This is a genomic window from Pseudomonas sp. AB39(2026) (assembly GCF_059831485.1).
Genome location: NZ_CP195212.1, coordinates 569,204 through 797,463 on the forward strand (window position 1 = coordinate 569,204; position 228,260 = coordinate 797,463).

Consider the following 228,260-nt stretch of genomic DNA (forward strand, 5'->3'; position numbering starts at 1 on the left):
GAAGATGCCGGTCGCCTGAGCCCGTTCTTTCTGGGGAAACCACTCGGAAACCGCCTTGAGGCTGGCAGGGAAACTACCGGATTCACCGAACCCCAAGGTAAACCGAGCCACTGCGAATTGAGTAACAGTACTGATAAGACCGTGGCCAATACTGGCCACTGTCCACACTGTAAAAGCCAGCGCATAACCTATGCGGACACCTACTTTATCGATTAAGCGGCCGAATGTTAGAAAACCGATGGCATACGCACATTGGAACCAGAAAACGATACTGGCGTAATCGGTCTCAGACCATTTAAGTTCAGCCGCCAAGGTGGGCTTTAAAATACCGATCATCTGTCGATCGATATAGTTGATGCCGATGGCTATAAACAGCAGTGCGCAAATAACCCAACGGTATTTGCTTACATACGATTGTTCTTGGACAAGCGGGCGTGCTGTCGCGTGAACATGAGGAGGGACCTGTGTTGTCATGTGTAGTGGCTTCCGTTGTTATTTTTATTGACCGTACTACCGGTTTACCTGCCGAAATGGCGCAGGTTGTATTTGTACGACATCCTATGAGATATCCTATGAGTAGGTGGCGAGGCTGTCAATGCGGTGAGTGGTGCAGCAAATGCGTGAATAGCGGCCAATAAAAAAGGCAGCCTGTCAAAGGCTGCCTTCAAGGTTACCGCAGGTGTGTCACGCCACAGCTGGGCGCCGTGCGTACCAACCGTAGGCCGCAATCACGGCATAGCACACAGCAGGTACTGCCAGGGACATACCCAAGGTGGTGACGTCCGCTGCATAGCCTGTCAGGGGCGGCACAATGGCCCCGCCCACAATGGCACAACAGATCAAGCCTGAGCCTTCAGCAGCGCGTTTGCCGAGGCCTTCGCACGCAAGGGCGAAAATAGTCGGGAACATCACCGAGTTGAACAGGCCAATGGCCAGGATCGACCAGCCCGCGAGGGCGCCATGGGTGGTCGCAGCGCTGGCAATCAACACCATCACCATCACGGCGGCACAAGCCAGTACTTTGCCGGGAGCGAAGGTGCGCAACAGCGCCGCACCGATAAACCGGCCTACCATCGCGCCGCCCCAGTAATAGGCCACATGCTTGCCGGCCAGTTCGGCATTGAAGCCAAAGGTAGAGTCCTGCATCAGGAAGTTGGTCAGCAGGCTACCGATGGCCACTTCTGCGCCTACATAGCAGAACAGGCAGGCGGCACCGAAGGCAAACCGGGGCTGCTTTAGCAGGCTCAGCGCCGAGAGGGGGTTGGCGCCTTCACTGGCGCCTGAGAAGGGAAGCTGCTTGCGCTGTTGCCATACCAGCAGGGCCACCAGCACCAATGCCAATGCAATGCCTGCGTAGGTATTGCTTATCACTTTGGCTTCTTCGGCTAGGTACGCCGCCAGTGCTGAACCTGACAAGGTAGCAGGGTCGACCTGGCTCAACGTTCCCAGGATCAACATAGCGCCTAGGTAAGGGGCCACGGTAGTACCCAAGGAGTTGAAGGCTTGGGCAAAGGTTACCCGGCTGTGAGCGGTTCCTTTGTCGCCCAGCAGCGAAATCAGGGGATTGGCCACGACCTGCACAATGGTTACGCCGATGGCCAATACGAACAGTGCGATCAGAAAGGCGCCAAACAGGCCAACCAGTGCGGCAGGGATGAACAATACACAACCGGCCGCCATGGTCACCAGGCCAATGGCTGCGGCCCGCATATAGCCGATGCGGGCAATCAGCAGGCCAGCGGGGATCGAGGCGATCACATAGGCCAGGAAGAACGACGATTGCACCAGCATGGCTTCAGCGTACGTGAGGCTGAACAGGCTTTTGAGCTTAGGGATCAGGATATCGTTGAGGCTGGTGATGCCACCAAAGATGAAAAACAAAGCAAAAACGAACAAGCTCAACCGCTGGACGTTGGCAATGCCTGGGGTGGTGTGTTCCGGAGTTACTGCAACGGTGTTATCCGTCATGGCCGCGGTCCTGTTTGTTATCGGGCAATGGGTCAGTTTTGTGATCCGATAGGGGCAAGCCAGGCGTCTGCAGGAGGCGACCCAGAAACCCGGATATCGTGACGATGAACTGAAACCAGCGAAGCGGGAAAGTTCAGGCTTCCCGGCACGGGACAGGCTTTGGAACGCGGGTTTTCGCTATTTGCGGACAGATGGTCAGGTGACCAGTGGCCAGAGCGGCGGACGCTGGCATTGGCCAGGACGAATCTGGGGCGGCGTTATAGCAGGGGGAAGGGCGAGGGTCAATCAAGCGAAGCGGCAGTGGAGGTGGTTTCGTAGGTGAAAGAAGGGCAGCTGGGCTGCCCTCTATGGAGCATCCTTCAGCCTCGGCGGCTATTGCTGCTTTGGCTGCCCTTGCGCTGACTGTCGGAGGATTTTCCTGTGGTGGAGGTGCTGCCGCTGGACGCCTGTCCGCCTTTTCTGCCGGCTTCGGCTGCTTTTTCCTTATCGTTCGCAAAGTTGCCTGGATTGCTATTTCCGGTCTTGGCCATGATGCACTCCTAGTATCAAGTTTGGATGCCCCTAAAGTGGGACATAATATAGGACATGCAGGGCGGCAGCGTTTGTTCCCCAAAGGCTTTTCTGGCCGATCAATGGTATTAAAGTTAAATTTATGAAACTACCGTTTCGTTATAAGTGACGGGGCATGCATTAAATACCATGGTATTAAAGGTATAGCAGCGAGTTATAAGCGTGAGGTGTGTTTGCGGCAGGTTTGGGGCAAACAAACCCTGGCAACGCCAGGGTTCAAGAGGGCATTCGGGGTTCACCCGTTAGCGCGATCGTCATAACCGCCTTGCTGCAAGTACTGCAGCTTGTGAAATTCGCCTTTGCTGTCCTGGTACACCATGGTCACCGGTACTACGCCGGACTTATTGCTCACGTCCGTCTTGGAAATGACCTTCTGGATGTCCATGTGCATCCCGTAGTGGTAGGCCTCTACGGGCAGTTTATCGATAACGCTGCGCTCCGCGCCATCCTGGGCATAGGCACCCGTGGTGAAGGCAATACTCAAGGCGGCAATGGCAAAGGCGGTTTTCATGGCTCGATTCCTCGTAGGCAATGGTTTTCGTTGAAGCCATTACACCGCCAAGCAGGCCGTTCGAGAAATCGAACACTGTGCTGAAAGGAATCACCTTTTTTGATAGTTGTATCAATGCGCTCTAAATGTGAAGCGCCTGCCCCAGTGCCCGCATAGCCGCCTCCTGTACCGCTTCACCTAACGTAGGATGAGCATGCACCGTTCCAGCGATGTCCTCCAGCCGTGCACCCAGCTCCAGGGATTGGCTGAACGCCGCTGCCAGCTCAGACACACCTGGGCCTACGGCTTGCCACCCGAGAATCAGGTGGTCGCTGCTTCGCGCTACCACCCTTACGAACCCCGCTGTGGCCCCCAGCGTCATGGCACGGCCATTGGCAGCGAAGGGGAACATAGCGACCAAAGCGCCGGTGCCGGCCTGCTCAGGTGTCTGCCCCGCTACCACAATCTCCGGGTCGGTGTAGCACACGGCGGCAATGGCGGCTGGGGTAAAGGCCCGGGTATGGCCTGCGATCACTTCGGCAACCATCTCACCCTGTGCCATGGCCCGGTGGGCGAGCAGCGGCTCGCCTGTCAGGTCGCCGATAGCCCATACGTTGGTCATGCTGGTGCGGCAGGTATCGTCGATGCGCACCGCTCGGCCGGCCATGGCCAGGTTCAGCCGTTCCAGCCCGTAGCCCGTGGTACGCGGTACCCGCCCTGCGGCTACTAACACCCGGTCGGTGTCCAATGTGTGGGTACCACCGGCAGGGTCACGCAGGGTAAGCCGCTGTGCAGCCGGGTCATAGCCTTCCACGGCATGGCCCGGCAACAGCGTGATACCCAGGTAACGCATCCGGTCGATCACAGGCTGTGTGAGCTCGCCGTCGTAGGCGGGAAGCAGGCGCGGCTGTGCTTCGATAACGGTCACGTTTACCCCGAGCTTGCGGTAGGCGATGCCCAGCTCCAACCCGATGTAGCCACCCCCCACAACGGCCAGGTGACGGGGCAGGGTAGTAGGAGACAGGGCGCCAGTCGAATCCACAATGGCCCCACCCATTGGAAGGCCGGGCAGTGCCACGCTGCACGAACCCGTGGCCAATACCAGGTGCTGGCAGTGGATACGTGTGTCGCCGACCTCCACGGTCTTGCCATCTACGATTTGCCCGTGGCCGTGAATAACCTTGACCTTGTGCTTTCTGAGCAGGCCTGCCACGCCTGTGGTCAAGCGGTCCACCACGGTGTTTTTCCAGTCAATGGCCTGGGTCAGGTCCAAGGTTGGCGCACCTGCGGTAACGCCGAAGGGGTTCGGGGCTTGCACCTGATGAAAATGCTCGGCCACATGGATCAGTGCCTTGGAGGGGATGCAGCCGACGTTAAGGCAGGTTCCTCCCAAGGTGTCAGCTTCCACCAGTACCGTGGGTAGGCCCAGCTGGCCCGCGCGGATAGCCGTGACATAGCCGCCAGGGCCGCCGCCTAGAACAAGCAGTGTGGTGTGCAACGTGTTCATGGGTGGCCCTTAATCGATAAAGAGGGTGGCAGGCTGTTCGAGCAGGTGTCGTACGGCCTGGATAAAGCGTGCCGCGTCCATGCCGTCGACGACCCGGTGATCGAAGGAACTGGACAGGTTCATCATCTTGCGCACCACCACTTGGCCCTCTACCACCACAGGCCGCTCCACCATGCGGTTGACGCCCACGATGGCCACCTCCGGCAGGTTGAGCACAGGGGTCGATGCAATACCGCCCAAGGCGCCCAGGCTGGTGAGGGTGATGGTGGAGCCGGACAGGATGTCCCGTTCGGCCTTGCCATGGCGTGCGGCCTCTGCGATACGGGTGATTTCCTGGGCATTGCCCCACAGGTCGCGCTGGTGGGCACTGCGCAATACAGGCACCAGCAAGCCATGGTCACTTTGGGTGGCGATGCCCACATGCACCGCGCTATGGCGTTCGATCACCTGTTCTTCATCGTTGTAACGTGCATTGAGCTGGGGAAAGTCTCGCAAGGCCACCACCAGCGCGCGCACCAGCAGCGGCAGCAGCGTCAGGCGCCCTCGCGTCTGGCCCCACCGGGTGTTGAGTTGCTGGCGCAGCTGTTCCAGGGCTGTGACGTCGATTTCCTCCACATAGCTGAAATGCGCCGCACGGCGGGTGGCCTCCTGCATGCGCTCGGCAATCTTGCGCCGCAGGCCGATCACCGGCACCCGCTGGACCTGTTCCACACTGGCAGGTGTTCGAACAGGTTGGCTGAGGGAGTCCAGGTCTGCATGGACGATACGGCCTGCCGGGCCGCTGCCAGCCACCTTGGACAAGTCGATGCCGCTGTCCCAGGCACGCTTGCGGACGGCGGGAGACGCCAAGGGGCGTTCCAGGGCTTCACGGGCCGGGGCCGTGGTTGCCACAGGTTCGGGTGCACTCACCACGGCTTTTTCAACAGGTGCAGCAACCGGAGCAGTCACAGGCGTCTGCACGGGTTCAGGGTGTGCGGCGTCCTTGACGTTACCGCTGCCTTCCACCTCCAGCCGAATCAGCTCGCTGCCCACGGCCATGGTCTGCCCAGGCGTAGCCCCCAGGGCGAGCACGCGGCCCCTGACCGGACTGGGTATTTCCACGGTGGCTTTGTCGGTCATGACGTCGGCCAGCACCTGGTCTTCGGTCACCGTATCGCCCACGTTTACGAACCACTCCACCAGTTCTACCTGGGCGATGCCTTCGCCAATGTCCGGCATCTTGATCACATGCTGGCCCATCAGCGCACCTCCATAACGCGTTTGAGGGCGGCGCCGACGCGGTCAGGCCCGGGGAAGTACGCCCATTCCTGGGCATGAGGGTAGGGCGTGTCCCACCCGGCGACTCGCTCGATAGGGGCTTCAAGCCAATAGAAGCAATGCTCCTGAACCAGCGCCAGCAACTCGGCGCCCAGGCCGCAGGTTTGGGTGGCTTCGTGCACGATCACGCAGCGGCGCGTTTTTTTCACCGAGGCCACAAGGGTGTCCAGGTCCAGCGGCCACAGGCTGCGCAGGTCGATAACCTCGGCATCGATGCCGGTCTCGTTGGCGGCGGCCACTGCCACGTGCACCGTGGTGCCGTAGGTGATCACGGTCACAGCAGTGCCCTCACGTACCACCGCGGCGCTGTCCAGTGGGACCCGGTAATACCCTTCAGGCACTGCGCTGGCAGCATGGGCAGACCACGCTGTCACCGGGCGATCGTGATGGCCGTCGAAAGGCCCGTTGTACAGCCGCTTGGGTTCCAGGAAAATCACCGGGTCGTCGCATTCGATCGCCGAGATCAGCAGCCCCTTGGCGTCGTAGGGGTTGGACGGCATGACCGTGCGCAGCCCGCATACTTGGGTAAAGATTGCTTCCGGGCTCTGGCTGTGGGTCTGGCCGCCGTAAATGCCGCCACCACAGGGCATGCGAACGGTGATGGGCGCAGTGAAGTCACCCGCAGAGCGGAAGCGCAGCCGCGCGGCCTCGGAGGTGAGCTGGTCATAGGCCGGATAGACATAGTCAGCGAACTGGATTTCGGCTACCGGTCGCAGCCCATAGGCGCCCATGCCCACGGCCACGCCCACAATGCCACTTTCGGAAATGGGCGTATCAAACACCCGGCTTTTGCCATACTTGGCCTGCAGGCCTTCGGTACAGCGGAACACGCCGCCGAAGTAGCCCACGTCTTCCCCGAACGTCACAACGGTGGGGTCCTGTTCCAGCATCACGTCCAGTGCGCTACGGATTGCCTGCACCATGGTCATGGGGCGAGTGTCCTGCGTCACGCGGGGGTGGTCGATCACTTGGGTACTGGTCATCGGGTCAAATCCCCATCTGCTGGCGCTGGCGCTGCAGGTGCGCAGGCATGTCGTGGTACACGTCTTCGAAAATGGTCGCTGCACTGGCATAGGCACTGCCGCCCAAGGTGCCATGGGCCTCGGCCTCACGGGTGGCGGTGATCACCTCCTGCTCCAGCTCGGCCACCAGCTCGGCATGGCGGGCGTCTGACCATTCGCCCAGCACGATCAGGTGCTGCTTGAGCCGTGCGATAGGGTCCCCCAGTGGGAAGTGCGCCCAGTCGTCCGCCGGGCGGTATTTGGACGGGTCATCGGAGGTGGAGTGGGGGCCTGCGCGGTAGGTCACCCACTCGATCAACGTAGGCCCCAGGTTGCAGCGGGCACGCTCGGCTGCCCAGCGGGAGGCGGCATGCACGGCCAGGAAGTCGTTGCCGTCCACCCGTAATGAGGCGATTCCGCTGCCCACCCCACGGCCGGCGAAGGTGGTGGCTTCACCGCCCGCGATGTGCTGAAAACTGGAGATGGCCCATTGGTTGTTGACCACGTTCAGAATGACCGGGGCCCGGTACACATGGGCGAAGGTGAGCGCGGTGTGGAAATCCGATTCGGCTGTGGAGCCGTCACCTATCCAAGCCGAAGCAATGCGTGTATCGCCCCGTATGGCCGACGCCATGGCCCAGCCGACCCCCTGCACGAACTGGGTGGCCAGGTTGCCGGAAATGCTGAAGAACCCAGCGGCCTTGTTGGAGTACATCACAGGCAGCTGGCGCCCTTTGAGCGGGTCGCACTCGTTTGAAAACAATTGGCAGATCATCTCGAACAACGGCACCCGGCGCGCCAGCAGAATGCTTTGCTGGCGGTACGTAGGGAAGCACATGTCATCGTCACGAAGGGCCATGGCGTGGGCCGTACCGATGGCTTCTTCGCCCAGGCTCTGCACATAGAAGGACATCTTTTTCTGCCGCTGGGCCGTGACCATGCGGCTATCGAACACGCGCGTCTTGACCATGGTGCGAAGGCCAGCGTGCAAGGTTTCCACCGCGATGGGCTCGGCCCAAGGCCCCACAGCCTGCCCAGACTCATCCAGCACTCGAATCAGGCCGACGGCGAGGTCGGCCGTGTCTCGGGCGTCGATGTCCGGGGGCGGCTTGCAGGCACTGCCCGCTGGCTGTAACTGCAGAAAACTGAAATCGGTCTGGCAGCCGGGCCGGCCCGACGGTTCGGGCACATGCAGGCGTAGCGGTTCACTGGCGTTCACGTCTCACAACCCTCGATCTTGTGTTTATTGGGGAGTTGCTGAAGCTGGCTGTAAATAATTCTAGGCGGCCCCGGCCGGAGAGTTATTCTCTTTTTGAAAAGCTGACGAGGCTGTCACAGGGCAAATTACCCTGACAACTTAGGCTAGGAAGGAACAGATGCCCTGCGGGCACCCTCCGCCGATCACTGGCCAGGTCGAACTTTTCAACCCTCATTGCTACTAAGCCACAGCTCATCACTGGTCTAGGTATGGAACGCTACGCGCCCCGGGAATGGCAGCCCCATGAGCGGCCCTCGATGCCCGGCTCACCTTCAACGCCGCTGCACCCTACGCCACGCCGCATCGCCTATGCGTTGGTGGGCCTGCTGGTGGGCATTACCGGCGGACTGGGCAATGCCTTGGTCACGGCCAACCTGGTGTACCTGCAAGGCGCCCTGGGCGTGACCAGTGCAGAAATCGCCTGGCTGCCAGCGGCCTATGTAATGACCAACGTCACCATGAACCTGCTGCTGGTCAAGTTCCGGCAGCAGTTCGGCCTTCGTGCCTTTACGGAAGTGTTCCTGGGGCTTTACGTGCTGGTGACCTTGGCCCACCTGTTCGTGAACGACCTGGGCTCGGCCATTGCCGTGCGCGCCGCCCATGGCATGGTGGGCGCCGCCCTGAGTTCTTTGGGCCTGTATTACATGATCCAGGCGTTGCCCGCGAAGTGGCGCCTCAAGGCGCTGGTGCTGGGCCTGGGCACCGCTCAGTTGGCATTACCCTTTGCCCGGCTGGTCTCCGAGGACCTGTTGCAGATCGCCGAATGGCGCGGCCTCTACCTGTTCGAGCTGGGCCTGGCGATCACGGCGCTGGCCGCTGTGTTCTGGCTCAAGCTACCCCCTGGGGACCGCTTCCGTACCTTTGAACCCCTAGACTTTCTCACCTTCGCACTGCTAGCCCCAGGTGTGGGCCTGCTGGTGGCCGTGTTGTCCCTGGGGCGTATCGACTGGTGGTTCGAGGCCCGCTGGATCGGGATCGCGCTGGCCTGTTCCATCGTGCTGATCCTGGCAGGGCTGTGCATCGAGCACAACCGCCGCAACCCGTTGCTGATGACAAGGTGGCTGGGCAGCGGGCCTATTCTGCGGTTAGGGTTGGCCGTGGTGCTTATACGCATGGTCAGCTCGGAACAGTCCACCGGCGCGGTGGGGTTCATGCAGTACCTGAACATGGGCAGCGAGCAACTGTTCAGCCTGTACGTGGTGATGTTGATCGGCAGCGTATCAGGGCTGTTGATCAGTGCCTTGATGATCAACCCAGACCACCTGTTTCGGCCGCTACTCTTCTCGGTAGGCCTGATGGCGGTCGGCGCGCTTATGGACAGTTTCTCCAATAACCTGACCCGGCCACCACAGTTGTACGTGAGCCAATTTCTGCTGGCCTTTGGTAATACCTATTTTCTAGGGCCGACCATGGTGATCGGTACCCGCAACGTGATTGCCAACCCACGCAACCTGGTCAGCTTTTCCGTGCTGTTCGGGATTGCCCAGAACCTGGGCGGGCTGCTGGGGTCAGCGCTGCTGGGTACCTGGCAGGTGATCCGCGAGAAATTCCACTCCAGCCTGATCGTGGAGCAGTTGCAAGCCACCGACCCCCGTGTGGCTGCAAGGGTCAGCAGCGGCGCGGCATCCTATGCCCAGGCCCTGGCGGACCCCAGCGCGCGCAATGCCCAAGGCCTGCGCGCCCTGGCCAATGCCGCTACACGAGAGGCGAACGTGATGGCCTACAACGACGTGTTCATGCTGATCGCCATCATCGCTATCCTTACGCTTATCTGGATGTCCGTTCGCGTGTTGTGGCTTGCCAGCAATGCCCGCGCCCAACAGGCGGCCGATGTTCAACCTGCCGGCAAACCCCAATGACTGACACGCCTCAAACCGCTACCACTACCGCCATCGCAGCCACCCCGGAAGGGCAGACCCCGCCCCCTGACCACGTCGCCGAGTCCCGGCCCCGGCGCACCCGTGTGCTGTCTGCACTGGCGTTCGGCACCCTGGCGCTGCTGGGTGTGCTGATCGTGCTCTATGCCTGGCAGTTGCCGCCCTTTGCCAGCGCGATCGAAAGCACGGAAAACGCACTGGTGCGTGGCCAGGTCACAGTGATCAGCCCCCAGCTCAGCGGCTATGTGTTTGAGGTGCCGGTACAGGACTTCCAGCAGGTCAAGGCTGGGGACCTGCTGGTACGCCTGGACGACCGCATCTATACCCAACGCTTGGCCCAGGCCGAAGCCAGCTTGGCCTCCCAACAAGCGGCCTTGGCCAACAACCGGCAGCAGACGCGCAGTGCACAGGCCACCATCGACCAGCGCAAGGCGGCCATTGGCAGCGCCAAGGCTCAGGCTGATAAGGCCGCAGCTGACCTCAAGCGCAGCCTGGCGCTAGTCACTGATGGCTCCATTTCTCGAAGCGAATTGGATGTCAGCCGCGCTGCGGCCGCACAGGCACAGGCCAGCCTGGCCCAGGCTAACGCCGCCGTGCGCATCGCCGAGGAAGACTTGCGTACCGTGGAAGTGAACAAGGATTCGCTGCAAGCTGCAGTGAGCAATGCGGTTGCTGCTGTGGCACTGGCCCGTATCGACCTGGCCAACACGCGAGTGATCGCCCCCCGAGATGGGCAGTTGGGGCAGGTCGGCGTGCGCTTGGGTGCCTGGGTCAATTCCGGTGCGCAACTGATGGCACTGGTGCCCGATACCGTATGGGTGATTGCCAACTTCAAGGAAACCCAGATGGCGCAGATGCGGGTAGGGCAGGCCGCGTCCTTCACCGTAGACGCCCTCAACCACGCCCGGCTTACGGGCCATGTGCAGGAGATTGCGCCTGCGACAGGGTCTGAGTTCAGCCTGCTCCAGGCCGACAATGCCACAGGCAACTTTGTCAAGATCGCCCAACGTATTCCCGTGCGCATCGTGGTTGACCCTGGCCAGCCTGACGCGCGCCGGATACGGCCGGGAATGTCGGTGGTGGTAAGCGTCGACACCGCGCCCTAAGCGGTTCGGCAACGAAACTTTCCAGGCGCGCAGGCTTTCATAGTGTTTAAGCGGTGCCCAACGGCAAACCGTCATGAAGCGGGCAACCGCCCGCCAGCGATGAGGTGAGAGATGCGCAATACACGATCTGCAGTAGCACTGGCGAGCCTGTTGTGCTTGGGCCCTTTGGCGGCACACGCCACTGACGAGAAGCCGGCTGATTGCAAGCCTGAAGCCGTATGGACCGACTTCCTGGGTCACGGTAAATGCTACATCGAGGGCGACAAAGCGCCAGACATGTATACCCGCGAAGAAACTGCCCTCAAGGACTGGAAAAGCAAGGGCCTGAGGGCACCAGAAGAAAACTCCCAGTGGGTCGATATCAAAGGCACCTATGTGATGGTCAACCGTGAGAACTCGGTAATCAAGGAAATCCACAAGAAGAAATAAGCGCATCATTGGCGCTGATGTTCACTATGCCTGCGTTGATTTTCCCTCGAAGGCGGTAGCTGGCTAAGGTAGTTCCCATACCCGTTACCTACCCCTTTGAAGGAGAAACACCATGAAACACGTACTTGCTGTGACCTTTGCACTTACCGCATTGACTGCCGGTAGTGCCTTTGCCCTGCCTAAGCCCTCCTCATTGCCTACCGTCATTCACAAAGCCGAAGTGCTGACAGCCGCCACGCGGGCAGCAAAGCCCAGCCCTGTCGACACCGTGCTGGTCGCTGACAACCGCAAGGAATTCGGTTCCCAATATCAGCGGTATTGATTGACCCTGCGTGATCCTTGCTGAGAGTTGCAAGCTTGGCGCCTACGATTCTCATACGCTGCGAGTGAGGGCGCACAACTTCAGGAAACTTAACCGCCACCTCCAGGCCCTAATCAGAAAGGGCGCAACACGGCGCCCGGTTTCATTGGGCTCAAGCCTGGAGGCAACGATGACAGACAAAACCTGCAACTGTTCTGGCTGTGATTGCGCCAACGAACATACCGAAGGCGTGGAAGTAAAAGGCCGCTGGTTCTGCTGCGTAGCCTGCTCGGTGGACCACCTGAACGGCGAGGCTTGCGCCATGCAAGGGTGTGGCTGCGGCAGCACAGGCGTGAAAACCCGTGACGCGGGCCAGGGCCATGACAAGGTCGACCATGCAGTAGACGAAACCTTTCCTGCCAGCGACCCTATTTCGCCGTGACCTGTAGATAATCCCTTGGCCCCGGTACACTGGGGCCTTTGCTTGTCGAGGATCAAGGGTGCCTCCACGCCATGGCTTTGTGCTAACTCGCCACTGGGCCGATACGCCCGAGGGCACAGAGGTCCATCTTTGGCTCGCCACGGACACCGGCCCTTTACGGTTGCGCCTGCCACTTCAACCTCACGTGGCCTTCCTTCCTGCTACCCAGCAGCCACTCGCCGAACGGCTGATAGACCAGGCGGCCGGCGTTGACTTCAAGCCACTCAAGCTTAAAGACTTTCGCAACCGCGCAGTGGTAGGCCTGTACTGCAAGCAATTCGCTCAACTGCAAGAGCTGGCCGTGCGCTTGCGCCGTGGCGGGGTGGACCTCTATGAGGCCGATATCCGCCCGCCCGAGCGCTATTTGATGGAGCGGTTTATCACTGCCCCGGTCGAATTTACCGCTCAAGGCTCGGCCGATCAGGGGTGGCGCGGGGACGTGAGGCCTATTCCAGTCTACCGGCCGTTGTTAAAACTAGCCTCCCTAGACATCGAAACCGACCGTCATGGCAATCTGTTCTGCATCGGCCTGGAAGGGTGTGGCCAACGTGTGGTCATGATGCTGGGGGCGACGCCGGCTACTGCACCGCAGGTGGACTTTCAGCTGGATTACTATTCAAGCGCAACCGAACTTCTGGAAGCCCTTAACCACTGGTTCGTGCAGCATGACCCGGACGTCATTATCGGCTGGAATGTTATCCAGTTCGACCTCCGGGTACTGCACCAGCACAGCCAGCGCTATGGCGTTCCGTTGCGCCTGGGGCGAGGCGGTGTTCCGATGGGCTGGCGCGAGCACACCGACCAGGGTCACTATTTTGCCTCTGCCGCAGGGCGCCTGATCATTGACGGGATTGAGGGATTACGGGCGGCCCAGTGGACATTTCCGTCCTTCAGCCTGGAGAACGTGGCGCAAGCCCTGTTGGGTGAGGGCAAGGCCATTGACAATGTGTACCAACGGCTGGAGAGCATCGAGCGTATGTTCGCCCAGGACAAGCCTGCCTTGGCACGGTACAACCTGCGCGACTGCGAACTGGTGACCCGGATCTTTGCCCAAACGCACTTGATGGACTTCCTGATAGAACGGGCGCGCGTGACCGGCCTGCCCGCTGACCGCATGGGGGGGTCCATTGCGGCCTTCGACCACCTGTACTTGCCCGCCATGCACCGGTTGGGCCGCGTGGCCCCCAACCGGGGCGAACGCCTGCCCGCTGCCAGCCCAGGTGGCTTTGTCATGGACTCCCAGCCGGGGCTGTACCACTCCGTGCTGGTACTGGATTACAAAAGCCTGTACCCCTCCATCATTCGCACGTTTCTCATCGACCCGGTGGGTCTGATAGAGGGCTTGGCTTCGCCAGAGCAGGCGGTGGAAGGTTACCGGGGCGCCGTGTTTTCCCGCACGGCCCATGCCCTGCCAGGCATTGTGGCGCAGGTGGCCGAAGGGCGTGAGCAGGCCAAACGGGAAGGCAACGCTCCGCTGGCACAGGCTTTGAAGATCATCATGAACGCGTTCTACGGCGTTCTGGGTGCGTCAGGCTGCCGCTTCTTCGACCCTCAGCTGACGTCCTCCATCACCCTGCGTGGCCATGAAATCATGCGCCAGACCCGAGCCCTGATCGAAGCACAGGGTTACACAGTGATCTACGGCGACACCGATTCGACCTTCGTATGGCTGGAGGGCGAGCATACCGAGGCCCAGGCGCAGGTCATCGGCAACGCTCTGGTACAGCAGGTCAACGCTTGGTGGGGCGAGCATCTGGCCTCAACCCTGGGGTTGAACAGTGCGCTGGAACTGCAGTTCGAAACACACTTCAAACGGTTCCTCATGCCTACTACACGGGGTACGGAAGAGGGCAGCAAGAAGCGTTATGCGGGCTTGGTTCAGGGCCCAGATGGGGCTGAACGCATGGTGTTTAAAGGTTTGGAAACCGTACGCACCGATTGGTCGCCACTGGCCAGGGAATTCCAGCAGGCGCTATACCGCCGGATCTTTACCGGCCAGCCTTGGAAGGGGTATGTGCAGGACTACGTGCGCCAGACCCGCGGCGGCCTGCACGACGACAAGCTGGTCTACCGCAAACGCTTGACCCGGCCTCTGGCCGACTATGTACGAAACGTGCCGCCCCATGTAAGGGCGGCGCGCCTGGCAGACGACTTCAACAAGGCTCAAGGGCGTACGCTGCAATACCAGCGCAAGGGCTGGATCAGCTATGTAATGACCCTCAACGGCCCGGAGCCTTTAGAGGTCCGGCACGCGCCGCTGGATTACGAGCATTACATCACTCGGCAACTGCAGCCGATTGCTGATGCCATTTTGCCGTTCGTAGAAGGGGACTTTGGCGAGTTGGTTGGCGAGCAGTTGGGGCTCTTCTAGGCTATAAGCTGCATAGCCGACAAGCCCCGCCGCTTAAGCCTTACTCGCCTGTCAGCGGTGTAGGCTGAATGATCTCGACCCAGTACTGGTCCGGGTCTTTGATAAAGGCAATGCTTTTCATGCGGCCATCTGCCAGGCGCTTCTGAAAATCAACACCCAGTTGCTCGAAGCGTTCGCAGGCGGCATGAATGTCTGGCACTGACACACAGATATGCCCAAAGCCACGTGGGTCAGTATTGCCATTGTGATAAACGACGCTGTCGTCTGTTTCGCTGCCGTGGTTGTGGGTTAGTTCAAGTACGCCCGGAATGGATTTCATCCAGCGGTTACGTTCAGCGTCATCGGCTGGGATGCTGTCGCGATCTACCAGCGCCAGGAAATACAGGCTGAACTGTGCATCCGGAAAATCTCTTTTTTCAACCAGGCTAAAACCCAATACGCGCGTATAGAAATCCAGCGACTGCGTAATGTTTTTTACACGAAGCATGGTGTGGTTGAACACGAAACCTGTTGTAGCGGTATCCCGCTGAGCGGTTACGCCCGCAACGGTGTCGAGGTCATTAAGGCTCATGGTGTTCTCCTGCGTGGGTAAGGCATGTAAAGCGAGGCATAGACGCAGGGCAGGGCCAACAGCGGGACGTTCCTGGCACGGTACCAGAAGCGTTGAAATAAGAAGCCCGCCGAAGCGGGCATATGGGGCGCTGTTCCTTCAGCGACCTTGATCCTGCGCGTATGCGTGTGAAAAAAGCGTGAAGCCCTGTACCGTTTAGCGGCGAACCCAACCTTCGACGGTTTCTGCGCCGTATTGGTCTTTCCAGGCGCGCAGGCCACGGTGATTGCCACCCTTGGTTTCGATCAGTTCGCCGGTTTCCGGGTTTTCGTACACCTTCACCACACGGGCGCGGCGGGTCTTGGGCGCTGGCGCAGCGGTAGCCGCACGGGGTGCGGAAGCGCCAGTAGGGTCCAGCAGGCTTTTGATATCGCGAAGGCTCTTGTCGTACTCCTTCATCAACCCTAACAGCTTTTGTTCGAATTCGATTTCACGCTTGAGCGAGGTATCGTTTTTCATTACTTCAAGCTGTGCGAGTTGTTCTTGCAGCGCTTTTTCGGCAGCGCGGAATTCGGCGAGTCTGGACATGGTAGGGCTCCGGCTAATGAACTCAGTAGCCGGAGAATAGAGGTTGGAATGAATTAAGTAAATATCCTGCGCCGGGATTTACTTGAACTGTAGCTGTAAACTTTTTACATTTCGGCGCGTCGTGGCAAGTCAGGCCCTGTTCGAGAACAAGTAATAGCGGCGGCCTTGCAGGCGAACCGAAGCAGGGTTTCAAGGTCTTCCGGGTTCAATGTGCGCAACTTCCCAGGCGCGACTGCATCGTGATCCGCCAGCCAGGCCAGTAGTGCAGCCTGGAAAGTATCACCGGCCCCCACAGTGTCGCGGACTTCTACCAGGGGCGCGGCCACGGACAACCGTCCATGTTCCAGGCTAAATACATCAGCGCCTTGGCCACCTCGTGTCACAAAGACCAACTCGCAGCCTTCTTTAAGCCACCCGCGGGCAATATCTTCCAAGGCCGCCTGCGGGTATAAGAGTTCAAGGTCCTCATCGCTGACTTTGATCACGTGGGCCAAGGCCGCCATCTCCGCAACCACGGCGCGCCACTGTGTGATATCCGGCGCAGGGTTGAGCCTCACGTTGGGGTCATAGCTGATCAGCCGTTGGCCGGCCTCTCGCCGCGCCAGAGCGCGCAAGGCAGTGCCTACCGGTTCCACCACCGCCGAGAACGACCCGAAGTGCAGGCCTTTGATAGCGCTGTCCAAGGCGGGCAGGCGGTCGACCTCAAGCGCACGGTCGGCGCACCCCAGGCCCCGAAACGCATAAGCAGGCACGCCGTCGCCCGACAAGCTCACCATGGCCAAGGTAGTGGGCGCATCGAAATGCTGAAGGTAGCGGCCGTCGACCCCTTCGCGGGCCAGCAGGTGCTTGAGGTTATTGCCCAGGGCGTCGGTAGACAGGCCGGCGAGCAAGGCCACCGAGGTGTTCAGGCGCGCCAGCCCGATGGCCACGTTATAGGGGGAGCCACCGGCCACGGCAGTGTAGTCCAGGTTTGCCTGGGGTTCGCCCAGGCGCGTGTTGCAGAAAAAATCGTACAGGGCTTCGCCGCAAACGAGAAACATGTAGGCCTCGGGTCAAAGAGAGAGAATATGGTGCCGGTACCGCTCATACACCGCCTGATACGCCTGAACGCGGTGAGGGTCGGGCTGGCAAAGGGTACCTGGATCGACCTGTACACAGCGCTCAGACAATGCCTGCAAATCGCCGTATTCGCCCACGCACCAGGCCGCCTGAAGCGCTGCCCCGAGGGCCGCGGCTTCCGGCTCTATGGTGCAGACCACAGGGGTAGCCATGATGTCGGCCACCAGTTGCCGCCACACCGGGCTTTTGGCGCCGCCCCCCACCAGGCGGATGGCCGTGCTGTGCATGCCTGCGCTGCGCAGCAGGTCCAGGCCGTAGCGCAAGCCAAAGGTCGTGCCTTCCACTGCCGCACGGCACAGGTTCGCCGCGCTCAGGTTGGTCGCTGTCAACCCCAGCACCGACCCCGTGGCTTGGGGCAAGGCAGGCACCCGCTCCCCGTTCAGGAAAGGCAGCATCATTACCCCGTCTGCCCCGATAGGCGAGGCTGCCACGGCCTGGTTGAAGCCCACCAGGTCCAGGCCAAAAAGGCCGCGGACGGCACTGGTCACATTGGTCAGGTTCATGGTGCAGATCAAAGGTAGCCAGCCACCGGAGGACGAGCAGAAAGTGGCCACGGCAGGCTCGTCACACACCACCGGTGTTTGCGTAAACCCGTACACGGTGCCACTGGAGCCCAGGCTCATGGTGAACAGGCCGGGCTCGATGTTCCCGGTGCCCAAGGCCCCCATCATGTTGTCGCCACCCCCGCTGGCCACCACCGCCGTGGGGCTGATCCCCAGCAGTGAGGCAACGTTGGGCAGCACCGTGCCAATGGCTTCGTTTGGCTGAACCAGCCTGGGCAAAGCCTGGCGCAATCGGCCGCTGGGGTCGATCTGGTCCAGCAGGGCGTAGTCCCACTGCCGCTGGCGCACATCGAAGTACCCTGTGCCGGACGCATCGCCGTATTCGGCGCAGCGCTGGCCGGTCAACCAGAAGTTTAGGTAGTCGTGGGGCAACAGGAGGCTATGAATCTGCTCGAATACCGCAGGGAACTGCTCCTTGGTCCACAACAGCTTGGACACCGTGTACCCCGGCGCGATGGCCAGCCCCAGCCGCTCCATGGAACCCTGTGTACCCCCCAGTGCCGCCAGCAGGCGGGCATTCTCCGGCGCGGTTTCAGTGTCGCACCATAGTTTGGCGGGGCGCAGTACCTGCCCCTCGGCGCCCAGCAGCACCAGGCTGTGCTGTTGGCCAGACACCCCGACGCCTTTGACTTGGCTGCCGGCAATACCGGCCTGGGCCAGCGCCGCGCGGCTGGCCGCGATCAGGGCGTCCACCCATTGTGCCGGGTCTTGCTCACGGCGCCCGTTGGCTTCGCTGGCCAACGTGTGCTCTGCCGACCCGCGCCCCAGCACTTGGCCTGTGGCCGCATCCAGGATCAGCGCTTTGGTGCCTTGTGTGCCGCAATCGATGCCTAGAAACATGAGTGTGCTCCCTACACCGTGACCAAGGCCCGCAAGGCACCTTCCACACCAAAGGTGCGCAGCTGCTGCAGTTGCCGTTCAAAGGCCTCAACGAAGGCAGGGGACGCCGGGACCTGGGTGCCGAAGATCTCCACCACGCCCAGCAGGCGCTGGGTGAGGCCCTCGTCTTCGGCGACCAGCCCCTGGCAGAACTCGGCGCGAGGGTCGGGGATACGGTAGGTGACCTTGTTTTCGTCAACGCCCCGCAGGTAGAGCGCCCAGGCGGCCACCACAAGCGCAGCCCTGTCCAGATCACCGCCCGTGCGAATCAGCTCATTAAGGGTAGGCACGGTAAACTTGGGAAACTTGGACGAGCCGTCCGAGCACACCCGTTCCAGCTGGTCGGCAATGGCCTGATTGGAAAAACGATCGATTAAGGTCTGCTTGTACTCAGTCAGGTCGATACCAGGCACCGGGGCCAGTTGGGGCGTAACGTCCAGGTTCATGTAGTCGCGAATGTACTGCACGAACAGAGGGTCGTTCATGGTTTCGTGCACATAACGGTAACCGCGCAGGAAGCCCAGGTACGTCAGGGCCAGGTGGCTGCCGTTGAGCAGTTTGATTTTCATCTCTTCATAGGGCGTTACGTCTTCGGTGAACTGTACGCCTACGTCTTCCCAGGCCGGGCGTCCGTCGCAGAAGTTGTCTTCCAACACCCATTGCACAAAGGGCTCGCACACCACCGGCCAGGCATCATCGATGCCGCGCTTGTCCAGCAGTTGCTGGCGATGGGCAGCACTGGTCATGGGGGTGATGCGGTCGACCATGGCATTGGGGAAGGCCACCTGGGCATCGATCCACTGGGCCAGGCCTTTACCATAGGCATCACCGGCCAGGGTGGCGAAGGCCATCAGGGCCTTGCGGGCCACCTGCCCATTGTGGGGCAGGTTATCGCAGCTCATCACAGTGAAGGGTCGAATGCCGGCCTCACGGCGCCGTTGCAGGGCGGCACACAGGAAGCCAAACACGGTTTTAGGGGCCGTGGGGTTGGCCAGGTCATGCTGCACCAAGGGCAGGTGGGCCATGAACTCACCGGTGCTGTCATCGATGCAGTAGCCGCCTTCGGTGATCGTCAGCGACACAATACGAATGTCAGGGCTGGACAGCTTTTCGAGTAGGGCCTCGGGGGACTCCTCGGCCAGCAGCATGTCCCGCAGCGAACCGATTACACGGGTTTCGGTATCGTCGGTGTCGCCCAGCTCGAACAAGGTGAAGAAATAGTCCTGGCTGGCCAGGTCGTCACGGGCCTTGCGGTCCTCGCTACGCAGGCCCGCACCACAGATGGCCCAGTCCAGCGCCTTGCCTTGGTTCATCAGGGCGTCGGTGTAATAGGCCTGGTGGGCGCGGTGAAAGCCGCCCACGCCCATGTGCACGATGCCTTGTACCAGCAATTCGGGTTGGTAGGAGGGGCGCTTGACGGTATCAGGCAGGTCGTCCAGAGCATCGAGACTTAACTTCAACGGGGTAGTGGTCATGTTGGCTCCGAACGTCAGGCGGCCGCGCGCATAGGGTTCGCCACGGCCAAGCCGTTGGCGTCGAATAGGTGGCAATACTGGGCATCCAGGTGCAAGGCCAGGCGCTGGCCGTACTGGCTGCTCATGTCGCCACGGATACGCAGGGTGAGGGCTTCCCCTGCATCAGTGCGCACGTGGCAATAGGTGTCGCTGCCCAGGCGCTCACTCACATCGGCGGTCACGTTCAGGGTGGTCTGGCCAGGCTGCGCCAGCTCCAGGTGCTCAGGCCGGATGCCCAGGGTCACCACACTGCCTTCGGCCAGGCCGGGGCCGGTGCGCGGTAAGGTGATGCGCGTGCCAGCGTCCAGCAATACTTCGCAGCCGTCCTGGAACACCTGGCTAACCTGGCCCTTGAGGAAGCCCATTTTCGGCGTGCCCAGAAAGCCTGCCACGAACAGGTTGGCAGGGTGATGGTACAGCTCCAGGGGTGACCCCACTTGTTCTACACGGCCCGCATTGAGCACCACCACCTTGTCGGCCAGGGTCATGGCCTCTACCTGGTCATGGGTGACGTAGATCATGGTGGCCTGCAATTCCTGGTGCAGGCGTGACAGTTCAAGGCGCATCTGCACACGCAGCGCGGCGTCCAGGTTGGACAGGGGCTCGTCGAACAGGAATATCTTGGGGTTGCGCACGATAGCACGGCCAATGGCCACACGCTGGCGCTGGCCACCGGACAGTTGCTTGGGCTTGCGTTCCAACAGCGGCTGCAACTCAAGAATACGGGCGGCTTCGCTGACCTTATGTTCAACCTCCTGTTTGTCGCGGCCTGCCAGGTCCAGGGCAAAAGACAGGTTTTTGCGCACGCTCATATGGGGGTACAGCGCGTAGGTCTGGAACACCATGGCCAGGTCACGCTTGGCCGGGGTCACTTCCGTGATGTCGCGGCCGTCCAGTTCGATCTGGCCACTGCTCACGTCTTCCAGGCCGGCGATCAAGCGCAGCAGGGTGGATTTGCCGCAGCCCGACGGCCCTACAAACACCACGAACTCCCGATCATGCACATCCAGGTCGATGCCTTTGATGATCTGCAGGTCTTCAAAGCCTTTTTTCAGGTTGCGCACTTTTAACGTCGCCATGAGGGGCTCCTTTTTATTATTTCACCGCGCCGAACGACAGGCCGCGCACAAGTTGTTTCTGGCTGATCCAGCCGAAGATCAGGATGGGGGCACATGCCAGGGTCGATACTGCCGACAGCTTGGCCCAGAACAGCCCTTCGGGGCTTGAATAGGAGGCGATCAAGGCCGTAAGCGGTGCCGCCTGGGAGCTGGTGAGGTTCAGGGACCAGAACGCCTCGTTCCAGCACAGAATCAAGGACAGCAACACCGTAGACGCCAGCCCGCCCTTGCTGATGGGCAGCAGCACACGGATCATTTCCTGCAACAGCGTTGCGCCGTCCAGGCGTGCTGCTTCCAGGATGTCCTTGGGAATGTCTTTGAAGTAGGTGTACACCATCCACACCACAATCGGCAGGTTCACCAAGGTGTAGATAATGATTAGCCCCAGCTGTGAGTCCAGCAGCCCGGCATTCTTGGCCAACAGGTAGATGGGCATCAGTACACCGACCGGTGGCAGCATCTTGGTGGAGAGCATCCATAGCAAGGTGCGGCGTGTGCGCTTGGTCTCGTAGAACGCCATGGAGTAGGCCGCCGGCACGGCGATCAGCATGCACAGCACCGTCGCGCTGAACGAAATGGCGATGGAGTTCCAGGCGAAGTGCAGGTAGTCGCTACGCTCCTGGATGTGCAGGTAGTTTTCCAGGGTGGGCGTGAAGAACAGTTGGGGCGGCGTAGCAAATGCATCGATCTCGGTCTTGAAACTGGTCAGCACCATCCAGAAGATCGGGAAGAAGATGATCAGCGCCACCAACCAGGACAGTGTACCCAGGGCTACGCTTTGCAGCTTTCTGCTTTGTTTGAGGGTCATCATGGTCGTGTCCTCAGCCCTTGTCCGTAAGGTTTTTGCCGATCATTCGTACCAGCACGATGGCTGCTACGTTGGCGATGAGCACGGCAATCAGGCCGCCCGCCGAGGCCATGCCTACGTCGAACTGCACCAGCGCCTGGTTGTAGATCAGGTACGCCAGGTTGGTGGACGCAAAACCAGGGCCGCCGTTGGTGGTGGTGAAAATCTCGGCAAACACCGATAGCAGGAAAATCGTCTCGATCATCACCACCACCGCCACCGGCCGGGCCAAGTGGGGCAGGGTCAGGTGCCAGAAGATCGCCAGGGGGCCGGCGCCATCCAGGCGGGCCGCTTCCTTCTGTTCCTGGTCCAGGGACTGCATGGCGGTCATCAGAATAAGAATGGCGAATGGCAGCCACTGCCAGGCCACGATGATGATGATCGACAGAAGAGGGTAGTTGGCCAGCCAGTCTATCGGCTCAGCGCCAAAGAACTTCCACAGGGCGGCGAGCACCCCCGAGACCGGGTGGAAGATCAGGTTCTTGAACACCAGCGCACCCACGGTGGGCATGATGAAGAACGGCGAGATCAGCAGCACCCTTACCACGCCACGGCCAAAGAACTCGCTGGCTTCCAGCAGGGCCGCGATCAATACACCGCCCACCACGCTGATCAGCAGCACACTGCCCACCAGCAGCACCGTGTTCCAGGCGCCTGGCAAAAAGCCCGTGTCGGTCAGGAAATAGGTAAAGTTTTCCAGGCCGACGAAGGCGTTCTCGCCTGGGTAGAGCAGGTTGTAGCGAATCAGGGAAAAGTACAGGGTCATGGCCAGGGGCACGATCATCCACAGCAACAGCAGGATGACCGAGGGGCTGACCAGGAACCAGCCGGGGTTGCGGAACAGCCGCCGGTTGGGCTGGCGAGCAGTCGCCGCCTCGGCGTTAAGCGTGGAAACAGTCATGGGTGATTACCTCGGTTGCCAACGAGGGCCAGGCCGGCCCTCGCATAAGGCGGTATTACCTGAAAGCGCTACCTACAGACCTTATGGGCAACGTTACTTGGGGTAGCCCGCACGTTTCATGTCGCGCTCGGTGCTCGACTGTGCCGCGGCCAGGGCCTGGTCCACGGTGGTCTGCCCGGTGAGGGCGCCGGAGAAGATCTTGCCCACCGCCGTGCCGGTGGCCTGGAACTCGGGAATGGTGACCAGCTGGATGCCCACATAAGGCTTGTCTGCCGAGGCAGCCGGGTCGGCCATCTTCAACGATTCCAAAGTGACCTTGGCAAAAGGCGCTGCCTTCATGTATGCATCGCTGTAAGTGGAAGCGCGAGTCCCTGGCGGTACGTTGGCGATGCCGTCTTTGTCCGCCACCAGCTTGGCGTAATCTTCGGACGTGGCCCACATGGCGAAGGTTTTGGCCGCTTCCTGCTTCTTGGAGCTGGCTGGAATGGCCAAGGCCCATGAGTAGAGCCAGGAGGTGCCTTTTTCGGTGCGCTGGTGCGGGGCAAAGGTGAAGCCCACGCTGTCGGTGACCTTGCTCTGGGCCTTGTCGGTCACGAAGGAGCCCGCCACGCTGGCGTCCACCCAGATGGCGCACTTGCCGCTGTTGAACAAGGCAAGGTTTTCATTGAAGCCGTTGCTGGACGCGCCAGGCGGGCCCGACTGCTTCATGTTGGTCACATAGAAGTTCAGCGCGTCCTTCCAGGCTGGCGTGTTGAACTGAGGTGCCCACTGGGTATTGAACCAAGTGCCGCCGTAGCCGTTGGCCAGGGTGGTGATCAGCGCGATGTTCTCGCCCCAGCCCGGCTTGCCCCGCAGGCACAGGCCGTACTGGTCCTTGCTCTTGTCCGTCAGCTTGCTGGCGAATTCGCTGATCTGGTCCCAGGTGGGCTTTTCCGGCATGGTCAGGCCAGCGGCCTTGAACAGGTCGGTGCGGTAGTAGGTAATGGAGCTTTCTGCGTAGAAGGGCAGTGCGTACAGCTGGCCGTTGACCGACAGGCCTTCACGTACGGAAGGGAACACGTCGTCGAGCTTGTAATCGGCGGGCAGGTCCTTCATTGGCGCCAGCCAATTCTTCGCACCCCACAGTGACGCTTCGTACATGCCAATGGTGAGCACGTCGAACTGGCCGCCCTGGGTGGCGATGTCGGTGGTGAGGCGCTGGCGCAGTACGTTTTCTTCCAACACCACCCAGTTCAGCTTGATCTCCGGGTGTTGTTCTTCAAACGTCTTGGACAGGCGCTGCATGCGAATCATGTCGCTGTTGTTGACCGTGGCAATGGTCAAGGTGTCTGCGGCCATGGCGGGCCCGACCAGGGCAAGGCAACAGGTGGCGATCAAGGCGTGTGCCGACGTGCGCATCGTGCTCTCCTCAAGGCCTGGGCAGTTGCCTGGGCCGGATATTGTTTTTTTTGTCCGCAAGGAAGCGGGGGCGTTTTGCCTGGGTCGATTACACCCCCAGGCGCCTGTTGTCACAACGCCGCGAGCACACCGGGACTGATACTTTTTTGCAGTAGCGCCCAGTGGCTTGAAGCGTTTCCTGCCTCACAGTAAAGACGGTTCTGCTGCACGTGGGGCCAGCACACGGCTTTTATTCGCGCCAGGGCTGGGTGGCCGCCTGCATCATCTGCGTGACCAATGCGCAAAAGCGTGTGCTAAGCAGGCTCTGGGGCCGGTCGGCTGGGAGTAGCAGGTAGGTTGTAAAACGGACCTGCGGTGTGAACGGGCGCGCTTGCAGGCCGATATGCCCGTATTCTCCCGCTACCAGCGGGCTGACGATGCTGACACCCAACCCCAGGCCGACCATCGAGCAGATGGTGGCCGCATAGGGGGTTTCCAGGTTTAGGCGGCGATAGCCTTTAGTGTCTGGGAAGGCTCGGTCTACCCGGCTGCGGGAGCCGTCATTGTGCAACAGTGAAATGAATTCCTCCCCTTTCAAGTCGGCCGGCGTCACCTGGTGCAGGGCTTGCAGGCGATGGCCTTCGGGAAAGATGCACACGCCTGGCACATCGCACAGCACCTGCGCCGTGACCCCAGGTGTCTGCTCGGCCACGTAGGACACCAGCGCTACGTCACAGAACTGCGAGGCCGTCCAGCGAGCGACAGCAGGTGAGTCATTGGTGTGCAAGGAAATCGCAACGCCGGGGTTGTCCTGGCGGAACCGCTGGATCACCCGCGGCAACAGGGTCAGCGTAAGGGACGGCACCGCACCGATGCGCAACTGCCCGGTGCCCTCGCGCCGGATGGTGTGGGCCGACTCCTCAATGCTATGCAACCCGACGAAGGACCTCTCCACGTCCTCGAACAGCGCCGCGCCCTCATGGGTGGGCAATAGCCGTACACCAGCCCGTTCAAACAGCTTGAACCCGCAGGCGCGCTCCAGCTGGTTGATCAGCCGGCTGATATTAGGCTGGGAGGTATGTAACGCGTGTGCGGCCGCGGTCATGGAGCCACTGAGCATGACCGCACGAAACGCCTCTATCTGCTTGAAGTTCATGGCAACCCATATCAAAAGCGTATGGGTTATCACTGTATTGGGATTTGTTGGCATGGGCCAGAGGCTTTATAAACGTGCTCAAGCAGGGCACGACAGAGGCCCGCGGTTTCACTGCCTGTCTGCCGCTATCCCGTGTTGCGCGGCCCCATCGTGGGGCGCACTGTCATTTGACCGGAGGCACCATGACGTTTTCCTGTAAAGCACGCGTTACCCGGCCTTTCCTGCTGCTCATGGCCCTCGGCGCCACTGTTCACACCCACGCCGCCGACCTGCCCACCGTGCCCGCAGCCATCACTGAAGCCGGGGTGATTCGCGCCGGCGTACGCTGCGATCAACCCCCTTATGGTTTCCAGGACAAGAACGGCGACTACGCGGGCGTGGAAGTAGAAATGGCCCGGCAGATCGCCCTCTGGTCCCTGGGTAGTAAAGACAAGGTGACCTTCACCTGCGTGACCGCTGAGAACCGGGTGCCGCAATTGATAGGCCGCAAGGTGGACCTGTTGATCGCTACCTTGGGCGTTACGCCAGAGCGGCAGCGGGTGATTGACTTCACCAAGGCGTATCGTTGGGGTGCCAGCGATGTGCTGGTGAAAAAAGACAGCGCCATCGCCTCCATTGCCGCCCTCAAAGGCAAAACCGTCGCCACCCTCAAAGGCTCGGTGCAAGCCAAGTGGTTCGAGGACCACATGCCGGAGGTGACTACCCTGCGCATGAACAGCGCTGCTGATGCGTTACAGGCGTTCCGCCAGGGCCGGGCCGACGCCTACACCCACGACGCGGCCACGCTGGTAGTCGCGGCGGGTAGTGATGACACGCTGCGGCTGATTGGCGAACCGTTCCAGGTGTCCGATGCGGCCATTGGTGTGCGCAAAAACGATGAAGCCTGGCGCGACTACCTCAGCGCCGCCATCGGCCGCATGCATGAGGAAAAACTGTTCCGCCCTTGGGTGCAGCAGTATGTGCCCGTGGCGATCCAGGGTTATTACCTGAGTGTGTTCGAGCAGGCCAAACCGGCCGAAGCCTTATAAGGCCCGCCCATGGACTTCGACCTTCATTACCTGCTGGCCCAGTGGCCAGCGCTGCTGGACGGCGTGCTGATGACGCTGCGTGTCTCGCTGCTGGGGATTGTGCTGTCACTGCTCATCGGCATTCTGGGTGGCGCGGTGCGGGTAGCGGCCATTCCTGTGCTGTCCCAGGTGGTCGCCCTGTACGTAGAGCTGATCCGCAACACGCCCATCCTGGTGCAGCTGTTTTTCATCTTCTATGGCTTGCCTGCCATTGGCCTGGAGCTGTCGTTGTTCTGGTCTGGAGTGCTATGCCTGTCTTTGTGGGCGGGGGCTTATCAGGTGGAGAACGTGCGAGGGGGGCTGGGCACAGTGAGCCATGGCATGCGCGAAGCGGCGGTGGCCCTCAGCTTGCGCCCTTTGCAGTATTACAGCCTGGTGGCGCTGCCCATTGCCTTTCGCACCAGCCTGCCAGCCATGCTCAACACGGCCATTTCACTGCTCAAGAACTCGTCCTACCTACAGGCCATTGGCCTCGCAGAACTGACCTTTGTGGCCGTGGACCGCATTGCCACAGATTTCCGGGCCATCGAGATGTTCAGTGCCATCTGTGTGCTCTACCTGGTGCTGGTCGCGCTGCTGTCGCTGGCCACTGGGCGCCTGAGTGCTCATTTGCAACGGCCGTTCAGGCAGTGAGGCGTGTATGGAATTCATGATCGACAATTGGGCCTTCGTTGCCAAAGGGCTCGGGATGACGGTGCGCCTGGCGCTGGTGATCCTGCTGTTCACCACCCTGGTATCGGCCGTGTTTGGGGTGCTGGCCACACTGCCCAGCCGGGGGCTGCGCCTGGTGATCCATGCCTATGTAGAGCTGTTCCGGTCCATTCCGCTGATCGTGAACGTGTTCTTCATCTTTTTCGGTGCGCCCATGCTGGGCATTGACCTTACACCGTTCGCGGCCGTGACCACCGGCCTGACGCTGTGGGGGAGCGCCAACGGTATTGAGATTGTGCGTGGCGGGCTGGAATCGGTCGCCCGGCATCAATGGGCAAGCGCCTGGGCCTTGGGGCTACGGCCCTGGCAGGTATACCTGCATGTGATCGGGCCGCAGTCGATGCGGGCCATTCTGCCGGCCTATACCGGGCTGCTCACCATGCTGGTGCAGGCTACCTCCCTAGGTGCGCTGGTGGGTGTGAGCGAGTTTCTCAAGGTGGGCCAGGTGATCATCGAGCGCTCAGCCGTGATGACGGGCGCCAGCCCGGCGTTTTCGGTCTACGGCACGGTGTTGCTGGTGTACTTCGTGTTGTGTTCATCGCTGAGCTGGCTCAGCCGTTATCTGGAACGTCGCCTGGGTCGTCCAGCGATGCGCGCTAAAGGGGTATGACCGTGCAGCAATCAAAAGTCAGTCGTCGCTTGAAAGAAACCACGGCCCCGGAGGTGAACGACTACATCTACCGGCCTCGCCTGGAAGGGTTCGCCACCGGGTTTGCGGCCTTGGGTGATGTGAACAAGGCCCACGTGGTGATGCTGAGCGAGCAGGGCCTGATTCGCCAGGAGCATGCCGCCGTGCTGGCCCGCGGGGTGTTGGCGATGGAGGCGGCCGGGGCGGACCAGGTCCCGCTGGACCCTTCACGCGAAGACGCCTATTTCAATTACGAAGCCCACTTGATCGAGCAGATCGGTGCGGATATCGGTGGGCGCCTGCACACCGGGCGCAGCCGCAATGACATTCTGGCCACCCTCGACCGCCTACGTTGCCGCGATACCCTCTTGGCCTTGATCGACGCACTGTGCGATGTGCGCCAGGCTGCGCTGGACAACGCCACTCGCTTTGCCCAAGTGGTGATGCCGGGTTACACCCACTTGCAACCGGCCCAGCCCGTTACCTATGGCTATTACCTGGCGGCGGTGGAGCAGGCGCTGGCACGGGACACCCAGCGGCTGGCGCATACACTGCAGGCTATGAACCATAGCCCCCTGGGCGCTGCGGCCTTCGCGGGCACACCCTTCGCCATTGACCGGGCACGCACGGCCGACCTGCTCGGCTTTGACGGGGTGGTGGACAATGCACTGGACGCCGTAGGCTCGCGGGACTTCATCCTCGAAAGCCTGTCTCACCTCAACCTGCTGGCCGTATTCTGGAGCCGGGTGGCCCAGGATTACTTTGTGTGGAGTACCCACGAATTCAGCCTGATCGACTTCCCCGACAGCATCGCCGCTACGTCCAGCATCATGCCCCAAAAGAAGAACCCCACGGTGCTGGAGTACCTCAAGGGCCGCAGCGGCCACATCATGGGGTTGCTGATGGGCGCCTGTGCCACCGTTAAAGGTACCAACTTCTCCCATACCGGGGACGCCAGCCGGGAAGGCACCCGGGGCTTCTGGGAAGCCGCTGAAGAAACCCTTCGCTGCTTGAAGCTCTTCGAGCTCATGCTGCGCACGGCCACACCCAACCAGGCCCTGGCCTTGCGCCGGGCAGGCGAGGACTTCTCCACGGCCACGGGCCTGGCGGACCTGATCGTACGCGAGGCCGACCTGTCCTTCCGCGAGGCCCACCATGTAGTGGGCGCAGCGGTGCGCCAGGCCATGGATGCCGGGCTGCCCGCCAGCCGTATCGACAGCGCCATGGTGGACGCCTGCGCCCAGGAACAGCTGGGGCATGCCCTAGGCCTGGACCCTGAGCAGGTACGCCAAAGCCTGGACCCTACCACCAACGTTCAGTCCAGGGCGTCCCAAGGTGGGCCGGCGCTATCGGCCTTAAGCACTTCATTAGCGGCGGCAACCACGCGCTTGAGCCAACAGCGGGCCGACGCCCAGGCTTGGCGAGAACGCCTGGCACGTGCCCGGCAGCACCTGCAAGCGGCCACTGAGCAGGTGGCCCAATGACGCCCATGCTGACCGTGCGCGGCTTGCGCAAGCACTTTGGCGGCCATGAGGTCGTCAAGGGTGTGGACTTGGCGGTGGAGGCGGGCGAAGTGGTGGTAATCATCGGCCCAAGCGGGTCGGGTAAATCCACCTTTATCCGGTGCCTGAACAGCCTGGAAGCCCCCTCGGCCGGGCACGTGCTGATCGCAGGCGGGGAGGTGGCCCAGGCCGGGGACCGCAAGGCGCTGGCCAAGCTCCGGGAGGAGGTGGGTATGGTGTTTCAGGACTACACCCTGTTCCCCCACATGACCGTGCTGGCCAACGTGATGCTGGCCCCGGTGAAGCTCAAGCGCATGGCCAAGGCACAGGCCCGGGAAACCGCCATGGCTTTGCTGGAGCGCGTAGGCCTGGCTCATAAGGCTGAGGACTACCCGGCACAACTGTCCGGTGGCCAGCAACAGCGGGTGGCCATTGTCCGGGCACTGGCCATGAAGCCCAAGCTGCTGCTGTTTGACGAACCCACGTCCGCCCTTGATCCGGAAACCGTCAACGAAGTGCTCGCTGTAATGAAGGGCCTGGCCCGTGAAGGCATGACCATGATCGTGGTCACCCATGAGATGGGGTTTGCGCGGGAGATGGCCGACCGCGTGCTGTTTTTCGATGAGGGCGTGATTGTCGAGCAAGGCCCGCCGGCACAGGTGTTCGGGCAGCCGAGCCACCCTCGAACACAGCGCTTTCTGGCCAATGTGTTGTAGCCGTACACGTGGGCAACACAGTCGGCTAGATGCAAGTTTTGCATCTTAGGTTATGCTTTAAATGAATTTCACACCACTCTCCAAGGTGCGTAGCTTATAAGCGAAGGGTCTCAGCACCCATGCGCTTATAACCTTCAACCTGGAGCCTACCGTGCGACTACTCGCCACCTGCGCCGCCGCGGCGCTTGCCGCATCGTTCAGCCTGTGTGCCTCGGCCCTCACCCTTACCGTAGGCGACCAGAGCTACAACACCCAGGCCGTGATGGACGCTGCCGGTGTACTGGAGGGCCTGCCTTACACCCTGGAATGGAAGCAATTCACGGCAGGGTCGCCGGTGGCCGAAGCGCTCAACGTGGGCAGCCTGGACCTTGGCCTGCTGGGTGACGCTCCAGCGTTGTTTCTCGGCGCGTTGGGTGCCCCTATCAAGGTGGTCGCGATCACCCGGCAGAACCTAGAGGGTGTGGCGATCCTGGCGGCCAAGGGCTCACCGATCAGAACCGTGAAGGACATCCAAGGCAAACGCGTGGCCATCTGGAAGGGTTCATGGAGCCAGCAGTTGCTGTTCACAGCGTTGGACCAAGCCGGAGTGCCCCGTGATGCCGTGGACATTCGTTACCTCAGCGCACTGGATGCCGCCCATGCCTTGGATGGGGGTTCAGTGGACGTGATCGCGACCTGGGAGCCTTATGTTACCCAGCAGGAGCGCCAAGGGGCCCAAGTGATTGCAACAGCCAATGGCGTGATCCCGGCCCAGAGCTATGTGGTCGCCAACAACCATTCCCTGGAGGAAAAGCACGCTGCTATTGCCGACTTTCTAGCGCGCTTGAAGAAAGCCCGGGCCTGGACCCTGGAGGCGCCCGCACATAATGAGGCGTATGCCGATGCCTGGGCCCAGCGCAGCCGGGCAGACCGGGAGATCGCTCGCGCCTGGTTCGCCCGTGCCAGGACCGACCTGGGGCCAGTGAGCGAGCAGAACATTGCCGCTGCCCAAAGCACCCTTGATTTCTTCGCGGGCCTTGGAGCGATCAAGGGCTACCCTGCCGCCCAGTTGTTCGATAACTCGTTCAACCCCGCGTTTGCCCCAAACCCCACTGCCCAGGCCGCACGTTGAAGGAGACCGGCACATGACCCAACGACAACTCAAGCTAGGTGCCCTCACCATGGGCGTGGGCGGCCCAGGCCGACATAACCTGTGGCTGGACCCGGACCTGCCGGCCGACGCCAGCGTCAACATCGACTGGTACATCGACATCGCGCGCCAGGCCGAAGCGGCGCTGTTCGACCTCATCTTCATCGTGGACAGCCAGTTCATCACGCCCGGCTCACCGCCTCACTACCTCAACCGCCTGGAACCGCTCACACTGTTGTCGGCGCTGGCCGTCACCACGCGCCATATCGGCCTGGTCGGCACCTTGACCACCTCGTACAACGAGCCCTTCAACGTGGCCCGCCGCCTGGCGTCCCTGGACCTGATCAGCAAGGGCAGGGCGGGGTGGAACGTGGTCACCAGCGGAGACGCTGGCACGGCCGGCAACTATGGCCGCGACGAGCATTACGACTATGACACCCGCTATGCCCGTGCCCAGGAACATGTGGGCGTGGTGCAAGGGTTGTGGCAGTCCTGGGAAGATGACGCCTTCGTACGGGACCGCAGCACTGGGCGTTATTTCGACCCGGCCAAACTGCACCCGCTGAACCACAAGGGGGAGCACTTTTCTGTCGTGGGCCCGCTGAACATTCAGCGCTCGCCCCAGGGGCAGCCCGTGATTTTCCAGGCCGGGGACTCAGAGCAGGGGCGTGCCTTGGGCGCCGCCATTGCGGACGTGGTGTTCACCCATGCCCCCAGCCTGGAGCAGGGGCAGGCGTTCTACCGAGAGATCAAAGACCGGGCACGGCGCCAAGGTCGAGACCCGGAGCAGGTACTGGTGATGCCCGGCGCAGAGGTGTTTGTGGGTGACACCGATGAACACGCCAGGGAAATCGAGCGCGCCTATCATCACGCCGATCACAGCTTTGAACAGGCGTTGCTGGAATTTGGCCGCTCGTTCGGCTGGCATGACTTCAGCCAGTACGACCTGGACGCACCCTTTCCAGCACAGGCACTTGAGTACGCCCGCAGCAGTTTCTTTACCGTGGCCAAACGCATCACCGACCGCGCCGCCAGCGAAGGCCTGAGCTTGCGTCAGGCGGTAGAGGCATCGAGGCAACTTCGGCCGGGGGCCTTCACCGGTACCGCCCAGACCATTGCAACGAAGATGGCCCTGTGGCTGGAAGAGCGGGCCGTGGACGGATTCAACATTTACATCGGCCATCCCGGCCAGTTCCGCCGGTTCACCGAAGAGGTGGTGCCACTGTTACAGGACAAGGGGGTCTACCGGCGTGGCTATCCTGGCACCACACTGCGTGAGACCCTGGGGTTGAACATCCCGCGCTGGGGTGTATAGGCTGCAGCTCCTTTGGCGTTCAGCCGTCCGCCTACTGTACCGAGACCTTTGTGAACCCCTTGCAACCCGTACGAAACCCCGCCCTGGGCATGTGGCTGATGGCAGCCGTCGCCTGGGTGTTCGCCAGTCATGACGTGCTGTCCAAAACACTGATCCTCGTGCTGCCCGTGATCTTCGTGGCCTGGGTGCGCTACCTCGTTCATACCGGGCTGGCCACCTTGGCTATCCTGCGCAACCCAGCACCTGGGCGGTTTCGTACGCAGCGCCCCTGGTTGCACCTGCTGCGCGCCGCCTGCCTGCTGGCGGACAGCCTGACGTTCCTGTTTGGCCTGACCCATGTACCCCTCGCGGAATCCACGGCGCTGGTGTTCCTGGCACCCGCGTTCGTGACCCTGCTCTCGCCCTTGCTGTTTGGGGTGCGTGCCAGCCGTTACCAATGGCTGTCGGTCGCCGTAGGCTTTATCGGCGTGCTGGTGATCATTAACCCGGCCAGTGACGCCTTCTCGCTCTGGATGCTGTTTCCGCTGGCCACCGCATTCTTTTTTGCGCTGTATCAGTTGCTGACCCAGTTGGCCGGGGACACGGACAGCCCACCGGTGTGCAGCTTCTATGTAGGCCTGTTCTGCACCCTGCTGCTGAGCCTGGTGGTGCCCTTTTACTGGGCCTGGCCAACCGTGATTGAGTGGGGCCTGTTGGTTGCCTTGGGCGGCATGGGCCTGTGTGCGCACTTTTTACTGGCCAAGTCCTATAGCCACGCCTCGTCCGTGGTGCTGGCGCCCCTGGGCTATCTTCAAATCGTGTTTGCAGCCCTGTATGGCGTGGTGCTGTTTGGGGACCGGCCAGGGTTATGGTCGTTGGCGGGAATGGCACTGGTGTGCGCCAGTGGGCTGGTGGTCTACGCCAAGCGTGCAGGCCCTGCCGTGGCGGCAGGGCCCGAAGCACAGGCCTAGCGGTCCGTGGCCCGCTCTGGCCCAACCCGGTTGATCACCACATAGTTGATCGCCGTCCAGAAATGGGAGCGTTCGGCATCGGTAAAGGCCGATTCGGCCGTTTCCAAGTCTGCCCAGTCACGGCTGGCCACGAAGTCCTCGGCGTCGTTGAGGTTGGCGAAGGAAAACACTGAGATTCCATCAATCTTCGAGCCTTCCGGGTCTTCCTGGGTGGAGCCGAAGGGGTGCAGCTGCACATAGCGTTTCACATAGGCCTGGGTGGCGGCCTTGCCCATGACCTCGTCTGCCAGCCCGTGCAACCAGGTGCCTTGGAACGCCTCCCGTGAAACCCCCGGCTTGCAGAAGTGCAACTTCACCAGGCTTACCGGCTCGCGGTGGGTGGCGCTGGGGATCAGGATGTACTCCCGGGCCAGTTCTCGGGTGACCATACGGAAGGCGGTCTGCTCATCGGCAATGATGCGCTCGGCGTACTGGGCCTGGCTCAGGGTTTTCTCGATGTCGGCCTGTTGACCATAGGCGATGTAGGCAAAGCCATCCCAGTCTGGGCGGTGGTAGGCGGGTACGTGGCGCGCCGGTTCAGGCTGGAGCCGCCCGTCTGCGACTGTTTGGGCGCGATAGGGCGGGCGGAACGCCGAGGAGGGGCCGGAGGCGATCCGGTGCACCTGGTCGTAACGCACCACCAGGTCGTTGGAGGTGCCGGGCTCTTCATAGGCGAACTTGGGGCCGTGCACCTTGCGCCAGTATTCGTCCCAGTGCTCGAAGGCCAGGTTAAGGTTCGGTTCCAACGCCAGACGTTGCGGGTGCTGGTCCGGGTTGCGCACTTCCTTGCCGTCTTTATCGACCCCCGACCCGGCGTCGTGGGCACGCTGATGCTCGGGCGTGGCATCCGTGCGGGACACAAAGGTGGGCGTCACAATCAGGGGCGCCGTGCTGGACGGGCGAAGTGCACCCAGGGGCGCGCGTTGCAGCATGTCGGAATCGCGCGGGTCGAGAAATTCGATGTCGGTGTGATCAGTCATGGATGCGCTCACAGAAAGGGCACCTGAGCAGCGTGCTACAGGTGCGAAGGGAAACAGGGCAGAACGTATTCGGCCAGTTCGTCGATAACGGCTTCGGCGGGGCGGCTCAGGGGCTTGAAATTCAAAGCTACGTGGGCAACGCCCTGGTCCTGCTGGCGCTGCCACAACTCGATCAGGGCCTTGCGGCCTGCCCGCAGTACACGACCGCGTTGCAAGGGAAGGTCCGGGTTCTTGTCCAGGTCGAAAAAGGTCCCGTAGCCAAAGGGGCGGTACGGCTCGCCTTCACCCAGCGCATGCCATTGGCTCACCAGGCGCGCCGTGTCAGCCGGCTCGGCCAAGTGGGAGATCACGGCGTCAGCCTGAGTGTGCAGCCATTCCAGGGACTGCCCGGCAAAACCAATCGCCAGCTGCGGGAGCCGCTGTGCAGCGGGCTTAGGCACCAGGTCGAGCTGCCCCGTCAGTTGCCCATAATAGGTGGTGGGCAGGGTAGGCCAGGCCGTGCCAAGGGTGTGCCGGATCACCTGGAAGGCTTCGCGGAAGCGCTCGGCCCGGTTGTGGAAATCAGCGCCGAAGGCCGGGTATTCGCCAGGCCGATCGCCGGACGCCAGGCCCAGCAGAAAACGCCCACCGAGCAACTGGTCCACGCTGGCGGCCTGTTTGGCAATGATCAGCGGGTCGCGTAGGGGCAGCACCAGGCCGGCGGTACCAATGGCGATGTGCTCGGTGGCGGCGGCCAGGAAACCTGCGTACACCATGGGGTCCAGCACTTGCCCTACATCGCCGAAGCTAGGGTCATAGAAAGGTACGTCGCGCAGCCAGAGGGCGGAGAAACCGGCCTGGTCCACGCGGCGGGCCAGGCGCTTATGGTCCCGCAGGGTAGGGCCGGGGGTATCCGGGTAGGCCTCCAGAGGCGCAATGAACCCGAAGGTCAGCTTGCCGGGCGCAAACACTCTGGCGAAGGCCCGATGGTTGAGCAGGTCCTGAGGCAGGGCGTGGTGGGGTGAATGGCTCATCGTATCTCCTTCAAGTCCGAGCGTACCGCTGCTGCGCCCGGCAAGGGCGCAGGGCGTGTTCAGCGAGCGGGTTCGGGTGCTGTGTCCTCAGCCTCTGCGTTACGCAAGGTGTTGCTGCGGTAGATCAGCGCCAAGGCCACCGCCAGCAGCACAAGGGCGGCCATCCGCTTGGGGCCCAGCGCGATCACGGTGTTGCCGAACCAACCGAAGTTGTCGATCAGCAGGCTCATCAGCAATTGCCCGCTGATGACCGAGACCGTGGCCGCCGCCGTACCGATACGTGGCATGGCAAACACGATCACCAGCATGTAGATCACGCCGAAGAACGCGCCTGCCACCTGCCAGCGCGGCACGGTGAACAGGTTGAAGGCATGGGGCGGCTCCAGGTAGAACGCCCACAGAAAGCTCACCATGGTGCCTAGCGTGAAGGTGAGCCAGGCGCTTTCCAGCACCCCCACCTCAGAGCCTAGCCGCCCATTGATCGCGGACTGGGCACACAGCACCGCCCCGCTGAACACAACCACTAACAGCATCAATACAACCATGAGGGTAATCCTTAATGAATGAGCCAGAGGGCGGCGAGGATGGCGACCAGCGCGCCGATGCGATAACGGTCTACCTGGCGCTTGGCGCTGCCCAGCAGGCCCCAGTGGTCAATGATCAGGCTGGCGCCCACTTGGCCGAACAGAATGCCCACCATGGTCAGGCCCACGCCGATGTGGGGGGTGGCGATGGTCAAGGCCGCCACGTACACCGGCCCCAGAATGCCGCCGGTTAACAGCCAGCGCGGCTTGGAGAACATCAGGCCCAGCCGAGGCCGGCCAAAGATCAGGCCGAAGGTCAGCAGCAGCGAGCCGATGGCAAAGATACCTAAGGTGGCCCAACCGTGACCGACCTCGGCGCCCAAGGGCCCCAGCAGCCCGGCTTCGACGGACAGGCCCATCCCCGCCAGCACCACTACAGGGATGATCCAAAGCTGTGTCATAAGGTAATCGCCTTCTATACAAGAGGGCGTCATGGTAGGTTCATGCTCTAAACGGAACAATCAATGCAAAAGGCAATTCATAGTTGCTGTTAAAGCAATGAACTATAGACTCTTCCTTTATTTGGAGCTTGCCATGCACCTTAAGGCGCACCGGTATTTCGCCATGGTGGCAGCCACGGGCAGTTTTGCCGCCACCGCCCGGCACTTTCAGGTGCCGGCTTCGTCGGTGTCGCGCTTCGTGGCTGCGCTGGAACAGGAAGTCGGCCAGCAGCTGTTCTACCGCAATACCCGGGCCGTACGCCTGACAGACGCCGGCGAGCGCTACCTGCGGCATATTCGTGAAGTGATTGACCTGCTGGATTCGGCCACCGAAGACGTGGCGGGCAAAGGTAATGACATTCGAGGCCTGGTGCGGATCAACGCCCCCGTGGCACTGGGGCGGCTGCATATTGCCCCGCTGGTAAAAGACCTGCACAGCCTGTACCCGGACCTTGTGGTGGAGCTCACGCTTACAGACCTTTTTATCGATCCGGTGCAGGAGGGCACCGACATCACCGTGCGGGTGGGCCACCTGGAAGACTCGAACCTTATAGGCCGCAAGCTCTGTGACCAGCGCTATGTGCTGTGCGCCAGCGCGGACTACCTGGCGCGCCGAGGTGTTCCGGCTACCCCAGACGCCCTCAGAACTCACAGTTGCCTAGCCTATAAGGGCGTGGGTGGCCCCCAGCGCTGGCACTTCCGCCAGCACCCGGATGCGCCCCTTCAGGTGATTGATGTGAACGGCCCTTTCCGAAGCAACAATGCCGAGGCATTGGTAGAGGCCGCCATGAGCGGCCTTGGCATCGTGTTCTTTCCCACCTGGCTGTTCAGCAAGGACAGCTTCCGTGCCGGCGCACTGGTGGAATTGCTGCCGGGCTGGACCGGCTCCATCGAAGCCAACCCTAGCCCGATCCACCTGCTGTCCCCGGAAAACCGCCTGAGGTCGCGCAAGGTGAGGGCGGTGACGGACTTTCTGATAAGGGCTATTGGTAGCCCGCCTTATTGGGACTGACGGTCAGTAGGCTGTCGCCTGCCCCGGCGCCGGCCTTAGCAATTGCATCTGCTGACGATAATCATCCGTTACCTGGCGCGCCTGGCTGGTGCTGGTGACCACGCGCGGCGTGATCAGCACGATCAGCTCGGTGCGGCCTTTGCTGCGGGTGGTGTTGCCGAATAGCCAACGCAGGCCAGGGATACGGCCCAAGTAGGGTACGGCGGATACCGAGTCCGTATTGTTCTGCTGGATCAGGCCGCCCAGCAGCACGGTTTGGCCGCTCTGCACGGCCACCTGGGTGGAAACGGACCGGGTAGAGATGCGCGGGTTGCCGTTGGTGTCTGTGGTCTGGCTGCTGTCGGCATCACTCACCTGCTGCTGGATGTCCATGTACACCAGCCCGCCCGGGTTGATGCGCGGCACTACGTCCAGGATCACACCGGTCTGTACGTATTCCACGCTGCTCAGGGTGGTATCGGACAGGCTGGTATTCACCGTGGTCTGGCTGATGGGGATGTTGTCACCCACTTGAATCTGCGCCGGCTGGTTGTTCATCACTACCAGGGACGGGGCCGAGAGCACTTGGGTGCGGCCGCTGGTTTCCAGGGCGTGCAGCGCAATTTGCAGGTTGTGGCCCACGAAGGAGTAGAAAAGGGCGTCGGTGGCACCCAACCCGGCACCGCCACCGCCCAGGGCGCCTTGGCTGCCGGGGGTATTGGCCACAGTGGTACTGCCGGAGTTGCCGGCCAGCTTGCCTAGGTACCATTGAACACCCAGGTCCAGCTCACCGGTGAGGCTCACTTCCAGGATGCGGGTTTCGATCTGCACCTGCAGCGGCGGGTTGTCCAGGCGCTTGATGGCCGATTCGATTTCTGCCCACTGGGCAGGGCGCGTGCGCACCAGCAACTGGTTGCTGCTCTTCTGTGCGGTGATGCGGGTACTGTCTTCCAGGCGGGCGGTGCCGGTGCCGCTGGTGGTCGCGCTGTCACTGTTGTCGGCGCTGTCAGCACTGCTATCAGTGTCGTCGGCCTGCTCGCTATCGGCGGAGGCGACGGCGCCTGTTTGCATTCCACCGAACCCTTGGCCAGTGCCACCCAGGCCGCCCATGCCGGTGCTGCTGGTTCCGCTGCCCATGCCCATGCCGGTCCCAGTGCCGCCGGTCACAGAGGCCAGGGTACGGGTACGCAGGCCAGGGGCGACCCGCGCTGCGCTATCCTCGGTGATTTTGCCGTTGCCGTAGATCTGCCGCAGGTACTTGGCCAGGTCCGTGGCCTTCATGTTGCGCACGTCGTACACGTACATTTGCGGCTCGTTGCCGCCGCCTTCATCGATGGTATGAATCCAGTCGCCTACCTCGTTGAGGTATTGCGGCTGCGCGGAGATTGCCACCACTGAGTTAGTGCGTTCGATGGGCAGGAACCGCACCATCCCGGCCAGGGGCATGCCGCTTTGTGGGCCGAACACCTTCTCCAGTTGCGGCATCAGCTCGCTCACGCTGGCCCGTTGCAACCCGTACACGCCGATGGACATGCCGCGTAGCCAGTCCACATCGAAGGTGTCGATGGTGTCCTGGTAGTTGGCCAGTTCCTCCGGTGTACCGGCCAGGCTCAGCACGTTGCGGGCCGGGTCTACCAGCAGGAAGGCGTTTTCCCGGGCGAACGGCTTGAGCAGCTTCTGCATTTCAGTGGCAGATATGTAATGCAGCGGGAACAGCCGGGCCGACAGGCCATCGGCGGGGCGCGCCACGGGCATCTGCGGTACCAGCTTGCCCGCCACGGCTTGGGCGGCAGGCAAGATCACGTAACGGTCGCCCTGGCGGATCAAGGCGTTGTCGGTCCAGGACAGCAGGGTTTCCAGAATGGACAAGGCCTGTGCCTGGGTCACCGGCTGGGACGTGGAAAAGCTCACGTTGCCTTTCACGCCCTGGGCGATGCTGTAGTTGGCTTTGAGCACTTCACCCATCACGGTGTTGATGACCGCTTCGATGGGCTGGTCGTTGAAGTTGAACATGATCGTGCCGGCGGGGTCGGCCGCCTGGGCGCGCACCGGCAGGGCCGCCGCCGATGGGTTCACGAACCGCTGGCTGCCGCGAATGATTTGCCGGCGGCCGCCTTGAGTGGCGGGCTCGGCCGTAGGGCCTGTGGCCGCAGCCGTTGCAGGGGCAGGGGCAGGCGGCTCCACCAGAGGCGGGCGTTGCGCACCTGTGCCGGCCAAGGCTTCACGCATCAGTTGCGGGTCGTTCTCGGACAGGGTTTGGTGAGTGCTGCAGCCTGCCAGCACCAGGGCTGCCGCCAGGGACAGCACCGGGGTGCGCAAACGGAAAAGCTCAGGTGAATCGTTCATGGTGTCGGTACATCTGGAAGAGTGAGGGCAGGTGTGGTTGAAGCCGGTGGAAGGTGCAGCACGGGCAGGCTCAATTGCTGGTCCTGGCCTTGGAAGGTGAAGCGTGCGCTGGTGGCGGTCACGCCCGCCAGCTGCCAGCCACTGGGCAGGGTTTTGCCCACGGCCAGGGTGGTGGTGTGGGCATTGGGGAGGCGCAGCAAGGCCCATTGGCCCCGCCCATCCATCACCACCCCGGTAAGGCTGATACCCGCCAGGGAGGACGAAGGCGCAGCCTGTGCCTGGCGGTCGGGTGCGCGCTGTGGGCTGAACAGCGGGTGGGTCCAGGTCAGGGCAAGGTCGGCCTGTGCCAAGGCGGGCACCTCCACGGCCTTATGCGCAGCAGGCGCCGCCGCGCCTGTTTGCGCGGGTAGCCAGGCAATGTCGGCAGTCGGTGTCAGGGCCAGGCTGGCCGCGCTACCGGCAAGGGCGATGGCCAGCAGCGTCAACAGCAGTAGGGTAGGCGAGCGTTTCATGGCGTGACCTCCACCGGGGCGGCTGGCTGCAGGTAACCCCGCAGCAGCAGGTGGGCTTGCAGGCGGCCCGCGCCACCTGTGGCAGGGGCCGACGTGGCCCGTTGGAGGCTGGCGCTGTCTACGAACACGTAAGGCTGGCCGAACTCCAGGTCATGGAGCACGTTGGCCAGGGGTTGTATCCCGCAATCCAGGGTCAGGCTCACCTTGACCACGCGGTAAGGCGCCTGTGGGTCTTGCTCGGGCACGATGGGCATGCGTTGGGACACTTCACAGCCTGGCCCTTCGTGCGCATGGGCCTGCACCTGGTCCACGCTGTGTTGCATCAGGTCCGCAGCCACCGCGCTGGGGTCGTCACCGGGCAGCAGGCTAAGCTGGCTGGCCGGGTCACGTTGCGCCGCTTGCAACTGCTCGCGCAGCGAGCTCCCGGCTTTAAGCAATGCCGCGTAGTGCTGTTGTTGTTCCAGCAGTGCCAGGCGCCGGGCGTTCAGTTCACTCAACGGGCCGAGGAACCAGCTTTGCACCAGCAACCACCAGGCCGCGCCTAGCACAAGGGCTAGCACCAGCAGGGCGGCTACACGGCGCTCGCGGGCATTAAGGGGCCGTAGCATCAGGCACCCCCTTGGTGAGCTGTGCACGCAGGGAGAACCGGTCTTTGCCGGTGTTTTCGTCGGGCTGGATGATGCCTTCGAAGTGGGGGTCAGCCAGGGTTTTGCAGCCTTTGGCTTGGCCGATCAGGGCACTGGCCTTGGCGCTCTGCCCACTGAGGGATACGGCGCCGTCTTCGTTCAGTTCCAATTGCTCGATCCAGGTGTCCTGCCCGAGGCAGGCGGTAAGGTCTACCAGCACGCTGGCCAAGGCCGGCCGTGCGGCTTTTTGCAGGGCCAGGTATTGGGCCGCGCCCTGTTGGGCCAGCAGGGCTCTACGCACGGTTTGTACCTGGGCCACCTGCTGGCGTTGCGCGTTCACCTGGGCCTGCATGTCCTCTACCAATGCCTGCCGGTTATGCAGCCACAGCCCCATGTTTGTCAGTACCAAGCCGGCGCATAGCACGGCCAGGTAACGGGAGGCTGTGCGTGCCCGGCTGGCCGGTGGGCGGTCCTGAAGGGGGAGCAGGTTGACGCCCAGCCGTTGGCCCTCAGGGCTCAGCCCGTCGATGCCCGCCAAGACCAGGCCGTGCTGGCGGCAAGTGTCGATGATGACTTGAAGGCGGTCCCGGCGTAGGGCTACCAGCCTCACCCCAGCCCATACCTTGCCCTTGTTAACCACCTGCGCCACATAGTGCAGGTCTGCGGCGGGGAAGGGCGTGAACTTGTCCAGTTCATAGCCCAGCACCTGGTGCAGCCGCCGGGTGGCCGCCGCCGGAAGTTGCAGCGAAGTGGTCAATAGGGTGTCCGGGGGCAGCACAAGCACCACGGCATGCCCTGGCGTTACCACCGGCTCAGCGGCCAGGGGCCAAGGCACCACCTGTTCACGGGCTGACGTCAGCCAGCGTGCTTGCCAGCGGGCCGGCAGCATGCCCTGCAACTCGGCCAGCCAGGCCTGCCACAGCCCATGGGCTTTGCTGGCATGCCACTGGTGGTGCAGGCGAGAGGACAACCCGGCCAGCGCCGGTCGATTCACTGTTTTCATAAGGCGTGCCAGCGCAGCACCCGGCAGGGGCGTGCAGCATTGTTGGAAGGGTCAAGCATCAGGGTGGCCTGTAGCGTTGCCGAATAGCCAGCTGGTGTGGTGGCCTTGCTGTAAACGGTGAGCACGGCACCGCCCTCAGTGGTGGCGACGCCCGTGGGTGGCAGGCTCAGCGCCTGTCGTAGCCAGGGCAGTGCCAGCCTGGGGTCCGGCGCGGCCATGCCGCTCCACACCGTCACATAGGGCAGGGCACAGGTGTATAGGGGCTGCGTCATACCGGGTAATTCGCGCAACTCTTCCAGCAAGCGCAATGGGGCTTGGCCGCCGCCACGTCGCGCCTCCAGGGCTGTACCCACCTGGTTGGCCTGGGCAGGGGGCGCCCCGCAGGCACGGGCCAGCTTGGCGAGTAACAGGGCGGGCACCGTATTGAGGTCCACCTTGCCCTGCTCGCTGACAACGCTCACCGCCAGGTTCACGTCTTCGAAATGCAACTCATGGGGCTGCCCGTCCAGGCGCCAGCGCCGGCTGACGTCAGGGTTCAATTGGGCTAACACGGCCAGGCCCACGCCTGCCTCGGCAGCCAGCAAGGCTTGGGTGTGCTGGTGCTGCCACAGGGCCTGGCGGTTCTGCAGGTGAACCCAGCCCATCAGCCCGGCCAGCAGCACACTGAGCAAGGCCAGTACCCATAGCACCAGCAGCAGGGCAATACCCCGCTGGCCGTTCATAGCAGGCCTGCCTGGCTAGACAAGTCCAGGTTCAGGCCTACGCTTTGGGTAGGCCATGGCACAGGGCCGGCTAACTCAATGGCTATGCGCACCTGGCGGGGCAGGCGGCTCGGCCAGGGCCACTGGTCCAGCCAGCCGGTGACCTGGCCGTCCGGTGCAAACCCGCGGTAGGTAAGGTTCAAGGCCTGCACCTGATGCAGCAGCACTTGCTCCTCACCAAAGGGCTGCAAGCCTGTGCCTTGAAGGTGGGCAAACCCCACCTGCAAACGGCCCTTGGCCAGGGTAACCTGATAACGGTAGAGCCCGCCCCCCAGGCGTGCAGACAGGGGCGCATAAAAGCGCAAGCTGTCGGAAGCACCCTCGAATACGGCATCCTGCTCGCCCTGAGCGTTTTTAGCGGACAGGGGCAGTGCCTGGCCCAGCGCGGTACGCAAAAAATTCTGTGTGGCGCGGACTTCGTCCAGCCGTGTGCTGTAGCGCTCTGCCTTGGCCATGGCACGGTTGGCGCCCACCAAGGCGCCTCCGGCCAGGGTCAGCAATACGGCAAGCAGGCTTAGCACCACCAGCATTTCAAGCAGGGTGAAGCCTTGGAGGCGGCGGGTCATGGCAGCGCCTCCGTGGGTCGGCGGCGCACTTGCAAGGTGCTGTAGCGCGCCTGACGTACGCCATCGCTCACGGTCAGCACCAGCCCATAACCGATGGCTGGCCCGGCAGCGTCTGGCAGTTGGGTAACGGTCAGGGTCCAGTCCACACCGCTCCAGCGGCCGGTGGTGCGGCCAGGGGCCAAGTGGCTGTTGCTGGCTTCGTCGAGCAGCGAGCGCGCCGTCAGGCTGAGCCGGTCGCTGCGCTGGGCCTGCTGCAGGGCACGTGCGCCTTGGCCAAACGCTGTCACCAACACGCTGGCGCACAATGCCAGCACGGCCAGGGCCGCGAGCATTTCCAACAGCGTAAACCCCCGCTGCGGCGTCAATTGAGCGCACGCAACCGAACGTTGCCGGTCAGCCAGTTGATGTCTATGCGCCAATGGCGACCGTTATCGGCCAGGGCCATGTAGCCGCCACTGGCGCCGCCGTCCGGGTAGAACTCGAAGGCCGCACCCAGGCCGTCAGCGGTCTTCAACTGCACCTGCATGCCCGGCGGCAGCGGCAGGCTGCGCTGGGGTGACACAAACTGGCGCGCCTCCAGGTCGAAGCGTGCCAGTGCTGGCTGGCCTGAGGTGATGGCCTGCACCCGCGCTGCACGCAAGGTCTGCACCAGTTGAGTGAGGGCATGGCGTTCGTTGGCGCTTTTCAGGCCCCGCCCCACGGCCACGCTTACGGCGCTCACACTGATGCCGATCAAAACGATGACCAGCAGCAGTTCGAGCAACGTGAAGCCGCGGTGGTGGGCAGGGGTGCGCATGTTATTCCCAGTTGCCCAGGTCGGCGTTGTAGCCGTCGCCGCCGGGTTGGCCGTCCTGCCCGTAGAAGATCAGGTCGAAACTGCCGTGCTCGCCAGGGTAGCGGTAGCCGAAGGCATGGCCGAACGGGTCCTTCAGGTCGCTGGGTTTGGCGTACGGGCCGGCCCAGCCCGGTGCATTGGCAGGCTTGGTAGCCAGTTGCTGCAGGTTAGCAGGCGGGGTGCCTACGTCCAGGCCGTAGCTTTCCACCTTCTGGGCCAGGCTGGCCAATTGGGCCTTGCCGGCGCCGTACTTGCCCTTGTCCACGTTGCCGCCCACCTGGCGCACCACAATGGTCGCCACGATGCCGAGCAGCACAATCACTGCCAACATTTCCAACAGGGTGAAGCCGCCCTGGCGCCGAGCGCCTGGCAGGGTACGTCGAGACATGAAAAACTCCTTAGATATTGCTGGTAAGACTCATGAGGGGAAGCATGATGGCCAGCATGATGATCGCCACCATCACCGCCATCACCACCGTGAGGGCAGGCACCAGGGCCGCCAGTACACGGTCGATGCCGCGCTTGGATTCAACGTCGAATACGTCGGCTACTTTGAGCAACAGGGCGTCGAGCTGACCCGCCTGCTCGCCCACTTCAATCATGTGCAGGGCCAGTTCCGGCAGCAGCGGCTGCTCACCGAAGGCCTGGCCCAGGCGGCTGCCGCTCTTCACGCGCTCGGTGGCCTCTTCAACCTGGGCCCGCAGCGCGCGGTTGGTGCATACCTGGCGCACGATCATCAAGCCTTGCAGCAGTGGCACCCCATTGCTCAACAAGGTGCCCAAAGTCCGGGCCAGGCGGGCGGCTTCCAGGCGTTGCAATAGCGGCCCCACCAGGCGCAGCCCCAGCACACGGCGGTCGTGACGCTCGCGCCGCGCCGGGTCCCGTAGCGCCACGGCCACGGCCCACACCAGGGCCACGAGCCCGGCCGCCAGCACCAGCCCCCAGGCGCTGAGGAACTCGCCCAGTGCCAGAATGGCTTGGGTGATCCAGGGGACAGGCACCCCCAGGTCACGAAAGATCGGTACGAACTGTGGCACCACATAGGCCAGCAGCAGCGCCAGCGACCCCAGCACACCCACCACCAAGAACGCGGGGTAGATCAACGCGTTGGTCACTTCGCCGCGCAGCTTGTGGGTGCGTTCCAGGTAATCGGCCAGTTGCAGCAAGGTCTGCTCCAGCGACCCGCCGGCTTCCCCGGCGCGCACCATGGCCACATACAAACCAGAAAACTGGCCGTGCTCGTCCTCCATGGCCTGGCTAAGCGGCTTGCCAGCCTTGACCTGGTCCCGCAGGCGCTCCAGCAGCGCCCGCTGAGGCGGGGCCTTGGCCTGGCGCAACAAAATGCCTAGGGAATACTCCAGTGGCTGGCCGGCGCCCAGCAGGGTAGCCAATTGCTGAGTGATGCTGACCAGGGCGGCCGGTTTGAGCGCCGAGCGAGTGCCTCGCAACCGCAGGCCAGCGCCGGTAGAGGCTTGCAGGCTGAGCACCAGCCAGCCACGCTTCTGCAGGGTAGCCACGGCGGTGTCGGCATCAGCTGCCTCCAGCACACCTTTCTGTTCCAGCCCGTCGCTGTCCAGCGCCTGAAAATGGAAGGTCGCCACGCTATTCGCCCTGGGCCACGCGTAGCACTTCCTCAAGGGACGTCACGCCGGCCACGGCCTGGCGAAGGCCGTCTTCATAGAGGGTTCTGAGGCCGCCACGGCGGGCAGCCTGCTCCAGCGTGGCCGCGTCGGCCTGTGCCATCAGCAGGGTGCGCAGTTCTTCATTCATTACGAGCAATTCGGTGATCGCGCTACGCCCGTGGTAACCGCCACCGGCCGCACTGGTGTCAGGGCGGTAGAGGTAGATGGGGCGTTGCTCAGTGAAGCGGTCCAGGCCGTGGGCTTCGATAAGCGCAGCCGGGGCCTCGAACGCGATACGGGTGGCCGGGTCCAGACGCCGCACCAGCCGCTGGGCCAGGATGCCTTTCACGGTGGAGGCGATCAGGTAGCTCTCCACGCCCATGTCCAGCAGGCGTGTGATACTGGCCGCCGCGCTGTTGGTGTGCAGGGTAGAGAGTACGAAATGGCCGGTCAATGAGGATTGGATGGCAATGCGACACGTTTCAAGGTCGCGCATTTCGCCCACCATGATCACGTCCGGGTCCTGGCGCACGATGGAGCGCAGGGCGCCAGCAAAATCCAGCCCGATGGACGGCTTGACCTGAATCTGGTTGATCCCTTCCAGTTGGTACTCCACCGGGTCTTCCACGGTGATGATCTTGCGTTCGGCGGTGTTAAGCCGGGACAGTGCCGTATAAAGGGTGGTGGTTTTGCCCGAGCCCGTAGGGCCCGTCACCAGCAGAATGCCGTGGGGCTGTTCCAGCACTTGGAGAAAAGCGTCCAAGCGCTCGCCATCCATGCCCAGGCTGGGGAAATCGAAACGCACGGTCTGGCGGTCCAGCAGGCGCATCACCACGGACTCGCCAAAGCTGGTGGGCACGGTGGACACGCGAAGGTCCAGCTCCTTGCCCTGGATGCGCAGCATGATGCGGCCGTCCTGGGGCAAGCGACGCTCGGCAATGTCCAGGCGCGCCATGATTTTCAAACGGGAAATGACTGCCGGCGACAGGCCAGCTGGCGGCGCCTCGGCCTCGTGCAGCATGCCGTCGATGCGGTAGCGCACCTTGAGCTGGCTTTCAAACGGCTCGATATGGATGTCGGAGGCCCGTTGCTCTACGGCGCGCTGGAGAATAAGGTTCACCAAACGGATAACCGGCGCTTCGGAGGCCAGGTCCTTCAGGTGCTCCACGTCATCCGGCGTCTCAGCAGTGTCGTCCAGGGTTTCAATCAGCGAGCCCATGGCCGAACGGCCCTGGCCGTAGTGGCGCTCGATCAGGCTGTCCACGTCAGAGGCCGTACCAATGGACAGGTACAACGGCACTTCGCAGGCATAGGCCACAGCCTGCAATGCATAGTGATTGCCAGGATTGGCCGCCATCACCTGCACGCCATCGGCAAAGGGCCCCAAGGGCACCAGGCGGTGATGACGCAAAAAGCGCTCGGTGAGCACCGGCAGGGCCTGCTCAGGTACAGGCACGGCGTCCGCGGCCAGCAACGGTGCTTGCAGTGTGGCCGACCAGGCACGGGCCAGGTCCTGTTCGGACACCAGCCCCAGGCGTGTGAGCCACTCCCCTAACGAAGTGCCCTCCGGACCGGCAGCCAGGCGGCTCGCTCGCTCCAGGTCGGCAGGCTTGAGGCCGGCGTGGCTTACCAGCCAGGCAGCCACGTCTTCGACCGCAGCGGGCGTTAGCTGGCGAATATCAAGGGGGGAGGTTAGCGTTTCACGCATAGGGATCAGCCAACTGACAAGGGCCTCCTAAGAGGCCCTTACCAGCAACATTAAAGTTGAAAGGTATTACTATTAGTTGGCAGGCGCAGCTTCTTTGCTCACTGGGCGGCCACGCTTGCTTTCATCGGCAGCGTTTTGCTTATGGGTTCTATGTTGTGCATCGGTATCTTTATTAGTTTGCGTCATCAGTGTCGAATCCTTGGCGCCAGAAGTAACTTCCGCACTTTCAGATTCTGCTGACATGGCGTTTCCTGCCAATAGCAAAGTCACTGCAGCAATGCCACAAGCAATAGGCAATTTCATTTCCGATGTCTCCAGAGGTAGGGCAAGGGTGCGACACCTGCGGGGGGTTTCTCTGCGCCAGAGCACAAGGCCAAGGCAGGTATGACCACCGCAAGCTCAAGCCACACAGGGGTTTGGGGTAATTTCGTAAACCTACAGACCGGTTGGTTTTAGCTGAGTTCCGTGGATCCATAAAGAAAATTTTTTTTCACCTCAGCGCTATCTTTCGTTTGACTTGAAGGTAGAACACTCGTCTTAATTTAAAAGAGCGAGTGTATCAATATCGATAAACTCGTGTTGCTACCTACTATATCTTGGGTTATAAAGCTCGGCGTTTTTTGCGCCGCATCTGAAGTTTTGGTCATGTCCCGGCTGCTTGTTCGAACAGCGCGGTATAGGTGTTGTTTGCCTGAATAAACAACCAAGCTAATTGGGTGCGGCAAATAAGCGCAGGGCGCCCTTTTCCGGAGAGCGTGACTTCATGGGTAAACGAACGTTATTGGTGGCCAACTCGGCATTGGCCGTGTTGAGCCTGGCAATCGGCCAGGCCTACGCCGCCGATGCTGCCAGCACAGATCAACTCGCCGCGCGGGAGCAGCGTGCGGACAAGGCAGCACAAGCTACCCTGGCGAAAATGACCCAGCAGGAAAAGCTGGACTACATTGGCGGCATTGGTGGCTGGGACGTGAAGCCTTTGGCCAAGTACGGCGTGCCACAAGTGTCCGGTACGGACGGCGGCATGGGCGTGCGTTACACCAACCGTGGCAATGACCAGGGCGTCGTGTACCCCTCCGGGCCCAACCTGGCCGCGACCTTCAACCCACGTCGCGCCATCGAGTTCGGCCGCACCCTGGGCTACGACACCGCCTCCAGTGGCTACCGCTTTGTCACCGGCCCAGGCATGAACCTGTACCGCATGCCGTGGAGTGGCCGTAACTTCGAGTACCTGTCCGGCGAAGACCCGTTCCTGGGCGCAAGCCTGGCCCCGGCCGTGATCAACGGCATCCAGCAGCGTAGGGTATGGGCTGAAGCCAAGCACTACGCGGCCAACGACCAGGAAAGCAACCGCTTCATCCTCAACCAGATCATGCCTGAGCGCGTGCTGCGGGAAATGTCGCTGCCCCCGTTCGAGTCCGCCACCAAGAACGGCGCGGTCGCCATGATGATGTGCTCGTTCCAGAAGGTGAACGGCGAATATGCGTGCGAAAACAAGCACCTGATCGCTGACATCCTGAAAAAGGAATGGGGCTTCAAGGGTATCGTTCAGTCTGACTACAACGCCATCGTCAATGGCCTGCCAGCGGCCCAGGCCGGTGCGGACCTGGATATGATGGGCGGCCAGATGAACAGCAAGGTGCTCACGCCTTACCTGGAAAACGGCCAGCTGGACATCGCGACTATCGATGACAAGGTACGCCGCCTGCTGCGCAACACCTACCTGTACCAGTTCGACACCATCGCGCCACTCAACACCCGCAACATGAACAGCGCCACCAGCAACAAGGCGGCGCTGAGCGTGGCACGCGAAGGCATCGTGCTGCTCAAAAACCAGGGTGATGTCCTGCCCCTGAACAAGAACAAGGTCAAGCGCATTGCCGTGGTCGGCAAGCTGGCCAAGTACGCGCCGCCTATGGGCTTCGGCAGTGCCTACTACGACCCCAAGTTCTACATCAGCGAGCTGAGCGGCCTGCAGCAGATCGCGCCGAATGCCAAGGTCGAGTTCCTCGACGGGCTGTCGCTGGACCCAGCCGCTTCCCCATGGACCGCGACCAACAGCAAAGGCGCCACGGTCAAGGGCTTGAAGGCTGACTTCTTCACCAACACCAACTTCTCGGGCACCCCAGTCGCTACCCGTATTGACGAGCACGTGGACATGGACTGGTCCACTGACCAGTTGCCCACCAATGGCGACGTCGCCAATACCTCCATCCGCTGGACCGGCAAGGTCACCCCGACCGTTGATGGCGAGCAGGTGTTCAAGGTGCGTGCTGACGGCGCTGTGCGCCTGTGGGTCAACGGCCAGAAAGTGATCGACAACGGCACCGGTGAAAACATCACCAACGGCAGCATTCCGCCAACGCTGCCCGTGTCTGGCAAGATCAGCCTGAAGGCTGGCCAGGCCTACGACGTGAAACTTGAGTACTCACGCCGCGACGGTTACATCTCCACCCTGGGCGGCCTGGTAGGCGTTCAAATGGCGTGGGCTTCCCTGGCCGCACCTAAGAACCTGGCCGACTACGACGCTGTCGTGGTAGCCGTAGGTAACAGCAACGAGTACGAGGGCGAAGGCTTTGACCATGGCTTCGACCTGCCGGAATACCAGAGCGACCTGATCCAGAACATCGTCAAGGCCAACCCGCATACCGTGGTAACCCTGCACGGTGGTACCGGCCTGAACATGAGCGACTGGGTCGACCAGGTGCCGGCTGTGCTGCATGCGTTCTACCCCGGCCAGAACGGTGGCCAGGCGCTGGCTGAGATCCTGTTCGGCAAGGTCAACCCGTCGGGCAAGCTGCCAATCAGTATCGAGCGGCACATTGAAGACAACCCGCTGTACGCGGACTTCCCCAACTACGACCACACCGGCACCCTCAAGAACATCAGCTACAAGCATGACCTGACCATGCTGGGCTACCGCGGCTATGACAAGCTGGGTACCAAGCCGCTGTTCGCCTTCGGCCATGGCTTGTCCTACACGCAGTTCACCTATAACAACATCTCGGTTACCCCGGGCACGGCTGTGGCCAACGCCCCGATCAAGGTGTCGTTCGACCTGACCAACAGCGGCAAGCGCGGTGGTTCGGAAGTGGCGGAGCTGTATGTAGGCCAGCAGCACCCGAAAGTCGAGCGTGCGGTCAAGGAGCTCAAAGGCTACAAGAAGGTGTACCTGGAGCCGGGCGAAACGCGCCGCGTCACCATCGAGCTGAACGACCGTTCCCTGGCGTACTATGACGACACCAGCAAGCAGTGGGTCGTGGATGCTGACACCTTTGACCTGAGCCTGGGCGCGGCGTCCGATGACATTCGCTTGAAGGCCAAGGTGGTTAACCCGTTCCGTCAGGAACTGTCCACCACCACCAGCAACCCGTTGCCACGCGCTGCGCTGAAATCGACTCAGGTGTCTGTACCGGGCATCAAAACCGGTGGCGTGTTTGACCAGAGCGAAAACGTGGATGCTGGCAAGGGTGATGGCGAGTACGGTGATACGCAGTACTGATCCACGCCTATAAAGCCTGGGTGGGGCGCAAGTCGCGCTCCACTTGGGCGATATAGCTGTCGAACCGTGCCACGAGGTCGACCTGTTCGGGAAACCGTAGCCATTGCAACTGCAAGCCATCCATCATGGCAAGCAGCTGATGGATCACGGCGTTCAGGTCGGCGTCGGGGCGCACTTGGCCGTTGGCCACCAACTGTTCAAGCCGGCCGCGCATGCGTTCATGGATCGTGCTGTAGCGGGTTTGAAACCATTCCCAGGCCGGGTGGCTGTCCACCAGGCTTTCGGCGTTTAGAATACTGAACGCGCGAATCACCCCGACCGTTTCTGCATTGGCCCTGTTGAGCTGCTGAAGAAAGCTCAGGAAGTTGCGAAGGGTAGGGGCCTCGATAAAGGGGTCTTCCAATAAGCGGTGCCTGCCGTCCCGATGGGTCAGCACCCCCATCAGCAAGGCGACCTTGCTGGGGAAATGATGTAGAAGCCCCGCCACGGAAATACCTGCCAACTCGGCAATGGTGGCAATGGAGGCGGAGCCGTACCCCTCTCGCGAAAACACTTCAAGAGCAATGGCCAGCAGCTGCTCCCGGCGCTTTTCGCCTTTGGGCGCATGGCGGGTGCGGGGCACAGGTGGGGTGGCGGGCTTGGCTGGCGGTGGGCTCATACGAGACCTCTCGGCGCGAGGGGGCTCTACCCTAGAGAAACTCGATCCGATAGACAACCCTTGAGGGCAGCTGGCCAGGTTCGCCCGCTACGCAGGCTCCCACAGGCGTTTGTGGGCACGCTGATTTCGTGTAGGACCGGTCGTAGCCGAAGGCGCAGGCCGGGAACCTGGGATTACGCGGTACAGCGGCCAGCCGATTTCGCCCGCTACGCAGGCTCCCACAGGCGTTTGTGGGCACGCTGATTTCGTGTAGGACCGGTCGTGGCCGAAGGCGCAGGCCGGGAACCTGGGATTACGCGGTACAGCGGCTAGCCGATTTCGCCCGCTACGCGGGCTCCCACAGGCGTTTGTGGGTAAGCTGATTTCGTGTAGGACCGGTCGTAGCCGAAGGCGGAGGCCGGGAACCTGAGCCTCCGCTGTGCGGCGGCCAGGCACCCGGAAGCTCAGTTAGCCTCAGGCCTGAACCTCCTCCGCCAGGCGCTTGAGCAGGGCCTGGGCTGTGGCCTCGGATGAGGCAGGGTTCTGCCCGGTGATGAGGTGGCCATCTTCCACCACATAGCTTGCCCAATCGTCGGCTTTGGAGTAGTCCCCACCGTTGGCCTTGAGCATGTCTTCCACCAGGAACGGCACCACCTCCGTGAGGCCTACGGCAGCTTCTTCGGAATTGGTAAAGCCGGTCACACGCTTGCCTTTGACCACAGGGTGACCATCGGGGGCTTTTACATGTTTGAGCACGCCAGGAGCATGACACACGGCAGCCACAGGCTTGTTGGCCGCATAGAATGCCTCAAGCAGGGTTTTGGAATCCTTGCTTTCAGCCAGGTCCCACAGCGGGCCATGGCCACCGGGGTAGAACACGGCATCGAAATCGTAAGGGTCAACCTCGCCCAGCGGGAAGGTATTGGCCAATGCATTTTGAGCATGTGTGTCGGAACGGAAGCGCTTGGTCGCCTCGGTCTGGGCGTCGGCTTCGTCGCTTTTAGGGTCCAGAGGCGGCTGGCCACCTTTGGGGGAGGCCAGCGTCACTTCAGCCTTGGCGTCTATGAACGTAAAGTAGGGCGCTGCAAACTCTTCCAGCCAGAAGCCCGTTTTTTTTCCGGTATCACCCAGTTGGTCATGGGACGTGAGCACCATCAGAATCTTCATGCATACCTCGCGTGTCAGGGTAATGAAGCAGCGCAAGCGCTGCGGCCGATGAAGGTCTGAGGGGCAAAGGCCGTTAGATGTTCAAAAAAGGCGGCCTTGTGCCCCTTTCGGCATCAAGCCTGAAGCGTAGCCATGTCGATCACGAAGCGATACTTCACATCACCGGCGATCATGCGGGTGTAGGCCTCGTTGATGTTGCGGATGTCCAGCATTTCGATGTCGCACGTGATGCCATGCTCGGCGCAGAAGTCCAGCACTTCCTGGGTTTCAGCGATACCACCGATCAGCGAGCCGGCCAGTACGCGGCGCTTCATCACCAGGTTGGCTGCGTGCAGGGCTGGGTCCACGGGTTCGATCAGGCCCACCAGAATGTGCACACCATCGAAGCGCAGGGTTTCCAGATAGGGGTTCAGGTCATGCTGTACAGGAATGGTGTCCAGCAGGAAGTCAAAACGCCCAGCCGCAGCGGCCATCTGCTCGGCGTCAGTGGACACCACCACATGGTCGGCACCCTGGCGGCGCGCTTCCTCGGCTTTGCTGGCAGAACGGGTGAACAGGGTCACTTCGGCACCCATAGCCTTGGCGAACTTGATGCCCATATGGCCCAGACCACCCATGCCGAGAATGCCCACTTTGTCGCCGGCTTTCACACCGTAATGCTTGAGGGGCGAGTAGGTGGTGATGCCTGCACACAGGATAGGCGCGGCGGCGGCCAGGTCCAGCTTCTCCGGAATGCGCACCACAAAGTGTTCGCTCACCACGATGCTGTTGGAGTAGCCACCCATGGTGTTGGTGCCGTCCACCCGGTCAGGGGTGGCGTACGTCATGGTCGGGCCTTCCAGGCAGTATTGCTCCAGGTCCTTCTTGCAGGCTTCACACTGGCGGCACGAGTCCACCATGCAGCCCACACCGACCAGGTCACCAGCCTTGTATTTGCTGACGTTGCTGCCCACGGCGGTTACCTTGCCTACGATCTCGTGGCCAGGCATCAACGGGTAGACAGCGATGCCCCATTCGTTCCGGGCCTGGTGGATGTCCGAGTGGCACACGCCGCAGTACAGGATGTCGATAGCGACGTCGTCGGGGCGCGGGCTGCGGCGTTCGAAGGTCATGGGGGCCAGGGGGGCAGTGGCAGACTGTGCGGCATAGCCAATAGCGGTATACATAGAGAAGCCCTCTGTGGTGGTAATGGAATGGAATGAAGAGCATTGTGCGGGCGGGGGCCGCAAAGGGCCATGGTCAATCCTCTGGCTGTGATGCCTATTTCTCCGAAACTCACTCCCACCTATCACGAAGCGCGCGTGGTCTGGCATGATGCGCATGTCTATTCCTCCTTTGCAGCTGCCATGCCCCTTACGTTTACACAGCCCACCGACCGCGACCTGGTGTCACTGATCAAACCCCTTGCATCCCGCCCAGGGTTCGTCAGCACGGGCCTGGAGGGCGTGCAGGTCATGAGCTGGGACCACTACGTGGCCAGCAGCCCTCAGATCTACGAACCCAGCTTGATCGTGCTGGCCCAAGGCAGCAAGCTGGCACGCCTGGGCACACGTACCCTGGAATACGGTGCCGGGCATTATCTGGTACAGGCGCTGTCAGTGCCGTTTCTGTGTGAAACCTTCGCGACCGTCGATGAACCCTTGTACGGTGTAGCGGTGGCCATTGACCGCACCTTGCTCGCCGACCTGGTCCAGGCCATGGGCCTGCCGCCGGACGCTTCCGTAAAGGCGCAGACGCCGGAGTCCATGAGCTCCGCAGTATTGGATGCACCCATGCGTGACGCGGTGTCGCGGCTGCTGCAGTGCCTGCATGACCCGCTGGACCGGCAAGTCATGGGCCGGGCAAGGATCAGCGATGTACTGTATGCCGCGCTCCGAGGCCCACAAGCTGGGGTACTGCGGGCACTGGTGGAGCAGCAAGGGCACTTCGCCCGTATCGGGGCGGCCTTGCACTACCTGCGTGAACATTACGCTCAGGCCCTCACCGTCGACCAGTTGGCAGAGTGCGCCAACATGAGCACCTCTACGTTTCACGAGCACTTCAAGCGCAGCACCCTGCTGTCGCCGGTTCAATACCTCAAGCGTGTGAGGCTGCTCAAGGCCCAGCAAGTGCTGGCAGGCGAGGGGATGAGCGTGGCACAGGCGGCACACCGGGTAGGGTATCAGAGCACGTCCCAATTCAGCCGTGAGTACAAGCGTTACTTTGACCGCAACCCCGGCGAAGAGCGCGGGGTGGTGCGTGGAGAACCAGCAGGGCTCTAGCGTGGCGCTATACGACGTTGCCCCATAGGCACCAAGGCCTATCAGCCCCATAGCAAATGCCAATCCCGTTCCGTTTGTCGATAGTCTGCAGCAGTGCTAACGTTTTTGTGAGGCGCCGCTAGACGGTGCCAGGATATAGAGCCGATAGCTGATAGAGGACGACACATGAACGCCGAGGCAGGAGAAAACGCTGGGGGCGGTTGCCCATTTGGGCACGGCAGCGCGCCACGCAAGCGTCCGGGTAACCGCGACTGGTGGCCCGAAGCCCTGAGCCTGAACACGCTCAACCAGCATTCACCGCGCTCCAACCCGCTGGGTGGAGACTTTGACTATGCCGCCGAATTCCTATCCCTGGACCTTGATGCTGTGATCAAGGACTTGCATGCCCTGATGACCGACTCCCAGGATTGGTGGCCGGCAGACTTTGGCCACTACGGTGGCCTGTTTATCCGCCTGGCGTGGCACAGCGCCGGTACCTACCGCACCACCGATGGCCGTGGCGGCGCAGGGGGCGGGCAGCAACGCTTCGCGCCCCTGAACAGCTGGCCAGACAACGCGTCCCTGGACAAGGCACGCCGGCTGCTGTGGCCGATCAAGCAGAAGTACGGCCGCAAGCTGTCCTGGGCCGACCTGTTCGTGCTGGTGGGTAACGTGGCCCTCGAATCCATGGGCCTGAAAACCTTTGGCTTTGCCGGTGGCCGTGCAGACACTTGGGAACCCGAAGAGCTGTACTGGGGCCCGGAAGGCACCTGGCTGGGCGACGAACGCTACAGCGGCGAACGTCAGCTACACCCTGGCCTTGGCGCCGTGCAGATGGGCCTGATCTATGTGAACCCGGAAGGCCCGAACAGCAAGCCAGACCCCAAAGCGTCTGCCATCGACATCCGCGAAACCTTCGCGCGTATGGCCATGAACGACTACGAAACCGTGGCCTTGATTGCCGGTGGGCACACCTTTGGTAAAACACACGGGGCTGGGGATCCGTCGCTGATGGGACCGGAGCCTGAGGGTGGCGTCATTGAAGACCAGGGCCTGGGCTGGCGCAGCAAATTCCAGAGCGGCCATGGCGCCGACGCTATCACCTCAGGCCTGGAAGTGATCTGGAGCCAGACGCCGACGCAATGGTCCAACTATTTCTTCGAGAACCTGTTCGGGTTCGAGTGGGAACTGACCAAGAGCCCGGCCGGTGCCTTGCAGTGGGAAGCCAAGGACGCGGGGGAGATCATTCCCGACCCGTTCGACCCTAACAAGAAGCGCAAGCCCACCATGCTCACGTCTGACCTGGCGCTGCGTTTCGACCCGATCTACGAGAAGATCTCCCGGCACTTCCTGGAACACCCGGACGAGTTCGCCGACGCCTTTGCCCGTGCCTGGTACAAGCTGACGCACCGCGACATGGGGCCGACCGCACGCTACCTTGGCCCCCTGGTGCCCAAGGAGACTTTGCTGTGGCAGGACCCTATTCCTGAGCGCGATCACCCTGTGATCGATGACGCGGACATTGCTGCACTCAAGCAGCAGATTCTGGCGGCTGGCTTCTCGGTGTCCGAACTGGTTTCAGTGGCCTGGGCCTCCGCGTCCACCTACCGAGGCTCCGACAAGCGCGGCGGTGCCAACGGTGCCCGTATTCGCTTCGCCCCCCAGAAGGATTGGGAGGTCAACAACCCGGCGGTTCTGGCCAAGGTGCTGCAAGCGTTGGAGCAGATTCAATCCGGTTTCAATGGCAGTGCCACGGGTGGCAAGAAGGTCTCTATGGCCGACCTGATCGTACTGGCAGGTTGTGCGGCTATCGAGAAAGCTGCCCAGGCCGGCGGGGTGACCGTCAAGGTGCCCTTCACGCCAGGGCGTATGGATGCCGCCGAGGAGTGGACCGACGTGCAGTCGTTCGAGGCACTTCGCCCAGTGGCGGATGGCTTCCGTAACTACTACTACGAGGCTCATTTCATGGCGCCGGAGGAGGCCTTGGTCGACAAGGCTCACCTGATGCGGTTGAGCGCACCGGAGATGACGGTGCTGGTAGGCGGGATGCGGGTATTGGGTACCAACGCCGATGGCGGGAAGGAGGGGGTGTTCACTCATCGCGTGGGTACACTGTCCAATGACTTCTTCGTAAACCTGTTGGGCATGGGCACCGAATGGAACCCCACAGACAACAAGAACCGCTTCCAAGGCAAGGACCGCAAGACCGGCCAGCCCACCTGGACAGCAACCCGCGTGGACCTGATCTTTGGGTCCCAGTCGGAATTGCGCGCACAGGCAGAGGTGTATGGTTCATCCGACGGCAATGAGAAGTTCATAAACGACTTCGTCAAAGCCTGGGACAAAGTGATGAATAACGACCGGATGGACATCGGCAAGCCTGCCGATCAGTTCAGTCAGAAGCTGTCTGCCTGACCCAGCGGCGCCCCTCGGGGCGCCGTTTTCTTTCCAGCGCTCGCCGTGCCTCGCGGCATCATGCTGCGGGGTGCTGCAGGGCCGTTTCGTTTAGCCAGGCCAGTGTATCGTCGAACCCCAACGGGCGGCTGAACAGGAAGCCTTGCACCAGTGTGCACCCTAGCTGGGTGAGGGCGGCCAACTCTTCTTCGGTTTCCACCCCTTCGATGACACACTCCAGGTTCATGTCCTGGGTAAGGGCGACCAAGGATTTGACGATCTTGTAGTGGGCGGGTTTGTGCTGGATATCGCTGACAAAGCTGCGATCGATTTTCAGCTTGGTCAGTGGCAGCGCGTGCAACTGGCCCAGGCTGGTGTATCCCGTACCGAAGTCATCCAGTGAAATGCCGCAACCCAAGGCCCGCAGGCGTGCGATGGCGCGCTTCATCTCGCCTACGTCTTGCACGATGGCGGTTTCAGTGATTTCCAGATCCAACCGCTCAGGGGCGAACCCGCTTTGGCTAATGACCTCCAGAATGCTGGTCACGTTGTCTTCACTGGCGCAGTCATGGGCGGACAGGTTAAATGCCAGACGGATGGGTGCAGGCCAGGTACTGGCCTGGTCAAGTGCCGTACGCAACAAGGCCAGGGTCAGGCGGTTGATCAGCCCACTGCGTTCAGCAATGGGAATAAAGCAGGCCGGTGAGACGCGCCCCAGTTCCGGGCTGGTCCACCGTGCCAGGGCTTCGAACGCCACTGTCACGCGCGTACGCGCATCAATGATGGGCTGAAATTGCACATAAAATTCGTTACCGAATTGGGAACGGCGCAGGGCCTGTTCAGTCATGGCGTCATGGCGCAACTGCGTGTGATGCGCGGCCGAAAACAAGCACAAGGCCCCTGGGTTATGTCGCTTCCCTTGGTACAGCGCATAGTCGGCGTATTCAAAGAGTTGAGTAGCGTCATGGGCTGTATGGGGGTACGTGGCCATGCCCAAGGTGGCGCCGACCTGGATGGACATACCCGCGATCACAAATTCTTCCTTCAGGCGGGTGCAGAGGTCAGCCCCCAGCGCAGTGAGCGCGGCATCGTCCCGGCCTCCGCCAACAATGAGCGCAAACTCATCCCCGCCCAAGCGGGCCACATGAACCGGCGTAATGGTGTCCGCGAATGCCTGCAACCGCTGGCCCACCGACATGAGCAACCGGTCTCCAATGCCGTGCCCATACAAGTCGTTCACGGACTTGAAACCATCCAGGTCAAGGATCCCCACGGCGAGTGTGCGATGGCGTTTGTGGGCATAGGCCAGGGCCTGGTCAAGCGCGGTGAAGAACTGGCGGCGATTGGGCAGCCCTGTGAGGCTGTCCAGGTTCGCCAACCGCAGGTTTTCATTGCTGAGCTGCTCGGTATGGGCCTGGGCGTTGATCAAACCTGTAAACGTGCGGTAGTTGTTCTGCAATACGGCCAGTAAAGCCACGGACACCAGCACGATATTGACGGCCGTGGCAATGAAAGTCGGGTTTCGGGTAGAGGAAAAAAACACTACGAACCCAATATTGACCACCATGGTCGTGATTAACGCGGCGGGCATCAGGTGCATCATGCAGAAAATGCACACGATCACCGTGATACTCATGAAAAAGGCCACATGGGCCTGGGCATAGGCATTGCCGTACGGGTACAAGGCCAGGGACCAGGCGGTAAAGCCTAGGGCAATAAAGATTGCCAACCGGTTGGTGCGCGCCAGCATGGTCCTGATCACTGGCACCGGTGGTGGGTTGCCTGACATCTGCCACCACATCACCGACCGGGCCCCGCACACCAAAGTGAGCAGCACCGGAATCCACAGGGCCAGCCATTGAGGGGCGCTGTCCCAATGAGTAAACGCCAGCGCCCAGGTATTGATCAGCAGGACCATGTACATCATGGGCAATTGCCGGGACAGCGCGCCGAATTGCGCTACGAGCAGGCGCGGGTTGTCGCCTGGCACTGAGATCAGCGCCAACAGCTTTCCCATCAAACGTTTGCTCATTCCTGTAAATCCCCGTTGCCTGCAGTGTTTGCCAGGGTAATGTTCGTGCACGGCCCAGCGTCGGGTTCGTGCCGTATTGCGCGTGTATCGGCCTGGAAGGCCTGTTTCTTTAGGCAAGCACCTGCCGGCAACTAAAGTAGGTAGGGGGGTTGCTGGCCATGCCGACGTAGCGCATAGCAGTCTTGTTCCTCTTTTTTTTAAAAACACGCTTCTTCGGCCTCAAGCAATCGCACAGGGCGACGATAACTAGGGCATAGGTTCTCCGGGCCATTTCCAAACAGCCAGGGCCGGAAGCCGTACTCCACAATCGACCCTGAGGTTTGCACCATGTCGTTGACCGTTAACACCAACATCGCTTCCTTGACCGTTCAGAACAACCTGAACAAGGCTTCGTCTGCCACTGCAACCTCGATGACTCGCCTGTCCTCGGGTCTGAAAATCAACAGCGCCAAAGACGACGCTGCTGGCCTGCAGATCGCTACCCGCCTGACCACCCAGATCAAAGGCCTGACCGTCGCCACCAAGAACGCCAACGACGCCACCTCGATCGCCCAGACCGCTGAAGGCGCGCTCCAGGAAACCACCAGCATTCTGCAGCGTATGCGTGAACTGGCTGTTCAGTCCCGCAACGACTCCAACAGCTCGGCTGACCGTACCGCCCTGCAGTCCGAATTCGGCCAGATGAGCGACGAACTGACCCGTATCTCCACCTCTACCACCTTCGGTACAGGCATGAAGCTGCTGGACGGTTCCGCTTCCGCCCTGCAGTTCCAGGTAGGCGCCATGACCGGTTCCGACCAGCACATCGACCTGGGCATCAGCCTGGACGCATCGGCCTCTGGCCTGGGTGTAGCCTCGGTTGCCATCACCGGTTCGGACGTCAGCGCTGCGCACACCGCCATCGACTCGGCCATCACCGCCATCGACGCCGCACTGAACTCTGTGAACAACACCCGTGCTGACCTGGGTGCCAAGCAGAACCGTCTGGAAAGCACCATCAGCAACATCAGCAACATCATCGAAAACGCCACGGCTTCGCGTTCCACCATCCAAGACGTGGACTTCGCCGCTGAAACCGCTGAGCTGACCAAGCAGCAAACCCTGCAACAGGCTTCCACCGCGATCCTGTCCCAGGCTAACCAGATCCCGTCGTCTGTACTGAAACTGCTTCAGTAAGACCGACTCGGCTGGAAACAAAAAGGGTACGCCACGGCGTACCCTTTTTGCGTTGCGGGCCATGCCCAGAATTGTTCGCTGTGGGACCGGGTGTAGCCGCAGGCGGAGACCGGGAACGGGCCGCCCCGGTATAGCGACTATACAGGTTCGTCCGCTTCGCGAACTCCCACAGGATTATCGGCGCCAGTCGTGGTTGCTGTGGGACCGGGTGCAGCCGAAGGCGGAGACCGGGAACAGGTCCCTGCGGTACAGCGGCTGGCCTGGTTCGTCCGCTACGCGAACTCCTACACGAGATCGGTGCCGGTCTTGGCTGCAGTGGGACCGGGTGCAGCCGAAGGCGGAGACCGGAACAGGTCACTGTGGTACAGCGGCTGGCCTGGTTCGTCCGCTACGCGAACTCCTACACGAGATCGGTACCGGTCTTGGTTGCTGTGGGACCGGGTGCAGCCGAAGGCGGAGACCGGGAACAGGTTCCTGCGGTACAGCGGCTGGCTTGGTTCGTCCGCTACGCGAACTCCTACACCAGATCGGTACCAGCCTCGGTTGCTGTGGGACCGGGTGCAGCCGAAGGCGGAGACCGGGAACAGGTCCCTGCGGTACAGCGGCTGGCCTGGTTCATCCGCTACGCGAACTCCTACACGAGATCGGTGCCGGTCTTGGCTGCAGTGGGACCGGGTGCAGCCGAAGGCGGAGACCGGAACAGGTCACTGCGGTACAGCGGCTGGCCTGGTTCGTCCGCTACACGAACTCCTACACCAGATCGGTACCGGTCTTGGCTGCAGTGGGACCGGGTGCAGCCGAAGGCGGAGACCGGGAACGGGTCCCTGCGGTACAGCGGCTGGCCTGGTTCGTCCGCTACGCGAACTCCTACACGAGATCGGTGCCAGCCTCGGTTGCTGTGGGACCGGTTGGAGCCGAAGGCGGAAGCCGGGAACTCGATGGGCAGATACCGAGAATGTCCCCAATATTCCACCCTTGAGCTAGTCAGCCATGACCACCCGATCCCGGCCTTCGCGCTTGCCCACGTACAGCGCACGGTCGGCTCGGTTAAACCCCTCGCTGAACGCTTCTCCCGGTTGAAGCTGGGCGATGCCTAGGGTCACTGTCACCCTATGGCGCACTGTGGTGTCCTGCAGCCGTTGTCGAATACGTTCAGCCACGTGCTGGGCGTCTGCAGCGGGGGTATCGAGCATCAGCAACAGGAATTCTTCACCACCCCAGCGCGCCGCCATGTCAGTGTCACGCACGCTATCAGTGATCACCTGTGCCACCCATTGCAATACCAGATCCCCTTCGTCGTGACCGTACTGGTCGTTGATCTGTTTGAAATGATCGATGTCCATCAAGACGAGAGATACCGGAACAGACGATGGCAACTGTCGCGCCTGCTGAAGAATGCGCCTTCGCGTATACAAGTTGGTCAGGCTGTCCCGGTTCGCGCTATGAAACTGCACCAGTTGCATGGACAGTGCGTACCCCACCAGCAAGGCCGTGGCCTGAAAGAGCAGGCAGATGGCTATAAAGGTATTGATGATACCGAACGCATTCAGCGCGCCTGGGCTGATACCGTAAGTACTGCCGATATGGTCACGAAGAGCGAAGCCCCCCACCGCGACGACTAGAATGCAGAAGCTCAGGAAAAGGCGCCTGATGGGCGCACCCTGAAAGCTGAAGGTGAGGAGCGGAACGATACAGAACAAGTAAAAATAGAAGTTGCTTTCCCACCCCAGCACCCAGGTAGCAAGTGCCGCATGGGCAATGATCTCCATGCTGATCAAAAAGCCTGCCATTTGAAAGCGCTTTTGCCCGATGCATTTCAGGGAGAGCACATAGGTCCCCAGGCTCAGGCCATTGCCTATGAATAGCGGTGTTATACCCAGCACTAAAAATAAGAAAAACAGCACCCCGTGAATGGCGAAAGCCATTCTTACGATCGGTACGATGTGCATCCAGAACTGCGCCGTAGCATGCTGCAGCACGTGGGCGCGGTCACTGGGTGATAGGGTGTCCATCCAAAGTTCTCGCTGAAAACATGCAAAGAGCTGCGTATGGTCTATCGGCAAGAAGGGAAGGAGCTTGACGGCCAACGGCCGGGCATTCGTCACCTTTGCGGTGTAAAACCTGGGGGGGAACGACAGGATAAAGACGATTGCGCACCGACTGTCGCCAGTGCGCAGCATAAGCAGGGCTAAAGTTCTCGCTTCATATGTTTTTCAATCTGCTCAAGGGACTTCCCTTTGGTCTCTGGAAGGCAGAAGAACACAAAAATCAGCGAGCCGATATTGATGGCCGCAAATACAAAGAATGTAGGGTTGCCCAGCGCTGAAATTGCCAGCGGGAACGTAAAGGCCACTGATGCGTTGAACAGCCATTGCAACGACACAGCCGTTCCGGTCAGCAGGCCTCGCACCTGTACGGGGAACAGCTCGGACATGAGCAGCCAGTACACGGGCGAAATGCACATTTGCATGAACAGCAGGAACACCAGAATACACGCCAGGGCGGTGTAGCTCTGGGTCAGGTTCTGAGGCATGAACTGGAGCACGCACCCCAGGGCTGCCTGCATCAGGATCACCACCACCAACCCGGTCATCAGCAAATGGCGACGGCCATAGCGTCCAATCGCCCAGATCCCGAGCAGCGTTGCAATCACAGACACCACACCGTTACCGATGGTGGCGGTCAGCGCAGCGTTGGTGCCCATACCGGTGTTCTTCAGAATGATGGGCGTGTAGTACATAAAGGCATTCACGCCCGTCAGCTGCGCGGTGAAGCCAAGGCCAATGCCGATAAACAACAGTTTGATCACCCAGCGCTGGCGCAACAGTTCGCGCGCCTTGGGGCGGTGACGGGCCTGCTCGTCCTGGGCCTTCATTTCGTCGATTTCACGCTGTGCTGCCTCGGGCGTGTCGCGCAATTGCTGCAAGACGTCCTTGGCTTCGTCAAAGCGGCCCTTGGACGCCAGCCAGCGCGGTGAGGCGGGTACGAAGAACGTACCAATCAACAGCAGCACGCCAGGCACCATGGCAATGGCCAGCATGTAACGCCAAATACCAGGGGTGTGCAGCACGGCCGCCATTACGGCGCTGAGCACGTACGCCAGCAACTGGCCGCTGACGATCATCAGCTCGTTACGGCTGACCAGCCGCGCTCGCCGAGAGGGCCCGGCGATTTCAGCAATGAATACCGGCACGGTGGCCGACCCGCCGCCGACGGCGACGCCCAGAACGAACCGCGCGGCAATCATGAGGTTGATGTCCGGGGCCAGGGCAGTGCCCAAGGCGCCTGCGATAAACAGCACAGACAGCAAGCGCAGGGTCAGCCGCCGACCGAAGCGGTCGGAACAATAACCACTGGCCAGCGAACCTACCGCTGCACCGATGATGAGGGCTGCCGTGACCAGGCCTTCGGTGACGGGGTTCAAACCCAGCCCGCCCTGGTCGATGGGCAGGGTCATGAAGGGCAACGCGCCTGCAATGATCCCTGTGTCGTACCCGAACGCAAGAGCGCCCATGGTGGCCACCAGCACTGAAATAAAGATCAACCTGCCTGCACTGGCACGTTGATCCGCGTGTTGCCCAGTAGCAGGCGTAAGGGTGTTTGAAACCATTGAAATGCACCATCCTCAAGCGTAGACCAGCGCTGTGCTGGCAGATCGTGGGGCATTAGGGTGGTGTCTACGGCGGTAGTTCCATGGGGTAGGCGGTGCAGGCAGGCAGGTGGCAACTGCGGGGGTGTCAGCGGTAAGCGGAAGGAGGCACCGGGTCGTATCGGGCCCACACGCGGCGCAGTTGCCTGGCCGAACCAAAACCCGCCTGCTGGGCAATGGTTTCCAACCCTTGTGAGGAATGGGTAATCAGCTGCTTGGCCAAGGCGACGCGTAGCCGATGCAAGTGGTCCAAGGCACTGGCGCCGGTGTAGGTTTGAAACAAGCGCGCAAGGTGACGGCTACTGGTACAAGCCAAGGTAGCCATACGCTCCAAGGACCAGTCATCGGCAGGGTGAGCTGCCAGTGCATCCTGGACACGGTGAAGGGCAGGGTGCAGGTGGTTGCGCCCGGAGAGCCAGGGCGACAGTTGCGGGTCTGCACCCGCACGCCGCAGGTACACCACCATGTTGCGGGCAACGGCGCAGGCCAGTTGCGGGCCGGCGTACGTGGTTAATACCTGCAGCATCAGGTCAATGCCGGCTGTGATGCCTGCGCTGGTGCTCACCGGCCCATCGATCACATACAACCTGTCCTCCAGCACCTTGGCGTTGGGCGCCAGCCCCTGCAAGGTGTCACACAGTGAATGATGCGTGGTGCAGTGGCGCCCATTGAGCAGCCCGGCGCGCGCCGCGTTCATGGCGCCCGCACAGATACAAGTCAGCCGTACCCCTGCAGGCGCTACGGTGCGCTGCAACCAAGCGATCACAGCCGCGTCAGCCTGTTCTGCTTCATGGCGCAGACCGCCGTCATACGGCGCGCTGGCGCCCAGCAACACCACCATGGTGTCCGGTGCCAGGGTTTCCGGCAGCGGACCAAGGTTACTCAAGGGTAGCCCGATCGACGTGCGCACCTCAGGCACAGGGCACACGTACTGCAAGTCGAACACCGGGCCGTCGGCTGCTTGGGAAGCCAGGCGCAATACTTCTGCCGGCCCGGCAAGGTCCAGCATCAGCACGTTAGGCAGCAGCACGAACAGCACAGGAATGCTCAAGGTGTCAGCCCTCCAGTGCCTGAGCCACGGTCGCGATGCGTGCGAACCGGCCCTCCAGCACTAACTCGGTACGTTCCTTTATTTGCGCAGGGGTGTAGGTGCGCCCACTGCGCGCGTGAGTCATGGGGAAGGTTAGGGTTGCTTCACTGACGTAGTCGACCTCAAACCCGCTGTCTGATCCGTGACGGGCGGTGGTCTCACAGCATTGCTCGGTACGAATTCCGCTGATCAGCAGGCGGCTGATGCCGTGTCGGGCAAGCCAGGCTCCCAGCCCCGTACCGGCCAAGGCGCTGTGGTAATGCTTGTGGAACGTAACCGCAGGGCTGATGTTCAGGGCTTCAAGCGCCCTTACATGGCCCGACTCTGGGGAAAAGGGCCCTTGGGCCGCGTTATGGAAAATCTGGATCACCGGTATGCCTTTCGCCACCGCACCATCGATCAGCGCCTGTTGGCGATCAAGGTAGTGGGGCAGGTCAGTTTCGGACCAGTACGTCGCATGACGAAAAGATTCCTGGGCATCGATAACAAGCAGGGCGCTGCGGGTCATGATAGTTCCTTAAAGGGGCTAGTGTCGGGGCCAAGCGCTGCCAGTGTAGGGACTGTGCCCACACGTCAGAGGCCCGGACCGGACCCAATGCGGACCGATTCGGACATCTTAAGCCCACAACGCCCGCTCAAGGGCACAAAGCACTCATAGCGGCGGACGCTCGCTGGGACAGCGCAGCGTGCTGCGACCTGATCGCCTCGCACACGGCCGCGTCCCTAAGCAAAGGCAGGTCCTCAGCCACGTTAAGCAACAAGGCTTGCACGCTGGCATGTAGCATCATGCCGCCTGCCCGTACATCACACTGCAGGCCTGCGGCCACATGGGGCAGGGCGGCCACCGCCAACTCCAGGGCCTGCTGGGCATCCTCCGCCGCCTGGCACGCGCCTTCGGTCATGCGGCGCACCGCCTGTTGGCGGTCCGGGTCCTGAGCGGACGTATGGGGCAATGCCTGGATAAAGCGACCAAACGCACGCATGTCCTGATCGGCATGAGCCGCTAGCTGAGGAAGCCTGCGCTGAGCATCGTCCAGCAAGGCGCGTGTTTGAGATGTGCCCTGGCGCTCGTGGCTTTTGCCCAAGGCCATGGCCACTAGTGCAAGGCCAAGATCACCGCACACCGCCGCAGTGGCACCACAGCTGGGCACGGGTTCAAGCCCCGCCAGCGCATCACGAAAGCGCGCCAGGGGCCAAGCCCATACGGTATCGCTACTCATAAAAAAGCTCCTTTATTGATACAGCCGGCTATTCACCAAAGTGGCCGAGGGCTATTATCGCCGCCGCTCAGCCTGAGGGGTATCGGGCGACGAATAAAGACAAGGGTTTGTACGAAAGGTCGGCGAGCGAAGGCCAGGCCGGGCCGCGCAGGCAAGGAAAAAGCCAGCGAGAAAGCGGACTGGGCCCGCACTCGGGTTTACTAGTTGTAAATGAGCATTCCGAGCTGGCTTTTGACACAGCATGGCCAAGCGCAGCCACCTTCCGTACAAAGCCTAGACCAGGGGTGAAGATAGATATGAAGCAATGGGTCACGGCCAGCGTCGGCCTCGGGTGTTCAGTGCTGGGGTGCCTGCCACTGGCGGCAGCGGAACTGGATGGCACCCAGTTTGGCCTGGAACTGAAGGCCACGGCGCAATCGGAGGGTGACCGTGACCTGGGTACGGCGGCCCACGGTGACATCAATGGCCTGGGCCTGGATGTACGCCCCTGGGCCTATGCCCAGCGCGGTGCCTGGAGCGCTTATGCCATGGGGCAAGCCGTTACGGCCACGGATATCGTGGAAACCGACACGCTTCAGCAGGACACCAGCGCCCAGGCCCAGGCCAGCAACAGCGACCGTGAGCCCAAGAAAAGCTACCTGGCGCTGCGGGAGTTCTGGGTGGGTTACCGAGGGCTTACCCCCTACCCAGGCGAACAGTTGAAGTTTGGCCGCCAGCGCTTGCGCAATGATGATGGTCAGTGGCGCGACACCAATATCGAGGCCCTGGCGTGGACCTTCGACACCACGCTACTGAAGGCCAACCTGGGGACCGCGCAACGCTTCAGCGATTACCGCACCGACCTGAACGCGCTGTCGCCCACCGACAAGGACCGCCTCCACCTGTTTGCCGATGCCTCGTGGCAGTGGAACCCCGGCCAATGGATAGGGGTGAGGGCGCACCATACCCGCGACAATGGCCGCTTGGACTACCCACAGGTGGGCCAGGCCCAGGATCCGCTGGACAAGACCGAAAATGGCGACCTTAGTTGGTTTGGCATCGAGGCCAGCAGCGGCGCCTACAACGCGCGCCGCAACACCAACACGTGGAATTACTGGGCCAGCCTGACAGGCTTGGAAGGTAACAGGGACAAGGCCAACCGCCTGGACAGAAACGGCAACCTGCCAGCTCAGGCCTCTACCCACGATGATGTAAACGGTTGGGCCACTGACCTGGGCCTGCGTTTGCGCCTGGACCCTAGCTGGCAAGTGGGCGGTGCCTACGCACGTGCCAGTGGCGACTACGAGCAGAATGGCCTGCAAAGCAACCGCTCCACCTTTACCGGTATCGACTCCCGGGTACATCGCTTCGGCGAGGCCTTCCGAGGCGATGCCACCAACCTTCAGGCCGCCACGCTGTTCGGCTCCCTGACCGTGCAGGAAGACTACGACGCCAGCCTGATCTACCACCGCTTCTGGCGGGTGGACGGGGACAAAGGGATCACCAGCCGCGGTGTGGCGGCCTATGACAACCAGTATGACGACGCAGGCGACCTGATATCGGCCAGCAGCCTGCCGTTACGTGATGGTGAAAAAGACTTGGGCCAGGAAGTGGACCTGGTGGTCACCCGCTATTTCAAGCAGGGGCTGCTGCCTGCCTCGTTGAGCCAGTCCATCGATGAGCCTTCAGCCTTGGTACGCCTGCGTGGCGGCGTATTCAAGCCGGGCGATGCCTATGGCAGCCAGGTGGACAGCTATATGCATCGGGCGTTTGTGGATGTGATCTGGCGGTATTGATTATTCATACCGCCTGCAGCACAGCCGAAGGTAACCTTAGGTCACCTCAGCGTCTAAAGCTCAGCTTTAGACGCAAGGCTTTATCGGCATGTGGAAGACAGCCCCTGTACCCCTCCATACAGCAGCGCTGTAGCCATGAGGGAAGCTGGGGCACTGGCCTGTAATACGACTAGTTGAAACTGCAATTTCCAGCCACCACCCAGCAGGGCGGCTGGATACGAGCATAGCCGACGTACTTCGCGCGTTCTTCTTCGCAGCGTGGAGAATGCACCCGAACAGCGGCTTAATGATTACCCAAATGAGCCATGTGCATTCGCTGCTGAGTAATGCCTAAGCAATTGAGCCATAGGTAGCTCACCCCGCTTCCAGAGCAACGGCAACACGCTGATCTTGCCTAAAAAGGTTCTCTCGTCTACGGGTTCAGGCCGGCTCGATAGTAAATGTACCTTCAGCCTTGTGTGGCTGCATCGCTACAGATCTATATACGCGATGTCGCGAATTCAAAGTCAAGGGAAGTGACAACGCTGATGGAACCTCATTTCGTTCCAGAGCCACCTACTCTGTAAATTTCTAATCAATGTCGGAATTTCTTTGATTAAGGAGAGCTACCATAAATATCAATCGACCTACCCATCATATGCCTATGTTGGCCCCTGAAAATATTGAGGCCGTCAAAGCGTACCATTCGCCTTCTGCCACGCCGCCTGATTCAGGGGATCTAGTCCATCCAGCCCCAGGAGATACGACGCCCGGCTCGAACAGGCTAACGCCCGCTGGGCGACAATTGGCAGGCTACCTGCGGGGGCGCGCTTCATTGAACAAGGCACTGCATGGCCTTGAATTGGATACTGTTAAGGCTGGTCAGTCTTCCCTCGCCATAACGAGGTCAAAGTTAAAGCCTGCGAATGCGCTCTCTGATGACGGTAATTTAAACGTAGTTGAGTATGCTGCTCATGAATCAGCGAAGGCCCTGGGTAAACAGCTGTTTGCTGCACTGGCAGAACCTGATCCTAGCAAAGGCGCGCGATTGAAAGCCTTGCTTCCCTTTGAAGAAATTCGAGATATCTCCAAAGGCAATAACGACCGCTATTTTACAATGGGTCGTAGCATTATCATGGCAGCCTGCGCCTATTACGCAAAGTCAGGCGTTTGCGATGACTTTACGCGGGCAGGTATGGAAGCTCATGGCCCACAGCTGAGGGATGGTCAAACGGTCGCGGTGATGGAGTCGGATCACCCATACCCGCACGCATGGATGCACGTGCACAATAGCGCCCCAGAACAGGAAGATGTCGTTTGGGATGGTTGGAACAAGGGGCCGGCAGTGCTGGCTGAGGACTCCGGCCGTTCGTCGGGGGAAATTATGCCTACGCCCGAAGGCACCGTGCTCGATCAATCGGACGCCGAAGTGATGGCCAGAGGTGTGGAGAAGTTACTGAATGCGTTACGCCAAGATACTCCTATCACTCAAATGTTCCAACAGATGCATGCTTTCAAGCTCGCCCAGCTCAAAGCATTCATCGGGCATCCGGAAGGGGGGATTGAGAAGCTGCTAGGCGTATCTCCACCCATGCAAACGACGAGCGAACAATTCGCCACTACCGTTCGCGAAAGCGACACGAGGCTAGGGGGTTTGAAGCAGGCTCAACTCATGAACGAGATCAGGTCGAGTGGGGTAGGCCGGGCAATAGGGCTGAACGTACGCTCAGCTACTCAAAAGGAAAATATCGCCGACATCGACACAGCGATGCATGACATGGTGAGCGCCAGCCTTTTGAAATGAACGGTATAGCAGACAGGTATGTAGCGGTACGCCTGGCCAGCCTTTTTTAACGCACCACCCGGCCAGGTTCTTAGAGATTGCACCTTGTCTTGTTAGTCAGACCCGGTAGCCAACAAGCGATGACCGCTTGGGCAAGTGGCAACTGGGCAAAGTCCCGGCGTGTTCACAAGCCGGGACTTTATTCCCGCTCAGGCGTATGGGCTGGCCGCCACAACCATCAGCCTGCAGCGCGGTCAGCCATAGGCGCTTCCTGAGGAGGCTGCATGCCCGCGGCACGCCAGCGCACGTCCGTTATGCCGAATTTCTCGGCCATAGGTTTGGACGTGCGTTTGATCTTGTCGTGACGGTGGCGTGGGATATGCCCCACGCCTGCATCACAACTTGCCCAATGCCAGGCTTCGGCGTTGTCCATGCGGTCGAGGCGGATTACAAAGTTTTTGGCTACACCGTGCAGGCAGTAGTCGATGACGAAAAGCGTAGGGCTAGGCATGTGCAATCGATCCCGTTAATCATTACCGACATAACGGAGCATTCAAAGGCGCGCAAAATTCCATCGGATTTACTAAACGGTGTTTGCCGCTCCGATATACGGCCTTATCAGCCCAGCACATGGCTGCGTACCAGCAGCGCAACCGCCGCTAACAGGCCCACTAGGGCAAAGGCCCGTTGCAGTACCACACCGCCCAGGTAGGGGGCGAGCAAGCGGCCTATCACCAGCCCTGTGGCAGCGCCTCCGGCGAAGGGTATCGCAACCTGCACATTAGCCAGCCCGGCAACAAGGTTTGCGCCACCTGTGACGAGCGCCACCAGGGCAATGACGGCCAGGGACGTGGCTACCAGGCTGTTCATCTGAAGGTCGGTGTAGCGCTTGAGGGCGGGGACGATAACAAAACCTCCGCCTACCCCTAACAAGCCGGACAGCAGCCCTGCCAGCGCACCCGTACTGGCCAGCGCCTTGGCGCAAGAGGGTGTCCAGTGCAGGCGACCGCTGCTGGCATCCAGCCGGCAAGGGCAGGGTGACTGGAACCTGGGGACGGTGCCCGCGCCGCGCCACAACCGGACACTCACCCAAGCCTGTACAGCAGCAAAGCACACCGCCAGAGGTACAGCCGGTAGCCTGTGGCTGAGCCATACACCCAAGGGCGCGGTCACGATGCCGCACGCGCCGATCAGCCCGGCGGCCCGGTAGCGCACGATACCTTGACGCAGCCCTAGAAGGGCACCGATGGCCGAGGACAAGCCGATGGCAAGCAAGGCAATGGGCGCGGCACTGGGAATACTCAGCCCCAGCCCTAGCACTAACAGGGGTAAGGCCAGTACGCCGCCCCCTGCGCCAGTCAACCCCAGCATCAGGCCCGCAGCAGCGCCCAACACCCCACTCAAAGGCGTTAGCAGATCCGGGTTCACTGCGGGCCCTTAAGTTGATTCAACGGGATACGCAGGTAGTGCACACCCTGGGCATCGGCGGGCGGCAGCTGGCCTGCGCGCAGGTTGACCTGCACCGCCGGCAGCATTAACGCCGGCATCGTCAATTGGCGATCGCGTGCCCGGCGCCGGCTCACGAACTGCGCCTCGGTCACGCCCGTATGCACCTGAACATTGTTGGCGCGCTGCTCCGCCACCGTGGTGTGCCATACCAGCTCACGACCGCCAGGCCGGTAGTCATGGCACAGCAGCAGGTGCGTCTTTTCGGGCAGGCACAGCAGGCGCTGGATGGACTGATAGAGGGCCTGGGCATCGCCGCCGGGAAAATCGCACCGGGCTGTGCCATGGTCCGGGCTGAACAGGGTGTCGCCTACAAATACTGCCGGGGCGTCCGGGGCCGCGACCAGGTAGCTCACACAGCCCGCGGTATGCCCTGGCGTGGCGATCACCTGCACCGGTATCGCCCCTACGGTGAAAGCTTCGCCGTCGGTGAACAGATGGTCGAAGGCCTCGCCGTTCGGCTCACCAAACCACGGGCTGAAGGTTGCCTGCATGGCTGTGATGGACGCACCGATGCCTATCTGCCCACCCACTGCCTGCTTGAGGTAGGTGGCCGCAGACAAATGGTCGGCGTGGACATGGGTTTCCAGTACCCATTCCACCCGCGCATTCAGTTCGTGCACACGGGCGATCATCTGGTCCGCGCTGTGGGTAGAGGTGGTGGCCGTAGGGGCATCGTAGTCAAGCACTGCATCTATTAGCGCACATGCTGAGGTGGTCGGATCGAATAACAGGTAACTCAAGGTTGAGGTAGCCGGGTCGAAGAAGGGTTCGACACGGTAGATAGCGGTGCTCAGGTTATTCATTACAACACTCCGGCGCTGCTGAAAGGCGTTAGCAGACGCCTGGGGCTGTCAAGATCCGTGCCAGGACATCACACGATGTTGAACCCTCGCAATCCCTCGCTTATCACCAAAACGTGCCCAGCGGCACTGCCATTGGGTGGCAGTCGGTGGCAGTGTTTGGCAGGCAGTGGCAGTATATCCGCTCACTTTGGTACACCCGGAGCCCCTGTTGGCCACTTTCGACCCCCTTGCCTTGGGCGCCTATCTTGAGCATGACTCGCAGCCTGCGATTGTGCTGGCCCCGGACTATCGTATTGTCGCCGCCAATAGCGCCTACCGCCGGCAATTCGGTGAGCGAGGCATGGCACCGCTCGGCCAAACTTGCCATCAGGTGTCCCATGGCTACAGCGTGCCCTGCGACCGCGCCGGTGAACACTGCCCCATGCGCAAGGCGCGGGACACTGGCCTGCCCGAGCGTGTCCTCCACGTTCACCATACCCCCCGCGGGCCAGAGCATGTGGACGTGGAGCTACGCCCTTTGCTAGGCCCGCAGGGCGAGGTACTGGGGTATGTAGAGCGCCTGCGCTCCTTGGCCGTAGCCTCCGCTCAACCCAGCGGCCAAGGGTTGGTGGGGCGGGCACCCAGCTTTCAGCAGGCACTGGCTGACCTTGAGCGGGCAGCCCCTTCGCAGATACCTGTATTGCTGCAAGGCGAATCAGGCACCGGCAAAGAGCTGTTTGCCCGCGCCCTGCATGCGGCCAGCCCCAGGGCCCACGGCCCGCTGGTGGTGGTCGACTGCACCGGTTTGAGCGAAACCTTGTTTGAAAGCGAGCTGTTTGGCCATGAAAAGGGCGCATTTACCGGCGCCAACCAGCGTAAGGCAGGGCTGGCGGAATCTGCCCATGGGGGCACGCTGTTCCTGGATGAAATTGCCGAGGTGCCTTTGGCTACCCAAGCCAAGCTGCTGCGGCTGATCGAATCAGGCAGTTTTCGGCCGGTAGGCGGCGTGCGCACCCTTCATTCGGACTTTCGCCTGGTAGCCGCCACCCACAGGCCGCTGGGCGAGATGGTCAATGCAGGCACCTTCAGGCAGGACCTCTATTATCGGATCAATGCCTTCACCTTACGGCTGCCAGCACTGCGAGAGCGGGTAGAAGACCTGCCGCTGCTGATTGAAAGCCTGTTGCGCCGCGGTGCCCACGCTGAGCATTGGCAGGTAGCGCCAGACGCCATGGCCTGGCTGTGCGCTTACCCCTACCCAGGCAATATCCGCGAACTGCGCAATGTACTAGAACGTGCGCAGTTGCTGGCCAGTGATGGGGTGATACGCCGACGTGACCTGCCCACCGACTCCACGGCGCTCCCGGCCCCGGCACAGCACAACGATCAAGAGGCGCTACGCCTGGCCTTGGCCAGCTTCAACGGCTCGCGCAAGGCACTGGCTGCTCATGTAGGGCTGAGTGAGCGAACCTTATACCGACGGTTGAAACACATGGGCCTGTAAAGGCCGGGTCAGAACTCCACCGGTGTGTTCAGCAGCAGCACGCCGTCCCGCGAGGTCACCAGCCCGCTGGCCACCAGCAGCGGCACCAAGCGCTCGTGCAGCCCAGGCTCAACAAATCCCTGAACCGCATTGACGTCCAGCTCACCGGTGGGGGGCAATTCGTTCTTGGTGTAGGACAGCCAGGCTTTCTTGAGTGCCAATAACACATCACTCGCGCTGGTTGACGCAAAGCGACGGTGTACTTGAACGCCCCCAAAAACGAACGTATGTGGCTGGGTATAGCCGGCATCGAAGCCGCCGCTGTCCTTGCAACGAATGCAAGTGCAAGCGCCTTCTCCAAAGGCATTGCGCAGGTACGCGTTGAAATCAGCCACGGGTTTGAGCGACAAGCGCTTGTCTACGTCAAACAGGTCGGCAGTAGGGGTTTCGAGCGCAGCCAAGGGGCCTCCGGAGGGTCGTGTTCAAAGGCTGCTATCTTAGCAGAATGCGGGGCTTGAAGGGTCGGCTTGGCGTACGAGAGGGGGGTACCTGTGCACTGTGGCGGCGCCCATTCATCTATGATGGCGCACAGCAAAGGAATTTGTGGAGCAGGCGAGGTTCAAACGTGCACTACAAAACGTCTTCGAGTTGCTCTATGACTGCCTTGCAAAACCTTGCCCGCTCGAGCGCCCAGCTTGTATCTGTCACCACACCGGCCCGGGACCTTTATCAGGCGCTGATGTACCGGCCCGGCGCGGACACCCTTGGCGCTGCCTGGGAGTACCTTCATGAGCGGCTGGAAGAAGCCGCTCAGGTACCCGGCGGGATGCCAGAGCAGGTAGACCAGCTGGAGCAGTGGGTGGCGCGGAACGCCGCTGAGGTGGCAGAGCAGTACGCAGCGTACCTACAGGGCCGCCACGAAGGCGCGCCTCGTCGGTTCTTCAGCAATCGGTCCCATGCATTGTTCTTTCTGCGCTCGGTGGCTCCCACCAAGCTGGTCGATGGTGCGTGGTTGTATGGCACGCTAGCGCACTGGGCAGACGGTCGTTACCACGGGTTGATCCGTACCTACCTGGAAGAACTGGGGGACGGTGAGCCGGCCCAGAACCACGTGGTGTTGTACCGCAAGCTGATCGCAGACCTTGAATGCGAGCCGCAGGGCGACCTGGAAGACAGCTATTACGTTCAGGGGGCCATCCAGCTGGCACTGGGTGCGTTGGGAAAGGACCTGCTTCCAGAAATCATCGGCTTCAATCTGGGCTATGAGCAACTGCCCCTGCACCTGCTGATCACCTCGTTCGAGCTTAATGAGCTGGGCATCGACCCTTACTACTTCACGCTTCATGTGACCATCGACAATGCCAGCACTGGCCATGCCCAGAAAGCCGCGCAAAGCGTATACGAGCTGTTGCCGGTCATGGACCGTGAACGCTTTATGCAAAGGGTACGGGCTGGCTACCAGCTTAATGAACTGGGTAGCGGCACGGCGTCTACCATTGCGGCGTTTGACCTTGAAGAAGAACTGGTGGCAATGCTTGAGCGCAAGCAAGCCTTCGCCCAGCACATGCACTCCGACTACTGCAAGATTGAAGGCCGTACTGTGAACCAGTGGCTGGCAGAGCCAGACGGTATTCGGGCCTTCCTAGGCGCGCTGGAGCGTAAAGGCTGGATCAAGCGTAAGGCAGACCCGGCCGAAAGCCGGTTCTGGCAGCTGATCGAAGGGCCAGGCGCTGCGATGTTTGGCGTATTCAGCGGCTATGAAAAGCAATTGATTGCAGACTGGATTGCCGATGGCTACACGCCTGAAACCGCGCAGCGGCGAGGTGCCGATAACCCCTTCCGGCTCAAGTTCCGGCAACACCCTTTGGCCACGTCACTGGCCCAGGCCGGCGGGCCAAGTGTAGAAGAACGGGCCGAGGTACAAGCTGCACTGGCACAGGCAGGCCCAACGCCGAGGCTCGAACGTTTGCTGCCGTTCCTTGCGCCGCAGCACCACGCCACGCCGGCAGGCCTTTATGCAACGCGACTGTTCGTGCGGGAAATGGCGGGTGAGTCGGGGATTACGCGATGACCGTGGCTGAAACTTTCCAGACGCTACCCGGAGCGCGCTTGGATTCGGCCTTGGCCGCGCTCGGCGCCCACCTGGCCAAGCACCGCTATCACTTCATTACGCCCACGCCGTTGACCCATCAGCGCAACCTTGACCGCCTGCCAGGTACTGCGCATGACTTGCGCGGTGCCTTTGGCTGGAACCGCCCTTTCAAGGCGGACCTGTTGCCGCCTGGATTGCTGAAAGCCTTGGTCGAAGAAGGCGCCCTTGTAGAGGATGCATCTAGCGTCTACCGCAGCCAATGGCGCTGCTCCAGCCTGGGGGGCAATCGGCTGTTCCACTCCGGCTATCCGACCGATGCCCCCGACGCCGTCTTCTTTGGCCCAGACACCTACCGGTTCGCCCGCGCCATTGAAGCACACCTTTCGAGCAGCACACAGAAGCCTCGCCGCGCGGTAGACATTGGTTGTGGTAGCGGTGCAGGGGCCTTAGTCATAGCCAAAGCCTGCCCCCAGGCCCAGGTGTGGGGCACGGACATCAACCCCAAAGCATTGCGGATTACCGCCCTTAATGCCGCCCTGGCCGGTGCAACCAACCTTCAGGCTGTCGAGAGCAACGTGCTGCGTGAAGTGGAGGGGATGTTTGACCTGATTACTGCCAACCCACCCTACATGCAGGACCCAAAAGGCCGTGCCTATCGGGACGGCGGAACCGGGCTGGGTAGCGCATTATCATTGAGGATACTGGCTGAAGCTGTTCCACGGCTGTCGGGCGGGGGCACGCTGCTGCTTTACACCGGCGTCGCTATCGTAGATGGCGAGGATCCTTTCCTGGCCGGGGCCCGTGAGGTGCTTCAGGGTTTCAACGGTAAATGGCAATACGAAGAACTAGACCCGGACGTGTTTGGCGAAGATTTGGAGCTGGAAGGCTACGCCACGGCTGAACGCATCGCGGTGGTCCTGCTCACCGTCAACGCCGCCTGAATGGCGAAGGAGGAGGGTTCACGGCACGCACACCGCGAAACGTCCGGCACACCCTCCGTCATACGCCTTACACTTACCGCCCTGCTCTTAATCGTACTGCCTCGCACATGCCTGTCCGTTCTTCCTTCTACCGTCGCATCATCGGCGCTGTAAGCGCTTTCTGGCCCTCCCGCCAACCCATTAGCCTGCGTGAAAAATGCCGAGCCAGCCTGGGCGCAACCTTGGGCACACTGGTGGTGGCGCTACTGGCGGCGGCCTGGGTTGAGGGCCTGCTGGCTCACCAGCACAGCCTATTATCCTTGGCGCTGGTGGCCCCGCTGGGTGCCAGCGCGGTGCTGGTGTTTGCCGTACCGTCCAGCCCTTTAGCACAACCTTGGTCAGTGGTGGGCGGCAATACCTTGTCGGCCCTAGTAGGCATCGCCTGTTTCAAGTGCATACCCGATGCCTCACTGGCCGCTGGGTTGGCGGTAGGGTTAGCCATGGGTGTGATGTTTGCCTTTCGCTGCTTGCATCCCCCCGGCGGTGCGTCAGCCCTGTTGATGGTATTGATGGGCTGCGACCGTTTTTCCTTTGCAATAAGCCCAGTGCTATTGGACTCCCTGCTGCTAATGGGCAGCGGGTTGCTCTACAACAACTTAATGGGGCGTTCATGGCCCCATGTGCCTCGCCCAGCTCCTATCAGCGAGGCCACACGCTTGCATCGTGCCGACCTGGATGCCGTGCTGGCTCGGCATAACGAGCTGCTGGATATCAGCACCGATGACCTGCAAACCTTGCTTGAGCAGGTCGAGTCCATGACCTACCAGCGTACCTTGGGCCATGTGCGGTGCGCCGATGTCATGACGGCTACGCCCTTGACCGCGCGGGTGGACATGACGTTGGCTGAGGCCTGGGCGGTAGTACGCAAGCATCGCATCAAGGCGCTTCCCGTGGTGGATAGCCGCCAGCACGTGCTTGGGATCGTGACCGTGGCTGATTTCATGCGCCAGATCGACCTGGAGGTGCATGAAGGCTTGGGCCAGCGCCTGCGTGCGCTGGTTCGTCCTCAGCCCGTGCAGGTCAGGCAGGTGGGCCAGATCATGACACGCACCGTACGGGTCGCCAGCTACGATCGCTTGCTGATCGACCTAGTACCTGTGTTCTCTGAGAACGGCCACCGGCACATTCCTATCATCGACGAATCGCAGCGCCTGGTTGGGATCATTACCCAATCCGACCTGGTGCGTGCGCTGTACACGGCGGTTCGCGCTTGAGCCAGTGCTGTCAGTGGCTGCATACAGGTGCCTAGAGCCGCAGGCTTTCCGGCCCTGTGACCAATGCCTGGATGCGGGTGCCGGTCGCTTGCTCCTCATTGCTGAAGCCGTCGTAGTTAGCCAGCGAGCCGAACCGCAGGCCGGTCAAAGTTTCCAGGCTGGCCACACTGCACCGGTACGTGCGCACGGGGCCGAATACCAGGTCCAGGTCCTCTAACTCACGGCGTTGGTCGATGAGGTAGGCACTGGCCGATGGCGTGCCGTCGTCGCCCAGGTACGCCACCACCTTCCAGAACGCCTGAGGGATTTTCACACCCCGGTACACCCGGTCGCTGTCCCTCAGCACGGGGCCCGAAAACACGGAGGCTCGCGCCTTCCAGCGCTGGGTGTTGTCCAGGATGTAGTCTTCCAGTTCAAGCCATGTTTTCTGATTGAACGCGCTCATTTGTGGCGAGCAATTGGTGAAGTGGAAGGTATCCCGGTTGGCGACCTGGGCGTCATCGCCCCAGTTTGGGTCCTGTCGGCGCACCAAGTGGCCGCGGTCCAGGCCATTGCCCGCGTACAGTTCATCACCGGCCTGGGCACTCACGGGCAAGCGGCCATCGTAGGCCCAGGTATCCTGCGTTCGCGGCACCTCCACATGAGCATTGCCATCGATGTTAACCCCCACGCACAACGCAATGCGGCGGGTGCTCATGGTGACCGAAAAATGCGTGTAGTCCAGGCGCGTTTCGCCGTTGTCTAGCCCATATACCGTGGTGGCCAGTGCCTCGCTGACCGTCGGCCAAGGCACTTGGAAGCCACCTAGAAATCCTTCGTTGTAGCCCGTTCGCCCCTGCAGGCCTGAGGCCGGTGTGATTACAGGTGTGGCACGGGCACCTGGCAACGTGGTGAGCGCGGCCTGACTGCGCAGCGGGCGAAGGTCAGCCAGGCGAGGGCGGTAATCGAGCAGGGTAGGCGGTGAGCGGTCGGCCACGAGCACGTTCCTTTTGAGCGGGGCGATGGACTACTCCAGCATAGGTGTATTACAGCCTGATGGCATCGTCTGGGAGGCGTGGCTGCAAGCAGGTAATATGGCCGCTTGACCATCGATACTAGGGTGCCCTTTGAACACCATTGCCTACATGACCGGCTGCCTGATGCTCACGGCGGCCGCCTTGGTTCAGGCCGACGACACCCTGCGGTGCAACAGCGCCCTGATTTCCGTGCATGACGGCATGGCTGAAGTACTGCGCAAATGCGGCGAGCCGGCAAGCCGTGCGGCGACTGGCGCCGTCCGTATCAAGGCAGGCTACGGCAGGTGGGTAGAGCTGCCCACCGAACTCTGGACCTATGGCCCCGACTCAGGGATGTACCATTACCTGAAATTCGAAGGCGATGAACTGGTGAGCATTACGGGCGACCGCGGTTGACCCGGCTGTCGCTACGCTGGGCGTTCCAACCGCTGGCAGCTACAGTGTAGCTAACCCCGCCTGCCGCCTGAGAACCTCTATGCGCCTGATCCCTTTGCTTGCACTGCTGGTTTCGACCGCCACCCTGGCCGATGCACCGCCAGGCATGACGGAGCGGGTACGCGGAACGCTAACGGCCTTCGATGCTCACCATGTGGAAATGACCACCACCACAGGCCAGCCTTTGAATATCGCGCTGACGCCAAAAACCGCATGGCGCAGCGTAGCCATTGCCTCACCCAAGGACATTGCCCCGGACAGCTACATAGGCACGGCGGCGGTGGTACAGCCGGACGGTACGCTCAAGGCATTGGAAGTCCATGTATTCGCCCCCGCCCTACGTGGGAGCGGGGCCGGCCATCGGCCTTGGGAGGGGGCAGATGGCAACAAGGCGACCATGACCAACGGCACGGTGGGCACGCTGAAAGCAGCCGATGGTCAGCGCCTGACGGTGAGCTACCCGGAAGGCGAGAAAACCGTGGTGGTGCCAGACGGGGTACCCATCGTCCGTATTGACCCTGCCGACGCCACAGCGCTGAAGGCAGGCGCTCATATTATCGTCACCGCTGCACCCGATGACCAAGGCAGTGCAGTGGCCCAATCGGTGATGGTGGGCAAGGATGGGCTGGTGCCGCCCATGTAGCACTGCGGGTAGTTCGAATACCTGGGCCCATTCTTTACTTGAACAACGACCCGCCATGCCCCTAAGGTCAAAGCCCTCCGTAGCCTCAAGTGACATGCACCTGATGATAGATTTTCATAACGTCACCGCCTACCAGCAGCAGACCCGAGTGCTGGAGGGCTTTTCCCTGCACATTGGCGCTGGGGAAAAGGTGGCCATTCTCGGCCCCAATGGCGCTGGCAAGAGCACTTTGCTCAAACTGATTACCCGCGAGCTGTATCCGCTGGACCGGGAAGGTAGCCACCTGAAACTGTTCGGCAAGCAGCACGTGAACCTCTGGGAGCACCGCAGCAAGCTGGGCTTCGTGTCCCAGGACCTGCAAGACGATTACACCCCGCAAACCCTTGCCCTGGACGTTGTCACGTCGGGTTTCTTTGGTGCCATCGGCGCCCACGGGCACTTGCAGCCCACTGAGGCGCAGCGTAGCGAAGCGCTGGCGCTGCTGGGCCAGGTGGAAATGACAGGGCATGAGCACACCATGTTCCAACGCTTGTCTACCGGCCAACGCCGTCGTTTGCTGCTGGCCCGAGCCCTGGTGCATCAGCCCAAGGCGCTGATTCTCGACGAGCCTGCCAATGGCCTGGACATGGGCGCTAGCCTGGCCATGCTCAACCTGCTGCGGCGGTTCTGCGGGCCGGAGCACGCCATGATTATCACCACCCACCACCTGGATGAAATCATTCCAGAGATCGAGCGGGTGGTGCTGCTGGATAAGGGGCGTATCGTGGCAGACGGCAACAAGGCGGAGGTGCTGACCAGCGAGCGGTTGTCTGACCTGTACCAGATCGAGCTACGGGTGAGCCAGCAGGACGGTTGGTATCGCTGCTGGCACGCCTGAAACCTGTGTTGGACCTGGCGAAGCCAGGGAACAAGCTGAAGCCTTACCTAACGACAGCTACCGATCCAGGTCAGTGGCCGTATGCCGTTCTGCTTGTTGCTCGCGCTCGTCACCCCACAGGCGGTTCACACGCCGCCCGCGCTTGACCGCCGGGCGTTCGGCGATCTCGTTGGCCCAACGCACCACATGGGTGTACTCGTGCACCGCAAGGAACTCAGCCGCCGAATACAGGTTGCCGCGCACCAGTTCGCCGTACCAGGGCCACACGGCAATGTCGGCAATGGTGTAGGTGTCACCGGCCAGGTAGGGCCGCTCAGCCAGGCAGCGGTTTAACACATCCAGCTGACGCTTGGCTTCCATGGTGAAACGGTCAATGGGGTATTGCAGTTTTTCTGGCGCGTAGGCGTAGAAGTGGCCAAACCCGCCGCCCAGGTAGGGCGCGGCGCCCATCTGCCAGAACAACCAGTTCAGCGTCTCGGCCCGGCTGGCGGTGTCCGTGGGCAAAAAGGCCCCGAATTTCTCTGCCAGGTGCAACAGGATGGAACCGGACTCGAACAGGCGAATGGGCGTGTCGCCGCTGTAGTCCATCAGAGCTGGAATCTTGGAGTTGGGGTTCACGTCCACAAAACCGCTGGAAAACTGATCACCCTCGGAAATGCGGATCGGCCAGGCGTCGTATTCCGCGCCGGTGTGGCCCGAAGCCAGCAATTCCTCAAACAGCACCGAGACCTTTACACCGTTGGGCGTGGCCAGGGAGTAGAGCTGAAACGGGTGCTGGCCTTTGGGCAAAACCTTGTCATGGGTAGGGCCGGCAACCGGGCGATTGATACTGGCAAAGTGGCCACCGGACGGGGCCTCAGGGGTCCAGACCTTGGGTGGGACGTAGGCGCTGTCGCTCATGCAATCATCTCCGGCAATAGGTGAACGGTGAGGGTTTAGGCCGCGCTACCGGCCCGTTCGTTCTACGCCCGTTGCGCCCAGGCGAGAATTTCACAAAAGGTACACCCTTGGGTAGCGGCCTGTGAGGCGCCGCCAGGTGTGAGGACTCACCGCCTGTACTGATGTTTTTTTTCCGCGTCGTTTCACCGCTTCGTATTGTGCCGCGCTACGCTACACCTCACACTCGGGTCTTCGCAAAGGAGCCAGCATGACTCTCGAACGTCGGCACAATGTCCTGGTGGAGGGCGAAGGGCCTGTAACCCTTGTTTTTTCCCATGGCTTTGGCTGCGACCAGAGCATGTGGCGCCAACTGGCCCCCTTATTTACGGGCCGCTGCCGCGTGGTCACCTACGACCTGATGGGGGCGGGTGGCTCAGACCTCTGCGCCTACGACCCGGCACGCTACAGCACCCTGGGCGGCTACGCCGCGGACCTTAACGCACTGATCGCCCAGTACGGGCGTGGCCCGGTCGTCACGGTAGGGCATTCGGTCAGCGCCATGATCGGTGTACTGGCAGACCGTGCAGCCCCTGGCCAGATTGCCGGGCATATCATGGTCGGTCCCTCACCCTGTTACCTCAATGAAGGCGACTATCAGGGGGGCTTCGACATGACTGACATTGAAGCGCTGTTCGAGACCCTTGACAGCAACTACCTGGGTTGGTCCCGCAGCATGGCGCCAGTGATCATGGGTGCACCCGGCCAACCGGCCCTGAGCGAAGAGCTGACCGATGCCTTTTGCCGCACCGACCCTGACATTGCCAAGCAGTTTGCCCGGGTGACGTTCCTGTCCGATAACCGCGCTGACGTGCAAGGGCTGGCAACACCTACGTTGATCCTGCAATCAGCCGAAGACATCATTGCCCCGCCGCCGGTGGGGGACTACCTCCACCGCGTAATGCCTAACAGTACGTTGTGCCTGATCGACAATGTGGGCCATTGCCCTCACCTGAGTGCTGCACCGGCCTGTGCACAGGCCATGGATACCTTCCTGCGCGCGAGGTCTTTCCTGTAAATGGCCGTGCTTGCTGAACACATCACCGAAGACGTGCTGTTCGAGTCAGCCGCGTGTGGGCTGATACTCACCCGTGACAACGGTGAAGTGGTACGTGCCAATGAGACCTTCTGCACCTGGCTGGGTTATGACGAACCGGCGCTGCTCGGCCGCCGCTTTCAAGACCTGCTGACGGTGGGTGGCAAAATGTTTCACCAGACCCACTGGCTACCCCTGATGCGCATGCAAGGCTCGGCCCGTGAGGTGAAGCTGGAAATGCTGACACGCCATGGAAGCCGAGTGGTGGTGCTGCTCAACGGTGTGCGCCGCGAGACCGAAGGTGAGTACTTCCACCACTTGGCCCTGTTCGAACTGGCTGACCGCGACCGGTACGAGCGTGAAATACTTCACGCCCGCAAACTGGCCGAAGACGCCTTACAGGCCAAAACGGCGGTGGAAGCGGCCCTGCGCGATGCACAAAGCGAGTTGCAGGCAGCCTATGAGCGGGCTCAGGACCGCGCCGAATTCGCCGAGCACATGGTCGCCATCGCCAGCCATGACCTGAAGACCCCGCTCAGCGCCATCCTTATGGCTGGCGACTTGCTGAGGCGTTCGCCGGGGCAGGCGCGGCGGCATGCGCTGGCACAGCTCATTACCCAAGCAGCGGGGCGAGCAGACCGGCTGATCCGGGATTTTCTAGACTTTACCCTCATCCGTGTAGGCAAAGGCATTCGCCTGACCGTTGAAAGCAACGACCTGCACCAGGTAGTGGCCGGTTCCCTGGACGAGCTGCGGGTGGCCTTCCCTGGCGCTCGGTTTGAACACGTTACCCACGGCACTGCTACCAGCCTGTTCGACAGTGACCGCATACGGCAACTGGTCGGTAACTTGGTGGCCAACAGCGTGGCCTACGGGATACCTGAAGGCCTTATTACAGTGCGTACGGCTGTTACAAACACTGACCTGCGCCTCTCGGTCCACAACTGGGGCGCCCCTATCCCCGAAGCCCTGCATGGGTCCCTGTTCGAGGCCATGTCCCGTGGCGTCAAAGGTGGCGATGCACGCAGCGTAGGGCTGGGCTTGTTCATCGTGCGCGAAATCGTCAGGGCTCACGAGGGCGACATCCAGATGGCGTCTACCCTTGACGCAGGCACAACGTTTCTGGCCCGCTGGCCAGCGAAGCGAGACGCTTAAGTCGGTGGCCCTGCCCCTGGCTATCGCTTGGTCCTTTTGCAAGGAATCCCTGCCATGAAATGTGTGATAGCCCCTGACGCCTTCAAAGACAGCCTGGGCGCCGCTGAGGTGGCGCAAGCCATTGCGGACGGCATACGGGATGTGTTTCCTGAGGCCCACTGTGTGCTGTGCCCCATGGCCGATGGCGGGGAGGGAACATTGTCGGCAGTGCTGGCAGCGGCAGGCGGCGAGCAACGGCAATGCCTGGTGACAGGCCCTCTGGGGCAACCCTTGACGGCCAGGTGGGGGTGGCTGGCGGCGACCCGTACCGCACTTATCGAGCTGGCCGAGGCCAGCGGCTTGCAGCAGGTGCCCCGGCAGCAGCGGGACGCCTGTGCCAGCACCACGCGCGGCACGGGCGAGCTCATCAAGCGGGCGCTGGACGACGGCGCTACCCACGTGGTGTTAACGGTGGGCGGCAGTGCAACCAATGATGGGGGCCGTGGCCTGCTGGAAGCCTTGGGCGCCCGGTTCCTGGATGCTCAGGGCAACCCTTTGCCACACGGGGGGCTGGCCTTACAGAATTTGGCACAGATTGACCTGAGCGGTTGGGACAAGCGCCTGGCAGGGGTAAGGTTCGAGGTCGCCGCAGATGTAGACAACCCCCTGTGCGGCCCCCACGGTGCCACCTATACCTTCGGCGCGCAAAAGGGGGCCAGCCCGGCTCAGCAAGCAGGCCTGGAACAGGCCCTGAGCCACTATGCCGACCTCACGGCGGCCACGCTTGGCTCAGAGCTGCGCCATACACCCGGTGCAGGCGCCGCCGGAGGCACTGGCTTCGCCGCCATGGCGTACTTGGGCGCAAGCATTCGGCCCGGTGTAGAGGTAGTGGCCGCGCTCACACGCCTGGCCGAGCACCTTCAGGGTGCTCACCTGGTGATCACGGGCGAAGGCTGCTTCGATGCGCAAACCCTCAGGGGCAAGACACCGCTTGGCGTGGCGCGGTTGGCCTCACAACACGGCATCCCGGTGCTGGTGCTGGCGGGTACCCTGGGCAGCGGGTATACCGACCTTTATGAACAGGGCATCACGGCGGCGTTTTCTTTGGTGTCCGGCCCGATGACCCTGGAAGACGCCTGCCGGGACACCGCCAGGCTGTTACGTGAGCGGGCTGGGGATATGGCCCGTATGCTGAGGCTTGGCACGGCAATGGCGTCGAACGGCGGTACAGGCAAGGCATAGGCCAATGATCGGGCTAGGGCGCTGCCGGTCTTGCGTAGCGGGTTCCCGGCCCTTACCCTAGCGCCCACTCGCCTGCGGTGCTAGCCGATAGCCACCACCTGGCCCGCAACCTGCCCACGAAGCCTAACCTGTGAACCCCGCCCGATGACGCCGCGTGCTCACTTTACCGAGGGGCCCATCCGTACCCATATGGTGCGTATGTGCACCACCACGGCCTTGAGCCTGCTGGCCCTGTTTGCCGTGGACATACTCACGCTCGCCTACGTGGCGCAGCTGCACGACCCTGTGGCACTGGCGGCAGTGGGCATCGGTAAAACCCTCATCTTTATCAACAGCAGCCTGGTCTCTGGCCTCGTGGTGGCCTGCGGTGCGCTCATGTCAGCTCGGGTTGGGCGTCATAGGGCCGCCAGCCACGCCAGGCTGGCTACCCATATGCTGATCATGACGGTGTCATTGTCGACCGGGGTAGCAGTGGTCGAACTGGCATTGGCTCGGCCCGCAGCGCTCTGGTTGGGTGCCGACCCGGCCGTGTTGCAGGCCGGGCGCCTGTTTGTCGGGCTGGCGGTGCCCGCCACGGTCTTCAATAGCGTGATGCAACTGTGTGCGCAGCTGTTACGGGCGCACGGCCATAGCCGCCTGGGCATGGGCGTGGTGCTGACGGGCGCCTTGGTCCTGGCCATTGCCGACCCTGTGTTGATCTTCGGGTTGGGCCTGGGGCTGGACGGCGCGGCCATGACCTACGCGCTGGCAGCCGTAGTAGCCTGCGGGGCAGGGGTGTACGGGGTGGCCACGCGTATCGGCCTGTCATTCAGCGTCCGGCCCAGGCTGTTGATGCTCCATACCCGCCGGGTAGTAGGCCTGGGGCTGCCTGCCATGCTGGGTAACCTGGCGACCCCACTGTCGATCACTTACTTGCTGATGACACTGGCTACCTTCGGTGCCCCGGCGCTAGCAGCCATGGCCGTGATCGATCGCTTGCTGCAGTTCAGCTACTGCTTGTATTTCGCACTACCCAATGCCCTGTCCCCGGTGCTAGCCCAAAACCTTGCGGCGCGCCGAGACGACAGGGCCGCAAGGGCCATCGCCTTTACACGCCGGCTGGTGATCCTCTATGGTTTGGCCGTCTGGGCGGGGCTGGCCGTGGCGGCCCCCTTGTTGAATCACCTATTCGAGCTGCCGCCGGACGCACAGCAACTGCTCAACGCCTTCTGCCGGGCGGGTGCGGGGTTATGGATTGGCGTTGGCCTGGATTTCATCGCGCTGTCCATGTTCCTCACCATGGGGCGACCGTGGTGGGTGGCGGCTTTTGCATGGCTCAGGAGCACCTTGGGAACGCTGCCCTCTGTGTACGTGGGCAGCCAGTACTACGGCAGCAAGGGCGCCTTGCTAGGGATGTGGGTGGGCAACGCACTGGTCGCTACCGTTGCCATTACCACAGCCCACTTTATGGCCAAGGCCTTTTTTGCGCGTCGCGCTTTATCCGCTTCAAGCCTCTGATGGAGTCATATGGCAACGAAGGACCTTAACAGCGCAACCGAGCCCACCGCGGCACCTAAGCGACGCCGAGCGCCCAAGGGAGAAATGCGCCGGGCTGCCTTGCTGGATGCCGCCACCCAGGTGTTTGCCCGGGACGGCTACCTGGCGGCGTCCATGCGGGATGTGGCCGAAATAGCCGGCATCACCACCGTGGGCCTGCTGCATCATTTTCCGAACAAGACCGCCCTGCTGCAGGCCTTTTTGGAGCGGCGGTCCAAGCGGGTGGTGGAGCGCCTGGCCGACATGGTCAACCAGCCAACGTTGGACGGTTATCTGCGTTTTCTACGCATGGCCATGGCCATGAGTGTCGAAGATGAGCAGGAATGTCGCGCCTCGGTCATGCTCAATACCGAAAGCCTGCCGCAGGGGCATCCCGCCTGGCAGTGGTACAGAGACAGTTTCAAGGCAACGCACCAGCATGCCCAGGCACACTTGGCGTCTTTGGTCGCGCAAGGGGAGATTCGCGAAGGCGTAGAGGTAAAAGCCCTGGTGCAGGAAATTTTTTCCGTAATGGACGGGTTACAGATCCAATGGCTCAAGGGTCCGAAAGAGGTAAAGGTAATGGCCGTGTTCGACCATTACCTTCAGCGGTTGGAGCGTGACCTGCGCCCTGTGAGCGGTTGAACAGCGCTGGCAGAGTCAGGCCAGTAGGCAACGCGCGCACCTGTGGGCGTTCGCGAAGCGGACGAACCGGACGGCCGCTACTCCGTGGCAACTTGTTCCCGGCCTCCGCCTTCGGCTACGACCGGTCCTACAGCAGGTAGCGCAGTGCACGCCCTTGTGCAGCACTATCAGTAGGTCTGTGAAGCACTCACCTGTACGGCCTTGCGCAGTGGCACCGGCAGGGGGTTACTGTCCCGCGTGGTCAACTGTTCGGGGTACAGGGTAACCAAGGTACGTACCAGCGCCAGGTTCTCGGAGTCCGTACCCACGCGGATCTTGAACTTGCCGGCGTCCACGTTCCAGCTGTCGGTGCTGTCCACGTAGTACGCCAGGGACCGCGAGTCCACCGGGATGCTGACCGTCTTGCTCTCACCAGGCTGCAGGTACACCTTGGTAAAGCCTTTCAACTCTTTCTCAGGGCGATCAACAGCAGGGGTCACCGGCTGCACATACAGCTGGGCCGTTTCAAAGCCAGCCTTGTCGCCGCTGTTAGTGATAGTGAACTTCACGTCGATGGTGGCGCCAGGCGTCAACACGTTGGTAGACAGCTTCAGGTCGCTGTAGTCGAACGTGGTGTACGACAAGCCATAGCCGAACGGGTACAGCGGCTTGGCGTGCTTCTTGTCGTAACCCCGGTAGCCCAGGTACAACCCTTCGCTGTAGGTCATCTCGGTTTGCGCGTTATCGCCACGGTACAGGGTGGGGGCCGAATAGGAGGCGTAGCTGGGGTTGTCCTCGATCTTCTTGTCGATGGTCATTGGCAGCTTGCCCGACGGGTTCACCTTGCCGAACAGAATTTCCGCCAAGGCCTGCCCACCTTGCTGGCCAGGGTACCAGGCGTGCAATGAAGCACCGACCTTGTTCGCCCACGGCTGCATGTTCAGCGTGCCGCCACTGTGCATCACAACCACCGTATTGGGGTTGGCCTTGGTGGCGTAGGTGATCAGGTCCGACTGATACTCGGGCAGGTCAAAACCGTGGTCGATGGACTCACCTTCGTATTCGGCCGTGTTACCGACCGCGATCACCACAGCGTCATAGCTGGCCAGGTCCGCCGGCGGGCGCAGCGACGCCCAGCTCATCTGCACGCCGGTCAGGCCACCGAGCACGGGCATGTAGTCGCCACGGGTGCGACGGTATTCCAGCTTGACCGTGTACTCCTTGCCTGCAGTGAGCTTCGAGGTCTTGCCGGAGTGGGCTACGGTGTCCAGCAGGTCCCACGACAGCGGCACACCATCGCTTTCCGATACCAGCTCATCGTTCACCCACAACTTGTATGGGCCGTCTGCGCGCACCTTGAAGACCTGCTCGCCACTGACGGTGGGTTTGATCTTGGAGGTGAAACGGGCGGAGAACGCCCCCGCAGTGGGGCTGAAGCCGGACACGGCGGTGGTGCCTGCGTTGGTCACGTTCGTGCTAGTCGCCCAGTCTAGGTTGATGCCCGGCTCTACGCGGGTCAGCACGGGGTCACCGGCCAGCTCGGTATTGCCGAAGTATTCGGCTTTCACACCGCTGTTGCTGATGCCATTCTTGCCCGTTGCTGGCTGGTACCACACCGACGCCTTGGGGTTGAGGCTCATCTGCGACAGGTAGGTCACGTTCGAGCTACTAGAGGCCAGTTGCTGTAAGCCACTGAGCTCAGTGACGTAGGTGTTGGGCGGCGAACTGGGCGTGCCGAAGGGCGACGCCGGTGCTTGCAGGGCCAGGTCCCCGATAACAGCGATTTTCGCGGTACGCGCCAGCGGCAGCAGAGGTTTGGCACCGTCGGTCTTTTCGTTGCGCAGCAGCACGATGGCTTCGCGAGCCACGTTCAGCGAGGCCTGCTGGCCGTATTCGGTGTGCGTCAGGGTTTGCGCGGCGTTCAGCTTGGTATCGAAGCCGTAGCTGACCATGCCACGCAGGTTGCGCTTGACCTTGTCATCGATCACGTTCTGGGTCAGCTGGCCGCTCCACAGGTACGGCAACAGCTTGGCTTCGGTAAATTGCAGCCCTGAGGGCATATCAATGTCGGTGCCCGCCCACGCGCCCTTGAAGGCGTCCGTGATGGAGTTGAAGTCGCTGATCACGAAGCCCTGGAAGCCCCATTCACCTTTGAGCACATCCGTGATCAGGTGATGGTTCTCGCACGCGAAGTCACCATTGATCTTGTTATAGCCACACATGATGGACGCCACATTGGCGTTTTTGACCAGGGATTCGAAGCCGGGCATGTACAGTTCGCGCAACGTGCGTTCGTCCACCTTTACATCCAGGTAGTGACGGTTGGCTTCTTGCTCGTTGGCGAGGAAATGCTTGCCGCCGGCCTGAATGCCTTGGGCCTGGATGCCGTTTGCGATAGCGGGAGCCAGTGCTGCGCCCAGGAAGGGGTCTTCGCCGCTCACATATTCCGCAGCACGGCCGCCGAAGGGGGTGCGGAACAGGTTAAGGCCTGGGGACAGCATCTGCTGACCGCCCGCAATGCGCGTTTCATAACCGATGGCCAAGCCGAACTCCTTGGCTCGGTTGAGGCTCCAGGTTGCCGACAGCGCCGTTTGCGAGGGGTACTGCGCACCGAACGTAGCATTGTTCACATGCACACCCATGGACGAGTCGTAGGCTACGGTGCCGCCCATGCCCCATTTAGTCAGCTTGGGGATCATATGGCCGTCGTCGACACGGGTGAAGTTGATTTTCTCGGCCGTGTTCATGTTGTCCAGCACCGCGCTGACGCGGGCTTCCACATCGTTACCGGTCTTGGGGGTGACAGCGGTGGCCCCATGGGCCTGCGCTACGCTGAGCGCCAACAGGCTCAAACCAAGGGTCTGTTTGAAGGTGTGCAAAGGTAACGTCCTTTTAAGTGAGGCCGGGAGTGGCTGGGGCAGGGTGGTCATGGTTGTTGGGCCTGGGCAGGGGCATCGTCGGTGACGATCGGCGCGTCCAGCACGGTGGCAGGCCCGGCCTTGCTGGCAGGTGCAACCTTGCTGACACCAGACGCCTGATCACGCTTTGCTTCCACGGCTTCGCGCACGGCCTGGCCTGAAGTGGCCGCTACATCAGTAGCAGCGCCCGCGGCCAGCACAGTAAGACTTTGCGCGCACAACAGTGCCGCGCTTAAAACAGACAGCAAGGGTCTGGTCATCGATAAGTTCTCGATTGATAGGGGGTAAGTATTCGAAGTAGACAGGAGCGGCTGCCTTGAAGTTATAGCTGCGCCGATGCCTGAGTCCGATGATGACAGTGAAAGTTCAGCGGCTGCAAAAGTTATTAAAAGCGGGCAGGGTAGATTTCCAGAAAAATCCTCTCAAACCTCGATAGCTAGGCCTTACCCCAACCTCAAAAAAAGATTAAATAGGCGCGTATTTTAACTCTAGAGGAAAAAATTTCCGTCCAGTGCAGTGGAGCTGACTTTTTTAACCTTTTTAAGGCAGATCTTTAGAATTAAAAACCAAGCACTAAACCTAGTTGAAATTAGGTTTAGCGGTCTGTTATCCTCCTCAAGCTTATTGCTCCCACACTGTTATAGAGAAGGCCTCGGCGCTGTTGGAACAATCAAACTATGTTTTTTGACGTCATGGATAGTTTGAGGGTATTTATGTTTAAAACCGGTTTTAGAACTTTATAAGCATGCTGATTCCGACGGTCTGTGTTTACCTTGGCCGCGAGCGCCAGGTAACAGCGGCCAGTGCAGCCATGATCCCGCAGGTGACCCAGAACACCGCCCGCATGCCGTAATGGCCGCCCACAAAGCCGCCGGCCAGCGGCCCCAGTACCTGCCCCACGTACTGGCACGAGGTGGAGTAGCCTAGTACCCGGCCCGCGACCTGGTCAGGCACGGCGTGGCGAATAAGGCTGGCAATACAGGGCAGCAACCCGCCCAGTGCCAGGCCCATGGCAAAGCGCAGGGCCACCAGCTGCCAGCCCTGGGTGACCAGGGCCTGGGGAATGAGCAGTAGTGCCGCAGCGGCAAGGCAGCCGCTGAGTACGTGCCAAGGGCCTATGCGGTCAGCCAGGCGCCCCAGCCATGAGGTGGACAGCAGGCTCCCCAAAGCGCCGGCAGACATAGCCAGGCCCGCCATCCAGGTGACCTGGCTCACCTGCAGTTGCTGGAAATACACCGTGATGATGGGCTCGATCGACAGGGTGGCGAACATCAGCGCCGCTGCCGTGGCCAGCAGCGTGACCACCTGGTGGTTGAGCACCACCGGTGGCGTGGAGGCCTGTCTTGCGGCGGCTCGCTGCGCGGGTGATTCCTTGAGCAGAAACGCCGTGGCCAGAAAGGCCACGAAAATGGCAGCACCACAGAAGAAAAAGGTGTTGCGAATGCCGATCAGCGGGGGCAGGGCGCCGCCCAGCAACGGGCCGGCCAGGTTACCCGCCATGATGCCGGACGACAGCACGCCGAGTGCCCAACCGGATCGAGCCTTGGGCGCCTGGGTGGCTACAAGGATGGTAGACCCGGACGCGTAGCCACCGAGTACGCCTGCTAACAGGCGTAGCAAGACCAGTTGCCAGGCGGTCTGCGCTAGGCCGATCAATGCCATGGCCACAGCCATGCCGAGGCTGGCTCGGATCAGCATCAGTTTGCGCCCGTAACGGTCGCCCAAGCGGCCCCAGAGCGGGGCGGTGAAGGCAGCAGAAAAGAAGGTGGCTGCGTAGGCGGCGCCCGACCATTGGACGATAGCGGCAGGGTCTTGAATGCCCAGATGCTCTACGTACAGGGGTAGAAAAGGCAGCAGCAGGGTCATGGCCACAAGGGTGGTAAACGAGCCGAATACGCACACCCACAGGTTGCGTTGCCAGTAGGGGTCCATAGGCCATCACCCGTTGAGAGGAATTGAGCTACGGTAATCTTTGGCTAAGAATAAATAAAATTCATCTCTAGCATGAGCGGCATTCCAAACAGGAATGCGCTAGGAAGCGCTTAGGTTGAAGCCGGGTAAGCCGGGCCTCTACGCACTCGAATAGGGCCATGAAAAGGACCGTCTGGCTGGCAGGTGGCCTGCCCTTGGGTAATGATGACCACCTCCTGATGCGCAAGGGCAACGGCAACCGCCCTCACGGGTTCCATCAAGGCCCGCCAGGCGCCTTCTTCGGTGGCTAGCGAGCGCGCCACCTCTGAAGGGCACACTGACGAGGCCGGGCTGCGCGCGGCGAGCATGGCCAGCATGCGCGCTTCGATCAGCCCGGCCGTGCTCATTGAGCGCTGAATTTGAACAGGGTGGTCTGGGTGTAGGTGTGCTTAGGGTCCAGGCGGGTGCTGGGGAAGTTTGGCTGGTTGGGCGCATCGGGGTAGTGCTGGGTTTCCAGTGTGAAAGCCCCCCAATGAGGGTAGGTTTTACCGCCTTTGCCGGTGAAGCCCTTGAGGAAGTTGCCGGTATACAACTGAACACCCGGTTCAGTGGTGTACAGCTGCAGGCGACGGCCTGAACCGGGGTCCATCACGTCTGCGGCAAGCTTGCCCAGGTCGCCAGCGCTGTCCAGTACCCAGTTGAAGTCGAAGCCCCCTTGTTTGGGTTCGGCGAACTTCAACTGCTCATGGTCGTCGCGGATATGCTTGCCAAAGGCTACAGGCTTGGTGAAGTCCAGCGGCGTACCCGCTACAGGTGCCAGCTCACCGGTGGGGATCAACGTGCTGTCGATGGGGGTGTATTTAGCCGCATACAACGTGGCGACCTGGTTGAGGATATCCCCTTCGCCCGCACCCGCCAGGTTGAAATAGCTATGGTTGGTGAGGTTGAGCACCGTGCTGCGGTCCGTGGTGGCCTTGTAGCGAATGCGCAGCACGTTGTCCTCATTGAGGCTGTACTCCACCTCCACGTTCAGGTTACCGGGGAAGCCCATTTCGCCGTCAGCGGAGTGGTAGCTCAAGGTGACACCTACCCAGCCTTTCTCATCAGTCTCCCGTGCCTTCCAGACGTGCTTGTCAAAACCTTTAGGGCCCCCATGCAGCGCATTAGGGCCGTCGTTCACTGGCACCTGATACTGCTTGCCATCCAGGCTGAACTGCCCCTTGGCCAAGCGATTGCCGAAGCGGCCGATGGTCGCGCCGAAGTACACGTCCCCGTGTTCCTGGTAACCCTTCACGTCATCAAAGCCGAGTACCACATCGGCCAGCTTGCCGGCCTTGTCCGGCACCAGTAGAGATTGCAGCGTCGCCCCGTAGGTCAGGATGCTGGCCTGCATACCGTGGCCATTGCGCAATACAAAGCGTTCTACCGAAGTACCGTCTTCCAAGGTGGCGAAGCTGGCGTGTTCACGGGTGAGGCCAGCGGCCTGTGCGGAACTGGCCGCCAGCCCAAAGGCCATGGCCAGGCCAAGGGCTTGGCCGGTGCGCGCGAGAAGGGGTGTCATGGGGCATCTCCATACGATTGTTGTTATTGATGAGACAGGGGTCGCAGGTGCGACCTCCTTGAATATAGTCATACCAATTTCAACGGCAAGTGAATGTTCAGCAAGATTAAAGGGGGTTGAAGTGCAAATAGTAATATTATTTAATGCTGAAAAGTGACCAGCCTGCCCTGGTGGGCACTACTGACAATAACAACAATTACACACCGGAGGCGCCATGCAATGGCAGCCTGTTTCGCCTGACCGTTTTTTACTGGCCGAAGGCCCCTTCTGGGACGCACCTGCCCAGGCGCTCTATTTCGTGGACATCGCCGGCCAGCTGGCCTGTCGCCTGGAGGCCAGTGGCCTGCGCCGCTGGGCCCTGCACGCGCCGGTGTCAGCATTCATCCCCACCACTGCCGGTGATGCGCTGGTGACACTGCCTAGCGGCGTTCACCGGCTGGACCTGGCCTCTTCCACAGACCAGCCTGCACTGCAGTTGTTCAGCGCAGTGGACCCTGTGAACGGTAACCGCCCGAATGAAGCCCGTTGTGACCGTGAGGGTCGCTTATGGTTGGGCACCATGCAAAACAACCTGGGGCCGGCGGCCGAAGACATCCCGGTCACCCGTGACAGCGGTAGCCTGTTCCGGGTAGACGGCAGCGGCAGGGTCACTACAGTGCTGGAGCACCTGGGCATCCCCAATACGCTGGAATGGAGCGCAGACGGGCACTTTCTTTACCACGCCGACAGCAAGGCGGGGCAGCTGTACCGGTATCACCTCACCCCTGACGGGGCGCTAGGCGAACGTGAGCCTTGGGCAGCCGAAGGCCCTGGCACCCCGGACGGCTCGGCCCTGGACAGCGAAGGCTACCTGTGGAACGCGCGCTGGGGCGGTGGCTGCCTGTTGCGGTTTGACCCGGAGGGCCGTATCGACCGGCGAGTGGAGTTGCCCGCCAGCCATCCCACCAGTTGTGTGTTCGGCGGGCCTGAATTGCGTACGCTGTATGTCACGTCTGCAACGCCGGCTCAGGGCCGTACGCCCTTGGATGGCGCCGTATTCAGCGCGGTTATGGACGTAGCAGGTACAGCCTGTACCCGATTCACGATGAACCCTTTACCTGATAACCAAGCGCCGGTCGCTAAGTGACACTTCGTTACAACGCGCTAGCTGCAGTGTGCTTGACTGAACTCGCGGTACTCGGCCTTGCCGGTGCCGTTCGGCTTTTCTAACAAGAACAAGGAGTAAGCCATGCCCCTGATCAAAGGGTTTCGCGTCTTTTGTGGCGCTGTAGCAACCACCGCTGTATTAGGCTGGGCCGGGCAGGCGCTCGCCGCTGACCCGGTCAAGATTGGTTTCCTGGTCAAGCAGGCTGAGGAACCCTGGTTCCAGACTGAATGGGCCTTTGCAGAAAAAGCCGCCAAGGAAAAAGGCTTTACACTGCTCAAGATTGCCGTACCTGACGGTGAAAAAACCCTGGCCGCCATCGACAGCCTGGCCGCCAACGGCGCCAAGGGCTTTGTGATCTGCGCCCCTGATGTGTCCCTAGGCCCAGCCATCGTGGCCAAGGCCAAAGCCAACGACCTCAAGTTGATGACGGTGGACGACCGTTTCGTGGATGCCAAAGGCAACTTCATGGAGGACGTCCCTTACTTGGGCATGGCCGCCTTTGAAGTGGGGCAGAAACAGGGCGAGGCCATGGCCGGTGAAGCCAAGCACCGTGGCTGGGACTGGAAGGACACCTACGCAGTCATCAACACCTACAACGAGCTGGACACTGGCAAGAAGCGCACTGATGGTTCGGTGGACGCGCTGAAAAAAGCCGGCCTGCCGGAAGATCACATCATCTTTGCGCCTCAGAAAACCCTGGACGTGCCCGGCAGCATGGACGCGACCAACTCCGCCTTGGTAAAACTGCCGTCGGCCGCCAAAAACCTCATCATTGGCGGCATGAACGACAACACCGTACTAGGCGGCGTGCGCGCCACCGAGAGCGCTGGGTTCAAGGCCGCTAACGTGATCGGTATTGGCATCAATGGCACCGATGCCATTGGCGAGCTGAAAAAGCCGGACAGCGGGTTCTTCGGTTCCATGCTGCCCAGCCCGCACATCGAAGGCGAGCGCACTGCGACCATGGTGTACGAGTGGGTGACTACCGGTAAGGAACCGCCAAAATACACTGCCATGGACGAAGTCACGCTCATCACTCGCGCCAACTTCAAGCAAGAGCTTGAGAAAATCGGCCTGTGGAATTGAACACGGCAACGAGGAGCGTGCCCATGTTGTCGACCCTTGCAAATGCGCGCCCAGCCGAAGCCCTGTCGTTTAGAGGTATTGGCAAACAGTTCCCCGGGGTGCGTGCCCTGGCTGATATCAACTTCACGGCATACCCTGGGCAGGTGCATGCCCTGATGGGCGAGAACGGGGCAGGCAAGTCGACCTTGCTGAAGATCCTCGGGGGAGCGTATACGCCCTCCGAGGGCGAGTTGTGCCTGGGCGAACGCAGCCTGAAGTTCCGCACTGCCGCCGACAGCCTGGCTAGCGGCATTGTGGTCATCCACCAGGAACTGCACCTGGTGCCGGAAATGACCGTCGCAGAAAACCTGTTGTTGGGCCATTTCCCCTCACGCCTGGGTATCGTGAACCGCCGGGCCATGCATACGCGTGCCAAGGAGCTGCTTCGTGGGTTGGGTGACGAGATTCACCCTCAGACCCGCTTGGGCGACCTGTCCCTGGGCCAGCGCCAACTGGTGGAAATCGCCAAGGCGTTGTCCCATGACGCCCGGGTGATTGCTTTCGACGAGCCCACCAGCAGCCTGTCTGCTCGCGAGATTGACCGGTTGATGGACATCATCCAGCGGCTACGGAACGAGGGCAGGGTGGTGCTGTACGTGTCCCATCGTATGGAAGAAATCTTCCGTATCTGCGATGCGGTCACCGTGTTCAAGGATGGCCGCTACGTGCAGACGTTCCAGGACATGGCGGTATTGACCCACGACAAGCTGGTCACCTGCATGGTGGGCCGGGATATCCAGGACATCTACAACTACCGGGAGCGCCCCCACGGGGCCGTGGCCCTGGACGTGAATAAACTGATGGGGCCAGGCTTGAAAGCGCCCGCCAGCTTTACAGTACGCCGTGGGGAAGTGCTGGGCTTCTTTGGCCTGGTGGGTGCCGGGCGCACCGAGCTGCTGCGCTTGCTGTCCGGCCTTACTCCGGCCACCAGCGGCACCGTGCAACTCGATGACAAGCGCTTGAAGCTGGCTACGCCACGGGATGCCATTCAGGCGGGCATCCTGCTGTGCCCTGAAGACCGCAAAAAGGAAGGCATCGTGCCGCTGGCCAGTGTTGGCGAGAACATCAACATTGGCGCGCGCCCTCGCCATGCTCGCCTGGGCTGCCTGCTGCGGGGCCGCTGGGAGCGCGACAACGCCGTCAAGCAGATTCGTGCCCTGAACGTAAAAACCCCTTCGGCCGACCAGTTCATGCTGTACCTCTCAGGCGGCAACCAACAGAAAGCCATTCTGGGGCGCTGGCTGTCCTTGCCCATGAAAGTGCTGCTGCTGGACGAACCCACGCGCGGCATTGATATCGGTGCGAAGTCAGAGATCTACCAGATCATCCACAACCTGGCGGCCGACGGTGTGGCTGTGATTGTGGTGTCCAGTGACCTGATGGAAGTGATCGGAATCTCCGACCGGGTGATCGCCATGTGCGAAGGCGTAATCACTGGCGAACTGCCCCGCGCTCGGGCGAACGAATCCAGCCTGCTGCAACTGGCCCTGCCCGGCGCTCATCGGGCCATAGAACAACAAGAGGTGAACCATGGCTAGCGTACCCCAAACCCCTTTGATCTCCGCACACCGTTTGAACATGCGTCGCTTCTTGGACGACTGGGTCATGCTGCTGGCGGCCATCGCGATCTTTGCGTGCTCCGCGATCTTTATCGACAACTTCCTGTCCCCCTTGAACATGCGCGGCCTGGGGCTGGCCATTTCCACTACCGGTATTGCCGCCTGCACCATGCTGTTCTGCCTGGCCTCAGGCCATTTCGACCTGTCGGTAGGCTCTGTGATCGCCTGTGCAGGGGTGATCGCGGCCATCGTGATGCGTGACACCGATAGCGTAGCGCTGGGGGTAGGCGCCGCGTTGGGCATGGGGCTGATCGTGGGCCTGATCAACGGCATCGTGATTGCCAAGCTGCGGATCAATGCGCTGATCACTACGCTGGCCACGATGCAGATCGTGCGAGGCCTGGCCTACATTTTTTCCAATGGCAAAGCCGTGGGTGTAATGCAGGAAGACTTCTCGGTGTTTGGCAACGGCCAGTTGTATGGCGTACCCGTGCCGATCGTGATCACCTTGGTTTGCTTCCTGTTTTTCGGTTGGCTGCTGAACTACACCACCTATGGCCGTAATACCATGGCCATTGGGGGTAACCAGGAAGCAGCCCGCCTGGCGGGTGTCGCCGTAGACCGTAACAAGATCATCATCTTTGCAGTGCATGGCGTAGTGGGTGCCCTGGCCGGGGTAGTGCTAGCGTCGCGCATGACTTCTGGCCAGCCCATGATCGGCCAGGGTTTCGAGCTGACCGTGATTTCAGCCTGCGTGCTCGGCGGCGTGTCCTTGGCCGGGGGCATCGGCATGATGCGCCACGTGATCGCTGGGGTGCTGATTCTGGCGATCATCGAGAACGCCATGAACCTGAAGAACATCGATACGTTCTATCAGTACGTGATCCGCGGGACCATTCTGTTGCTGGCAGTCATTATCGACCGCTTGAAGCAGCGCTAGGACCGTTCAGGGCCGGGCTGCAGTAGCGCAGGTCGGCTTCCCTTCAGCGGGCCTCCAAGGCCCGCCTGATCACATCCCCCAATTGCACTTGCGAGAACGGCTTGGCCAGCCGCAACACGTCTGGCATTTGGCCGAGGGCCACGTCCGCATAACCAGAGATCAGCACCACCGGAAGCTGGGTATAGCGGGCCTTGAGCTGTTCGGCCAGCTGTGCGCCTGTCATATGGGGCATGGCATGGTCGGTAATTACCAAGTCAAAGGATTGCGTTTCAAGCAGCGCCATGGCCTCTCTGGCCGAATGCGCAGGCTGCACCCAATGGCCCAGCTCTCTCAGCAGCTCCACAGTATTGGTCAGCACCAGTTCATCATCATCCACTGCCAACACGTGTAGCGCCAACGGCGCGCTAGGTTCGGGCGCCGAACTAGGTTCGAGCGCAGCCTCAACCCCGCAGGGTGGGGCTGTTTCCGGCAGCCAGATTTCGGCGGTAGTACCTTTACCTGCCTTACTGCGCATGCGCAGCGTGCCGCCGCACTGTTCGGCCAGGCCAAGCACCATACTCAAACCCAGGCCTGTGCCTTTGCCCACGCCCTTTGTGGTGAAGAAAGGTTCTGTGGCCCGCTTGAGCGTTTGTTCGTCCATGCCCTCGCCGCTGTCTGTCACACACAGGCACCAATAGGCACCAGCCTTCAGGGCGCCCTGGCTGTCACTCAAGTAAGTGGGGTGGGCACTGATGACAATTCGCCCCTGGCCGCCCATGGCATCGCGAGCATTCACCGCCAGGTTAAGCAAGGCGGCCTCCAGCTGGTTGGCGTCGGTATGCACCCAGGCAGGCGAACAGTCAACCGCCAGGTCCAGTTCGATGGTGGCGCCCAAGGAGCGCTGCAACAGCTCACTCATGCCTGCAACCAGTTCACCCAACTCGACGGGTTCGGCACACAGCTCCTGACGCCGAGCGAAAGCCAGCATCCGGGCGATCAGGTTGGCCCCTCGCTCGGCACCGGCCTTGGCGTTGTCCAGTAGCCGCAACAGGGGCGGGTTGTCTGGCATGCGCCGGCGTAGCAGTTCAAGGCTGCCCAGCACGGCCATGAGCAGGTTGTTGAAATCGTGCGCAATGCCCCCGGTCAGGTTACCCAACGCTTCCATTTTCTGGGCTTGCTGGAGGGCCTGTTCCGTGCGGCGAGTATGCTCCTGACTGATACGAAGCGCCTCGGTACGCTCCGCCACCCGGGCCTCCAGGTCACGACGGAAGCGCTCCTCGGCTTCACGGCGGCTTATTTCGGCACGCGCCCGTTCAATGTGCGCCCAGGAACGCTCGGCCACTTCGCTGAGCAACGATAACGACTGGGACGTCCACACCCGCGGCACGCGGTCATTGATCGCCATCAACGCGGTCAGCCTGCGGTCTTTCACCAGTGGCATGCACAGGGTAGAGACCAGGCCCAGCTGACGGTAAATGGCGCCTTCAGCAGCGCTCAACTGCGTGGTAGCGTCTTCCAGAATAAGGGGCAGCCCCGCACGCAGGTTGTTAACGGCCAATGCGCCAAAACTGGACAAGCGATAGTGGCCAACGATGCTTTGTGCACCGGACGCAGCCCATTCGCCTCGGATGGTAAAACCGTCCTCGTCTGCATCCAGGTCGGCATAGGCACACACTGAGATTCCCAGGTGCTCGCCCAACAGGCGGGTGGTGATCGCCATGATCGCGTCGGCGTCAGTGGTGCGGGCCGTTTCCCTGCCCAGCGCATCCAGGAACTGCAGCCGGCTTTCATTGCTGCGCAAGGTGTCTTCAGCCTGCTTACGGGCGCTGATGTCAGTGGCCGCACCGAACCACTCTAGTACGTCGCCACGCTCGTCACGTAGGGGAACGGCGCGTGAGTGTACCCACCCTTGACTGCCATCCAGCCGGCGAACCTGATGCTCCATATCGAAGCTGCAGGCGTGGGCAATGCAATAGTCGATAGCGGCCCGTACCCGTGGCAGGTCTTGGGGGGCCACATAGGTTTCCAGCCAAGCTGTGGTGGGTTCGGTGTTGTCCTGCAGCAGGCCTTGGCCATCCAGTTGCCACATTTCGCGCCAGTCTGGCGATACGCGGTAGGTAAGGTCGGCCGTGGCATTAACCAAGGCACGTAGCCGTTGCTCGCTGTGCTGGATGTGGCGGCGGGCAAGTACCCGCTGAGTCGTTTCCACCACAATGGCAATCACGCCGGCAGGCTGGCCGCTTTCGTCACAGACGGGGGAATAGTCCAGGTCCATCCACACCTGTTCGGGCTGCCCGCTGCGGTGCAGGGTCAGTTCCTGGTCTTTATAAGCCAGGGTGCCGCCGGCCAACCCTACACGCATCACGTTGTCATTGAAGTCGGCCACTTCCGGCCAACCCTTGCGCACCTCAGAGCCCAGCAGGCGCGGGTGCCGCCCCCCTGCGAACACGGAGTAAGCGTCGTTGTAAATCATGATGCCTTTCTCGCCCCACAGCAGCACGATGGGCACCGGTGACGCTAGCAGCATGGCCGTGACGGTCTTGAGGCTCTGCGGCCAGTCGCAGGGGCGCCCAAGGCCGCTGGCGGTCCAGTCATAGCGACGTATCAACTCGCCCAATTCGCCGCCACCACGCAGAAAAGGGGGGCTTGAGGAGCCAGGCTGCACGCTGGGTGGTGGGGTCATCGAAGCAAACATCCCTTGAAGGCAGGAAAAAACACGCGGTGAACCACCCTGGCATGACCGCCCTGATGTCCATTTAATACATTCGTACTGCTCTTATTAGACATAGGAGCAACAGCCCTACACGCCGTTCCGTCGGAAGTCGCCTATGCTGTGCCAACTATAGAGCCTAATGCAGGTCAAAGGGTTTCGCTGTAGCGACTCCGGCATGACCGAACGGTAGGCGTCCAGATCTCAGACAGGAGCAGTGCATGACCCAGGTTTTCGATATTCGCGACTACGGCGCCAAAGGCGACGGCAGCACCAACGACACCATGGCTATCCAGAAAGCCATTGACGCTGCGGCTGCTGCGGGCGGCGGAAAAGTGTATGTACCCGCCGGCACCTGGCTTGTGTCTGACAGCGATGCTTCTGGTAACGCACTGGCTTTGAAGAGCAACGTTAGCCTGACAGGCGACGGCGCAGGCCAGACGGTGCTGAAGCTGGCAGAGGGTGCCAGCGCCGATACGGCTTCGTTGCTGGGCGTGAATGCTGGCAGCACCGTACGCGACGCCAGCGTCAGCAACCTCACGCTGGACGGCAGCCAGGCGGGGGGCAGCGGGACGATCAGTGGCTGGTCACAGGCCGGCGCTGGCAGTGTCAGCAACTTGGTGGTGGACACTGTGACTGCCAAGGGCTTCAGTGGCAGTGGGTTCGACCTGACGGACCCGGCCGTGAACTTGACCGTACGCAACAGCACGGCGACCGGTAACGCACAGGACGGCTTTACCTTGGGTGGTAATCTGCCTGCCCTCACATTCCAGGACAACCGCGCCGTGGACAACGGCCGTAACGGGATTGACGCCACTGTCGGCAGCGAAGCCTTGTCACTGGCCGACAACGATGCCTCGGGCAACGGTGCCGATGGTATCTACCTTCACAATGAGAACGGCGCCGACACCGGCTTTGCAAGCATCATCGGCGGTGATGTACACGACAACGCAGGCGACGGCGTGCGCGTGCGCGGCGTGGAGTTCGGGGGCGTTTACCGCCTGGACATTCACGAAAACGGTGGCTCCGGCGTGAACCTTCAGGGCACCACCCATGTGGAAGTGTCCGACAACGTAATACACAGCAATGCCCAAACGTCAGACGTGGCTGAAGTGGCCATTCGCGCGCAGGGTGCCAATAATGGCAGCCAGAACTTCGTGTATGACAACCTGATCACGGGCAGCGCTGGCTCTACCTGGGGCGTGGCGGAAATCCCTACCGACGGCTCCGCCGTGGACGGCAGTGTGGTGTTTGGCAACGTGATCAATGGCACTCAGAACGGCGATATCAATGCGCTGGGCAGTAACAGCCAGGTGTACAGCAACAGTGACGTGCTGATCCTGCGCGGCAGCGCTTCGGCAGACAACCTGGTAGGCAGCCGCTCGGATGAACTGATCACCGGTGGCGCTGGCAATGACCGTATCGACGGCGGCGCTGGCAATGACATGATCGTCGGTGGTGCTGGCGTGGACCGTCTGACCGGCGGCTTGGGCAGTGACGTGTTCCGCTTTACTGCTGTGAGTGACAGCTACCGTACGGCCACTACCTCCTATAGCGACCGCGTGACCGACTTCGACGATGCCAATGACCGCCTGGACCTGACCGCCCTGGGCCTCACGGGGCTGGGCAATGGCCATAACGGCACTCTCAAGGCTACGTACAACGCCAGCACTGACACCACCTACCTGACCAGCTTCGATGCGACTGCCGATGGCAACCGCTTCCAGTTGGCCCTCAGTGGTAACCACGTGAATACCTTGGGAGCGAACAATTTCTTCTCGCTTACCACGGGCACGTCCCATAACGACACACTGGTCGGCACCAGCGCAGACGACACCTTGGTAGGCGGAGCAGGGCGTGACACGCTCAATGGCGATGGCGGTGCCGATCGCCTGTACGGTGGTACGGGCGGCGATACCCTGATCGGCGGTACAGGCGCAGATACCTTCGTGTACACCAGTGAAGCCGACAGCTACCGCAACGACGCCAGCGGCAGTTATGCCCAGCGCGACCTGATCGTGGATTTCAACAGCAATGCCCACGACCGCATCGACCTCACCGCACTGGGCTTCACGGGCCTTGGCAACGGCCATGACGGCACCTTGAAAGTGGTCTTGAACCTGGCAGGTGACTACACCGCGCTCAAGTCGCTGGACCCAGATGCCAACGGCAATCGGTTCGAGATCCTGCTTAAAGGCAACCACCTGTACGATCTGACTGCCACCAATGTGCTGTTTGCCAACCCGGACCCTGACCGCACGGATTCTTCCCAGCCACTGACCCACGTTGATGTCACGGGCACTGCGGATGCAGATACGCTGTATGGCGATTGGGGCAATGACACACTGTTGGGCTTGGGTGGCAATGACACGCTGGCAGGCAGCGTGGGTGATGACCTGCTGGTTGGGGGTGCGGGCAGTGACCGGCTCACGGGTGGTGCTGGCTCGGATACCTTCCGCTACGATGCGGTCAGTGACAGCTATGCCGGGGCTGCCGACCTGATCACGGACTTCACCACGGGCCGCGACCTGATCGACGTTTCAGCGCTGGGCTTCACAGGGTTGGGAAATGGCGCCAACGACACACTTAAGGTGACCTACAACAGTGACGCCGACCGGACATACATCCGTAGCAACCAGGCAGACAGCGAGGGCCACAAGTTCCAGGTCACGCTGCAAGGCGACTACAGCCACACCTTGAGCAACGACGCATTCGTGTTCGCCCCTGAGCCTTCGGCACAGGTGGAGCTGGTAGGCGCTGCGCACCCTGAGCATACCGCTTAAGCAGTACCTAGCGGCGTAAAAAGCCGGCCCAGGGAGGCATTACTGCTTCCCTGGGCCGGCTTTTTTTGTGGGCCGTGCCGTTAGCGAGCGGTTTGCTCAATCAGCCCGCGTACACGGCGGGCCAGGCTGTCCACTGAAAACGGCTTGGTCAGCACGTGCATGCCATCGTGTGCAGGGCCGTTTTCAAACACGCTGGACTCTGCATAGCCGGTGATGAACAGCACTTTCAAGTCGGGGCGGTTTACCCGCGCTGCGTCGGCCATCTGGCGCCCGTTCATGCCCCCTGGCAGCCCTACATCGGTGATCAGCAGGTCGATCTTTGCAGCAGAGTTGAGAATCTGCAGGCCAGAGCGCCCATCTGCCGCCTCAATGGCGTGGTAGCCCAACTCCTCCAGCACTTCACTTACCATGATTCGCACTGTGGGTTCATCGTCGACAATCAAGACGCTTTCACCCACTTGCGCCCGTGGCAGCGCCGACTGGGGGGCGACGTCGGCCTCCTGTACTTCACCTAAATGACGTGGCAGATAAAGGGTCACTATGCAGCCGCTGCCCGGCTCTGTGTGAATACGTGCCTGGCCACCGGACTGGCGGATGAAACCGTAGATCATCGACAGGCCCAGGCCTGTGCCCATGCCAATGGGCTTGGTGGTAAAGAACGGTTCGAAGGCTTTGGCCGCTACGTCTGGCGCCATGCCGGTGCCGGTATCGGAGACTGCCAATGCCACGTATTCACCCGCCGCCAGGTCAAACGTCTGCGCGCCGCGTTCGTCGATACCACGGTTGCGGCTGCTGATGGTCAATGTGCCACCGTCCGGCATGGCGTCTCGAGCGTTGATGCACAGGTTCAGCAGCGCATTTTCCAGTTGATGAGGGTCAATCAACACACTCCACAGATCAGGGTTCAAATCGCTAATGATGGACACAGAGGGCCCCATGGTGCGGGATATGAGTTCTTCCATGCCTCGGATCAAGCGGTTGACGTGGGTGGCCTTGGGCGCCAGGGTCTGCCGGCGGGAAAAGGCGAGCAGGCGATGGGTGAGGGCGGCAGCCCTTCGAGAGGCGCCCTGGGCGGCGTTGATATAGCGATCCAGGTCCTGAGTGCGCCCCTGCTGGATACGCCCTTGCAGCAATTCGAGGCTGCCGGAAATGCCTGTGAGCAGGTTATTGAAGTCGTGGGCAATACCTCCGGTAAGCTGGCCCACGGCTTCCATTTTCTGGGACTGACGTAGCTGCTCTTCAGAGCGGAGCAGCTCATGGGTGCGTTCGGCTACCAACTGTTCAAGGCGGGCGTTGAGTAGTTGAAGCTGGTGCTCAGCACGGTGGCGCTCGATGGCCGTACGTGTGCGCTCGCCCAGTTCGCGGGTGAACTCGATGTCCTCCTGGCCCCAGCCTCTGGGGTGGCGGCAGGCCGTAAACATCATTGCCACCAACCGTTCGCCCTCCATCAGTGGCACGTTCAGGAACGACCGAACACCCAGTTGGTGAAACCGCTTTTGCCCCGTGATACGGGTATCGGTCTCTACGTCGCTGACGGCGATGACCTCGCCCTTGAGCAGGTCGGCCATATACGTGCCGAGTATGCTGACATTGTGAGCACCCACCAGAGAACTGCGACCATCGCTGGACCAGTCACGCTGCACATCCACTGTGCCAGGTTCTGCTCCTATCAATGAATACCCTGCGCGGTCCGACTCCAGCACATTGCCGAGAATTTCCGCCGCTGTGCCTGCAATGTCGTCCGGGCTGTCCATGGTGCGGAGTCGGTCGCTGAGGTGGAGCAGCCCTTCCCGACGCTGTGCGGCACGCCGCAGCTCGCTGACGTCCTGGAAGATCACCATGAAACGATCGCCTGGAAGGGGGTGCAAGCGGCCTTCATACCACCGCCGCACATCGTTGAGCGGGCGGATGAAGGGGCAGGACTGCCCCGTTTCAGTCACACGCGCCGCGTCGGCGATCCAACCGGGTGCCAGGTTGGGAAACAATTCACGAAGTGTACGTGAACGTACCGTCTCGGCGGGGCGGTCAAGCAATTGGCAGCATGCCGGATTTACGTCCAGGAAATGCCAATCCACAGCTTGACCGCCAGCGTCCCGGACCACTGCAGCCAATGCGAAGGCCTCATCGAAGTGCTCGAACAGCCCGCGCCAATGGCGCTCGCTTTGCTCAAGCGCCTGCTCGGCGAGGCGTCGTTTGGAAATATCACTGAACAGCACCGACACGCGGTGGAGTTCGGGTGCACCGATGCGCGCGGCTTGAACCATGAAGTGCCGCCCCAAAGCGCGCGCTTCGTTTTCAAACTGAACTGGCTCCCCCGTCAAGGCCACCTTGCCATAGGCCTCGAAAAAGTGTGCATCGTGGTCAGGCACCAGGTCACGCATCCATTGGCCTTCAGGGTTGTGAAGGCCAGTGTGCTTTTCAAATGAACGGTTCACGCTGAGGAAGCGGTAGTTATCGGCAACGCCCTGGCTATCGAAATGCACTTCGATGATGCAAAAACCGATTTCGCTGGCATCGAATACGTCGCGCTTAAGGGTGTATAGCTCCGCGCGTAGCGTCGCATTTTCTGCAAGAAGCTGGTCTCGGGTGCCCTGCGCCGCGCGAACGTCCATGTATGCTCAATGACTGCTATGTAAAGGGATCTGCTCCCTGGAGTCGGTAGGGCCACTGTCCAGGCCGACCATTTCGTCGTAGACGGCAGGCTGCACCAAGTACAGAGGCACAGTGTCTGGCACATCTACCAACAACTTGCGTGCTTGATCCACAGACGCAACATGCAGGGTTTCACCTTGGGCATTGAGTACACGCTCCGAGGTGCCTGCCACGGTCGCATGAAGCGTATACGAACCGCCTTCCACAGATACCAGCCTGAGTTCTTCCACCTGGCCTGCTTTCACGTTGCTGGCGACTTCATCAACCTTCATGCTGTTCTCTCCAATATCCAATAGATAGGTACTGTCTATTCGAGAGGGGCACCGCTTACGAGTTCAGTGGCCATCACAGGGGAATCGGCCGCTATTGTGCAGGCAGGGAGACGGAACCGCCAGTACCGGCTGCCGCCACAGGTAGCCTAGGTTGAAAAGCCCCCGCGTCCGGGGGGCTGTAGAGGACGGGTTAGCAGTACCGGTCGATCATGTGAACGCCAGGGGCCATTGCGCGGGTTTGCCAGGCTTGATTAAGCGTTTGGAGCACTTGGCTTACAAACTGGAGGTCGGCGGCAGCCTTTTTGCCAACGTAGCCCAGCCCGCGCCGGTAGGTCCGCAGCCTGGCGCACATGGCCGGCCTTTGTTGCTCGAACTGTGCTTCCTCACCTGCAGGCCCCAGGGCTTCCACATGCACGTTGCCGGCCTTACACACCCACAGAATATGGCTGTCGTTACGGTCCTTGCGTGCGGCCAGTAGTTGAGCCAGTTGGTCAACAGTCGGCTGGTTGTTCAAATTCATCATGAAATTCCTTCTCGACAAGAGGTTTGGACGTACGTCAGCAAAAAATCTGTAGCGACTCTGTTTTTCCACTACAACGTGATTTTTGGCACGCAAAACTGTTGCCGCAGTAAGACGCAGGCAACTACATGCTTTATGGGGTGTGTATGGCTTGCCAGGCCAATGCTATTGGCTTAGCACCGGCAAACGGCTTTATGAGCCATTGCCTAACCACATGCCGGGAGCGTGACCGGCAAACAATCGCTACTGCACAGGTTTTTGGCCTATGAGATGGCTGCATCATGCTCAAGGGTGTCGAGCCCGTCAACCATTATGTAGTGCTAAATTATAGGCACTACATATTGTCCGACAATCTCTGTTCCGTACCCTGAAGGCTGCCACCTGCATAGGCAGGTGCTGTTATTTACGGGATAATAGCCACCCTTAGGGAGGCCACGATGGCACACAAGCTCAAACGCTATGAACACCTCGCCGAACAGATCGCCGACATGATTCGTGCAGGGGTGCTGGCCGTCAATGAACGGGTGCCTTCCGTACGGCAGGCCAGCGAACGCTATGGAGTAAGCCCGGCAACAGTTTTTCGCGCCTACTACCTGCTTGAAGACCGTGGCCTGATCCAGGCACGGGAGCGCTCTGGTTATTATGTGCGCCCGCAGGGGCGGCCGCGCCTGGCAGAAACGCCCCAGCCTCGCCTGCCTTCGGCGGCTACCGATGTCGGCGTCAGCGAACTGGTATTTTCAGTACTAGGCTCCTTGCGTGACCCTGCAACGGTGCCGTTCGGTTCTGCCTTCCCAGGCCCTGGCCTGTTTCCCCTCGGGCGGCTGGCACGGTCCATGGGCCGCGCAGTCCAGCGGTTGTCGCCCCATGGGATCATTGCAGACATGACCGCCGGCAACCCGGACCTGGCCAGGCACATTCTCCAGCGCTATCGGCTCAGTGGAGCAACGCCCGCGGCCTCCGAGCTGGTGATTACCAATGGCGCCATGGAGGCGCTGAACCTGTGCCTGCAAGCTGTCACCCAGCCAGGTGATCTGGTCGCGATCGAATCCCCGGCCTTTTATGCCTCGCTGCAAGTGCTGGAGCGCCTCAAGCTGCGTGCTGTGGAAATTCCCGTACTGCCTGGCGCCGGCATGGACCTGGACGCGCTTGCACATTCACTGGACCACCTGCCCATAAAGGCCTGTTGGCTGATGAGCAATTTCCAGAACCCCATGGGCGCTACGCTCGCAGAGGCTGACAAGGCGCGGTTGTGCGCCCTGCTGGCCCGCCAGCAGGTGCCTCTGATTGAAGACGATGTGTATGCCGAGCTGTATTTCGGCTCCACACCACCACGGCCAGTGAAGAGTTTCGACCGCGAGGGGTGGGTGATGCATTGCAGTTCTTTCTCAAAAAGCCTCGCGCCGGGTTACCGGGTAGGGTGGGCAGCAGCAGGGCGTTTTGCCGACAGTGTTGCCCGGCTAAAGCTGATGACCACGTTGTCCCCGTCAGTACCTGCCCAGGCGGCGATTGCGGACTACCTTCAGCATGGTGGATACGATCGCCACCTGCGCAAGCTACGGCATGCGCTGGAAGACCAGCAGCGCGCCATGCTGGATGCTGCTGCGCGGTATTTCCCCGCGCAAACCCGCGTCACCCAGCCAAACGGCGGGTATTTCCTGTGGTTCGAATTCCCTCGCCAGGTAAACGCCCTTACGCTGTTCCACGAGGCATTCGCCCAAGGCATCAGCCTGGCGCCTGGGCCCATGTTCTCAGCCACCCAGGGCTTTGGCCATTGCATTCGCCTGAACTACGGCAACCCTTGGGACAGCCGCTGCGAGGCGGCGATGGAAGCCCTAGGCAAACTGCTCGCCCAACAGCTGGGGGCGGCGCCGTGAGGGCGTACCTTTTTCTTTCGTTGCCCATGTCACAAAAGCTTACGATTGGCCTGGCGAGTTCATGGCGGCTGTGCCAGCTTACCCCAACGGGGAGGCCGTGCAATGCGCCCCACACCACGCTCGCTCTCATTACAGTAGGGTTAACTTGATGTCTGACCTTGAGCTTGAATCCAACGCTACCCCCGCACGCCAACCCAGTGAAGCTTATAACCTGCTGGATACGTTCCGCCATGCTTACGACCGAGGGGTCGGTACTACTGACGGGCACCCTTCCTATACGGTGGACCAGGCGGGCGCCCAGATCGACCGGTACGGCTATCAGTTCCGTGACAGAGACGGCGATGGCGCTGTGGTGCTGAGCTATAGCTTCACCGAGGTGCGCCCAGCCGATTTCGATAGCAGCCGCGGTGACTTTATCGCCTTCAATGACCAGCAGCGTGCCCAGGCCAAACTGGCGCTGCAGGCCTGGGCCGATGTCGCTAATGTGAAGTTCACCCAGGCCCTGACTGGCGGCGACGGGCACCTTTCCCTGGCCAGCTATTCCACGTCTGCCAGTGAAGCGGCCTACGCCTTTTACCCCAATGGTACAAGCCGGGAAGGGCAGTCCTGGTATTGGGTAAGCGACAGCTATCAAGACAATGCCACTGCTGCGACCAACAACTATGGCGGGCAGACGCTGCTGCACGAAATCGGCCATACCCTAGGGCTGGGCCACCCAGGTGATTACAACGCCTGGGACGGCGTACTTAGCTATGGTGATGATGCACCCTACGCCCAGGACTCACGGGGCTATTCGGTGATGAGCTACTGGGACGAGTTCAACACCCATCAAGACTTCCACAACGCCTACGCCTCCGCGCCACTGATGGATGACATTGCCGCTATCCAGCAGTTGTACGGCGCCAACCTGCAAACCCGGTCCGGTGGCACCGTTTATGGGTTCAACGCCAACAGCAACCGTGCCGAAACCACGGCCACTACCGATCATGACACGCTGATTTTCTCAGTATGGGATACCGGCGGTATCGACACCCTGGATTTCTCTGGCTACAGCATGGACCAGCGTATCAACCTGCAAGCCACCAGCTTCTCGGACGTGGGCGGGTTGGTGGGCAACGTGTCCATCGCTCAGGGTGTGATAATCGAGAAGGCCTTTGGTGGGGCGGGTAATGACTACCTGATCGGAAACGAGGCCGCCAATGAACTCAAAGGCAATGAGGGCAATGACCTGATCGCCGGAGCCGGAGGCGCCGATAAGCTGTGGGGCGGGGCGGGCGCCGATACGTTCGTCTATACGGCGAGGGAGGATTCGGTCAAAGGCGCTTCAGACAGGCTGATGGATTTCACGACTGGAGAGGACCGCATTGACCTGTCTGCCTTGGCAGGAGATGGTGGGCAGGCCATTCACTTCGCCGCGACGCTAGACGGTACAGCTGGCGCCGCGGTGCTTAAAGACACCGGCTACGGCACACGCTTGGCGGTGGACTTCGATGGCGACCACGGTGCCGACTTCGTCATTCGGATATTGGGCGAGGCTCATGTCACCGATGTGGTGGTGTAATAAGCTCAGGGCCTGTGCGTTGGGCGTGGCCTGCTGGGCAATCAGCGCCACGGCCCCGTGCACAGCTAGCAGCTTGGCACCTGTACCCGTGCCAGCGCTGGCAGGCACGTGGCAACTGTTCGAAGCGCACACCCCGCAGCAGCCCTGTACCCTGACGCTGGTAAGCGACGGCAAGGTTAGGGGTACAGGCTGCGAAGCCGTATGGCTAGGTGAGGCCGTAACGACTTGGGCCAGCAAGCCCGACGGTGTTGCGTTTGCCAGCCGGGCTAAACGAACCCTGTTGTTGCTTACCCCGGTGGGTAAGGGCCGCTATGGCGGGAACACCCGGCAGGGTGTCCCGCTATGGCTTGAAAAGACGCCGTAGAAGTGCGCTAGCCGTTGCCTTAACTTAGTTCGCGGGCAAAACGGTCCACCGCATTCACAACCTGCCGTGCCCCCTCCTGAATGTCCACAATCACAGCGCCCGCCTGGTTGGCCAGTGCCAGGCCTTGCTGGGCCTGTTCACTGCTCAGGCTAATGTCGCGCACGGCATCGTCCACCAGTTTTTGGTTCTGCTGCACAACGGTGACAATTTCCTCGGTCGCAGTGCTGGTCCGGCCTGCCAGTTGCCGCACCTCATCAGCGACGACTGCAAAGCCTCGCCCTTGATCGCCTGCACGCGCTGCTTCAATGGCCGCGTTGAGCGCCAACAGGTTGGTTTGTGCAGCAATACTGCCAATGGTTTGCACGATTGTGGTAATGGCGACCGATTGCTTACCGATGGCCTCGATGACGTTGGCGGCCGATTGCATGTCATTGGAAATGCGCTCCATAGTACCCACGGTCTCGCTCACCACAGACGCACCACGCTGAGCGGTCGCATCGGTTTGCTGGGAAATGTCATAGGCCACGGTGGCGGCTTCGCGCACTTCTGCCTCACGGCGCACTTGATCGGTCACTACGCTGGCGAATTTCACGATCTTGCAAAGTTTGTCCTGGGTGTCGTACACCGGGTTGTAGGTCGCTTCCAGCCAGACCTCATTACCCCGGCTGTCCACGCGTCGGAAGCGGCCGGCCATGAACTGCCCTTTGTTCAGCTGTGCCCAGAACGCTTGGTAATCGGGCGAACTGGTTTCTTCGCTCATGCAGAACATACGGTGGTGCTTGCCCCGCAATTGCTCCAGGGTATAGCCCATGGTCTGTAGGAACCGGTCGTTGGCATTGACCACGGTGCCATCTACGTTGAATTCGATTACGGCAGTGGAGCGTAGCAGGGCGTCTATGAAGGCGGCATTTTGTTTGGCGACTTCCAGTTCCTTGCTGACGTCGTAGGCGAAACCCTGAATGTGGGACAAACTGCCGTCCAGGTTGCAAATAGGTTGCCACTGAACCCGTAACCAGGCCAGCGAGCCATCGGCACGTAGATAGCGATAGTCGTCTGACACCGGCTCTCGTTTTTCAACGGCTGTCTGGAATCGACGGTAGCAGGGCAGTTGCTTCACGTAATGGGGGATGATGTCCATCATCGGTCGGCCTTGCAGTTGCTCGGCACGGTAACCGAGACCGCTTAGAAAGCGGTCATTGAACGCCGTAATGTTGAAGTTGGCATCCAGGGTCAGTGCAATCATGCTCGAACGCATGCTCTCCTGAAGCTGGCGTAGCTGATGCAACTCAGCAGCTTGTGCAGTCAGCTGCTGTTTGAGGTGTTTATTGAACATGGCTCGAACTCCTGTGCTTGCCATCGTATCGACACGCACAGGGGTTTCTTTAGGGCTGGATCCACCTCACGTCTGGGCGAAGGTGGCGTCTCGTGTATTCACATACAGGGCGTACACGGAGTGGGAGCTGGTCATGAACAGTCGGTTACCTGCTGTGCCGCCAAAGCACAGGTTGGGGCAGCGTTCAGGCAAGTGAATATGGCCGATGGCCTTGCCCTGAGGGTTGAACACCCGCACCCCATCCAGCATCTCCGGCTTGGCCTCCCGCGCCCCGTTGCTGCCCCAGCCGCACCATAGGTTCCCGTCCTCATCACAGCGCATGCCGTCCAATGCGCCGTACTCCAGCGCCTCGATGTGTTTGCGACGCTCGCCCAGGGTGCCGTCGGCATTGACCGCATATGCCCATATCAGTCGGTTGGGCTTGGCACGCCCCTCGACTACGTACAGTGTGCGCTCGTCTGGCGAAAAGCACAGGCCATTGGGGCCTGCAAAGTTGTCGATCACCCGTGTGACCTTGAGGGTTTGCCCATCGATGCGATACACCGCGTCTGGCAGCTCTGGCGTGATCTTGTGCCCCTCATAGTTGTTGCCGGTCTGGAAGGGCGGGTCGGTGAACCAGATCGAACCATCTCGTTTGACGACGACGTCATTAGGCGAATTGAAGCGCTTGCCCTCGAACTGGTCCGCTAGCACGGTAATACGGCCGTCATACTCCGTGCGAGTAACGCGGCGGCCTTCGGTGGAGGTGGTCGACCCTTCACAGACGATCAACCGGCCCTGCCTGTCTCTGGCCAGGCCATTGGAGAAGTTGGAGTTGTAACGGTACACGCCTAGGGAGTCGCTGATCTCGTCCCACCGCATGATGCGGTTGTTTGGCACATCGCTGAACAGCAGGTAACGACCGTCGCCGGACCATACCGGGCCCTCCGGCCAATGAAGGCCTGTGGCAAGGCGCTCTACACCGGCATTGAACACGCGGTAGTTCATGAAGCTGTCGTCGAGCACTTCGATCAACGGATCGGGGTAGCGTTGGCTGATCGCTTCAGCGGCGGTGCTGGCCCGTGACAAGCCGGCAGCGCCTACTGCAGTGGCGGCGGCCAGCGTGGCGGACTGCTTCAAAAAAGAACGGCGTGAACCTGCCAGCACCGTGCCCAACGGCACGTCGTTTTTACCCATCTTTGTTCTCCAGCTATTGTTTTTAGGGGCTGGCGGCACCTTAGCATGTCAGTCATAGGATGTCTCATAACATGGGGGAATGGGTAATCATCCTGGTGTAAGACCGGCATTTTCGCCGAAACAATTCAAGCCTGACGGAAAGAGGTCGACATAGACGTCATACAACATTCACAACAACCTGCCATGCTTGAGGCCCTCATGTCGTTACGTAACTGGAGCATCGCTCCCCGGGCTGCACTTGGGTTCAGCCTTATTGCGCTGATGGTGGCCCTGCTTGGCGTGTTTTCGCTGACTCGAATGTCGGGTATTCGCGAAAGGGCCGTGGCGATTGAAACCAACTGGGTTCCCAGCCTGCGTATCGTGGACACTATCCGGGAGAACATGCTGCGTGTGCGCACCATTTCGCTGCGGGTGGCACTGGACCCTGACCCTACAAGTATCGACACCTACGTCAGCCAATACGAGGCCCGCAATAAGGCGTTGATGCAGAACATCGCTGACTACGAACGCTATGTGGATACGCCAGAAGAGCGCGCGCTGTATGACCAGTTCAAGGCTGATTTCTCCGCCTACCAACGCGGTATGGCAGACTCCTTTGCATTGGCACGCCGCGGTGACCGCGAGGCATTGAACCAGCTACTGCTAGTCACTATGAAGCCGGTGGTCGATGGCACCGGTGCTCAATTGGCCGCGTTAGGTGACCTCTATGGCAAGGGTATAGAGCGGGAGGGGGAAGCCTCCGCGGTCGAGTACCGTCAGTCTCAATGGGTGGTGGCCTTTGTGATTGCAGCTGCTGCCTTGATCACGGTGGTGTTGGCCTGGTGGCTCACCCGCAGCATCGTTCGGCCACTAAGGCTGGCGGTACAGGCGGCGCAGCAAGTAGCCGAAGGCGACCTTACCGGCCGTATCGATGTAGAGGGGCGCGACGAGGTCAGCCAGTTGCAGGGTTCTCTGGTTCAGATGCAACAACGTTTGCGCGACACACTTGGAGAGATCTCGACCTCCTCGACTCACCTGACCACCGCCGCGCAGGCTTTGAACACTATCACCGAAGACGCAGAGCGAGGCTTGCAGCAGCAGAACAACGAAATCGAACAAGCCGCCACAGCCGTCAATGAAATGAGCGCAGCTGTAGATGAAGTGGCACGCAACGCGGTGTCCACGTCTGAAGCCTCCAAGGCCTCTAACCAGGCGGCGCAGCTGGGTCAGGACCGGGTATCGCACACCATCACAGCTATTGAGGACCTGTCGGGCGATGTAGAGGCTACATCGGGTGTGGTGCAACGCCTGGCGGACCAGTCCCAAGAGATCGGCAAGGTACTGGACGTGATTCGCGCCATTGCTGAACAGACTAACTTGCTGGCGCTTAACGCCGCTATTGAAGCAGCACGTGCGGGTGAGTCGGGGCGCGGCTTTGCCGTGGTGGCCGATGAGGTCCGTGCACTGGCGCATCGGACGCAGAATTCCACACAGGAAATCGAGCAGATGGTGTCTGGCATGCGCCAAGGCGCTAGCCAGGCGTTGGCCTCCATGAACGCCAGTACCACCCGCGCCCAAAGCACTCAGGCGCTGGCTCAGAGCGCAGGCCGCGCATTGGAAGACATCGCTAGCGGGATCGGCCAGATGTATGAACGTAACCTGGTGATTGCCAGTGCTGCTGAGGAGCAGGCCCAGGTGGCAAGGGAAGTGGACCGTAACCTGGTGAACATCCGTGACCTGTCCGTTCAGTCCGCCCAAGGTGCCCATCAGACCAGCGCCTCCAGCCACGAACTGTCCCGGCTGGCCTCGAACCTGAACCAGATGGTGGGGCGGTTCAAGCTGTAAATGTGAGCGCTTCCAGCACTTACGGCCTGGCTCACACCACGTGTAGGCAATGGCTTACATGACGATACGGCAAATCGCTCTCGCCTGGAGGCTCTTGCCCCCTTAATCTACACACATCCAAACGGTGCCACGGATAAGGCGCCGGGTATCACGGAAGATCGACCACAGGCCTTGGAGGCCGCCGACAGGACGTCGGATGGTCTGGAATAAAAACCCGCTTCGGCGGGTTTTTTATTGCCTGGTGATATGATCCGCACCCGCTCAGGCGTTGCCACCATCGCTCGTAACAGGTGCGGCGCTATCATCGCCAGGCGTCTTCTGCGTAGAAAGCAGTCGTGTAGCTTGGCTGCCCAGCAGCGAGCCTGCCTGAAAATACCCCATGACTGTATTAACGCTGCGGTGCTCGGTCATGGCCATGACCTCACCTAACGGCACGCCCTGCCGACTGGCCTCTGTGACAAACCCTGAGCGCAGGCTGTGGGCCGCCCAATCACCTTCCAGGCCGGCCAACTGGGCACGACGGCGAACGATACGCGCCACCTGATCACCTGACAGGCCGGCCGTGCTGACCTTGCCACCCTTAAGCACGCGCCGGAACAGTGGCCCGGATACCGCAGGCGCTGCTGCAAGCCACGCCGCCAAGGCCGAGGCGGCAGGCCCCTGCAAGGGCTTTTCCCGCCGGGTGCCGCCTGTATTGGTTTTGGTGACGCCCAAGGTATAGAGCCACGTATCGGCGTCAAGACGGCGCACGTCGCCTATCTGCAGGCCTACCACTTCAGAACGCCGCCGACCGCCACCGCTCCACGCTAACAGTAGCAAGGCCCTGTCACGCAAGCCGCGTACGCCATCGGTGCAGGTGGCGAGCAGGGCTTGCAAGGGTTCAGCCACCATCGCTGTTTTCTTGCGAACGGCAACGCCCTCGCGCACCTGTGCCTTGCGGGCTTCCCTGAGCAGGGTTTTGAGTGCGGCTGCGTCAGTGGGGCTTTCCCAGCCGTGAAGGCGGTGCCATTTGCCCATCACGGCCAGCCGGTGGCTGACCGTGTTGTAGGCCAGGGGCCCGGGCTTGGTTTTAACCCCCGCAGCGACCAAGGCTGCGTCGACATCCGGCGGTAGGAGATGAGCCCACGCCCCATCGCCTAAAGGGCGCGCGAGGTGATCCAGCACAAACTGCACTGTGACCGCGGCAGGCAGTGGATCGCTTTCAAGGCCGCGACCATACCTGAGCTTTAGCCAAACCGCCCAATAGGCCAGCGCGCTGCGATAGCTGCGCACGGTGTTGGCCGCCGTGCCTGCTGCGATGAAGGCCTGGGCTGCCGCTGAGGCTTCTTGGGCCAATACGTCTGCCATAAGCACAGGGCTAGAAAGCAAAGATGGCTTAAGTGTATTATTCATTACGTTCAACGTATTTTAATTTAATATTTATGTAGTTTAGGTCGGATAACATTCCATTATCAGACCCAATATAGCCTAGGGGGGTTGTTCATGGCGACAGGTGTACCAGAGGAGGAGGTATTTGCTGCGGCAGATGCGGTGTTGAGCCGTGGCCAACGGCCGACAGTGGAGCGGGTACGCCTGGAGCTGGGGAGGGGGAGCCCGGCGCGCGTGGGGGCGCTGCTGGACCAGTGGTGGGAACAGTTGGCCACACGCTTGCGGGGTGAAGCGCGCTTGCCTGAGCTGCCCACTGAAGTGGCTCAGGCATGCCTGGCCCTGTGGCGCCAAGCCACAACGCTGGCTCAGGCGGTGGTAGAGCACTCCCTCTCGGAGCAGCGCCAAGCTTTGGCGCACGCGCGCGAACAGGTCGCTCAGCAGGAAACGCAGGCTCGCCTCGCTGTCGCCCAAGCGCGACAACAAGCCGAAGAAGCCATCACAGCACGCCAAGGCATCGAGACACGGTTGGCGGACCTGACCCAACTGCTGGACCAGCGCCTTGCTCAGATAGACGACTTGCACGAACAGCGGGAGGCGTTGCAAGCCTCGCACGAAGGCCTGCAGGCACAGGTTCACAGCCTGCAAGATCAGCTGCAGCAAGCACAGGCCCAGGCAGAGCAGGCCCGCGTGGCCCAGGAAACCTACGTTCGAGGTGTCGAGGACCGGGCCTATCGGGAAGTTGACCGGGCTCGTGAAGACAACAAGGCGATGCAAGCGGAGCGCAGAGAACTCCAGAAGCAGTTCGAGACCCTTCAACGTCGGCTTGAGCATGCCCGTACCGCGTTGAGCGAGGCCTCGCAACAGGCCGCCTCGGATCAGGCAAGGGCGCAACTCACGGCGGAGCAAGCCCAGCAACAGCGCCAAGCCTTGGAAGCGCAGCTGTCCGTGCTGCAACAGGCACTGGAAGCCGCGCGTGACAGCGCGGTTTCACAGCAAGCCCGCGCAGAAACACTGGCTCAGCAACTCGCGCAACTTCAGGCTGCGCCCTTTCGCAAGCCCCGTGTCAAAAAGAACCCGACCGCCCAATAAAGAAAGCAAGACGTTCGCAACAGTGAAAAAGTCGAGCTAAGCACTCGTGCCACTATGTAATCATAGTGCCCTTAGTGCACTCACCAGAGAGGACCCGGATGGCACGCGTTGGAATCAGCAAGCTGGTCGTGGAAAAGGCACGCAACGCCTTGAAGGCGCGGGGCCTGAACCCCAGCATCGACGCGATCCGCATTGAGCTGGGTAATACAGGCTCCAAGAGTACGATTCACCGCTACCTCAAAGAGCTTGATCAGGCAGAAGGCACCTTGGCCGAGGGCATGGGATCGATCAGTGAAGAACTGACGGCGCTGGTCAACAGCCTCGCCGCCCGGTTGCACGACGAAGCCCAGGCCCGCATCGATTCGGCGGAGGATGCGTTCGACGAACATCGACATCGTTTGCATGCACAGGCCGCGGAGCAGGCCAACAGGGCAGAGGGTCTGCAAACGGCACTGGTTCAGAAAGACGAAGCGTTGGCGTCGGCGCTGGGGCAATTGCAGGCTACCCAGGCCGAGCTGCACGCAAGGCAGGCCGATAATGCTGGGCTAACTCAGGCCTGCAAGGACCTGGAGGCGCGGCTCGCCGACAAACAACAGCACGCAATGGTGCTGGAAGAGAAGCACGCCCAGGCGTTGCAAGCGCTGGAGGCCTACCGTGTGTCTAGCCAAGCACACTTCGCACAGGCCCAGCAGCAGCATGATACTCAGCTTCAAGGCCTTCACACCGAACTGCGCCAGGCCCAGCGCACCACGGTTGAGCAACAGGGTGAACTGACACGCTTGAACCGCGATAATGAGCGCCTGCAGTCTGCATTGGCTCAGGCCGAACAACGCGGCGCGTCCCTGAGCGCGCAGAGCGAGCAACTCCAGGCACAGGTCACGCACCTGTCTACGGCTCATGGCCAGGCCCAAGGGGCGAGGGAGGTGCTGGCCAGCCAGCTCGCGGACGTGCAAGCAGCGTTACGTGCCGCCGAAGATCGCTTGCAGGCGCAGGCACGTGAATTGACCGAGGCCCACGTGAGGCAACACCTGGCCGAGCAGGCACTGCTTGAATCCAAGGCACAGGCCTCGGCCGAGCTTGGCCAGGCCGCGCAAAAAAAAACCACCACCCCAAAGGGTAGTGGTTAAACGTTATCACCAAAGGACGAAGTGGAGACGCGCCGGGCCGGGCTGTTCAAGCGGCGGGGGATGCCTGACAGCCTGCGAGAGCTGTCGGCCCGGCAACATCATTCTTCGAGAAAGACAGTAGCACTGCATACGCGTATTGATGAATCAGAGGTATTGATAGCGATTATCAGCCTGATGCATGGGCTTGCCTTACCCCTGAACCCCGCTACTGTGTCGAGAATGTGTGCGGGCGTTAAACGGTGATACATCGTTCAAAAATGAGCGTGTTTGAGGCTTGGCCCTCTGCAGCCCCTACGCGAACAAGCGCTAACTTTTGAACGAGCGCAACTTACCCGCAACTACTTAGAATTGGTTACAGACCAGAACCATTTCAGAACTATCTGATACTCATAGCGAGGCCAACCCCCTACATTGCTGGCCGGATCAAAGGCAGGCATCCAAACGGGGAAATATTCTCCTGGGTTCCCAAGGCTCAGTCTTCAAGCTAAGCTCTGAAAACGGAGCAGTTCCGAGCCATGCCTTCCGGCAAACTCCCTCGCGGCGCGCCCTCAAGCGTGCCATGAATAGAAACTTTCGAGGCCTGGCTACATGAAAACTTGCCTGTCACATTGTTCGTTCGATTGCAGTTGCCTTAGTGCGCAGCCTGGCCACTTCGTTGATAAAGCAGGTGCTATGTGAGCAAGGAGGCCACACCTATTCGGGTCATGTTGCTCGATGACCATGAACTATTGCTGTTGGGCGTCAGCCATTCGTTGGCCAGGCAACGCGGGATCGAAGTAATCGGCGCTTACACCACTAGCCGGAACCTGCTTGAAGGGTTGCGGCAGATCGAAGCCGATATCGTTATCCTCGACTACTCCCTGGGCCCGGGAGAGGTGGATGGCATCAACCTCATCAAGGTGATTCGAAACCGGTACCCAGCTACCCGCATCATCGTACTGTCGTCCTTGCATACGCCGTCCACCGTTGCCTTGTGCCTGCGTTGCGGTGTGGCGGGTTTTGTAGGGAAGGACCTGAATGCGCGCACGCTGCTGACTGCGATCTTCACAGTGATGGAGGGCGAGCAATACCTGGACGAGGCCATGCGCCAGGCACTGCAGTGCACCACGGTTACCCTCCACCCTCTGCACGCCACGGAGGATGCGGATGAGCCTATTGCGGCGCTGGTGAGCACCGCTAGCCTGACCCACCGCGAGCGCGAAGTGCTGCGCTGCTGCCTGGATGGCCTTTCGGTTACCGACATCGGCCGCAAGTTCTCACGCAGCATAAAGACCATCAGCGCCCAGAAGCAGTCCGCTTACCGAAAGCTGGGGCTGCGGTCGGATAACGAGCTGTTCAAACTGCGCACCCAGCTGGAAGGCCGTTAGCGTGAGCTGGCGTGCGCTCGCCTGCGCCGTTGCCGTGGCGTACGGGGCCATCGCCCAGGCAGGCGTGCTCACTCAAGGGGAGGAGGCATGGGTCCGTGCTCACCCTGTGGTGAGGTATGCCATCGACCCCTACTGGCCCATGGAGTATTACGACAGCAAGGGCAGGCATCAAGGCCTTACCCGCGAGTACATCGACCATATCGAGCGCACCACAGGCCTGGTGTTCGAGGCGGTACCCAGCCAAGACCTGCAGCACAGCCTCCAGAAGATGGAACAAGGTGACTTGCAGGCCGTTTCGGCCGTTTCGGTACGGCTGCTCGATGATGCCGTGCGTCACCGGCTGCTGTTCAGCGACCCTTACTTCGTAGGGGCTTCGGTGATCATTACCAAGGCAGCAAGCCCTATCGCCTACAGCCCTGCCAAGCTCAAAGGGCTGCGGGTGGCTGTGAAGGGCGGCGGTGGCTACGAGCGCTACCTGAGGCGCAACTACCCCAGCATCGAGTTGCTGCTGCTTAACGACCCTGAGGCAACACTGGCAGCGGTGGACGAAGGCCTGGCCGACGCTGCCATCGGGCTGGACCAAGTACTACGGCCGGTAATCAGGCGCAAATATCTCGATCAGTTGCACCTGTCCGGCATCATCGCAGACATGCCTGCCATTGTGGCCATGGGCGTTACACCCTCCGAACCCATGCTTCGCGAGATCATCAATAAAGCGCTGGCCAGCCTAACGTCGCGGGAGACGGACCTGATGGAAGCCCGCTGGATTGCAGGCACAGACTTCGGCGCCCCCTCCTGGCCAAGCGTGTTTCACTATTACCGTTGGGAGTTGTTGGGCCTGACAGCCTGCGTGCTCCTGCTGGCGGCCTTTGCCCGGCAGGCAGTAATGGCCCGGCGTAGCGCCCAGCGTAGTGAAGGGGTCAAGGCGGCGTTCCTGGCCATGATGAGCCATGAAATTCGTACACCTATGAATGCCATTCTGTCCTCTATCGAACTGCTCCAGCGCACGCCCCTTGGGCCGCATCAGGAGCAGTTGGCGGCCATGGCTGGCAATTCGGCCGTGAACCTGCTGGAACTGCTGGACAACGTACTCGACCTTTCGCGGCTGGAGGCCAAGGGCGTGACGCTAGACGCCAGGCCTACGGACCTGTGGGCACTGGCTGAAACGGTTGCACAGGTGCACCGGGCAGGGGCCATGGCCAAAGGGGTCCTGTTGCAGCTGCACTGCGAAGGCCCGCCCCAGCCGGTGGTGCTCATAGATGCCGTGCGCCTGCGGCAGATTCTGAACAACCTGCTGTCCAACGCGGTGAAGTTCACTGCCCAAGGGCAGATTGACCTTTACCTTGACGTGCAGGCTGAGGTGCCGCTTCTCCGGCCATCGACTTTGAGGCTGAAGGTGTGTGATACCGGTGTTGGCATACCGACGGATAAGCAGAACCAATTGTTCCAGCCCTTCGTGCAGGCGGACAGCTCTACCAGTCGCCGCTATGGGGGCAGCGGCTTGGGCCTGGCCATCTGCAGGGACCTGGCAGTACTCATGGGCGGCGACATCAGCCTGGCCAGCGTGCCAGGGCAGGGCACCCAGGTACAGGTGACGCTGCCGGTCGCGCCCGTGGACGCCGTGCCAGCGCCTGGCGAACCTGCACCCGCGCCTGCCCTGAGCACGCTGCCGACACCGGATGCCCCCACAGTGCTGCTAGTGGAGGACCACCCTGTGAACCAACAGGCCATAGGGCTGCAACTTGAAGCATTGGGCTATCGCTACCAACTGGCTGAAGATGGGCCGGCGGCCCTCGCTGCGCTCACACTGCCTCATACCTTCGCAGCCGTGTTGCTCGATTGCCAGCTGCCTGGCATGGATGGCTATGACGTTGCTAGGCATATCCGAGCCTTGGAGGCCCGGAACAACCGTGAGCGCCTACCGCTACTGGCCATTTCTGCCGCCAATGACGACCTCCACCGTAGCCGCGTGTTCGACAGCGATATGGATGGGAGCCTGAGCAAACCCCTGAAACTGGCGGAATTACAAGCCTTGTTAGCGTTATGGGTGTCGCCGCCAGGCGTGCCGGGCAAACAGGAGCCGCCACAGGCCTTGCGCGCGTTGTTCCTGGACAGCACCCAGGCGGATCTGCTCGAACTCGAAGCAGCCATGGGCGAGGGTGATCGGCTGCGGGCTGCCCAGCGCGCCCACCGCATTCGTGGCGCCGCGCTGATGGTAGGGGCCTCTGAGCTGGCGGTATTGGCTGGCGAATGGGAAGACGCAGCACCGGACACCCCCCCGACGCCTGCGGACCTTGCCAGGCTGCGAGAGGCGTTGACGCGCTACGCCAACGCCTGACCTGTTGGCCTATAGTTTGAAGCGCATCACCGTACCGTTCAGGTCCACCGCCAGGCGGGACAAGTCATTCCCGGCCGCCGCCGTCTGTTCGGCGCCGGCGGCCGTCTGAGCGGACAGGTCCCGAATACTCACCAAGCTGCGATCCACTTCCCTGGCCACTTGAGCCTGCTCTTCTGTCGCCGAGGCAATGTTGAGGTTACGGGCGTTGATCTGGGCAATGGCGGAGGTGATGTCCTCCAGCGCAGCGCCCGCAGCCTGAGCCACTTCAACGCTGACGCGGGCGCGTTCACTGCTTTCGGCCATGGAGCTGACGGCCTTGTCAGTACCGGCCTGAATCGCCACCACCATGTCTTCGATCTGCGCCGTGGATTGCTGGGTACGGTGGGCCAACGCACGTACTTCATCGGCCACAACCGCAAAGCCTCGGCCAGCTTCTCCGGCGCGTGCGGCTTCGATGGCCGCGTTCAGGGCCAGCAGGTTGGTCTGGTCGGCTACCCCGCGGATCACTTCCAGCACGCCACCAATGCTGCGTACCTGGTCGGCCAACGAGTCCAGTTCGCCCGCCGCCCGGTCCACAGACCCTTGCAGGTCGTTGATGGAGGTAACGGTCTGTTCCACTTGGGCATGGCCCTGTTCAGCCGCTGTGCTGGACGTACGCGCGGCTTCAGACGCAAGCACAGCGTTATTGGCCACCTCATCCACGGCTGCCGACATCTGGTTCATGGCGGTCGCCGACTGGGCAATTTCATCGTTCTGGCGCTGTATGCCACGCAGGGCATCGTCCGTCACTGCGGCCATTTCCTCGGAGGTGGAGGCCAACTGGTTGGAGGAATCGCTCAGCTCGGTCAAGGTACGGCGCAGGTTAGCCTGCATCTGGCCCAGCGCTGCCAGCAGGCGACCGGGTTCGTCTGTACCGTCAGGTGCCACGGCCTGGCTGAAGTCGTTATTAGCGATACGCTCAGCAACGCCCAAGGCACGGCCAATAGGCGCCACCAGGCTACGCGTGAACAGCACGGCCAGGGCAATGGTTGCCGCCAGTGCAAGAAGCACCACAATGATCGTCACATCCTTGGCTTGCTCATAGGCGGCTGTGGCATTGCCGTCTTCGCGTTTGACCTTGCCATCGATCAGCTCATTAAGCTTTTGAATCAGCCCCTGCACCTTGTCGGCGGCCTGTGTCATGTCCCCCGTGCTGTTGGTGAGCGCCAGGATGGTGCTTTCGTCCCCGGCACGCACGGCGGCCAGGTAACGGTCGTGGACGTCCAAGTAGGCCTTCACCGCCCCACGCAGGCTGGCATAGGTGGCCTTGCCCTGCTCGCTGACCAGAAGGGGGTTGAGCAGGTCCAGGCTGTTGCTCAGGTCATTACGTGCCTTCTGCACACGGTCTTCGGCGGTGGCGGCGCTGGCGCTGTCCTTGGCCATGCGCAGGCTGCCGTTGTACAGGCGGATGGCGATCAGGTCGTTCCGAGCCTGGTCAATGGCCTGAACGCTGGGCAGCACATTGGTCTGAAGGACCTTTTGCGAGGCCCTGATGGCCGACACCTGCCCGAGGGAAAACAGGCCAAAGCCCAGGATCAGCACAGCAAAAAAACCAAAGCACAATAGCGACCGCTGGGCGATACGAACTTTACGTAAGAACATGGAAACCCCCGACAATAGATGATTTATTATCGGCAGAACCGCTTAATCTTTAGGGTAGCGCTACGCCAGCTGGCTACAACCGGTTATGGCGTGGGTTTATCTACCTGCGAAGCCAGGTAAGCCACCAGGTCGCTGAGCTTCTGATCGCTGCCGATCCACCAGAAATTCATGCGGGTGCCAGGCACCACCGCCTTGGCGTCGTCGATGTAGGCTTTGAGTTTCTCCTCGTCCCACACAATGCCTGAAGCCCGCATGGCGTCCGAATACTGGTAGCCGGGCGCGCCACCGGCCTGGCGGCCCACTACGCCCGTCAGTTGAGGGCCAAAGGCCGGCTGCGCGCCGGGGCCGATGGCATGGCAGCCACTGCAGCGGGATTTGAAAATGGCTTCGCCACTCTCCACATCGCCTTGGGCAAAGGCCAGCGGAGCAATGGCCAGGAGAAGGGCAGCGGCCAGGTAACGGTGAGCATAAAAGGGCATTGCAGGGTCCACGACGTGATACGGTCGATAGCACAAGGGGTGCGCGATACAGTGCCATAAATAGAGCCGATACGCTCGCAAGGCAAGCCACCTGCCTCGCGGCGTCTTGTCGCAGCCTGGCCGCAGGGGGCTATGCTTTCTCTCAGGCCCTGGCGCCGCCAGGGTTGTCACGCACAATAAGGCATATTGTTTATGATGGGTTTTCGTTTTACCAAAGGCTCCACTACCTTGGCCCTGCTGTATGCCATAGCAGGGTGTAGCCATGACACGGTGTCCAACGTAACGGCACCGGGCGCGCAGAAGGCGCCCGACACACGTGCACTGGATGCGGGGGCAGCGCTGCTGCAAAGTCGCCCGCCGATCGATGCGCTGAACGCCTACCTGGACGGCTTTCACTTCTACAACGGCCACCCCGGTGCCCAGATGGAAGCGCACCACTATTGCGCCATCCTCAATGAGGAGGTGATCCAGTGCGTGATCTACGACGGCAACCAGAAAGACGCCAAGCTGATGGGCGTGGAATACATCATCAGCGCTCAGCTGTATGCCAACCTGCCAGCAGCCGAGAAGCCGCTATGGCACAGCCATGTGCATGAGGTGAAATCTGGTCAGTTGGTTGCACCAGGCCTGCCTGCACCGGCCGAACATGCCTTGATGGATAAGCTGGTGAATACCTACGGGAAGACCTGGCATACCTGGCACACCGACCTGGACAAGACGCTGCCACTGGGAGTGCCTCAGCTGATGATGGGCTTTACGGCCGACGGGCAAGTGGACCCTGCACTGGTGGCCCAGCGGGATCACCGCCTGGGTATAGACAGCAACCGTTTAAAGGCTGACCGTGCCGACATCCCTGCGCCACCGGTAAACCCGGCAGCCGATGCCTGGCAGCAGGGGAAGGTTATCCAACTGACCGACCCTACGGGCCAGCAACAGGGCGCCATGCATCATGGCCCGGTGGGAGCACCGATACCAGCGGCGCAAAATGCCCATACCATTAAGCCCTGATACAAGATCTTAGCTGCCTTCGCTTTCGTGCGGCCCGACCTACGCAGCTCGACCTACGCGGCTCGACCTGTTCGTAGTGTGATAAAGGCTGTATTGCTCCGCTTGGGCACTGGCGGTGACGCCTGTGTAGCAGAGCAGGCCTCGCCTATCGAGTTGCCATATTGATCATTTGCCCTGCCAACGCAAGCGTCAAAAAGCCCATCAGCATGGCGGGAACATCTTTTTTCAAGAATGTTTCTTGTGATTTATCCAGAGTGCTCCGCAAGACCTGTGATTGTTCCTTAGCCAAGTTGATTTTGTCTAGCATCGCTTCCAGGCTATCTGCAGGATTATCTAAATTCCACTGGGGTAAATCCTGAAGATTAGTATTTCGGCTGTTTTTGATTTGATCGATAATTCCTGTATCGCGATGCATATCCCCAAATAGCTTCATATGTATTGCAAGCGCAATCACCTCGCGAGCCAGGCCAAGCAAGGTATTAGTTTCGCGCCCGGCTGAATGTTGCAACATAAGCCTGCCCGCAGAGTAGATATTATTGGCTACGGCCAGGAGAAGCATGTACTTGTAGCCATTGACCGCCGCTCCGGCAACGTCTCTGATTCCAAGCTCAGCGCTCGGTTTGTGTATACCGCTCAATGCGGCAACCTGATGGTTCAGATGATCGAGTTGGCTCTGAAGCTCTGTTATCGTCAGCATTCTAAGGGCTGCGGTGCCTCCCGTAGTACAAGGCAGCAGGGGCGTAGAAAACCCCTGAGCTTTTGCAAGCTCTTCTACCGCACGAGGTACAACGTAATGCTCTTTTTCAGCCAGCTGCTGTAGCGTTTTTATATGATCAGGCAGTTGGTTTATGAATCGCCCGGGATCAGCTGAATTCTGCACGTCCAGCATGGAATTGATCACCTCCTGGCTGCCCTGCTGAACGGGGCTTAGTGGTGGGCTTTCAGCCGATGCACGGCTAGTAAATTCTGCCCCTTGCATGGGCCGTGTTGAGAGAGAGAGTTGCGGTAAAGGCATTTGCGCACCTGTATTATGTACAGTATTTGAAGGATAATTTGGCAAAAACACGCCGAACCCGGTGTGTGGTTGAAAAGTTCTCTTGGTTCCAGAATAAAAATTAGATGCGCAGACACGTGATGACCCTAAGCATCATGAATTAACCAAAGGCCACCCTGCCTCAACCCGGCCTGCGGCAGGATGGCAGAGAGCGCTCTAGAAGCGTGCCAGACGGTAAGGCACTGTGTCGGGCAGTTGAGCAGAAGGAGCGTTGGCTGTAGCTAGCTGGGCGATCAACTCAGCCGTGATCGCCGCCTGGGTGAGCCCCAGGTGTTGGTGCCCGAACGCTAGCAATACCCGGCCATTTTCCACTTGGTCTATAACGGGCAGAGAGTCTGGCAGTGAGGGGCGACAGCCCATCCAGGGTGTGGCCCCTTCAGTGCTGAGTGCCTTTTTGAACATCCCTTGGCTCAAGCGGTGCAACTGCCAGGCACGGGCCATGCGGGCGGGTTGCTTGAGGCCGGCGAACTCGACCGTGCCTGCCAGGCGCAACCCCTTGTCCATAGGCGTCATGATGAAGCGCCTTTCAAACGAGGTAACGGCGAAGGGTAGCCGTTCCTGTTCGCCGGGCAGCATGAGGTGGTAACCCCGTTCCGTATCCAGTGGCACGCGAATGCCTGTCAGGGCCTTCACAAGGGGGGCCGAATGGGCCCCACAGGCGATCAGTACCCGGCGTGCATGCATGCTACCGGCGCCAACCCTGAAGGTAATACCTGTGGCGGTCAACGCGCCGCCCAGCACCTCGCATTGCCGGAATTGAACGCCCACCGCGCGCGCTGCAGCCGCCAGGCCGCACACCACGGCATACGGGTCGAGCATGTGAGCCGTTGCTGGGAAGAACAACCCGCCTTGCAGATGTTCACTTAGCTGGGGTGCCGACAACCGAATCGCTTCGCGGCCCCAAGGCTCTACAGGCACGCCTTGCTCCTGAAACCGGGATGACAGCGCCTGCACAAGGCCGTGGGATTCGGGCCGCTCGTAGACCAGCAGCGAGCCGTCCTCTTTAAGCAACGGCAACTGCCCAATCGGCCCCAACATGCGCTGCCAGGCCGCCAGGCTGTGTTCGTTCAGCGCTCGCAGGCCGGCCACTGTACGGGCGAAGGGCGCCGGGCGCAGGTTCAGGAGCAGACGCAGAAACCAGGGCAGGGCACGTGGGAGATGGCGCACATCCAGCCGTAGTGGCCCCAGTGGGTCCAACAGCATGGCAGGAAGGCGCTTGACGATAGACATGTCTGCAATAGGGAACACTTGCTCGGTGGCCAGGTGGCCTGCGTTCCCGAAGGAAGCCCCAAGCCCCGGGGCCTGCTTGTCCAGTACGGTGACGCGCAGGCCTTGGCGAGCCAGTTGCAGCGCACAGGCCACACCAATGATCCCGGCGCCCACTACGGCCACGTCGATGCCTGGTGCACCCTCGCAGCCCTTTGCACCCATCGCAGCATCTGTCGTCATGGCAACTCCTCTAGCGTGCCAGCTCAGCAGACCAGGCGGCGTACCAGTGTTTGAACAACTGGTACTGGTGCTCCGCGTACCCCCGCTGAGCTTCAGTCAAGCCATCGGTTTCATTGAAGTGCAACGCGTAGCGGGTATCGCCGTTCAAGACCATCAGGTATTTGTAGTAAAGCACCAGGTCTGTGCCCTCATCGAAGGAGGACAGCACCTGCAGTGCAGCCTCCAGTTCCAGCGCCAGGCGGCGCGCACGCGCATCGCCCAGGGCGGCCTGCCTGCTCAGCGCAACCAGCTGAAGCACCTCGCGCGGCAAGGCGTTGCCGATACCTGTGATCGCCCCGGAGGCCTGGCAATTGATAAAGCCGTGCACCACTTGGGTATCCACCCCCACCATGAGGCAGACACCGTTGCCGCCGGAGGTAATGTGCTCTGCGGCATAACGCAGGTCCGTGGCGCCGCCAAACTCCTTGAAACCGACCAGGTTGGGATGCAGGCGACGCAACTCGAAAAACAGCTCGGCGCGGGTAGCAAAGCCGTAATAGGGGCTGTTGTAGATAACGGCGGGGAGGGCAGGCGCGGCGCCTAGCACGGCGCTGAAGTGGGCACGCTGAGCCGCCAACGATGTGCCACGAGACAGCACCCGCGGAATGACCATTAACCCCTGGGCGCCCACCTGCGCGGCATGGGCCGCATGGGCGACCGCTTCACGGCTGTTGACCGCACCGGTCCCTACCACCGTGGGCACGCCAGCCTCTACCAGCCGCGCCACGCCTTCCTGCCGTTGGGCCTCTGTCAGCAACGGCCAATCGCCCATCGAGCCGCAATACACCACTGCCCGCATCCCTACATCAACCAGCTCGCGGCCTTTTTCAACCAGGGCGGAAAAATCCGGCTGGCGCGCCGAAGTGCAGGGCGTCATCAAGGCCGGGATGCAGCCGCTGAAAATCGTGGTATCCATCAACATGCTCCAGGTGTGTAAAGCTGGGTTCAAAGGCCCCAGGCAAATGGGTCGGCGTCATCTATCAGCAGGGTGCTATCGGCCGTCATATAGGCTCGGCCTGTGATAAACGGGAGGATACGGTCGCCATCCTCTTGGTAATACGCCTCGAACTGGCTACCAGTGATGCTGGCCTGCACCCAGCGTTCACCAGGGGCCAGATTGCCATCGGCCGCCAGGCAGGCCAGCTTGGCGCTGGTCCCGGTGCCACACGGCGAACGGTCGTAGGCCCTGCCAGGGCACATCACGAAATTGCGGCTGTCCGCCACAGGGTCGCTGGCAAACAATTCCACATGGTCGATTTTTGCACCGCCTTCTCCCTCAAGGCCTTGATCATCCAGCGCCTGGAGCATGGCCCACGTGAGCGCTGTCAGCGCTTCAACGTTCTCCAGCGTCAGTACCTGCCCATGTTCGGCTACCAGGAAAAACCAGTTGCCGCCCCAAGCGATATCCCCCTGGAACCGCCCATAGCCGGGCACATCCACAGACACGTTTGCACGGTAGCGGTAAGCAGGAACATTACGGACCGTGACGCCACCATTGTCGTGGAGGGTAGCCGTTACCGGGCCTACGGGTGTGTCCAGGGTGTGCAGGCCAGGGGCGATTCGCCCTAGGTAATGCAGTGAAGCAATCACCCCGATGGTGCCGTGCCCACACATGTTCAGGTAGCCGGCGTTATTGAAAAAGATGACCCCACCCAGGGCGCCAGCGGTGGTCGGTTCACACAGCAATGCGCCCACCAGTACGTCGTTGCCTCGTGGCTCTAGCAAGCAGGCACGCCTCCAGTGGTCGTGGTGCTCGCGCAGATGGTCCCGGCGCAGGGCCAGCGTCTCACCCAGGGGAGTAGGGAAGCCGCCCAGTACCAAGCGGGTGGGCTCACCGCCTGTGTGGGAATCGATCACATGTACCTGTTTCATAAGGGTCACTCGCCCGTTGATCCAAGCACAAGCGTGGCAACGTTGTAGCCATCCGGCTTGATGCCTTTGCGGTGGAGGGATGACGAAATCAGCACAGTGAACACTCGACAATCTTGAGCTATCGCTTCAGGCTGAGACATGCCATCACCACGAGGCTCCCATGACAGCAGATGCCCTAAGCGCTTGGCAGCAGGCCAGTCACGGCCAGAACGCGCAAAGCCTGGACGCCTTACTAGCAAGCCTGGCGCCCCTAGGGCCTTTGCTGGATGTGATTCCCAATGCCGCGATCTTTATCAAGGACCGGCAGGCCTGCTACCGACTGGTTAACCGCGCCTTGGTAGAGCGATGCAACGCAAGGGGTGCCCATGAGCTACTAGGAAAGACCAGTGCGCAGGTATTCCCGGCCCAGCTAGGGCCTAGCTATACAGCCCAGGACAAAAAGGTGTTGGAGCAGGGATGTGTGCTCGAACGCCAATTGGAACTTCACTTGTATGGCAGCCGAGAACCAGGCTGGTGCCTGACGCACAAATGGCCGCTCAAAGATGGGGCCGGCACTATTATAGGGTTGGCAGGTATTTCATTGGACCTGCACTCCGCGCGCCAGACCCACCCGGCCTATGAACGGCTGGCGTTAGTGGACCGCTATATTCGCGATCATTTCAACCACCCGGTCACCTCGCGGGAACTTACTCAAATCGCCGGTTGTTCCGTGGCTCAACTTGAACGGTACTGCAAAGAGGTATTTCAGCTAACGCCTCGACAGTTGATCCAAAAAGCCCGGCTTGAGCAAGCGCGCTTGTTGCTAAAAACCGAGGTACCCATCGTTGAGGTAGCGCTGCAATGCGGATATACGGACCACAGCGCTTTTACTCGACAATTCAAAGTGTTAACGGGGCTTACGCCTCGTGATTACCAGCGTGCGGCGCGGTGACCCGAGCCTTGGCCATTGGCCATTCGTCGGCACATAGGGGGGTTGGCACCCCTAAACAGGGAATTTCGGCTAAAGCTCGAAGGTCAAGAACTATGACCGTTGAACATTTCCTGGAGCCAAAAAATGACCATCGAAGCCGATACACTGGAACAACTTACCCGTAGGTTGCAGCAACATGGAATGAAACTTGTTTCAGATATTCACTTCACCCGTGCGCCTTATCGTCATAACCATCGCTGGGTATGTATCGTCGAGTAAACTCGTAACTAAAATTTTTACTAAGCCGCGTTAAACCTTAACTTTTAAGTCTTTCACTGAATGAGCCCTCTGCTCATCCAGCGAGTTGTAATACGTGTTTTGGGTAGTACTTAAGCTATTGTGACGCAAGTCCGCTTGCAGATCCTTCATGTCCCTGTGTTTGGCATCGAATGTGGCGGAAGTATGCCGCAACCAGTGCAAGGAAGCCGACCGGAGCTGGTCGATCTCGTCATCGTTCCATCCTTCACGTTTCATGCGTAGCAAGGATTGGTCAAACACCTCCTGTAGCAGTAGCCTCACATGCCTGTCGGAGAGCCCCGCACGCCCTTTGAGCGTGCTGATCAGCGGCAGTTTTTCATGGGGTGAGGGCAGGGCGGAGAGCTGCCGGTACTGGCGGTAGCGGACCAGGTAGGTTTGCACATAGTCATCCCGTACGCTGATCTTGGCCGACTTGTTGCCTTTACCCACCACGTGCAGCCACCAGTGCCCACGGCTATCCCGACGGAAATCCCCCATAGTAGGGGTCCAGTTATCCCGCCCAACCAGGTCGGATACACGCAAGTACATGGCGTAGAGCGTTGCCACGATAAAGAGCGTGCGTTCGTGATCAGGGTTTTCTTGGGCCATGATTTCGGCGGTTTCAATGACCACATTCCATTGCAGTTGAGTCAGCGACCGGGACGCGACGTCAACGGTATTACGCTGTTTGTAGATAGACTTTTGCTTCACTGCATGGAAAGGGTTGACCTCCGTAAGCCCTTCATCAATAGCGTGCTGAAAAAAGCTGCCGCACACCGCAAATACCTGCGCCACCGACCCTTGGCTCATTCTATAAACGGGAGAGGGCAAGGCCGTCATGGTTTCGCTGGCAATCTTGCGTTCACGCTTGGCTACCGTCACGCTGAAGGGGCGCCAGGCGGGGTTCGGCTCAAACGTGTCCGAGTCCAGCTTCTTGCGCCCACCGATCCGGTTGAACCGGGCCTTCACCACAGGCCCTACCCAATCCGCAGCGGGGGAGAGGCAAAACTCCATAAAGGCCTCAGCGTCCTTGCGGCGAAGGTCCAGCAACGGCTTTTTGGCGATTAGCAACGCCCACAGCAAAAGCCGCTCAACGTGAGTGCGGTAGGAAGTGAAGGTGGCCTCGTTGCCGGCATAGGACTTCAGGAAGCTGCGCGCCGCCTGATAACTTTCAATAGGCCGGGCGGCGACAGGGCAGTTTTCTAGAAAGCTGACCACCTGGGCACGTTCACCGGACATACCCATAAAGTGAAGGTCTAGAAAACGATCGTAGGTTTCAAACAACGGCTGGGGGCGGGTGGCCATTGGTGGAGCGCTCAAACGTATAGACGGCCCGTAGCGTGCCCCAATTCGGTCATATATGCAATATCCGGGTCTGGCAGTTATCGGATATTGCGTTAAGGGTAGGGGGCTGCCCATCCACTATCTGGCCTGGAACGCCGGTAGGCCATACCCCCCCTGAAAACCCTTTTTATAGCAGGGCAGTGCGTGTGCAGCGTGAGTCGGTAAAGCCTGGCTGGCGCTCAAACAACTGGTTTACGGCCTGCCGGAGTGCCAACGAAGGGTTCAGCCTTTGGTATTGAACCGCCAGGCGCTCTGCAGCGGCTTTGAAACCTGGCTCATGCAGCACCTGCTGCGCCGCAGTGGCAAGCTGGATAACGCTCGGGCGGTCTGTTTTCAAATTGATACCTGCGCCGGCCCAAGCCACACGGGCGGCGACTTCAGCCTTGTCTTCGGAGAGGCCGGCCACCACCAAGGGTACCCCGTAGCGTAGCGCCTGCTGCACGCCGCCATAGCCGCCGTTTGTGACTATCAGGTCGGCATAAGGCAACACCTGCTCATAGGGGAGATAGTCGGTGCAGTAGGTATTGGGGCCAGTACTGGCCAGAAGGTGATCGCCACGCTTGCCTGCACTGGCGATCACCAAGGCATCCAGCCCAGCCAAGGCGTCCAACGCTGGGTACACCAGTGCTGACAAGTCGCGCGCCACCGTCCCCTGGGTCACAAAGATCACCGGCCGGCCGGCCTGTTTTGCCCGTTTCACCTCAGGCCACCAAGGCGGCGCATCGAAGGCTTGATCGGGGCTTGGCGCCGTTCCGATCATGCGTATTGAAGCCGGCAACTGCGCTTGGTCGTACTCCAGACCTGGTACGGTCATTTGCAGGAAAAGGTCCGGCAACAACGTGGTGGCATCTAGGAAAGCATGGGCCGTAGGTGCAGCGCCTAAGGTGTTAAGGGCCCTGTCCATGGCTGCTTTAGAGCCTTGCAGGGCCTGGTCCAGCGAGGCTCGCAAACTCGCGTAGTGGTGCCGTTCTGCCGGCGTCTGGGCCGGCGGCAAGCCCGGGCCGAAAGGTGCCAGATGGTCTGCGCCCAGCATTAGCGGTGTGATGCCCAAGGCAATAACCCCAAGAGGCTTCGCGCCAGGCATACCCAGCTGGAACGGCCAGCCCCCGGTGAACATGTGGTTGGTGATCAGTACGGCCGGCTCCGGGCGTTCATTGAGCACCGCCTGGACTGTTCTCGCCTGGTCTACCATGGGGTCTATAAACAGCACGCGGAAATCATAATCCAGCAAGGCTGGCCCAGCGGGAATACTACGGCGTTCGGGGAACGTCTGGTTCACATCCGTGGCGTCGTAGTTCGCGTTACCCTGCAAGGTAACGTGGCGTATGCCTTGCGCTTCCACCAGTGATTTGGCCTTGGAGCCTGTGATAAATGTAATGTCGTAGCCTTGCCGCTTGAGCGGTGACACTAACGACAGCAAAGGCAATACATGGCCTGTCTGGGGTGTGGTCGCGACTATGATCCGTGGCATGGGTGTCCTTAGGTGAATGCGTGACCGGCTATGGTGCATCAGGTGATGCATTGGTGTGCGCTGGCTGTGTTGCCTACCGTAGACGCAAACCTTTACAAGTCAATGTTTGCAGTGGCGCGTGTGGAGAGCGTCGCGTGTCTGGACGGTGGATGTCTGCCAGCGATCAGAAGGCTGCAAAAACCTTGCCTAGGGTTCGGCCTGAGCCGGGGCGGCTTGGTTAAGGGTATGAGGTAATGGGCTCCTACCTGGGCTGAATTCTGCCAGTCGAGGCCGTAATATCCCATTACTCGTAATGCACATTATGTTAAATCATTATTATTGGGTTCATCGCTTGGCTAGCCGCCTTCATCAACCTATAGCCGTTTCTTCAGAAAACCAGAGCTCCAACCCTATCAACGTATTAGCTCTCAATCCTCATCCTAGATCTAGATCTAGATCCTGATTTCATGGTTTCAGAGCCTGCTCTACCGCCACTTCTGTCCATGGCGCGTAAGCAAATCTCCTCGCACCATCTTCCGGCAGCCAACATTTGAATAGTCCGCAGGATGGGCTAAATCTTGATGATGGCCTCAAACGTCTAGCCACTCATTTTAGCTTATCGAGGGTTGCATGGCTGAACCGGCTGTCCCATGCCCAATTTTTCCGCCTTACCATCTCTGGGATCCGTATGCATAGTATTTCCCTGAAAATCGCTACGCTTTGGCGTACCTACAAGGTTTCAGCGCCGGCTGCGAGCCTTTTTCGATGACTCGCCTGGGCTCTTGGTATATACGCGCCATCGCACCCTCTTGGAATAATCCCCAAAAGGACTTCAATGTCGCGACTCATCATCTTGAGTCCATGCTCAACTGGAGCTTCCTCCAAGGCATATCTCTGAGTGATTGGACTGACGAGCAACTTATGGAGTATCTACGCTTCAGACTCTGCCCACCGGCAAACTGGATCGGTGCGAAGGCCTGTCCACGGTTTGTCGAAAGCTCGCTATTGCCATTCAGCGAATGGGAGCCAAATCAAAGATGGCGGCCGTACCAGCTGAAGCTGGACAGCATCAAGGGCGCTACTCCTGCCAGTGTTCTGCATATGATTCGGCGTAATTATAATTGGGCAGCAGACTTCTTCCATTTCTGCAACTGTCATTCATGGACGCGGGCTCCAAAGGGAAATAGTTTCACTGTGGTCGAAGTCGCGGCTTCAATGACGTCGGCCTTGAATCAAGACTCTCTCAGCGATCATGAAATGCAGCGGGTTTTCAACCATGTAGCTGAAGCTAGGCCCAAGGGGGTGAACCCCCGTGAAGTCCTGATGTACATGGCTTTCGCGAGGTACGCGAAGATGTCGATTGATGATGTAACTGAGACTCCAGAAGCCGCCGGTGGTCTCGCTTATTTCGTCAAAAATGGGCGTCGCCGTGGGAATGGCGCCAGCCTGGCTCACTTTCCCCGAGATTGGAGCTGAGCTTGGAATTTGGCCGGTATTTCGAGGATTATCTGCTTTTCTTAGGCACTGACGCGTCACAACCGCTGCCTCAGCATCCTTTATTTCCGCAGCGGAGAAGACCTTCCGTTGGATTGTCAGCCTTCAGGTTGGCCACGCATCTGGCTGGTTTCAGGTCGCTCCTCGGGGATGCGGCAAATCGGAGCCCAGACCCTTTGATTTCCGAGAGCGAAGCCAAGTTCAGGCGGATTAATTTCGCTATGATCAGGCGTAATCCCATGCTTTAACCGAATATTGGTCTTAATCTGACCCTGACGTTCGCTCTGACTAGCCGGATCGAATCAGATTGCGGGGGCCTAGGCGTATCCCTAGCTGATAGTTTCGAGACGTTATTGGCCCAATAGGCCGTCCGGGCGTGCCCCTGCGGGGACGGCTGGCGTGAACCGAGCCTAGGCCTGACGGCCACGTCTCGGCCCTGCGGGCGCTCATCCTCACACCTGCGCGCTCCGCTTGCTGCGAGCTGTAGCTGCTCCCCACCTGGCTTCGCCCGTAAAAACTACTGAATGGCCACACTCGTGCCTTCCGGGTAGCGAGAGCGCTTCGATCAGAACATTGCCTCTGATCATGATGTTCACTACGCCGTTATTAATTGCGATAGCTTGGCCGCACTCAATAAATCCGTAATAATGCTATTAAGCCACCATCACCCTATGGATTGCAGTTATGGCAAGGAAGCGCAAAGGGGGTAACGTCGGCGCCAGCGCCCTCTTCCCCCTCGTTATATTGATTGGTCTGTTGGCACAGATCCCGAAGCCTGTTTGGATCGTTCTCGCTGTGGGTACGGCGGTCGGATTCGTCTGCTGGTTCATCTTCAAGCCTCGTAAGCAGGTGGTCGCACCCTCCTCCTCTCGTGAGTCGGCAAGTCTATCAACCATCGTCGAAGACGAACCCTTGGTCAGCGTTTCTGTAGGGCGCACCGACTCATCTGACTTCCAGCGTGTGCGGCTTGGCTCGTCTTCAAACCAGACCTACACCATCCCTAAATCCGTCAACAAAACTACCAAAGCCCGTTGGCTTGGCATTAATGAGAGCGTCGAAGTCGCCGGGCTCAATCTACCTGGCGGACTCATTTATGTGGCGAGCAATGGCGAGATGTTTGGGTACGAAGAACCGTCCCTCATTGATACGTCACTGCGAGTCCTGAAGTCCCCAGTTGATACCTCGATCCGGCAGATGGGCTACTGGCCGGCCTACAACGACATCACACCTGAGGCCCGCCGAGGCTATCTGCAATGGCAGGCTGATGGACGTAGTGACCCTGAGGCAGATGTTGGCTACGTTTTTCTCTTCTTTTATGGCCTTGAGCGTCGAGCCTTGATTGATGCAGCGACCAGTGCCGAAGCATGTGCCGATGTCGAGGTTATTCAGGAAGAGGTACGCAGGCTGCTCCGCATCTACGGCAGCAACAACTCGTTCCGAGGTCACGCAACGCGTTTTCTTGATCACCTGAAAATGCATGAGGTCGTTCCTCAAACCTACCTTGAGCAGCCTCAAGACTACGAGGCCAGCCCATACGAGCTGCCCATGCCGGTTCGGATTGCAATCGGGCAGATGGCAGCAGACAAGATTCCTTTAAAGAGCGCATGGGCGCTTGCATGGGCGTTGACTGATCCAAATATTACCCGTCGTACGCCCGTAACCCGTTGTGGGGATAAGTTTGGGCAGATGTTTATGCAGGAGTTTGATCGTCGTTACCCCAATGGCATAACGCTGGGCAACAATAAGACCCGTTTGAAGATTGCGTACCGCCCCGCTTCTGCAAGGCTCAGTATCCCTGACATCAAGGTCGGAGACCTGCCGGACGTCTCTGCGACCTCAGGCGCCCGTAACAAGCTCCAGGCGCTCGTGGATCAGTGCTCGACGACACTCGATCCCTACAGCCGCTACTTGGGCCGCAACCCGGACAACCCTGACTCCTTGGAAGCCCTACTGCAGCTTCCAATCACGCTGTGGCCCGCTGAAGCACAAGCTGAGCTTGAGATGATCAGGGAAAGCGTGGGCATGGACACCGTATGCATGAGCTTTGGTGAGTTAGCGGGTCGTTTCAAATCCGCAGGGACGCTATCGCGGGATAAGGTTGTCGCGTTGGCCCGAGCGTTGGAGGCCTGCAACGTCGGGTTCGAACCCGATGTGCTGTCAGGTGCTCGTACACCCAAAGCTGAAGACACCGTCGCGTTATTCGGCGCCTCAACTTCGGATGTTACCTTGCGTGCTGACAATAATTACAACGCCGCTGTCGTCACTCTAGACCTGGCAAGTGCAGTGGCAGCAGCCGATGGCGACACGTCACTCGAAGAGGTACGCCTGCTGGCCAGTCACGTCGACTCTTGGACTCACCTTGAACCGGGGCACCGCAAGCGTCTGAATGCGCACCTGGCGTTACAGCTCAGGCAGCCCCCTACTTTGGCCAGTTTGAAGAAAAAACTGGAGCCGCTGGGTGTTGAGGCTAAGCGTAAGATTGCGAGCTTCCTAGCCCACTTGGCCCATGCTGATGGCGAGGTCACCCCCGCAGAGGTGAAGCTGCTTGAGCGAGTTTACAAAGCACTCTCACTTGATCCCAAGCTGGTGTACAGCGATCTCCATTCGGCCGCTTCTGGTGTCTCCGCCGCGCCTGAACCCGGCACTTCGATGGAGCAACGGTCAGCGCCTCGTGATAACGCCACGATCAAGAACGCAACTACCGGTAGAGGCTTTGCTCTCGACATGAGCAAAATCGCTCAACTGCAGCGTGAAACTGCTGAGGTCTCTGCTTTACTCGCGGGTGTTTTTTCCGATGACAACAACGTCGGCGAACCCGGCACCACTATCGCACAGAGCTCGAAAAGCGAGTCGGCAGAGAGTACTGAAACATCCCATGGCGCAAGTGTATATGGCCTGGACATCGGTCATTCCGCACTGCTGCGCCTGCTGGTGGGACGCCAGGAATGGAGCCGGGCCGAACTCGAAGATGCTGCGGCCGACCTTGACCTGATGCTCGATGGTGCATTGGAGCAGATCAATGATATGGCGTTTGATCGCTTTGACATGCCGCTCTGCGAAGGTGATGACCCGATCGAGATCAATCCTGAAATCCTGAAAGAGCTAGCCCTATGACGACGATACGAGCAAAGGATCGCGACGCGGTCATCCAGTCACTCCGTGCCGGGGTCGTCCCCCGCGTAGGTCAGCATCTGATCCAGGTCGGACGCTCAAGCGAGCTCGATTCGCTGCTGAAGGATATTGATCGTCTTGCAGATGGCGGGTCTGCATTTCGGGTGGTGATCGGCGAGTACGGTGCGGGTAAGACGTTCTTCCTGAACTTGGTGCGCGGCATTGCAATGGAGCGCAAGCTGGTGACGATGCACGCGGATCTGAACCCGGATCGCCGGCTGCATGCCTCGGGTGGCCAGGCGCGCTCGCTGTATTCCGAACTCGCGAAGAACATGTCGACCCGCACTAAGCCCGACGGTGGTGCAATGCAGGGGATCGTCGAGAAGTTCATCTCCCAGGCTAAGTCAGAAGCCAAGGCCACAGGCGTTGAAACAGATGCCGTCATCCGTCGATACCTTTCTGACCTGACCGAGATGGTCAACGGCTACGACTTCGCTGATGTGATCGCCGCCTACTACCGGGGTTTTGAAGACGGTAACGAACAGCTCAAGGCAGATGCCATCCGCTGGCTGCGGGGCGAGTTCACGACGAAGACTGATGCCCGCGCCGCGTTGGGGGTTCGTACCATCATTGACGACGCGTCGGTCTACGACCAACTCAAGCTGCTTTCCCGTTTCGTCAGGCTGGCAGGGTTTTCCGGGCTCATGGTTTGTTTGGATGAGCTGGTCAATCTGTACAAGCTGGCCAACACTCAGGCGCGCAACGCCAACTACGAGCAGATCTTGCGTATCCTCAATGATTCTCTCCAAGGCTCAGCTGAAGGACTCGGCTTCGTTCTGGGCGGTACCCCCGAGTTTCTGATGGACACGCGGCGCGGGCTGTACAGCTACCCTGCCCTCCAGTCTCGCCTCGCTGAAAACACCTTCGCGCGGACCGGCCTGGTCGACCTGTCGGGGCCTGTGATTCGACTGAGCAGCCTTACGCCGGAAGACTTCTACGTCCTGCTTCAGAAGCTGCGCAACGTCTACGGATACGCCGATCCGGAGAAATACCTCCTGCCGGATGAAGCCATTCCCGCGTTCATGGCGCACTGCAATCAACGATTGGGCGAGGCGTATTTCCGCACCCCGCGCACAACGATCACCGCGTTCATCAACCTGCTGGCCGTGCTCGAGCAGAACCCAGGGGCCGATTGGCGTGCGTTGCTGGGGGCTGTCGAGTTGGCCAAGGATGACGGTGGCCAACAGGATCTGGCGGTAGAGGCAGACGATGAGCTCACAAGCTTCAAACTCTGATTCGTCATCCTTCGAACTGCTGCACCCTGAAGTCCAGCAGTGGGTCTGGTCGCAGGGTTGGACATCGCTTCGAGACGCGCAGGAATGGGCGGTGCCTGCCCTGGTCAATGCCGACAGGGACGTCATCATTGCAGCGTCCACTGCGGCGGGTAAAACTGAAGCGGCTTTTCTCCCAATCCTGACTCATCTGCTCAACCGGCAGGATGACTTTGGATCAGTGCTCTATATCAGCCCGCTAAAAGCACTGATCAACGACCAATGGGACAGGCTCAGCAGGCTCTGCGAGCGCCTCGAAATCCCAGTGGTTGCCTGGCATGGGGACGTATCGGCCAGCAAGAAACAAAAGTTTCTTAAATCTCCAAAAGGCATCCTCCTCATCACGCCAGAGTCGCTGGAGGCGTTGTTTGTTAACCGGGGCACCGCCCTACCCGGCTTGTTTGGCGCCACCCGCTACCTTGTTGTGGACGAGCTCCATGCCTTCATTGGCAGCGAACGTGGCAAACAACTGCAGTCACTGATGCAGCGCGTCGAACTGGTCGTTGAGCGACAAATCCCCCGAGTGGGACTGTCAGCCACGTTGGGCGATATGTCACTGGCGCAGCGTTTCCTGCGTCCAGCCTCACCGCAAGGTGTGGGGGTGGTGGAGTCCAAATCATCCGGCCAAGAACTCCTGGTTCAGGTGCGTGGGTACGTAGAGCCGCCCATGGAAAAAGTAGTCGCTCAGCACGTCCACGGTGCGACGCCACTGGGCCAACTACAAGACGGCCAAGAACGCCAAGATCAGGATGGCTTGACAGGCCCTGGCGATGAGGAGCCAGTTGAGCCTACCGGTACCAAGGTTGCTATCGCGGAACACCTTTACAAGGTACTGCGCGGAAACAACAACTTGATCTTCCCCAACAGTCGTCAGCAGGTCGAGTGGTATGCCGACCGCCTGCGCGCGCTGTGCGAGCGTGATGGCGTGATTAATGAGTTCTGGCCACACCATGGCAGCTTGTCCAAAGAGCTGCGGGAGGACACGGAACGCGCATTGAAAGCCGGAGACACACCTGCTTCTGCTGTGTGCACAACAACCCTTGAGCTTGGAATCGATATCGGCAACATCAAAACGGTCGCACAGATTGGCTGCCCTCCTTCGGTGGCCAGCCTGCGGCAGCGGCTGGGGCGCTCGGGGCGCCGTGGGGACGAGGCTGCAATACTCCGGGCGTATTGCTCAGAGCGGCCTCTGACGACGCAGTCGGGGCTTTCCGACCAATTGCGGGAGACCCTTGTACAGTCCATCGCGATGATCCGATTGCTGACTCAGGGTTGGTTCGAGCCTCCTCGGGCCGAAGGCCTGCATGCGTCGACTCTGGTACAGCAGTGCCTGTCGTCGATTGCTCAGCTTGGTGGCGCCAGTGCAGCTCAGTTGTGGAAGAGCCTCGTGGCCTCGGGTGCATTCCACAACATCGAAAAAAGGGATTTCTTCAGCTTGCTCAAAGCGCTGGGAGAAAAGGAGTTGATCGTGCAGGACAGCTCCGGGCTCTTGCTGCCCGGTGAACTGGGCGAACGGCTGATTAACCACTACGAGTTTTACAGTGCATTCAACACCCCGGAGGAGTTTCGCCTGATTCGGGAGGGAAAGCCTCTGGGATCAGTTCCGATAGATCGCCCCCTTTCGATTGGTCAGCGAATTATTTTCGGTGGACGCCGTTGGCAAGTTCAGCAGGTCGATCAGGAAGCGAAGGTGATCGTGGTAACCGCCGCACGGGGTGGTGAGCCGCCTCAGTTTGACGGTCTGGGCGCGCAGGTTCATGACCGAGTTCGAGAGGAAATGCGTGCCGTGTTGCTGAGCGATGAGGTCTACGCTTTCCTAGATGCTCAGGCCAAGGCCCTACTAGATGAGGCGCGAAAAACCTCCAGGGCCATGGGGCTTGAAGCCAAAAGCTTGGTTGGTTCAGCCAGCCGCACGTATCTCCTCACCTGGTGCGGCGACCATACCAACGATGCCCTTGTACTCATGCTCAACCATGTAGGCTTGGACTGCAGTGCCTCGGGCTTTGCACTGGAAATCAGCAGTTCGCCTGAAAAGACATTGGAGGCGCTGGCTGACGTAGCGCAGCTTGACCCAGGTCAGTTCGAGCAGATCCTGGCAAACGTTGAAAACATGATCATTGAAAAATGGGATTGGGCGCTGCCCGAGTCGTTGTTGATGAAATCCTATGCATCCAGCCACCTGGATCTCCAGGGCGCTCGCCAATATGCCGAGGCTTACACGCTGCGTTCAGAGCATGATCGCGATGAGGTGCAGGTGAATCGCTATGCCGCCAATAGCGCTACTGACGCTGACGCAGAGCATTGAAAAGGCCAGCACGCCGCAGCGATGTGCGCAATGGCCCCTTCACGAGCGTGATTCTGCCGGTATTAAACGGTTTTAGCGCAACGCTGCGCCCTTCAATCGCTCCAAAACTACAAGCACCGGAGGTCATCTGAGAATACACCAGTGGCTTGAACACGCTGATTGTATGCCTTGATCGCTGCGCAGTTATCCTCAGCCCAACGTAAGTTTCGGGTCGCGCCCACCCTCTCAACATCCATAGGCGGCACCTCCCCTACGCTACAGTTGGCCGCGTCCGACTCACGGGCAGTTTGGCCCTCCAGGGTGTTTGGAGACAGTGGTGAAGACACGCCTGCAGGTTTCATTGTGGTTACCCGGAAAGAAATGACATCAGGGATTACAGCATCACCGCCACGGGGCAGCCAAGACAAATCCCCCAAGGCAACTGATGACCATGAGTGAGTTGCCCGTCAGCCGAGCCTCAAGCACCGAGCCTGCGGCCAATCCTGAAAAGAGCTTCGTCCAGCCACCTGTTATAAGAAGCTTGCGATGCCGGAATTAGTAGTTGCCGTTCGACCACATGCTCTTCCTGGCGATGCGGCATGGAGAGACTGTTCGATGGTACCGACGGTGGCTCTTGGAACAGCTTGTAGGACATGTTGTTCAGTGACAGCTGGAACCACCCTCCTCGGCCATGGCTGATCAGCGTAAACGCCGCCTCTGCAATGCTGCGCACGCGACTCGGCGAGATGTAGTGACTCGCAAACGGATCACGGCTGGTTGTAGGCGAAGTGAGAGCGGCAGATAGCCAGGCCGTTCCGGAGTCGTGATGCCGCCACGATACGGTACCGGTGTCGATTCCGGTCAGGTCGTCCTGATCATAGTCCGTGTAGCCGTCCCGCAATGGACTCAGCCCTGCCTGGCACAGCTTCAGGAAGAACGCCTCGTGCTCGGCATGCACTTGGCGCAGTGTGCCCGACAGTTCTGGCTGAGGCAGGAGGGCGATTTCGATGCGCGTATCGCGTTGCCAATTACTCCACTGGCCTTGGCTGCGCGACTGGCGTTGCTGGAGGCGCTCCACGAACTCAGCCTCTGACACAGCGGTTCTCGTCACACTGAGTTGGTTCAATGCCTGGACAATGGCATCCGAAAGCTGGTGCTCGGTCGTGAACGTAGCGCGGAATAGCCCATCCACGTAGTCCGATACCTCCCACCTGAATGCTTCTTGGGGCCCCTCGACCGGAACGTCCTGAAGGAACGCAAGAACCCTCTTCCCTGCTGCCCGTGCACGGCGAAATTCCTGCTGGGTAACGGACTCTCCGCTGGGCGTCTGAAAGCCGAAATCGGCACCTAAAATCACAACCACCACATCGGCCTGGTCAACCTCTGTCATGCACGCGACTTCAGAGGAGTCCGGCCGTGCCCCGAAGTCCTCGCACATGATTGCCTGGTGCTGAAGCAGTCCCACTGCCCTGCGGGCTGCCGCACGGTAGGCCTCAAAATTACGCACGACAGAACTGATGAATACCCGCATTTCTCATCCCCCCGCAAAAAACTGGCACCAAGCGACGAGATCGCCCCGCGCTCCTTATCAGACAAACGATGGACCTGCCTGTTACCGCGCCGGCGGCTAGCAACCATCGCTGGAATACTTTTTGACGTGAGGACGATGATAACCGATTGCGAGCTCAAGCGAAGCGGACTATGTTGTGTTTATCAAGGATGAAAACCACCACATGATGTGTTTTGGGTGAATTCCCATTGGGAGATTGAGCCATGACAGATCGCCGTCCTTTAAACCCGAACGTGAACGTGCCAAAGAAAGGGGGTGGCGAGCAGCCACGATCTCGGAACCAAGATGGTCAGATCCGCGAAAAGCGCAGCGATGCAGGCAAACCGCGCCGCTAATAGTTCCGCCCACTCTGGGGGTGCAAAGCCCCCAGGTCTTATCAGACTGGCAGCATTATACACGAGCGCAAAGCGCTCGTAGACCCCTTCCCCAGCACCAGCATCGCTCCCGACCCGCCCCCACCTGCTTGCGCCCTCGTGTGCTCCACCTGCATAAAGGAACAAACAACAAAAAACGAGTGAAGCCTGTGAATGAGTCCCTTGTCAGATACGTTGCGTCCGATATCAACGGAGGCACGGCTGTATGTGCGCAGATATTTTTCGAGAAAGAGGCCAGCCATGCTCTCTCGCTCTTTCAGCGACTTGGCTTGAGGTATTTGATGCTGGATGCGCTGACCGCCCTCAATGCGAAATTCTGTAGTCCGGCTCAGTTTCTCTTCGTGATGACATTGGTTGAGGATGGATGGCCTGAGCTCACGGCAAGACACTTTTTGGCTCAGGCCACCTGGGAAGATCGAATGTGCGCCACTTGGCTTTCGATAGGTCAAGAGGATCGCGCGGCTGCCGTTTCGCTCAATTACGAGACTTTCCAGAATTTCTGGCCGAACCTGGATTTTACTGCCGGAGATTTCACTGATCGCGCCAAGTGTTGGTCGAGTGAGGTATTAACTCGCCAAGCCGCATCAGGCTGCGATGCCGTAGTTCACTGTTGGATTAGGCGTTGTTGGCCAAACAGCCCGTTATGGCGTGCCCCTGCGGGGACGGCTGGCGTGAACCGAGCCATGGCCTGGCGGCCGTATCTCAGCCCTGCGGGCGCTCATCCTCACGCCTGCGCGCTCCGCTTGCTCACAGATTTACTTCGCGGTGATGGCGGGAAGAAACCAATTCATCGAATAGCTCGCTGGTGATTTGGGCTAAGCACCTGCGCCCGTTCGGTAACTCCATGTCCTTGGGCAAGGCGTCCGGTGCTATAAAATTACCGGTGTGGTGAACGATCATGTTGGCCCGTAACCTCTTTTTTTGACCTGTAACCCCTAGAGGTTTACAGGTCAAAAATTAGGATAACTGGGCTCGCCGCCAGCTGTGTGTCATCTACCGAGACTGGCTAGGCGTGTCCCCTGCAATGCGCAGTTTGCTGAACCACTTGGGGATTGCCCCAACTGAACACTTACACACCTGAGATATGCTGATAAGCGTGAGTTAGACTTTGCAGGCAGGCGTTACCTGTACCCCCAGCACCCCAGCAGTGGACTTCCTATGGCCGCAAAGAACACGCCGAAGCACCCTGATTTACCTCCCTCGCTGGAAAGCAGTATTCGCGGGCGATATGAGCAGATGTCGGCCCTGGAACAAAAGCTGTCCGATGTCATTCTCGCTTCCCCTGGTCAATTGGCAATGCAGACGGCTACCGAGCTGGCGAACCATGCAGGCGTGTCGAAGGCCACTACCACGCGTTTCTTCCGTTCGTTGGGTTATGACTCTTATGAGAGCGCCCGGCGTGAAGCGCGCAAGGCGAGCACTGGCGGGTCCCCTCTGTACCTCCAGCACCTGGGAGACGAGGATCGCGACCCTCAAGCGCTTATACAGCACCACCTGGACCAAGAAGTTGCAAACCTGGCCAAAACGTATGGCTCCCTGGACCGGGCGGAGCTGTTCGAGATGGCGCAAGCCGTTGCCAAAGCCCGCCGGGTAGTACTGATTGGCTACCGCCATAGCCAGACCATCGCTGTGATGTTCCGCAGTAACCTGATCCAGGTGCGTGGCGATATCCTTCTGCTACCGGTACCCGGTGATAGCTTGGCGGAGTACATAGCCGATTTGGACGATCGAGATATAGCCATCTGCATCGGCTTGCGTCGCCGCGTTCCCCAGCTGGAGCGTGCGATGTCAGCGATGTCAGAGCTTGGTGTGCAACTTCTGTACATCTCTGACGTACTTGCCGGAAAGCCTGCCAAGCTTGCACGGTGGGTTATCCGGTGCCACACCGGGGGCAGCTTGATGTTTGATAGCAATGCCAGCGTTTCGGGCATCACCAACCTGCTCTGCTCGCTGGTAGGCAAGGAGCTGGCTGGCGAAAAGTCCACCCACTTGGCACACGCTGAGATCTTGCATCAAAAATTGGGCGAACTGGAATGAACCGAGGTCAGGCAGCACCAATTGGGTGCTGCCGCGCCCCTTGCTGGCGCACATCCATACACATAGGGGGTGGCTCGCCTGACAGTAAGAAACATTTGTTCCAATCTATTTAGCTTTTGAAACCCTTGTTTCTAATGGGCTGACGTTTTTGTTTCGCCGCCATGGCAGACAGTGGCACAAAACCTGCGATACCCCTTGGGTCACTCCACCATGCCAAGGGCGTTATCATGAAAATACTGTTCGCCAGCCTTCCTTGTTCACTGGTTGCCGCAGTGTTCGCAACCAGCCTCCATGCTCCGCTGGCTTCAGCGGATACGCTGGACGAGGTAAAAGCGCGCGGCACACTGGTTGTCGCCATCGACCCCACCTTCGCCCCTTACGAATACACCGACAGCAGCGGCGCGATCACGGGCTATACACCCGCGATCATGGCCGAGGTCGCCAAAACCCTAGGCGTGAGAGTTGAGTATCAGAAGATGGCCTTCAGCGGCATCATCCCTGCTTTGATCTCGGGGTCGGTGGATGCCGAAGGCTCGTCACTGAACGTCACAGCGGAGCGGGCGAACAAGGTGTTGTTCGTGGCGCCCTTCGGCAAGAGTGTGAATGCCGTGATGTCCCGCGTCGACGACAAGCGCCTGGCCTCATCAAGCCTCACGCCCGAACGCCTCGCGGGTTTGAGTGCTGCGGTAAAAACCACCTCGGCCCCTGAGCAACTGATCAAGCAATTCAACGTCGACCTCAAGGCCAAAGGCCTTGCCCCCATCAAGGTCGTCGGCGTCGACAGCGTCGACCAGACCCTCGCAGCCTTGATGACCAAGCGCGCTGATTTCATCCTCGATGACATTACCGTATTGGGCAGCCTACTCAAGCAGCACCCCGATAACGTGCGCCAGGTTGGGGAGCTGGGTGACAGCCAGTGGATCAGTTGGGCAACACGAAAAGACGACGTTCGGCTGAACAAGGCGATTAGCGATCAGATCGTGGCTATGAAAGCCTCTGGCGCCTTGCAGGCACTGCAACAGCAATACCTGGGCGTGACATTCGAGTTGCCCTCCAGCGATTTCATCCCTGCCAAGTGAGGCGCCCCATGTCATCCCCCTCTACGCAAATCCACGTACCGGCCGGGTACGGTCGAACCTTCGAAGTTCGTCGCGGCCAGTACGTTACGGTGATCGATAGTCAAGGCCAGCAAGCGGCGGATTTCGTCGCCATCGTTAACGGCAAGCTTGGCCAATACCTGTCACCCACCCACACCCGGCGCCGCCTGGCCTCGCTGTTTTTCAATGTGGGCGACAGCCTGTATTCGAACGCTGACGAGCCACTGCTTGAAGTCCTTCACGATACGGTAGGTGTACACGACGCTAACGTCCCAGCCTGCGATTGCACTCGATTCAGCGTGGATTTCGGCGTAGACGGCCATCGGAACTGCCTGGACAATCTGCATGAAGGCTTGAGCCATTACGGCGTGTCACCCGTGAACGTACCAGAGCCTTTCAACCTGTTTCAAAACGGCCCCGTTACCGCCGACTGCCGTATGCAGGTCACAGACCCTATCAGCAAGCCGGGGGACCGTATCGTCTTTCGCGCCCTGACAGACCTAGTGTGCGCGGTGTCGTCCTGCCCTCAGGACATCATTCCGGGCAATGGCTTGCTGGTCACGCCTATCGATATCGTCGTGTCCGACCACCAGCCCCTTCCCGCCTGAGGCCAGCCCAATGCTCCTGATGAAAGATGCCAGCCAAAGCCGGGCACCGTTGCCTGTGCAAGTCCGTCGTGTAGAGGCCGGCAGTGCCGGATCAATCGTGGTCAAGCGCGGCCAGCTGTTACGCATTACCGCACTGGAGGATGGCGCCGTCGCCAGCCTGTTCGGCTTCAGTGAAGCCGAGCCCAGCGTTCACCTGTCAGTGCACCACACGCGTGTGTTCAGCAATAGCTATGTGCTGGGTGCTGGCATGCGCCTGGTTAACAATCGCCGCCGGCCAGTGATGGTGCTGGGCAAGGACAGCGTGGGCAAACACGACCTGCTCCTGCCAGCGTCCACCACGGCGTTTTTGGCCGCCAATGGCTATGCAGGTCAACTGGGCTGTGTTGAGGCATTGCAGAGCGAACTGCAACGGCTGGGCCGCCACCAACCCAAGTTACCGGACCCGATCAACCTGTTCATGAACGTGCACCTGGATCAAACAGGTACGCTGACCCCCCAACCGTCTACCGTGAAAGCCGGAGATGCCGTGACCTGCCGTGTGGTACTCGACACGCTGTTTGTAGTCTCCACGTGCTGCACGGGCATTGTCGGCAACGACCGGCCCGGTGCAGTGGAGCTGTCGGTAGCCGAAGACCTTACCGATTTTGCGGTGTAAGCGATGAGTGCTTACGTACAAGTGCTCGGCGCCCTGCCGGACCTGGCGAAAGGCCTGCGAGTTACGCTGGAGCTAACCGTGCTGTCCGCTGTAACCAGCTTTGTGGTCGGCCACCTGATCTGGTGGCTGAGGAGCCGGCCTACGGCGATGTGGCGTGGCCTGGGTCATCTGTACGTAAGCCTCATGCGCGGTGTACCGTCAATCGTGCAGTTATTTATTGTGTTCTTTTCCCTGCCATTGATCGGGCTTGGTGGCAAACCCCTGCTGGCAGCGGTATTGGCAATCGGCCTGAACAGCGCAGCCTACGTGGCGGAGATTTTGCGCGCCAACTACCGAAGCCTACCCCACGGCCAGGGTGAAGCGTCTGCCGCGCTGGGCCTTTCGGCTTTCCAGGCGTGGTGGTACGTGTCATCCCCTCAGGTGTTGCGCAATAGCCTTCCAGCGTTGGTCAACGAATTCACCTTGGTGGTCAAGACCACCCCGCTGGCGTCAGTAGTGGCAGTGACAGAGTTGACCTACGCCGGCCAGCTGGTGATTGCCCGCACCTTCGAAGCGACACCAGTGCTATTGATGGTTGTGACCGGCTACCTGGTCATTTGCTGGCCCACACTAAAGCTGGCCCGCCGCCTGGAACAGCGCTTCAACCGCGCGAGGAGGCCATGATGGATTGGTCTGCGATCGTCCACAACGCCCCTGACCTGGCTGTAGGCCTCTGGCTCACCGTGCGCCTGGCACTGGTATCGGCTTGTACGGCGCTGGCTTTCGGGGCTTTGCTCGCCTGGGGGCTGCAAAAGGGTCAGTTTTGGCTGCAGAGCAGCGTGCGAGCCTACATTGACTTTATCCTCGGGCTGCCGATGCTGGTGCTGATGTACCTGCTGTTTTTCATATTGCCCGAGTACGGCATTACCTTGAGCTCACCTATGGTTGGGGTGACAGCACTGACGCTCTACTACGGCCCTTACCTGGGTGAGGTACTACGTGCCGCCTTCGGCGCAATTCCACAGGGCCAATATGAGGCCTGTGCAGCCTTGGGCCTGCGGCCGTTCGAAGCCCTGTGCCACGTGCTACTCAAACAGGCGCTGCCCGTCGCTCTGCCTCCCTCCGTTGGCCTGCTGATCGGCCTGATCAAGGATACCGCCTTGCTCTCGGTAGTGGGCGTCGAGGAGTTCATGTACGCCGCCAAGCAGGCCATCTCCACCAGTTACGCGCCCTTGGAGATCTACTTGGTCGTGGCCATTGCGTATTGGCTGATTACCTTATTGCTCGACAGTGCCGCCGGTTTTATCGAGCGGCGCCTGAATCGGCATCGAATCGCTTGAATCTGACTTGGAGTTCGACTTATGCCGCCGTTGCCCCCCGTTGCAATCACAATTCCCGCCGGCCATGGCAAAGCAGTACGCCTCACAGCCGGGCAATCGGTACGGGTGATCAACACCCACGGCACACAAGTGGTGGATTGCTGGGCCTGGAATGCCTATGACCTCGAAGAATATATGTGCATGGAAGCCACGCGTGTGTGGACACAGCACCTTAACCCTATGATCGGCGACAGCTTCGTGACCAGTGCGCGCCACCCTATTCTCACCCTGGTCGAAGATACCTCGCCGGGGGTGCACGATACCTTCATGGCAGCCTGTGACCGCCGCCGCTACGAGCTGTTAGGTTGCACTCACTATCATCGAAACTGCAGTGACAACCTCTTTGAAGGCATGCTTGAACTGGGTGTTACACCTCCTCGCCGCAACCTCGCGTCCCTTAATATCTTCATGAACATCCGCGTACAGTCAGACGGCATCAACCTTGCCACCCTGCCCACCGTGACCAACCCTGGCGACTACATCACGTTACGCGCGGAAATGGACTGTTTCGTGGCGTTCTCCGCATGCCCTCAGGACATCGTCAGTATCCAGGGCCAGGGCGACAACACGCCAAAGGACGCCGCCTTGCAAGTGATCGATCAAGGGTTCCCAGCCATCAGCGTAAAAGGCCCTTGGGTGCCTGAGCCTGTAAAAGCCACACAACGTTGAAATCCACCTCTTCCTTTTCGACAGTGGTAAGCACATGAGCATGCCTTCTGCACCCTTTAGTAAATACCTGAACCTGGCTGATGCCCGCCTGGGCGCCGTGGCCTTGTCCGTGAGCGATGACTGGTTCGCCGACGTCAACCGGCTTTTCCAGCACACCGTCCCCGTGTTCAAGCCGGATGTATTTGACGACAACGGCAAATGGATGGATGGCTGGGAGTCACGCCGCAAACGTTATGAAGGCTACGACCATGTCGTTATCCGCCTCGGGGTGGCGGGTAGGATCAAGGGCGTCGACATCGATACCTCTTTCTTTACCGGCAACTTCCCGCCCTCGGCCTCGCTGGAAGCCTGTTTTATCGAAAGCGGAGACCCAGACGCCAGCACCCTTTGGACAGAAATTCTTCCCGCCGTGGCGTTGCAAGGTGACAGCCATCACCTGCACGCCATCGATAGTGCCCTGCCCTATAGCCACCTGCGCTTCAATATCTACCCCGACGGCGGCGTAGCCCGTTTGCGCGTGTACGGCATTCCTCATATGGATTGGAGCAGAGTGAAGGCCGGTGAGCGTGTTGACCTGTGCGCCGCGTTGAACGGTGGGCGCGCTATCGCCTGCTCCGACGAGCACTATGGCCGGATGGGCAACATCCTCAATCCAGGCCGTGCGGCGGTCATGGCCGAAGGTTGGGAGACCGCACGCCGCCGCACGCCTGGGAATGACTGGGTGATTGTGGCGCTAGGGGTGCCGGGTGAGGTTGACAGCGTGCTGGTCGATACCCTGCACTACAAGGGCAACTATCCAGATCGCGTATCGATCCAGGCGGCGTATGTAAAAGGCGGGACGGACAGCCAGGTTGAAACGCAGAGCCTGTTCTGGCGAGATTTGCTGCCGGAGCAGAAGATGGAGATGGATCGGGAGCATCTTTACATGCAGGAACTGCAGGCACTGGGGCCTATCACTCACGTTCGGCTGAATGTATTTCCCGATGGAGGTATCAGCCGGCTACGCCTATGGGGAAGGCCCTCTATTGCCGGAGACATCGACTAGCACTACCCAGTGCGCGGTCTGCCCCATACACCCAGCGGCTGGCCGGGTTTTCACCGATTTACGTTAACGTACGATATAGAAAGCGTTTACTTCTGAAAATGCCAATACTATAGTGGACGTTAACGTTAATTAAAGCCGTCTGTCTCGGCTCATTCCCAGGTGAAAACATGAAGCCATTTGCAATCGCACTCGCTTTCGCCGCCCTCGCCGTGGGCGCGACACCCCTTCAGGCCGCACCTCGCCCAAAGGTGGAAGTTGCACAGGAGGAATTTCCCGTGCTCAAAGGCTTCACCAGCGGGTACGAACGTGTGAACGGTGTGAAGTTACATTTCGTCCAGGGTGGCACAGGCCCGCTGGTGCTGCTGGTCCATGGCTTTGGGCAAACCTGGTATGAGTGGAATAGCCTCATGCAACACCTGGCCAACCGTTACACGGTCGTGGCCGTTGACCTGCCTGGCCTTGGGTTGTCAGAGCCGCCAAAAACAACGTTCACAGGGGTAGATGTCTCGGAGTACCTCTACACACTTGCCAAGCAGCTGAGTGCAGGCAAGCCCTTCTATGTGGTAGCCCATGACATCGGTATCTGGAACAGCTATCCCATGGTTGCTCGCCATCCGGGGGATATCATCAAGGCTGTTTTCATTGAGGCGACCATCCCGGACAACACGCTGTATACGCTGCCAGCCTTTGTCGAAAGCGGCGAGGCACCTGGCTGGCATCACAGCTTTTTCGCGGCGTCCGACCAGTTGGCGGACACGATGGTCAAGGGTAACGAGCGGTTGTTCCTGACCCACTTCATCCGTCACCACGCCAGCAACCAGGCGGTCTTTACGGACGACCTTTTAGACCGCTATGTCCGGTCGTACGCCAAGCCCCAGACCTTCCACCAGGCCTTTGAGTATTACCGCGCCCTGCCCCAGTCCATTGCCCAGAATGAGCAATTGATGGCCAACCCGCTCACGCTCCCTGTGCTCGCGGTGGGTGGTGGTGGCAATGGCGGCTTCGGCGCCCTGCAACCCGACAACATCCGCCGCTATGCAAGCCATGTCGAAGCGCACGTATTGCCAGGCTGCGGCCATTGGGTTCCCGAGGAATGCGCACCCGCGCTGAACCCGTTGGTGTCTTCCTTCCTGAATCGCCAATAACAAGGGGCTTTGCTATGTCCAGCAACGTACGAGGCATAGACCATATTGGCATCACCGTCCCTAACATCGAAGCAGCTACACAGTTCCTGCGGGAGGCGTTCGATGCGGCAATCGTCTACGACACTGTCATTGATGGCCAGCCCCAGCGTTCACCCGATGAGCTTACCGCCACAGTGGCGCTTGAAGGGGGGCTAAGGGTGACGGCGACTCGCATGATCCGTATGGGAAATAGCGCCAACATCGAGCTGTTTGAGGTTGAGGGTGCGGCTCCAGGCGTCGAAGGGCTCGGCGCAATCGGGCTCCATCACTTCGCCGTTTACTGTAATGACCTATCTGCGACCCTGAACCGGGCCTTGGCAGCCGGGGCGACTTCACTTCGCGGGCCCAACGCCCTGTTTGGCTCGGAACAGGGGCCTGGGAATGCCATGCATTACGTGCGGGCGCCCTGGGGCTCGCTGATTGAGTTGATTTCAATCCCGGCAGGCACGGCAGCGGGGCATGAATCAAACCGCTGGCACCCCGACTGACCTCGGGTGAGGTGCAGGGGGCTGCTTTCAGCTGTTCGCAGCCCCAGTCAGGCTTGAGCGTTCTCTATCAATCGTTCAAGCACCACCCCTGCCCGCTCAGCCACGGCAAGCAGCCGCTTCTCCTCCCACCCTTCCCTTGCGGCGGCCGACAACCCCAGCATGGTCACCGCCACATAATCCACCACCGGGTCGGGCACCGGAATGCCGGAAGCCTCAAGAAACGCCGTCACCCTGGCCCGATTCTCCTCTGCAATATGCTTGGCGGCAGTGCCCCATTCCGTCGTGCTGGCTTTGGCATGTTCGAGAATAAAGCAACCACGGCGCTGCGGGTGAGCAGCGTAGGCCTGGGCGGCCGCGCGCAGCATTTCAAGCAACGCCACCTGGGGTGGCGTGCCTGGCACCAGAATACGGTCCAGCGGCACCACCGTGGCGGAGTAATGCTCCAGTGCATCGTTGAAGAACGCGCCCTTGCTGCCAAAGGCCGTATAGAAGCTAGGTGCCGTGATCCCCATTGCCTCGGTCAGCGAAGCGACGCTGACATGCTCATAGCCGTGCTCATGAAACAGGTGCTGCCCCACAAGGATGGCGTCTTCAAGGGCGAATTCACGGGGGCGGCCACGGCCACGCTTATTTACGTTATTGGTCATTATAGAAACCGTTTACTTTGGGGGATGTGAATACTATAGTAGCTGATAACGTAAATAGCCACGCCGCCTCTTCTTCTGCGTATGCGGTGATCGGTTCACCTATTCAAAAGGCGCTTTATGCAACCCTCTTCGTCTCCCGACCTGTCTGAAGCCAAGCCTGTTGCAAGCGACAGGCTCCCCATAGCAGCATTGGCGGGCCTCGCGGCCAGCGGCTTTCTTTGCATTGTCACTGAAACGCTGCCTGCCGGCCTGTTGCCCAGCATTGCTGCGGGCCTGCGTGTCTCTGAAGCTATCGCGGGGCAGTTGGTTGCGGTTTATGCCTTGGGGTCCCTATTGGCGGCCATTCCCCTTACAAGCCTCACCCAAGGTGTGCGCCGCAGGCCTGTCCTCCTGGCCACCATCCTGTGCTTTGTGATCGGCAACACCTTCACGGCCATGGCCGAGTCCATAGGGGTAGTGCTGGTTGCGCGCTTTATCGCAGGCTGTGCGGCAGGGCTCGCCTGGGGAATACTGGCAGGCTACGCGCGTAGCCTGGTGCGCCCAGAGCAGACCGGGCCGGCCATGGCCGTGGCGATGGTAGGTGTGCCTTTGGCGCTCTCGCTCGGTGTGCCCTTGGGCACGTTTCTCGGGAGCCTGGTGGGGTGGCGAGGATCGTTCCTGGTGCTGTCGGCTTTGAGCGTTATGTTGATCGGGTGGATTCTTGTGAAAGTACCTGATGCGGCAGGCCGTTCAGGTGATAACCGCCTCTCGCTGCTTCGCGTTATTAAAACCAAAGGCGTCGTACCGATCCTGCTCGTCATCCTGACCTGGATGACCGCCCACAACATCCTCTACACCTACATCGCGCCGTTCTCGACCGCCTCCGAATCAAGGGTCGATCTTGTGCTGCTGGCCTTCGGCCTCAGTTCATTGCTCGGCATAGGCTTGGTGGGGAAGCTGATTGACCGCCTGCTTCGCCTGATGGTGCTTAGCGCAATCGGCTCGTTCACATTGACGGCCGTGCTCCTGAGTGTCGCGGGAGACCAGAGCCTGGCCCTCTACGCCGGCGTCGTTATCTGGGGGCTGGGCTTTGGTGGGGCTGGCGCCATGATGCAGACTGCATCTGCGGATGCCGCAGGCGACGGTGTGGACCTGGCCCAGGCCATGGTTACCACGGCATGGAACCTGGCCATCGCGGCTGGCGGCGCGCTTGGCGGCGCACTGCTTACCCACGGGGGTACTGCCATGCTGCCGCCTGCCGTGGCCGCACTTGCAGGCCTTGCCTTTGTCATAGCGCTGGCGGGCCGTCGCTATGCTTTCCCTCCGGGTAGTCGTGCTTAACCCATTACCGCCGTGAGCGCGTCGTGGAATAATCCCCACGCGCCCTCAACTATTGGCACTCGTCCAGCATGGCCCAGGCAACACCCCCGGATCTCACCACCACTGCCCACTCGCTGCTGCCCCTATCGCGTACCTACCCGCAAGGGCTGAGCATTGAGCCCCATGCCCATGCCTGGGGGCAACTGCTCTACGCCGAGCACGGCATGGCGTGGGTGGATACACCGGACACGGCACTGCTGGTACCGGCACACCGGGCGGTGTGGATACCGCCCCATGTTCCCCATGGCATTCGCGTGGTCCACAACCTGGACATGCACAACCTCTACCTGCGCCGCGAGGTCGCTGAGCGTATGGGAGCTCAGCTGACCGTGGTGGCGGTTTCGCCCCTGCTTCGTGAGCTCATCAAGCGCAGAGTGAACCTTGCCCCCCATCCGGAAAACGATTATCAGGACGCGCTCGATACGTTTCTCATGGTGGAGTTACGCCGCGCGCGCTTCACGCCCATGCGCGTGCCCATGCCAGCCGGTGGCGATCGTCGTCTGCGCAGCCTGTGCGAACAGGTGTTACGCGCCCCGTCCCTACAGGTCTCGTTCGAGGCGCAAGCCGAAGCGGTGGGTGCCAGCACGCGGACACTGGCCAGGTTGTTCAAGGCAGAGCTGGGCGTGAGCTTTATGGACTGGAGGCGCCAGGTGCAGTTGGCGTATGCCTGTGCTCGCCTGATGGAGGCCGTTGCCGTGAACACGGTGGCGGTCGAACTGGGCTACAACCTGAGCAGCTTTAGCGAGATGTTCAAGCGTTTCATGGGTGTCGCGCCCTCGGCCTACGCTGCCGCCCAACCCACCGAACCCGACCAGGGTGTCTGATAGGCGCAAACATCTGGCAGGTGGGACATAGCCCACCGCTTTAGGCTAAGTGCACGTACCTTCAGAGGCCTCCACCGTGAAAGCACTGCAATTCACTGCCACCGGCAGCGTTGACAACCTCACCCTCGCCGAGCTGGATGTCCCGCACCCTGCCCCTGACGAAGTGCTGGTGCGTGTCAAAGCCGCTGGCCTTAACCCTAGCGACCTTAAAAACGTGCTTGGCCGATTTTCCTACACCACCCTGCCACGGGTGCCAGGCCGGGACTTTGCCGGGGTAGTCGAGCAAGGCCCTGCGCAGCTGATCGGTAAGGCCGTATGGGGTACGGGCAAGGGCCCGGGGTTTCTGCGGGACGGGTCCCATGCTCAATACCTGACCGTACCGGCCAGCGGAGTTGCCTTGATGCCCACCAGCCTGTCATTCGCACAGGCCGCTGCCATAGGCGTTCCGTTTACAACGGCCTATGACGCGATAGAACGGACGGGGGTCAAACAGGGCACCACCTGCCTGGTGATAGGCGCCAATGGTGCCGTAGGCAGCGCTGCCATAGCCCTGGCTGCCCTTCGAGGTGCTCAGGTGGTGGCTGCCGTGCGCCGTGAGGACCAGGCGCACGCGCTGCAAGCTCAAGGCTATCAAACGCTTCTCCTGAACACCACCGAGTCTCTGAGCGCACAGGTGAACGAGGCATTCCCCGGTGGCGCGGAGGTGATTTTCGATACCACCGGCTTTTGGTTACCCGCCTCAGTGTCCGCTCTGGCAAACTTCGGGCGCATCGCGATCATCGCCGCGCCAGCCGACGGCCAGGTGGATTTCCCTGCGCTTGCGCTGTACCGCAAAGGCGGTGTACTCATAGGCGTGAACTCCTTGCTCTATGACACCACCCAATGTGCGCCCATGCTGACCGACCTTGGCCGGGACTTCGATCAAGGGCTGCTACACGCGCCACAGGGCATCCAGCAGGTCAGCCTTGACGACGGCATTGCTGCGTACAAGGCGATAGAGGCCGGCAGCAGCGAAAAGGTGGTGCTTATTCCGTAGGGTTGGAGGCGCTAGGGATGCGCTTTACATCGGGCATGCTTGGCCTCCTACCGGGTTAGCGTGCCGCCTACAGCACAATGTAATCGTTACGCTGGGTCACCCCCCGATGGGTGCCCTCTATCAAGTGCACATACCGCCCATCTACCTCATCAATCGGCAGGCAGTCGTCCACGTCCAGAACGGCATCGGTGTGTGCTTTTTTCCAGGTGCTCAACATCTGCTGGCGCCCTTGCTCGATGGCGCCTTTTTTACTATCGGCCACCACCAGCAGGTAGTGATGCGCTTCGCCGAAGGCCCGGCTTTCATAACCGCCCAAGTTGATAAAGTAAAGCCTCGGCGCCCCCGCACAAGGTGCCAGGGCACTGAACGCCACCTTCCACTGGGCGACACCGTCCACCGCCATCCAGGCATCGATGTGCACCCCCTTGGCACTTCCGAACCAGCCTTCGCGTAGTGCAGGGTAGGCGTCTTGGAGGGTGGTAGCCACCACAAAGACCACGTCGTGCACTTCGATTTTAGCCTTCGGGTGCTTGCCGCCTAGCATCACCACAAAAAGCGTCTTTTCCCGTTCATTGGCCGTGTGCACCGTTCACCTGCAGGTCGGATGTGTTAACCCGACCCGCTATATCATTGGCGCCGGTGCCATTGCAACGCCCAGTGTGACAGGCGCGAAGGCATTGCTATGGGCTGTGGCGCCACATCGCTCAGCTCAAGGAGCTTCTGCCGGCTGGCCAGGCTCACCTTCCGCAGCCCGCTCTGCCTGCTCCCGCCCTGCCCTTTGGCTGAGTTCGTGGAACTGAAAATAAAGGCTCGGCACCGTATCGCTTGCATTCTGCCTACCTGGCTGGCGGGCTGTCCGCGCGATGCTGCTGAGGCCACTGGCATACGCCCCGGCCTGTGTGATGGCGGACTGGGTGGCCTGGTGGGCCGCTTTGCCCGTTTCGGCCAGGTAGCTCAGCCCCTTGCCGGCCGCGCTGCCAGCCGCTTCGCCCACCATGCCCGGCAGTGTGAGGTTCGCACCGGTGAGCACGCCGGTGCCGCTGGCGTAGCCGGTAGCGCCTTTATCTAGAAAATTCCACGCTTTGTTGATACCTAGGAAGGCGGTGAGCACCAAGTTGAGCCCTACAATCTCCTTGAAGGTCTGCACCGCCTTTTGCATGTCGGCATCAGGGTTGAGGGCCAGCTTGAGCATCTCGGACGTGCACCACATGCCGTCGGCGGCGTAATCAGCCTTGCCGACCATGCTTTCCATGAGCACCACCAAGGCGGCGCTGATCCCACCTGTCAGCACCACCAGGCCCATTTTGGGATAAAAGTCCGGGTCTTCTTTGCGAGGCACGCTGGGCGGCTCAACCCCTACCCGCCTAGCCTCTGCTTTGTCATGAACCTGCTTGATTTCACTGCTTTTACTGCCCAAAAACGTCAGGCTTGAATTGAGAATGTCCGTGACGGCATGGTCTTTTTTGAACACCTCTACGGCTAACTTGACCTCTCGGGCCATCTGTTCGCCCCGGCTGAAGTGGTCTGCAACCGCGTGGCGGTCTACTTCGTCGATCGCCGGTGCACCTGTGCCTGCCTTAGACAGCTTTTCCTTGGCCACTTTGATGGCGGACCAGATAGCGTCCCGGTTGAACACGCCAAGGGTCGCACCGCCGGAGACCACGGCGGTGGCCATACCAAAGCCTACGCTCTCCAATAAGTGCTCGTTATGGGCAAAGGTTGGCTGTGCGACCAACACGTTGGCCAAAAACGTCACGAAGTAGCGGTTGAGCATATGGTCAATGTTAGTGCGGTTGTTGGTCAGCTCATTCATCATCAAGCCGGCCATAAATACGGCATTCTTGGTGAAGTGGGCAATCAGGGAGGCGCTGTAAGGCTTGTCGCCACTCACAAAGGCCACGGCCAAAGGCAACGGTGCCAACGTCAGGAGCATGGCCGGGCTGGCCGTCAGGCGGCTGACCAGCGATCTTCCTGTAGAGGCCCCCCTTTCCAGGGTTTGCAACTCTTTGTCTATGGACTGGTAGAGGTCTGAGAGCTCCTTGCGCACGGCCTCTGGCAGGCCTGAACGCGCCAACACACCCGGCAGTTCTTTATTGTGCGCTCGCCAGGCTTTGATCTTCCCCGCGGCGTTACCGTCCACTACGGCACCCAACAGTCTGCGGTCAGCCTCGCTTAGCTGGGCAGTGGGCTTGTCCATCAGCGCCTTCAACCCGCCAGCATTTGCCCTGGTCAGCGAGGGTTGAGCGCTGAGGCGGCGAATCTGTTCTTCGGTTAGCTGTAGCGAGTCGTTGGCCAGGGCCCCACGCAGCTTTTCATCGAAAGACGAGGCATACCCGCCTTCTAGGTCATTGCTGATGTTCACCGGCAGTGGGGTGTTGAGGACTATGGCCATTTGTGCTCGGTTAAGCTCGATCACCCTGTGGTTCAATAAAGCCTGCAGCTTCCTGGATGAGAGTTGCAGGGATGATCGGCGCATGATGCTCAATATCGCTTTATCGTCCATGGGCGCTACCGCCCCGTAGGCATCGAACTGGCGCGCCGAGTTAAGCCCACCCTTCAACAGCGCCTGCGCAAGGCCCGTTTTGTTTTTGGCCGGTGCGCCTGCTTCAGCCAACGCCGTATCACTGCCCTCTCCCGCTGGTATCACATGTTGGCGGCGCAACTCCTCAAGCAGAGGAGTAACAGCGTTAGTGAGCTCGTCCAGCTCCTGCCGGGTAGGGAGATGCGGACAATGGCGCCCCAGTGTCGCCAGTGTGCCAGGCACGCCGGCGAGGGCCCCAAGCACATCTACATAGGGCCGCAACGAGGCAGTCATCGGTTCGGGACGCTGACTCAATTCATGAGTGAATGCGTTGGCGCGGTGCTTGGCCATACGTAGGAAAGTGCCAAGCATCATGTAGGGCAAGGTGCTTTCAGGCTGCTGGGCCAGCTGTTGCGCATCCAAGTGCGCCAGTGCCATCAAGTCCACAAGGGCCACCGCTGCCGATGGCGCATGGTGGAGGCAGTGGCTAACGGTTTGGTGAAAGCGTGCCTGCAACAGGTTTATGTGCCCCTGCTGCCAGCCCCCATGGGCTGGTTGGTTGGCGGGAGTGTTTTCACAGTGGCCTTTGCATGTTTCCAGCACGGCGAGTAGAGCCTGCTGCTGTTCGACGGCGGTCAGTGCCTGCCCGCCCCTGTCCGTCATGGCTGCGTCTGCGAGGCGCCCGCTCAGCCTTACGACATCTCCAGGCGAAACCCGTGGTTGGGCCAGCTGTTGCTGAAGCTGTGCAAGGAGCTGGTCGGTAGCGTACTGGGGTGCATCGGCGGTGCGCCCGAGTAATGGGCCTACCTCACCTGAGGCCATGAATGCCCGTGTTCGTGCCTGTCGTGGGGTTTCCTCGCCGCGCCCAGGCTCAAGGGGTGTACCTGGCACAATGGGCCCTGCAGCGATAAGGCGGGTAACGGTAGGCGGCATGAATCAACTCTCCTTTGGGCCCATGTTAGAGGCGGTGCAAGACAGCCCTAGGTGGGCCCAGGGTTGATTGCAGTTCCATGACAGCCGGTCTGGCAACCCTCTGAAGGGTTGTGGGAGGGAGGATGCCAAAGCAGGTTCTTTAGTCCACCTGCTCTTCCTGATGCGCCAAGTCCTCATTGCTGAAAAAGTAGCCTCTGTTCACCATCGTAAAATTTGAGCGGGCCTTAATCAGTTGTCTGGGAGAAACCAGGGCACGTCCCGGCTTATCACCCCGGCTCGGGCGCTGAGCTGCGCGGCCCAGGTTCTTTTGCAAGGTACCGTGCGCATCACGCGTAAACCCCATCGGGGTCGACGAACCTACGGGTGTAAAAAGGGCCGCGGCCAACTCATACCCGCCTTGGGCACCCGGTTTAACGTCGATGGTCAGCCGTCCCAGCGGTGTCTTGTCTGGGTTCAGTACATTGATCCCATATTGAGCCTGTCGCTTGTCCTGCCCCTGCGTACGGCTGAGCGGCAAAGTTTCTCCCCTCAAAGCAGCCGCCGCCGTTGAAGCGATAACGCTATGATCGATCGTTGAATACTGTTCCTCAGCGGGGGCCGCTGAATGCTCCTGCGCAAAGCGCTCTAGCGCCTCTATATCGGCCGTGCGGACCGTGCCAGGGGCGAGTGAAACTGGAAACTGCGTACCTTCGGTGCGTGCGGGCGCACTCGTTGGCCCCAGCGGCTGCAGCGGTGTTGGCGAATACGACGCTAAGGTGGGTCTAAGCGTGTTCATGTCTACCTTTTGCTAATACAGCCCTATGGCTAATCACCTTGAGTGGCAATCCAGGCTTAAGCGTTCCATGGCTGACACCCTTCAAGCGGGAGATAGGGCCACACGCGGGGTACTGTTCGCATTTACGGGGTCTAAATGCGCTTCCCACTCACCCATAGGACACTCTTGCAACCCTCCTCACCGCTTCAGCAGCACCGCCGCACGCACCCGTTGCCGGCCAAAGGCGCTCATGCGCTGGAATTCTCCGTGGCTTACCGGCAAGTGCTGGCAGGCGAGGTGATCACGCTGGCGGCTGTGGTCCACATCGGGGTCATGCAGGTATACAAATTCTTCATCGCAGCCGGTCACCATCACCCAGTGTGGGGCCTTGAGGCGTGTGAAGCGGTAGCTGCTGATCAAAACCACTGGCTTGTAGCCCGCCTGCAAGGCGGCATTCACATCCAGGCTAGGCTGCGTCAGTTGCTCCACGCCAGTAGCAGCCAACGCCTCTACGAAGCCTTCTTCCACCAACTGCATCACGGCTTTCTTCTCGGCGCTGCGAACCCCCTGCAGAAACAGCGGGCCGGCCTGGCTGAGCACTAGGCGCACCGCAAACCCTCGTTGCCAAGCGGCCAGTGCCAAGCCCTGGGGGCTGCAGCCACCGTGGCCGGCAGTCATGAATACGGTGGTCGCTTCACGCCAGATCTGGATCTCCTCCTTACGCTCTAAAGGGCGCTGTTTATCCAGGGCACCCATGGCCATCAGCAGGCAAGCGGCGCCACAGGTGAATTCCGTGGTCTGCGGGTAGTAGGGCACCTGGCGGGCGGGTGGCGGTGCATCACGCACAATGCGCTTTTCGTAGCGCAGGGCTTGGGCATGGTCCTCGTAATAATCCTCCACCACCGCAAAACGCCGGTAGCCATTGGCTTCATACAAGCCGATGGCGGCCTGGTTGTCGGGGCGCACTTCCAGGCGTAACCATGCGCAGTTGCAGGCCAGCGCCCTGGCCTGTGCTTGGGCCAGCAGCTGTTGCCCCAGCCCATGGCCTTGCCACGCGGGGCTCACTGCAATGGAGTAAAGGCGCCCCAACGAGGTGCCACGGTGAAACAGCAGCAAGGCATAGCCGGCTAGCTGCCCTGCCTGCTCGGCAAGAATAAGGCTGGCATTGGCCCGGCTCACCATCCAGTGAAAGTTGCGCGGGCTGAGCCGGTCCAGCGCAAAGCATTGCTGCTCCAGCGCCACCAGCGCGTCGATATCGGCCACGGATGCAAAGCGAAAATCAAAAAGCATGGCTACACCGTAATGTTTGAGTAACGAACCGGGACAGGGCGCAAAACCCGTGATTTATTGAAGGGGCGAGTTCTTCAACAGGGATCGATTACTCATGTCAGCGGTGCAAGCCAACAGGGCCGAAGTATTGGACAAATCCGAGGGTTGTACAACCGCCCTCGACGATCAACCTCCTGGCAAGCCGCGAAGCGGGCGCCGCCTGCTGATCGTGGTGGAGCGTCGGGAAGACTGGGCCAGTTATCTACCTAGCGAAAGCCTGATGCTGGTTCAGGATTACCTGGAACACACCGATGAGGTGGCAGGCCGCACCCAGGTGATCAACCTATGCAGCAGCTACAAGTACTTGGGCCAGGGCTATTACTGCTCATTGCTGGCCGAGGCCCGCGGGCACAAAGTGATCCCTTCGGTGCGCACCATCAGCGAACTGTCGCGCAAAGCGCTTTACAGCGTGGGGCTGGACGACTTGGGGCGCCCCCTCGAACGCGCCCTGGCCAACCACCCTTACGGCAGCACAGAGGCGTTTACCCTCACCCTGTACTTTGGCAAGACACCTATCGAGCCGCTGCAAACCCTGGGGCGGCAACTGTTCGAGGCCTTCCCCTGCCCCGTGCTGCTGGTGGAATTTCGCCGTGCTGACACTTGGCAAATTGCAGGCATCAAAGCCGGCTCGCTGCACAAGTTGCGTGACGAACAGCAGTACATGTTTGCAGACGCCTTGGATGCGTTCAACCGTCGCACCTGGCGCCAGCCGGACTCAAAACGGGTGGCGCGTTTCGACCTGGCTATTCTTCACGACCCTGCCGAAGCACTGCCGCCCTCCAATGCCCAGGCCCTGAGCCGCTTTATCGAAAACGGCAAAGCGCTGGGCATCGACGTGGAGCTGATCGAGAAGAAGGACTACGCCCGGCTGGCCGAATTCGACGCCCTGTTCATCCGTGAAACCACCCGGGTCAACGACCATACCTACCGGTTTGCCAAAAAAGCTGAAAGCGAGGGGCTGATCGTCATCGACGACCCCTCCTCTATCCTGCGCTGCACCAACAAGGTGTACCTGGCTGACTTGCTCAAGCGCCGCAAACTGGGCATGCCCGCAACGGAAATCCTGTACAAGGACCGGCCCCAAGAGCTGGGGCGGGTGGGCCGGCGCCTGGGCTTTCCCTTGGTGCTGAAAATACCCGATGGCTGCTTTTCTCAAGGCGTGATCAAGGTAGCCGACGCGCAGGCGTTAACCGCCGCTGCCCAGAAGCTGTTCGAACATTCCGTACTGCTGCTGGCCCAGGAATATTGCTATACCGAGTACGACTGGCGCATTGGCGTACTAGACGGCGAAGCGCTGTACGCCTGCCAGTACTTTATGTCCAAAGGGCACTGGCAGATCTACAACCACAAGGCCGAGGCTGGTGAAATCAACGGCAAGTGCCGCGCGGTGCCGGTAGCCCAGGCCCCGGAAGCCGTGGTGAAGCTGGCGGTGGACACGGCCCGGCTGATCGGCGACGGGCTTTACGGTGTGGACCTCAAGCAGGTGGGTGACCGGGTAATGGTGATCGAGGTGAACGACAACCCTAACCTGGATGCCGGTATCGAGGACGCGGTATTGGGCGACCAGCTCTACCGGCGCGTGTTGCACGCCTTCATTCAGCGCCTTGAGGCCAAATACCGCAACAGGGCAAACTGAACCATGATCGAAGGCTACCGTATAGAACAGGGTGCCTTGCGCCAGGCCCCTGTGGACCAGTCCACAGTATGGTTAGGCATTGCGCCCGATGGCAGCGAGCGGTCAACGCTTCAGCAGCGGCTGGGCATCAGTGCCCAAACGCTGGACGCTTCCCTGGACCCGGATGAAGTGGCCCGTATCGAGATCAGGCCCGATCACCTGTTTCTCATTTGGAAACGGCCTGAAAGCTTCGATGGACGCGCGTTCAATGTGTCTTCTTTCGGCGTGGTGCTCAGCGAACAGCGGCTGGCGGTGATCTGTGCCAGCCACTCCCTGCTTTATGGGTTGAACCAGGCAGCTGAGATGAGCAGCCCGTTGGACGTGCTCATGGCGCTGCTGGATGAAAGCGTGCACCACTACCTGGGCCACCTGCGCGTGGTCAAGCAGGTAGCCCGGGAGCTGCAGCAACGGTTTACAGGGCCTCTGGACAACCAGCATCTGATGCAGATGTACAGCCTGAGCGAGAGCCTGGTGTACTACGTCAACGCTATCCACAGCAATGGCGCAGTGCTGGGCTTGCTGCGCAGCCATGGCCAGAAGCATGGCTTCGGCCCCGACCAGTTGGCGGCGTTGAACGACCTGATTATCGAAAACGACCAGAGCTACCAGCAGGCCAGAATCCATGCCCAAGTGTTTGCCAACCTCATAGAGGCGCGTGGCAACCTAGCCAACAACGGGATGAACCTGGCCCTGCGCAACCTTACGTTGATCAACGTGGTGTTCCTGCCCCTGAACCTGATCGCCGGCATCGGGGGTATGTCCGAGTACAGCATGATGACCGCAGGTACGCCGTGGTGGGTCTCGTTCCCAGCGTTGCTGGCGGGCATGGCGCTGCTGGGGGGCGGTATGGCCGTGGCGCTCAAGCGGATGGCCTGGTAAGGCCGGCTCAAACCGCTGCATGATAAGGACGCCTCACGCCATACCAGATGGCATACATGGCCGGCAGGAAGACCAGCGTCATCACCGTTCCCCCCAACGTACCCCCTATCAGCGTGTACGCCAACGTCCCCCAGAACACCGAATGGGTCAATGGAATGAACGCCAGTATGGCGGCCATTGCTGTCAACAGTACCGGGCGTGCACGCTGCACCGTGGCCTCCACGACGGCATCGAATGGCGCCAGCCCTTCCTTCTCGTTGTGATCGATCTGCCCTATCAGGATAAGCGTGTTGCGCATCAGAATGCCGGACAACGCAATCAGCCCTACCAGGGCATTGATACCGAACGGCTGGTTGAACAGCAGCAGCGTGGGCACCACGCCGATCAAGCCCAACGGTGCCGTGAGAAATACCATGGCCATAGCCGACATCGACCGCACCTGCACGATGATGATCAGCAAGGTGATCGCGACCATGATCGGGAACAGCGGAACCAGGGCGCTAGTCGCCTTGGCCGACTCTTCGGTGGACCCACCCTCTTCAATGCGATAGCCCTCCGGCAGCGCCCCCTGGATGGGGCGCAGCTGCGTCAGGATCTGGGCGGATACCTCCGGCGGCTGCAACCGTTCGGCGATGTCGCCACGCACAGTAATGGTGGGCAGCCGATCCCGGCGCCGCAACAGGGGCTCTTCCATGCGTACCTCAACCTTCCCTACCTGCGATAAGGGAATGCGTTGGCCACTGGCGAGCATAAGGGTAAAGCCTTCGATGCTGGCTGGGTCCAGCCTTACGTGGCCTGCGGCACGGGCCACCACTTGAACAGCGCGAATGTCTTCACGAACGTCCGTAACCGGCACGCCAGACAACAGGAATTGCAGTTGCTGGGCCACAGCGCTGGAACTGAGCCCGACCGCCTGCAGGCGGTCCTGGTCCAGGGCAAAATGCAGCGTAGGCACACGCGAGCCCCAGTCCAGGTTAACGGTACGCAGCAGCGGGCTGTTCTGCATCACCGCTTCTACCTGCGCCGCAATCCCACGCAGCATCTGAGGGTCCGGCCCCATGACGCGGAACGCTACCGGGAACGGCGAATAGGGGCCAAACACCAACTGGGTAACCCTCACCCTGGCCTCAGGCGCCAGGCCCTGGGCGATTGCCTCTCGCAGCTTCAGCTTAAGCGCGTCCCGTGCCTCCTCACTGCCGGCCAGCACAATGATTTTGGCGAATGAAGGGTCTGGAAGCTCTGGCGCCATAGCCAAATAAAACCGTGGCGCTCCTTGCCCAATGTAGGACGTGACGACTTTTGCGGCCGCTTGCTGACCAAGCCAGGCCTCAATTTTTGCGGTGGTGGCACTGGTCTGTTCAATCGCGGTGCCATAGGGCATCTGCACTTCAACCAGCACTTCGGGCCGGTCTGAGGTCGGGAAAAACTGCTTCTTAACCTGCCCCATCCCCAGTACCGCAAGCGCGAACACTAGCATCACGGCAGCTGCTACCGCCCACTTCCAGCGAATAACGCGGCCTAGGACGTTGCGAAAACGATTGTAGTGCGGGGTACGGTAGATGGCGGTGTGCCCACCTCGGACCGGTTGGATCGCCGGCAGCAGTTTCACGCCTATGTACGGGGTGAACACGACAGCCACTACCCAGGACGCTATCAAGGCTATGCCAACGATCCAGAACATGTTGCTGGTGTATTCGCCTGCCGTGGACTGGGCAAAACCGTTTGGCATGAACCCTATCGCCGTCACCAAGGTGCCCGCCAGCATAGGGGCCGCGGTATGGCTCCAGGCATAAGCCGAGGCCTTGAGCCGGTCGTACCCCTCTTCCATTTTCACCACCATCATCTCGATGGCGATGATGGCATCATCCACCAGCAGGCCCAGCGCCAGAATCAAGGAGCCTAAGGTAATGCGGTCGAAGTGCTTGCCGGTAGCGTCCATGACCACAAACACCATAGCCAAGGTGAGGGGAACGGCGGCGGCGACAACGACCCCTACTCGCCAACCCATGCTCACGAAGCACACCACCATTACCACCAGCAGTGCCACAAAGAATTTGACCATGAACTCATTCACTGCGGCACTGATGTTCACGGACTGATCAGTAACTTGGGCCAGCGTCATGCCCAGAGGCAGGCCTGCGTTGATCTGTGCGGTTTCATTGGCCAGCGCCTTGCCCAGCGCCAACCCGTTCCAGCCCTCACGCATCACTACACCCAGGACCAGTGCAGGCTCACCCTGGTTGCGTACAAGGAAGGTGGCGGGGTCCTCATAGCCACGCTCGACGGTGGCAATGTCGGCCAGCTTCACGGTTCGCCCATTGGCTACGATTGGGGTATTGCGCAGGGCATCGAGCGTGTCAAAGGCACCGTCGAGTCGCACTACCACCTGGGGTCCGCGTGTATCAATCGACCCTGCCGGGGTAAGCCTGTTCTGGTTGTTCAAGGCGTCGAAAACGGCCTGGGGTGAAATGCCCAGGGTGGCCAGCCGTTCATGGGAAAACGATACGAAGATCCGCTCGGCCTGTTCCCCAATGATAGTGACCTTCTCCACGCCAGGCACCTTCAGCAGGCGCTGACGTAGAGACTCGGCTTCGCGTACCAGCAGGCGTTGCGGCTCGCCTTTGGCCTTGAGTGCAAACAGCGCAAAGGTGACGTCCGAGAATTCGTCGTTGACCATCGGGCCTATAACGCCCGCTGGCAACGCATTGGAGGCATCGAAAAGCTTCTTGCGTGCCTGATAGAACGCGCCGGGCACCTGGGCTGGCGGGGTTTTGTCCTGGAGGTACAGGACGGTAAACGCCAGGCCTGGGCGGGTATAGGTTTCAGTGCGATCGTACCACTTCAATTCCTGTAGCCGCTTCTCCAAGGGCTCGGCTACTTGGTCCTGCATCTCCTGGGCCGTGGCCCCCGGCCAGGCAGAGATAACGGTCAGCTGCTTGACGGTAAAGGGGGGATCTTCCGCGCGGCCCAGCTTGAAAAACGAGAGCGTACCGGCAATCGCTATCAGAATGATCAGGAACAGGGTGATCGACCGTTCACGCACGGCCAGCGCCGACAGGTTGAACCGGCTGGCGCTCATGGACGGTCCCCAGCCAGGCTGTGCAGATCCTGCCGCGCAATAAGCACTTCTTCATCTTCATGCAACAGGTGCGGCCCCAACGCTACAAGCTGTTCACCGGCCTGCAGGCCATTCACTCTGGCAGTATCGTCGCCCAGGCCGAGTACCTGCACTGCCCGCCAATGGACCTTGGAGGGCAGCCCCGAGACAACCCACACCCCGGGCCCGTTGCCAACGTCATGAAGCGCCGCGATGGGTACAGCGAGTGCACCCGAGGCTACCTCAGCCAAGCTGATGCTCAGTGTCACGGTAGCGCCCAACGGGGCGCTGGCTGGCGCCCCTTCCAGCACGTAGCGAGCTTCATAAGTACGGGTGGCAGGGTCGGCTGCATCGGAAAGCTGGCGAAGTATGGCTGAGGTTGCAGCCCCGCTGTCGCTGAACAGGCGTGCGTGCGCTTGGCTGCCGAGGACCGGGCGCAGGTTTTCAGGTAACTGTACAAGGGCCTCACGCCTACCGGCCTTGGCGAGTTTCACCACAGGCTGGCCTGCGCTCACGACCTGGCCTGGTTCTGCCAGGGTTTCCACGACTACGCCATCCGTATCTGCCACAAGTGTGGTGTAGCGGGTTTGATTGTGAGCGACTGCTAACTGTGCCAAGGCAGCGTTCAAGTCCGCCTGAGCAGTTTGGGCCAGTGCCTTGATCTGGTCGTACCCGGCCGCAGAGCCAGCCCCTGCTGCCACCAAGTTGCGGTTACGACGTTCGTCTTGTGCGGCTTGCGCGGCACGCGCCTTGGCCGCTGAAACTGCCTGCTGCTGCGCTTGGGCTTGCAGGTCCAGGTCTGCCGGGTCCAGTCGCAGCAGTGGCTGGCCTCGTTTCACCCTTTGGCCTGCATCTACGAGCCTTTCCAGTACCTTGCCGCTGACTCGGAAGCCGATGTCGCTCTGCTCACGGGCGACCACCACGCCAGTGAATGAGCGGCGCAAACCTTGTGCAGGCGTCGCCGACGCCACCCGCACCAACGGTGGCTGAGTGCGCGGGTCACGTGCCTTTGGCGAGCTGTCGCAGGCGGCCAGCATCAAGGGCAGGAGGCAGGCACACAATGAACAGGCGCGTAAGGGGCGCATGGGATTCCTTATGGGAACGAGCAGAAAGGAATCCGATTTTGATACTAGTGACTATTTTCGTCAATAGTCACGGCTAGGGTGCCAGGCTTCTTAGGATGAGGGCGGGCAATTGCTCGCAGGCGGCCGCAGCGCCTTCCAGGTTGTACTGCAATTGCACAGGGCTGATATAGGGCTGCATCACCAGATAGATGGCCTGGCTGGCGTCATCCAGTGGCGTTTTGCGCTCGAACTCTCCCGCTTCTCGCCCTTCGACCACGATCACCCGGATCAACTGGTGCAGGCGTTCCCCATGAGCGGCAGCTGAAGGCCAGTTATCGCGGGCGGCAACGGCAGCAATGTCATACAGCTTGCGGTCTTGAAAGAAAAGCTCGCTTCCCGCCTCTACCAAGGCTTGGAACAATCGTCGAAGCTTCTGGGATGGGGTCTTGGCCTCACCTACAGCGTGGTCAACCGCCGCCTGGATCAGGGCCAGCCGGTTGGCGCAGATCATGGCCCCGATGGCCTGTTTGGAATCGAAAAACTTGTAGATATAGGCTTTGGAAAAGCCGATGGCCTTGGCGAGATCGGATACCGTGGTTTTCTCGTAACCATAGTGGCTGAAGTGCTGGGTGGCGGCTTCCACGATCTGGTCGCGTACGCTGTGATCCAGCGGGCCACGTGTCTGGGACGTCTGAGTAGAGGTAGTCATGTATTGAGCTTAGTCAGGTCAGTATGAATTGACAACGAGTGACCCATTAGTAATATCGTCACACTTTTACACATTTATGGCCTGTCGGCCGTTATTAGCGCCTGCCCCGGTCCAGTGGCTAGACAACTGGGTGTCATATTGCGTTAAAGATCGCTCTAGCCTGCACGATACAAGCTACAGCACCTGCCCGTGCTTTTGGGCGTGTGCCTCGATGCCCATCCTCGGAGTAACAACAACAGTGAATAACCTGTCGCTTAAGTCAAGCCTCGGCCTCGCCATGGCGTTCGCCTCAACCCAGTTGTTAGCCGGCGGCTTTGCCATTAACGAGCAGAGCATCAGCAGCATGGGCACCGGGTATGCGGGCCATTCGTCATCGGCAGAGGATGCAACGACAGTAAGCGGGAACCCCGCCGGGATGGCACGCCTGAAGCGTGAACAAGTTACCCTGGGCGCGGCCGCCATTTATGCCAAGACGGATATCGACCATTCGAAGGCGACGTTGGGTGGCAGCAATGACGGGGACATGGTGCCGACCATTGGCCTGCCCATGGGCTACTACGTCAAACCTTTGAATGATAAATGGGCGGTGGGTTTGGGGCTGTACGTACCCTTCGGGCTGGCGACCGATTACGAGCGTGGCTTCGCCGGGCGCTACTGGGCTGACAAGAGCGTGGTAAAAGTGCTCACCTTCCAGCCGACCGTCAGCTATGCCTTCAACGACAAGGTGTCTATTGGCATCGGCCCCACCCTCAACCGCCTTGACGGTGAGCTTACGTCCCGCACCATCAACGGGGCCAATCCAGTTTCTGGCGGGGATGGCCAAGTGAAACTCAAGGGGGATGACACGGCTGTCGGGTTCAAGGCGGGCCTTTTGGTTCAAGCCACCGAACGCACACGTCTAGGTGTGACCTACCAATCCAAGGTCGACTACACCGTGAAGGGCGATACCACGGTACGCAACCTGCGGCCGAGCCCTGCACTCCCAGCGTTCAATTTCAAAAGCGACGCCTCCCTGGACCTGAACACCCCGGAATCCGTCGACCTGTCCTTCACTCACGTGCTTAACGACCGCTGGACGCTCTACGGCGGAAGCACCTGGACCCGTTGGAGCCGTGTGCAGGCCCTGACCATCGATAACACCGGCAGCCGCCCCGCCGCGGCATTGGGGCTGAATGAGATTTCCGAAGACCAGCATTGGCATGACACGTGGGCACATGCTGTGGGTGCCGCGTACAAGCTGAACGCACAGTGGACCTTGCGCACCGGCTTGAGTGTGGACCAGTCGCCGACCAACAACGTGGACCGCTCCCCACGTATTCCTACAGGAGACCGCCGCGTCTTCAGCGTGGGCGCCGGATACAGCCCCACGGCCGACCTTACCCTGGATCTGGCGTATGCCTACCTGAAGGAAGAAAGCGTGGACATCAACCTGGCGAGCCAAAGCAAAGGTGCTTACAGCGCTACGTACCGCAGCAGCGCGCATACGTTTGGCGGTTCGATGACCTACAGGTTCTAAGGGGCAGCGTAGGCGCAGCGCATTGGCATGAAACAGGACGCGTGTAAATCAGGGGCGCAGCGAGAGCTCAGCGCGCGCCTCCCGCATGAAGATCTCCAATGTCTTGGGCCCTACTCCTTCAAACCCTAATAACCACTGCTCGAAACCGGCAAGGTTTAGGGTGTTGTGACGCAGGGCATGCACACGTGCCTCCAGCCCTTGCGCCAACTCAGCACCCAGCAAGCGCAGCCGCCGGGCCGTGGATTCATCATAACGGGCGTAACCTGCCTGGCCGAGGAGCCGCACTAATTCCCGGTGGGAACAGGCGGCCAATGTACCTGGCGTGGTCAGGCCATGGCCCTCCACCAGTGTGCGGTATGCCTGGGCCGCCACTGAGGCACGGATGCGTTTGCCCACCAAGAAGCTGGCCAGCAGCCATTGATACAGCCCATGGGGCTGGCGTACGTCGATGCCCAGGCTTGCTGCGGTGACCGGAAGGGTTTGCCCTTTACTCATCCTTTTAGGCCCTCTCTACCTGTTTCAATGCAGCGCTGTGAATCGCCGCCGCCACGGCCCGCACTGTGTCTTCAAGTGCACCGTCATTGCGATACAGCGCCCAGCCTTGCTGTTCGAACGCTCGTTCGAACGCCTGCGTACTGGCCACATGCGCCTCGAAGGTGCGTAATACGGTACTCCCCAGCCCCCGCGATCGGGCGGCCGCTCGCGCCCATGACACGTGCGGGTCCGTGATCAGGCCCACGTGCAGGTCAGGCACCTGTACAGATTGCGACAGGTTCAGCTGCAACGCCTGAGCAAAGGGCACCGCGCGGCGAAAGGCGGCGTCGGAGGGGTACCAGCGGTCGATCAGCATGACGCTGTCCGTAGGCTGAGTGGCCAGCACGTGACGGGAAATCCATGCCCGGCTGTGCGCCAGGCGCTGGCAGATGTCCAGTTCCAGCACCTCACTGGGCGCCCTGGCCATGCGGTTAACCAATGCCATGGTCTCACCCCTGTAGGGGTCCAGCTTGCTTTCACATAACCGGATAACCTTCAAACCATCGGCCCGCAGTGTAAGGGTAGCCGCTTCGAGCACCGTGGTCTTGCCGGTGCCCTTGGGCCCGTCCATGCATACGAACAGCGCACGTTTCATCGTTACTCAACCGTCAAAAAGTGGATCGCCCAATGCGGCTGCCCGCGTAATGCCTGGAACAGGCATGGCAGGCTACCACTCAATATCCCCATAACCTCACGGAGCCGAGTTATGAAAACGATTCAGGCCGGTGTATTGAATGTGGCTTACCAAGAAATGGGCCCCGCCCATGGCCCAGCCGTTGTGCTGTTGCACGGTTTTCCCTATGACATTCAGGCTTACGACGCAGTGGCCGAACGCCTGGTCCAGGCAGGCTGCCGGTGCATTGTGCCCTTCCTGCGGGGGTATGGTGGCACGCGCTTCCTGTCCTCAGCCACCCTGCGGTCAGGAGAGCAAGCAGCACTGGGTGCAGACCTGCTGGCGTTGCTGGAGGCGCTCGCCCTGGAGCACGCCGTGCTGGCCGGCTACGACTGGGGCGGTCGGGCAGCCTGCGTAGTGGCTGCGCTGTGGCCGGAACGTGTGGCTGGCCTGGTGAGTTGCGAACCGGGTTACAACATTCAGGACATCGCACAATCGGGGCACCCTGCTTCCCCCGAAGCCGAGCACCGGTTGTGGTATCAGTACTACTTGCACGGTGACCGAGGTTATGCCGGGCTGGAGGCCAACCGGGACGCCTTCACTCGATTGCTTTGGACACAATGGTCGCCCACGTGGCACTTCACTGACCAACAGTTCGGCGCGTCAGCTGCCTCTTTTCACAATCCCGATTTTGTAGACGTAGTCACCCACTCTTACCGCCACCGTTTCGGCCTGGTGGATGGCGACCCTCGCTACGGCGATATCCAAAGGGCGTTGGCACTGCAACCGAGCATATCGGTACCCGCAGTAGTGCTGACCGGTATGAGCGACGGTGTCGCCGCGCCTCAGGACGAGCAGGCAGCATCGGCAAAATTCACCGGGCCCGTGCGGCGCGTACAGCTTGATAAGGTGGGGCACAACGTACCCCAGGAGGCGCCAGCAGCCTTTGCGGACGCCGTGCTAAGCCTGATAGCGGGCTACTGAAGCCTTGCTACGGCGTACCGGGATCTGCAAGCGGCGCTGGCTCGTCCAGTAACTCGGCCAGCGCGTCTGCCAGTTCGTCGTCCATGGCATCGATACTGTCTTCAGCGTCGTCCAGGTCGTTGAGGGGCGACTCGTCGGCGTACCAGCGCCAATGCAGCAGGCTCGTGGGTAGTGCACGATGGTCATGGCTGGGAGATAGGTTCATGTCATTGGGGCCTTGTACGGGGTACGAAGATACCCTATCAGACCTCAATGAACAGGCGCTTGTTCACGCGTTGGGCGCACCTACCGGCGGGCTACCGCTCCACCTGCCGATTCCACCGGGCATTCCACGCCGGGCGTACCTTGTTGACCTGGTCCCAGTCGATGGTCACGGCGGTCTGCAGGTAGGTGCGCATGGCTTCTACCTGAGCGCGGGTGCGCTCGGTGGTGGGCGTGTCCGGGTTCGAAGGGATCTGATCACCTTGCTCCAGGGCCGTAGCCTGAGCTTGGGCGGTGATCATAAACTCGGCCAACTGTTGTGCCAGTTCGGGCTGGTCGTTGTTGGCCACCACACATTCAGCCTGGTTAAGCACCACGCCGCCTTCTTTGGGCGCTGCATAGGCCACTGGAATGCCTTTGAGCTTGAGCGCTGCGACCTGAGTAGGCGTCAGCGGGAACAGCGCAGCCTCATTGGTCTGGACCATTTCCGACAGTTTGGCCGAGTTGGGAATGTACTCCAGCACATTAGGGCCCACGGTGTTTGGCCAGGCCTTGAAGCCAGGCTCTACGTTTTGTTCGGTCCCCCCCTGCAGGCGGTTGAACATCAGAAACCCGTGCAGGCCGAAGGTGGACGACGGCAGGGATTGCACCACCACCTTACCCTTGAACTTTGGATCGGCCAGGTCAGCCCAGGAGGTGGGTGGCGCCCAACCGTTCTCTTCGAACATGCGGGTGTTGTAGGCCAGCCCGGTGATGCCCAAGGTCACCGCGACAGCACTGTCCTTGATACGGGCATTGGCCGGCAGGCGCGACAAGGTCGGGTTGGGCTGCAAGGTGCTGCACATGCCCATGTCAATGGCCCGGTACATGATGCCATCGTCCAGCAGCATCACGTGCACCGGGGGTTGCTGAGGGCTGGCTTGCACCTTGGCCAGGATATCGGCCGAGGTGCCAGGCACGATCACCACTTTGGCATGGTGTTGCTGCTCGAAGGCCGGCAGAATCTGGTCGGCATACAGGCGCTCCATGGTGCCGCCATTCATGCCCAGGTACAGCGTTGGGTCTGCCATGGCCGCAGCCGGTAAACCGCCAAGTGCAGCCAGCAGGGAACGTAAACGTGTCATGTCAGAGGGTTCCTGTGTGGTGAAGGGACGTGAAACGACCAATGGAAAACGCAGCCAGGCTGTGAGCAGCCTCACCGGCCAGAATGCATTGGGCCAGGGCTTCGCCGGCAGCCGGCCCGATCTGGAAACCTGCGCCTGCGAAACCGAAGCCATGCAACAGGCCCGGGCACGTGAGGCTGGGGCCTAGCACAGGCTCATTGTCCGGCAGGTAGCCCTCGGTGCCGCTCCAGCTGCGAATCGCCTGGGCACCGGCCAATGCGGGATAGAGTTCGGTGGCATTACGCAAGATGTTCAGGATGGCCGCCTGCCCGGTACGGGCCTTGTCAGGCCCCTCAGCAAACCCCCGCCCGCCGCCTAGCACGCAATTGCCCCGTGCCACCTGGCGGGCGTAGATACCGCCCCCTTCCACGCCGGTGCTGGCGGTCATGAACAGTGGCAGCGGCTCGGTCACCAGCATGGCCGGGTGGTGGGCGACCATGGGCACTGGCTCGCCAAACTGCGCCGCCAACACACCCGCCCAGGCCCCTGCACAGTTCAACAGCCACGGGGCCGTAAACCGCTGCCCGGCCTGGCTGCGAACCTCGAACTGGCCTGCGTTATGTGTCACTTCAGCGACTAGGGTTTGCTCATACAACTGCGCGCCTTGGCGCTGGGCTGCACGTGCAAAGGCCGGGGATACCAAGCGAGGGTTGGCGTGGCCGTCGTCAGGGCATAACGAGGCACCGGCCGCCACGTCGCCTACCCATGGGAAGCGCCTGCGCAGCTCGGCCCGGCCCATCACCTGCAGGCCCAGGCCGAATGGCTCGACGGCCAGCGCATAGGCCTGCAAGGTGGCCAGGTCCGCTTCACTGCGTGCGAGTTTCAAGTGACCTGAGCGGGTGTACTCCCCATCGGTGCCCACCCAGCCAGCAAGCTCCCCCCAGATGGCGTGGGCGCGGCAGGACAGTGGCAGCTGTGACAAAGGCCGCCCCTGGCGGCGCACACCGCCATAGTTGACACCACTGGAACGCGACCCGCAGAAGTCTCGCTCGATCACGCTGACGCTACGGCCTGCACGCGCCAGGCACAGCGCCGCACTGCTGCCCACAATGCCACCGCCCACAATGATCACGTCGGACGCCACCGCTGTCATGGGCCTATCTCCAGGTCGAACGGCAACGGTTTGAGCGGGGCCTGTGCTCGCAAACGGCCCACCTGCTCCGGGGGGCGCCCACTTTCGCAGGCAATCAGTTCAACGGTTGCAACCCCACACACTCGGCCTTGGCAGCGCCCCATGCCCGCTCGGCAAGTCGCCTTCACACGGTTCACTTCCCAGTGCCCGGCGCGCACTGCCGCGCGCACCTCGCCTGCCGTCACCTGTTCACACCGGCACACCACAAGGTGGTCCGGCGCCTGGGCAGCCCAGTTGGTAGGGAACGGAAACGCTGTCTCCAAGCCGACACGAAAACGCTGCAACCTGGCCAGTGCGGCCAGGTGCTGGCTGCGCCGTTTGCCATCAACACGCTTGCCAAGGTCTTCCAATACGGCCATCGCGGCCAGCTCCCCCGTAATCTCCGCACCGTCAGCGCCGAGGATCCCGGCGCCGTCACCGGCTAGGTAAACCCCGCTAACACTGGCCCGCCCCAGTTCATCCTGGGTGGGCAACCACGCCCGGTTCAACGGGCTCCAGGCAAAGCTACAGCCCAGCAGGTCGGCCAACTGTGTTTCGCTGCGCAAGGCGTAGGAAAACCCTACGGCGTTGCACGCCAGTTCGTGGACCCGGCCCTGCATTGACCAACGCACGTGGGTGACCCGTTCGGCGCCCTCCACGCTTAGCAAGGTGACGCCTTGGTAAACGGGTACCTGCCTGGCCATCAGCCACGCGCGGTAGTACAGCCCTTTGGCAAAGGTGGCAGGTTGAGTGAGCAGGCGCGGCACGGCCTTGACCTGGGCCTGGAACGGCGAGGTGTCCAGCACGGCGGCCACGGTGGCGCCGGCTTTGGCGTACTGGTACGCGACCAGGTAGAGCAAGGGGCCGCTCCCAGCCAGCACCACGGCGTCGCCAATGGCGCAGCCCTGAAACTTGAGCGCCACCTGTGCGGCCCCCAAGGTGTAGACCCCGGGGAGGGTCCACCCAGCGATCGGCAATACCCGGTCCGTCGCCCCGCTGGCGATGATCAGCCGATCAAACCGTTGGCGCCCAGCCAGGCTGCCCTGGCACAGGGTATCCAGCACGCCGTGCTCGCCATTCCACACCAAGGTGTCTGGTTGGTAGTCCAGGTGTGGGCTCAGTGACTCCAAGGTATGGTGGATGGACCGTGCCTTGGAGGCTTCAAAACCGTACATGGTGTTGGCGCTACGGGTGAAGTTGGCGGGCGGCTGGCGATAGATCTGCCCCCCGCCGCGCCCACCTTCATCAATCAACAGGGGGCGTACGCCCTGGGCCACTAGCGCCTGGGCGGCCCGCACACCGGCAGGCCCCGCCCCCACGATCACAATGCGTTCGCTCATAGCACACGCCCCGGGTCGCGGCTGACGGCAAGGCCTGGCCCTACGAACGTGGCACAGGCCCGTACGCGTCGACCGTCACCTAGCCGTACCCAGCAGTCCTGGCAGGCGCCCATCAGGCAGAAACCCGCCCTGGGTTCGGCGGTGAAGTCACTCCCCCGTACAAAGCTGCTCTGGGTGAGGATGGCAGTCAATACCGTATCCCCTGCCAGGCCTTGGGCCGGTAGACCATCGAGGGTGAACAGCACCGGTTCGCGGTCCTGTTCAGCGAGGCGTTTGAACAAGGGTGTGTCCTGGTTCTGCTTCATGATTTGCCCACCAGTACACGGTCCAACCCATACACACGGTCCAGCACAAGCATGGTGACGGCGGTGAGTGCGATCACCAGGGCCGAAATGGCCGCCATCATTGGGTCGATAGATTCAGTGGCGTACACGTACATGCGAACTGGAAGTGTCTGGGTGGCGGGCGAGGTGATGAAAATGGACAGCGTGACCTCGTCGAAACTGTTGATAAAGGCCAGCAACCATCCACCGGCCACACCGGGCAGGATCATGGGAAAGGTAATGCGCCAGAACAGGGTCATACGCCCCGCCCCCAGGCTCTCGGCCGCCTGTTCGGCGCTGCGGTCCACCCCAATGGCGGTTGCGATCACCAGCCGCAGCACATAAGGCGTGATCACCACCACATGGGCCAGCACCAGCCAGGAGAAGCTTCCGTTGACCCCCAGCAGCGCAAACAGGCGCATCAGGGCCACGCCCAGCACCAGGTGGGGAATGATAATGGGTGACAGCAGCAGGCCGTTGATCACGCCCTGGCCGGGAAAGCGATACCGGGTAAGCGCCAACCCCGCCGGCACGGCGATCAGTGTGGCCAGGGTTGCGGACAAGGCTGCCAGCTTCAAGCTGTTGGCGAAGGCGGTGATGAAATCTGCCCGCTCGAACACCGCCGTAAACCACCGCAGAGAAAACCCCCGGGTAGGCAGGCTGAGCGTGTTTTCCGGGGTGAAGGCCACCAGGCACACCACCACCAGCGGCGCCATCATGAACACCATCACCAGTGTATTGAACGAGAGCGCCAACGGGCCATTCCGGGTCATGGCTATACTCCTAACCTGCGGTTGTAGCGACGTTCAACGAGGCGGTTCCAGCTCAACATCACCACCAGGTTGATCAGCAGCAGGGTCACTGCAATGGCGGCACCCATGGGCCAGTTCAGCTCGGCCAGGTACTGGTCGTAGATCAGGGTCGCGACCATTTTGAGCCGGCGACCGCCCAACAGCCCTGGAATTGCGAAAGAGCTGGCCGACAGGCCGAAGACAATCAGCGTGCCGGACAGCACACCGGGCATGATCTGAGGCAGGATAATGCGGCTGAAGACGGTCCAGTGACTGGCACCCAGTGACAGCGCGGCGTGCTCGGCCGTGGCATCGAGCTTCTGCAACGACGTCCACACCGGAATGATCATGAAGGGCAGCATCACGTGCATCAACCCGATGATCACCGCGAAGGGGGTATAGAGCAGTTTGAGCGGCCTGCCGCCCAGCGCCACGATCGCCTGGTTGACCATCCCCTCGTTGCCCAACAGCAAGCTCCAGCCGAAGGCACGGACGACCACCGAAATCAGCAAGGGTGTCAGCACCAGCACCAGGAAAATGGAGCGCCAGGGTGCTTTCATGCGGCTGAGCACTAACGCTTCCGGCACGCCGATCAGCACGCACAGGGCAGTGACCAGCGCGCTGATCCAGAAGGTGCGCAGAAAAATCTCGTAGAAAAAGGGATCGGTGAACAGGTTGGTGTAGTGCTCGGCGGTGAACTGGTCGCCCTTGATACCGGTGGTGTAGTCAAACACGTTCACCGACAGCACCAGGGTCAACAGCAAGGGCAGCACCATCAGCACTGCAAACAGCAACACAGCCGGGCCGGTGAGGCTATAGCCCCGGCGCACATCAGTGAACAGCGACCCGCTCATGCGTTCACCTCATCGGTTTCCAACACGCGCAGCATCTGCGGTGACCAGTCCAGGCCGACCAGATGATCCACCTCCAACGGCGCCGTGCCGTTATTGGGCCGGATTACCGACAGTTCGCCCAATTCCGTGGCAATGCGATACAGCCATTGGCTGCCCAAGAAGAAGCTCGCTGTTACCTGCCCCTGCAAGCGCCCTGCTCCAGCGCCCAGCAGCTCGATTTTTTCAGGGCGAAGGCTCAGGACCAAACGCCCGTTCGCCTGTACCTGCGGCATGCCGGATTCGGCAGGCTCACCTGGTAGCAGGTTGGCCTTGCCTACAAAGTCGGAAATAAACCGTGTGCGGGGGTGTTCGTATAACCGGTAGGGTGCATCCACCTGGGTAATGCGCCCTGCTTCCATCACCACCACCCTGTCGCTCATGGACAGCGCCTCAGCCTGGTCATGGGTCACCATCAGCGTAGTGATGCCCACGGCCTGCTGAATGCGGCGGATCTCGAACTGCATTTCTTCGCGAAGATGGGCATCCAGGTTGGACAACGGTTCGTCCAGGAGCAGTACCGGCGGCTCTATCACCAATGCCCTGGCCAGGGCCACGCGCTGGCGTTGGCCACCGGACAGCTCCCTCGGGTAGCGGGCTGCGTGCTGAGTCAGGCGCACCAGCGCCAGCGCTTGTGTCACACGCGTTGCCAACTCACCGGCCGGCACCTTGCGCATGCGCAGCCCGAACGCCACGTTGTCGCTCACCGTCATGTGGGGGAACAGTGCATAGCTCTGGAAGACCACGCCCAGTTTTCGGGTAGCTGGCCGAGCGTGTGTGATCTCACGCTCAGCCAGCCACACCGCGCCACTGGTGACGTCGGTAAAGCCAGCGATCATTTGCAAAGTCGTGGTTTTGCCACACCCAGACGGCCCAAGCAGGGAGACGAACTCACCTTGGTCAACAGCCAGGTTCAACCCCGCGACGGCTTCAATGGCGCCATAGCGCTTACATAGGTGGTCCAGACGCAGAAAAGCCATGACGAAGCTCCATCGCAAGCCAGGCTCCTTACAGAGCTAGCAATATTGAGGGCAGGCGCCAACGGCAAAGGTGAGGTAAACCGGGACGTTGGCGCTCGTGTGGGTAACGGCGGCCGATATTGTGTGTTTCGCCCTATGGACAGCAGAGTAGGCCAATGCCTAGCATGCGGCCAAACAGTGATTTCACTGAGCGTGGTTTATTTTCAAATAATTCCACTGAATGGAATGCCCAGAGGTGAATATGAAATCCCCTTCCGAAGAGTCGAATCATGAGGAGCCTGAAGCCGGTGTCAGCGGGGTTTCTCGGTTGTTTGCTGTGTTGCGGGCATTGGGAAACGGGTCGGCAGACGGCGAGCGCGTTAGCCAACTGGCTGCCCAAGTGGGCTTGTCCCAGCCCACCACTCACCGCTTGCTGCGTGGGCTGGTCAGTGAGGGGATGGTGGAACAGTGCCTACGTACCAAAAGGTACCGGCTGAGCCTGGCGTTCTTCGCGCTCGCTGCCAAAGCTGGGCAGGCGGGCAACCTGCGCGACGTGGTGCGGCCCAGCCTGCTGCGGTTGTCGGCCTCGCTTGGGGATTCGTTGTTCCTGCTGGCCCGCGCAGGCTTTGACGCGGTATGCCTGGACCGTAGCGAAGGCCCTTACCCTATCCGCACCTTTACGGGCGATGTAGGTGGCCGGATCGCACTAGGCGTGGGGCAAGGCAGCCTAGCGATCCTGGCCTTTCTGCCCGATGAGGAGCGTGACGAGGTGATTCGCTACAACCTGCCCCGGCTGCGCGTCGTACACGCCTACGACGAAGTGAGCTTGCGCATGGAAATCGACGCGGTACGCGCCCTGGGCTATGCAGGCCGCAACACCGGTGCCTTGGAAGGGATGGCCGGGGTGGCGGTGCCTGTGCTTAATACCGAGGGGCATGCGGTGGCAGCGCTAAGTGTGGCCACCATTGCCGACAGGTTGACCCCTTCACGTATGACCATGGTGGTGGAATTGCTCAAGCGCGAGGCCAAGGGGGTGTCAGGCCGCATCAACCCATTTGACCCTGCCCTGCGCCGGCCTTCACAAGTGTTTGGCTAGGGCGCGGCTTTTCCCGCTACCCCACGTATACTGCCGCGTTTGAAACCCTTGGCAATGCTTCTTATGAAAAAACTGCTGCTCATTCTGTTATCAACCCTGCTCCCTTCCCTGCCTGCGTTGGCCGAGCCACCGGCCACGTTCAGCGAGGCGAAAGTGGTCGCCAGGGAAAAGGTGTACATGGACCAAGGGACCAGCCAGATGGGCGAGCTGTACTGCGGTTGCCAGTGGACATGGGTGGGCAAGTCCGGTGGGCGGATAGACGCCGCTTCCTGTGGCCTGAAGGCCCGGGAACAGGCCAACCGCTCACAGCGCACCGAATGGGAACACATCGTGCCCGCCTGGACCTTCGGTAACCAGCGCCAATGCTGGCAACACGGCGGCCGTGAGCATTGTGTCAGCGACGACCCGGTATTCCAGGCCATGGAAGCCGACCTGTTCAACCTGTACCCGTCCGTGGGCGAAGTGAACGGGGACCGTAGCAACTTCAACTACGGCATGGTCTCTGGCATTGCGCCCGAATACGGCCAATGCAAGACCAAAGTGGATTTCAAGGCACGTGTGGCCGAACCACGCGATGACGTCAAAGGGCTAGTTGCCCGCATTACGTTCTACATGTTCGATCGCTACAACCTGAGCATGTCCCGCCAACAGCAGCAACTGCTCATGGGCTGGAACGCGCAATACCCGGTTACCCCCTGGGAGCAGGAACGAGACCGGCGAATCACTGCCATCATGGGCCATGCCAACCCCTTCGTGACCGGGCAACGCACCTGGACACTGGGGTACAAGCCCACCGGTGAAGGGCTGGTAAGCCCTGTGCCGGCGCGCCCTTCGAATGCGCCTGCCGCTGCTCCTGGCACAGGCACTGTTCCACTGGCTACCCCGGTAGTTGCCAACAAGCGCAGCCACCTCTACCACCTGCCCACCGGGTGCCCCAGTTATGACAAGGTGGCACCCAGCAACCGGGTAACGTTCGTGACAGAGGCGCAAGCCGTTGCTGCGGGGTATCACAAGGCGGGGAATTGTCGGTAATCAGGCGTTGTACGGAAAGTGGCTGCACTCGGCCATGCTGTGTCAAAAGCCAACTGGATTGCCAGCCCAGATTGAGCGTCCCTGTCGGAATGCTCATTTACAGCCAGTAAACCCGAGTGCGGGCCCAGCCGAGTGCGGGCCCAGCCGAGTGCGGGCCCAGCCGAGTGCGGCCCAATCCGCTTCCTCGCTGACTCTTTACTTGCCTGTGCGTCCCGGCTTGGCCTTCGCTCGCCGACTTTTCGTATAAACCCTAGTGAGCAGACCACACTTCCCAGAATGACCCTGCCTCCTGCTGTCGAGCCTTGAACCGGGCCCAAACCTCCGGTTCAAACCGGCTTAATGAAACAACGTTCTTTTGAGACAAAAGAATCGTGAAACCAACCTCTCTACCCTTTAGCTGCATATCCTCGACTACTGCCGAATAGTCCGTAGTATAGGTGACCTTAAGCGTATTCGGATCACGGTATTCGCTCATGGTGGGCACGATTTCAAAGCTTTCGTCCATAAGTCCCGTTTCATGCAAGTCCCCTACAGATGAAACACGCCCAACGTAAACCTTGCGATCGCTCATCGAAAACAGGTACTGGCTGTGCTTGTCACTGACGGAACTCAAGAGGTGTTTGGTCAACGGTGGCAATGGAACCCTTGAGCCAAGGATCAAAGCCTGAGCCTTGGCAGCACTGATACGATAACGAAGCCTTACCAGAAAAGGGAAAATACGTGGAAACAGCCAAGAAAAGAAAAAAGAAAGGAATGATGCCTGCCCAAAAAACACCCATAACGACGTTGTTTGATCTTGCGCTAGACCATTTTCAACCAACGCTGCCTTAACGTGTTGTACAGAGGTTGAATAATGAGGATTCAGCCATTCGAGCCACCCATGCTTGCTGCCATACATAAGGCCGAAACTGGTTGCCGCGGCCAGGGCAAACAAAAAAATGCCTGTTTTCGCGATCAGCATGTACAAGAGCTGACCATCATATCTACTGATTGTGGCCTGTCGATAAATACTGCCGTTACAGAAAATATACCCGCTGACAAGAATGGGCAGAATCAGCAGCAGCCCCATCAATCATTCGCCACTATCTGCTTCGCTCTTTTGCTGGCAGCGATGAAACTTTCATTACTGAGAATTTCCTGCGAATCAATGGACATCCCACCGCGGGGAGTGACACGAAGCGTCCGTAGATCGCGCAATGCTTCAAGCAGCTTTTTTTCCCGCTTGTTCGGTTTCCAGAGCAGTCCAAGCATGGGTATTCCTCCAGTAATGAAGTGCATGGCAGAGACCACGGCGTGCTTCTGCTGCCGAGCGTCACTATAACAGACCCTTTGAGGATGAAACTTCATGGCCGTTATGGATATGTTTCCAAAGGCTGCTAACGAGCAGCAGCCTGGACAGCGCTAGCCGGCGTAAGGCAGGATTCGACCCGTTGGCCGACTTCGGACAGCCGGGCTGATGGCGGTGCATCTGGGGCCGATACACTGTAATTCAGATTCCCTGCTGCGTTGGTATTTGTTCATGAACACCCCCCGTGACGTTGTCGACCTCCAAGCCCTGCTGGATTCCATTCAGGAGTTCATTGTGGTCAAGGATGGCGCAGGGCGATGGCTGTTCTGCAACGAGACCGCCTTGGTAGCGTACGCAATGAGCGGCTTTGCCTACCACGGCCTTACAGACGTTGAGCTGATGGCTATCCGGCCGCAGTTCGCTGACGCCTTTGCCTATAACCTGGCCACTGACGCCAAGGCCTGGAACAACCGCAGCCCCACAATCATCGAAAAGTCGTTCATGGGGGCTGACCAGCGCATCAACACGTGGGAAGTGGTCAAGACACCCTCGTTCAACCCGGATGGTAGCCGTTACCGGCTGGTCATCGTGAGCCGCAACATTACCGAACGTAAGCTGGCCGAAAACGCCCTCTACGCCAGTGAAGAGCGGTTCAAGAACCTGGCTTACCTGGACCCGCTAACGGGCATTCCCAACCGGCGCGGTATTCTGGACATGATCGCCTTGGCGCTGAACACCGCCGAGGCGGGACCGCAAGGTGCTGCCAGTGGCGCACTGCTCTACCTGGACCTTGATCGTTTCAAGCTGATCAATGACACGCTGGGCCACGAGGTAGGCGACGACCTGCTCATAGCCTTTGCCGGCCGAGGGCGTAGTTGCCTGCGCGAGCAGGACCTGTTCGGCCGCATCGGGGGCGATGAGTTTGTGGTGTTCCTGCCTGATACCGACCCTGAAGCGGCCCTGAGTGTCGCACGCAGACTGTGCGAAGCCTTGAGCCGCCTGTGGCACCTAGGCAACCACCAAATCCACACGTCCTCTTCCATCGGCATTGCTTTTACGCCAGAAGCTGGCACCGACGTGCACACCTTGCTGCGGCACGCCGATGAAGCCCTGTATCGTGCAAAAAGGGCAGGACGGTCGCAGATCAACACCTGGCGCCGTGAAAACTGAATCACAGCGCCCACTCAAGCACGCCCCTGCCAGTGTTAGCCCTGGTTGCTTTCCATGGTCTTGCGGTACAGCTCGATAAAGGGCGCTTCAGCAGGGTCGATACGGTCCATGCCAGCTGCGACCCGGTGCCAGTAGGGGTATTGGGGCGCAATGCGGCTCACCTGTTCCAGTTCGGCCAGGTCTTGTTCGCTCAATACCAAGTCCACTGACTTCAGGTTGTCTTGCAGCTGTTCTACGGTGCGCCCTGCTGTAATCACGCTGGTGACGCCCGGGCGATCCTTGAGCCAGGCCAGGCATACGCGTGCCGGCGAGCAGCCATGGCGCTCACCGATGGCGATCAAGGCTTCGATGATATCGTAGGCCCGTTCGCGGTCATGTACGTAGGGTTCCGGCCAGTCATTACCCTGACGCGTGCCCTTGGGCGTTTGCTTGCCACGGCGTACGGCACCGGTGAGCAACCCTTCGCCCAACGGCCCCCACACCAGGGTCGCGAAACCTTGGTCCAGTGCCATGGGGAGCAGCTCGTATTCGGCTTCACGGGCTTCGGGGGTGTAGTAGATCTGCTGGGATACCGGCGCCTGCCAGCCATTGAGGCGTGCACTGCCCAGGGTTTTCATCATTTGCCAGGCGGCGTAGTTCGACGTACCGAAGTAGCGGATCTTGCCGCTTTGTACTAGGTGGTCAAGCGCTGCCAGGGTTTCCTCGACCGGCGTTACGCCGTCCCAGTTGTGTATCTGGTACAGGTCGATATGGTCGGTGCCCAAGCGCTTGAGGCTGGCTTCACAGGCGCTGATGAGGTGGTAGCGCGAGGCGCCGCTGTCATTAGGGTTATCGCTCATGGGGCTACGCGCCTTGGACGCCAGAACGATGGATGAGCGGCGCGCACCCAGTGCCTTGCCGACGATTTCCTCGGCCAGGCCGTGGGAGTAAAGGTCAGCGGTATCCACCATGTTCACGCCGGCGTCGAAGGCCAAGTCGAACATACGTCGCGCCTGATCGACGTCTACGCTGCCGGTTTTCTCGAAAGCGCCTCGGCCACCAAAGGGCACGCTCCCGATGGTCAGTTCCGAAACAAGTACACCGGTATTACCCAGCGGGCGGTATTTCATCGACAGTTCCTCCCTCAGCAAAATCAGACAGAGCGCGAGTTGCCGCGCCCTGCATACCGACGGGCTGCTGTTTGGAAACGTTCAAATTTGCGTGACAGGTTCAGGCCGCCGTACTGCCCTGTCCCAGGATCGCTGCCAATAGCCCTGGGAACCGCCCTTCCAGCTCATCGCGGCGCAGCGCGTTCATATGGGTGGTGCCCACGTTACGGGTGTGCACCAGGCCGGCCTCTCTCAGCACCCTGAAGTGGTGAGACACACTGGATTTTGGCCGCCCGCCGTCCAGCTCACCACAACTGGCCTGGGCAACCCCGGCCAGGTGGCGGACAATTTCCAGGCGTACAGGGTCGCTCAGGGCGTAAAGCACGCGCTCTAGCACAAAGGCGTCGGGTTCGGGGTGTGTGTAGGCTCTCATGGCCCGCATGATAACGGGGGGCTTCAACAAAGGCCATATTTCGAATACTATCGAACAATCGTAGTAACCACTGCTCGGAGATATTCATGTCAGCGCTGTTCACACCCTACACCCTCAAGGATGTAACGCTCCGCAACCGCATTGCCATCCCACCCATGTGCCAGTACGTGGCCGAGGAAGGCGTTATCAACGACTGGCACCATGTTCATTTGGCAAGCATGGCGCGGGGCGGCGCCGGCCTTGTGGTGGTTGAGGCCACTGCTGTAGCGCCGGAAGGTCGCATCACCCCAGGCTGTGCTGGCATCTGGACCGACGAACAAGCCCAGGCGTTCACTCCAGCCGTGAAGGCTATCAAGGCCGCTGGCGCCGTTCCCGGCATCCAGATCGCCCATGCAGGCCGCAAGGCCAGCGCCAACCGCCCATGGGAAGGTGATGACCACATCCCCGACAGTGACAGCCGTGCCTGGGAAACCATCGCCCCGTCTGCCATTGCCTTTGGCGCCAACCTGCCCAAGGTGCCCCGCGCCATGTCCCTGGATGACATCGCCCGTGTGCAGCAGAATTTCGTAGATGCAGCCCGCCGCGCCCGTGATGCCGGCTTTGAGTGGATCGAGTTGCACTTCGCCCACGGCTACCTGGGCCAGAGCTTCTTCTCTGAGCATTCCAACCAGCGTACCGATGCCTATGGTGGCAGCTTCGACAACCGCAGCCGCTTCCTGCTCGAAACCTTGGCCAAGGTCCGTGAAGTATGGCCAGAGCACCTGCCCCTCACGGCCCGTTTCGGCGTGATCGAATACGACGGCAGGGACGAACAGACCCTGGCCGAATCCATTGACCTGGCACGTCGTTTCAAGGACGGTGGCCTGGACCTGCTAAGCGTGAGCGTAGGGTTCACCATTCCAGACACCAACATTCCCTGGGGCCCGGCCTTCATGGGGCCGGTGGCAGAACGTGTACGGCGTGAAGCCGGCCTGCCGGTGACATCCGCCTGGGGCTTCGGTGATCCTAAGCTTGCAGAGGCAGCGGTCACCAACGGCCAGCTGGACCTGGTCTCCATTGGCCGTGCGCACCTGGCCGACCCACATTGGGCGTACTTCGCTGCCAAAGAGCTGAATGTGGACAAGGCGTCATGGACCCTGCCCGCGCCTTACGCCCACTGGCTCGAACGCTACCGCTGACTGTTGGGCTCATGGGTGGTGGGTGCAGCCTTAAGGTATGATGCTGCCTTCATACCTGCCCTTCTCGAGCCCTATGTTCACAACACACCACTGGGTCAGCCCGCCGCCAGCTGCACTTGCCGATCAGGTGCAGCAGTTGGCCATCGACCACCTCACCGTGCTCGGCAGCGCTGCACTGGCGCCCAGCAATCCGCTTTACCCGCTGTACCAATATGGGCTGGGGTTGGAGATACATCACTACCTTCAAGCCCTGGGTACTGCCGCCGCTCACGCGCCCGAACTGCTGCTGGCACTTTCGCCTAAGAACCCTGAGCAGGTCCTGGGCTTCGCGCTGTTCATGCCAGCCACCGGCGCTGTAGACGCCTGCACCCTGCTGTACCTTGTGGTAAGGCCCGACCATCGCCGCCTGGGCATCGGCCGCCAGTTGCTCGAAAGCGTGACCGCGCGCTACCCCCATGCCGAAGCGCCGTGCCTTGTTCAAAGCAGCAGTTGGTTTGAAGCACTGGGGTGGCATGTGGTGGGTGCCAGTGGCCCACACGTGTTGCTCAATACGCGACCTGTGCGCACCGCAGGCACGGTGCACCGGCTGGACGTGGCCCCGCTCTATCGCACGCTGGAAGTGCAACAGATCCACGTTTACCTGCTTCAGCAGAAGGGCCGCAAGGCCATGGTGGACGCCGAGAAGCAGCGCGATTATCGGCTGGACCAGCTGGAGCGACACGCAGCAGCCTATGCTCGCCAGGCCCGGGAGCATCGGCCGCCACGTTAAACCGGGCGGCTTAACGCACCAAGTTACCCTTGGCCAAGTTGATCAGCTCCTTCGCACGCCCGTCCATCACTGCCCGTAGCATGAACAGGCCAAAGCCCTTCACATTGGCCGCAGTGATCTCGGGCGGCATGATCAGCTCCTGCCGCTCGCTGACCACATCGACCAGCACCGGGCCGTCATGGGTAAAGGCTTCGGTCAATGCACCCTCCAGGTCCTGCGGCTTCTCGACCCGGATCCCCTTGATGCCCATGCTACGGGCAAACGCGGCGAAGTCCGGGTTTTTCAGGTCACAGCCTACGTCAACCAGCCCGCTGGCCTTCATTTCCATTTCCACAAAGCCCAGGGTGCCGTTGTTCAGTACGATCACTTTGACAGGCAGGTTGGCTTGGCTGAGGGTCAGAAAATCACCCATCATCATGCTGAAACCGCCGTCGCCAGACAAGGACACCACTTGCCGCCTTGGGTGGCTGGCCTGGGCGCCGATGGCCTGAAGCATGGCGTTGGCCATGGAGCCGTGGTTGAACGACCCGATCAACCGGCGCTTGCCGTTCATTTTCAGGTAGCGCGCGGCCCAGGCCGTGGGCGTGCCCACGTCACAGGTAAAAATGGCATCCTCGGCCGCCAATTCACTTACCAGCCGGTTGAGGTATTGCGGGTGAATGGTAGGGCTGTTGGGGCCGCTCTCTGCCAGGTCGTCCAGGTTCTTGCGGGTGCTTTCGTAATGGGCGATGGCTTTGTTGAGGTGGCTGCTGTCCGTATGTTCCTCCAACCGTGGCAGCAACTGCTCGAGGCTGTGCTTCACGTCACCGAGCACACCGATTGCCAGCGGGCAGCGGTTGCCCAGTGCTTCGGGCTTGAGGTCGATCTGGGCAATACGCGTGTGTTCGGGGAAGAACTGCCGGTAAGGAAAATTTGTGCCCAGCATCAGCAAGGTGTCGCAATCCTTCATGGCATGGAAGCCTGAGGCAAACCCGATCAGCCCAGTCATGCCCACGTCATAAGGGTTGTCGTACTCCAGGTATTCCTTGCCCCGTAGGGCATGGACGATAGGCGCCTTCAACAACTTGGCCAGCGCCACCACTTCGTCATGGGCGCCGGCGCAACCAGCCCCGCACAACAAGGTGATGCGTTCGCCAGTGTTCAGGAACTCCACCAGCTCGCCCAACTGGTCTAATGCCGGCACCACCACCGGCGCTTTAGGCGCCAGCCATTTGGCCACGGGTGCATCCAGCGGCGCGAGCGCTACATCCCCAGGAATAACCACCACAGCAACCCCGCGACGGCTGATAGCCACCCGCATGGCCCGCTCAAGGATCTGCGGCAGTTGCTCAGCCTGGGACACCAATTCCACGTAGTGGCTGCAGTCCTTGAACAGGGACTCTGGATGGGTGGCTTGAAAATAGTCGATACCGATTTCGCTGCTGGGAATGTGCGCCGCAATGGCCAGCACCGGCACCCCACTGCGATGGCAGTCGAACAGCCCGTTGATCAGGTGTAGGTTGCCTGGGCCACAGCTGCCGGCACAGACCGCCAGCTCCCCTGTGAGGTGGGCCTCTCCACCGGCTGCAAACGCACCCGCTTCTTCGTTACGCATGTGCACCCAGTCCAGCCCGCCCAGGCGGCGCATGGCATCGGTGAACCCATTGAGCGAGTCGCCAACGACGCCGTAGACGCGCTTGACCCCCGCCTGCTTGAGTGTGTTGACCATGTAATCGGCAGCGGTCGCCATTGAGGCACTCCTTGAAGAATTGGATTCAAGGTGTGAGTCCCTTCAGATCCGAGTGTTCAAAGAGGATAACTAACAAAAGTGTCACACTGCCCTTTCACGACTGCTCTACGGCAGTAGCTGCATACGCCCGCTGGCGCAGACACCCCTGCTACCGCTAGCCTAAGGCGATCATCGTCGTCCATGGGGCTTGGAATGAAAGACACTACGCACCACGTTCAACCGGCCGATGCCGAGGCGCGCCGAGCTGTCAAACCGGTGATCTGCTACCCGACCCAGGCCCTGCCCCGACCACCGCTTGAGCATTATCAAGCCCTGCGAACCGGGCTCAAGCGAGTAGACACGGTCACCATTGCCCCCCGCAGCGCCAGCACCTGGAACGTACCTGCCGGACATTTCTGCCGCCTGGTGTGTATTGAAGGCCCTCAGGTGGGCGACCTGAACCTGTTCAACGCGCACAACCTGCAAGAGCGGCTGTATACAGGCAAAACCCGTGCATTGAATGGCACCCACGTAAGCACTGGGGACCAGTTGTTCTCCAACTTTCCTTACTTGCGGCCCATGGCGACCCTCACCCACGACACCTTGGGCTGGTATGGCGTCGATGCATTCGGCGGGGCTGTCCATGACGTGATCGGTACGCGCTGTGACCCCTACACCCACAACCTGCTCAGTGGGGGCCACTACCACCACTGCTGCCATTCCAACCTCACCCGGGCACTGGCCGAGGCGACAGGACTGTCCTTTGAGGAAGCTGAAGCCCACGTACACGACGTGTTGAATGTGTTCATGTGCACTGGCTTCACACGGGATACGGGCCATTACTTCATGAAAGCCAGCCCAGTACGGCCAGGCGACTACCTGGAGTTCTTCGCTGAAATCGACCTTCTGGGCTGCATGTCGGCCTGCCCCGGTGGGGACTGCTCGTCCGAGCATTCTTCCGACAACGTAGCCTGCTACCCGATGCAGGTTGAGGTGTACGCCCCTGAACAGCTGCCCGAGGGCTGGCGGGCGCCTCAGGTGAATGGCTATGACCGTACCCATGGTCGTTGAATGACCAACTGCGGGGCCTGGCAGGCATTACGGCCCCGTACCAGGCTGGAGCCACACAGCGTTCGAACAGAATGCCGCCGAGGGTTTCCATATCCTTGTGCCTGAGTGGCAGCGGCCTGTTCTGTCGCCCACACCGGGCCTACCTTGCACGGTCACCTCGGGCTGGTTCGCCCAGGCAACCGCCATTTCGACTGACCCTATAAAGGACTGTCATGACCTACTTCGCTTCCAACGACCGTTACGAACGCATTCCCTATCGCCGTGTAGGCCGCAGTGGCTTGGTGCTGCCAGCGTTGTCCCTGGGGCTGTGGCATAACTTTGGCGACAGCACCCCCATCGACCGCCAGCGTGCGATGCTGCGTACGGCCTTTGACTTGGGTATCAATCACTTCGACCTGGCCAATAATTACGGCCCGCCCTATGGCAGTGCAGAAATCAATTTCGGCCGGCTGCTGCGTGAAGACTTCCACGCCTATCGGGACGAATTGATCATTTCCTCCAAGGCCGGGTGGGACATGTGGCCTGGCCCCTATGGCCAGGGCGGCGGCTCGCGCAAATACGTGCTGGCCAGCCTGGACCAAAGCCTGAAGCGCATGGGCCTGGACTACGTAGATATCTTCTATTCGCATCGTTTCGATGCCGACACACCCTTGGAAGAAACCGCCAGCGCCCTGGCTACTGCCGTTCAACAGGGCAAGGCATTGTACGTAGGTATCAGCTCCTATTCAGGCACCAAAACCCGCGAGATGGCCGCGCTGTTGGCGGAATGGAAAGTGCCGCTGCTGATTCACCAGCCCGCTTACAACCTGCTCAACCGCTGGGTTGAAAAAGACCTGTTGGACACCACGGAGGAACTGGGCGCGGGGGTTATTGCCTTCACTCCCTTGGCTCAGGGTTTGCTCACAGACAAATACCTCAATGGAACCCCGCAAGACGCACGGGTCAACCAGCCTGGCGGGCAATCCCTACAGGCCGGCCACCTATCTGAGGAGAACCTGGCTCATGTGCGGGCGTTGAATGACATCGCGAAGAAACGCGGCCAAAGCCTGGCCCAGTTGGCACTGGCCTGGACCCTGCGCGACCCGCGTGTGACCAGTGCGCTGATTGGCGCGAGTCGACCAGAGCAAATCGTCGAAAACGTAGCCGCACTGGACAACCTGGACTTCACTGCCGAAGAGCTGACCGAAATCGACCGTTTCGCTGTGGAAGGCAAGATCAACCTGTGGGAAAAACCTTCCTCAGCCGTTTGACGCGAGCTTGTAAGGCTGTGCGGTAATGCGCCTCCCTTCACCCTTGCCTTAACGAAACCTCACAGCAATCCTGCCGCCCTTCATGGTGGCAGCCAGCTGCCGAGGCAAGTCGGCCACCAGGAACTCCCTAGGGTGGCCGACCACTTCATTGAATGGAATACCAAAACCTACCAGCGCCAGCGTGCGCTCGTTGGCCCCTTTTTCGGGGATTGCTGACGTGGTGTTACGCGCGGCCGCCATGATCGACCCTCCTTCAACCTGCTTCAAATGCTGTCAAAAAAGGTATCGGCGCCTAGGTGAAAACCTTCAGGCCGATCATCGGGTTATAGTGCTCACCTCAACGGGTTTCAGCAGGCTCGCCTTTATGTTCAACCATCCTGGTACGGTTGCCACCCTGGCGTACAACGGCCTGTGCACCTTCGAATTCGGCATCGCGGTGGAGGTATTCGGCCTGGCTCGGCCTGAGTTCAGCTTTCCCTGGTATCGCCATCGCGTGGTGGCCGCCGACCCCGGCCCGCTCCGCGCCATGGGCGGTATCCACATAATGGCCGAAGCGGGCCTGGAGGGGCTTGAAGAGGCTCATACTGTGGTCATCCCAGGCTGGCGTAACCGTGATGAACCGCCCTCCGATGCGTTAATTGCGGCACTCCAGGCAGCACATGCCCGGGGCACGCGCCTGTTGTCCATCTGTTCAGGGGTGTTTGTGCTGGCAGCCGCAGGCCTGCTTGACGGTCTGCGTGTCACCACCCACTGGCAGTACGCGGATGAACTGGCCAAGCGCTACCCCGCTGTGGAGGTCGACCCAGGCGTGCTGTACGTAGATGCCGGCCAGGTCATCACATCCGCTGGTAGTGCTGCAGGCATCGACGCCTGCCTGCACGTGGTGGCGCGTGACTTTGGTACCGCCGTGGCCAATCGGGTGGCCAGGCGGTTGGTAATGTCGCCACAGCGTGCGGGCGGGCAATTGCAATTCATACCTGCGCCTGTGGCCTGCGATGGCCGCCATGCCCTGTCGCAGGTACTGGACTGGGCACAACAGCAGCTTGATCAACCGCTGACCGTGAAGGCCCTGGCTGGCCGTGCACTGATGAGCGAACGGACGTTTCTACGAAGGTTCACCGAAGCTACCGGCCTGACGCCCAAAGCCTGGCTTCAACAGGTGCGGCTGTCACGTGCACGCGAGCTGCTCGAAAGCACCGCTCTGCCCCTGGAGCGCTTGGCCGAGCGCTGCGGGTTTGGCTCGGTAGAGGCGTTGCGCCTGGCTTTTCGCAAGCATATCGGCCTGGCCCCGTCGGCGTATCGCGAGCGGTTCGGCTGCATTCTGTCAGGGAACACGGTGCGTGAATTACGTGTCGGCTAGGAATGCTGGTAAACCCGAAGGAGATGTACATGACTACCTATAAAACGGCGATAGCCGGCCTGTTTCTCGCCACGTCGATGATGACAGCCCACGCCCTGGCTGCCGACACCAACGGCACAGGCAAACCTGACACCGGCGTGCATAAGGAAATTCGATCAGGTGCTGCGGAAACGCCCACGGACGTAAAGGGACAAGGGGGCGGCATTCTGGACTCGGGCCCGGTAAAAGTGCGGCCTGAGGATCAGAAAGGGGGAAAGGCAGACAAGATGTATGACAACCAGTATGAGACCAACAAGACTAAGAAAAAGGCTGAATAACTACCTTCATTGCCTAAAGTACTTCGCCCGCTTCGCAGGCTCCTACGCATACTGCGGAGCCGGTGCCAGTCGGGGAACAAGCCTAGGGTCAGTCACCCCGGCCTTCGAGCAAGGCTTTCAAGACCCCTTCTAACTCGGCCGCCTGAAAGGGTTTGGCGATCACAGGTATGCCTGGGAAACGCGCCATCACATCGTCCGGGGTAAAGCCAGAGGCGAACGCGAATGGAATACCGCGGGTCGCCAGCGCCTCGGCAACTTCGAAACTGGGCGTGCCATTTAGGTAAACGTCCAGCAGTGCTACATCGAAGGTCCCGCTCTGGGCCAGCCAGACGGCCGTGTCCATGGTCTGCGCCATTTGCACCCCGTGGGTAATACCCACCGCTTCCAGCAAGGCCTCCAGGAATAGGCTGACCAATGTGTCGTCTTCTACCACCAATACCCGAAGGTCCCGAATACGGTCTGCCCAAGGGGCGCCGGCTACGCTCATAGATAAAAACCTGGCTGCTGCGAGAACAAGTGAAACCTAGCCGCAACGCTACGGGGGCAAACGGGTTTTGTCGAGTGTCTGAATGATCGATACGCCTGCCCCGCCCGCCTTTTTCTATTCGTGGAATGCTTTCACAAGCACCCGTTCACCGGCAAAGAAGCTGTCAGCCACCAAGCGTAGCGGCTGCACGTCCATGTCGCGGGTGCCGCTGGCGATCAGTTGCTGGAAGTGCCGGTACATGGCCGGGTACTCGGCTTCTGCGGGCAGTGTTTGCCTGTGCCCGTCGATACTCAGCGCAGCACCGCCCTGGTCGAGGCGTAGCACGCTATCACCTGCCTCCAGCTCGATGCGCCAGAGTTCGTCATGGCCATGGTCGAAGTCCAGGTCCGCCGTGACCGGCAGGCCAGTGGCATTACGCAGGCGCATGGTCGCGGCAATGGGTGACTGGCAATTTTCGGGGACCTGCAACTGGGCGGTTTCCACGAACAAAGGCGTGCTCAACACATCGGTAACAATGGACAACGCATTGATACCCGGGTCGAAGACCCCCAGGCCGCCAGCCCGCCAGATCCAGGTTTGCCCAGGGTGCCATTTGCGCACGCTTTCCTTCCAGGTCACGTGCACCGCCTTCAATGTGCGCCCCGCGAGCCAGGCCTTGGCTGGGGCCACCCCAGGCGCGAACCGCGAGTGCCAGGCAAACAGGCCCGTCACGCCGGCCTCGGTTGCCTGGTCGACCAGTGCCAACGCCTCACCCAGGCTGGCACACGGGGGTTTTTCCACCAGTACATGCTTGCCAGCGGCCAGTGCCTCGCTCACCAGCCCGTAACGCCCCTGGGGCGGAGTACAAAACGCGATGGCATCCAGGGCAGGCCCTGCACTGAGCATCTGGGCCAGCGAGCCGAAGTTGGCGACCCCTGGGCACGGCTGGCCTTGAGTGGCCACCGCACACAGAGAAAAGGCGGGGTTGGCCTGGATGGCGGGCACATGCTGGTCCTGGGCAATCTTGCCGTAGCCTACCAGGCCAAGACGAATCGGCTGCATCGAACACTCCTGTCTTGTTGTTGTGGAGGTGATTGAACAGGCGTGATGGTAGCCGGTCTGCCGCCGGGGTGCATGGGGTTAGTAGCGGGGTTTCACCGCTTTCCATTCGGGCTTGTAGCGTTGCATCTGGCGCACATCGTCGCGCTGGCGAATGCCACAGCCAAGGAACTGCTCGTGCAGCTTGGCCAACTGGTCAGCATCCAGTTCAACGCCAAGCCCTGGCGCCCGGGTGATGGCCACGCAGCCGTCTTCGATAACCACCTTGCCACCCTTGATGACCTCTTCATCCGGCTCCTGCCACGGGTAATGGGTGTCGCAGGCGTAACCCAGGTTGGGGGTGGCCGCCGCCACATGGGTCATGGCCATGAGGCTGATGCCCAAATGGGAGTTGGAGTGCATGGACACACCTAGGCCAAAGGTGTCACACATTTTCGCCAAATGCTGGGTATCGCGCAGGCCACCCCAGTAGTGATGGTCGGCCAGCACGATCTGCACGCTGTTCAGGGGCACGCTTCGGCGGAACTCATCAAAGTCCGTCACCACCATGTTGGTCGCCAGTGGCAGGCCGGTGCGTTTGTGCAAGTCGCTCATACCCTCCAGGCCAGGGGTGGGGTCTTCGTAGTATTGCAGGTCGTCGCCCAGCAGCTCCGCCATGCGAATGGCGGTCTCCAGCGACCAGTTGCCATTGGGGTCAATGCGCAAGGGGTGGTCCGGGAATGCCTCCTTCAGTGCTTTGATACAGGCCACTTCGTGTTCAGGCGGGAGGGTGCCGGCCTTGAGCTTGATGCTTTTGAAGCCATACGCCTCGATCATGCGCGCTGCCTGGGCAACGATCTGGGCTTCGCTCAAGGCTTCGCCCCAGTTGTCTGCCGGGTAGGGAGACGCCACATGCTGGGCATACTTGAAGAACAGGTAGGCGCTGAACGGCACTCGGTCACGCACGGCACCGCCCAGCAGGTCCACTAGTGGCAGGTTAAGGGAGCGGGCCTGCAGGTCCAGAAAGGCCACTTCGAAGGCCGAGTAGGCGTTGCTCACGGCTTTGCTGGCGTGAGAACCCGGTGCCAGCTCAGCGCCAGCCAGGCTGGCCGGCTTGTGCGAAGCGACAGTGGCCTGCACCACGGTGCGCAACGCATTGAGGTTGAAAGGGTCCAGGCCAATCAGCTGGCTTTGCAACGCTTGCTGGATGGCCAAGGCCGGGGCGTCGCCATAGCTCTCCCCCAACCCTATGTAGCCGTTGTCGCTTTCCACCTCAATGATGGAGCGCAAGGCCCAAGGCTCGTGGATGCCGCTGGCATTGAGCAGTGGCGGGTCGCGGAACGCAATGGGGGTTACAGTGACACGGGTGATCTTCACAGTCCGAACTCCTGGTTCAAAAGAATGACGGCCGCCTTTACACGGACACAGGCGCAGCCTTGCCACCAGCCAGCGGTTGCTTGCCAGAACCTGGCTTCCCACGAGCGAACATCACCACCACGGCAGCCACTACCGAGGTGATTGCCAGCCCATACAGGCCACCTTGGATAGATCCGGTGGTTTGCTCCAGAAACCCGAACGCCGTCGGGGCTACAAAGCCACCAAGGTTGCCGATGGAGTTGATCAGGGCAATGACAGCGGCGGCGATCCGGGCATCCAGATAACCTTGGGGCAGTGGCCAGAACAGCGCGGAGGCTGCCTTGAAGCCGATGGCGGCAAAGCAGATTGCGACAAAGGCAAATACCGGCCCCCCGGTGGTGGACATGAACATCCCCAGCGCGGCGATCAGCAGCGTGAGCGCACACCAGGCCTGCTGGTGGCGCCATTTGGCTGCTAACCCAGCGAACCCGTACATGGCCACAATGGAGATCAGCCACGGAATGGCATTGAGCAGGCCCACCTGAAAATCACCCAGGCTGCCCATCTTTTTGATCATGCTGGGCAGCCAGAAGGTGGCGCCATAAATGGTCAGTGCGACCGAAAAGTAGATGAAGCAGAACACGATGATCTGTCGGTCGGCCAAGAGCCGCAGGATCGACGGTCGCCCGTTTTGCTGTGCTTCACGCGCCGCTTGCTCCTGAGCGATGGTGGTAGTCAGCGCGTGCTTCTCTTCGTCGGTAAGCCATTTGGCTTCATGGGGATGCGATTGCAGGTGGAGCCAGACAAACCCGCACAGCACCACCGATGCGGCGCCTTCGATCAGGAACATCCATTGCCAACTGTGCAGCAATGGCAAGCCCAGGCTGAGCAGGCCGCCTGAAACAGGCCCGGAAATGACCGAGGCGATGGCCGAGCCACTGAGAAATACCGCCATGGCCTTTCCGCGCTCGGCCGCCGGTAACCATTGGGTGAAGTAGTAGATGATGCCGGGGAAGAACCCCGCCTCCGCCGCCCCCAGAATAAACCGCAGCACGTAGAAGCTGGTTTCCCCCCGTACAAACGCCATGGCCATGGCCGCGATGCCCCAAGTGAGCATGATCCGGGCGAGCCAGGCCCGTGCCCCATAGCGCTGCAGCAGCAGGTTGGACGGCACTTCGAACAGGGCGTAACCCACGAAGAACAGCCCGGCGCCCAGGCCGTACGCCGCTGCACCGATGCCCAGGTCGGTTTCCATATGGCTTCGCACAAAGCCAATGTTCACCCGGTCGATGTAGTTGACGATGAACATCACCACGAACAGTGGCAATACGTGACGCTTGACCTTGCTCGCCGCCTGGGCAAGCACGTCGGCCGGGACGGCGCGATGGGGCTGGTTCACTGGGCATCTCCCGCTATTGTTTTTGTGGGTAGGCCGCACCGCTGTGGATGCAGCGCTGATGATGGACCGGCGCAGTGTTGCGGTCTAATCTAGTTTGACTCTTGATTGATACCTGGAATGAATCAGTGTTCGAACTCGCCCAACTGCGTTGCTTCACCGCCGTGGCCACTGAACTCAATTTTCGGCGGGCGGCCCAGCGGCTCAACATGACCCAGCCGCCTCTCAGCCGCCAGATCCAACTGCTTGAGCACCAACTGGGCGTCGCGTTGCTAAACCGCAATACGCGCACGGTCGCGCTCACCGCGGCTGGCCGAGCTTTTTTCCTTGAAGCCCAGAGCCTGCTGGAACGGGCAGAGATGGCAGCAGTCTCGGCACGGCGCTTCGCGGCGGGAGATATCGGCTCGGTCACCATTGGTTTTGTAGGCAGTGCAGTCTATGAATTCCTTCCTCGGGTGATCGCCGAGGCCCGCGAGCAGCAGCCCCACGTAAACATTGCGCTGACCGAAATGAACACCGCACAACAGCAGGAAGCCTTGCGCGCGCGGCGTATCGATCTGGGCATCGCCCGCGCCCCTTTGAATGAGCCAGGCTTTGTAAGCGAACGGTTAGTACGCGAGCCCTTCGTACTGGCCGTCAACCGCGCTCATCCTTTGGCTACCCAGCCAGAGGTCACCGTCAACGATCTGCACGGCGAGCCATTTCTCATGTATTCCCATGCCGCGTATGCGCCTTTCAATGAGTTACTGACCGGGATGTTCAGGTCTGCCGGGGTAACGCCAGACTACGTCCAATGGCTAGGCTCTTCGCTCACTATTCTGGCGCTGGTAAACGCGGGATTGGGGCTGGCCTTGGTACCTCACTGCGCCACAAACGTCGTATTCAAGGAGGTGATGTTCCACACCATGAATCTGGGTAGCGGCGTGCAGAGCGAGCTGCACTTGATTGGCCGGGCCGACAATGACAACCCTGCGTGCAGGATGCTGCTGGAGGCCATTCGCGCTGCAGTCTGAATCCGGCTGCCGGCCGGCGGAGTCAAGGTTTGTGTAACAAGGCCGATACCCATGCAGGCCACCCCTGCGCACCTAGGGTTGGTCATCACGCCTTCTATGGCGGCCTGCCCGGATGGAACCCTTTACATGCAAGAAGTCCCCACCCATTACGCCAACTTGCGGGTGGCGCGCAATGCCCCGCCCGAGGTGATACGCGCCGCTTACAAGGCCCTGATGCAAAAGCACCATCCCGACCGCAACCCTGGCGATGCGGAAGCTGAGCGCATCGTACGGCTGTTGAACACGGCCTATGTGGTACTCAACGACCCCAAGCAGCGGGCACAACACGATGCCTGGATCGCTACCCAAAAAGCACAGCGCTTGCAGGCCCAGCTCAAACAGCTGGGGGCGACTTCCCAGGCGGGGCAAGCAGCCGGTGTTCGCAAGCGCAGCCGTGCATGGCTGGTGGTGACCCTGGCAGTGGCGCTGGCCTTTGCCTTAGGCATGGGCCTGGCTGTGCAGATGACCAGCCAAGCGAGGCCTGCCATTTCATCTCACTGGCGCCGCTGAACCCGGGGTTCTGTCTGAGATATGTTTGTGCGAAGGTCAGGCCGGGCCGCGCAGGCAAGGCGAAAGTAGGCGAGGAAGCGGACTGGGCCCGCACTCGGGTTTACTGGTTGTAAATGAGCATTCCGAGCCTAGGCGGCCCCACCTGCTTTCAACGCAGCATCACCGAGCACGGATATATTTCAGACAGAACCTATGGTCGGGAATTAACAGCCAGGTGCTGAGTCTATGAACATTACCCGGTATTCCCAAGCACTTGGGAGCCTCACCTAAGGCTGATTCGACGCATAGCGAGGAATTCACGATGCCATTGCCCCACCAAGACGACATTCACTCGCCTGCTTGGCGAAACATGCTCGAAGGCGTGGACAGGGCTGCCGACTATGTAGAGATTCGCGAAAGCGCTGCCCGCGCCACGGGCTACCTGCGGTGCCTTACGGACTTTGGCCTGGTAAACCTGGGCCAGCACAAAGCCATGGCTGAGCGTATCGATACGGTGTCCAATCGGCGCCTGGCTGCACTGCAGCATGCGGCCCGGGGCTCGGCAGATCCATGGTAAAGCTCAGCAACGTTGAGTACCCCCTTCAGTAAAATGTTGTTTCTTGAGTCAAGAACAGCACGCCATCGCCGATACGCTTTTTACGAAAAGAGGATATCGGCCATGCAACGCAACACTCACCACAGCATTACTTCTCCCTCGCCCCTTATCGTGCTTCGGGCCGAACGTGCGCTGGTCGCTGCCGCCTGTGCTGGCGTCTGCGGCTGGGCGGTATCTCTGGCCTGGCTGTGGTGGGCCTGACCATGCGCCTTTCAGTCGCTCAGTGGTTTTCCCTGGCCTTGTGTGTAGGGCTGTGCATGTTGGTGGATGGCGAGCTTTGGCGAGGGCTGGGCGTTTAATGCGTCTGCGCTACCCTCTCTCTATCCTGGCACCGGTACCTCAGACTGGGCAGGGCTCACGTCGATCAAACGCTCGAAGCTTCACACGCTATGCGTTGCAACTCCCCTGCCTTATCCAACCGGTAACGGTCATAGTCTGCGGCCAGCAGCAAGGTCCCGTTATAGTGAGCCGCAGCCTCCGCCCTCAGCGCTTCAAGGGTCAGGCCAGGCCGGCCAGTCACCTGGTAGCGCGGGCTGAAATGGGTTAATACCAGGTTAGGCAACCCAGCTGAGGCGGCAAAGCGGGCAACCGCCGCTGCACTGCTATGACCATGGTGTTCCTTCCCACGCGCTACCGCTTGGGTATAGGTTGCCTCGTGCACCAGCACCTGGGCCCCTTCGCAGGCATGCCTAAGTAGCGCGGGCTCTGCATTGTCCCCCGCCACTACGATGCACTGAGGCGGCTGCTCAAAGCGCAGGTAGGCTGTGGGTGTCAGTACTCGGCCCTGGTGGTGCACCGCTTCGCCTCGCATCAATGCCCCCCACGCTGGGCCTCGCGCTACCCCATCAGCCGCCAGCCGCGCAAGGTCCAACTGGGGGCGAGCGGCGGCTTCAGTAAAGCGGTAAGCATACGAAGGCACACGGTGAGCCAAGGGCGTGGCGCTCACGCTCAAGCCTGCATTGACCCATGGCGGGCCCGTTACCAGGCTTGGTGTGGCGTGAAAGCGCAAGGGAAACGGCACGTGTGTTTCGGTGAGATCAAACGTACTGAGCAACCAGGCCTTGATACCGGCCGGGCCAATGATGTCCAGAGGCTGGGTACGCCCCTGCAGGCCGGCGCTGGCCAGCAGCCCAGGCAATCCATAACAGTGGTCCCCATGCACGTGGGTGATGAAGATCCCGCTCAACTGGCGCAGGGACAAGGGCGTACGCAGCAGCCGGTGCTGTGTACCTTCGCCACAGTCAACCAAGTACCAGGCCTTGCCTTGGCTTGCCAGTATCGCCAGGCCACTGACGTTGCGCGCCCGGGTGGGGGTGCCAGAGGAGGTGCCAAGAAACATCAGTTCCATCAGAGGTCCTTTCAAAAGCGTTGGGCCATGAAACCACATTCGATGCCCGCGCCGCCCGCTCCGTGAGCGTTGGTGTTCAAACAGGGGCGGCTGACGTGCTTAGACCCCATGGCCCACGGCAAGCATCCAGCCAGTGCCTGGCCTGCACAGGGCGCAATTTTCCTGAACTTTGCTTGCCTTGGCGCTTTCCCAAAACCATGGCGCCCAGCAAAGGGCCACCTTCCCACCTTTCTACAGGAGCTCATATGAGCAGCAAACGCGTACTGATCATCACTTCCAACACCGGCATCGAGCGCGACGAGCTGGTCAAACCCCTGGAAGCTCTCAAGGGCGCTGGCCTAACCGTGACCCACGCGTCGGTCAAGGGCGGCACCACGCAGACCTTCGTACAGGACACTGAGAAAGACCGGACCGTGGAATCCACGGCAAAACTGGCAGACCTCAAGGCTGATGATTTTGACGCCTTGGTGATTCCTGGCGGTACCGTCAACGCTGACACCCTGCGCCAGGACAAAGATGCTCAGGCTTTGGTAAAGGCGTTCGCTGACGCAGGCAAAACCGTTGCCGCAATCTGCCACGGCCCTTGGCTGCTGATCGATTCAGGCGTGATCGAAGGCAAGACTCTAACGTCTTACCCTAGCGTGAAAACTGACCTGCTCAATGCCAAGGCGGCAGGGTGGGAAGACACTGAGGTATTCAAATGTGGTGCCAACGGCTGGACGCTAATCACGTCCCGCACCCCAGATGACCTGCCTGCATTTAATCAGGCCATTATCGAGGCGCTGCAAGCCGCGTAATAAAGCCCCGTATTCATTTGCCCGCGCAAGCGGGCTTTTTTAGGTTCTTCACGGATCACTGAGGACGTTATTGTCCAGACCCCGTGAAGAACTTTGTTTTTCCTGTTTGACGCTCCCTCGAGGGCATGCTTTGCTTACACCTTTCGTTCGGGTGCCCTTCACAGGGTGAAACGGGAAACCGGTGCGCCGCCAGGCCAGTCCGGTGCTGCCCCCGCAACGGTAAGCGAGCGCGCTTCATATCCACTGTGCCAGGCATGGGAAGGGGAAGCGGACCGTCAACACTACGGTGTTGCCCCTCGCAAGCCCGGAGACCGGCCCGACGGACATCATTGACACACCTGCGGTGGGCGGGCTGTCCGGCCCCGCCTTTGGCAGGGTTTCGGCGCCTGCCTGTCCTTTACCTGAGGGAAGCGCCATGTCCGCCCACGCTACAAGCCATCTCGTTGCTCAACCTGCTGCTACCCTCACCCAGCGTATTGCTGCGGCGTGCCTGGCCACCGTGTTAGGCGCTGGCTTGGTCTATTTTGCCGGGTTCTCCCACCTGCCTGCCGTGCACAATGCTGCACATGATACGCGCCATAGCGCTGCATTCCCTTGCCACTAAGGTGCTTGCCATGATTACACGTATTCTGCGCACCGCCGGCTTTGCGGGGTTGTTCGCGGCGCTGTTGCTGACGGTGATGCAAAGCCTGTGGCTTACGCCGCTGATTCATACGGCCGAAACCTATGAGCACGCAGCCCCTGCCGGCCATGAGCATGGAGGTGCCAACACCGCCGAGCACGTCCATGAAGAAGCCGCCTGGGAGCCTGAAGACGGCTGGCAGCGCGTGCTGTCCACCACCGGCGGCAACCTGGTGGTTGCCGTGGGCTTCGGGCTGATGCTGGCCGGGCTGTATACGCTGCGTGCGCCGGGCCGCACGGCTGAAGGGCTGCTCTGGGGCCTTGCCGGCTATGCTGTGTTTACCTTGGCGCCCACGTTGGGCCTTCCGCCGGAACTGCCAGGCACCGCTGCAGCCGACCTCGCTTCACGCCAGGTCTGGTGGGTCGGTACAGCGGCTTCCACTGCCGTGGCGCTGGCGCTGATGGTGTTTGCCCGGGGATGGCCCTTGAAGCTGGCTGGGGCTGTGCTGCTCGTGATCCCTCACCTGGTCGGCGCCCCTCAACCGGCCATCCATGAAAGCCTCGCGCCCGAGGCGCTGGAAGCCCAATTCCGCTGGGCAGCGCAGTTGACCAACGTGGCGTTCTGGTTGGCGCTCGGGAGTGCAACGGCCTGGCTGTTCCGCCGTTCGGCGCGGGCCTGATCACTGGTTATGGGGCATCCCTGGCTGGTCGCAGGGCTTGGCTGCCGCAGGGGCTGCCCTGTAGAGGTGTTGCAAGCGCTACTGGAACAGGCCCTTGCCCAAGTGGGCGCTACGCTATGTGACGTGCAGGGCATTGCCTCGCTGGACAGAAAATGCGGCGAACCTGGGCTGGTAGCCCTTGCAGTGAGTCAGGGCTTGCCGTTATCAGGCTACTCGGCCAGTGCCCTGGCGCCCTACGAGCCGCTGCTGAGCCACCGCTCATGGGTGAGCCTGCAACATACCGGTTGCCTTGGCCTGGCGGAAAGTGCCGCATTGGCCCATTGCGAGGCGCTCAGCCAGCGAACACCCAAGTTGTACCTGGCCAGGCTCTGTGCCAGCCATGCAACGGTCGCCCTGGCCATCGCAACATGAAATTTACTCAACCTTCATAGGCAGCCAACCTGCAATGACCGTCTATTTTATCGGCGCCGGCCCCGGCGATCCCGACCTGATCACTGTTAAAGGCTTGCGTCTGCTGCGTCAGTGCCCTGTGATCATTTATGCAGGCTCTCTAGTGCCCGAAGTATTACTGGAGGGCCATCGTGCAGAGCGTGTAATCAACAGTGCGGCGCTGGACCTGGAGGCCATCGTCCAGGAAATCGCCCAGGCCCACTCCCGTGGGCAGGATGTCGCACGCGTGCATTCTGGTGACCCTGGCCTCTACGGCGCCGTGGGTGAGCAGATCCGGCACCTGAGGGCCTTGGGCATACCGTTTGAAATTGTCCCGGGTGTGACAGCTGTCGCCGCATGTGCCGCGTTGTTGGAGGCAGAGCTCACTCTGCCAGGGGTGTCCCAGACTGTCATCCTCACGCGCTATGGTACGCGCTCCCCGATGCCCGCAGGCGAGGCCTTGGCGGATCTGGCGCGTCACCAAGCGACCATGGCCATTCATTTGGGGGTCAGCCACTTGCCGGCTATTGTGAACACCCTGATGCCCAGTTATGGAGTCGATTGTCCTGTTGCAGTGGTGCACAAAGCCACGTGGCCTGAGCAAGACTGGGTTACAGGCACCCTCGGCACGATCCAAGCCCAGGCCGCAGGTAAGGGCTTTCAGCGCTCGGCGTTGATCATCGTGGGCTGGGTACTGGGCAATGAGGTGTTTGAAGAGTCCGCTTTGTACCGCGCTGGGCGCGCGCACTTGTATCGGGCCGAATAAGAGAGATAGAAATGGGCTACGCCGTCTGCGTAGCCCGAGGTTATCAATAGTAAGCATTCTCGCGCTGGGAATGGTCGGTCACGTCGCGGACGCCCTTGAGCTGAGGAATCCGCTCCAGCAACGTGCGCTCTATGCCTTCCTTCAGGGTAACGTCAGCCTGGCCACAGCCCTGACAACCGCCCCCGAACTGAAGCACGGCCACACCGTCCTCAACCACTTCGATCAGGCTGACCTGGCCCCCGTGGCTGGCCAAGCCTGGGTTGATCTCGGTTTGCAGGTAGTAATTAATGCGCTCGTCGATGGGGCTGTCTTCGTTGACCATCGGCACCTTAGCGTTGGGTGCCTTGATGGTGAGCTGTCCGCCCATGCGGTCCGTGGCGTAATCCACCAATGCATCCGCCAGGAAAGGCTCGCTGATGGCATCGATCCAGGCGGTGAAGCTGGCCAGCCCGATCGGCGTGTCGTCAGGCTTTTCTTCCCCTGGCTTGCAGTAGGCAATACAGGTTTCGGCGTATTGAGTACCCGGCTGGGTGATAAACACACGGATGCCGATACCTGGTGTGTTCTGCTTGTTCAGCAGGTCGCCCAGGTAGTCCTGGGCGGCGTCGGTAATGGTGATGGTGCTCATGTAGGTTCCTCACAGGCTGGCAGGCAGTTTACGGCAAACCTGCCGTTGGAGAAAGTCCTAGTAATTTTGTCGGGTTAAAGGCACAGCCTGCCTGGTAGGCGCACCTACGATCCAAGCCTTCATACGCCCATACAAGCGTTTTTCCAGCCATTGATAACTCAGCCAGGACACCGCCAGGATGGTTGGCACGCAGAACAGCCCGAACACCATATAAGGGTTTGCGCCCAGCCGCTCGGTCATGAACCAGCCTGCGTACAGTACCAGGAGGTGAACCAGATAAACGGAGTAAGAGCAGTCACCCAGGGATTTGAGCACACGGTTATGGGAGAACCGAGGTTCCAAGGCCAGGCAGCCCAGGACAATACCTGCACTCGGCAAGCCCCAGTTCAACAGGCGGTTCGTAGGCTCCAGTTGGTAGATGATTGCCATGCTGGCCAGGATCAATGTCACTGGAAAGATCAGGCCGCTACGCACCCAGCCCCGGCGCCACGCGACGCCGATGGCAATCCCCAGCAGGAACTCATACATGATGTTGTTGGCATAGAACCTTCCTGTGAGGCCTACGCGGCTCAGCACTTCGCTACCTGCCAGCAGTACCACACCTACCATGGGCAAACGCCAGGCCTTGGGTGCAAAGAACGCCAGCGAGAACACCGCGTAAAAGAACATCTCGTAATTAAGTGTCCAGCCTACGTTCAAGGTGGGGTAAAGCCCGTACCCGCCTGGGTTTTCCGAGGGAATGAACAACAGCGAGAAGATAAAGGTAGGCCAGTCCACCACGGCATGTGGCATCTCATGCCCTACGGTGTACAGGAGCAAGCCCATGGCTGCGGTGTAAAACCAATAGGCCGGAATAATGCGAATGGCGCGGTTGAGTAGAAATTCGCGGGGCTGAATGGGTTTGTCATAGGTGGACAAGTAGATAACGAGCCCGCTGATCACAAAAAAGATGTCTACGCCTACCGACCCTTTGGACGAGAAAAAATGGCCTATGGGGCCTTTGGACTCAAAATTGAAAAACACCTGCATGAAGTGATGGCAGACCACCATCCACGCAGCGATGGCGCGCAGCGCCTGAACAGAAATCAACATCCACATACCCTTTGTAACAAGAACACTTTCCACGCCCAGAAGGCGCGATCTCATGCATGGGACTGGCGCGCTTGCAGAAAGGTCGGAAGTTTCATATTTCCTTCAGGCAGGAACCTTATATCCATCCTAACAACATGAATCAGTTTCATGATAACGCGCTCCTTGATGCAATGTGGCTCAGGTTTGCTATCATCTCGCTTTTACCGTCCGTACCAGAGCCTTCTTCCCATGACTGACCGCGCCGCTCGCCTGACTGCCCTGCATGACGCCCTCGCCTCACGCATCTTGATCCTCGACGGCGGCATGGGCACCATGATCCAGAGCTACAGGCTCGAAGAAGGTGATTACCGTGGCGAACGGTTTGCTGACTGGCCTACTGACGTTAAAGGCAACAACGACCTGTTGCTGCTCACACGCCCCGATGTGATTGCCGAAATCGAAGCGGCCTACCTGGACGCTGGCGCGGACATCCTTGAAACCAACACGTTTAACGCCACGCAGGTGTCCCAGGCCGATTACGGCATGGAAGCCCTGGCCTATGAGCTGAATGTGGAAGGTGCGCGGGTGGCAAGTCGAGTAGCAGACGCCAAAACGTTGCAAACGCCAGATCGGCCGCGTTTTGTAGCCGGGGTACTCGGCCCCACAAGCCGCACCTGTTCACTGTCTCCGGACGTGAACAATCCCGGCTACCGCAATGTGACCTTCGACGAGCTGGTGACCAACTACACCGAGGCGACCCGCGGCCTGATCGAGGGCGGTGCGGACCTTATCCTGATCGAAACCGTGTTCGACACCCTGAACGCCAAGGCGGCGATCTTTGCGGTACTGGGCGTGTTCGATGCCCTTGGCTTTGAACTGCCCATCATGATTTCCGGCACCATTACTGACGCCTCCGGCCGCACGCTGTCCGGGCAGACCACCGAGGCGTTCTGGAACTCGGTGCGCCATGCCAACCCCATTTCCATCGGCCTCAACTGTGCCTTGGGCGCCAAAGAGCTGCGCCCTTACGTGGAAGAATTGTCCACTAAAGCGCAAACCTACGTGTCGGCCCACCCTAATGCGGGCTTGCCTAATGCGTTCGGCGAGTACGACGAATCCCCCGAGCAAATGGCCGAGACCGTGGAAGAGTTCGCGCGCAGCGGCTTCCTGAATATTGTAGGGGGCTGCTGCGGCACTACCCCGGCTCACATCGCCGCTATCGCCCAGGCTGTTGCCCGCCATGCACCTCGCACCATTCCTGACATACCGCGGGCATGCCGGCTGTCCGGGTTGGAGCCGTTCACTATCGACCGCCAGTCCCTGTTCGTGAACGTGGGTGAGCGGACCAACATCACCGGCTCTGCCCGCTTCGCTCGATTGATTCGGGAAGAGAACTACACCGAAGCCCTGGAAGTGGCCTTGCAGCAAGTGGAAGCCGGTGCGCAGGTGATCGACATCAACATGGACGAAGGGATGCTTGACTCCCAGAAAGCCATGGTGACGTTCCTGAACCTGATTGCAGGCGAGCCGGACATCTCTCGCGTGCCGATCATGATCGACTCCTCCAAATGGGAGGTGATCGAAGCAGGCCTCAAGTGCATTCAGGGTAAGGGGATCGTCAACTCCGTCAGTATGAAAGAAGGCGTCGACGCCTTTATTCATCATGCGCGCCTATGCAAGCGGTATGGGGCAGCCGTGGTGGTGATGGCTTTCGATGAGCAAGGCCAGGCCGATACCGAAAAGCGCAAAATCGACATCTGCGCCCGCTCCTACGACATTCTTGTCAACCAGGTGGGCTTCCCACCCGAGGACATCATCTTCGACCCCAACATCTTTGCCGTGGCCACGGGTATCGAAGAACACAACAACTACGCCGTGGATTTCATCAACGCCTGTGGCTGGATACGGGACAACCTACCCTACGCCTTGACCTCTGGCGGTGTGTCCAACGTGTCGTTCTCGTTCCGGGGCAACAACCCCGTACGCGAGGCCATTCACTCGGTGTTCCTGCTCCACGCCATTCGCAATGGCTTGACCATGGGCATCGTTAACGCCGGGCAGCTGGAGATCTATGACCAGATCCCAGCGGCACTGCGCGACCGCGTGGAGGACGTGGTACTGAACCGTAACGGCGAGGCCACCGAGGCCCTGCTGGCCATTGCCGACCAGTACCGTGGCGACGGCAGCGTGAAAGAGGCCGAGACCGAAGAGTGGCGCGGCTGGGATGTGAACAGGCGCCTTGAGCATGCCTTGGTCAAAGGCATAACCACGCACATTGTGGAAGACACCGAGCAGTCCCGCCAAGGCTTCAGCCGGCCTATTGAAGTGATCGAAGGCCCCTTGATGAGCGGGATGAACATCGTGGGCGACCTGTTCGGCGCCGGCAAGATGTTCCTGCCCCAGGTGGTGAAGTCTGCCAGGGTGATGAAGCAGGCCGTGGCCCACCTTATTCCCTTTATCGAGGCCGAGAAAGGCGATAAGCCCGAAGCCAAGGGGAAAATCCTGATGGCCACGGTGAAGGGCGATGTACACGATATCGGCAAGAACATCGTCGGCGTGGTATTGGGCTGCAACGGCTATGACATCGTGGACCTGGGCGTGATGGTCCCGGCCGAGAAAATCCTGCAGGTGGCCCGAGAGGAAAAGTGCGACATCATCGGGCTGTCTGGCCTGATCACGCCATCCCTGGATGAAATGGTACATGTGGCCCGCGAGATGCAGCGCCAGGGCTTCCACCTGCCCCTGATGATCGGCGGTGCCACCACGTCCAAGGCCCACACGGCGGTGAAAATCGAGCCACGCTACAGCAATGACGCGGTCATTTATGTGACTGATGCGTCCCGCGCCGTGGGTGTGGCGACCCAGTTGCTGTCCAAGGAACTCAAGCCAGGATTTGTGGAGCGCACCCGCCAGGACTATGTCGAGGTACGCGAGCGCACCGCCGCCCGTGGCAGCCGCACCGAGCGGTTGAGCTATGCCCAGGCGGTAGCAGCCAAACCCCAGTGGGACTACCAGCCCGTGACACCGACCTTTACCGGGGCCCGTGTACTGGAAGATATCGACCTGAACGTGCTGGCCCAGTTTATCGACTGGACCCCGTTCTTCATTTCCTGGGACCTGGCAGGCAAATACCCCCGCATTCTCACGGACGAAGTGGTGGGTGAAGCAGCGACCGCCCTGTTCGAAGACGCTCAGGCAATGCTGCGCAAGCTGATTGACGAAAAACTGATCAAGGCCCGTGCCGTATTCGGTTTCTGGCCCGCGAACCAAGTCAACGATGATGACATCGAACTCTATAGTGCAGACGGCCGCACTCTAGCCCTGCTGCACCACCTTCGCCAGCAGACCATCAAGCCCGATGGCAAACCGAACTTCAGCCTGGCCGATTTCGTGGCCCCTAAGGCCAGCGGCATCACGGATTACATCGGCGGCTTTATCACCACCGCAGGCATTGGTGCCGAGGAGGTGGCCAAGGCCTATCAGGATGCTGGTGACGATTACAATTCGATCATGGTCAAGGCACTGGCTGACAGGCTGGCCGAAGCCTGCGCCGAATGGCTGCACCAGCAGGTGCGTAAAGAGCACTGGGGCTACGCCAGTGACGAAACGCTAGACAACGATGCCATGATTCGCGAGCAATACCGAGGCATCCGCCCTGCCCCCGGCTACCCCGCGTGCCCGGACCACACGGAAAAAGGCACCTTGTTCCAGCTGTTGGATGCCGATGGCCAGAGCGGCGTAACCCTGACGGAGCATTACGCCATGTTCCCCACAGCGGCCGTGAGCGGCTGGTACTTTGCCCATCCGCAGGCCCAGTACTTTGCAGTGGGCAAGATCGATCGCGACCAGGTGGTCAGCTACTCCGCGCGCAAGGGGCAATCCCAGGACGTGAGTGAGCGCTGGTTATCACCTAATCTGGGGTATGAGGCCTGATAAGCCTCAAGTTCGCCCGCTCCGCAGGCTCCTGCACCTCTTCTACCTGCCGTGAGGTGTGCGGGAGCCTGCGCGGTGCGTAAGCAGCGGCAGAATGGGGCTTAATGTGCCGTCGCCCAGAACACAGCGGCGGCCACGACAATCACTGCCATAAAGGCAGTGGCCCAGGCATCGATGTGCCGGTTGATCTTTTTCGGCTTCACGGAAAGATGGCGCATGGTGCTACCTCTTATTGTTATGAAGGTGTGCTTGACCCCTTCAGGGGTAGCTCTCAGTGAAGCGCACAGGCACTCAAACCGCCACGCGTTCTGTCGGAACAGCCGTGGCCGCGCGCATATCGGTATTAGCTATTTCCTTATAAAAAAACTTCGCTTTAGTGAATATGGCAAAGGGCGTATCTTGCCACCACTCTGAAAAAAGTGCGCAACCGTGAGCGCAGACCCGCCTGAACACAGGACACCTATGTACGTTTACGACGAGTACGATCAGCAGATCATCGAGGACCGCGTCAAGCAGTTCCGTGACCAGACCCGCCGCTACCTTGCAGGCGAACTCAGCGAAGAGGAATTCCGCCCGCTGCGCCTGCAGAATGGGCTGTACATCCAGCGTTTTGCGCCGATGCTGCGCGTGGCTGTGCCTTATGGCCAGCTCACGTCCCGCCAGGCCCGCATGATGGCCAAGATCGCTCGCGACTATGACAAGGGTTATGCCCACATCAGCACGCGCCAGAACGTGCAATTCAACTGGCCCGCCGTTGAAGACATTCCGGACATCCTGGCCGAGCTGGCCACGGTGCAGATGCACGCCATCCAGACCAGCGGCAATTGCCTGCGAAATGTCACCACGGACCAGTTTGCCGGTGTGGCGGCGGACGAGGTGGTGGACCCTCGCCCGTGGTGCGAAATCGTACGCCAGTGGACCACGTTCCACCCTGAGTTTGCCTATTTGCCCCGCAAGTTCAAGATTGCCGTGAATGGTGCCAGCAGCGACCGCGCCGCCATTGAGGTACACGACATTGGTCTGGAACCGGTACGCAATGCCGCCGGTGAACTGGGCTTCCGTGTACTGGTAGGGGGCGGCCTGGGCCGCACGCCTATTGTCGGCGCCTTCATCAACGAGTTCCTGCCCTGGCAGGACTTGATCAGCTACCTGGATGCCATTCTACGGGTGTACAACCGCTATGGCCGCCGGGACAACAAATACAAGGCCCGCATCAAGATCCTGGTCAAGGCTCTTACCCCTGAAGTATTTGCAGAAAAGGTGGCCGCTGAAATGGCACACCTGCGCGGCGGGGACACCACCCTGACCGAAGCCGAAGTGGCGCGCGTATCCCGCCATTTCGTAGATCCGGACTACAAAGCCTTGGTAGATCATACCGCAGCGCTGACCCAGCTCGACGCCGAACATCCTGGCTTCGCCCGCTGGCGCCAACGCAACGTGTTCGCTCACAAGCGCCCTGGTTACGCGGCCGTTACTCTGTCCCTCAAGCCCACGGGCGTGGCGCCAGGGGATGTCACAGACAAGCAGTTCGACGCCATCGCCGACATGGCGGACCGATACAGTTTTGGTCAACTGCGTACCTCGCACGAGCAGAACATCATCTTGGCCGATGTAGAGCAATCCCAGTTGCATGCCCTGTGGCTGGAAGCACGAGAGTCCGGCTTCGCTACGCCTAACGTGGGTTTGCTTACTGACATCATCTGCTGTCCAGGCGGTGATTTCTGCTCCCTGGCCAATGCCAAATCGATCCCCATTGCCGAGTCCATCCAGCGTCGCTTCGACGACCTGGACTACCTCTTTGACATTGGTGAGATCGATCTCAATATTTCAGGCTGCATGAATGCCTGTGGCCATCACCACGTGGGGCACATTGGCATACTGGGTGTCGACAAGAAGGGTGAAGAGTTCTACCAGGTCTCATTGGGCGGCAGTGCGTCACGGGAGGCCAGCATTGGCAAGATTCTGGGCCCCTCCTTCGCCCAGGACGCCATGGCCGATGTGATCACACGGCTGGTAGATGTGTACGTGGAAAAGCGCACCGAAGATGAGCGCTTCATTGATACGTACCAGCGTATCGGCATCGAACCCTTCAAGGAGCGTGTGTATGCAGCGAATCATTAAGCACAACCAGGTTGTCGATGAAACCTGGCACCTGCTGCCTAAGGATGTGACCCTCGACGAGCTCAGCAACTGTGACGACTATATCGTCCCGCTGACCTTGTGGCGTGAGCACGCCAATGCCCTCAAGGCGCGCGACGGTGGTTTGGGCGTGTGGCTGGATGCCGACGAAGAAGCCGAAGAGATTGGTGAAGACCTGGCGCATTTTCAGGTTATTGCCCTGAATTTCCCAGCATTCACAGACGGCCGCAATTATTCCAATGCACGCTTGCTACGCGACCGTTATGGTTTCAAGGGCGAGCTCAGGGCCATTGGTGACGTGCTGCGTGACCAGCTCTTCTACCTGCACCGCTGCGGGTTTGATGCCTTTGCCATTCGGCCAGACAAAGACCCGTACGAAGCCCTGGAAGGCCTGAAGGATTTTTCAGTGACCTACCAGGCTGCCAGCGACGAACCACGGCCGCTATTCCGCCGTCGTTGACGTGCCAACGAGGGCCTTGCCAGGCAGGGCCCTCGCCAGCATTCATGTCAGCCTGGCGTGTTGGCCCCCAGCAGCTCACGTGTGAGGCGCAAAGCGAGTGCATCGAGTTCACGCTGGCGTTGCTGGGTCACCCAGTCATAAGCCACGCGTAGCTGTTGCTCAGTTAGCGCAGGTAACACAGGCGGCGTTGCGTCTGTAGGCCATGTCGCGTCCGGTATGGCGTCTCTCAACCCATCCAGCGCCTCTGGCCATGGCAATGTCTCTGTAGTGCCTGGGGTGCTGGCTTCATACAGGTAGCTGGCGGCTGCCTCCCAGCGTTCACGCACTGGCTCAAATGCCGGCGCGCGCCCAAGTTCCAAGTGCATCCTGAATCCAGGTTGCTCTACTACCCAGCGTGAAAAGGCTTCGTCCGTATCAGCCTGGCGCACCTGTACGCCCACTCGCTGTGCTGTGGTGCCGCTTACACGGGTGCTGTACCTCATGCCACGGCTGGGAGGCAGCTCCAGCGGGCCTTCGAGTCTTTGAATGAGGTGGAAGCGCACTTCCAGTTCATCAAGGCCCTCATCCAGTTGGTCATCTTGGATATCATCCAACGGGTCCAGGGCCGGCGCCGGTGTCGGCTCATTCAAGCCTGCTCGCCGGGCCACACGCGCCCGTACAATGCGCCGGGCGCGCTCATCGACCAGCGCCCGTCGGAACAGCTCGCGCTGGTAGCCCAGCAACTCGCGCAAAGGCCCGTCCCCAGTAGCTGTTGAACGCCCTACGATCTGCCAGGCTTGAGCTTCAAATTCCATTTCGTCCAAAGTAAGGGCCACGCCATCCCCGCAGGTGCCTTGAGTGTCCTGCGCCATAGCGAACAGGCGCTCGCGCAGGTCTGCCAGCCCCGGTAGCGCAGTGTCTCCAGGCCGTAGCCATAGGTCCACCAGGGTCCAGGCACGCCGCCGGGTGGCGACAGCATTGTCACGATAGTCTGCTGTTTCCACGATACGGCTCAGCAACTGGTAGAACTCGGCGGCTTCATGCGTGGCGCGCTCAGCCTCAATCTGTACCCTCAAGGGCTCAGGGCACCCCTCCAGCCAGTCATCGTTGTCGACTGACAGTGAGTCCGATTCGCTGGCAGCTGTAAAGAACAGTATGCCTGCCCTGTGCAGCATGTCCTGGCTGGCGGCATTCAATGGGTTACCGTCCAATTGAAGCCCGATACCATAGTACTGAGAAGCGATATCTTCACCAGCTTCCTGCCTGAGCGTGACAAACCGGGTAGTGGTCAGGTCGGGCAACTCAGTAATGGCATTCGCGTTAAGGTTCACGTCCCGCAGCAGCATAGGGTCGCGATTCATCAGCGCCTGCAACCCCGGGGGGAAGGCAGTAAGCCCTGCTTCGGTGATTTCCAGCGTTGCGAGGTTATACAGCTCACTTACGACCGGTGGCTGGCCCAGCGCATTGCCGCTAAGTGTCAGCTCTTGAAGCTGTACCAGGCTACTGAAGCCGTTGACCGTACGCTCATCCAGTGAAATGGCGTTGTCATCGAGGGCTAGTGCGCGCAAACCCGAAAATTGCCCTAACTGCTGGAAATCGGCTTCACTGAGGGTCAAGCCAATACCCGACAGGTCCATATGAGTGAGCTGAGGTGCCAATGACCCGATAGCTTGCGAAACCTCTGCCAGGCCCCACTGACCACTGTAGCTCAGGTTTAAAACTTCCAGGCGGCTCAGCCGTTCGAGCCCCATGGGTAAGGTATCAAAATTATTGAAACTCAGGTTTAACTGTCGCACGTTGGGAAAGTTGGCCAGGAAGGTTTCATCCACGTGGGTAAGCGCCAAATCTACCAGTGCTAGCCGCTCCACATGATCAAAACGCACACTCAGCGGCGGCAATTGCTCTATGGCCAAGCCACGCAGATTTACACCATAGCCGGGCCCGCCGTGTGCATAGGTAGCGCCTCGCCGCTGCCACGCGGCGACCAGTTCCTGGGCCACTGACCTACGATAATCCACCATGGCCTGGGCATGGGCATCTATCGCTGGGCCCCCAGCGGCTACCCAGGTATCAAGCTCGTGCCGCAAACGTGCCAAGTCCGCGTTCAAGGCAGCGAGGCGGATGGTGGCAGCTTCGCCGCTCCCCAGTTCCGCCTGCAGCACCGTTAGTTCGGCGCTACTGACCTCTGGGTACAACGCTCTTAGCGCACGGCGATGATGGTTAACCGCGGAGAGCAGCCCCTCAAGCCAGCGCCCGCGCCCACTCAGGTCATACCCTATTGCACCCTGCTCAGTGCGCCGGGGCGGGCGGAAGAAGCGTCGGTTGTCGCGTACCATGCCCAACATAGGTCGCAGAGCATCTCGGTCAGCCAGTGCGCGCTCCAGCAGGGTTTCTCGCAAACCCTCAGGGCTTTGAACATGGTCGACGGCTTGAGCCCTTACCGCGTCCGACAGCGTAGCGAACAAAGCCGCCTCTAGCGTGGTTTGTGCACTCAGTGGCGATTGTCGTGCATCGAAAGCCTCATAACGATCCCCCCGCCGTACGAGGGTCCACGTCGTCGCAGCTGTAGTATCGGTGCGTTGCAGTACCGGCCCGTTTAAACCACCGCTACGCAGTTCAACGGGTGTGGCTTTGGCCCAAGCCCCCAGTGACGCCCAGAAGCCAAACACCAGGCGTTCGCGATCTGGGCTAAAGTTCCCCTGCGCTAGCGCGTCGCAGGCTTTGACCAGGCGCAATTGCCGAAGGCTTTCTGCAGCCAGGCTGCCGACGGCAGGCGGCACTCGACCCCTTGCTAACGCCTGACGCTCGACTGTTGTCCGCCCTTCCATCAAGGCATTCAGGAAACGTGCAGGGAGGCCTGGGAATTGTCTCTGCAGGGTCTGCCATTCTGGTTCGGCCTGTGCCGCGGGCTCGCCAAGGCGCTGTACCCATTCAGAGTGACGGCCTTCAAGTGTCGTTGCCCAGCGGTCCGCCAAGGCGGCATGGGCCGGCTCTGTGGGCACCAGGGATGTGTAGATACCCAACACAGCATCCTTGGTACGAGAGTCAAGCTGGGTTATCAAGCGAGCTGCCCAGCCGCCGCTTTCAAGCGAAAGTTGATCCAGATGAATAACTCGGGCAGGCGCTGAGGGGCCGAATGTCTGTACCCCGTGCTCGGTTCGATAGGCCAGGGCGTAGTCCTGGGGCCAGCCAGGCAAGGTACGCAAGCTCTCGACTAAAGCCGTAGGGAGCCCAACGAGGCGGCGCGTGGTGCGCAGTGCCTGAACCGCACTCGCCAGTTGTTGTTCTGCTAGGCGTTGATCCAGTAACCAAGCCAAAGGCGCAGGCATGGCCTTGCCATCCAGGTGTGCTGCTCGCAGTTGCCCCTCGGTTATGCCGGTCAGGCGCTGGGCCTCCACCACTGCGTGTGCAGGCACAGCCTCATACCGGTGAGAAAACCGTTTGATGAGGCGCAAACGCCGCCAAATCGCGGGGGTTTCGTGCATGGCGCGCCAGTTGCCGTCGCCATTACTAAAGAGGGTGGGTCGATAGTTTCGCTCCTCCGGATGAAGCAATTGCGCGCGCATCGACGTCGCGTCCTGTGCCACTTCATGGAGCTGACCTTCCAGACGAATCCATGCACGGCCCTGATGGCGGTAAACACCGGATGAGTCCGGTGCGACAGTCCTGGGCGGCAGGTCACGGGCAGCGAAGTCATCCAGGTCCGGCCGCCAGAGGCGTACCTGGCCGTCATCCCCCGTGACAGGAATCAGCTTGTCGGCAAAGGCCGCGGTGGAAGAGGCAAGTTCTGGTCGTTTGCCCAGGCCGAAATAGCCAACGTTTTCGGCAGCGCCGAATAGGCATTCCAATGCAGCCTGCCTGTCGCCCTGGCGCCAGGCCTGAACCCCTTCGTACATGTTGTATACCGATTGGGCGAGCATGATACCGTCCACGATGACATTGATGCCCGGAATGCTGGACCCCACCATGAGCGCCAGATTAATGCCCAACTGCTCACCAATCTGCACCCATCGAGCGTAACGCTCCACGGCATCCGCGTGGTCGATTGAGGCAGTAGGTGTGGCTGATACGGCCGCGTCAGCCAGGGTCTGCTGAGCCCATATGCGGTAGTGTTCCACAAAGGGGTCATTTGCCAACGGGATTGGCGTCCAGGTCAGGTGGGAAGGCCACCAACCTTTTGGCGCTAGCGCCTGCTTCAAGGCCGCCATAAATTCCAGCCGCCTGGAGAGCGGCACGAAACCGCTGAGAAACTTTTGGAAAGCTGGTGCCTCAAGCCTTTGCCGCCAGGCAGAGACCATGGCCTGAGCGCTGGCATACTCCCTTACCGAGCCTTGCGTATCCCCTGGCAAGTAGGCAACTACGGCCTGGTGATCCAACGACGGCGTCCGCGCCCTCAAAACGAACACCTGAGACAATGGAAACCCTAGTAGCTCCAAGCGATAGGCCTGAGCAGGCATTTTTAGCGTTCCTGGCCTAACCAGGTTCCAGTTCGCCAGCAAGGCCTGGCCCGCAGGGCCGAGCTCGTTTTTGAGGTTGGCGACCCAGGCATCGGCTTTGAACAGCTTGCGTTGGGCGTCGAATACGTGCCATGACAGGGGCACCTTTGAGGTTACCGAGGAACGATTTGGCAAACTGGCGGGCACCTGCTCCGCCAGGGCGCGCTGAAAGTGCCCCCCGATATCCAGAAATCGACAACGGTTCGCAAATTGCTCAGGTGTCAATGGCAAGGCATGCGCCGAGTGGGGTTTGCCGTTTGGCGGAAGGTCGGCAAACAGCCCAGAACCTGGGCCGAACGCAGACGCAACGGCTTCCTGTCGATGGAAGTTGGTCAGCGCCGCTTCCAGCAGCGTACGTTGCAGCGCAGGCCGCTGGCCTTTGGGATCTACCCAGTAAAGAACGGCCCGGGTCGGGTCGATGGAGGTGCCCAGGGCCTGGTGGAGGTCTTCGCGCAACCGGGCAGTCGCAAATACCTGCAGGCTTGGAAGCGCATCTATGGCTGTTTTAAGCGCAGCGCGCGCTTGTTCGGCAGCCATCGACAAGGTCTCAAGCTGTGCACGGGCCTCGGGTGTTGCCTGGCGCAACCAGTCGGGAAGGCGCGCGGCAATAAAAGCCTCATAAGGCAGTACATCGGTGGTAGAGGTAGGTGTCATGGAGGCCTCCTGTTGTAAGAGGCCTGATGCTAGAGAAGGCTGGCGAGCCGCCGTGGTAGATATGGCTTACCAGAAACGAGCGCTGCTAACCTTGCTCCACAACCTGACAACTGCCTGCTCGGCTGAATGGCTGGCGGCCATGCCCACGCGTTCGGAGAAGCTTTTGCGCTCTGAATAGTGGAGGTGGAACAACGCTGCAGTCCGTGCCTTCTCAGCCAGGTATTCATCACTGGTCTTGATTTCATCCACCAACTTGCGCTCCACTGCTGCTACACCCAGCCAGACCTCACCGGTAGCCACCTCATCGATGGGCAATTGAGGCCGGTAGTGCGCTACAAAGTTCTTGAACAGCCGATGTGTGACGTCCAGCTCTTCCTGGAACTTCTCTCGCCCCTTTTCGGTATTTTCACCAAACACGGTCAATGTACGCTTGTACTGGCCAGCGGTATGCAGCTCTACATCGATGTCGTGCTTGCGCAGCAGTCGGTGGACGTTAGGCAACTGTGCTACTACCCCTATGGAGCCCAGCACAGCAAAAGGCGCGCTGATAATCTTTTCTCCGATACAGGCCATCATGTAGCCGCCGCTGGCAGCCACTTTGTCCACGCACACCGTTAGCGGAACCCCAGCCTGGCGGATGCGTGCCAGTTGGGAGCTGGCCAGGCCGTAGCTGTGTACCATGCCGCCTCCGCTTTCCAGCCGAAGTACTACTTCATCCTTTGGTGTAGCAAGGGTGAGGATCGCTGTAATTTCGTGGCGCAAGCTTTCCGTGGCCGACGCTTTTATATCGCCGTCGAAGTCCAGCACAAACACGCGGCCGGTGTTGTCCTTCGTTTTTGCCTTAGCCTTGCGGCGGGCCTTGTCATCGCGTGCCTGTTGTTTACGTAGCTGCTTGAGGCCGTCTTTGTCCACAATAGCCGCTTCAAGGCGTTCCCGCAGGCCCTTGTACAGGTCGTTAAGCCGGGTGACCTGCAAATGACCGCCCCCTTTGCGGCGGTGCTTGCCGCGCACTGAAGCGATGCCGGCCACCAGTACCAGCACGGCAATGACAAGAGTGGCAGTACGGGCCAGAAAGCCCAGGTATTCGGAGAGAAACTCCACGGTAACTCCTGCAGCAGATTAAAAACGTGCCCAAGCATACCGGCGAGCGTGGCGGGGCGGTAGCTGTGCTGCAGTGTCGGGCGAGCAACGGCAGGCAAAACCTTGCGGATAAATAAAACATCCTTTTGAAACGATCGTATGAATTTCGTTGACAGTGCTTCCCTGGGCTTCTAACCTGCCCTCACGCTGCCTGTCCCTGAGCATCAATCGGGAGCGAAGTGCAAGCGCATTGGTGCTGCCCCTTGGCGTGAAGACCTACCTCTACCTGACCGAACAGGATTGCTTATGAGCGACGCAAACAAAGCCATCGAAATCATGAAATCGAAATTCAATCCGTCCGCCGCAGCCGGGCTGGACCTGGTGTTTGGCTTTCGCATCGACGAAGCGAAGCATTTCAACCTGGTGGTCAAGGATGGTACCTGTGACATTCAGCAGGGTGAGAATGCCGATGCCAGCGTCACGCTGGTAATGGACAGCGAAACCCTTGAGGGTATTGTCAGCGGCGACACCGATGGCATGCAGGCCTTCATGCAAGGCAAGCTGCGTGCAGAGGGCGACATGATGCTCGCCATGAAACTGAGCGAGCTATTTCCGGTATAAGCGTTCGATCACCTTGGGCGTGCCTTGCACAGGAGCATCATGCAAGGCACGCGCCTCATCAACTGATCAGGCCACGCGTCAATTGTAATATCTGCGTCCGTACCGCCTGGTTGCACCTGTCTCGCAGGCGGTTGCTCAACGTGCGCGCTTGTTGCTCATTGAGTTGCGGCTGGGCAGTCCAGTTCACCGTCGGGTCGATAGCCTCCAGTACTGACAGGGATTGAGGCGTAGGCGGCTCGGCAGGTTGCTGCCCGGCAGCCAACGTGAGCACGTGCTCAAGGGCATCATGGTAAGGGGCCCTGACCTCATCCAGCGCCAGCTCATAACGGCTTTCAATGGCGGCATACCAAGTATTCTGATGGTCTACCAACCACTCAGCGAAGCCCTCATCCGTATCCAACGCGTGTACACGCTCTGCAATACGCGATTGGGTGGCTTCACTCACCAAGGCTTGGTACAGGCGCTCGCTGACCGGGGGCAGATCGAGCTGGGTCCTGAGCTGCTGCCGCAGCACCAACCGTAGCTCGACTTCATCTATACCCATATCCAACTGGGAGTTGGGTAGGTCGTCACCCAGGTCAGTGGCTGGGTCTGCAGGTACGTTGCCCGCCAGGCGGGCTACCCTTGCCCTTACCAGCCTTTGAGCCTGGCCATCGAGCAAGGCCTGACGATATATCCTGCGGGCGCTCAGCGCCGCGTCGCGCAAAGGCCCCTCTTCGCTGGCGGACATGGAGTGTGTGATGGCTCGCCAGACCATTACTTCGCTGTCGAACTGGTCGATGGTCAACACGATACCGTCACCACACGTGGCCTGCGCTTCAGTAGCCATGTTGTACAAGCGGTCTCGGAGTTGAGCAAGGCCAGGCATCGGCTGTTCTCCCGGCATCAATAGCAAGCGGGCAAGATCCCATGCGCGGCTCAGCACCTCAGTGCGCTCTGCCGCTCGCATCGCACGAACATAGGGCGCGGTTTGCACAATGCGGCTTAATACCTCATAGAACGGCCTGGCAGCCCGTTCTTGTCGGGCACTGCGAATCTCGTGCTCCAGAAGCGCCGGGCAACCTACCAACCATTGGTCCTCAAAGGCAGCTTGCGGATCAGGCTGCACAAGCTGCGGGACTGGATCAAAATCGATTCCAGCCGCATCCAGTTGCGCGACAGCCGCCTCGTCCAATGGGTTGCCATCCAGGATGAGCTCAACGGAGGAGATGCCGTAGGGTTCCGGCTGAGCCGCTTGGCGCAAGAATGCGGTGTTGCTCAGGTCTGGCAATTGCCTTATGCGATTGTCTCCCAGGTTTATGTAGCTCAGGCGCAATGGAGACGCGACCATGAGTTGCTCCAGACCAGGGGGCAGGGCTTCAAGGTCTGTGTTGGCTAACGAGAGCCAGTTCAAGCGGTGCAAACTATCGACACGCGGCGGCAGTGCCAGAGGATTGTCGTGCAAGGACAGGGATACAAGGTTCGTAAGTGTATTGAACACGCCTGCACGTTCCGGCGTAATGACCAGGCCCACGTCGTTGAGTTCCAGGTCTGTCAACGCAGTGAATTGGCCAAGGTGCTGCATTAATGCATCCATGGGAAGCGCAGGGTTCTGCGACAGGCTCAGGCGTCGCAGGGTACCCGCCGAAGGTAATAGCCAGTTTACCACCTGCAGGCTACCGCCGGGGCCGATCTCCCTCAACTCTACTTCGTGCAGGCGATGCAGCCATTGAGGCCCTTGAGGCAGCTCTGTAAGGGGATTGTTATCCAGCGACAGCATGCGTGCATTAGGGAAACACTCTAGAAAGGCAGGGTCTATCCGGGTAAGTCGCAGGCCTGCCAGCCATACCTCGGTTACGTGGGGGAACGATGCAGGCAATATAGGCAGTTCTCCGCCGAGTGTAAGGTAGGATAGGTTGAGCACGTAACGAGGAGCGCCGTTTGCATGTATTCCGTGGGTAACAAAACTGCGTTGCCAACTGCGCATAATGGTTGTAGCGGCCTCATACCGGGCTTCGCGTACCTCCATACTGTGCGCTATACCGTGCGCTGGCCCTTGTGGCATAGCGTCTCGCCATTGGTTCAACGCCTCCCGCAGGTCAGTGAGCTCTCGCTCCCGAAGACTAATGGCTTCAAGCGCCGCTGCACCTTCACCGACCTCGGCCCGGAGCGCCTGCAAAGCCGGCGCATTGGCCTCGGGATAGAGCTGGCGTAGCAATAAGGTGATAGCGTCGAAAGGTGAAACCATGGTCGACCGGGCTGAACCTCGCCCACTGAGCAGATAGCCCAAGCGGCCGTCTTGCAACCGTGCAGGCAGGCGGAAAAAACGGCGACTATCGACGGCCATGCCTAGCAGGCGGCGCACTGTATCCCGTTGGGCCAAGGCCGCTTCGGCTAACTGTGGCAACGGCCCTGGGGCGGGGCCAGCCGGTGGCAATGACGAAAACCCCTGGCCCAGCGCCTCAGGAAGCCGCTGCAACAATATCTGGGCATCCGGCGTAGAATAACCGTCGTAGAGCGCTTCGCAGGCCAGGCTAACGCGTAGCTGGCGCTGAAATTCAGCGGCCAGCTCAGCAACAGGCAGTGGTACCCTGCCCGCTTCCAGGCCTGCACGTTGCTGGCTGTTGCTATGGGCCACGAGCTCGGTGGCCACTTGCTCAGGCAGCGACGTGAACTGCCGCATTACCGTGGCCACCGGCCCCTGGGGGACGGGGTCCTGGCTTAACTGATGGGCCAGCTCCAGGCAATTGCGGTCGAGCACATCCGCCCATTGTTGACTCATGCGTTGCCTGAACGCTTCTGCAGACACGCCTTTCCCTACCAACGGTGCCAGGTCTTCAGAGCGCATCTGCTTGATCAGTTCAGTCGCCCAGGTGCCTTGAGCAAACTCGTTTGCGCTGACTCTAACCAGCCTATCGGCGTTGGGATGAAGGATTGAAAGGCTACCATCGGGCTGCCTCCACTCCAAGCCAACGCTCTGGGGCCAATTGGGAACGTCCACCAGTGTCCTCACTATCTCTGGGGCGGCGTGCGGAAGTTGACCCTGGCTGCGCAGACTGGCAACGCCTTGTACCAGTCGCTGGCGGTGGACTCGCCGCCGAAGGTGATAACGAAGCATTCCAGGCAACGGCTCCGTTCGCCAGGCTCGGCCCTGGAGCTGCGAATCATCAACGCCGGCCAATTCCTGTGCCAATGCCACTTCGCTGTCGTTCAGCCCAATGGCCTCAGTAGTGCAGCGGCGGATCAAGTGCACGCCTTGCCACAGCCCGGGGTTTTCATACTCGCTACGCCACCCCCCGTGACCATTGCTTAGCAGGCGAGGGGCTAGCCCGTCGTGATCAACAGGCAGCCGCAGTTGTGCCTGCCTGTCAGTGGCGCCTCGTTCGACTTCCACGTAGCGCCCGGCCATATGTACCCATTGGCGCTCACCCCGTGTTACCAGCCCGGCGGGTGTCAGGGGCGTTGTACCCGCAGGCGGATGATCGCTGCCCCACAAATGGGTGTCCGGAATCCACAGGCGCTGTTCTCCGGCAGCATTGGTAACCAGCCTTAGTCGTTCTGCCAGCAGAGCCTCCTGTGCATCAGCAGGAGGTCGGGGCGACAGCCTCAGCCCAATCACGTTATCGACTGCACCTAACAGTAATATTCTGGCCTGTCGCTCATCTCCCCTGCTCCAGGCCTTGGATGCCTCGAACACCGAGCGCAGGCTTTGAACCATAGAGTAGACGCCTATGATCTCGCCTACTCCAGGGATGAAGGAAAGCACAAACAACCCTAACGACTCGCCCTGTGCGGTCCATTTGGCATGCCGAGCCTGCGCGGCCAGACGATCCTGCCGCTCGGTCGGTACAGCGAGCAGGGTGGCATCTGCCAGCGTCTTCTCGCGCCATTGGGTATACCGGTCAGGGAATACCTCTGACAGGTTCGCCAGGTTGAGCGTGAAACTCGGCGGCTCAAAAAGTCGTTGGTGACTTACCACTCTAGTCATGAGAGTAAGGGCCGCGATGGGGTTGACTACTGTGGCGAACAGGCGGCCGAAGTCGTCCAATGGCGGCCCTTCGACAGCACGAATAAAGGCGGCCTGGTTTTTCAAACCCACGTAGCCTGCCAGGAAGCGCAGATAAGCGGGGTGGTGAACCCGCCGCTGAAGGTCTGCCTTCAATGCGTCGAGGTTGGGGAACTGTGTGAGCGGCGCATTGGGATCATTGGGAATGTACAGCACGCAAGGTCGGCCGGCCGGTGAATTGTCATCGCCGATAACAAGCATGACGGCATTCAAGTCGAAACCCGCCAGCTTCAAGCGCTTGGCCTGGGCGGGCAGCTTCGGCCAGGCGCCTGCATCAATGACGCCTGCGCTGGCCAACAGGGAAAGCCCGACGGTGTCCACCTTGCCAGTGAGTTTTGCGATCAAGGCTTCGGCTGCAAGCGTAGTACGGTCCGCCTCCTCATACACGGTGGGCAAAGCGTAGGCAGGTGGCGCTCCCTTTGCGCGGACGGGTAATTGGCGAGTCAGAAGGCCAGCATACCCACCACCAATGTCTGCTGTGCGGCATGCTTGAGCAAAAGCCCATGGCGTAATGCTTAAGGGCCGGGTGGTATCCCTTTCCAATGGGCCGTCCCCCGCGATGCAATGAAACAGGCCTGAGCCTGGCCCATACGCATCGGCGTGAGTATCTTCCTCGGTAAAGTTACGCAAGGCGGCCTGAATCAGCGTGCACGTTAGAGGAGCTGTTTCATCATCAGGGCTTGGCCAATACAACATCACCCGCCCTGCGTCCACACCAGCCTCACCAAGTGAGGCAAGCAACGGAGCAAGCCTTTGTCGTGCATAGGCCTCGTAATCGTCCAAGGCTCGGGCGCAGGCTTTCAAGCGGTCGCGGGCTTCGTGGGCATGTTCGCACAGGCTGTATAGCGCTTGCACATCATCCGGTGAGGCCTTGGCCAGCCAAGTGGGAAGACGGCGAGAAATCAGAAGCTGCAGATCAGGTAGGGCAATCGAGGCGTCGAGAGGCATGGAGCGCTCCAAATGTGAAGGAGCGCCCAGGCTATGCGACAGGCCCAGCTGCCTTGCACTACATAACGCTAGATCAGCGGTCAGGCAAGCCTATGAAAAGCGGCATGCGCGGCATCAGGCAACCTGCCCATGCTGCGAGCTGATGCGGCTAACTGGCCTCGCAATTCAGCAATCAAATCGCTGATAGCTCGGCTGCTTGCCATCCGCGCTATCGGAATGTCCGTGGCGACTACATACAGTTTGCCAGCGTGGGGATCTTCTATACGCACACTGAATGACTCGTCCAGGCCTTGTTCACAGGTACAGGCCAGAGGAAGAAAAGCGCGCTCAATGATGCTTCTGATTTCAAGAGGACTAAGGCCCATGGTGTGCATGATATAACTCCTAGGGCGTCGCCTGCATAGCGAGCGCCAGGAAACGGTACGACAGGAACATTCCCAAGTGTGCTCTAACGGTATAGACGTCTCTTCAGGCATGGGCAAATAGCCTTTATCCACAGTATCGCCAACGGCGGCCGAGGCTTTTGAGCGCAGGGGCCTGAGGCGTTTGAAGAAGCCTTTCAGCGCGATGATCATCCATACAACAGGCACGCCACCGTTCGTCCGCGATGTGTTTATGGTGATAACGGGTCGGTTCCCCAGCGTGTAAAAAACCTCACAACCCTTTGACTCCAGCAAGCTTTCCCACCCGTGAAATCGGACCAGTGGCCTCCCGCGTAGAGCGGCATCAGGAACTCTTTGCGGAGCCGGCGGCCAGTAATAAAACTTTCTGCTGAGCGAACCCATGATGTCAGCGCCCTATGAGCTGCAACGTTTCATTGATGCCCAAGGCTCTACCTACGCCAGTGCCTTGGCGGAGTTGCAGGCAGGCCATAAACGTGGTCACTGGATGTGGTTTATATTCCCTCAGCTGCGTGGCCTGGGCAGAAGCGATACCTCGCACTTCTACGGCATCACCGGTGCAGCTGAAGCCAAGGCCTATCTCGACCACCCCATATTAGGTACTCGGTTGAGGGCATCATGCCACGCGCTCTTGCCTCACAAGGCAAAGAGTGCCACCTCCATTTTTGGCGAAACTGACGCGCTTAAGCTTCACTCAAGCCTGACGCTGTTTGCTCACGCCTCCAGTAGCGAAGCCATTTTCTGCACATTGCTTGACGCCTACTTCAATAGCGCACCAGACCCTAAAACGCTGGAAGGGCTGATGGCCTGACGGCTGCCAGCGTCACCCACGCTTCCTATCGTCACCCTCGACGGAGCCGTCGGACACCTATGAATACCGTTGCCAATGCCCTAGCCCCTACCTGCTCGCTGTCAGCCGCTGATCTGCAGGCCCGCTACCAGCAGGTGCGCCTGCACAGCGAACGCCTGGCGGTCCCCCTCAGCGCTGAAGACATGGGCGCGCAGTCCATGCCCGATGCGAGCCCTACCAAATGGCACCTGGGCCATACAGCCTGGTTCTTCGAAACCTTTTTACTCGTGCCAGGCTTGCCCGGCTATGTCTGCTTCGATCCTGTATTCAGCTACCTTTTCAACTCCTATTACGAAGCAGTGGGCCCTCGCCAGCCTCGCCCGCTGCGCGGCATGTTGACCCGGCCGGCGGTGGAGCAGGTGTTGGCGTATCGCAAGCACGTGGACCTTCATATGGACCGCCTGCTCCGAGGGCCGTTGTCTGAAGAGCAGCGCGCTTTGGCGGTGCTAGGGCTTCAACATGAGCAACAGCACCAGGAACTGATCCTGATGGACATCTTGCACCTGTTCAGCCTGTCGCCTCTTGCGCCTGCCTACGACAGTCAATGGCCACGGGAGGCGGTAGGTCGGCCTGGGCGTTTCCGTGCGCATGCCGGCGGGCTGGTTACCATCGGTCATGAGGGAGAGGGGTTCGCCTTCGACAACGAAGGGCCCCGTAACAAGCAGTGGCTCGAACCCTTCGAAATCAGCGACCGGCTGGTGACCAATGGGCAATGGCTGGCGTTTATGACCGATGGCGGCTATCAACGGGCGTCGCTCTGGCTATCCGAAGGCTGGGCCACTGTCCGTGCCCAAAGCTGGGACGCTCCTTTCTACTGGCGCCGCCAGGCAGACCAGCGTGCCGACATCGCCGCCGGCTGGCAGGTGATGGGCTTGCGTGGGCTACAGCCTCTGGACCCCAACGCACCCGTGTGCAACCTGAGCTATTTCGAAGCTTGCGCATTCGCGGAATGGGCAGGCGCGCGACTGCCCAGCGAGGCTGAATGGGAGGTAGCGGCCCAAGCAGGCTTGCTAGAGCAAGTCGATACGGTGGCCTGGCAATGGACCCGCTCT

200 protein-coding genes, 2 pseudogenes and 1 riboswitch (2 of these 203 running past the window's edge) are annotated in these 228,260 nt (G+C 60.6%); of the genes and pseudogenes, 95 read left to right on the forward strand and 107 right to left on the reverse strand.

All coding sequences use genetic code 11. From position 1 onward, the window contains the following. From ACSAMW_RS02475 to ACSAMW_RS02510, 8 genes are all read right to left on the reverse strand, one after another. Window positions 1-474, reverse strand: partial view of an MFS transporter gene (locus ACSAMW_RS02475; RefSeq protein WP_500592505.1) — the beginning only. Its footprint begins 867 nt before the window's first position; 474 of the gene's 1,341 nt are visible here — the first part of the coding sequence; it begins with the start codon at window positions 472-474; the stop codon falls past the left edge of the window. A 210-nt stretch (window positions 475-684) separates the two neighbouring features. Then, window positions 685-1,968 carry a sugar MFS transporter gene (locus ACSAMW_RS02480; RefSeq protein WP_500592506.1) on the reverse strand — a complete coding sequence of 428 codons (1,284 nt, stop codon included), beginning with the start codon at window positions 1,966-1,968 and terminating at the stop codon, window positions 685-687. A gap of 359 nt (window positions 1,969-2,327) precedes the next feature. After that, window positions 2,328-2,498: a con-10 family general stress protein gene (locus ACSAMW_RS02485; RefSeq protein WP_500592507.1), complete on the reverse strand. Its 171-nt coding sequence runs from the start codon at window positions 2,496-2,498 to the stop codon at window positions 2,328-2,330. Window positions 2,499-2,773: 275 nt separating this feature from the next. Further along, a complete protein-coding gene (locus ACSAMW_RS02490; protein ID WP_500592508.1) occupies window positions 2,774-3,049 on the reverse strand; it encodes a DUF2790 domain-containing protein in 276 nt (91 codons plus the stop codon). Window positions 3,050-3,170: 121 nt separating this feature from the next. Further along, window positions 3,171-4,535 carry a dihydrolipoyl dehydrogenase gene (gene lpdA / locus ACSAMW_RS02495; protein WP_500592509.1) on the reverse strand — a complete coding sequence of 455 codons (1,365 nt, stop codon included), beginning with the start codon at window positions 4,533-4,535 and terminating at the stop codon, window positions 3,171-3,173. A gap of 9 nt (window positions 4,536-4,544) precedes the next feature. After that, window positions 4,545-5,774, reverse strand: a complete 1,230-nt coding sequence (locus tag ACSAMW_RS02500; RefSeq protein WP_500592510.1) for a dihydrolipoamide acetyltransferase family protein — start codon at window positions 5,772-5,774, stop codon at window positions 4,545-4,547. Continuing rightward, window positions 5,774-6,835, reverse strand: a complete 1,062-nt coding sequence (locus tag ACSAMW_RS02505) for an alpha-ketoacid dehydrogenase subunit beta (protein ID WP_500592511.1) — start codon at window positions 6,833-6,835, stop codon at window positions 5,774-5,776. Before ACSAMW_RS02505 ends, ACSAMW_RS02500 begins: the two co-directional genes overlap by 1 nt. A 4-nt stretch (window positions 6,836-6,839) precedes the next feature. Next, a complete protein-coding gene (locus ACSAMW_RS02510) occupies window positions 6,840-8,072 on the reverse strand; it encodes a thiamine pyrophosphate-dependent enzyme (protein WP_500592512.1) in 1,233 nt (410 codons plus the stop codon). Between the two features lie 248 nt (window positions 8,073-8,320). Here ACSAMW_RS02510 and ACSAMW_RS02515 point away from each other — a divergent pair, with 248 nt between their 5' ends. The 6 genes from ACSAMW_RS02515 to ACSAMW_RS02540 all read left to right on the forward strand — a co-directional run bounded on the left by ACSAMW_RS02515 (window position 8,321) and on the right by ACSAMW_RS02540 (window position 14,676). Beyond that, window positions 8,321-9,970, forward strand: coding sequence for an MFS transporter (locus ACSAMW_RS02515; protein WP_500592513.1), 1,650 nt, complete (start codon window positions 8,321-8,323; stop codon window positions 9,968-9,970). Continuing rightward, entirely contained in the window at window positions 9,967-11,094 is a 1,128-nt protein-coding gene (locus ACSAMW_RS02520; RefSeq protein ID WP_500592514.1) for an HlyD family secretion protein, read from the forward strand. The genes ACSAMW_RS02515 and ACSAMW_RS02520 overlap by 4 nt, the downstream gene beginning before the upstream one ends. Window positions 11,095-11,205: 111 nt before the next feature. Continuing rightward, the gene (locus ACSAMW_RS02525; protein ID WP_500592515.1) at window positions 11,206-11,523 is read left to right on the forward strand and encodes an RcnB family protein; all 318 of its coding nucleotides are present in this window, start codon (window positions 11,206-11,208) and stop codon (window positions 11,521-11,523) included. 112 nt (window positions 11,524-11,635) lie between these two features. Next, a complete protein-coding gene (locus ACSAMW_RS02530) occupies window positions 11,636-11,845 on the forward strand; it encodes a hypothetical protein (RefSeq protein WP_500592516.1) in 210 nt (69 codons plus the stop codon). A gap of 169 nt (window positions 11,846-12,014) precedes the next feature. Then, a complete protein-coding gene (locus ACSAMW_RS02535; protein WP_500592517.1) occupies window positions 12,015-12,266 on the forward strand; it encodes a metallothionein in 252 nt (83 codons plus the stop codon). 58 nt (window positions 12,267-12,324) lie between these two features. Next, on the forward strand, window positions 12,325-14,676 hold the full coding sequence (locus tag ACSAMW_RS02540) for a DNA polymerase II (RefSeq protein WP_500592518.1): 2,352 nt from the start codon (window positions 12,325-12,327) through the stop codon (window positions 14,674-14,676). 40 nt (window positions 14,677-14,716) lie between these two features. Here ACSAMW_RS02540 and gloA read toward each other — a convergent pair whose 3' ends face one another. The 10 genes from gloA to ACSAMW_RS02590 all read right to left on the reverse strand — a co-directional run bounded on the left by gloA (window position 14,717) and on the right by ACSAMW_RS02590 (window position 25,288). Then, window positions 14,717-15,247, reverse strand: coding sequence for a lactoylglutathione lyase (gene gloA / locus ACSAMW_RS02545; protein WP_500592519.1), 531 nt, complete (start codon window positions 15,245-15,247; stop codon window positions 14,717-14,719). 195 nt (window positions 15,248-15,442) lie between these two features. Further along, entirely contained in the window at window positions 15,443-15,814 is a 372-nt protein-coding gene (locus ACSAMW_RS02550) for a histone-like nucleoid-structuring protein, MvaT/MvaU family (RefSeq protein ID WP_500592520.1), read from the reverse strand. A 104-nt stretch (window positions 15,815-15,918) separates the two neighbouring features. Then, the gene (locus ACSAMW_RS02555; RefSeq protein WP_500592521.1) at window positions 15,919-16,854 is read right to left on the reverse strand and encodes a carbohydrate kinase family protein; all 936 of its coding nucleotides are present in this window, start codon (window positions 16,852-16,854) and stop codon (window positions 15,919-15,921) included. 12 nt (window positions 16,855-16,866) lie between these two features. After that, entirely contained in the window at window positions 16,867-18,336 is a 1,470-nt protein-coding gene (gene xylB, locus ACSAMW_RS02560) for a xylulokinase (protein WP_500592522.1), read from the reverse strand. 11 nt (window positions 18,337-18,347) lie between these two features. Then, entirely contained in the window at window positions 18,348-19,835 is a 1,488-nt protein-coding gene (locus ACSAMW_RS02565; RefSeq protein WP_500593949.1) for a mannitol dehydrogenase family protein, read from the reverse strand. A gap of 29 nt (window positions 19,836-19,864) precedes the next feature. Then, window positions 19,865-20,968 (reverse strand): ABC transporter ATP-binding protein, encoded by a 1,104-nt coding sequence (locus ACSAMW_RS02570; RefSeq protein WP_500592523.1) that lies wholly within the window; start codon window positions 20,966-20,968, stop codon window positions 19,865-19,867. Window positions 20,969-20,984: 16 nt separating this feature from the next. Continuing rightward, window positions 20,985-21,818 carry a carbohydrate ABC transporter permease gene (locus ACSAMW_RS02575; protein WP_168084650.1) on the reverse strand — a complete coding sequence of 278 codons (834 nt, stop codon included), beginning with the start codon at window positions 21,816-21,818 and terminating at the stop codon, window positions 20,985-20,987. Between the two features lie 10 nt (window positions 21,819-21,828). After that, window positions 21,829-22,755, reverse strand: a complete 927-nt coding sequence (locus ACSAMW_RS02580; protein WP_500592524.1) for a carbohydrate ABC transporter permease — start codon at window positions 22,753-22,755, stop codon at window positions 21,829-21,831. A gap of 93 nt (window positions 22,756-22,848) precedes the next feature. Then, window positions 22,849-24,153, reverse strand: a complete 1,305-nt coding sequence (locus ACSAMW_RS02585; protein ID WP_500592525.1) for an ABC transporter substrate-binding protein — start codon at window positions 24,151-24,153, stop codon at window positions 22,849-22,851. A gap of 229 nt (window positions 24,154-24,382) precedes the next feature. Beyond that, window positions 24,383-25,288, reverse strand: a complete 906-nt coding sequence (locus tag ACSAMW_RS02590) for a LysR substrate-binding domain-containing protein (protein ID WP_500592526.1) — start codon at window positions 25,286-25,288, stop codon at window positions 24,383-24,385. A gap of 230 nt (window positions 25,289-25,518) precedes the next feature. Here ACSAMW_RS02590 and ACSAMW_RS02595 point away from each other — a divergent pair, with 230 nt between their 5' ends. The 8 genes from ACSAMW_RS02595 to ACSAMW_RS02630 all read left to right on the forward strand — a co-directional run bounded on the left by ACSAMW_RS02595 (window position 25,519) and on the right by ACSAMW_RS02630 (window position 33,306). Continuing rightward, window positions 25,519-26,316, forward strand: a complete 798-nt coding sequence (locus ACSAMW_RS02595) for a transporter substrate-binding domain-containing protein (protein ID WP_500593950.1) — start codon at window positions 25,519-25,521, stop codon at window positions 26,314-26,316. 9 nt (window positions 26,317-26,325) lie between these two features. Further along, a complete protein-coding gene (locus ACSAMW_RS02600; protein ID WP_500592527.1) occupies window positions 26,326-26,988 on the forward strand; it encodes an amino acid ABC transporter permease in 663 nt (220 codons plus the stop codon). Between the two features lie 7 nt (window positions 26,989-26,995). Further along, window positions 26,996-27,676 (forward strand): amino acid ABC transporter permease, encoded by a 681-nt coding sequence (locus tag ACSAMW_RS02605; protein WP_500592528.1) that lies wholly within the window; start codon window positions 26,996-26,998, stop codon window positions 27,674-27,676. A 2-nt stretch (window positions 27,677-27,678) separates the two neighbouring features. Continuing rightward, on the forward strand, window positions 27,679-29,178 hold the full coding sequence (gene argH / locus ACSAMW_RS02610) for an argininosuccinate lyase (protein WP_500592529.1): 1,500 nt from the start codon (window positions 27,679-27,681) through the stop codon (window positions 29,176-29,178). Then, window positions 29,175-29,912: an amino acid ABC transporter ATP-binding protein gene (locus ACSAMW_RS02615; RefSeq protein WP_500592530.1), complete on the forward strand. Its 738-nt coding sequence runs from the start codon at window positions 29,175-29,177 to the stop codon at window positions 29,910-29,912. Before argH ends, ACSAMW_RS02615 begins: the two co-directional genes overlap by 4 nt. A 151-nt stretch (window positions 29,913-30,063) precedes the next feature. Continuing rightward, window positions 30,064-31,023 carry an ABC transporter substrate-binding protein gene (locus tag ACSAMW_RS02620; RefSeq protein WP_500592531.1) on the forward strand — a complete coding sequence of 320 codons (960 nt, stop codon included), beginning with the start codon at window positions 30,064-30,066 and terminating at the stop codon, window positions 31,021-31,023. Window positions 31,024-31,036: 13 nt separating this feature from the next. Beyond that, window positions 31,037-32,356, forward strand: coding sequence for an LLM class flavin-dependent oxidoreductase (locus ACSAMW_RS02625; protein ID WP_500592532.1), 1,320 nt, complete (start codon window positions 31,037-31,039; stop codon window positions 32,354-32,356). Window positions 32,357-32,406: 50 nt separating this feature from the next. After that, window positions 32,407-33,306, forward strand: a complete 900-nt coding sequence (locus ACSAMW_RS02630) for a DMT family transporter (RefSeq protein ID WP_500592533.1) — start codon at window positions 32,407-32,409, stop codon at window positions 33,304-33,306. Here the strand turns inward: ACSAMW_RS02630 and ACSAMW_RS02635 are convergent. The 4 genes from ACSAMW_RS02635 to ACSAMW_RS02650 are packed head-to-tail and all read right to left on the reverse strand — an operon-like array spanning window position 33,303 to window position 36,323. Continuing rightward, a complete protein-coding gene (locus ACSAMW_RS02635) occupies window positions 33,303-34,325 on the reverse strand; it encodes an EthD domain-containing protein (protein WP_500592534.1) in 1,023 nt (340 codons plus the stop codon). The genes ACSAMW_RS02630 and ACSAMW_RS02635 overlap by 4 nt on opposite strands. A gap of 35 nt (window positions 34,326-34,360) precedes the next feature. Next, window positions 34,361-35,338: a TIGR03571 family LLM class oxidoreductase gene (locus ACSAMW_RS02640; RefSeq protein WP_500592535.1), complete on the reverse strand. Its 978-nt coding sequence runs from the start codon at window positions 35,336-35,338 to the stop codon at window positions 34,361-34,363. A gap of 59 nt (window positions 35,339-35,397) precedes the next feature. Then, on the reverse strand, window positions 35,398-35,883 hold the full coding sequence (locus ACSAMW_RS02645; protein ID WP_500592536.1) for a DMT family transporter: 486 nt from the start codon (window positions 35,881-35,883) through the stop codon (window positions 35,398-35,400). 11 nt (window positions 35,884-35,894) lie between these two features. Then, window positions 35,895-36,323 carry a DMT family transporter gene (locus ACSAMW_RS02650; RefSeq protein WP_168084661.1) on the reverse strand — a complete coding sequence of 143 codons (429 nt, stop codon included), beginning with the start codon at window positions 36,321-36,323 and terminating at the stop codon, window positions 35,895-35,897. A gap of 133 nt (window positions 36,324-36,456) precedes the next feature. On the opposite strand from ACSAMW_RS02650, the gene ACSAMW_RS02655 reads away from it, so the two are divergent. Beyond that, complete coding sequence (locus tag ACSAMW_RS02655; RefSeq protein ID WP_500592537.1) at window positions 36,457-37,374, forward strand: LysR family transcriptional regulator; 918 nt, start codon at window positions 36,457-36,459, stop codon at window positions 37,372-37,374. A 3-nt stretch (window positions 37,375-37,377) separates the two neighbouring features. Here the strand turns inward: ACSAMW_RS02655 and gspD are convergent, their stop codons facing one another. The 12 genes from gspD to ACSAMW_RS02715 form a co-directional block, all read right to left on the reverse strand. Then, on the reverse strand, window positions 37,378-39,699 hold the full coding sequence (gene gspD / locus ACSAMW_RS02660; protein ID WP_500592538.1) for a type II secretion system secretin GspD: 2,322 nt from the start codon (window positions 39,697-39,699) through the stop codon (window positions 37,378-37,380). Next, entirely contained in the window at window positions 39,696-40,211 is a 516-nt protein-coding gene (locus tag ACSAMW_RS02665; RefSeq protein WP_500592539.1) for a type II secretion system protein N, read from the reverse strand. The genes gspD and ACSAMW_RS02665 overlap by 4 nt, the downstream gene beginning before the upstream one ends. After that, window positions 40,208-40,819 carry a type II secretion system protein GspM gene (gspM, locus tag ACSAMW_RS02670; RefSeq protein WP_500592540.1) on the reverse strand — a complete coding sequence of 204 codons (612 nt, stop codon included), beginning with the start codon at window positions 40,817-40,819 and terminating at the stop codon, window positions 40,208-40,210. The genes ACSAMW_RS02665 and gspM overlap by 4 nt, the downstream gene beginning before the upstream one ends. Beyond that, complete coding sequence (locus ACSAMW_RS02675) at window positions 40,803-41,840, reverse strand: PilN domain-containing protein (protein WP_500592541.1); 1,038 nt, start codon at window positions 41,838-41,840, stop codon at window positions 40,803-40,805. The genes gspM and ACSAMW_RS02675 overlap by 17 nt, the downstream gene beginning before the upstream one ends. After that, entirely contained in the window at window positions 41,837-42,562 is a 726-nt protein-coding gene (locus tag ACSAMW_RS02680) for a PilX N-terminal domain-containing pilus assembly protein (protein WP_500592542.1), read from the reverse strand. Before ACSAMW_RS02680 ends, ACSAMW_RS02675 begins: the two co-directional genes overlap by 4 nt. Further along, window positions 42,559-43,167, reverse strand: coding sequence for a type II secretion system protein GspJ (locus tag ACSAMW_RS02685; RefSeq protein ID WP_500592543.1), 609 nt, complete (start codon window positions 43,165-43,167; stop codon window positions 42,559-42,561). The genes ACSAMW_RS02680 and ACSAMW_RS02685 overlap by 4 nt, the downstream gene beginning before the upstream one ends. Continuing rightward, entirely contained in the window at window positions 43,164-43,532 is a 369-nt protein-coding gene (locus ACSAMW_RS02690) for a prepilin-type N-terminal cleavage/methylation domain-containing protein (protein ID WP_500592544.1), read from the reverse strand. Before ACSAMW_RS02690 ends, ACSAMW_RS02685 begins: the two co-directional genes overlap by 4 nt. Further along, the gene (locus ACSAMW_RS02695; RefSeq protein WP_500592545.1) at window positions 43,529-43,963 is read right to left on the reverse strand and encodes a GspH/FimT family pseudopilin; all 435 of its coding nucleotides are present in this window, start codon (window positions 43,961-43,963) and stop codon (window positions 43,529-43,531) included. Before ACSAMW_RS02695 ends, ACSAMW_RS02690 begins: the two co-directional genes overlap by 4 nt. Window position 43,964: 1 nt before the next feature. Beyond that, window positions 43,965-44,390, reverse strand: coding sequence for a type II secretion system major pseudopilin GspG (gene gspG, locus ACSAMW_RS02700; RefSeq protein WP_500592546.1), 426 nt, complete (start codon window positions 44,388-44,390; stop codon window positions 43,965-43,967). Between the two features lie 10 nt (window positions 44,391-44,400). Beyond that, window positions 44,401-45,603, reverse strand: coding sequence for a type II secretion system inner membrane protein GspF (gene gspF, locus ACSAMW_RS02705; protein ID WP_500592547.1), 1,203 nt, complete (start codon window positions 45,601-45,603; stop codon window positions 44,401-44,403). A 1-nt stretch (window position 45,604) separates the two neighbouring features. Next, entirely contained in the window at window positions 45,605-47,332 is a 1,728-nt protein-coding gene (gene gspE / locus ACSAMW_RS02710) for a type II secretion system ATPase GspE (RefSeq protein ID WP_500592548.1), read from the reverse strand. 72 nt (window positions 47,333-47,404) lie between these two features. Further along, entirely contained in the window at window positions 47,405-47,635 is a 231-nt protein-coding gene (locus ACSAMW_RS02715; RefSeq protein WP_168084674.1) for a hypothetical protein, read from the reverse strand. A gap of 460 nt (window positions 47,636-48,095) precedes the next feature. Between ACSAMW_RS02715 and ACSAMW_RS02720 the strand changes: the two genes are divergently transcribed. Next, a complete protein-coding gene (locus ACSAMW_RS02720) occupies window positions 48,096-50,831 on the forward strand; it encodes a beta-glucosidase (RefSeq protein WP_500592549.1) in 2,736 nt (911 codons plus the stop codon). A 7-nt stretch (window positions 50,832-50,838) separates the two neighbouring features. Here ACSAMW_RS02720 and ACSAMW_RS02725 read toward each other — a convergent pair whose 3' ends face one another. The 3 genes from ACSAMW_RS02725 to ACSAMW_RS02735 all read right to left on the reverse strand — a co-directional run bounded on the left by ACSAMW_RS02725 (window position 50,839) and on the right by ACSAMW_RS02735 (window position 53,801). Beyond that, window positions 50,839-51,489 carry a TetR/AcrR family transcriptional regulator gene (locus ACSAMW_RS02725; protein ID WP_500592550.1) on the reverse strand — a complete coding sequence of 217 codons (651 nt, stop codon included), beginning with the start codon at window positions 51,487-51,489 and terminating at the stop codon, window positions 50,839-50,841. A 453-nt stretch (window positions 51,490-51,942) separates the two neighbouring features. Next, the gene (locus ACSAMW_RS02730) at window positions 51,943-52,635 is read right to left on the reverse strand and encodes a type 1 glutamine amidotransferase domain-containing protein (RefSeq protein ID WP_500592551.1); all 693 of its coding nucleotides are present in this window, start codon (window positions 52,633-52,635) and stop codon (window positions 51,943-51,945) included. A gap of 113 nt (window positions 52,636-52,748) precedes the next feature. Then, window positions 52,749-53,801 carry an NAD(P)-dependent alcohol dehydrogenase gene (locus tag ACSAMW_RS02735; RefSeq protein WP_500592552.1) on the reverse strand — a complete coding sequence of 351 codons (1,053 nt, stop codon included), beginning with the start codon at window positions 53,799-53,801 and terminating at the stop codon, window positions 52,749-52,751. A 180-nt stretch (window positions 53,802-53,981) separates the two neighbouring features. On the opposite strand from ACSAMW_RS02735, the gene ACSAMW_RS02740 reads away from it, so the two are divergent. Both ACSAMW_RS02740 and katG read left to right on the forward strand, forming a co-directional pair. After that, window positions 53,982-54,896 (forward strand): AraC family transcriptional regulator, encoded by a 915-nt coding sequence (locus ACSAMW_RS02740; protein WP_500592553.1) that lies wholly within the window; start codon window positions 53,982-53,984, stop codon window positions 54,894-54,896. Between the two features lie 165 nt (window positions 54,897-55,061). Then, on the forward strand, window positions 55,062-57,290 hold the full coding sequence (gene katG / locus ACSAMW_RS02745) for a catalase/peroxidase HPI (protein ID WP_500592554.1): 2,229 nt from the start codon (window positions 55,062-55,064) through the stop codon (window positions 57,288-57,290). A gap of 58 nt (window positions 57,291-57,348) precedes the next feature. Here the strand turns inward: katG and ACSAMW_RS02750 are convergent, their stop codons facing one another. After that, window positions 57,349-59,301 carry a putative bifunctional diguanylate cyclase/phosphodiesterase gene (locus tag ACSAMW_RS02750; protein ID WP_500592555.1) on the reverse strand — a complete coding sequence of 651 codons (1,953 nt, stop codon included), beginning with the start codon at window positions 59,299-59,301 and terminating at the stop codon, window positions 57,349-57,351. Window positions 59,302-59,628: 327 nt separating this feature from the next. On the opposite strand from ACSAMW_RS02750, the gene ACSAMW_RS02755 reads away from it, so the two are divergent. Beyond that, window positions 59,629-60,477, forward strand: coding sequence for a flagellin domain-containing protein (locus ACSAMW_RS02755; RefSeq protein ID WP_500592556.1), 849 nt, complete (start codon window positions 59,629-59,631; stop codon window positions 60,475-60,477). A 980-nt stretch (window positions 60,478-61,457) separates the two neighbouring features. On the opposite strand, the gene ACSAMW_RS02760 is transcribed toward ACSAMW_RS02755, so the two are convergent. The 5 genes from ACSAMW_RS02760 to ACSAMW_RS02780 all read right to left on the reverse strand — a co-directional run bounded on the left by ACSAMW_RS02760 (window position 61,458) and on the right by ACSAMW_RS02780 (window position 66,436). Continuing rightward, on the reverse strand, window positions 61,458-62,489 hold the full coding sequence (locus ACSAMW_RS02760) for a GGDEF domain-containing protein (protein WP_500592557.1): 1,032 nt from the start codon (window positions 62,487-62,489) through the stop codon (window positions 61,458-61,460). Window positions 62,490-62,665: 176 nt separating this feature from the next. After that, window positions 62,666-64,087: a sugar porter family MFS transporter gene (locus ACSAMW_RS02765; RefSeq protein ID WP_500592558.1), complete on the reverse strand. Its 1,422-nt coding sequence runs from the start codon at window positions 64,085-64,087 to the stop codon at window positions 62,666-62,668. A gap of 127 nt (window positions 64,088-64,214) precedes the next feature. After that, window positions 64,215-65,177, reverse strand: a complete 963-nt coding sequence (locus ACSAMW_RS02770; protein ID WP_500592559.1) for a GlxA family transcriptional regulator — start codon at window positions 65,175-65,177, stop codon at window positions 64,215-64,217. A gap of 4 nt (window positions 65,178-65,181) precedes the next feature. Continuing rightward, on the reverse strand, window positions 65,182-65,724 hold the full coding sequence (locus ACSAMW_RS02775) for an isochorismatase family protein (protein WP_500592560.1): 543 nt from the start codon (window positions 65,722-65,724) through the stop codon (window positions 65,182-65,184). A 127-nt stretch (window positions 65,725-65,851) separates the two neighbouring features. After that, window positions 65,852-66,436: a cyclodeaminase/cyclohydrolase family protein gene (locus tag ACSAMW_RS02780; protein WP_500592561.1), complete on the reverse strand. Its 585-nt coding sequence runs from the start codon at window positions 66,434-66,436 to the stop codon at window positions 65,852-65,854. Between the two features lie 296 nt (window positions 66,437-66,732). Here ACSAMW_RS02780 and ACSAMW_RS02785 point away from each other — a divergent pair, with 296 nt between their 5' ends. Together ACSAMW_RS02785 and ACSAMW_RS02790 are read left to right on the forward strand one after the other, a co-directional pair. Then, window positions 66,733-68,211, forward strand: coding sequence for an alginate export family protein (locus tag ACSAMW_RS02785; protein ID WP_500592562.1), 1,479 nt, complete (start codon window positions 66,733-66,735; stop codon window positions 68,209-68,211). A gap of 814 nt (window positions 68,212-69,025) precedes the next feature. Continuing rightward, entirely contained in the window at window positions 69,026-69,994 is a 969-nt protein-coding gene (locus ACSAMW_RS02790) for a hypothetical protein (RefSeq protein ID WP_500592563.1), read from the forward strand. 217 nt (window positions 69,995-70,211) lie between these two features. Here ACSAMW_RS02790 and ACSAMW_RS02795 read toward each other — a convergent pair whose 3' ends face one another. From ACSAMW_RS02795 to ACSAMW_RS02805, 3 genes are all read right to left on the reverse strand, one after another. Beyond that, on the reverse strand, window positions 70,212-70,484 hold the full coding sequence (locus ACSAMW_RS02795) for a DUF6555 family protein (protein WP_168081371.1): 273 nt from the start codon (window positions 70,482-70,484) through the stop codon (window positions 70,212-70,214). A gap of 107 nt (window positions 70,485-70,591) precedes the next feature. Next, complete coding sequence (locus tag ACSAMW_RS02800; RefSeq protein ID WP_500592564.1) at window positions 70,592-71,401, reverse strand: sulfite exporter TauE/SafE family protein; 810 nt, start codon at window positions 71,399-71,401, stop codon at window positions 70,592-70,594. After that, the gene (locus ACSAMW_RS02805; protein ID WP_500592565.1) at window positions 71,398-72,285 is read right to left on the reverse strand and encodes an MBL fold metallo-hydrolase; all 888 of its coding nucleotides are present in this window, start codon (window positions 72,283-72,285) and stop codon (window positions 71,398-71,400) included. The genes ACSAMW_RS02800 and ACSAMW_RS02805 overlap by 4 nt, the downstream gene beginning before the upstream one ends. 205 nt (window positions 72,286-72,490) lie before the next feature. On the opposite strand from ACSAMW_RS02805, the gene ACSAMW_RS02810 reads away from it, so the two are divergent. Then, the gene (locus tag ACSAMW_RS02810) at window positions 72,491-73,768 is read left to right on the forward strand and encodes a sigma-54 interaction domain-containing protein (RefSeq protein ID WP_500593951.1); all 1,278 of its coding nucleotides are present in this window, start codon (window positions 72,491-72,493) and stop codon (window positions 73,766-73,768) included. Between the two features lie 8 nt (window positions 73,769-73,776). Here ACSAMW_RS02810 and ACSAMW_RS02815 read toward each other — a convergent pair whose 3' ends face one another. Continuing rightward, window positions 73,777-74,208 carry a hypothetical protein gene (locus ACSAMW_RS02815; RefSeq protein WP_500592566.1) on the reverse strand — a complete coding sequence of 144 codons (432 nt, stop codon included), beginning with the start codon at window positions 74,206-74,208 and terminating at the stop codon, window positions 73,777-73,779. A gap of 194 nt (window positions 74,209-74,402) precedes the next feature. Between ACSAMW_RS02815 and ACSAMW_RS02820 the strand changes: the two genes are divergently transcribed. From ACSAMW_RS02820 to ACSAMW_RS02830, 3 genes are all read left to right on the forward strand, one after another. Further along, window positions 74,403-75,818 carry an iron-containing redox enzyme family protein gene (locus tag ACSAMW_RS02820; protein WP_500592567.1) on the forward strand — a complete coding sequence of 472 codons (1,416 nt, stop codon included), beginning with the start codon at window positions 74,403-74,405 and terminating at the stop codon, window positions 75,816-75,818. Continuing rightward, window positions 75,815-76,780 carry a methyltransferase gene (locus ACSAMW_RS02825; protein ID WP_500592568.1) on the forward strand — a complete coding sequence of 322 codons (966 nt, stop codon included), beginning with the start codon at window positions 75,815-75,817 and terminating at the stop codon, window positions 76,778-76,780. The genes ACSAMW_RS02820 and ACSAMW_RS02825 overlap by 4 nt, the downstream gene beginning before the upstream one ends. 107 nt (window positions 76,781-76,887) lie before the next feature. Continuing rightward, window positions 76,888-78,033, forward strand: coding sequence for an HPP family protein (locus ACSAMW_RS02830; RefSeq protein ID WP_500592569.1), 1,146 nt, complete (start codon window positions 76,888-76,890; stop codon window positions 78,031-78,033). Window positions 78,034-78,064: 31 nt separating this feature from the next. Here ACSAMW_RS02830 and ACSAMW_RS02835 read toward each other — a convergent pair whose 3' ends face one another. Continuing rightward, window positions 78,065-79,009 carry a DNA/RNA non-specific endonuclease gene (locus tag ACSAMW_RS02835; RefSeq protein ID WP_500592570.1) on the reverse strand — a complete coding sequence of 315 codons (945 nt, stop codon included), beginning with the start codon at window positions 79,007-79,009 and terminating at the stop codon, window positions 78,065-78,067. A 148-nt stretch (window positions 79,010-79,157) separates the two neighbouring features. On the opposite strand from ACSAMW_RS02835, the gene ACSAMW_RS02840 reads away from it, so the two are divergent. From ACSAMW_RS02840 to ACSAMW_RS02850, 3 genes are all read left to right on the forward strand, one after another. After that, window positions 79,158-79,445, forward strand: coding sequence for a DUF2845 domain-containing protein (locus ACSAMW_RS02840; protein ID WP_500593952.1), 288 nt, complete (start codon window positions 79,158-79,160; stop codon window positions 79,443-79,445). Between the two features lie 79 nt (window positions 79,446-79,524). Then, a complete protein-coding gene (locus ACSAMW_RS02845; protein WP_500592571.1) occupies window positions 79,525-80,127 on the forward strand; it encodes a hypothetical protein in 603 nt (200 codons plus the stop codon). A gap of 103 nt (window positions 80,128-80,230) precedes the next feature. Further along, complete coding sequence (locus ACSAMW_RS02850) at window positions 80,231-81,004, forward strand: ABC transporter ATP-binding protein (protein WP_500593953.1); 774 nt, start codon at window positions 80,231-80,233, stop codon at window positions 81,002-81,004. Between the two features lie 57 nt (window positions 81,005-81,061). Here the strand turns inward: ACSAMW_RS02850 and yghU are convergent, their stop codons facing one another. Next, window positions 81,062-81,904: a glutathione-dependent disulfide-bond oxidoreductase gene (yghU, locus tag ACSAMW_RS02855; RefSeq protein ID WP_500592572.1), complete on the reverse strand. Its 843-nt coding sequence runs from the start codon at window positions 81,902-81,904 to the stop codon at window positions 81,062-81,064. Window positions 81,905-82,151: 247 nt separating this feature from the next. Here yghU and ACSAMW_RS02860 point away from each other — a divergent pair, with 247 nt between their 5' ends. The 5 genes from ACSAMW_RS02860 to ACSAMW_RS02880 all read left to right on the forward strand — a co-directional run bounded on the left by ACSAMW_RS02860 (window position 82,152) and on the right by ACSAMW_RS02880 (window position 87,512). Further along, on the forward strand, window positions 82,152-82,958 hold the full coding sequence (locus ACSAMW_RS02860; protein ID WP_500592573.1) for an alpha/beta fold hydrolase: 807 nt from the start codon (window positions 82,152-82,154) through the stop codon (window positions 82,956-82,958). Beyond that, entirely contained in the window at window positions 82,959-84,131 is a 1,173-nt protein-coding gene (locus tag ACSAMW_RS02865) for a PAS domain-containing sensor histidine kinase (RefSeq protein ID WP_500592574.1), read from the forward strand. It abuts the gene before it with no gap. Between the two features lie 54 nt (window positions 84,132-84,185). Then, window positions 84,186-85,352: a glycerate kinase gene (locus ACSAMW_RS02870; protein WP_500592575.1), complete on the forward strand. Its 1,167-nt coding sequence runs from the start codon at window positions 84,186-84,188 to the stop codon at window positions 85,350-85,352. A 144-nt stretch (window positions 85,353-85,496) separates the two neighbouring features. Then, window positions 85,497-86,849: an MATE family efflux transporter gene (locus ACSAMW_RS02875; RefSeq protein WP_500592576.1), complete on the forward strand. Its 1,353-nt coding sequence runs from the start codon at window positions 85,497-85,499 to the stop codon at window positions 86,847-86,849. Between the two features lie 9 nt (window positions 86,850-86,858). Beyond that, window positions 86,859-87,512, forward strand: a complete 654-nt coding sequence (locus tag ACSAMW_RS02880) for a TetR/AcrR family transcriptional regulator (protein WP_500592577.1) — start codon at window positions 86,859-86,861, stop codon at window positions 87,510-87,512. Between the two features lie 167 nt (window positions 87,513-87,679). On the opposite strand, the gene ACSAMW_RS02885 is transcribed toward ACSAMW_RS02880, so the two are convergent. The 5 genes from ACSAMW_RS02885 to ACSAMW_RS02905 all read right to left on the reverse strand — a co-directional run bounded on the left by ACSAMW_RS02885 (window position 87,680) and on the right by ACSAMW_RS02905 (window position 93,836). Continuing rightward, entirely contained in the window at window positions 87,680-90,421 is a 2,742-nt protein-coding gene (locus ACSAMW_RS02885) for a beta-glucosidase (RefSeq protein ID WP_500592578.1), read from the reverse strand. Next, on the reverse strand, window positions 90,418-90,657 hold the full coding sequence (locus ACSAMW_RS02890; protein WP_500593954.1) for a hypothetical protein: 240 nt from the start codon (window positions 90,655-90,657) through the stop codon (window positions 90,418-90,420). Before ACSAMW_RS02890 ends, ACSAMW_RS02885 begins: the two co-directional genes overlap by 4 nt. 520 nt (window positions 90,658-91,177) lie before the next feature. Beyond that, entirely contained in the window at window positions 91,178-92,341 is a 1,164-nt protein-coding gene (locus ACSAMW_RS02895; RefSeq protein ID WP_500592579.1) for an MFS transporter, read from the reverse strand. A 110-nt stretch (window positions 92,342-92,451) separates the two neighbouring features. Continuing rightward, a complete protein-coding gene (locus tag ACSAMW_RS02900; RefSeq protein WP_500592580.1) occupies window positions 92,452-92,727 on the reverse strand; it encodes a DUF3253 domain-containing protein in 276 nt (91 codons plus the stop codon). After that, window positions 92,724-93,836 carry an aldose epimerase family protein gene (locus ACSAMW_RS02905; protein WP_500593955.1) on the reverse strand — a complete coding sequence of 371 codons (1,113 nt, stop codon included), beginning with the start codon at window positions 93,834-93,836 and terminating at the stop codon, window positions 92,724-92,726. The genes ACSAMW_RS02900 and ACSAMW_RS02905 overlap by 4 nt, the downstream gene beginning before the upstream one ends. A gap of 259 nt (window positions 93,837-94,095) precedes the next feature. Here ACSAMW_RS02905 and ACSAMW_RS02910 point away from each other — a divergent pair, with 259 nt between their 5' ends. The 4 genes from ACSAMW_RS02910 (at window position 94,096) to araH (ending at window position 98,652) form a co-directional block, all read left to right on the forward strand. Beyond that, a complete protein-coding gene (locus ACSAMW_RS02910) occupies window positions 94,096-95,007 on the forward strand; it encodes an SMP-30/gluconolactonase/LRE family protein (protein ID WP_500592581.1) in 912 nt (303 codons plus the stop codon). Between the two features lie 102 nt (window positions 95,008-95,109). Continuing rightward, window positions 95,110-96,114, forward strand: coding sequence for a substrate-binding domain-containing protein (locus tag ACSAMW_RS02915; protein ID WP_500592582.1), 1,005 nt, complete (start codon window positions 95,110-95,112; stop codon window positions 96,112-96,114). A 23-nt stretch (window positions 96,115-96,137) separates the two neighbouring features. Next, on the forward strand, window positions 96,138-97,691 hold the full coding sequence (gene araG / locus ACSAMW_RS02920; RefSeq protein ID WP_500592583.1) for an L-arabinose ABC transporter ATP-binding protein AraG: 1,554 nt from the start codon (window positions 96,138-96,140) through the stop codon (window positions 97,689-97,691). Next, the gene (gene araH, locus ACSAMW_RS02925; RefSeq protein WP_168081329.1) at window positions 97,684-98,652 is read left to right on the forward strand and encodes an L-arabinose ABC transporter permease AraH; all 969 of its coding nucleotides are present in this window, start codon (window positions 97,684-97,686) and stop codon (window positions 98,650-98,652) included. The genes araG and araH overlap by 8 nt, the downstream gene beginning before the upstream one ends. A 43-nt stretch (window positions 98,653-98,695) precedes the next feature. Here the strand turns inward: araH and ACSAMW_RS02930 are convergent, their stop codons facing one another. Beyond that, a complete protein-coding gene (locus ACSAMW_RS02930) occupies window positions 98,696-101,314 on the reverse strand; it encodes an ATP-binding protein (protein ID WP_500592584.1) in 2,619 nt (872 codons plus the stop codon). A gap of 248 nt (window positions 101,315-101,562) precedes the next feature. On the opposite strand from ACSAMW_RS02930, the gene ACSAMW_RS02935 reads away from it, so the two are divergent. Continuing rightward, entirely contained in the window at window positions 101,563-104,124 is a 2,562-nt protein-coding gene (locus ACSAMW_RS02935; protein ID WP_500592585.1) for a M10 family metallopeptidase C-terminal domain-containing protein, read from the forward strand. 80 nt (window positions 104,125-104,204) lie between these two features. Here ACSAMW_RS02935 and ACSAMW_RS02940 read toward each other — a convergent pair whose 3' ends face one another. From ACSAMW_RS02940 to ACSAMW_RS02950, 3 genes are all read right to left on the reverse strand, one after another. Beyond that, window positions 104,205-106,736, reverse strand: a complete 2,532-nt coding sequence (locus ACSAMW_RS02940; protein WP_500592586.1) for a response regulator — start codon at window positions 106,734-106,736, stop codon at window positions 104,205-104,207. Window positions 106,737-106,742: 6 nt separating this feature from the next. Then, entirely contained in the window at window positions 106,743-107,048 is a 306-nt protein-coding gene (locus tag ACSAMW_RS02945) for a DUF6482 family protein (protein WP_500592587.1), read from the reverse strand. Between the two features lie 190 nt (window positions 107,049-107,238). After that, a complete protein-coding gene (locus ACSAMW_RS02950; RefSeq protein ID WP_500593956.1) occupies window positions 107,239-107,568 on the reverse strand; it encodes a hypothetical protein in 330 nt (109 codons plus the stop codon). 437 nt (window positions 107,569-108,005) lie between these two features. Between ACSAMW_RS02950 and ACSAMW_RS02955 the strand changes: the two genes are divergently transcribed. The 3 genes from ACSAMW_RS02955 (at window position 108,006) to ACSAMW_RS02965 (ending at window position 111,367) form a co-directional block, all read left to right on the forward strand. Continuing rightward, window positions 108,006-109,442 carry an aminotransferase-like domain-containing protein gene (locus ACSAMW_RS02955; RefSeq protein ID WP_500592588.1) on the forward strand — a complete coding sequence of 479 codons (1,437 nt, stop codon included), beginning with the start codon at window positions 108,006-108,008 and terminating at the stop codon, window positions 109,440-109,442. A gap of 148 nt (window positions 109,443-109,590) precedes the next feature. Then, window positions 109,591-111,003, forward strand: coding sequence for a serralysin family metalloprotease (locus ACSAMW_RS02960; RefSeq protein ID WP_500592589.1), 1,413 nt, complete (start codon window positions 109,591-109,593; stop codon window positions 111,001-111,003). A gap of 73 nt (window positions 111,004-111,076) precedes the next feature. Then, a complete protein-coding gene (locus ACSAMW_RS02965; RefSeq protein WP_500592590.1) occupies window positions 111,077-111,367 on the forward strand; it encodes an AprI/Inh family metalloprotease inhibitor in 291 nt (96 codons plus the stop codon). Between the two features lie 19 nt (window positions 111,368-111,386). On the opposite strand, the gene ACSAMW_RS02970 is transcribed toward ACSAMW_RS02965, so the two are convergent. From ACSAMW_RS02970 to ACSAMW_RS02980, 3 genes and pseudogenes are all read right to left on the reverse strand, one after another. Further along, a complete protein-coding gene (locus ACSAMW_RS02970; RefSeq protein ID WP_500593957.1) occupies window positions 111,387-111,941 on the reverse strand; it encodes a methyl-accepting chemotaxis protein in 555 nt (184 codons plus the stop codon). Next, window positions 111,924-112,724: pseudogene (locus tag ACSAMW_RS02975) on the reverse strand (PAS domain-containing protein); the annotation flags it as partial. The pseudogene ACSAMW_RS02975 and the gene ACSAMW_RS02970, both read right to left, overlap by 18 nt. 42 nt (window positions 112,725-112,766) lie before the next feature. Further along, window positions 112,767-113,876 (reverse strand): SMP-30/gluconolactonase/LRE family protein, encoded by a 1,110-nt coding sequence (locus tag ACSAMW_RS02980; protein ID WP_500592591.1) that lies wholly within the window; start codon window positions 113,874-113,876, stop codon window positions 112,767-112,769. A gap of 198 nt (window positions 113,877-114,074) precedes the next feature. On the opposite strand from ACSAMW_RS02980, the pseudogene ACSAMW_RS02985 reads away from it, so the two are divergent. Both ACSAMW_RS02985 and ACSAMW_RS02990 read left to right on the forward strand, forming a co-directional pair. Next, window positions 114,075-114,845, forward strand: a pseudogene (locus ACSAMW_RS02985) (MCP four helix bundle domain-containing protein); the annotation flags it as partial. Next, on the forward strand, window positions 114,837-115,700 hold the full coding sequence (locus ACSAMW_RS02990; protein WP_500593958.1) for a methyl-accepting chemotaxis protein: 864 nt from the start codon (window positions 114,837-114,839) through the stop codon (window positions 115,698-115,700). The pseudogene ACSAMW_RS02985 and the gene ACSAMW_RS02990, both read left to right, overlap by 9 nt. Window positions 115,701-115,961: 261 nt before the next feature. On the opposite strand, the gene ACSAMW_RS02995 is transcribed toward ACSAMW_RS02990, so the two are convergent. Further along, the gene (locus ACSAMW_RS02995; protein WP_500592592.1) at window positions 115,962-117,047 is read right to left on the reverse strand and encodes a tyrosine-type recombinase/integrase; all 1,086 of its coding nucleotides are present in this window, start codon (window positions 117,045-117,047) and stop codon (window positions 115,962-115,964) included. A 135-nt stretch (window positions 117,048-117,182) separates the two neighbouring features. On the opposite strand from ACSAMW_RS02995, the gene ACSAMW_RS03000 reads away from it, so the two are divergent. From ACSAMW_RS03000 to ACSAMW_RS03015, 4 genes are all read left to right on the forward strand, one after another. Beyond that, a complete protein-coding gene (locus tag ACSAMW_RS03000; protein WP_500592593.1) occupies window positions 117,183-118,157 on the forward strand; it encodes a DNA-binding protein in 975 nt (324 codons plus the stop codon). Between the two features lie 98 nt (window positions 118,158-118,255). Then, window positions 118,256-119,284, forward strand: a complete 1,029-nt coding sequence (locus ACSAMW_RS03005; RefSeq protein ID WP_500592594.1) for a DNA-binding protein — start codon at window positions 118,256-118,258, stop codon at window positions 119,282-119,284. A gap of 674 nt (window positions 119,285-119,958) precedes the next feature. Continuing rightward, window positions 119,959-120,651 (forward strand): response regulator, encoded by a 693-nt coding sequence (locus ACSAMW_RS03010; protein ID WP_500592595.1) that lies wholly within the window; start codon window positions 119,959-119,961, stop codon window positions 120,649-120,651. A 1-nt stretch (window position 120,652) separates the two neighbouring features. Next, window positions 120,653-122,989: an ATP-binding protein gene (locus tag ACSAMW_RS03015; protein WP_500592596.1), complete on the forward strand. Its 2,337-nt coding sequence runs from the start codon at window positions 120,653-120,655 to the stop codon at window positions 122,987-122,989. Between the two features lie 9 nt (window positions 122,990-122,998). Here ACSAMW_RS03015 and ACSAMW_RS03020 read toward each other — a convergent pair whose 3' ends face one another. Both ACSAMW_RS03020 and ACSAMW_RS03025 read right to left on the reverse strand, forming a co-directional pair. Beyond that, window positions 122,999-124,630 carry a methyl-accepting chemotaxis protein gene (locus tag ACSAMW_RS03020; protein ID WP_500592597.1) on the reverse strand — a complete coding sequence of 544 codons (1,632 nt, stop codon included), beginning with the start codon at window positions 124,628-124,630 and terminating at the stop codon, window positions 122,999-123,001. A gap of 83 nt (window positions 124,631-124,713) precedes the next feature. Beyond that, window positions 124,714-125,109 (reverse strand): c-type cytochrome, encoded by a 396-nt coding sequence (locus ACSAMW_RS03025; protein WP_500592598.1) that lies wholly within the window; start codon window positions 125,107-125,109, stop codon window positions 124,714-124,716. 192 nt (window positions 125,110-125,301) lie between these two features. On the opposite strand from ACSAMW_RS03025, the gene ACSAMW_RS03030 reads away from it, so the two are divergent. Beyond that, window positions 125,302-126,117, forward strand: coding sequence for an OBAP family protein (locus ACSAMW_RS03030; RefSeq protein ID WP_500592599.1), 816 nt, complete (start codon window positions 125,302-125,304; stop codon window positions 126,115-126,117). Window positions 126,118-126,262: 145 nt separating this feature from the next. Here ACSAMW_RS03030 and ACSAMW_RS03035 read toward each other — a convergent pair whose 3' ends face one another. From ACSAMW_RS03035 to ACSAMW_RS03050, 4 genes are all read right to left on the reverse strand, one after another. After that, a complete protein-coding gene (locus ACSAMW_RS03035; RefSeq protein ID WP_500592600.1) occupies window positions 126,263-127,132 on the reverse strand; it encodes a hypothetical protein in 870 nt (289 codons plus the stop codon). 195 nt (window positions 127,133-127,327) lie between these two features. Then, the gene (locus tag ACSAMW_RS03040; RefSeq protein ID WP_500592601.1) at window positions 127,328-128,620 is read right to left on the reverse strand and encodes an NAD(P)/FAD-dependent oxidoreductase; all 1,293 of its coding nucleotides are present in this window, start codon (window positions 128,618-128,620) and stop codon (window positions 127,328-127,330) included. 10 nt (window positions 128,621-128,630) lie between these two features. Then, entirely contained in the window at window positions 128,631-129,575 is a 945-nt protein-coding gene (locus ACSAMW_RS03045; RefSeq protein ID WP_500592602.1) for a dihydrodipicolinate synthase family protein, read from the reverse strand. Window positions 129,576-129,604: 29 nt separating this feature from the next. Continuing rightward, complete coding sequence (locus ACSAMW_RS03050) at window positions 129,605-130,531, reverse strand: 4-hydroxyproline epimerase (RefSeq protein WP_500592603.1); 927 nt, start codon at window positions 130,529-130,531, stop codon at window positions 129,605-129,607. Between the two features lie 160 nt (window positions 130,532-130,691). Here ACSAMW_RS03050 and ACSAMW_RS03055 point away from each other — a divergent pair, with 160 nt between their 5' ends. After that, on the forward strand, window positions 130,692-131,462 hold the full coding sequence (locus tag ACSAMW_RS03055; RefSeq protein WP_500592604.1) for a PAS domain-containing protein: 771 nt from the start codon (window positions 130,692-130,694) through the stop codon (window positions 131,460-131,462). 123 nt (window positions 131,463-131,585) lie between these two features. Further along, complete coding sequence (locus ACSAMW_RS03060; protein ID WP_267874353.1) at window positions 131,586-131,720, forward strand: hypothetical protein; 135 nt, start codon at window positions 131,586-131,588, stop codon at window positions 131,718-131,720. 30 nt (window positions 131,721-131,750) lie between these two features. Here ACSAMW_RS03060 and ACSAMW_RS03065 read toward each other — a convergent pair whose 3' ends face one another. Together ACSAMW_RS03065 and ACSAMW_RS03070 are read right to left on the reverse strand one after the other, a co-directional pair. Further along, entirely contained in the window at window positions 131,751-133,043 is a 1,293-nt protein-coding gene (locus ACSAMW_RS03065; RefSeq protein WP_500592605.1) for a tyrosine-type recombinase/integrase, read from the reverse strand. A 166-nt stretch (window positions 133,044-133,209) separates the two neighbouring features. After that, window positions 133,210-134,553 (reverse strand): glycosyltransferase, encoded by a 1,344-nt coding sequence (locus ACSAMW_RS03070; RefSeq protein WP_500592606.1) that lies wholly within the window; start codon window positions 134,551-134,553, stop codon window positions 133,210-133,212. A gap of 900 nt (window positions 134,554-135,453) precedes the next feature. On the opposite strand from ACSAMW_RS03070, the gene ACSAMW_RS03075 reads away from it, so the two are divergent. The 4 genes from ACSAMW_RS03075 (at window position 135,454) to ACSAMW_RS03090 (ending at window position 142,773) form a co-directional block, all read left to right on the forward strand. After that, window positions 135,454-136,008: a hypothetical protein gene (locus ACSAMW_RS03075; protein WP_500592607.1), complete on the forward strand. Its 555-nt coding sequence runs from the start codon at window positions 135,454-135,456 to the stop codon at window positions 136,006-136,008. A 702-nt stretch (window positions 136,009-136,710) separates the two neighbouring features. Further along, window positions 136,711-139,140, forward strand: coding sequence for a tellurite resistance TerB family protein (locus ACSAMW_RS03080; protein ID WP_500592608.1), 2,430 nt, complete (start codon window positions 136,711-136,713; stop codon window positions 139,138-139,140). Then, the gene (locus tag ACSAMW_RS03085; protein WP_500592609.1) at window positions 139,137-140,432 is read left to right on the forward strand and encodes an ATP-binding protein; all 1,296 of its coding nucleotides are present in this window, start codon (window positions 139,137-139,139) and stop codon (window positions 140,430-140,432) included. Before ACSAMW_RS03080 ends, ACSAMW_RS03085 begins: the two co-directional genes overlap by 4 nt. Continuing rightward, window positions 140,407-142,773, forward strand: coding sequence for a DEAD/DEAH box helicase (locus ACSAMW_RS03090; protein WP_500592610.1), 2,367 nt, complete (start codon window positions 140,407-140,409; stop codon window positions 142,771-142,773). Before ACSAMW_RS03085 ends, ACSAMW_RS03090 begins: the two co-directional genes overlap by 26 nt. A gap of 107 nt (window positions 142,774-142,880) precedes the next feature. On the opposite strand, the gene ACSAMW_RS03095 is transcribed toward ACSAMW_RS03090, so the two are convergent. Beyond that, on the reverse strand, window positions 142,881-143,114 hold the full coding sequence (locus ACSAMW_RS03095; protein ID WP_500592611.1) for a type II toxin-antitoxin system CcdA family antitoxin: 234 nt from the start codon (window positions 143,112-143,114) through the stop codon (window positions 142,881-142,883). Between the two features lie 116 nt (window positions 143,115-143,230). Further along, window positions 143,231-144,283, reverse strand: coding sequence for a DUF4062 domain-containing protein (locus tag ACSAMW_RS03100; RefSeq protein WP_500592612.1), 1,053 nt, complete (start codon window positions 144,281-144,283; stop codon window positions 143,231-143,233). A 1,571-nt stretch (window positions 144,284-145,854) separates the two neighbouring features. Between ACSAMW_RS03100 and ACSAMW_RS03105 the strand changes: the two genes are divergently transcribed. From ACSAMW_RS03105 to ACSAMW_RS03150, 10 genes are all read left to right on the forward strand, one after another. Further along, a complete protein-coding gene (locus ACSAMW_RS03105; RefSeq protein WP_500592613.1) occupies window positions 145,855-146,733 on the forward strand; it encodes a MurR/RpiR family transcriptional regulator in 879 nt (292 codons plus the stop codon). Window positions 146,734-146,960: 227 nt separating this feature from the next. Next, window positions 146,961-147,812 (forward strand): transporter substrate-binding domain-containing protein, encoded by an 852-nt coding sequence (locus ACSAMW_RS03110; RefSeq protein WP_500592614.1) that lies wholly within the window; start codon window positions 146,961-146,963, stop codon window positions 147,810-147,812. 8 nt (window positions 147,813-147,820) lie between these two features. Then, a complete protein-coding gene (locus tag ACSAMW_RS03115; RefSeq protein ID WP_500592615.1) occupies window positions 147,821-148,438 on the forward strand; it encodes a DUF1989 domain-containing protein in 618 nt (205 codons plus the stop codon). Window positions 148,439-148,448: 10 nt separating this feature from the next. Beyond that, on the forward strand, window positions 148,449-149,093 hold the full coding sequence (locus ACSAMW_RS03120; protein WP_500592616.1) for an urea carboxylase-associated family protein: 645 nt from the start codon (window positions 148,449-148,451) through the stop codon (window positions 149,091-149,093). Between the two features lie 3 nt (window positions 149,094-149,096). Then, window positions 149,097-149,756, forward strand: coding sequence for an amino acid ABC transporter permease (locus ACSAMW_RS03125; protein WP_500592617.1), 660 nt, complete (start codon window positions 149,097-149,099; stop codon window positions 149,754-149,756). Next, entirely contained in the window at window positions 149,756-150,412 is a 657-nt protein-coding gene (locus ACSAMW_RS03130; RefSeq protein WP_500592618.1) for an amino acid ABC transporter permease, read from the forward strand. The genes ACSAMW_RS03125 and ACSAMW_RS03130 overlap by 1 nt, the downstream gene beginning before the upstream one ends. Before the next feature lie 21 nt (window positions 150,413-150,433). Beyond that, on the forward strand, window positions 150,434-151,120 hold the full coding sequence (locus ACSAMW_RS03135; RefSeq protein WP_500592619.1) for a DUF1989 domain-containing protein: 687 nt from the start codon (window positions 150,434-150,436) through the stop codon (window positions 151,118-151,120). A gap of 34 nt (window positions 151,121-151,154) precedes the next feature. After that, window positions 151,155-152,165, forward strand: a complete 1,011-nt coding sequence (gene alc, locus ACSAMW_RS03140) for an allantoicase (protein WP_500592620.1) — start codon at window positions 151,155-151,157, stop codon at window positions 152,163-152,165. Window positions 152,166-152,332: 167 nt separating this feature from the next. Beyond that, window positions 152,333-153,310, forward strand: coding sequence for an alpha/beta fold hydrolase (locus ACSAMW_RS03145; protein WP_500592621.1), 978 nt, complete (start codon window positions 152,333-152,335; stop codon window positions 153,308-153,310). Between the two features lie 14 nt (window positions 153,311-153,324). Next, window positions 153,325-153,837 carry a VOC family protein gene (locus tag ACSAMW_RS03150; protein ID WP_500592622.1) on the forward strand — a complete coding sequence of 171 codons (513 nt, stop codon included), beginning with the start codon at window positions 153,325-153,327 and terminating at the stop codon, window positions 153,835-153,837. 47 nt (window positions 153,838-153,884) lie between these two features. Here ACSAMW_RS03150 and ACSAMW_RS03155 read toward each other — a convergent pair whose 3' ends face one another. Then, window positions 153,885-154,484, reverse strand: coding sequence for a TetR/AcrR family transcriptional regulator (locus ACSAMW_RS03155; protein WP_500592623.1), 600 nt, complete (start codon window positions 154,482-154,484; stop codon window positions 153,885-153,887). 117 nt (window positions 154,485-154,601) lie between these two features. Here ACSAMW_RS03155 and ACSAMW_RS03160 point away from each other — a divergent pair, with 117 nt between their 5' ends. The 3 genes from ACSAMW_RS03160 to ACSAMW_RS03170 all read left to right on the forward strand — a co-directional run bounded on the left by ACSAMW_RS03160 (window position 154,602) and on the right by ACSAMW_RS03170 (window position 157,703). Further along, window positions 154,602-155,804, forward strand: coding sequence for an MFS transporter (locus tag ACSAMW_RS03160; protein ID WP_500592624.1), 1,203 nt, complete (start codon window positions 154,602-154,604; stop codon window positions 155,802-155,804). A 68-nt stretch (window positions 155,805-155,872) separates the two neighbouring features. Next, window positions 155,873-156,667, forward strand: coding sequence for an AraC family transcriptional regulator (locus ACSAMW_RS03165; RefSeq protein WP_500592625.1), 795 nt, complete (start codon window positions 155,873-155,875; stop codon window positions 156,665-156,667). Between the two features lie 76 nt (window positions 156,668-156,743). Further along, window positions 156,744-157,703: a quinone oxidoreductase family protein gene (locus ACSAMW_RS03170; protein WP_500592626.1), complete on the forward strand. Its 960-nt coding sequence runs from the start codon at window positions 156,744-156,746 to the stop codon at window positions 157,701-157,703. A gap of 67 nt (window positions 157,704-157,770) precedes the next feature. Here the strand turns inward: ACSAMW_RS03170 and ACSAMW_RS03175 are convergent, their stop codons facing one another. The 4 genes from ACSAMW_RS03175 to ACSAMW_RS03190 all read right to left on the reverse strand — a co-directional run bounded on the left by ACSAMW_RS03175 (window position 157,771) and on the right by ACSAMW_RS03190 (window position 163,201). Continuing rightward, window positions 157,771-158,247, reverse strand: a complete 477-nt coding sequence (locus tag ACSAMW_RS03175; RefSeq protein WP_500593959.1) for a DUF1543 domain-containing protein — start codon at window positions 158,245-158,247, stop codon at window positions 157,771-157,773. Between the two features lie 165 nt (window positions 158,248-158,412). Then, window positions 158,413-161,157 (reverse strand): HopW family type III effector protein, encoded by a 2,745-nt coding sequence (locus ACSAMW_RS03180; protein WP_500592627.1) that lies wholly within the window; start codon window positions 161,155-161,157, stop codon window positions 158,413-158,415. A 139-nt stretch (window positions 161,158-161,296) separates the two neighbouring features. Beyond that, window positions 161,297-161,932: a hypothetical protein gene (locus ACSAMW_RS03185; protein WP_500592628.1), complete on the reverse strand. Its 636-nt coding sequence runs from the start codon at window positions 161,930-161,932 to the stop codon at window positions 161,297-161,299. A gap of 177 nt (window positions 161,933-162,109) precedes the next feature. Further along, window positions 162,110-163,201, reverse strand: coding sequence for a peptidase C39 family protein (locus ACSAMW_RS03190; RefSeq protein WP_500592629.1), 1,092 nt, complete (start codon window positions 163,199-163,201; stop codon window positions 162,110-162,112). A gap of 94 nt (window positions 163,202-163,295) precedes the next feature. Here ACSAMW_RS03190 and ACSAMW_RS03195 point away from each other — a divergent pair, with 94 nt between their 5' ends. Together ACSAMW_RS03195 and ACSAMW_RS03200 are read left to right on the forward strand one after the other, a co-directional pair. Further along, window positions 163,296-164,876, forward strand: coding sequence for a RimK family ATP-grasp domain-containing protein (locus ACSAMW_RS03195; RefSeq protein WP_500592630.1), 1,581 nt, complete (start codon window positions 163,296-163,298; stop codon window positions 164,874-164,876). 3 nt (window positions 164,877-164,879) lie between these two features. Next, window positions 164,880-165,794, forward strand: a complete 915-nt coding sequence (locus tag ACSAMW_RS03200; RefSeq protein ID WP_500592631.1) for a magnesium transporter CorA family protein — start codon at window positions 164,880-164,882, stop codon at window positions 165,792-165,794. Between the two features lie 7 nt (window positions 165,795-165,801). On the opposite strand, the gene ACSAMW_RS03205 is transcribed toward ACSAMW_RS03200, so the two are convergent. From ACSAMW_RS03205 to ACSAMW_RS03215, 3 genes are all read right to left on the reverse strand, one after another. Next, window positions 165,802-168,873, reverse strand: coding sequence for an efflux RND transporter permease subunit (locus ACSAMW_RS03205; protein ID WP_500592632.1), 3,072 nt, complete (start codon window positions 168,871-168,873; stop codon window positions 165,802-165,804). After that, window positions 168,870-169,976, reverse strand: coding sequence for an efflux RND transporter periplasmic adaptor subunit (locus ACSAMW_RS03210; RefSeq protein WP_500592633.1), 1,107 nt, complete (start codon window positions 169,974-169,976; stop codon window positions 168,870-168,872). The genes ACSAMW_RS03205 and ACSAMW_RS03210 overlap by 4 nt, the downstream gene beginning before the upstream one ends. A gap of 73 nt (window positions 169,977-170,049) precedes the next feature. Beyond that, window positions 170,050-170,664 carry a TetR/AcrR family transcriptional regulator gene (locus ACSAMW_RS03215; RefSeq protein ID WP_500592634.1) on the reverse strand — a complete coding sequence of 205 codons (615 nt, stop codon included), beginning with the start codon at window positions 170,662-170,664 and terminating at the stop codon, window positions 170,050-170,052. Window positions 170,665-170,875: 211 nt separating this feature from the next. On the opposite strand from ACSAMW_RS03215, the gene ACSAMW_RS03220 reads away from it, so the two are divergent. Then, window positions 170,876-172,180: an OmpP1/FadL family transporter gene (locus ACSAMW_RS03220; protein ID WP_500592635.1), complete on the forward strand. Its 1,305-nt coding sequence runs from the start codon at window positions 170,876-170,878 to the stop codon at window positions 172,178-172,180. A gap of 48 nt (window positions 172,181-172,228) precedes the next feature. On the opposite strand, the gene ACSAMW_RS03225 is transcribed toward ACSAMW_RS03220, so the two are convergent. Together ACSAMW_RS03225 and ACSAMW_RS03230 are read right to left on the reverse strand one after the other, a co-directional pair. Next, complete coding sequence (locus tag ACSAMW_RS03225) at window positions 172,229-172,675, reverse strand: HhH-GDP family DNA glycosylase (protein ID WP_500592636.1); 447 nt, start codon at window positions 172,673-172,675, stop codon at window positions 172,229-172,231. A 4-nt stretch (window positions 172,676-172,679) separates the two neighbouring features. After that, window positions 172,680-173,309, reverse strand: coding sequence for a nucleoside/nucleotide kinase family protein (locus ACSAMW_RS03230; protein WP_500592637.1), 630 nt, complete (start codon window positions 173,307-173,309; stop codon window positions 172,680-172,682). 111 nt (window positions 173,310-173,420) lie between these two features. On the opposite strand from ACSAMW_RS03230, the gene ACSAMW_RS03235 reads away from it, so the two are divergent. After that, a complete protein-coding gene (locus tag ACSAMW_RS03235; protein WP_500592638.1) occupies window positions 173,421-174,311 on the forward strand; it encodes an alpha/beta fold hydrolase in 891 nt (296 codons plus the stop codon). A gap of 7 nt (window positions 174,312-174,318) precedes the next feature. Here ACSAMW_RS03235 and ACSAMW_RS03240 read toward each other — a convergent pair whose 3' ends face one another. From ACSAMW_RS03240 to ACSAMW_RS03275, 8 genes are all read right to left on the reverse strand, one after another. Next, on the reverse strand, window positions 174,319-174,516 hold the full coding sequence (locus tag ACSAMW_RS03240; protein ID WP_500592639.1) for a hypothetical protein: 198 nt from the start codon (window positions 174,514-174,516) through the stop codon (window positions 174,319-174,321). Window positions 174,517-174,607: 91 nt separating this feature from the next. After that, window positions 174,608-175,636, reverse strand: coding sequence for an ABC transporter substrate-binding protein (locus tag ACSAMW_RS03245; RefSeq protein ID WP_500592640.1), 1,029 nt, complete (start codon window positions 175,634-175,636; stop codon window positions 174,608-174,610). Window position 175,637: 1 nt separating this feature from the next. Next, a complete protein-coding gene (locus ACSAMW_RS03250) occupies window positions 175,638-176,768 on the reverse strand; it encodes an NAD(P)/FAD-dependent oxidoreductase (protein ID WP_500592641.1) in 1,131 nt (376 codons plus the stop codon). After that, complete coding sequence (locus ACSAMW_RS03255) at window positions 176,765-178,126, reverse strand: FAD/NAD(P)-dependent oxidoreductase (protein ID WP_500592642.1); 1,362 nt, start codon at window positions 178,124-178,126, stop codon at window positions 176,765-176,767. The genes ACSAMW_RS03250 and ACSAMW_RS03255 overlap by 4 nt, the downstream gene beginning before the upstream one ends. Then, window positions 178,123-178,431 carry a (2Fe-2S)-binding protein gene (locus ACSAMW_RS03260; protein ID WP_500592643.1) on the reverse strand — a complete coding sequence of 103 codons (309 nt, stop codon included), beginning with the start codon at window positions 178,429-178,431 and terminating at the stop codon, window positions 178,123-178,125. The genes ACSAMW_RS03255 and ACSAMW_RS03260 overlap by 4 nt, the downstream gene beginning before the upstream one ends. Then, entirely contained in the window at window positions 178,428-179,222 is a 795-nt protein-coding gene (locus ACSAMW_RS03265; RefSeq protein ID WP_500592644.1) for an ABC transporter permease, read from the reverse strand. The genes ACSAMW_RS03260 and ACSAMW_RS03265 overlap by 4 nt, the downstream gene beginning before the upstream one ends. Window positions 179,223-179,224: 2 nt before the next feature. Beyond that, the gene (locus ACSAMW_RS03270) at window positions 179,225-180,094 is read right to left on the reverse strand and encodes an ABC transporter permease (protein ID WP_500592645.1); all 870 of its coding nucleotides are present in this window, start codon (window positions 180,092-180,094) and stop codon (window positions 179,225-179,227) included. Further along, entirely contained in the window at window positions 180,091-181,110 is a 1,020-nt protein-coding gene (locus ACSAMW_RS03275; protein WP_500592646.1) for an ABC transporter ATP-binding protein, read from the reverse strand. The genes ACSAMW_RS03270 and ACSAMW_RS03275 overlap by 4 nt, the downstream gene beginning before the upstream one ends. A 241-nt stretch (window positions 181,111-181,351) precedes the next feature. Between ACSAMW_RS03275 and ACSAMW_RS03280 the strand changes: the two genes are divergently transcribed. Beyond that, entirely contained in the window at window positions 181,352-182,185 is an 834-nt protein-coding gene (locus ACSAMW_RS03280; protein ID WP_500592647.1) for an IclR family transcriptional regulator, read from the forward strand. 63 nt (window positions 182,186-182,248) lie between these two features. After that, entirely contained in the window at window positions 182,249-183,217 is a 969-nt protein-coding gene (locus tag ACSAMW_RS03285; protein WP_500592648.1) for an endonuclease, read from the forward strand. 250 nt (window positions 183,218-183,467) lie between these two features. Here ACSAMW_RS03285 and ACSAMW_RS03290 read toward each other — a convergent pair whose 3' ends face one another. Together ACSAMW_RS03290 and ACSAMW_RS03295 are read right to left on the reverse strand one after the other, a co-directional pair. Next, window positions 183,468-184,286 carry a hypothetical protein gene (locus tag ACSAMW_RS03290; RefSeq protein ID WP_500592649.1) on the reverse strand — a complete coding sequence of 273 codons (819 nt, stop codon included), beginning with the start codon at window positions 184,284-184,286 and terminating at the stop codon, window positions 183,468-183,470. Further along, window positions 184,286-184,468: a hypothetical protein gene (locus ACSAMW_RS03295; protein ID WP_500592650.1), complete on the reverse strand. Its 183-nt coding sequence runs from the start codon at window positions 184,466-184,468 to the stop codon at window positions 184,286-184,288. The genes ACSAMW_RS03290 and ACSAMW_RS03295 overlap by 1 nt, the downstream gene beginning before the upstream one ends. Before the next feature lie 268 nt (window positions 184,469-184,736). On the opposite strand from ACSAMW_RS03295, the gene ACSAMW_RS03300 reads away from it, so the two are divergent. Next, a complete protein-coding gene (locus ACSAMW_RS03300; protein WP_500592651.1) occupies window positions 184,737-185,675 on the forward strand; it encodes a diguanylate cyclase domain-containing protein in 939 nt (312 codons plus the stop codon). Window positions 185,676-185,710: 35 nt separating this feature from the next. On the opposite strand, the gene ACSAMW_RS03305 is transcribed toward ACSAMW_RS03300, so the two are convergent. Next, on the reverse strand, window positions 185,711-186,784 hold the full coding sequence (locus ACSAMW_RS03305) for an aldo/keto reductase (protein ID WP_500592652.1): 1,074 nt from the start codon (window positions 186,782-186,784) through the stop codon (window positions 185,711-185,713). 100 nt (window positions 186,785-186,884) lie between these two features. Then, window positions 186,885-187,196: an ArsR/SmtB family transcription factor gene (locus ACSAMW_RS03310; RefSeq protein WP_500592653.1), complete on the reverse strand. Its 312-nt coding sequence runs from the start codon at window positions 187,194-187,196 to the stop codon at window positions 186,885-186,887. A gap of 86 nt (window positions 187,197-187,282) precedes the next feature. On the opposite strand from ACSAMW_RS03310, the gene ACSAMW_RS03315 reads away from it, so the two are divergent. Both ACSAMW_RS03315 and ACSAMW_RS03320 read left to right on the forward strand, forming a co-directional pair. Further along, window positions 187,283-188,374 carry an NADH:flavin oxidoreductase/NADH oxidase gene (locus ACSAMW_RS03315; protein ID WP_500592654.1) on the forward strand — a complete coding sequence of 364 codons (1,092 nt, stop codon included), beginning with the start codon at window positions 187,283-187,285 and terminating at the stop codon, window positions 188,372-188,374. 73 nt (window positions 188,375-188,447) lie between these two features. Next, window positions 188,448-189,143 carry a GNAT family N-acetyltransferase gene (locus tag ACSAMW_RS03320; RefSeq protein ID WP_500592655.1) on the forward strand — a complete coding sequence of 232 codons (696 nt, stop codon included), beginning with the start codon at window positions 188,448-188,450 and terminating at the stop codon, window positions 189,141-189,143. Between the two features lie 10 nt (window positions 189,144-189,153). Here ACSAMW_RS03320 and poxB read toward each other — a convergent pair whose 3' ends face one another. Then, window positions 189,154-190,872: a ubiquinone-dependent pyruvate dehydrogenase gene (gene poxB, locus ACSAMW_RS03325; protein ID WP_500592656.1), complete on the reverse strand. Its 1,719-nt coding sequence runs from the start codon at window positions 190,870-190,872 to the stop codon at window positions 189,154-189,156. Between the two features lie 192 nt (window positions 190,873-191,064). Between poxB and ACSAMW_RS03330 the strand changes: the two genes are divergently transcribed. After that, complete coding sequence (locus ACSAMW_RS03330) at window positions 191,065-191,922, forward strand: urea carboxylase-associated family protein (protein WP_500592657.1); 858 nt, start codon at window positions 191,065-191,067, stop codon at window positions 191,920-191,922. 212 nt (window positions 191,923-192,134) lie between these two features. After that, on the forward strand, window positions 192,135-193,172 hold the full coding sequence (gene mgrA / locus ACSAMW_RS03335) for an L-glyceraldehyde 3-phosphate reductase (RefSeq protein ID WP_500592658.1): 1,038 nt from the start codon (window positions 192,135-192,137) through the stop codon (window positions 193,170-193,172). 48 nt (window positions 193,173-193,220) lie between these two features. Here the strand turns inward: mgrA and ACSAMW_RS03340 are convergent, their stop codons facing one another. After that, window positions 193,221-193,412 (reverse strand): hypothetical protein, encoded by a 192-nt coding sequence (locus ACSAMW_RS03340; RefSeq protein WP_168081211.1) that lies wholly within the window; start codon window positions 193,410-193,412, stop codon window positions 193,221-193,223. Window positions 193,413-193,536: 124 nt separating this feature from the next. On the opposite strand from ACSAMW_RS03340, the gene ftrA reads away from it, so the two are divergent. After that, the gene (gene ftrA / locus ACSAMW_RS03345; RefSeq protein WP_500592659.1) at window positions 193,537-194,532 is read left to right on the forward strand and encodes a transcriptional regulator FtrA; all 996 of its coding nucleotides are present in this window, start codon (window positions 193,537-193,539) and stop codon (window positions 194,530-194,532) included. 29 nt (window positions 194,533-194,561) lie between these two features. After that, window positions 194,562-194,849 carry a hypothetical protein gene (locus ACSAMW_RS03350; protein ID WP_500592660.1) on the forward strand — a complete coding sequence of 96 codons (288 nt, stop codon included), beginning with the start codon at window positions 194,562-194,564 and terminating at the stop codon, window positions 194,847-194,849. A gap of 88 nt (window positions 194,850-194,937) precedes the next feature. Here the strand turns inward: ACSAMW_RS03350 and ACSAMW_RS03355 are convergent, their stop codons facing one another. From ACSAMW_RS03355 to ACSAMW_RS03370, 4 genes are all read right to left on the reverse strand, one after another. Then, complete coding sequence (locus ACSAMW_RS03355) at window positions 194,938-195,336, reverse strand: response regulator (protein WP_500592661.1); 399 nt, start codon at window positions 195,334-195,336, stop codon at window positions 194,938-194,940. Between the two features lie 114 nt (window positions 195,337-195,450). Next, window positions 195,451-196,377 carry a Gfo/Idh/MocA family protein gene (locus tag ACSAMW_RS03360; protein WP_500592662.1) on the reverse strand — a complete coding sequence of 309 codons (927 nt, stop codon included), beginning with the start codon at window positions 196,375-196,377 and terminating at the stop codon, window positions 195,451-195,453. Window positions 196,378-196,455: 78 nt separating this feature from the next. Beyond that, entirely contained in the window at window positions 196,456-197,730 is a 1,275-nt protein-coding gene (locus tag ACSAMW_RS03365) for a glucarate dehydratase family protein (protein ID WP_500592663.1), read from the reverse strand. Between the two features lie 37 nt (window positions 197,731-197,767). After that, on the reverse strand, window positions 197,768-199,108 hold the full coding sequence (locus tag ACSAMW_RS03370; RefSeq protein WP_500592664.1) for an MFS transporter: 1,341 nt from the start codon (window positions 199,106-199,108) through the stop codon (window positions 197,768-197,770). A 125-nt stretch (window positions 199,109-199,233) separates the two neighbouring features. Between ACSAMW_RS03370 and ACSAMW_RS03375 the strand changes: the two genes are divergently transcribed. The 4 genes from ACSAMW_RS03375 (at window position 199,234) to ACSAMW_RS03390 (ending at window position 201,463) form a co-directional block, all read left to right on the forward strand. Then, window positions 199,234-200,118: a LysR family transcriptional regulator gene (locus ACSAMW_RS03375; RefSeq protein ID WP_500592665.1), complete on the forward strand. Its 885-nt coding sequence runs from the start codon at window positions 199,234-199,236 to the stop codon at window positions 200,116-200,118. A gap of 126 nt (window positions 200,119-200,244) precedes the next feature. Further along, the gene (locus ACSAMW_RS03380) at window positions 200,245-200,667 is read left to right on the forward strand and encodes a J domain-containing protein (protein ID WP_500592666.1); all 423 of its coding nucleotides are present in this window, start codon (window positions 200,245-200,247) and stop codon (window positions 200,665-200,667) included. 301 nt (window positions 200,668-200,968) lie between these two features. After that, window positions 200,969-201,223, forward strand: a complete 255-nt coding sequence (locus ACSAMW_RS03385) for a hypothetical protein (RefSeq protein ID WP_500592667.1) — start codon at window positions 200,969-200,971, stop codon at window positions 201,221-201,223. Between the two features lie 102 nt (window positions 201,224-201,325). Further along, on the forward strand, window positions 201,326-201,463 hold the full coding sequence (locus ACSAMW_RS03390; protein ID WP_500592668.1) for a hypothetical protein: 138 nt from the start codon (window positions 201,326-201,328) through the stop codon (window positions 201,461-201,463). Between the two features lie 163 nt (window positions 201,464-201,626). On the opposite strand, the gene ACSAMW_RS03395 is transcribed toward ACSAMW_RS03390, so the two are convergent. After that, window positions 201,627-202,610 (reverse strand): MBL fold metallo-hydrolase, encoded by a 984-nt coding sequence (locus ACSAMW_RS03395; RefSeq protein WP_500592669.1) that lies wholly within the window; start codon window positions 202,608-202,610, stop codon window positions 201,627-201,629. A gap of 245 nt (window positions 202,611-202,855) precedes the next feature. Here ACSAMW_RS03395 and ACSAMW_RS03400 point away from each other — a divergent pair, with 245 nt between their 5' ends. The 5 genes from ACSAMW_RS03400 (at window position 202,856) to cobM (ending at window position 205,903) form a co-directional block, all read left to right on the forward strand. Continuing rightward, window positions 202,856-203,407, forward strand: a complete 552-nt coding sequence (locus ACSAMW_RS03400) for a type 1 glutamine amidotransferase domain-containing protein (protein WP_500592670.1) — start codon at window positions 202,856-202,858, stop codon at window positions 203,405-203,407. Between the two features lie 132 nt (window positions 203,408-203,539). Next, window positions 203,540-203,741: riboswitch (cobalamin riboswitch) on the forward strand. 81 nt (window positions 203,742-203,822) lie between these two features. Continuing rightward, window positions 203,823-204,011 (forward strand): CbtB domain-containing protein, encoded by a 189-nt coding sequence (locus ACSAMW_RS03405; RefSeq protein ID WP_500592671.1) that lies wholly within the window; start codon window positions 203,823-203,825, stop codon window positions 204,009-204,011. Between the two features lie 10 nt (window positions 204,012-204,021). Further along, window positions 204,022-204,708, forward strand: coding sequence for a CbtA family protein (locus ACSAMW_RS03410; protein WP_500592672.1), 687 nt, complete (start codon window positions 204,022-204,024; stop codon window positions 204,706-204,708). A 9-nt stretch (window positions 204,709-204,717) separates the two neighbouring features. Continuing rightward, entirely contained in the window at window positions 204,718-205,119 is a 402-nt protein-coding gene (locus ACSAMW_RS03415; RefSeq protein ID WP_500592673.1) for a cobalamin biosynthesis protein, read from the forward strand. Window positions 205,120-205,153: 34 nt separating this feature from the next. Beyond that, the gene (gene cobM / locus ACSAMW_RS03420) at window positions 205,154-205,903 is read left to right on the forward strand and encodes a precorrin-4 C(11)-methyltransferase (RefSeq protein ID WP_500592674.1); all 750 of its coding nucleotides are present in this window, start codon (window positions 205,154-205,156) and stop codon (window positions 205,901-205,903) included. 43 nt (window positions 205,904-205,946) lie between these two features. Here cobM and nfuA read toward each other — a convergent pair whose 3' ends face one another. Both nfuA and ACSAMW_RS03430 read right to left on the reverse strand, forming a co-directional pair. Then, window positions 205,947-206,531, reverse strand: a complete 585-nt coding sequence (gene nfuA, locus ACSAMW_RS03425; RefSeq protein ID WP_168084629.1) for a Fe-S biogenesis protein NfuA — start codon at window positions 206,529-206,531, stop codon at window positions 205,947-205,949. A gap of 57 nt (window positions 206,532-206,588) precedes the next feature. Next, window positions 206,589-207,623, reverse strand: a complete 1,035-nt coding sequence (locus ACSAMW_RS03430; protein WP_500592675.1) for an acyltransferase family protein — start codon at window positions 207,621-207,623, stop codon at window positions 206,589-206,591. Window positions 207,624-207,851: 228 nt separating this feature from the next. Here ACSAMW_RS03430 and metH point away from each other — a divergent pair, with 228 nt between their 5' ends. From metH to ACSAMW_RS03445, 3 genes are all read left to right on the forward strand, one after another. Beyond that, window positions 207,852-211,535, forward strand: coding sequence for a methionine synthase (gene metH, locus ACSAMW_RS03435; protein WP_500592676.1), 3,684 nt, complete (start codon window positions 207,852-207,854; stop codon window positions 211,533-211,535). A 462-nt stretch (window positions 211,536-211,997) separates the two neighbouring features. After that, window positions 211,998-213,656 (forward strand): nitrite/sulfite reductase, encoded by a 1,659-nt coding sequence (locus ACSAMW_RS03440; protein ID WP_500592677.1) that lies wholly within the window; start codon window positions 211,998-212,000, stop codon window positions 213,654-213,656. Beyond that, window positions 213,640-214,134 carry a DUF934 domain-containing protein gene (locus ACSAMW_RS03445; RefSeq protein WP_500592678.1) on the forward strand — a complete coding sequence of 165 codons (495 nt, stop codon included), beginning with the start codon at window positions 213,640-213,642 and terminating at the stop codon, window positions 214,132-214,134. The genes ACSAMW_RS03440 and ACSAMW_RS03445 overlap by 17 nt, the downstream gene beginning before the upstream one ends. A 47-nt stretch (window positions 214,135-214,181) precedes the next feature. Here ACSAMW_RS03445 and ACSAMW_RS03450 read toward each other — a convergent pair whose 3' ends face one another. Continuing rightward, complete coding sequence (locus tag ACSAMW_RS03450) at window positions 214,182-219,263, reverse strand: dermonecrotic toxin domain-containing protein (protein WP_500592679.1); 5,082 nt, start codon at window positions 219,261-219,263, stop codon at window positions 214,182-214,184. A gap of 66 nt (window positions 219,264-219,329) precedes the next feature. Then, a complete protein-coding gene (gene sohB / locus ACSAMW_RS03455; RefSeq protein ID WP_500592680.1) occupies window positions 219,330-220,364 on the reverse strand; it encodes a protease SohB in 1,035 nt (344 codons plus the stop codon). Window positions 220,365-220,649: 285 nt separating this feature from the next. On the opposite strand from sohB, the gene ACSAMW_RS03460 reads away from it, so the two are divergent. Further along, window positions 220,650-220,964, forward strand: a complete 315-nt coding sequence (locus ACSAMW_RS03460; RefSeq protein WP_500592681.1) for an SCP2 sterol-binding domain-containing protein — start codon at window positions 220,650-220,652, stop codon at window positions 220,962-220,964. A gap of 58 nt (window positions 220,965-221,022) precedes the next feature. Here ACSAMW_RS03460 and ACSAMW_RS03465 read toward each other — a convergent pair whose 3' ends face one another. Together ACSAMW_RS03465 and ACSAMW_RS03470 are read right to left on the reverse strand one after the other, a co-directional pair. Continuing rightward, window positions 221,023-225,957, reverse strand: a complete 4,935-nt coding sequence (locus tag ACSAMW_RS03465; protein WP_500592682.1) for a dermonecrotic toxin domain-containing protein — start codon at window positions 225,955-225,957, stop codon at window positions 221,023-221,025. An 80-nt stretch (window positions 225,958-226,037) separates the two neighbouring features. Next, the gene (locus ACSAMW_RS03470; protein ID WP_500592683.1) at window positions 226,038-226,331 is read right to left on the reverse strand and encodes a DUF1652 domain-containing protein; all 294 of its coding nucleotides are present in this window, start codon (window positions 226,329-226,331) and stop codon (window positions 226,038-226,040) included. 412 nt (window positions 226,332-226,743) lie between these two features. Between ACSAMW_RS03470 and ACSAMW_RS03475 the strand changes: the two genes are divergently transcribed. Together ACSAMW_RS03475 and egtB are read left to right on the forward strand one after the other, a co-directional pair. Next, a complete protein-coding gene (locus ACSAMW_RS03475; protein ID WP_500593960.1) occupies window positions 226,744-227,169 on the forward strand; it encodes a DUF1810 domain-containing protein in 426 nt (141 codons plus the stop codon). 59 nt (window positions 227,170-227,228) lie between these two features. Beyond that, window positions 227,229-228,260, forward strand: partial view of an ergothioneine biosynthesis protein EgtB gene (egtB, locus tag ACSAMW_RS03480; protein ID WP_500592684.1) — the 5' end (the start) only. It continues 1,185 nt past the right edge of the window; 1,032 of the gene's 2,217 nt are visible here — the first part of the coding sequence; the start codon lies at window positions 227,229-227,231; its stop codon lies beyond the right edge, outside the window.

What these genes read in the sequence shown, in the direction of transcription:
- ACSAMW_RS02480 (WP_500592506.1), bottom strand. Translation starts at nt 1,968, where the DNA reads ATGACGGATAACACCGTTGCAGTAACTCCGGAACACACCACCCCAGGC.
- ACSAMW_RS02485 (WP_500592507.1), bottom strand. Translation starts at nt 2,498, where the DNA reads ATGGCCAAGACCGGAAATAGCAATCCAGGCAACTTTGCGAACGATAAG.
- ACSAMW_RS02490 (WP_500592508.1), bottom strand. Translation starts at nt 3,049, where the DNA reads ATGAAAACCGCCTTTGCCATTGCCGCCTTGAGTATTGCCTTCACCACG.
- lpdA (WP_500592509.1), bottom strand. Translation starts at nt 4,535, where the DNA reads ATGAACACGTTGCACACCACACTGCTTGTTCTAGGCGGCGGCCCTGGC.
- ACSAMW_RS02500 (WP_500592510.1), bottom strand. Translation starts at nt 5,774, where the DNA reads ATGGGCCAGCATGTGATCAAGATGCCGGACATTGGCGAAGGCATCGCC.
- ACSAMW_RS02505 (WP_500592511.1), bottom strand. Translation starts at nt 6,835, where the DNA reads ATGACCAGTACCCAAGTGATCGACCACCCCCGCGTGACGCAGGACACT.
- ACSAMW_RS02515 (WP_500592513.1), top strand. Translation starts at nt 8,321, where the DNA reads ATGGAACGCTACGCGCCCCGGGAATGGCAGCCCCATGAGCGGCCCTCG.
- ACSAMW_RS02520 (WP_500592514.1), top strand. Translation starts at nt 9,967, where the DNA reads ATGACTGACACGCCTCAAACCGCTACCACTACCGCCATCGCAGCCACC.
- ACSAMW_RS02525 (WP_500592515.1), top strand. Translation starts at nt 11,206, where the DNA reads ATGCGCAATACACGATCTGCAGTAGCACTGGCGAGCCTGTTGTGCTTG.
- ACSAMW_RS02530 (WP_500592516.1), top strand. Translation starts at nt 11,636, where the DNA reads ATGAAACACGTACTTGCTGTGACCTTTGCACTTACCGCATTGACTGCC.
- ACSAMW_RS02535 (WP_500592517.1), top strand. Translation starts at nt 12,015, where the DNA reads ATGACAGACAAAACCTGCAACTGTTCTGGCTGTGATTGCGCCAACGAA.
- gloA (WP_500592519.1), bottom strand. Translation starts at nt 15,247, where the DNA reads ATGAGCCTTAATGACCTCGACACCGTTGCGGGCGTAACCGCTCAGCGG.
- ACSAMW_RS02550 (WP_500592520.1), bottom strand. Translation starts at nt 15,814, where the DNA reads ATGTCCAGACTCGCCGAATTCCGCGCTGCCGAAAAAGCGCTGCAAGAA.
- ACSAMW_RS02555 (WP_500592521.1), bottom strand. Translation starts at nt 16,854, where the DNA reads ATGTTTCTCGTTTGCGGCGAAGCCCTGTACGATTTTTTCTGCAACACG.
- xylB (WP_500592522.1), bottom strand. Translation starts at nt 18,336, where the DNA reads ATGTTTCTAGGCATCGATTGCGGCACACAAGGCACCAAAGCGCTGATC.
- ACSAMW_RS02570 (WP_500592523.1), bottom strand. Translation starts at nt 20,968, where the DNA reads ATGGCGACGTTAAAAGTGCGCAACCTGAAAAAAGGCTTTGAAGACCTG.
- ACSAMW_RS02575 (WP_168084650.1), bottom strand. Translation starts at nt 21,818, where the DNA reads ATGATGACCCTCAAACAAAGCAGAAAGCTGCAAAGCGTAGCCCTGGGT.
- ACSAMW_RS02580 (WP_500592524.1), bottom strand. Translation starts at nt 22,755, where the DNA reads ATGACTGTTTCCACGCTTAACGCCGAGGCGGCGACTGCTCGCCAGCCC.
- ACSAMW_RS02585 (WP_500592525.1), bottom strand. Translation starts at nt 24,153, where the DNA reads ATGCGCACGTCGGCACACGCCTTGATCGCCACCTGTTGCCTTGCCCTG.
- ACSAMW_RS02590 (WP_500592526.1), bottom strand. Translation starts at nt 25,288, where the DNA reads ATGAACTTCAAGCAGATAGAGGCGTTTCGTGCGGTCATGCTCAGTGGC.
- ACSAMW_RS02595 (WP_500593950.1), top strand. Translation starts at nt 25,519, where the DNA reads ATGGCCCTCGGCGCCACTGTTCACACCCACGCCGCCGACCTGCCCACC.
- ACSAMW_RS02600 (WP_500592527.1), top strand. Translation starts at nt 26,326, where the DNA reads ATGGACTTCGACCTTCATTACCTGCTGGCCCAGTGGCCAGCGCTGCTG.
- ACSAMW_RS02605 (WP_500592528.1), top strand. Translation starts at nt 26,996, where the DNA reads ATGGAATTCATGATCGACAATTGGGCCTTCGTTGCCAAAGGGCTCGGG.
- ACSAMW_RS02615 (WP_500592530.1), top strand. Translation starts at nt 29,175, where the DNA reads ATGACGCCCATGCTGACCGTGCGCGGCTTGCGCAAGCACTTTGGCGGC.
- ACSAMW_RS02625 (WP_500592532.1), top strand. Translation starts at nt 31,037, where the DNA reads ATGACCCAACGACAACTCAAGCTAGGTGCCCTCACCATGGGCGTGGGC.
- ACSAMW_RS02635 (WP_500592534.1), bottom strand. Translation starts at nt 34,325, where the DNA reads ATGACTGATCACACCGACATCGAATTTCTCGACCCGCGCGATTCCGAC.
- ACSAMW_RS02640 (WP_500592535.1), bottom strand. Translation starts at nt 35,338, where the DNA reads ATGAGCCATTCACCCCACCACGCCCTGCCTCAGGACCTGCTCAACCAT.
- ACSAMW_RS02645 (WP_500592536.1), bottom strand. Translation starts at nt 35,883, where the DNA reads ATGGTTGTATTGATGCTGTTAGTGGTTGTGTTCAGCGGGGCGGTGCTG.
- ACSAMW_RS02650 (WP_168084661.1), bottom strand. Translation starts at nt 36,323, where the DNA reads ATGACACAGCTTTGGATCATCCCTGTAGTGGTGCTGGCGGGGATGGGC.
- ACSAMW_RS02655 (WP_500592537.1), top strand. Translation starts at nt 36,457, where the DNA reads ATGCACCTTAAGGCGCACCGGTATTTCGCCATGGTGGCAGCCACGGGC.
- gspD (WP_500592538.1), bottom strand. Translation starts at nt 39,699, where the DNA reads ATGAACGATTCACCTGAGCTTTTCCGTTTGCGCACCCCGGTGCTGTCC.
- ACSAMW_RS02665 (WP_500592539.1), bottom strand. Translation starts at nt 40,211, where the DNA reads ATGAAACGCTCGCCTACCCTACTGCTGTTGACGCTGCTGGCCATCGCC.
- gspM (WP_500592540.1), bottom strand. Translation starts at nt 40,819, where the DNA reads ATGCTACGGCCCCTTAATGCCCGCGAGCGCCGTGTAGCCGCCCTGCTG.
- ACSAMW_RS02675 (WP_500592541.1), bottom strand. Translation starts at nt 41,840, where the DNA reads ATGAAAACAGTGAATCGACCGGCGCTGGCCGGGTTGTCCTCTCGCCTG.
- ACSAMW_RS02680 (WP_500592542.1), bottom strand. Translation starts at nt 42,562, where the DNA reads ATGAACGGCCAGCGGGGTATTGCCCTGCTGCTGGTGCTATGGGTACTG.
- ACSAMW_RS02685 (WP_500592543.1), bottom strand. Translation starts at nt 43,167, where the DNA reads ATGACCCGCCGCCTCCAAGGCTTCACCCTGCTTGAAATGCTGGTGGTG.
- ACSAMW_RS02695 (WP_500592545.1), bottom strand. Translation starts at nt 43,963, where the DNA reads ATGCGCACCCCTGCCCACCACCGCGGCTTCACGTTGCTCGAACTGCTG.
- gspG (WP_500592546.1), bottom strand. Translation starts at nt 44,390, where the DNA reads ATGTCTCGACGTACCCTGCCAGGCGCTCGGCGCCAGGGCGGCTTCACC.
- gspE (WP_500592548.1), bottom strand. Translation starts at nt 47,332, where the DNA reads ATGCGTGAAACGCTAACCTCCCCCCTTGATATTCGCCAGCTAACGCCC.
- ACSAMW_RS02715 (WP_168084674.1), bottom strand. Translation starts at nt 47,635, where the DNA reads ATGAAATTGCCTATTGCTTGTGGCATTGCTGCAGTGACTTTGCTATTG.
- ACSAMW_RS02720 (WP_500592549.1), top strand. Translation starts at nt 48,096, where the DNA reads ATGGGTAAACGAACGTTATTGGTGGCCAACTCGGCATTGGCCGTGTTG.
- ACSAMW_RS02725 (WP_500592550.1), bottom strand. Translation starts at nt 51,489, where the DNA reads ATGAGCCCACCGCCAGCCAAGCCCGCCACCCCACCTGTGCCCCGCACC.
- ACSAMW_RS02730 (WP_500592551.1), bottom strand. Translation starts at nt 52,635, where the DNA reads ATGAAGATTCTGATGGTGCTCACGTCCCATGACCAACTGGGTGATACC.
- ACSAMW_RS02735 (WP_500592552.1), bottom strand. Translation starts at nt 53,801, where the DNA reads ATGTATACCGCTATTGGCTATGCCGCACAGTCTGCCACTGCCCCCCTG.
- ACSAMW_RS02740 (WP_500592553.1), top strand. Translation starts at nt 53,982, where the DNA reads ATGCCCCTTACGTTTACACAGCCCACCGACCGCGACCTGGTGTCACTG.
- katG (WP_500592554.1), top strand. Translation starts at nt 55,062, where the DNA reads ATGAACGCCGAGGCAGGAGAAAACGCTGGGGGCGGTTGCCCATTTGGG.
- ACSAMW_RS02750 (WP_500592555.1), bottom strand. Translation starts at nt 59,301, where the DNA reads ATGAGCAAACGTTTGATGGGAAAGCTGTTGGCGCTGATCTCAGTGCCA.
- ACSAMW_RS02755 (WP_500592556.1), top strand. Translation starts at nt 59,629, where the DNA reads ATGTCGTTGACCGTTAACACCAACATCGCTTCCTTGACCGTTCAGAAC.
- ACSAMW_RS02760 (WP_500592557.1), bottom strand. Translation starts at nt 62,489, where the DNA reads ATGGACACCCTATCACCCAGTGACCGCGCCCACGTGCTGCAGCATGCT.
- ACSAMW_RS02765 (WP_500592558.1), bottom strand. Translation starts at nt 64,087, where the DNA reads ATGGTTTCAAACACCCTTACGCCTGCTACTGGGCAACACGCGGATCAA.
- ACSAMW_RS02775 (WP_500592560.1), bottom strand. Translation starts at nt 65,724, where the DNA reads ATGACCCGCAGCGCCCTGCTTGTTATCGATGCCCAGGAATCTTTTCGT.
- ACSAMW_RS02780 (WP_500592561.1), bottom strand. Translation starts at nt 66,436, where the DNA reads ATGAGTAGCGATACCGTATGGGCTTGGCCCCTGGCGCGCTTTCGTGAT.
- ACSAMW_RS02785 (WP_500592562.1), top strand. Translation starts at nt 66,733, where the DNA reads ATGAAGCAATGGGTCACGGCCAGCGTCGGCCTCGGGTGTTCAGTGCTG.
- ACSAMW_RS02795 (WP_168081371.1), bottom strand. Translation starts at nt 70,484, where the DNA reads ATGCCTAGCCCTACGCTTTTCGTCATCGACTACTGCCTGCACGGTGTA.
- ACSAMW_RS02805 (WP_500592565.1), bottom strand. Translation starts at nt 72,285, where the DNA reads ATGAATAACCTGAGCACCGCTATCTACCGTGTCGAACCCTTCTTCGAC.
- ACSAMW_RS02820 (WP_500592567.1), top strand. Translation starts at nt 74,403, where the DNA reads ATGACTGCCTTGCAAAACCTTGCCCGCTCGAGCGCCCAGCTTGTATCT.
- ACSAMW_RS02825 (WP_500592568.1), top strand. Translation starts at nt 75,815, where the DNA reads ATGACCGTGGCTGAAACTTTCCAGACGCTACCCGGAGCGCGCTTGGAT.
- ACSAMW_RS02830 (WP_500592569.1), top strand. Translation starts at nt 76,888, where the DNA reads ATGCCTGTCCGTTCTTCCTTCTACCGTCGCATCATCGGCGCTGTAAGC.
- ACSAMW_RS02840 (WP_500593952.1), top strand. Translation starts at nt 79,158, where the DNA reads ATGACCGGCTGCCTGATGCTCACGGCGGCCGCCTTGGTTCAGGCCGAC.
- ACSAMW_RS02845 (WP_500592571.1), top strand. Translation starts at nt 79,525, where the DNA reads ATGCGCCTGATCCCTTTGCTTGCACTGCTGGTTTCGACCGCCACCCTG.
- ACSAMW_RS02850 (WP_500593953.1), top strand. Translation starts at nt 80,231, where the DNA reads ATGATAGATTTTCATAACGTCACCGCCTACCAGCAGCAGACCCGAGTG.
- yghU (WP_500592572.1), bottom strand. Translation starts at nt 81,904, where the DNA reads ATGAGCGACAGCGCCTACGTCCCACCCAAGGTCTGGACCCCTGAGGCC.
- ACSAMW_RS02860 (WP_500592573.1), top strand. Translation starts at nt 82,152, where the DNA reads ATGACTCTCGAACGTCGGCACAATGTCCTGGTGGAGGGCGAAGGGCCT.
- ACSAMW_RS02865 (WP_500592574.1), top strand. Translation starts at nt 82,959, where the DNA reads ATGGCCGTGCTTGCTGAACACATCACCGAAGACGTGCTGTTCGAGTCA.
- ACSAMW_RS02870 (WP_500592575.1), top strand. Translation starts at nt 84,186, where the DNA reads ATGAAATGTGTGATAGCCCCTGACGCCTTCAAAGACAGCCTGGGCGCC.
- ACSAMW_RS02875 (WP_500592576.1), top strand. Translation starts at nt 85,497, where the DNA reads ATGACGCCGCGTGCTCACTTTACCGAGGGGCCCATCCGTACCCATATG.
- ACSAMW_RS02880 (WP_500592577.1), top strand. Translation starts at nt 86,859, where the DNA reads ATGGCAACGAAGGACCTTAACAGCGCAACCGAGCCCACCGCGGCACCT.
- ACSAMW_RS02885 (WP_500592578.1), bottom strand. Translation starts at nt 90,421, where the DNA reads ATGACCACCCTGCCCCAGCCACTCCCGGCCTCACTTAAAAGGACGTTA.
- ACSAMW_RS02895 (WP_500592579.1), bottom strand. Translation starts at nt 92,341, where the DNA reads ATGGACCCCTACTGGCAACGCAACCTGTGGGTGTGCGTATTCGGCTCG.
- ACSAMW_RS02900 (WP_500592580.1), bottom strand. Translation starts at nt 92,727, where the DNA reads ATGAGCACGGCCGGGCTGATCGAAGCGCGCATGCTGGCCATGCTCGCC.
- ACSAMW_RS02905 (WP_500593955.1), bottom strand. Translation starts at nt 93,836, where the DNA reads ATGGCCTTTGGGCTGGCGGCCAGTTCCGCACAGGCCGCTGGCCTCACC.
- ACSAMW_RS02910 (WP_500592581.1), top strand. Translation starts at nt 94,096, where the DNA reads ATGCAATGGCAGCCTGTTTCGCCTGACCGTTTTTTACTGGCCGAAGGC.
- ACSAMW_RS02915 (WP_500592582.1), top strand. Translation starts at nt 95,110, where the DNA reads ATGCCCCTGATCAAAGGGTTTCGCGTCTTTTGTGGCGCTGTAGCAACC.
- araG (WP_500592583.1), top strand. Translation starts at nt 96,138, where the DNA reads ATGTTGTCGACCCTTGCAAATGCGCGCCCAGCCGAAGCCCTGTCGTTT.
- araH (WP_168081329.1), top strand. Translation starts at nt 97,684, where the DNA reads ATGGCTAGCGTACCCCAAACCCCTTTGATCTCCGCACACCGTTTGAAC.
- ACSAMW_RS02930 (WP_500592584.1), bottom strand. Translation starts at nt 101,314, where the DNA reads ATGACCCCACCACCCAGCGTGCAGCCTGGCTCCTCAAGCCCCCCTTTT.
- ACSAMW_RS02935 (WP_500592585.1), top strand. Translation starts at nt 101,563, where the DNA reads ATGACCCAGGTTTTCGATATTCGCGACTACGGCGCCAAAGGCGACGGC.
- ACSAMW_RS02940 (WP_500592586.1), bottom strand. Translation starts at nt 106,736, where the DNA reads ATGGACGTTCGCGCGGCGCAGGGCACCCGAGACCAGCTTCTTGCAGAA.
- ACSAMW_RS02945 (WP_500592587.1), bottom strand. Translation starts at nt 107,048, where the DNA reads ATGAAGGTTGATGAAGTCGCCAGCAACGTGAAAGCAGGCCAGGTGGAA.
- ACSAMW_RS02950 (WP_500593956.1), bottom strand. Translation starts at nt 107,568, where the DNA reads ATGAATTTGAACAACCAGCCGACTGTTGACCAACTGGCTCAACTACTG.
- ACSAMW_RS02955 (WP_500592588.1), top strand. Translation starts at nt 108,006, where the DNA reads ATGGCACACAAGCTCAAACGCTATGAACACCTCGCCGAACAGATCGCC.
- ACSAMW_RS02960 (WP_500592589.1), top strand. Translation starts at nt 109,591, where the DNA reads ATGTCTGACCTTGAGCTTGAATCCAACGCTACCCCCGCACGCCAACCC.
- ACSAMW_RS02980 (WP_500592591.1), bottom strand. Translation starts at nt 113,876, where the DNA reads ATGGGTAAAAACGACGTGCCGTTGGGCACGGTGCTGGCAGGTTCACGC.
- ACSAMW_RS02990 (WP_500593958.1), top strand. Translation starts at nt 114,837, where the DNA reads ATGCAACAACGTTTGCGCGACACACTTGGAGAGATCTCGACCTCCTCG.
- ACSAMW_RS02995 (WP_500592592.1), bottom strand. Translation starts at nt 117,047, where the DNA reads ATGGCAGACGTATTGGCCCAAGAAGCCTCAGCGGCAGCCCAGGCCTTC.
- ACSAMW_RS03000 (WP_500592593.1), top strand. Translation starts at nt 117,183, where the DNA reads ATGGCGACAGGTGTACCAGAGGAGGAGGTATTTGCTGCGGCAGATGCG.
- ACSAMW_RS03005 (WP_500592594.1), top strand. Translation starts at nt 118,256, where the DNA reads ATGGCACGCGTTGGAATCAGCAAGCTGGTCGTGGAAAAGGCACGCAAC.
- ACSAMW_RS03020 (WP_500592597.1), bottom strand. Translation starts at nt 124,630, where the DNA reads ATGTTCTTACGTAAAGTTCGTATCGCCCAGCGGTCGCTATTGTGCTTT.
- ACSAMW_RS03025 (WP_500592598.1), bottom strand. Translation starts at nt 125,109, where the DNA reads ATGCCCTTTTATGCTCACCGTTACCTGGCCGCTGCCCTTCTCCTGGCC.
- ACSAMW_RS03030 (WP_500592599.1), top strand. Translation starts at nt 125,302, where the DNA reads ATGATGGGTTTTCGTTTTACCAAAGGCTCCACTACCTTGGCCCTGCTG.
- ACSAMW_RS03035 (WP_500592600.1), bottom strand. Translation starts at nt 127,132, where the DNA reads ATGCCTTTACCGCAACTCTCTCTCTCAACACGGCCCATGCAAGGGGCA.
- ACSAMW_RS03040 (WP_500592601.1), bottom strand. Translation starts at nt 128,620, where the DNA reads ATGACGACAGATGCTGCGATGGGTGCAAAGGGCTGCGAGGGTGCACCA.
- ACSAMW_RS03045 (WP_500592602.1), bottom strand. Translation starts at nt 129,575, where the DNA reads ATGGATACCACGATTTTCAGCGGCTGCATCCCGGCCTTGATGACGCCC.
- ACSAMW_RS03050 (WP_500592603.1), bottom strand. Translation starts at nt 130,531, where the DNA reads ATGAAACAGGTACATGTGATCGATTCCCACACAGGCGGTGAGCCCACC.
- ACSAMW_RS03055 (WP_500592604.1), top strand. Translation starts at nt 130,692, where the DNA reads ATGACAGCAGATGCCCTAAGCGCTTGGCAGCAGGCCAGTCACGGCCAG.
- ACSAMW_RS03060 (WP_267874353.1), top strand. Translation starts at nt 131,586, where the DNA reads ATGACCATCGAAGCCGATACACTGGAACAACTTACCCGTAGGTTGCAG.
- ACSAMW_RS03065 (WP_500592605.1), bottom strand. Translation starts at nt 133,043, where the DNA reads ATGGCCACCCGCCCCCAGCCGTTGTTTGAAACCTACGATCGTTTTCTA.
- ACSAMW_RS03070 (WP_500592606.1), bottom strand. Translation starts at nt 134,553, where the DNA reads ATGCCACGGATCATAGTCGCGACCACACCCCAGACAGGCCATGTATTG.
- ACSAMW_RS03075 (WP_500592607.1), top strand. Translation starts at nt 135,454, where the DNA reads ATGGAGTATCTACGCTTCAGACTCTGCCCACCGGCAAACTGGATCGGT.
- ACSAMW_RS03080 (WP_500592608.1), top strand. Translation starts at nt 136,711, where the DNA reads ATGGCAAGGAAGCGCAAAGGGGGTAACGTCGGCGCCAGCGCCCTCTTC.
- ACSAMW_RS03085 (WP_500592609.1), top strand. Translation starts at nt 139,137, where the DNA reads ATGACGACGATACGAGCAAAGGATCGCGACGCGGTCATCCAGTCACTC.
- ACSAMW_RS03090 (WP_500592610.1), top strand. Translation starts at nt 140,407, where the DNA reads ATGAGCTCACAAGCTTCAAACTCTGATTCGTCATCCTTCGAACTGCTG.
- ACSAMW_RS03095 (WP_500592611.1), bottom strand. Translation starts at nt 143,114, where the DNA reads ATGAAACCTGCAGGCGTGTCTTCACCACTGTCTCCAAACACCCTGGAG.
- ACSAMW_RS03100 (WP_500592612.1), bottom strand. Translation starts at nt 144,283, where the DNA reads ATGCGGGTATTCATCAGTTCTGTCGTGCGTAATTTTGAGGCCTACCGT.
- ACSAMW_RS03105 (WP_500592613.1), top strand. Translation starts at nt 145,855, where the DNA reads ATGGCCGCAAAGAACACGCCGAAGCACCCTGATTTACCTCCCTCGCTG.
- ACSAMW_RS03110 (WP_500592614.1), top strand. Translation starts at nt 146,961, where the DNA reads ATGAAAATACTGTTCGCCAGCCTTCCTTGTTCACTGGTTGCCGCAGTG.
- ACSAMW_RS03115 (WP_500592615.1), top strand. Translation starts at nt 147,821, where the DNA reads ATGTCATCCCCCTCTACGCAAATCCACGTACCGGCCGGGTACGGTCGA.
- ACSAMW_RS03120 (WP_500592616.1), top strand. Translation starts at nt 148,449, where the DNA reads ATGCTCCTGATGAAAGATGCCAGCCAAAGCCGGGCACCGTTGCCTGTG.
- ACSAMW_RS03125 (WP_500592617.1), top strand. Translation starts at nt 149,097, where the DNA reads ATGAGTGCTTACGTACAAGTGCTCGGCGCCCTGCCGGACCTGGCGAAA.
- ACSAMW_RS03130 (WP_500592618.1), top strand. Translation starts at nt 149,756, where the DNA reads ATGGATTGGTCTGCGATCGTCCACAACGCCCCTGACCTGGCTGTAGGC.
- ACSAMW_RS03135 (WP_500592619.1), top strand. Translation starts at nt 150,434, where the DNA reads ATGCCGCCGTTGCCCCCCGTTGCAATCACAATTCCCGCCGGCCATGGC.
- alc (WP_500592620.1), top strand. Translation starts at nt 151,155, where the DNA reads ATGAGCATGCCTTCTGCACCCTTTAGTAAATACCTGAACCTGGCTGAT.
- ACSAMW_RS03145 (WP_500592621.1), top strand. Translation starts at nt 152,333, where the DNA reads ATGAAGCCATTTGCAATCGCACTCGCTTTCGCCGCCCTCGCCGTGGGC.
- ACSAMW_RS03150 (WP_500592622.1), top strand. Translation starts at nt 153,325, where the DNA reads ATGTCCAGCAACGTACGAGGCATAGACCATATTGGCATCACCGTCCCT.
- ACSAMW_RS03155 (WP_500592623.1), bottom strand. Translation starts at nt 154,484, where the DNA reads ATGACCAATAACGTAAATAAGCGTGGCCGTGGCCGCCCCCGTGAATTC.
- ACSAMW_RS03160 (WP_500592624.1), top strand. Translation starts at nt 154,602, where the DNA reads ATGCAACCCTCTTCGTCTCCCGACCTGTCTGAAGCCAAGCCTGTTGCA.
- ACSAMW_RS03165 (WP_500592625.1), top strand. Translation starts at nt 155,873, where the DNA reads ATGGCCCAGGCAACACCCCCGGATCTCACCACCACTGCCCACTCGCTG.
- ACSAMW_RS03175 (WP_500593959.1), bottom strand. Translation starts at nt 158,247, where the DNA reads ATGCTAGGCGGCAAGCACCCGAAGGCTAAAATCGAAGTGCACGACGTG.
- ACSAMW_RS03180 (WP_500592627.1), bottom strand. Translation starts at nt 161,157, where the DNA reads ATGCCGCCTACCGTTACCCGCCTTATCGCTGCAGGGCCCATTGTGCCA.
- ACSAMW_RS03185 (WP_500592628.1), bottom strand. Translation starts at nt 161,932, where the DNA reads ATGAACACGCTTAGACCCACCTTAGCGTCGTATTCGCCAACACCGCTG.
- ACSAMW_RS03190 (WP_500592629.1), bottom strand. Translation starts at nt 163,201, where the DNA reads ATGCTTTTTGATTTTCGCTTTGCATCCGTGGCCGATATCGACGCGCTG.
- ACSAMW_RS03195 (WP_500592630.1), top strand. Translation starts at nt 163,296, where the DNA reads ATGTCAGCGGTGCAAGCCAACAGGGCCGAAGTATTGGACAAATCCGAG.
- ACSAMW_RS03200 (WP_500592631.1), top strand. Translation starts at nt 164,880, where the DNA reads ATGATCGAAGGCTACCGTATAGAACAGGGTGCCTTGCGCCAGGCCCCT.
- ACSAMW_RS03205 (WP_500592632.1), bottom strand. Translation starts at nt 168,873, where the DNA reads ATGAGCGCCAGCCGGTTCAACCTGTCGGCGCTGGCCGTGCGTGAACGG.
- ACSAMW_RS03210 (WP_500592633.1), bottom strand. Translation starts at nt 169,976, where the DNA reads ATGCGCCCCTTACGCGCCTGTTCATTGTGTGCCTGCCTCCTGCCCTTG.
- ACSAMW_RS03215 (WP_500592634.1), bottom strand. Translation starts at nt 170,664, where the DNA reads ATGACTACCTCTACTCAGACGTCCCAGACACGTGGCCCGCTGGATCAC.
- ACSAMW_RS03220 (WP_500592635.1), top strand. Translation starts at nt 170,876, where the DNA reads ATGCCCATCCTCGGAGTAACAACAACAGTGAATAACCTGTCGCTTAAG.
- ACSAMW_RS03225 (WP_500592636.1), bottom strand. Translation starts at nt 172,675, where the DNA reads ATGAGTAAAGGGCAAACCCTTCCGGTCACCGCAGCAAGCCTGGGCATC.
- ACSAMW_RS03230 (WP_500592637.1), bottom strand. Translation starts at nt 173,309, where the DNA reads ATGAAACGTGCGCTGTTCGTATGCATGGACGGGCCCAAGGGCACCGGC.
- ACSAMW_RS03235 (WP_500592638.1), top strand. Translation starts at nt 173,421, where the DNA reads ATGAAAACGATTCAGGCCGGTGTATTGAATGTGGCTTACCAAGAAATG.
- ACSAMW_RS03240 (WP_500592639.1), bottom strand. Translation starts at nt 174,516, where the DNA reads ATGAACCTATCTCCCAGCCATGACCATCGTGCACTACCCACGAGCCTG.
- ACSAMW_RS03245 (WP_500592640.1), bottom strand. Translation starts at nt 175,636, where the DNA reads ATGACACGTTTACGTTCCCTGCTGGCTGCACTTGGCGGTTTACCGGCT.
- ACSAMW_RS03250 (WP_500592641.1), bottom strand. Translation starts at nt 176,768, where the DNA reads ATGACAGCGGTGGCGTCCGACGTGATCATTGTGGGCGGTGGCATTGTG.
- ACSAMW_RS03255 (WP_500592642.1), bottom strand. Translation starts at nt 178,126, where the DNA reads ATGAGCGAACGCATTGTGATCGTGGGGGCGGGGCCTGCCGGTGTGCGG.
- ACSAMW_RS03260 (WP_500592643.1), bottom strand. Translation starts at nt 178,431, where the DNA reads ATGAAGCAGAACCAGGACACACCCTTGTTCAAACGCCTCGCTGAACAG.
- ACSAMW_RS03265 (WP_500592644.1), bottom strand. Translation starts at nt 179,222, where the DNA reads ATGACCCGGAATGGCCCGTTGGCGCTCTCGTTCAATACACTGGTGATG.
- ACSAMW_RS03270 (WP_500592645.1), bottom strand. Translation starts at nt 180,094, where the DNA reads ATGAGCGGGTCGCTGTTCACTGATGTGCGCCGGGGCTATAGCCTCACC.
- ACSAMW_RS03275 (WP_500592646.1), bottom strand. Translation starts at nt 181,110, where the DNA reads ATGGCTTTTCTGCGTCTGGACCACCTATGTAAGCGCTATGGCGCCATT.
- ACSAMW_RS03280 (WP_500592647.1), top strand. Translation starts at nt 181,352, where the DNA reads ATGAAATCCCCTTCCGAAGAGTCGAATCATGAGGAGCCTGAAGCCGGT.
- ACSAMW_RS03285 (WP_500592648.1), top strand. Translation starts at nt 182,249, where the DNA reads ATGAAAAAACTGCTGCTCATTCTGTTATCAACCCTGCTCCCTTCCCTG.
- ACSAMW_RS03290 (WP_500592649.1), bottom strand. Translation starts at nt 184,286, where the DNA reads ATGGGGCTGCTGCTGATTCTGCCCATTCTTGTCAGCGGGTATATTTTC.
- ACSAMW_RS03295 (WP_500592650.1), bottom strand. Translation starts at nt 184,468, where the DNA reads ATGCTTGGACTGCTCTGGAAACCGAACAAGCGGGAAAAAAAGCTGCTT.
- ACSAMW_RS03300 (WP_500592651.1), top strand. Translation starts at nt 184,737, where the DNA reads ATGAACACCCCCCGTGACGTTGTCGACCTCCAAGCCCTGCTGGATTCC.
- ACSAMW_RS03305 (WP_500592652.1), bottom strand. Translation starts at nt 186,784, where the DNA reads ATGAAATACCGCCCGCTGGGTAATACCGGTGTACTTGTTTCGGAACTG.
- ACSAMW_RS03310 (WP_500592653.1), bottom strand. Translation starts at nt 187,196, where the DNA reads ATGAGAGCCTACACACACCCCGAACCCGACGCCTTTGTGCTAGAGCGC.
- ACSAMW_RS03315 (WP_500592654.1), top strand. Translation starts at nt 187,283, where the DNA reads ATGTCAGCGCTGTTCACACCCTACACCCTCAAGGATGTAACGCTCCGC.
- ACSAMW_RS03320 (WP_500592655.1), top strand. Translation starts at nt 188,448, where the DNA reads ATGTTCACAACACACCACTGGGTCAGCCCGCCGCCAGCTGCACTTGCC.
- poxB (WP_500592656.1), bottom strand. Translation starts at nt 190,872, where the DNA reads ATGGCGACCGCTGCCGATTACATGGTCAACACACTCAAGCAGGCGGGG.
- ACSAMW_RS03330 (WP_500592657.1), top strand. Translation starts at nt 191,065, where the DNA reads ATGAAAGACACTACGCACCACGTTCAACCGGCCGATGCCGAGGCGCGC.
- mgrA (WP_500592658.1), top strand. Translation starts at nt 192,135, where the DNA reads ATGACCTACTTCGCTTCCAACGACCGTTACGAACGCATTCCCTATCGC.
- ACSAMW_RS03340 (WP_168081211.1), bottom strand. Translation starts at nt 193,412, where the DNA reads ATGGCGGCCGCGCGTAACACCACGTCAGCAATCCCCGAAAAAGGGGCC.
- ftrA (WP_500592659.1), top strand. Translation starts at nt 193,537, where the DNA reads ATGTTCAACCATCCTGGTACGGTTGCCACCCTGGCGTACAACGGCCTG.
- ACSAMW_RS03350 (WP_500592660.1), top strand. Translation starts at nt 194,562, where the DNA reads ATGACTACCTATAAAACGGCGATAGCCGGCCTGTTTCTCGCCACGTCG.
- ACSAMW_RS03355 (WP_500592661.1), bottom strand. Translation starts at nt 195,336, where the DNA reads ATGAGCGTAGCCGGCGCCCCTTGGGCAGACCGTATTCGGGACCTTCGG.
- ACSAMW_RS03360 (WP_500592662.1), bottom strand. Translation starts at nt 196,377, where the DNA reads ATGCAGCCGATTCGTCTTGGCCTGGTAGGCTACGGCAAGATTGCCCAG.
- ACSAMW_RS03380 (WP_500592666.1), top strand. Translation starts at nt 200,245, where the DNA reads ATGCAAGAAGTCCCCACCCATTACGCCAACTTGCGGGTGGCGCGCAAT.
- ACSAMW_RS03385 (WP_500592667.1), top strand. Translation starts at nt 200,969, where the DNA reads ATGCCATTGCCCCACCAAGACGACATTCACTCGCCTGCTTGGCGAAAC.
- ACSAMW_RS03390 (WP_500592668.1), top strand. Translation starts at nt 201,326, where the DNA reads ATGCAACGCAACACTCACCACAGCATTACTTCTCCCTCGCCCCTTATC.
- ACSAMW_RS03395 (WP_500592669.1), bottom strand. Translation starts at nt 202,610, where the DNA reads ATGGAACTGATGTTTCTTGGCACCTCCTCTGGCACCCCCACCCGGGCG.
- ACSAMW_RS03400 (WP_500592670.1), top strand. Translation starts at nt 202,856, where the DNA reads ATGAGCAGCAAACGCGTACTGATCATCACTTCCAACACCGGCATCGAG.
- ACSAMW_RS03405 (WP_500592671.1), top strand. Translation starts at nt 203,823, where the DNA reads ATGTCCGCCCACGCTACAAGCCATCTCGTTGCTCAACCTGCTGCTACC.
- ACSAMW_RS03410 (WP_500592672.1), top strand. Translation starts at nt 204,022, where the DNA reads ATGATTACACGTATTCTGCGCACCGCCGGCTTTGCGGGGTTGTTCGCG.
- ACSAMW_RS03415 (WP_500592673.1), top strand. Translation starts at nt 204,718, where the DNA reads ATGGGGCATCCCTGGCTGGTCGCAGGGCTTGGCTGCCGCAGGGGCTGC.
- cobM (WP_500592674.1), top strand. Translation starts at nt 205,154, where the DNA reads ATGACCGTCTATTTTATCGGCGCCGGCCCCGGCGATCCCGACCTGATC.
- nfuA (WP_168084629.1), bottom strand. Translation starts at nt 206,531, where the DNA reads ATGAGCACCATCACCATTACCGACGCCGCCCAGGACTACCTGGGCGAC.
- ACSAMW_RS03430 (WP_500592675.1), bottom strand. Translation starts at nt 207,623, where the DNA reads ATGTTGATTTCTGTTCAGGCGCTGCGCGCCATCGCTGCGTGGATGGTG.
- metH (WP_500592676.1), top strand. Translation starts at nt 207,852, where the DNA reads ATGACTGACCGCGCCGCTCGCCTGACTGCCCTGCATGACGCCCTCGCC.
- ACSAMW_RS03440 (WP_500592677.1), top strand. Translation starts at nt 211,998, where the DNA reads ATGTACGTTTACGACGAGTACGATCAGCAGATCATCGAGGACCGCGTC.
- ACSAMW_RS03445 (WP_500592678.1), top strand. Translation starts at nt 213,640, where the DNA reads ATGCAGCGAATCATTAAGCACAACCAGGTTGTCGATGAAACCTGGCAC.
- ACSAMW_RS03450 (WP_500592679.1), bottom strand. Translation starts at nt 219,263, where the DNA reads ATGACACCTACCTCTACCACCGATGTACTGCCTTATGAGGCTTTTATT.
- ACSAMW_RS03460 (WP_500592681.1), top strand. Translation starts at nt 220,650, where the DNA reads ATGAGCGACGCAAACAAAGCCATCGAAATCATGAAATCGAAATTCAAT.
- ACSAMW_RS03465 (WP_500592682.1), bottom strand. Translation starts at nt 225,957, where the DNA reads ATGCCTCTCGACGCCTCGATTGCCCTACCTGATCTGCAGCTTCTGATT.
- ACSAMW_RS03470 (WP_500592683.1), bottom strand. Translation starts at nt 226,331, where the DNA reads ATGCACACCATGGGCCTTAGTCCTCTTGAAATCAGAAGCATCATTGAG.
- ACSAMW_RS03475 (WP_500593960.1), top strand. Translation starts at nt 226,744, where the DNA reads ATGTCAGCGCCCTATGAGCTGCAACGTTTCATTGATGCCCAAGGCTCT.